Source organism: Persicobacter diffluens, from assembly GCF_036244895.1.
Lineage (GTDB): Bacteria > Bacteroidota > Bacteroidia > Cytophagales > Cyclobacteriaceae > Persicobacter > Persicobacter diffluens.
The window spans coordinates 2,998,914-3,229,599 of the sequence record NZ_BQKE01000001.1; the positions used below are offsets into that span (position 1 = coordinate 2,998,914).

The window sequence follows — 230,686 nt, forward strand, 5'->3', positions numbered from 1 at the left end:
TTAAACCAATAAATATCAATGGCAACAGTAAATAGGGGATATTAAATAAATAAAAGCGGTACCTCTTAATGTCAAATTTTCGCTCGTCGCTCATATAAACTAATATTCAACTTATTCATTAGAAAATAAAAAATCATTTTCTCCAAATTTAATTGACAGGATAAAAGTCCAAAAATTGAATGCGACACCCAAGTCTATCCAATTGCTACTGGGCATCAAAGTCGAAGTCAAAAAAAAACAATAAAAAACCCCTCTCAGCGTAGCTAAGAGGGGTTTTAGAAAATGAGTGTGGAGTCGGCGAGAATCGAACTCGCGTCCAGAGAAGGTAATTGTCGAGCCTTCTACATGCTTAGTTTACACTTAAATTTTCGAACGAGGGCAGGAGGAAAACATCCAACCGTTCGTCTTATCTGCTAGTATTCGGATTAGGATCGCAGCATCTCCCTCTCCTATTTTCTTATAAACGACACCCCAAATCCAACCGTAAGAAACCCCAGTTGGTGGGATGTGGCCCGGGAACTATTAGCTCAACCGCATAAAGCCTGCTATCATACTCTAGGAGTTATGATTAGGCAGCCATGGCAAAGTTAGACTCGCCAATTATGATGTGCGTAAATTTATCACGGAGGTACACGCTCCCCCCGACATGCTTATACTCGCAACGACTCATCCTGTCAAAACCGATCGACCCCTATCGGATCCATCATGGTAAAATGGACTGCAAAGATGGGATAAAACCGCTTAATATGCAAATCCACATTGATTTTTACGAAAAGCTTTGCATTTGGATATGCCAGAGTACGGACCAGTATTGGCTGAAGGATGGAGGCAGCGGCGAAGCCGGTTGTTGGAGCTCCTGTGGCCGGAAGACCAAATAACTATTTTTTTTCAAAACCTTCCGGCCGCAGAGCGACTGCCGAGAGCCTGACCGAGCGTGCGAGGCAGCCCCTAAGCCGAATTATTCACCGCCAATTTATTAACCCAGCACAATTAATTTAATTTCAAGCCTTTAAAACTTATTTTCTTTGAATTACAATAGCCCAAATTTGAGCAAGCTTGCTTTCTCCTCATTCATCTGTTTCGTTGGAAAAAACTCTAAATAGGAAACTATTCCTTCATTTTTTCCGCCTTACAGCTAAACGAGGATTTAAGCATGAATAATCCGGGCTAAATACCTTCATCTAAATCATCCCCCTTGCCTTAAACTCCAAATACTTGTTCAGCGCACTCACTGTCAGGTTTTCGGGGGCCGTGAGAATCGGGTGAATACCATATTGGCGCAATTTTTTCACCATAAGCTGTTTTTCATTGGCCATTTTTTCAACCACCCCTCTTAAATAGGCGCCGGACTCGTCCACCACTTCTTCCTCCAGAAAGGATTCGACCTCTGTATTGGTAAAGAGTACCACCACCAGGAGGTGCCGGGCGGCCATTTTTCGAAAATAAGGCAACTGACGTTCCAGGCTAAGCTCACTTTCAAAGTTGGTAAACAGCAACACCATCGACCGTTGACTCAGCTGCCTTCTCAGGTGGGTATAAACGCCGGAAAAATCAGTCTCTTCAAAGGAAGGCCTGAACTTGTACAACTGCTCTTGCAATGTATTAATAATCATAGGTTGCCTGGAAGGTTTTATCCAGGAACGCTGGGATTGATCATGACAATGAAGCCCCACCAAATCCTTTTTCTTATAGGCGACATTCAACAAGACTAAAGTGGAATTAATCGCATAATCAACCAGATCCATACCATTGAAGGATGCTTTCATATTTCGACCACCATCAATCAGTGCGACTACCTGTTGTGCTTTTTCATCCTGATATTGATTCACCATCAAATCAGCCTTGCGCGCGGTGGCCGCCCAATTTACATTTCGAATATCATCTCCAATGATATACTCACGTATTTGATCAAATTCTTTCTGCTGCCCTATTCTTCTGAATTTTTTAACTCCCCCAAAGGAAAAGGCCGTATTCTGTGCCATTAATTCATACTGACGCAAATGCACGAAAGAAGGATAACAGGCCACTTCCTGTGGACTGGCCAATTTAAAATGCCTTTCCACTAAGCCTAAAAAGCCCTGAGCCACGACTCTTAAGTATCCGAAATGATATGCTCCACGCTCCACCGGCTGCAATAAATATTGAAATTGCTGCTGTTGTTGCTTTGAAAAAGCGACCTGCTGCAGGGGGATTTCCTCTGAAATCTGATCCGGAATTTCATCTAGCCATTGAAGGATGGTAGGAAATCGATAAGTGGAGATTAGGCTCACTTTTACCGGATTGGTATCCCCGTTCGAAAATCTATTGGGAAGCTGTCGCTCCCCCTGAATATTCCCGGTAAAAAATAATAATATAAATTCAAAAACACTTATAACAACCCAGGCCAGTAATAATAATTGACTCAACCAATACAGGGGAGCTATCCAAAATCCAAGCACACTCATACTAGCCACCACAGCCGCCGCCAGATAAAAACGCATGCTAAAGTTGAGCTGATAAAGCTCCTTCCATATACTATTTAAACGCTCCATCATAATGCCTGAAATATCTATCGTGGTGCCTCTACCGCCTTCAAAATCTGGTCAAGGGCCATTTCAACGGTGTACCCTTCCATTTCTTTCTCTGGAGTCAGCATCACCCGATGGCTCATCACGGAGGAAAAGACAAAAATCACATCTTCCGGCGTCACGAAGTCACGGCCATTCATAATGGCGTGCACCTTGGCCGATTTCATAATGGCTAAAGAAGCACGTGGAGAGGCGCCATAATATAACTGGGCTGATTTTCTTGATTCCTGCACCAGCGCGGTAATATAGGCGAATAATTTGTCGGCCACGGTCACCTGCTCTACCAAAGAACGGATTTCCTTTAAATTTTCTTTCGAAAAAAACGACTGCACCTCCACATTAGACGAACTTAACTGCCCCAAATGGTGCCGCTTCAAAACCTCCTGCTCTTCCTCTGATGTAGGATACCCCACCGAAACCTTGAACATAAATCGATCCAGCTGTGCTTCCGGAAGCGGGTAAGTTCCTTCTTGCTCAATCGGGTTTTGGGTGGCTAAAACCATGAAGGGGTAATCCATCGGGTAGGTAGTGCCATCATTGGTAATTTGTCGCTCTTCCATCACCTCGAAAAGCGCGGCCTGCGTCTTTGCCGGGGCACGGTTGATCTCATCAACCAAAGCCATATTCGTGAAAATAGGCCCTTTTTTAAACTGAAAAACCCCTTCTTTCTGATTATAGATGGAAGTACCCAAAACATCTGAAGGCATTAAATCCGGAGTAAACTGAATACGGGAAAAATCGGCATTCACCATGGAAGCCAAAAGCTTGGCGACCAATGTTTTTGCCACACCAGGCACACCTTCCAGCAAAACATGTCCATCTGCCAAAAGGGCGATAATCATTAGGTCCACCACCTTATCCTGCCCCACTAGTTTTTGCCCTATCTGGCTTTTCATCTCCTGAATTTTATCTCTAACATCGGAGATGTATAATCTATTTTGAAAAACTGAAGGTGTATCCATTATTATTTCTTTTTATAAAATTCATTAATTGTCTGATTCAGTGACACAAAGTCCGGAGCGGAAGTATCTCCTCTAGATAAATCTATCTCATACCAAAGCCTTCTGAGAAAAACTTCCGAGTGCCCACTCTTTTCTGCCAATGCATCAAAGTATAAATCATTTCGATCGTGAGAATCCAATAAGTAATGTGTCTTGATGTAATCTTTTAAATAATTTTTTCGATGCTCAAAAATGGCTCTTTCCGCATTCTTGTACTGAAACAATTTCGCTAAGGTGGTCGCATAATCCCTGCTCATATTGGTTTTATAAGCATGTGGCTTCCGGATGCGTTGCCTCCGTTGTGCTCCCAAAAACAGGAAGATCAAACCGGTCGCAATTAAAATATTCCAGGCCACATTCAAGGCTTCCGAAGCCCTCACAAATTGAAGGGGAGACTTGTCCGTGGCGGGCCCTAATAGCTGATATTCGCTCCAGTACCAATGCTCCTGTGGAAAATGATTCGCCAGCTCATTGATTAACTTCCTTTCTCGATCATGAATCAGGTGGTAATTAGAAAACAGACAAGGTAACATATTAATGATGATACGCCCGTCTCCCACCTTTCCTTCCAGCAAAAAGTAGCGCTGATTTTCCTCTACCTGCCCCAGAACTTGCCAATCAATGGAGGACTCCTCCTTAATTTTAATCGCATGAACGAAATCTGCTCCGGAGACCTTCACCTCCTCCTCCAGCAAACAAATATTTAAGGAATCAGTGAGCCCCTGCACTTTATCGGAAAAATCCTTGAACAATATCTCCGGCAGAAACTCACTTTTCAAACCTAGTGTATCCAGAAAGCTATTGTTCATTACCTGAGCGGAAATCAGAAAATGCTTCCCGTCTTTAGCTTCTCTTAATAATTTGGAATACTCGTGTTTCTCCAGCTCAATCTTGGGAGCCAGCATAAAAACGTTTGCTTCTCCTTCTGGCAAATCATATTCATAAATCGACTTTCTAAAGAAAACAGGCCGGGAACCCACATACCATTCCTCCAGCAGGCGATTCCAGATATAGGTGCCATATGGTGATTTTTTATAGTTGAGGTAGTGTTTACTCCAATCATGCTTGGGGGAAGCGAAATAATAATATACCCCCAGCCCTAAAATCAAAAACAGTAAGGCTATTTTAAACGACTTTGGCATATTACTTTTTCAATTTTCTTTCAAATTCTACATATACCTCAAGGGCCGTTTGATAGGTATTCCGATCCGCTTCATAATCGCCATAGCAAACGTATTGGAAAAAATAACCCAAATCATTGAAGCTTTGCTTCAAGTCCAGCTGAGGAATTTGTTTGGCTATCTGAGAGTGAATTTCCCATTGTTGAAAATCAATCACAGCTCGCAAAGACAACATTTTCAAACTCTTAATATATAAATAGCGGGTAGCGGATTTAAAATCCTCCTGCTCCACGGCCTTTCGAAGCAAATACTCCAAATCTTCATCATCAATTTGCAACTGCTGCGGGACAATAGATTTTCGCCGCTTTTTTGTTCCTTCTTTTCGGGATAAAGACAGCCAGTCTCTTTTATAGGCCAGAAATATCAAAATCCCCAGGGCCAGAGCAATCCAAACCCATTTGGAAACCGGGTGCTGAAATGCAACCTTACCAATTGGTCTTAGCAAATCAGCGATATATTCCTTCACGCCCTCCCACCAAATTTCTAATGCCGTAGGCTCCCGAATGACTGGCGCCTGATATCGAAAGGAGGCATCCGCCTTGATTTCCTTTACCGTTTCCGGTTTGAAAGCCTGCTGCCCCACTGCTTCAAAAGGAAAAATAAATAGTAAAAATAATAATCTATACATATAGAAAAGAAAGGGAGCCTCTACTCCCTTAGGCTGTTAAAAGCTTGAAATTTCATCCTCGATTCCCATTGGTTCCTTCATGGCCAAAAGGTGATAATAAGTCAGCACCATCCCGACAATGGTTAACATATTAATTAAATTAGACACCACAGTCATCACGGGATAATACACATATGCCCAAAGGCCAACCTCAATGCCTGAGAAAATGCTCAAACCCATTTGAGCGAGCAAGGGCAAGGAAGCCAAAACACCAACCACCCAAACGATCAGACCAATAATAATAAAAAAGCCAAAGGTATTCCACCAGTTATCCCTCACCAAATAACGGCTTTTTGAAAAAGCAGCCCCAATTCCCAATTCCTCAATGATTTTCGCAGGAAGCACCACAGACCAGGCAACCGCTAAAAATATCCCTGGAATAATTAAAAACATGAAGCCTAAAACTACACCAAAACCCAACAAAATAGAAATTCCAACATAGGCCCAAAATTCATCTTTGGCATAAGCATACACCGTTTCCGAATCACCCAGCGTGCCATTTTTTTGATAAAACATCATCGCCACTATAGTTTGTAAAGCCATGATGATCGATCCCACATTCACCATAATTCCTCCCACACTAGCGATGAGGCTAATCAGATTATCGCCTCCTGAGGCGGTCACTAAAGCACTAAAATTTCCTAGCCCCAGTAAGGCACCTAATACAATTAAGGGTAGGGAAGTCTTGGAGTAAATCTTCAGCAATCCACTAAAATTCTCTTTATAAAAAGAAAAAGTAGCATCTAGTCGCTGATCAATTGAGCGTACTTGTCGTAAATTCATCTTCCTGTTTTTTTAAGGTAAAAAAAATCGATATTGGTCTAATAATATATACTACTAGGATATAAATCGCTGATAGGCTAACGATCACAGCCCTTAGAAAATAAGACCATTCAGTATGTCTGGTCATCACTCCCTCAATGAAGCCGGCCATCATAAAAACTGGGATTAAACTTACGATCACTACCAGGGCGGATTTCCCTCCTTTTTTCAAGGCATCCAGCCTGGATCTATCCCCGGGAAAAAGCCAGGAGGCCCCCAATTGTATCCCTGCCCCTCCGGCAATAACAATCGCCGAAATCTCCAGAGTACCATGTAGCCAAACGGTAAAAAAGTAGTCTTTCCAATCAATATGATCCAATAGAAATCCCTGAAAAGCCCCTAACATCACCCCATTATGGAATAAAATCTTCAGGGTACCCAGGCAAGCGAAAATACCCACGGTAAATGCGTTAAAGCTTACCATAATATTATTGACCGTTATCCCACTCACCATTTCTAGCTCTGAGGAAGACTTATACACCGCCATTGGATCCCCGTTGGCGATATTATCCAGTGTCATGTTCACATAACTATCCCCTAAAATGACCCGAACAAACTCACCATCATGGGCGCTTGAAATAATTCCGATCAGAAAGGACAGGAAAAAAAAGGTAAAAGAGGTAAGATAAGGGATGGGATGCCTGGCGATCTCTGTCGGTAAAATCTCCCACCAATACCGAATGAAATAAGTAAAATCAACATCACGGCTTCTATAGATATGATAATGAAGCTCCCTTAATAATTGATTTAAATAACGCTTGGATTCCCCTTTTGGATAGAAAGTTCTGGAATAGGCTAAATCATCATTGGTTCGGACATACAATTCAGAAAGTTGATCCGGATCAGCTCCTTCCTCCTCTTTTAAAACCCGTTTAAGCTTATTCCAATGCTTCCTATTTTTAAATATAAAAGTGGCCTCTTTCATTAATCTCAACAAATAAATACCGTCCAAATTCTCGATATTTTGCAATAATATCAAGTTTATGATATATTTATTTTTTTAAAGTATTTATCAAAAAACACCAGCCCATGGATCAGTTCGATTTTGCCACCTCTCAGGGAGTAGGAATTTCAAATGAAATTGCAGGAATAGGCTCAAGGATAGGCGCATACATTATTGACTCGGTTGTAATTGGGGTGATTATCCTGGGAATCTCTTTACTTTTCGGTTCTTTGTTTGATTCCGAAAATTTTATTCTCATTGTTTTTTTGCTTTGCCCGCTACTATTTTACTCCCTGCTTATGGAATTTTTTTTTCATGGCCAAAGCTTGGGCAAAATGGCCATGAGCATTCGGGTAATCTCAGAAGACGGACACCGACTTTCTGCCGGACAGTGTTTCAGCCGATGGATCTTCCGGATTTTGGAAATCCATACCGCTTCTGGCGCAGTGGCTATTTTAGCCGCAGGCATCAATAAAAAAAACAAACGGTTTGGGGACATGGTCGCAGGCACTTTGGTGATCAATGATAAAATGCAGGCCGGGGAAATTTTCAAAATGCCGGAATTCAAAACCGACTACCTGCCCTATCATCAGGAAGCGGCATTAATGACGGACCTTCAGGCGAATATTCTACAGCGGGTGGTGAACCTCACCTCCGATTCTCCCCAACGTCACCAGATCCATCTCCGGATGAAGCAGCAGATCAAAAAAGTTTTTAATATTGATCAGGAGACCCTTGCCAAGCCGGACTTTTTGGAGGAATTTCTTCAGGATTATTACTTCTATTGCTGGAAAATTGCTTACGATCAAAATCAGGCCCTTAATTAAGCTAAACTATATTTACTAATAGCCTCATTTGACTGCAAAGCGGGATAAATGAAGAAATCGTTCTCTTTTTCGATTCCACACCAATGAAGCAAAAGAATGAGCAGCAAGCAAGTTTGTATTAAAAGACCCGAAACCCAATCAAAGCACTACCAACCAATTACTTAACACATAAACCTGAAGCTAACGGTCAATAATTCGGGTTAACTACTCGGTCGGTTTTACATCTACTCAATTCTCCTGCAAATTATCATTTTGGTTTTTAGACAAACTTTTGGGGAGTCCTGAGCAAGGATTTCCCTTTGGGGAACCCCTCCAATAATTTTTCATTTCCACAAAAAGGGCATATCTTCGTCCTTAATGGAAAAATTCGTTGTTTCTGCCCGAAAGTATCGTCCAGCCACTTTTGACAGTGTGGTTGGTCAACAGCACATCACCACTACGCTGATCAATGCCATCAATAACAATCACCTGGCGCAAGCCTTTTTGTTTTGTGGTCCGAGAGGTGTGGGAAAAACTACCTGCGCCCGTATTTTGGCAAAGACCATTAACTGTACCAATCGTACGGAAAGTGGAGAAGCCTGCGGACAATGTGAGTCGTGCCAGTCTTTCCAGAACAACGCTTCTTTTAATGTACACGAACTGGATGCCGCCTCGAATAACTCGGTGGATGACATCCGTAATTTGGTGGATCAGGTGCGCTACGCACCACAATCCGGTCAATATAAAGTGTATATTATTGATGAGGTTCACATGCTTTCGAATCAGGCCTTTAATGCCTTTCTGAAAACTTTGGAGGAACCACCATCCTATGCCATTTTTATTTTGGCGACTACGGAGAAGCATAAAATTATTCCCACCATCCTTTCCCGCTGTCAGATTTTTGACTTTAACCGCATCACGGTTGGCGATATGACCTCCCACCTGATCAATATTGCGGCAAAAGAAAATATTGAAGCGGAAGAAGAAGCCCTGCATTTAATTGCCCAAAAGGCAGATGGTGCTTTGCGTGATGCGCTTTCTATCTTTGATCTGGTTTGTACTTTTGCGGCTGGCGAAAAAGTAACCTATAAAAGCACGGTGGATAACCTCCACGTACTGGATTACGATTATTACTTCAAACTGACATCGCTTTGCCTGGAGGGGAATCACACAGAGGTACTTCTTACTTTTGATGAAATTCTGCGCAAAGGTTTCGATGGACATAACTTCATCGTTGGATTTGCGGAGCATGTGCGGAACCTGATGGTTTCGCGTGATACGGCTACCACCAAATTATTGGAAGTCTCAGAATCTGTTCAGGCAAAATTCGCTACTCAGGCGAAGGAAGCACCGCTTTCGTTTTTACTGAGTGCGCTTAATCTGCTAAGTAATTGTGACCAAACCTTCAAAGGAGCCAAAAATCAAAGGCTCCACGTTGAACTCTGCCTGATGAAGCTGGCACATTTGAACAAGGCCATCTCACTCGGAAGAGCTTCCGCGGTGATTGAAAAAAAAAAATCTGAGCTAAAAGCAAAAAGGGGAACTAAACAGCCTGCACCAACGGCGGCCGCTTCAACTCCCACTTATGCGGAACCCACACCAAGCCCTGTACCAGTAGCAAAAGACGCTGAAAGCCCCGTTTACAGCCAACAGCCAACACCACAGAGTCGTCCGAGTGTGAATCGGGCGGTAAGTGCTCCGGTGGGTGCCGTAAAAAAAGCGGGAGGTCTTCCTTCCTTGGCGGATTTGAAGGCCAGAATCGACCAAAAGAAAAATACGCCCAAAGAAGATATTCAGGCGCAGCAAGCAGCAAGCCACCAGCCTAAATTACAGAATCGAGCCTTTACCGCAGAGGATGTGAAGCAGGTTTGGTCCTTCTTTGCAGAAGACTTGCGCAGACAGGATAACCAAACGGCCCTGTCCGTCATGGCACAGCAGTGGGAATTAAATGACACTACCATTACCCTTCGCCTTTCCAGCGTGCTGCAGGTAGATTTGCTGGAAAAATTCCGGGTGGATTTGGTTCAATTCCTAAAGACCAAGCTCGACAATGGAAATCTTCGTCTGGAAACCGTCATTGTAGAAGGAGAAAGCAAGAAGATGATCTACACCCCGAAGGAAAAATACATTCACCTGATGGAAAAGTACCCTGCTTTGGATGAATTAAGAGAGAAATTGAATTTGGATTTTGACATGTAAAGCCATTTTCGGAAAAAATAAAAAAAAGATGCGCAGGCCTGAGGTTTTGCGCATTTTTTATGTCCAGGCCACCCATACCGAAGGATGAAGGCTAGCGTGGATTGAAGCTTTTTTTGCCTCAAAAGAGAAACTTGAACCACCTACCCCAACACACAACAAGAAATTTATTTTCAACAAACTGATCGCATTTCCCACCACCACTGGTCTTAGGGTCCTCGCCAAGACCCTAAATCAAATAAGCGCCCGCTCATAATTCCACACCACATTGTTCGCAAATCACTCACTTACTGGAAGTTATCACCAAAACCAATTAACCACCACTGGTCTTAGCGTCCTCGCTAAGACCCTAAATCAAATAAGCGCCCGCTCATAATTTCACCCCCACACCGTTCGCAAATCACTAACCCACTGGGAGTTATCACCAAAACCAATTAACCGAAATAGACAACCACCACTGGTCTTAGCGTCCTCGCTAAGACCCTAAATCAAATGAGCGTCCGCTCATAATTCCACCCCACATTGTTCGCAAATAACTCACTTACTGGAAGTTATCGCCAAAACCGATTAACCGAAATAGACAACCAAGTACACCTTTCTATCATATCATAATGCTAAACACGCTTTTCCTTTTCATCCAGATAAAAGACGAGAAATAAAATCAAGGACGGTTATTGTGATGGAAGATACCGAAGCAGACTGCATTACACAGACAAATAAAAATCATTTGCGAAAATTAGAGCAATTCGTGGCTGAAAAAACACTTCAACAAAAAGAGCTTGTTTAAAAGCCACAATTCGTAACGAAAATTTGAAGTATTCCAGCAGCCATACCCGATTATTTTGAGAGAATAGGAGCGCTATTGTTGAGATATAACCAAATCACCTCCAATAATTCGAATTTTCAATCGGATAGTGCGGATTTAAACTCACTCTAAACCTCAATTCGCCCATTCCACCCAATAAGGGTATTCCTTTTTTTCGATAAAAAACAAAAAGCAACTACCACCAGCCCGGACTGGTGTAGCGAATTGGCCTCTTGAAAAAAATTAATAATCCAGCATCACGCCCATTTCGGCACATTCGGCCCGAAACTCCTGCAACTGGTCCCCCTGAATCGGGTTTCCCTTCATGAGCAACCACAAATAGGTATCATTTTCTTTGGTCCAATCCTGGGCGGGTTTATTCGCTATTCTGTTAAAGGAGAGATCGCATTTTTTCAATTGAGGGACTTCAAAAAGGGTCAGGGGAAAATATTCAAAGGCATTATGGCTCAACACCAAAGTTTGCAGCTGCCTCATTTTTCCTACTTTGAAGTCTAACTCATAAAGTTGATTATGATCTAGGTCCAGTTCTTTTAACGCGGGCAACTCCTCCAAAGCCTCCAGGCCATTTTGGAATTGATTAAAAGCCAAATTCAATACCACCAGGTTGCTCAGGGAGCCAAAGCCCACCTCGGGCAATGTTTTCAGACCATTCTGCGAAAGGTCCAGTTTTTCCAAAGTCATCATGCGGTTAAGGACATTAGGCCAGGAATCCAACTCATTTTGGCCAAGCCCTAAATAGCGCAATGGAGGAGTTGTTTTCAATCCTTGATTCAAATCCTGAACGTTCAACCGATTATTCCCCAACTCCAAATACCTTAATTCCGGAAGGCGCTCAAATCCTTCGGGTAATTTCCATATTAAGTTGGATCGCAAATCTAACTTATTTAAAGAGGGCATTGACATCCAACGCTCCGGCAACTCAATGGCATTTCGAGCCAAATCCAACTGCTTTAATTTTTTCAGCTTTTTCAACTGATTCGGAAATTGCTGCAGGGCATTATCAGAGAGGATCAGTTTTTCCAGATTTTTTAATTTTGTGATCGACATAGGGGCAGACTCCCAGGCATGAAAACGCATTTCCAAATATTTCACCTGGGGCAAATTTGAAAACCTTGGAGGCGCCAAAGACTCTCCCTGCTCATAAACCGGAATCATGCTGGAGGGCGAAAGTGGCTTCTTCCCTCCATTATATATGACACGTTCCAATTTTGTCAAATCCTTCATCCACTTGGGAAATTGAATAATTCTGGTTTGAGAAATATCCAATGACTCCAGATTAATACAATGAGCCACCCATTCAGGCATGCGGTATATAGTGGAATCATGCAGATTCAAATGGCGAATGGTATCCTTCCGATCGGAACTGACGGCCCTCAATGTTTCGGACCGGAAATAATAATTAGAGGGCACCACTGACTGCCCCCTACTCTCCGAGCAAAGGATCAGCAAAAACACTAGAATGGCAAAGCCTGGTAAAATTTTATGCATTCAATCAACTGGCTTTAAATCTTATAACAAAAACCTAATTTTTTCACAATTAGGGAAATCTTTTAAGGAAAGACAAACCTGCTTCCAACTGTTCGATATAATAGTGGAAACTTAGCCTTTAATTTGATGGTGGTTTTAAATCAATCTATTATTTTTGCGCATGGCTGAACAGATTCTCATTATTGATTCCGGATCACAGGTTACGCAGCTGATTGCGCGTCGCATCCGTGAAATGAATGTTTATTGTGAAATCCACCCTTTTAACAAAGTTCCTGAAATATCAGAAGACGTTATTGGTGTGATTCTTTCCGGCAGTCCTTGTTCTGTAAGACAAGAAGATGCCCCTCAATTAGACACTGCAAAATTCCGCGGTAACCTTCCAGTACTAGGCATCTGCTACGGTGCACAGTATTTAGCACATGCCCACGGTGGAGTAGTCACTCCAAGTAAAATCCGTGAGTACGGACGTGCCCATCTGGAGCAATTTGATGCTCAGAATCCCTTGATGAAAAATATCTCGGAAAAATCTACGGTATGGATGTCTCATGGCGACACCATCACTTCCCTTCCTGAAAATTTTGAAATTATTGCCTCTACTGAGTCTGTAGACGTAGCCGCTTTCCATGTAAAAGGAGAGCAAACTTACGGTGTACAGTTTCACCCGGAAGTAACACACTCTGAAGAAGGGGAGCAATTGTTGAAAAACTTTGTGGTAGACATTTGTGGTGCAAGCCAAAACTGGACGCCGGATGCTTTTGCAGATACCATGATTGCTGAATTAAAAGAGCAGTTAGGAGATGACAAAGTCATCCTTGGTTTATCCGGAGGAGTAGATTCAACCGTAGCTGCGGTACTGATCAATAAAGCGATTGGTTCGAACCTGCACTGTATTTTCGTAAATAACGGTTTGCTTCGTAAAAATGAATTCGAAGAAGTTCTGGCTTCTTACGAAGGAATGGGCTTGAATGTAAAAGGCGTTGATGCCAGCCAGCGTTTTTATGATGCATTGGAAGGATTGACTGATCCAGAAGACAAAAGAAAGGCCATTGGCCGTGTATTCGTTGAGGTATTCGATGATGAGTCTCACAAAGTAGAAAATGCAAAATGGTTGGGTCAGGGTACTATTTACCCGGATGTGATTGAGTCTGTTTCTGTAAACGGTCCTTCAGCAACCATTAAGTCTCACCACAATGTGGGTGGACTACCTGATTATATGAAATTAAAAGTGGTGGAGCCATTGAGAAGTCTTTTCAAGGATGGGGTTCGCCGCGTAGGAAAATCTTTGGATATTGATCCTAAAATTTTGGGTCGTCACCCATTCCCGGGACCTGGTTTAGGAATCCGTATTTTGGGTGAGGTGACTGCCGAGAAAGTTCGCATCCTGCAAGAGGTGGATCATATCTGGATTAACGGATTGAGAAAGCACCACCTGTACGATTACGTATGGCAGGCGGGATCGATGTTGCTTCCGGTACAGTCTGTAGGTGTAATGGGTGATGAGCGTACTTACGAATCCGTTGTTGCCCTACGCGCGGTAACTTCCGTAGACGGTATGACAGCAGACTGGGCTGAATTACCACATGAATTCCTAAAAGAGGTTTCCAATGATATCATCAACCGCGTAAAAGGGGTGAACCGCGTAGTGTATGATATCTCTTCTAAGCCACCAGCAACCATTGAGTGGGAATAATCCCAAATTGATAGCAATAAAAAACCGCAGGATGTTAAATGCTGCGGTTTTTTTATGGCTTTTGCATTGCCTGAAGACACTTTTGAGATCAATTTAACAAGGGCGTTTGGATCAATGCTCAAAAAGGAAGAAATTTACCTGCAAACGAATCTTTTTTTCGTCTTCTTTTTAAGAAAAAACTAACGTTATCTCCTATAACATGAAGAAATTATACTTTTTGGCCCTAACCATCCTTACCTTTTTTAATGGACCGGCTTTGGCACAAAAAAAGAGCAACCAGGAAACACTACAGAGAGGTAAAGATTTTTATAAAATCCGGAAGTATGCCATGGCAATGGAAGTGCTTCGCCCATTGACTGACAGTGAGGATGCAAATATGGAAGCCTACGGGCAGTTTTATTATGGATTATCCGCTTATGAAGCCGGCCAAAAAGAAGTGGCGAGAAATATGTTCCGACAGTTGGTCACCGAACACCCGAACTGGAAGTCCATTGACGAAGGCCGGTTTTGGTTAGGGAAATGCTATTTGGAGGAAGAAAACTACCCTTCTGCTTTTGCTAATTTCGCCAAACTGAAATCCACTACCATCCGGGAACAGGCACAAGCCTATGCGCTGATCCAACTTCAGGAAAAAGATGTATTCACCCTGCAAGGATTACAACAACGTTTTCCAGGGGAAAAAGCAGTAGCCGAAGCCCTGGCGAATCAAATCTACGCCCAGCCCATCAACCAACAGGACCGCCCCCTACTTGCCCAGTTAATTACGGAATACCAATTAAACCCGGAAAATTATGCGGCCTCTAACCTTAGAAAAAGTGAGCGAAAAGACGTTTACCATATCGCGGTAATGCTGCCTTTCCGCTTAGACACCACCCATTACAATAACCGAAAAGATTTTGTCTGGGAGTTGTTTGAAGGCCTGGAAATGGCACAAGGACGTCTGAAAGGCATGGGCATCAATGTGGAACTGCATGCTTATGACACCAAAAAGAAGGCCGAAGTAACTGCCCAGATTTTAGAACAGCCGGAAATAAAATCCATGGACTTGATCATTGGCCCGCTATATCCCGGTCCATCCAAGGAGGTTTCTGATTTTTGTTTCGAACACCAGATCAATATGGTGAATCCGGTCTCTCAAAACGAAAAAGTTATTGGTGACAACCCTTTTAGCTTCCTTTACCAGCCGACACCAAAAACGCAGGCCATTGCCGCCGCCAATTTCATGGTACAACGTACCGACACTTTGAATCGCAACGCCATGATTGTTTATATGGACAATGCGGCAGATTCAACTATGGCTTATCAGTACAAAAAAATTGTAGAAGAAAATGCTACTTATCAGGTCAACCATCTGTTGAAATTAAAAAAAGGCAAGGAGCAGGAAGCTTTAAACTTTTTTACACAAAAGGAAGAAGTACCCATTGCCGACAGTTTATTGGTTAATATCCTGGAGGAAAATCCTGATGCTCCCACAACAGAGGAGCTTTTTGTAATTCGTCCGGATAGCCTGGACCACGTTTTTGTAGCCTCTGAAAATAAAGCTTTGGCAGCCAATATGCTTTCCGCTTTAACCACCAGAAACGATCAGGTATCACTTTTGGGAATGGCTTCCTGGATGCAGGATAAGCAAATCCCATTGGATGCCATGGCGCGATTAAATGCTTACCTTATCGCCCCAGCTTATATTGAAACCAGTAGTGCTCAGTATGACCGTTTTTCTGACCGATACGTCAAACAAGCCAATCGTTTCCCTTCCCGTTTTGTGGACCTGGGCTATGAAACCCTCATCTGCTTCGGACAAATGATGGCCAAATATGGCAACCTACCACAACAGGAAATGGAAGACCAGGTCATCAAAGGAGTGCTTACCGACCAAAATCTTTTTTACCTGTCCAATGACAATCAGGTGGTGCCCATCCTTCACTTCCAGGATGGAGAGCTGATTTTAGCTGACGATGGAGTGGTAAAGGCAATTATTGAAGAATAAAATTTATTGATATGTTGATAAAAGAGAAAAGCCAAAAGCTATTCAGCGAGGCTCAAAATTATATTCCCGGTGGAGTGAACTCTCCTGTACGTGCCTTTAAAGCCGTTGGAGGAAACCCTTTATTTATTGATCATGCCAAGGGGGCTTATATGTATGATGTCGATGGCAACGCTTACATCGACATGATTAACTCCTGGGGCCCGATGATATTCGGCCATGCGGATGAGCAAGTACTCAAAGCTGTTCAGGAAGCCATTCCATCCTCCTTATCTTTCGGAGCTCCCGGAGCCGCTGAGGTAGAAATTGCGGAATTAATTACCGACCTGGTTCCTTCTATTGAAAAAGTAAGAATGGTCAACTCCGGTACGGAAGCCACCATGTCCGCTATTCGCCTGGCCAGAGGCTATACCGGTCGTGAGAAAATGATCAAGTTTGAGGGATGCTATCATGGTCATGGGGACTCCTTTTTAATTGCAGCGGGCTCAGGCGCCATCACCATGGGAGAGCCTAACTCTCCCGGTGTTACAGTGGGCACAGCAAAAGATACCCTTACCGCTCCTTTCAATGACCTGGAAGCTATTCGCACTTTAGTCAACGCCAATAAAGACCAGATTGCAGCGATTATCCTGGAGCCGGTGGCTGGTAATATGGGCTGCGTACTTCCTCAGGAAGGATATTTAGAGGGCTTAAGACAAATCTGTGACGAGGAAGGTATGGTACTGATCGTCGATGAGGTAATGACCGGCTTCCGCCTGGCAGCAGGTGGGGCGCAAGAAGTGTTCAATGTAAAAGCCGACATTACCACCCTTGGAAAAATCATTGGAGGCGGAATGCCTGTTGGTGCTTATGGGGGTAAAAAAGAAATTATGGATTTTGTATCTCCACAGGGACCGGTTTATCAGGCCGGAACACTTTCGGGGAATCCTATTTCAATGGCAGCAGGTTTGGCACAGCTGAAAAGAATTAAAAATGACAAAGATTTGTATCAGCGCCTTACCGAAAAAACACAAAAAATTGCTGATGGAATTGCTGCACACTTAAAAGCCTTAAATCTCAATTACTACACTTCCCAGATTGGCTCTATGTATACTTTGTTTTTCACCGAAAATGAAGTGCACAACTTTGAGGATGCCAAGTCCTGTGATTTAGAGAAATTCGGTAAATTCTTCAATGCCATGCTGGAAGAAGGGGTTTATCTACCTCCAAGTCAGTTTGAAACCTGGTTCATCTCAGATGCGCTCACCGATAAAGAAATATCAAAAATTATTGATGCTGCTGGAAAAGCCCTTAAAGCAATCCACTAAAAACACAAAAGTGATGCCTGAAAAAGCATCACTTTTTTTTCTTTTCAAATAATACCTTACACCAGAAAAAGTCTATTTTTAGAGGATATCTTTCCTCTCTAAAACATTGAATGGAAAGGGAATCAATTTTAATAATTCCTTACTTTCATGACTTTTCCCTACTTTATTTGTATTAATAATGTATATTTGAAATCATTGTAGTTTATTTTACATTAACCCAACCTCTGTGCTTATGGCGCGGTACAACCTTTTACCAATCATCACTCTGATGATTTTTTCTTACATCCCTTCTTGGGGGCAAACTAAAAGTGTCACCTATGAAGAGTTGTATGATGAACCTTACGAAATTAACAAGCTATTCATGAAGCTGCAGCCGGTGATTGCAGAAGTGGGTAGTGCGAATATGTATGTCGGATTCGGACTGGAAGCCGAATACTACCACGAATCGCTGTTAAACATCAAAGCTGATTTCAGAAGAGCCTATGGAGGACCTTTTGATCTGATGCAAAATCTTTCCGCTAGAAATAATATTCAGCAGGTAAATGGGATTTCAACTTCCACCCATTCTTCTATGGCCGGTGAAATTATTGGCACCTACCATATTAAGGACTGGGAGAAGGATACGGAGACCAAAATGATTCTGTACAGAAGCAGTTACCGCCGTGGAAACAAGTGGAAATCCAAAGTTCCGGATCACATCAAAGTCCCATCCAAAGTAAGAAAGATATACGGAGCCCGTTTAGGGCCTTATTTCCAGTCTGGTGGTATTGATGTGGGCACAGCCATGAGGAAGCAAGGCATTGAATCCATTAACGTTTTACGTGAAGGGGTTGATGCACAGCCCTTATCCTCTGACTCCACCATGTACACCAACCAATCCGCTTTTGGTTTTGCTGTGGGAGGCTCTTTAACCTGGATCAAGAACTTTGCGATTAAGCCCACAAGGACATATTCCTCTACAGCCAGTGATATGATCATTTCGGTTTATGCTGATATGCTGATAACCCCCTGGACCAACATTGAAAACCTCAGCTATGATGGAAATGAGTACGATCTCTCTCCGATCAAGCATAATAAATTTGGTTTCCGTCTAGGAGCTGATGGTAAATTCAACCGGGAGTTTGGTTGGGGATATGGCATTGAAATTGGTATGCGCCCTCAGGTCTCCAAACAGATGTTTTATACTGCGGTAAAGCTTAGCATACCGATATTTAGCACCAACCTCAACCACGAAGTAGAAGCTTTTAGTAAATAATACTTTCTACATATATAAAATGAAAGGTGATGATCAATATTGTTTGATAATCACCTTTTTTTATGTCAAAAATTATATAATATTCAAAATAGGCATGAGATTATTTCGGAAATTATCCGCTTTTGGATATTTTTGCACCGCAACCACACTATTAGTTCCTATGAGAATTACCGCAATAATCCCGATTTTCCTATTGATGTGTGCGACCGCATTTGGGCAAATCAAAAATCCACGGGAAAACACCATTATGATTTCAGGCCAAGGCACTTATGCTGCCAGTCCGGACTGGGTGAAAGTCACCGTATCTGTGGAAGGAAAAAATGAAGCCTTTAATTTGGCCTTTGATCAGCTCAACCAAATTAGCCAGAAACTCCAGCAGGCTTTAAAAGATCAAGGCATCAAAAATGATCAAATTTTTACTTCCAATTATCAAATTGAAAAGGATTTTCAATACAATCCAACCACCCGCAAAAATGAGGATATGGGCTTTTTGGCCAAACATCAAATAAATGTTGAAATACCTCTAAACAATGACCAACTAAAAAAGATTATTACAACAGTAAGCAACACTGAAGGCAATGCTCGACTCACTGTTTCTTTCTCCATAAAAGACTTAGAATCAGCCAGAAATAAAGCATTAGTGCTTGCTGTTCAGGATGCTAAAGCGAAGGCACTCACCATTTGCAAGGCGGCAAACCTTTCCCTTGGTGAAATAAAACAAATCGATTATGGTCAAACGTACAACAGGCCTGTTCCTTACGCATCAGTTACCATGGATGCAATGAAAATGGATAGAGGCGCTTACAGCGATCCGGGCTTTAACCCCAAGGACATTAGTGTAACGGAAAATGTAAATATTTTGTACAATCTGGAAAAATAATTTCGGATTTGGCCTACTATTTGCACTTATACAAGTATAGATTAAGCTTTCCCATAATTAAGTATAACCAATATTCCCCATGAAAAGATCTTTAACCCTATTCAGCGTTTTCCAAATCGCCGCTTGGGGGTTGTTTTTTTCACAAAATGAAAATGAGGAATTTGTTTCCTCTGAATTAACACAAGCGGAAACTGCGATTGTCAGTTTGAAAACGAATGATGCTTATGCGGGAGCGGAACCTTTATCTTCTTCTCCTGACGCAGCAGTGATTTCAAAAAGAAATCAAGAATGGAATATATGCTTTTTTTAGCCATTCCTTTCTACAACAAAAGGCTTCAATTATGAAGCCTTTTGTTTTTTCAGCCTATCCCACTTTTTCATTACTACCCTCCTCTTATTGGTGAATTCATTAGAGTGTGTTTAAAAGCCAAAAATTGAAGCGCAAATGTAAATATCGCAGTAGCAATACCCGATTATTTTGAGAGAATAGCAGCGCTAATGTTGAGAAATTATTATACAAAATCACTTCCAACAATTCGAATTTGACCTCGAATGACGTGCTTTCAAACACGTTCTGAAGCAAAATCTAAATCACTCAATCCGCAAACCCACTGATTTACAGCTAATTAATAGGTTGTTTTTTTATACAAACCCTCTTCCGTATTGGATCATCCAATTCACTCAGCATTTTCCACTTTTGAAGAAATCTAAAAATGGGCGATTTTCCTATTTTTACGATTTGCAGCTTAACCCCAATTTTTCATGCTTAAATCCTCGATTTAGTGCAAGACGGGAAAATAAAGGAACAGCGCCTTTGTCTGAGTTTTTTCAACGTAGCAGATGATGGAGGAAAAGGCCAGCTTAGTCAAATTTGAACTATGATAAAATCAATAAAACCAGCTGCAATGCACTGATTTTAATTCATTTTGAGCGAGCGAAAACCTATCAGTGAATATTTTGAGTAAAATCACGTTATTCTACGGAGCTACTGAAGCGGATAGGCCTGCAATTGGATTAACCCGAATTATTCACCGCTAAATTAAGTAGCTCACCTTAACTGTTTTATTATCAACTCAATAGACTCGTTTCCCCTGATTTTTTTATAGCCCAAATTTGGGCAAGCTTGCTTTCTCCTCATTCATCTGCTTCGTTGGAAAAAACTCGAAATAGGAGACTATTCCTTCATTTTTTCAGCCTTACAGCTAAACGAGGATTAAAGCATGAATAATCCGGGTTAAGAATTGAAAAACAGGAATAAGCCTAAGCAAGAGGCGGCCACAAATGAATACCACTTCTGATCCTGTAAACTGATAACAGGCCATGACATTCTCACAAAACCGGTTCCGCTTCCTTCATTCGGAAACTTGCCAGACAGAAAAAAACAATGACTATCCTATTAAACTGATAGACTGCTTCGTATCCGCTACGGATTCTATTTGTTCCTGTAAAGGAAGCTTTATTTGAAAATTTGTGCCTTGGCCCTGAAGGGAATCTACTTGAATGGTTCCATTATGCAAATCAACGACCTGCTTTACAATGGACATCCCCAGGCCGGTAGATTTCTGTCCCAACAAACCCTTTCTTCCTGCCTCAGTAAAACGATCAAATAATACGGGCAATAACTCTTCGGGAATACCTATTCCGGTATCTTGAATAGACAAAACAACTTCCTTTTCATCAAGAGAAAGTGACATTTTCACCTTGCCGCCTCCCGGAGTAAACTTTATTGCATTTGTCAATAAATTATCAATTACACGACCCATTTTTGAAACATCAATGGCACAAAAAACAGGATGAGTGGGTAACTCTATTCTTAAAACCAAACCATGCTTTCGCATTTCCTCCTGATGCAAATAAGCCGATTCGTTAACAAAAGCCCTTAAGTCAACAATTTTCTCTTCCAGTATTACCAGACCTTCTTCAAACTCTGAATGTGTCAATAACTCCCGGATTAACTCCTGCCCTTTGGTAGCATTCTGACTGATCAGGTCCAGGTATTTTTGTGTATTGATACGATCCGTTCTGAATGACATGCCCACCAGCTCACTCAACCCTTCTATACGGTTTAACGGCCCGGATAAATCATGCGCCACCGAGGCCAAAATCTTATCCTTGAGGGCACTTACGCGTTCGTACTGATCTAATATCTGATGTTCATTGGTTACATCACGAACCGCCCCCAGAATACAATTTGGGTAGTCCTTGGAACGCATGGTCTTTAAGGACAACCATTTCTCCCCACGCACCGTGTTAATTTTCACCTTTAGTTCGTTATGCTCTTCGGCATTGGGTTTGGCGCTCAACTTAACTAAGCTCTCTTTCAACCAATTGATATTCTCTTCATCCAACAGATCCTGAAGTTGATCAAATCCAATTTTGGTGGGAACACTTAAATCAAATACATTATACAGTCCTCGTTCCCAGACAAATTCCGCTTTTTTATAATCCAATAGAAAGCCATATACATCGATATTTCCAGCAATCTGAGCCCATAGCTTGTTATCATAAGCCAATATTTGATTTTCCTTATCTCTGGGCACCAAAACCAAATACACTGTTAAATAACAAAAAGCGACCGTGATTAAAATCATATAAGAAATCATCAAGGACTCCTCATTTACCCCCAGCTCTTTAAACAGTAAATAGGCTGCAAAAAGCACCTGAAGAAACCCAAAAGCACTTACTACCAATGACTTCCTTCTGGAAGACAAACTATTCCCCCACACTCCCAATGGAAAAAAAGAAATAGCGACCACCGCCACACTAAAGATGATTAATGACTCTACCTCTACAAAATCAAAAACCAAAGCAAATATTAAGTAGCAAAGGGGAGACATGACCATCGCGAGCACGGCTAAAAGTGCATGCGAAAAAAATCGATCAAAAATAATAGCCATAACGGCACCTGTAGATAAAAACCCAAAGAACAGATTCACCGAGCTTATCCAGCTAAACATCTCAGCTGAAACCGTACTATTCACCAATAAGACCATTAGTGAAAAAGCCATAACCCAAATTGCAGCAAAAGTGGTTCTGGAGGTGCGGTTAAATAAATGACTAAAAAAATCTATCAAATTCATGCCTGCAGGCTAAAATATTCCCTTTTCTAGATATAAAGATAAGAATCCTCCTTACATATTAAAAAAAAAACGCAGCTCCATTATTTATTTTTAGCATTGAAATTATCGGACACTTTTCGTCCACCAACGAACAAAATTGTCCGTATTCGGACACCCTTAAACCGGACACTTACCACTTATACAGGTTTTTAACCGATCCTCACCGAATCTCATTTTGGCACAAGATTTTCCTAATAGTAAGGGAAATAAATCAGATCCTTTATCTTAATCGAAAATGAAAACCTACTTTTACCTTAGCCTCCTATTACTTTTTCCTCTTACCCTTTGGGCTAATAATGAACCGGAACACGCCGCCGTCAAGGGTAGTTTAAAAGGAAAATTAATCGACCCGACCACCAGCGAACCGATCCCCTACGCCACCATATCCCTTCAGCAGGAAGAAAAAAATATCACAGGAGGGATAAGTGATGAAAGTGGAAATTTTGTCATCAAAAATATTTCAAAGGGAAAATACGAAGTCCTTTTCCAGTTTATGGGATATGAAACTCATCAACTAACACTGGATTTTGTAAAAGGAAGCATGAACATAAATTTGGGAGAAGTTGGATTATCACCTTCCAAAAAGCTTTTGGAAGAAGTCACCGTTGAAGGACAAAGAGTAAAAATCGAACAACAGCTCGGAAAGAAGGTGGTGAACATTACGCCTGAATTAGCGGCGGGACACACCAATATTTCAGATGTATTGCAACAGGTTCCGGATATTAATATTGACGGTGAAGGCAATATTTCTTTAAGAGGAGATAGCAACGTTCGTGTACTCATTGACAATAAACCCACTCAGCTGTCCCCTGCCGAAGCTTTAAAATCTCTGCCTCCCAATTTAGTAGAGCGCGTGGATGTCATTACCAATCCATCCGCTAAATACGATCCGGAAGGGATATCAGGAATCATCAATATCATTACAAAAAAGAACCGGATTCAGGGTTTTAATGGAATGGTAAGAGGTGGTGTCGGTACAGGGGATAAATACAATGGCGGTATGAACTTCAATTACCGTGTGGGAAAATTCAACGTTTTTGCCGAAGCCAACTTTTCTAAAGAAAGGTGGAATCATGAAAGGGGATTTGAAAGAACTTTTGAGGAATCCGGCGCACTTTTAAAGCAGGACCAGGAAATTTTCAGAAACCAGGGATTCCAGCAGTATAAAGGAGGACTTGATTATTTCATTGACTCTGTAAATACGCTAAGTGGATACTATCAATACTTCAAATGGGAATCCACTTCCAACCAGCCTTTTACCCAGAGCTTAGAGCAGGCGGGACTGCCCACTATTTTCAGAAATGGAAAAGGCTTTTCGGAGAACATGAATGAAGGACACCAATTTGACTTGAATTACCGTCGGGAAATAAAAGATGGTTATTTGGAAACAGATTTATGGTATATGGATGGACACGGCTTCTTCAATAGTGCCAACACTCAAAAAGATGAAACCGGAGGCGTAGTAAGTCAGAACAATAACAACCTTTTTACCTTTAACATTTTTGTCCCGACACTGGATTTCAGCAAAAATATCAGTGAAAAGGCTAAGATTGAACTTGGGTATAAAGGAGAATACACCGATGCTTTTTCCAATTCCACCAACAACAATGGAGAAGAAAATGTGGACTTTGGCTACGATTATTATGACATGATCTCGGCCGTTTACACTACTTTCTCCACTCAAATTAAAAATATGGAAGTGCAGGCTGGTCTGAGAGCAGAACACGCCCTTCAGCAGGGAACCATTCAGTTAAGTGAGGGCGACACGCCATTTACCAATGAATATTTCAGCTTGTTCCCCACTTTGTCCCTTCAACAAAAACTGGGAGAGAAAGCGAATTTAGGCTTCAGCTATAGCCGAAGAGTACGCCGCCCCAATATTGATGAAATTGCACCTTTCGAAGTTTATGAAAACCCTCAGAACATTCAGCGAGGAAACCCGGACCTGAAGCCTTCCTTCACCAACTCCATGGAACTGTCCTATGGCTACCGCCCGGAGAAATTTACCATTTCGACCAGCGCGTATGTTCGTTTAGGGAATGACATTATCAGAAGCTACTCCTTTTTTGAGGAAGAAAGCCAGGCCAATGTGACTACTTCTCAAAACCTGGGATCCGTAGAAACTTATGGCGTTTCAGTGAGCGGAGATGTGAACATCACCAAATGGTGGAATTTATCCGGTGGAATTGACTTGACCCATATTGATTTCAATGACACCACTTATACCATCCCCAATCGCCCGGACCTGAATCTGAGCGCCAAGCTGAATGCCACCTTTATGCTGCCATGGAATTTGAAAATTATTGCCAATGGTAATTACGATGGCAATAATTACGGCTTACAAAATGTTTCCAATCCTTTTTATGCCATGTCCATGACGGTGAGCAAGGACATTTTAGAAAAGAAGGGGAATATCTCTTTCAGGGCTCAAAACCTGATCTATTCTGGCTGGTCCAATAATGTTTATGGCTTGGGATTCCATGAAGAAAATTATTGGAACAGTGAAAACCCCGTATTCTACCTCAACTTCTCTTACCGATTTGGAAATATGAAGGCAAGAGGAAGAAAACGTAGCATCCACACACAGAAAAGTCTGTAGAATGCCCAGATTCTAAAGCCGAATTACGCTAAGCCGGATTATTCAAGCTCTAATCCTTCTTTAGCTGGCAGCCGAGAAAAATGAAGGGATTTTTCTATTTCGAATTTTTTCCAAGGAAGCAGATGAATGAGGAGAAAGCAAGTTTGCCCAAATTTGGGCTATAAGAAATTTAGCAGGCTCAATCGGAACGAGCTGATAAAAAGCCATTTGAGATGATCTTTAAAACTAGCGGCGAATAATTCTGGTTAACCAAATTTAGGCTGTTCATAAACCAGCTACCCCAACCGCGACACACTGATAATATTTTGTTTACAGCAAGTCACTAAATCTAAGTATGAAGCATTAGGGTAAAAAGGGTCATGAATATTTCTGTCAATCCTTCGGATAAAAGCCACCATTCTTCTGGTGGCTTTTTTTCATCTAAAATTCCTCAGAACCGAACTTACCTGATTCCAATAGGATCTCCCGAATAAATTCACATGCACCATTAAAGGATACAGATTATAGTAATCCATCCTTTGTTCCCAGCCCGCCGGCATGCCCATTTCTTCCTGATATACCTGATAAAACCTTGGAGAGAAACCTCCAAAAAGCCGCGTCATGGCCAGGTCCTGTTCCGCCCAGCCATAATAAACTGCAGGATCAAAGATTACAGGCTGATTATCCAATGCCGGCATTTTATTCCCGGACCATAAGTCTCCATGTAACAAAACCGCCGGTTGATCCGGAATCAGTTGTCTGATTTGTTTAATAAAAGTGTCAAACACCTTGGATTCCGCTGTCGAAATGACGCTCTGATCAACGGCCAGCTTGACTTGAGGCATTAATCGATGCAGAATAAAAAATTCATAGCCATCCCTTACTGAAGTATTCTTTTGAGGAAGCGTACCGATAAAATTATCCTCAAAAGCGCCAAAACAAGGGCTTGATAGCTGATGAAGCCGTGCCATTCCATGTCCCAAGCGCTGCCAGAATTCAGGAGTCTCCTCGCCTCTTTCCACAAACTCCATCAGCAAAAAAGCATGCTCGCCCTCGGTGGTTAGACCATACACTTCCGGTACTTTTAAACTTCCTTTCCGCAATGCTTCAAGCCCTGCCTTTTCACTTTCAAACATCGCCAACCGGCCGGCCTGATTCACCTTCAGAAAAAAATCTCCCGCTCTGGTTTTTAAATGAAAAGCCTGATGAATGTCGCCTCCCGAAACAGGCAAAACCTCAGAAAGCACAACGGCCTTACCCCTGATTCGGGATAAGGCCGCTGTAATATTTTCACTGCTCATCATACCAGCTGATGTGCTTCTTTCAGAGATTGTAAAAGTGCCTTATTAGAGCGCATCAACAAATCAAAGACATGCTGAAAGCCTTCCGGCCCGCCATAATAAGGATCCGGCACATCCTGACCAATGCCTTCCTCGTCAAAATCCCTTAACTTCCCTAATTTATAATCTCCCTTACCATTTTGAAGGGCCTTCACTTTTCGGAAATTAGCATCATCCATGGTCAGCAAATAATCAAACTGCTCAAAATCCAATGTACTGAACTGTCTGCCTCTGTGGTTGATTTCAATGCCATTTTTTCGGGCATTAGCCAAAGTTCGCTCATCCGGTGTTTCCCCGATATGATAAGCAGCCGTTCCGCAGGAATCAATTTCAAATTTATCAGAAAGGCCCTCCTCCTCTACCAACTGCCTCATTATGGCCTCTGCCAGGGGAGATCTGCAAATATTCCCCAGGCAAATGTAAAGAACCTTAATCATTGAATACTAGTATCTATTTTTATCTAATTGCTTAACTGCTACTGCAAAATCTTTAGGATAGGGAGCGGATATTTTCATTTGTTTACCCTTCGGATCTTTAAACTCAATGGCAAAGGCATGCAAAGCAAAGCGCTTTAATAAAGGCTGCTCCTCCGTTCCCTTTTTTAAATTGAATTTTCTTTTCAATTGTGAAAGCAATAATGGAGATCCTCCATAAGTTTCATCGCAGGAAATCGGTGCCTTCAGGGTAGAAAGATGAATTCGAATTTGATGCATTCTACCCGTATGCGGAATCGCCTCCACCAAAGTATGACCTTTATAGGCTTCCAGCGTATTGAAAGTGGTGTGGGAAGGCTTTCCCTTTTCAAAATCAATCTTCACAATCCCTTTGGTTCCGGGATAAATCGGAAGGGTATTTTCTCTTTGGTCAAACTCATGAATACCGTCCACTATCGCATGGTAAATCTTTTTCACCTTTCGTTTTTCAAATTGAACCGAAAGATGACGATAAGCATCCGGTGTTTTGGCAATCATCAATACGCCTGAGGTTTCTTTATCCAGCCGGTGACAATTTTGCGCCGTTTCACAGTACTCCCTGGCCATGGCCAGAATATTAGTATAAGATGCCCGATCTTCCAAAGTAGCCACATGAGGTGGCTTGTTGATGGCAATATAATCCTCATTTTCAAAGATAATGAGATCTTCAAATTTCACTTTCTTCATAACAAAAGTGCCTTATGCACTTATCATTTCAATATTCAATTCCTCTTCTTTAAAAGGCTTGCTATGCAATACAAAACTAAAAGTAGATCCTTTTCCTACCTCAGTCTGAACATGACACTGCGTGCCGTGCGCCTGTAAAATATGACGAACAATCGCCAATCCCAGACCATTTCCCCCTTTGGATTTTGCCCGGCTTTTTTCTACCCGATAAAAACGCTCAAAAATTCTTTTCACATCTTCCTCCGGAATACCGAATCCATTATCGGCCACAGAAACAAAAACCTTTCCATCTTCTTCCAACAGGGTCACTTCCACCAGGCCGTTATCATTGTCCTGATATTTGATGGCATTCACCACCAGGTTGGTCATCACATGGCCAATACGTCTTTTATCGGCATAAACAAAGACGTTCTCCTTGGTAGAGGTGGAGAATTTTAAATCAATATTTCGCTTCTCCGCCTTATTATCCAACTGGTCAAAAATATCTTCCACCTGCTCACGCAGATCATATTTTTCCACCAATAATTTAGCATCACCAGACTCCAGCTGAGAGATGGATAGTAAATTATGCACCATCTTATCGAGCCCATCCAGACTTTTCGCTGCTTTTTTCAAAAATCGCTTTAAGATCACCTCGTCCTCCATCGCTCCGTCCAAAAGCGTATGCACAAATCCCTGAGCGGCAAAAATAGGCGTCTTCAGCTCATGTGAAACGTCCGCTAAAAATTCCCGTCGATAAACCTCCATTCTTTTGAGGTTTTCAATCTCTTTCTGCTTCTCTGAGGCATAATCCAGAATTTTTCTGTTCGCCATTTTAATCGGATTGGTAGAGGTATTATTCTGTTCTTCAAAAAAAGAAAGATTATCCGATTTCAAATTATCCAGCATATCGTACATTTTACTCAGCTCCCGGAAAACCAAAAACTCCAGCGTAAACATGATCAGAATATAAGAACAAGAAAAGGAGATGCCCAATACCACCAACAGGGCCATTTCCGAAACATCTTTTACCAGGGAAAGAAAAAGCGTTGTAACTACGGCGATCACCACGCCCAGCACCGAAGCAACACCACGAGAATTGTAAAACATTGGAATAAAGTTTATCGATCTTATTTCAAGACCCTATGATAAAAAAAAATCTGGCAAAGAAACAAAGCCTTTGCCAGATTTTCTCCCTAAAGATAGGGCTTTAAAATATATCTTCAAATTTATAGCCAACGCCTTTTACCGTTACGATATACTGGTCTCCGATTTTCTCCCGCACCTTTCGGACATGAACGTCCACCGTCCGGGCTAAAACATAAACATCAGCACCCCAAATATTCCGCAACAGCTCTTCTCTGTTAAATACCTTTCCCGGATGGGTGGCCAGGAAATACAACAATTCAAATTCTTTTCTGGGCAAGGTAATTTCTTGCTGATCCACAATCACCGTATAGCTATCCCGATCAATCTGTAGCCCTCCAATACTGACCTTATCCGCATTATTCACCTGCTTACTTTCTCTTCGGAACAAGGCCTGAATTCTGCTTAATAAAGCCCGTGGTTTTATCGGCTTATTAATGAAATCATCCGCTCCTGCTTCAAAAGCAGCTACCTCGGAATACTCCTCCGATCTCGCCGTTAGAAAAATAATGAAAGTACTCTGAAACTCCGACATCTCTCTCAACTGACGACAGGTTTCTACCCCATCCTGATCAGGCATCATAATGTCCAAAAGAATTAAATGCGGATGGAATGACTTCGCTTTTTCTATTCCTTTTTTCCCGTTCTTTGCGGTTTCAACTTCATAACCTTCTTTGGTAAGATTATATTCTAAAATTTCGCGAATGTCGGATTCGTCATCCACTATTAACACCCGGTAGCCAGTTTTTGCCATGAAAAAGAATTGTTTTGGTCGGTTAAAATTAGAGAAAATGATGGACTTAAAAAACTATCACGCCAAGAAACGAGCTACGCATTTCATAAAATGAAAGAATCCTTCGTTATTTTATTATTAAGGTTTTGCGAATACCTTATTACGTCCGGGGTAATATTTCTTAATCGTCACTTCTGCGGACCCTACCACCAGACGGGCTTTCACCTTAATTGGAATCTTGTGCTCATCATCGGATAAATAGGCGGTAATCGGACTATCTTTTTCAAACGTTTCATTATCCGGCATCACCGGCACCAGAATCAATGCCTTCTTTTTCCCCATATCGGTCTTCACCGTAGTCCGTCCATCAAATCGAATGCGCATCCGGTAGTTTTTCTTATCAAAAAAGCCATTAAACTCCATGATGGTACCCTCGGGCACCTGTGAAAAATCTATATTCCTTAAATAATAAAAACCACTGATGATATCGTGAACAGCATTCGGGATAAAGTAATTTTCCTGCCCTTTTAAAACGCCCGTGTGCTTATCGAGCTTTTCCAGCGTAACACTGTCCATTTCATGATGAAATTTCAGCACCTCCTTATGCCGGTGGTTAGCCTCCTGAATATCCATATAAAAACGCTGAGGAGCAAAGGTGGCGGTATCCACAAATGAACCCCACTTATCTTCTATACGGACCACTTTTCGCCAGAAGCCCACCGTCCGGCCCGTCACCTCCATTTTATAGCAAGGCCTGCCGTTTACATAATCCACCTGATTATCTACCCTCATTACGGCCTCGCCGGCATTGATAAACCCATAATGCACGCGGTAAGTGATCCGTTCTCCCAAATCATAAGCCACCACCTCCGATAGCGGCAAGCTACTCCCGTCCTTCACCCGGCTCGTGGAATCCGGATGATTAAAAGGCAAAATCAGCAATATTAAAGTCCAAAAAACAGGCATCATTTCTGAGTCAAATTCAATTACATTGATGAATACTTTAATTTATAGTCCTCCAGCAACAACTTCACATTCCCCTGATACTTTTGCTGCAACTCCCGCTCCAGCTCGTCATAGTATTCCCTATATCGTACGAAAGACATGAAATATGCGTTGTTGGGCTTACGATCCCTGAAAAGACCCCGGTAATGACTTCCTTCACTAAAACTGACGGTATCCAGATTTTGACAAATGGCATCGATCATCTCCTGCTTTTGAATCGATTTTTCTTCCTGAACTAAAGCAGGGTCAAAACTTTTATATAAACCATCCAGCGCTTTGGCTCCTCCGAGCATATAATTTACAAATTTCCGTTCATCTCCCCATTGGTCGATATACGTTTTATACGCTTCACTCTCTTTTCCGTATCGCTTTTTCAGAAAACGGATAGCCCCCTGATGCCCGATGAAAGTGGCCAGGTTTTCATTAAACTGCACACTATCTTTAACAAATAGAGTACCGTGGGTCAACTCATGCAAAATCAATTCTGCCAGTTCACCATCCCCATTATTTAAAAAATTAGACATTACCGGATCTGAAAACCAACCCAAAGTGGACCATGCGGAGACCGTCCGGATGCTGGTATCTTTCCCCAGCTCATCCATTGCCGCACGCTCTTTCCTTGCCTTCTCCAAATCAAAAAATCCTTTATAAGGAAAAGTCCCAACCAAGGGGAATTTCCATTCCACCGGCTTCAGCGCAAAAGGCTCACAGGCACTCACAACCCAAAGGGTGGGTTTTCCGCCCTGATCATACATCTTGGTATAATTCTGATTCTCGAAAATCCCCAACTCCTGAAAACCGAAATCACGGACCTCCTGAATGAGCCGTAACTTACTTTTTAAAGAGTCCGGATATTGCTCATCCTCAAGATAATCCTCGATAGGGGAAGCCTTCAACAGGACTTTCAACTGCCCCTGCGCCTGCATTAAACCATAAGCAATCAGCTCAGCATAAAGCAATGCCAAACCAAATAATACCAACAGGACTCCTAGAAGAATCTTTTTGAACATGTGAAATTTTAATCTTTATCCTACATCAATAATACAAAAAATAGCAATAATCCATCAAAGAAAGGTATTTTTATCCCCATGCATTCCAAAACATCCGCTATCGATCAAGGTTTGAATATAAAATCCAATAATCAGGTGGTATTATCGACATTTTAAAGTCGTAATTTTCACACAAAAATCAGAGAAAGCTTTGGCTTTGAAATTATCTTTCTTAAATTTCCAATCAGAAAGGAATCCAACATTCCGATTATTATAGCTGAATAAAAATAACCCTATATATTATGAGCGACGATAGACTCGAAAAGATGAAGTCACTCCAGGTGACCCTTGACAAACTGGACAAAGCCTATGGTAAAGGCACGGTTATGAAACTAAGCGATGAGCGTGTTTCTGATATCCCTGCTATTTCCACTGGTTCCCTTGGTTTAGATATCGCCCTTGGAATTGGCGGTATTCCTCGTGGTCGAATAGTGGAAATTTACGGACCTGAATCATCCGGTAAAACCACCCTTTCTATGCACTGCATTGCAGAAGCACAAAAAAGTGGCGGAATTGCAGCCTTTATTGATGCCGAGCACGCTTTTGACAAAGTGTATGCGGAGAAATTAGGCATTGACACAGAGAACCTGCTGATCGCTCAGCCTGACAATGGAGAACAAGCATTGGAGATTGCCGAGCACCTGATTCGCTCCGGCGCTATCGATATCATTGTCATTGACTCCGTAGCCGCTTTGGTTCCAAAAGGAGAACTGGAAGGCGATATGGGAGATTCCAAAATGGGACTTCAGGCGCGTTTGATGTCACAAGCTTTGAGAAAGCTGACGGGTGCTATCAACAAAACCGCCTGTACCTGTATTTTCATCAACCAGCTGCGTGAGAAAATCGGGGTCATGTTTGGTAACCCTGAAACCACTACAGGTGGTAACGCTTTGAAATTCTACTCCTCTGTACGTTTGGACATCCGCCGTATTGGTCAGATTAAAGAGTCTGCAGACAATGTAACGGGTAACCGCACAAGAGTGAAGGTCGTGAAAAACAAAGTAGCTCCTCCATTCAAACAGGTAGAATTCGACATCATGTATGGCGAAGGTGTTTCCAAAGCCGGGGAGATTCTGGACATTGGCGTTGCATTGGAAATCGTTCAAAAATCCGGCTCCTGGTTCTCTTATGAGGGCAACAAATTAGGACAGGGACGTGATGCTGTGAAAAACATCATTCGTGATAATCCGGAATTGATGGAAGAGCTGGAAGGAAAAATCAGATCCAAATCAGGATTGGGCGGAGAAGAAGAAGCTACTGAAATACCGGAAGCGGAAGCATAATCCACCGTATAGATCAAAAAAGGCGATACCGAAAAGTATCGCCTTTTTTATTGGCCTGAAATTTAACCCGGATTATTCCCTCGTTTAGCTGTTAGGCGGAAAAAATGAAGGAACAATTCCCTATTTCATTTTGCTCCAAAGAAAGCAGATGATGGAGGAGAATGCAAGCTTGCTCCAATTTGAGCTATTAATAATCAGAAAAAACACCAGTAACATACAGAAGACAAGCCCCTTGATTTGGTGATTTTTGCGGTGAATTTTGCGGTGAAAATTTCGGGCTATTGTCGAATCGCCACCACCGGATCCATTTTAGCCGCTACGCTGGCCGGAATCAATCCGGACACCAGACCGATAATGGAAGAGACCATCAATCCTACCAGAATATTTTTAAAAGAAAGGCTCAACTCCAATGATCCGGTAGGTGCATAGGTTAGCCCATAAACCAATACCAGGCCAGCAGCCCCACCGGCCAAGCTCAACAATACTGCTTCAAACAGAAACTGAAATAAAATATAAAACCTTTTGGCGCCTAGGGCTTTTTGAATCCCGATCAAATTGGTCCGTTCCTTCACAGACACAAACATGATATTGGCGATTCCGAATCCGCCGACCAGAATGGAGAACAAACCAATCACCGCCCCGGCTAAGGTCAGTACCCCGAAAATATTCTCAATCGCTCCTGCAATCACTTCCGGACGGTTTACGGCGAAATTATTCTCGTCTACGGGTTTTTGCCCTCTCAGGCGGCGCATCATGCCGACCACTTCCCCTTCCAGCTTTTCCAAACCTTCATCCTCGGGAAATCCCTTTATTACCATGGAAGCCCCTATCCCATTCTTTTTACCTACATAATATACTTTTCGGAAAAAGTTAAAAGGCACAAAACAAGTCTTATCCTTATCTATGAAGCTTACCAGGTTCTCCCCTTCCGAAGGCAATACCCCAATCACTTTACAAGCATTACCCTTGATCATCACCGTTTGCCCCAACGCATTGCCCAAAGGAAAAAGCTGCTGCCCCAAATCATGCCCAATAATCACCACGCCGCGCCCATTATTAGCTTCCATTTGTGTAAAGAACCTGCCCTGCTCCAGCTTTAAATCCATCATCTGGTCATATTGATGAGAAATCCCCATTAACATCATCCCACTGGCGCTGTTGTTATCCTTTTTGAATGTCACCCCATCTTTCATGGCCTGAATGGCAATACCGGAAGCTCCTTTAAGGTTATCCTCCAAAAAACGGAACTCCTCATAAGTAGGATGAGGACGCTGCAAATATTTCCACCAGGGATATTCCCCACCTACCCCCCAGGGCCATTTTTCCACATAAATGAGATCTCCGCCTAAAAAATCCAAACTCTTTTTTATCCCATTTTCCAGGGAATCCACTAACGTAAAAACCCCAATGATAGCGAAAATACCGACTGTCACCCCTAGCAGGGAGAGGATTGTTCTCAAAAGGTTAGATTTCAAAGCGGTGAGTGCAGAGCGAAAGCTCTCCCAAATCAGAAAAAGTGTCTTCAATGTTTTATGTAGATTAGTAGGAAGTTATTTGCAATAAAAAAAGAAAATTACAAAAAACTACATTTCATAGCATCCTTTTACTAAATTTGCATCTTGCATTTCGTATGCAAAAACCAGAAGCAGTTTCCAAACCATAAATTTTGCTGAATATACATGAAGTTATCAGAATTCAAATTTGAACTTCCTTCCGATCTGATCGCCCTGCATCCTTCTGATAATCGTGATGAGTCCCGTTTGATGGTACTTCACCGCGATACGGGTAAAATCGAACACAAAGTTTTCAAGGACATCATCGAGTATTTCGATGAAGGTGATGTTTTTGTCAACAATGACACTAAGGTTTTCCCTGCACGCCTTTATGGTAATAAGGAAAAAACCGGCGCTCAAATCGAAGTTTTCTTACTTCGTGAATTAAATAAGGATCTTCACCTTTGGGACGTTTTGGTAGATCCTGCGCGTAAAATTCGTGTTGGCAATAAGCTTTACTTTGGTGATGGTGAATTAGTAGCAGAGGTGGTGGATAACACTACTTCCCGCGGACGTACCATCCGATTCCTTTGGGATGGTGAGGACGAGGCTTTCTACAATCTTATCGACTCTTTGGGCGAAACGCCACTTCCGGATCCGATCATTGAGAAGAGAAAAGTAGCACCGGAAGACCGTGAGCGCTACCAGACCATCTATGCGAAAAACGTAGGTGCGGTTGCAGCTCCAACTGCAGGATTGCACTTCACCCCTCAAATCATGAAACGTTTGGAAATCGTTGGAGTCGACATCGCTTCCATTACGCTTCACGTTGGTTTGGGTACTTTCCGCCAGGTAGATGTGGAAGATTTGACCAAGCACAAAATGGATTCAGAGAATTTCCGTGTGGGCCCTGAAACAGTGGAGATGGTCAACAAAGCATTGGATGCGAAGAAACGTGTTTGTTCCGTAGGAACCACTTCTATGCGCGCTTTAGAATCTTCAGTATCGGCAAACGGTCGCTTGAAGCTGAATGAAGGATGGACGGATAAATTCATCTTCCCTCCATACGATTTCAAAATCTGTAACGCACTGATTTCTAACTTCCATATGCCGGAATCTACTCTATTGATGATGTCTGCGGCATTTGGTGGATACGAATTCGTAATGGAAGCATATCAGGAAGCTATCAAAGAAAAATATCGCTTCTTCTCCTATGGAGATGCCATGTTGATTCTTTAATTATAAAATACGGAAAAGAACGGCAGCTTCGGCTAGCCGTTTTTTTTTGCCATCAATTTTCAAGCATGAAAGAATACGTCATCATCGTCGCCGGAGGAAGTGGCAGCCGAATGGGCAGCAGTATTCCGAAACAGTTTTTGGAGCTGGACGGGAAACCGATTTTGATGCACACCATTGAAGCATTTCTTCTATATAATGGGGCAATTGAAATCATCCTGGTATTACCGGAAGGACAAATCAGTCACTGGGAGGAGCTGGTCCACAAACACCAATTCAGTGCAAATTTCACCATCGCCAAAGGGGGGACCTCCAGATATGCCTCGGTGAAAAGCGGCCTATCCAAGATAAAGGAAGAGGGCTTAGTGGCCATTCATGACGGGGTAAGGCCATTTGTGGACACCACTGTCATTCAAAATGCTTTTGAAACCGCCAAAGCAAAAGGAAATGCCATCACTTCGGTGGCCTTGAAAGATTCCATCCGAAAGGTTTTACCCACGGGGGGAAATCAAACCGAAGACCGTACACATTACCGCACCATCCAAACCCCGCAAACCTTTCAAAGCCAATTACTCAAAGGGGCTTATGAAGTGACGGAATTACCCACTTTTACCGATGATGCCAGCGTAATTGAACATGCCGGTCACGCCATCCATTTGGTCGAAGGGTCTTATGAAAATATAAAGATCACCACGCCGGAGGACTTATATATTGCGGAAGCCCTATTAAAAAAGCGCCACCGGTAGAAAGGTTTTTGACAAAAAAAGACTGAAGTGTTTACCTCAGTCTTTTTTTAATCTTGTCTTTCTAATATTCATCCTCATTAAAGAAGAAATCATCCTTCGTTGGATAGTCAGGCCAAATTTCCTCGATACTCTCGTAAGGCTCGCCATCATCTTCCAATTCCTGAAGGTTCTCCGACAATTCCAATGGCGCTCCTGAACGATTACAGAAATCGATCAATTCTTCTTTGGTTGCTGGCCATGGAGCATCTTCTAAATAAGAAGCCAATTCAAGTGTCCAGTACATTATATACCTCCTTTTTAATTAAATCTTGAAATATCTTTGCTATTCGAGTAATACTTAATTACACTAAGAAAATAGTCTCAGGGTTTTTAAGCTTCGGCAAAAATAGCAAAATTTATAAGCTAACAAAGCAAAGGATAAACAAATATTTTTATTAAGCAATGATAGAGTATTCACTTTTCAAGATTGTACATCAACATACTAAAAGCTGCCTCAGTTTAATCCTGATGCTGATTTGCTCAATCCCTGCCTTTGCGCAACTCACATGCAGTGACAAAGATCATACCACAATAGTACAAATTCTGCGGACAGCGGAAACGAAAAACTGGAGAGAACTCCCTGATGGAGAATCGCTTACTAAAATCGGAAAAGCATTCATCCCGACTCCTTATGTTGCGAACACTTTGGAACAGGGAATGAAGGAAGATAGCCTGATCATCAATGTCAGCGGAATGGATTGCACCACTTTTGTGGAGCAAGTTCTGGCTCTGGGAATGACCATCAAAAAAAATGATCCGTCTTTTGAAAAATTCGGTCAATCACTGGAATGTATCCGCTACCGGGGAGGAAACAAGGAGGGCTATTTCTCCAGACTTCACTACTTTACCGACTGGATAGATGATAATGAACATAAAAGCCTGATCGAAAACATTAGCCGGACATTAAGCCCGGAACAGCTTCCAATAGACCTGAATTTTATGAGCACACACCGCTCAGCCTATAAGGCGTTAGCGGATAATGACTCCCTGTGGCACATGACCCAACAACTGGAAAAAGAGATTAACCAAAGAGACCACTATTTCCTTCCTAAAGATCAAATAAGGGAGCAGGCGAGTCAGATAAAAAACGGAGACATTATTGCCCTGGTTACCAACATCAAAGGACTGGATGTTTCCCATGTGGGCTTTGCCTATTGGCAGGGAACCGAATTGCATTTTCTGCATGCGTCCCTAAAAAAGGGGGTCATGATTACGGAGGAAACCCTGAGTGATTATCTCGGAAAAATGAAATCAAACCGTGGGATAATAGTAGCCAGACCAGTCTATTAACCCGAATTATTCACCGCTAGATTTAGTGAGTTGATATAAGCATTTAATAATCAGCGTTTTGCGGTTTATTTTATCGAATTATCAATAACTCAAATTTGGATAGGCTTGCTTTCTCCTCATTCATCTGCTTCGTTAGGAAAAACTCGAAATAGGAAAAATTCCTTCATTTTTCCCGCCTTGCAGCTAAAAGAGGATTGGAGTATGAATAATCCGGATTAAATCCTGCAGAATGGTTATCGAAGCGCGGTTTTTTGGCTGAGGGATAGAGGGATTGTTGAAGCTCTTTTTTGCAGCCTGAAAGCGTAGCGGCTCGCAAAAAAAGCGACTCCCGAAAGCCCGGTACCGAGCCTGGGCGAGGTACAGCCCCTAATCCCTGCCTGTATTTGCCTACCCTTGCTTTTTCCCGAAATCAGCGGGAATTTTAAGGTGCGGCAATAATAACAAAGCCGGAATCCCACAGAAAAACACATATAAGAAAAAGGCGGTATAGCCCAGCTGAGTCTGCAACCAACCACTCACCATTCCCGGGAACATGACGCCCGCAGCCATAAAGGCGGTACAAAAAGCATAGTGACTGGTTTTCAGTGGACCATCCGCCAGGTAAATCATGAACATCATCAGGGCTGTAAAGCCAAAACCATATCCTAATTGCTCCAAAACCACGGCCAGCCCCACCCAAAGGATGTTTTCCGGTTGAAAATAAGCCAGCACCGCATAACCCAAATTGGGAATGTTCAGACTGAGCGTCATCCAGAAAATCCACTTTTTCAGCCCGAATTTAGAAATGGCCCAACCGCCCACAAGTCCACCGACGATCAAAGCCCCGACCCCAAAAGAGCCGTAAATTAACCCCTGAGCTTCATTATCGAGCCCTAAACCACCCACCTCCCGGGCATCCAACATAAAGGGAGCGACTAATTTCAACAACTGTGCCTCTCCCAATCGAAACAACAAAATGAACAACACGCCTATGGCGATATTCTTCTTCACAAAAAAAGAAATCAGGGTAGCCCTGAAGCCGGCAAGAAAATCAAAGCGTTCCGTTCTCTCCTGCTCGACCTTTGGGCAAAAAAAGTGGTGATACACGGCCAATCCGACTAAACAAGCACCCAGAATTAATAGCGCGGAAGTCCATACTTTCTGGAAATCATTTTGATAAGACTTGGCCAAAACCCCGGTCAGGTACACCAAAGGGCCCTGCATCAGAAACATTCCCAAACGATAAAAGACCGATCGCAGCCCCACAAAAAGGGATTGATCTTTTTCCGAAAGCCCCAACATATAGAATCCATCTGCGGCAATATCATGGGTAGCCGAGGTGAAAGCGATCAAAAATAAAAGAGCCATGGAAAGCTGAAAAAACCAGGGTAAAGGCAAAACAAAAGCCACTCCGGCAAACAAAAGCCCCATCAAAAACTGGGTAATGACCACCCACTCCCGCTTGGTTTTGTACAGATCAACAAAAGGACTCCAAAGAGGCTTGATTACCCAGGGAATATTCAAGAGGGAGGTGTAGGCCGCTATTTCTGTATTCTCCAGCCTCATATTTTTATACATGATGACCGATACGCTCATCACAAACATATAAGGAATGGATTCGGTCAAATACAAAGAGGGCACCCATTGCAAGCCCCTGGCGGTGGTCGATTTTCTTCTGTACAAAGCGAAAAAATTAAATGCTATTTAGAAAAATGGGCAGCCACGGCTTTCCGGACACTTCCGTGTGCTAACAATAAAGCCTCTGCCTTTCCATACTCCAGACCGGTAGCTTCCATGATCATTTTGGTACCACGATCCACCAGCTTTTCATTGGTCAGCTGCATGTCCACCATGCGATTCCCTTTTACCCGCCCCATGCGGATCATGCAGGTGGTGGAGATCATATTCAGTAACAACTTCTGAGCAGTACCCGCTTTCATTCGCGTACTACCCGTCACGAATTCCGGCCCTACCACCGCTTCAATTGGAATTTCAACCGCCTGACTCAATTTGGAACCGGCATTACAGGTGATGCCCGCAGTGAGCAGTCCATTCTCTCTTGCCTTGGCAATTCCCCCCAAAACATAGGGCGTTCTGCCGGATGCGGCAATGCCCACCAGCACATCATTTTCGTTTATATCGAAGGCTTTTAAATCTTCCCAGGCCTGCTGCTCATGATCTTCCGCTGCTTCCACGGCTTTCCGGATGGCCCGATCTCCACCGGCGATCAGGCCGATGACCTTTCCTTCCACGCCATAGGTCGGCGGAATTTCTGATGCATCCAGAATCCCCAAACGCCCGCTGGTGCCGGCCCCTATATAGAATAGTCTGCCGCCTTTTTTCATGCGCTCCACCGTGCCTTCCACCAGTTTTTCCACTGCCGGAATCGCCAGGGCAACTGCCGCATGCACCTTGGCATCCTCTTGATTCATATTCTCCAAAATCTCTCTGGCACTCATTTGATCCAGGTGCTCATATAAAGAGGAGGATTCCGTTGTACTCATATAATTATAGTTCTGTTTTTTTCTGATGATATTTTAACAAAGACCGAATGGGCGTTTTTTCAACCAACTCCAGATTCAATCCTTCATTTTTCAAAACTTCTTTCAAAATGTGCTGAAAATGCCAGGCCACTCCGCCCACCATGCGCAATTCGCAAGGGGTCTTGATCACCAGTGGTTTTAAATATTCCTGATAATATATTTCAAATTGCCCTTTGACCAAAGCCATAATTTCCGGCTTATGAATATGCTGCGCCAAAAACGGCACAAACTGCGCACAATAACGGTTAGCGGAAGAAGTTGCATAAAGTGCCTGAATAATTTCCGCATCCGTACTTTGGGCATACTCCCTAAAATCATGCAAAATCTCTAAAGACATTTTCTTACGCAAAATCTTTTGCAGCAATTCCTTTCCCAAAAGCGCTCCACTCCCCTCATCTGATAATAACCAGCCTAAAGAGGTGGCTTTTTCATCAATTCCTTCCCCATTATAATAAGCCGCATGTGCGCCGGTCCCCAAAATTCCCATCAGCCCTTTTTCTCTTCCGTAAAGCGCCCGGGCTGCGGCCAGCAGATCACTCTCCACCACCACCGTCGCCTGGGGAAAACAATACCGCAAGACATTCCTCACTTTTTGAACATTCACTTGTTGCCCGCAACCTGCCCCATAAAAGAAAATTTCCTTTACTGCACCAAAAGGCACCGGCCATTCCACGGAACGGATAATTTCCAGCATCTGCTCCCTAGATAATAATAGGGGGTGAAGCCCCTTGGTCTCAACGATTTCTTCAAAGGGTAAATTGGTAAATGCCCAGGAAGCCTTGGTTCCTCCGCTATCGACGATTAATTGGATATTGCTCATAAAAATTACCTTTCCCGATTTTGAGGCCAACAAAAAATGAACCCTTCAAGATAAGAAAAATCAAAGAGGAGCCCATAAACAAAAAAATCCCACGTCGGAAAAACGTGGGATTTAACTCTATTTTTTCAAGGCCCCTTAGGCCAATGCTCTCAATTCTGTATTCAACTGATCCAGCAATTGCTTTTTCACTTGTACCTTGCGCTCTTTCAGATCGGTTTTGCTGTCTACCAACTTCCCGAAAGCCGAACCAAATTTCTCCGCATTCTCACGGTAAAGATTCAATTCATTCATATCGCGGTTGTACAATTCTCTTAACATGCGAATCAATGACTTCAACTGATCTTCTTCCGACTTTTGTTGAAATCCTTTCACTTTCTGAGAAGTCAAACGATACAGGAATGCACGCTCGGTGACCATATCACAGGCATTAAAGAAACGATCGGCCATTTCTTTAAACTGACCTTTTGGTAAGCGACCGGATTTTTTCCACTCTTCCTGCAAAGCTTTCACTTCTTTCACCGCATCCTGATCAGCACGACCTGCCAAAGCTTCTACTTTTTCCAAAAGGGCCTGCTTTACTTCCGTTACTGCTCCACGCTTTTCTTCTTTGCGTTGCTTACGGACAGGATCCAATTTGGCATAAAGTGCATCAGTCTCCTTCTTAAAGCGCTCCCACAATTCATTGCGAACTTTTACCGGCACTACCGGCAATTGCTTCCACTCCGGAATCAAAGTAGAGAATTCAGCATCTACTTTTTTTAGATCTTCCTCTTCCAACAAGGCATGCGCTTTGGCAATCAAAGCCTCATAGCCTGCGGTTTTCTCCTCCAACTCTTGCTTACGGGATTCAAAAAATGCATTTCTCTTCTCGAAAAATTCATTCATGATCGCTTCCATACGACCCTCGATCTCTTCACGGCTTTCTTCCGCTACGGCACCGGTTTTCAACCAACGCTGCTTCAGATCTTTGAATTTTTCTCCGGCTTCCCGTAAATCTTCGATTTCCCGAATGACTTCCGCCTCTGCCAGAAGAGCAGTTTTAATTTCCAGGTTTTTGGCACGGTTACGGTCAATCAATTCCCGAATCAACACCTCGTACTGATTAAGCGTCTCAAAAAGAGGCTCATAATCACCTAAGGCATCAAATTCTGACAATTGCTTACGCAAGTGCACCAATTTCATTAAAAAAGACCCTTTATTCGTAGCCTCATCGATGGTTTTGGCCAGGTCGTCTACTTTTTGTTTTGCGAGTTCAAAGCGGTCTTCGAAATATTTAATCGAGGCAGCTTCATCTTCTTTCACGTCACCAATTTCGCGCTCAGGAAACTCGAGAAATCCATTGCGAAAAATTTTCCCGTCTTTGATGTACCCGTACTTGTTCGGTTCCAATGTATTGTGGATTAAGTTATCGTATTATAAGTACGTCTTTAAAATTGACTTTCGCAAAACTAATTAAATACCTTAAAAGAAACAGGGTTAAACCCAAAAATTAGCATATTTGCAATATTATATAAATGGAAACTTGATCCTGGCATAATACGCCAAATCAGCACTGTAAGTATCCATATTTAATAGAGAAAAAACCATACTATAGTATAATGAGTGATAATAAGATCATCTTCTCAATGGCGGGGGTTACCAAAACTTATCCCCCACAAAAAACAGTTTTGAAAAATATTTACCTGTCCTTCTTCTACGGTGCCAAAATTGGTGTTTTGGGTCTGAACGGATCGGGTAAGTCCAGCTTGCTTAAGATCATTGCTGGTTTGGACAAAAACATTCAGGGTGAAGTAGTTTCTGATAAAGATTACTCGGTAGGGTATCTGGAGCAGGAACCACAATTGGATCCTGACAAAACGGTTAGAGAAATCATTGAGGAAGGTGTTCAGGAAGTGGTTGATCTTCTGAAAGAATTTGAAGACATCAATTTAAAATTCGCGGAACCGGAAATTCTGGAAGACCCGGACAAGATGAACGATTTGATTGTTCGTCAGGGTGAAGTACAGGAAAGAATTGATGCTTTGGATGGTTGGAATCTGGATAACCGATTGGAGCGCGCAATGGACGCCCTTCGCACCCCTCCGTCTGATCAAAAAGTAGGCGTATTATCAGGTGGTGAGAAGCGCCGCGTGGCTCTTTGCCGCTTGCTATTAAAAGAGCCGGACGTTTTATTATTGGATGAGCCTACCAACCACCTGGATGCGGAATCAGTATTCTGGCTGGAGCAGCACTTACAACAATATAAGGGTACTGTAATTGCCGTAACCCACGACCGTTACTTCCTGGATAATGTTGCGGGCTGGATTTTGGAGCTTGACCGTGGTGAAGGTATTCCATGGGAAGGCAATTACTCTTCCTGGTTGGAGCAAAAAGAGAAGCGTTTGGCGATGGAGAAAAAGCAGGAAAGCAAGCGCCAAAAAACTTTGGAACGCGAGCTGGACTGGATCCGTATGTCGCCAAAAGGCCGTCAAGCGAAGCAAAAGGCGCGTATCAACTCTTACGACAAACTGGTTTCAGAAGAGCATAAGGAGAAGGAACAATCATTGGAATTGTTTATCCCTGCCGGACCACGTTTGGGATCGAAGGTGATTGAAGCTCAGGGCGTATCCAAAAGCTTTGACGATAAATTACTGTATGAGGACTTAAATTTCATGCTTCCTCAGGGGGGTATTGTGGGAATCGTAGGGCCTAACGGTGCCGGTAAAACCACACTATTCAAAATGATCACCGGGCAACTGGCGCCGGATGCCGGTACTTTTGATGTGGGATCTACTGTAAAAATCGGTTATGTTGATCAGGAGCATGACAATCTTGATCCGAACAAAACCGTTTGGGAGGTAATCTCCGGAGGAAATGAATTGATGCTGGTAGGAGAGAAAGAAGTGAACTCCCGTGCCTACGTTTCTAAATTCAACTTCTCCGGTGCAGAGCAACAAAAACTAGTGGGCGAGCTTTCCGGTGGACAGCGTAACCGCGTGCACCTGGCCATGACTTTGAAGGAAGGCGCTAACCTGTTGTTACTCGATGAGCCGACCAACGACCTGGACATTAACACCCTTCGTGCCCTGGAGGAAGCTTTGAATGAATTCGGTGGTTGCGCCGTAATCATTTCCCACGACCGTTGGTTCCTGGACCGTGTTTGTACTCACACCCTGGCTTTTGAAGGAGAATCTCAGGTAAAATGGTTCGAAGGAAGCTTCACCGAATACGAAGAAGATCGCATCAAGCGATTGGGCGGATTAATGCCAACACGTATTAAGTATAAAAAACTGACGAAATAAATAGTGTATTCCAAGAAGGGACCACCCCTTCTCCCAGAAATTCATTTTTCTTGGAAACAGAATGTACTAACCTTAACATTTTCAAGGCGAAACCGTGGTTTCGCCTTTTTTTCCTCACAATGTTGTCCTATCTTTGCGCAACTCTCGCTCGAATGCGAAAAGTTGAAGATATTTTCGAGAATTATTTGATTAACAATCTCGAAAACACTACTTTTGCAGTCCTGTATTCTGAAGAGGAAAAAACAATTAAAAAAAATATATAAGTTAAAGCATGGCAAATCATAAGTCAGCGTTGAAGAGAATCCGTTCCAACAACGCAAAACGTTTGAGAAACAGATATCAACTAAAATCAACTCGTACTTTCATCAAGAAATTGAGAGGTACTAAAGATGCTGCTGAGGCGCAAGATCTTTTCAAAAAAGTATCTTCAATGATTGATAAGCTAGCTAAACGCAACATCATTCACAAAAACAAAGCAGCCAACAACAAATCTAAATTGGCGAAATTTGTGAACGCACTATAAGAAACTTAGAAAACCTCACTACTCAGTGAGGTTTTTTTATGCCTTTTCCAATCTTACATCAGCCATAAAAAGCAGCAAAAAACATTTTTTGTGATGGTAGCTTTTATTCAAAAACTACCTAATGACCTACCCTAGCCAACAAAACCAACCTATTAACCTCTGGGCAGAGGACGATCGCCCTAGAGAAAAGCTTCAAAATATCGGCAAGCAAAACCTCAGCAATGCCGAGCTGCTGGCTATTTTACTTGGCAGTGGCAGTAGAAACAAAACGGCCGTACAATTAGCGGATGAAATCCTAAATGAGTACGAGAACAGCCTCCGGGCACTTTCTCACTCCCAAATCAAGGAGCTCACCAAATTCCGGGGAATGGGAGAAGCCAAGGCCATCACCCTCATTGCAGCCATGGAATTGGGAGAGAGAAGATTGAGGGAAGAAGCGAAAAGCAGAACCAGAATCACCAAATCTATGGTAGCGTACGAGGCCATTCAACCCCACTTTTTAAACCTCAAACATGAGGAGTTCTGGATTCTTTGCCTGAACAATGCCAATGAGATACTGGAAATCTGCAAAATTTCTGAAGGAGGTTTAAGCCACACCCCGGCCGACCCCCGCATCATTTTTCAGAAAGCCATTGAAGTCAGAGCCACAAGAATCATCCTCACCCACAACCATCCCAGCGGCAATTTGTACCCCAGCCATTCCGACATCAATCTAACCAAAAAAATAGCCGAAGGCGGTAGAATTCTGGACATCATGGTGGTAGACCACCTGATCTATACCGACAATGGCTACTACTCCATGGCTGATGAAAACAAAATGCCCTAAGCCGAATTATTCAACGCCAAAATCAGAAAATCAACTTAAGCAACTTATTTTCAACTCAATAAATTTCATGTTTTCTGATTTAAGCCCAATCAATCACTGCTAGATTTAGCTCTTCACCCTAAGCAGCTTATCTCCAACCTACCAACCTAATAAAGGTATGCTTTTTAATAACCCAAATTGGTCCTAGCTTACTTTCTCCTCAACGCTCTGCTTTCTTGGAAAAAACTCGAAATAGAAAGCTATTTCTTCAAATTCTCCGCCTTGCAGCTCAACGAGGATTTAATCATGAATAATCCGGGCTAAAAAAAGCACAAAAAAAATCCGCAATACTGAATCAGCATTGCGGATTTTTTTTATCCCGATTACTATTTTTTTACCAGGAAAGCACTAATGCCGTCCAAACCGCCAGGGGCACTACCGTCCCTAAAACAATTTGAGTATTTCTTGCCCTTCTTTGGGCTGTCATTTGAGCTTTCTTGCTTTGTTGTTGCTGCAACTGCTGCGCTAAAACCGCCTGCTCTTCCGCCTTAATAGTGTCTAATTTTTTCTTATAAGATTTTGCCTCCTGGTTATTGGGATACTCTGTCAAATAATGATCCACATCCTCCGATGCCAAACCATAATCTCCCAAGTGATAATGAGCAATTCCTCTTAAAAAAAACACTTCTTTTTTATAAGGCTGGCGCTCTGCTACATAATCCAAATCCTCAATAGCTCCCTCGAAATCACCCACTTGCAACCTGGTCGCTCCCCGATCAAGATGAATAGCGGAGTAATAAGGCATAATGTCAATCGCCTTGGAAAATGCCGCTATTGCCTCTTTAAATTTTTCTTCTTTGGCAAGTTCACGGCCCTCCTGGTGATATCGCTGATACTCCTCTACCCCTTGCCCAAAACCGACACCAGCGAGCAAAATCAATAGAAAAGTTATAGCAATATGTTTACCTTGTTTCATGAGTGTTGAACTATATTTGACATTTAAACAACAAAAATCTTACCATATATTCTAAAATAATGGCCAAAAAAATAGCTTTGATTGTATTTTCCGTGATTTTCATTGGAATTATTGTTTACTCCTTTCAAACCGACGATAAGCAAAACCAACCGGAAACCTACCTTGCTTCCATCAGTGAGCATCGCTCGAAGCAAAATGATTTTTTTAAAAACAGCGAACAATCCCCACTAACGGAGGAGCAGAAAAAATCATTCCAACATTTAGATTATTTCCCTGCTCAGACCGATTTCTGCCTACAGGCAAAAGTGAATCGCACCTTTTCTAACGAAACAATAGCAGTACAGACTTCCTCCGGAAAAGCGAAGACTTACTTCCCCTATGCCTACTTAGAGTTTGAGATTCAAAAACAACCCTTTAAACTTTTAGCCCTGCAGCCCACCGCTCATCCCGATATGCTTTTGGTTGCTTTCACAGACAACACCACAGGACATGAAACCTATGGCGCCGGACGCTACATCGAAATTCCACTACCGAAAGAGGACCTGATTACTTTGGATTTTAACAAAGCTTTCAACCCTTACTGCGCCTATTCGGATGGCTGGAGCTGTCCAATCCCTCCTTTGGAAAACCATCTCAACATTCCTGTTACTGCCGGAGAAAAGGCTTTCCAGAAAACACTTTAACCTAATCACCGCACAGATTCTCTCAGAATTATCGCCTCTCATTCAACTTTTTAGAAAAATTGGCAGACATCTTTTTCCAATCCAATAAAAAACGCGCATTTGCATTATTTTAAATGAGGGAATCTATTAATTTTGTTTTTTAGAATAGATTGATTTGCATAGCATTTTCTTATGAAGATTTCAGTTAACTGGCTAAAAGAATATATTGATATAAACCTGGCCACAGAGGCTTTAGGGGATGCCCTAACCGCTGGAGGTTTGGAAGTAGAAGGTCTTGAAACCATTGAGTCCATCAAAGGAGGTTTGGAAGGCGTTGTGATTGGGGAAGTTTTGACTTGTGAAAAACACCCCGACGCTGACAAATTAAGCAAGACGACGGTAGACCTGGGGAATGACAACATTGTTCCGATTGTTTGTGGCGCGCCAAATGTAGCAGCCGGACAAAAAGTGGTGGTCGCGACGGTGGGCACCATGCTTTACCCTGATGGTGGCGAAGGTTTCAAAATCAAAAAAGCAAAAATCCGTGGAGAGGTTTCCATGGGAATGATTTGCGCAGAGGACGAATTAGGCCTGGGGACTTCCCATGATGGCATCATAGTATTGGATACCGACAAGCCAAACGGTACGCCGGCTGCCGAATACTTCGAGATCAAAAACGAGGAGGTATTTGAAATTGGCCTGACCCCGAACCGTGCTGATGCGGCTTCTCATGTAGGTACTGCCCGTGATATTGTAGCGCTGACGGGTGAAAAGCTCAGAATGCCTTCCGTAGAGGACTTCAAAGTAGATAACCATGATTTGCCGATAGCGGTAACAGTGGAAGACACGACCGCCTGTCCGAGATACAGTGGCCTGACCATTTCCGGCTTAGAGGTGAAAGAATCACCGGAGTGGTTACAGAACCGCCTGAAATCTATTGGTCTGGCACCTATTAATAATGTAGTAGATGTGACCAACTTCGTTTTACATGAATTGGGACAGCCACTTCACGCTTTCGATGCGGACCAAATCACTGGCAATCAAGTCATCGTGAAGCAATTGCCGGAAGGCACAGCATTCACCACTTTGGATGGCGAGAGTCGTAAACTTTCCGATAAGGATTTAATGATCTGTAATGCAGAAGAAGGAATGTGTATTGCAGGAGTTTTCGGCGGTGAAAAATCGGGAGTTACCGAAGGCACCACCAAAATCTTCCTGGAAAGTGCTTATTTCTCCGCAGACAGCATCCGACGTTCTTCTCAGCGCCATACTTTAAAAACAGATGCTTCTTTCCGTTTTGAAAGAGGAACAGATCCGAACATTACGGTGTATGCATTGAAACGTGCAGCCCTATTGATTCAGGAAGTGGCGGGTGGCCAGATTTCTTCGGAAATTACCGACATCTACCCGACTGCTGTCGAAGATTTCGTAATTCCGGTGACCTACACTTATATCAATAAGTTGATCGGTATCGAAATTCCAAAAGCGCGTATTAATCAGATCCTGACAGATCTTGACATCACCCTTCAGGATATTTCAGAAGAAGGCTTCACGGCCATTGTCCCTCCTTACCGAGTAGATGTTACGCGTCCGGCGGATATTGTGGAAGAAGTATTGCGTATCTATGGACTGGATAACATTCCATTGGAGGAAGCATCGGGCACCGACTATTTGGCTGACTTCCCTGCCAACTACCCTCAGAACAATGAGCGTAAGGTAGCGGAAATTTTGACTGCCAATGGTTACTATGAAATCATGACCAACTCCATCACCAACTCCAATTATAAGGCAGAGGTGAAAGAAGAGGAGCAGGTGAAAATCCTGAACTTCCTTTCGGAAGATTTGGATGTAATGCGCCAGCAAATGGTATTCAACTTCCTGGAGGTAATTTCGCACAACCATAACCGCCGTCAGAGAGATCTGAAGCTTTATGAGTTTGGAAATGTTTACTTCAAAGAAGAAAACGGATACCGCCAAAACAGCCGTCTGGCCATGGCCATCACCGGTAATTTTGAAGCAGAAAACTGGATTAACCCAAGTCGTCCGGTAACTTTCCACGACCTGAGCGCCCAGCTTTCGAAGATTTTCGAAGTGTTCAAAATCAGCAAGCTTAAAACAGAGAAGATCAGCAATGAGATTTTCGCTTATGGCTTACAGATTGGCACCAGAAAGCAACAGCTAGGATATGTAGGACTGGTACAACCGGAATTGGCAAAACAATTCGGCTTAAAAGAAGAAATCTTCTTTGCTGATTTGGATTGGGATGCCATCATGGCATTGGTGAATAATGACATCGTATTTGAAGCGGTATCAAAATTCCCTGAGGTGCGTCGCGACCTTTCTTTGGTTATCGATAAGTCGATCGATTTTGCACAAATCATGGAAGTGGCCCAAAAAAGCAGCAATAATTTGATCACCAACATTAACTGTTTCGACGTTTATGAAGGAGATAAGATTGATGCGGGCAAAAAAGCCTATGCACTATCATTCATCTTGCAGGACAAAAACAAAACCCTGAATGACAAGGTGATCGACAAAACCATGAACAAATTACAGTCGAGTTTCGAGAAACAATTAGGCGCGGTGATCCGCCAATAATTGTAAGAAAAGCATAAAAATAACCATTGCGGTAGGTTTTTTTTAGCCTACCGCTTTGATTTAGCTTATATGTTTCTGTATTTTGAAGATTAGAAATTTAATCTTTGGATTATTACATATAAATAAATTTAGATCTGGAATTTCCGTCCTAGGTGTTGATCGGCAATCAGCCTATGAAAAACAAGCAAATCCATAACGATTTACATGCGTTGGAACGCAAGGTGAGACTCATTCTCGCAGAACATCAACAACTCAAGCAAGAGGTGCAGAATTTGCGTGCCGAAAATCAGCAGCTGCAACAAGCCCTTCAAGCCAAAGACGAGCAGATTTCCGATTTCAAAAACCAGTTAAATATAAGTTCAATTGCAGGTAACCTTAAAGATGGTGTATTGGATACCAGTGGCCTTAAGGTACTGATAGATGAATATATTTCGGAAATTGATAAGTGCGTCACGCATTTAAGCAAATAATTATGGGGGACCTATCGATCAAACTAAAAATTGCCGACCGAGAGTACCCTATGAAGGTCGCCATGGAGGATGAGGACAAAGTCCGACAAGTAGCTGCAATGATCAATGATAAGATCAAGGATTACCGTTCACGGTATCGTTGTGATGATCGTCAGGATCTACTGGCCATGATTCTTTTTGATTCCATGGTGAATCAGGTAGAAAACCATGAACATGAAAACGCTATTGAACAAAAGGTCAGCTTTCTAAATGACTTATTGAACAACAGCCTGTAGAAACTATAACCTGAAGACCCTAAAATATATTTTTTCAGACCAAAGCCGAATGTCCATCACTTAGAGAATCGTTTCCTGCTAAAACGATACGAAAATGGAAATATTCATTTACGTTGCAATCACTGCGGTTGTGGCGCTAGGTATCGGTGTTTTTGTTGGGCGAAGTTTGCTATTAAAAATGTTCCAAGCGCAAGAGCGTGAGGCGCATCAGAATGCAGAACGCATCGTAAAAGACGCCAAGATTGAAGGAGATTCAATCAAGAATACCAAAATTTTGGAGGCGAAGGAAAAGATCCTTTCATTGAAAGCGGATTGTGACAAGGAGATTAACAAGCGCAAGAATCAAATGAATACGGTTGAGAACCGGGCAAAGCAGAAAGAGCAGAACCTGAATAAACAACTGGAAGTCGCCAAGAAGAAAGATGCGGAGTTAAATCGTATCAAGAAGCAGCTGGATGGTGAATTAGCGACCATTGATGAGAAAAGAGCGGTTGTAGAAGCAGAGAGAAACAAGCAGATTGAGCTATTGGAGCAAATTGCGAGTCTTTCTGCCGAAGACGCAAAAGCGGCATTAATGAAACAGATTGAAGATGAAGCCAGAACGGCCGCATCTGCAAGAGCAAAGGATATCGTGGACGAGGCGAAAATGACCGCCAATAAGGAAGCGAAGAAAATCGTCATCCAAACGATTCAGCGTACGGCTACTGAGCATGCGATTGAAAACTGTGTATCGGTTTTCAATATTGAGTCTGATGATATCAAGGGTAAAATTATCGGTCGTGAAGGACGTAACATTCGTACTTTGGAAGCGGCTACTGGTGTGGAAATCATCGTGGATGATACTCCTGAGGCGATTATCATTTCCGGATTTGACCCTGTTCGTCGTGAAGTTGCACGTTTGTCTTTACACCGTTTGGTTGCGGACGGTCGTATTCACCCTGCCCGCATTGAGGAAGTGGTTGCTAAAACGACGAAGAACATTGAAGAAGAAATCGTGGAGATTGGAGAGCGTACCTGTATTGATTTGGGCATCCACGGATTGCATCCGGAATTGATCAAATTGGTGGGACGTATGCGATTCCGTTCTTCTTACGGACAGAACTTGTTGCAGCACTCCCGCGAAGTCGCGAAACTGTGTGCTACTTTGGCCTCTGAGCTGGGATTAAATTCCAAGATGGCCAAGCGCGCAGGTCTATTGCACGATATTGGTAAAGTATGGCCGGAAGAACCGGAATTACCACACGCCATTTTAGGAGCGGAATTGGCTAAGAAATACAAAGAACATCCGGACGTTGTGAATGCTATTGGAGCACACCACGATGAAATGGAGATGACTACTTTGATCGCGCCAATCATTCAGGCTTGTGATGCTGTTTCCGGTTCCAGACCGGGTGCGCGTCGTGAAGTGATGGAATCTTACATCAAGCGCCTGAAGGATATGGAAGCATTAGCGATGAGCTTTGAAGGTGTCAACAAATGTTTTGCTATTCAAGCCGGTCGTGAGTTGCGTGTATTGGTAGATTCCGAGTCGGTTACGGATGAGCAGGCTGGAGGTCTTTCTTTCCAGATTTCTCAGAAAATCGAGAAAGACATGCAGTATCCGGGGCAGATCAAGGTCACGGTAATCAGAGAAATGAGATCTGTCGCATACGCGAAATAAGCAGATTGAAAATAAAATTTTTAGCCTCTTCGGAATTTCCGGAGAGGCTTTTTTTTGCTCTAAAATGTCGCCCCCTCCTTGCAGATTGATGACCACACGTACTTTGGCAAGAGCTAACGGGCCAGGGATGGAGGCAGTGGCGAAGCCAGTTGTGGGAGCTCTTTTTTGCAAGCTAAAGCGAAGCGGCTTCGCAAAAAAAGCGACTGCCGACAGCGCGCCCACGCTTGCCGTGGGGCCCCTAAATAAAAAAGAGGCCGTCTCAAAAGTAAAACCTAGTCTCGGAGAATCGCATATTAGAAAACGCTCCGGTGGGAGGGTACTTGCATTTTTGACAAAAAAAGAGGCTATCTCGAATTATGAGACAGCCTCCTTTCTGTTGGTATGTTTTTACTTATGCTTCCAAAGCCGCCATCGCCTCAATTACAGTCGCGCCAATATCTGCCGGAGATTGTACCACATGAATGCCGCACTCTCCCATGATTCTCATCTTAGCTTCGGCTGTATCATCCGCACCACCGATGATCGCACCGGCATGGCCCATACGCTTTCCTTTCGGTGCTGTCTGGCCTGCAATAAAACCTACCACCGGCTTCGGGTTACCCTGCTCCTTAATCCAGCGGGCTGCTTCTGCTTCATAGTTACCGCCAATCTCACCAATCATCACGATAGCGTCGGTTTCGTCATCATTCATTAACAGCTCCACCGCTTCCTTGGTAGAGGTTCCAATGATCGGGTCACCTCCAATACCGATAGCGGTTGAAATTCCCATTCCGGCTTTTACCACCTGATCCGCTGCCTCATAAGTCAAAGTACCGGATTTAGAAACAATTCCAATACGACCTTTTTTGAAGATGAAGCCCGGCATAATCCCCACTTTCGCTTCTTCAGGCGTAATCACTCCCGGACAGTTAGGACCTACCAGGCGTGCGCCATGCTCTTTCACAAAAGCCTTGGCCTTCTGCATATCCAATACCGGAATACCTTCGGTAATACAAATAATGACACCAATACCTGCTGCTGTGGCCTCCATGATCGCATCTGCGGCGAATGCTGGTGGCACAAATATGATGGAAACATCAGCCCCGGTAGCATCTACTGCTTCCTGAACAGTGTTAAACACCGGACGCTCCAAATGCTGCTGACCACCTTTACCAGGAGTCACACCACCAACGACATTGGTTCCGTATTCTATCATCTGACCCGCATGGAAGGTACCTTCAGAACCAGTGAATCCCTGTACCAACACCTTCGAATCTTTATTTACTAATACACTCATGAATATTTTAGGTTATTGTTTGATTTCTGCTTGCGTATATCAAAGATAAAAAGTCCCGTTGATTTAGAAACAGAAGATCAAAAAAATATGCTTCCCGAAAATAGAAATTAGCTTGGAATTTTACGGGATTGTTTGAATTAGAATTAAATAAAACCGATCAATCATCACAATTTCACCCTCAGCTGATTAATTTATCACAACAACAGGCTAAGCTCCCCAAAAAAATCAGCACAAAAAAAGCGGACTACAAAGTCCGCCTTTTATTGCATCAATATCTTTTTGAAAACTAGAATCTAAATTGCATCTGGGTAATGAACAATCCTTTTGAATCTACCCAATTAAGCCCCTCATCGTAAATCGGGCGGGTAGAGTAAGCCATCGTCAATTTGACATTGTGTCCTGCAATCAACCAATGCGCCCCAAAATCCCACTGCCTGGAGGCCTCATTCAATCCTTCAAAATCTTTATACTGCAAAGCGGCGAAAGGCTGCAAACGTCCGGATTCACCAATAGTAAATGGCATAACATACGCCAGGTTTAAATAACCAACATTACCCGTTCCTAAATAGTACTGGGAAATACCCCCACCTTGCGGAATACTTCCTGCAGGGTCAGAAGCACCCGGATTCATCACACCAATAGTATTTAAATAATTCGGACCATAATCAAAGCGATACCATGCCGCATAAACATTCAATGCAGCACCTTTGGCCATGGGCTCTTCATAGAAAATATCTACGGCTGTTGCCAAACTCCCCTGAGACTTCACATCATCAACGGTCGGATTCTCCACACCTTCTTCTACCCAGCCCATAGCACCGCCATCATAACGGAAACCGGCTCCAAGATTCAGAAATCTTCCTTTTTCCCCTAAGTGAGACATGGTGTTAAATGGAGTAAAACCCGGTTTTTCTTTAGTAAAGAAATGATACTCTAAATAAGCATTATAGCTCAAATCAGAAGTACGCAGGTTATAGGCCACATCCGGATCATTCTTTTCCGCTATTTCCTCCTTTGTCATAATTTTGGAAACATCACTTGGCTGGAATGGCTGGTTGATGGACGCCATATATTTAAAACGACCCGTCATCCCCTGAAAGAAAACCCCCATTTGTCGAACGAAATCATCCGTTACGTTTACCTGCGGGAAGTTGAAAGAAGGGTTATCCAAAGTGTTCGTTCTCCAATAGCTCACCAAGGACAGACGAGACAGTCCCATGAACATATGCTGCCCAGCACCAATAAAGTGATCGCCCTGTCCCAAACGAATTTTACCCCAGAAATCATGTACGAAAATCGGTTGATGTGACACTCCCTCCGTAGGATGAGAGGTAATCCCGATCTGGGTGAAAATAAAGTATTTGTTTTCAATATTCGCATAGGCCAATAGTCTCAGGCGACGCATGGCAAAATCCTCAAAATTTGTTTCCGGTAATTGCGTGTTGCGATCGATAGTTCCCGGATTATATTCCCCCGCTCTGAACCAGGTTTGCGCCCCAATACCATATTTAAAATAAGAGTTAGCTCCTATTGGAATGGTCATCCCCTTGGACAACTGATCTGCCGCACGTTGAATTTGAGATTTTTTTTCCTCTACTGGCGCAGTCTCCTCCCCCTCTGCAAATATAAATAAGGGAGCCATGGCCAAAAGAAGCGATAGAAGTAGTGTTCTTTTCATAAATTTTTCTAAAATTCGATTCACAAAAGTCGCCATCAATTCCGCTTTAGAAGCTAACATGGGTCAGCTTTCGATTTTTTTTAGGGAGAGATAAGTCATAAAAGTTTGAATTTTTACAATTCAGCTCCGGGATTAACAATTTTTTATAGCTTGAATGCATTTTCTACAAAATTAAACAACATTGGTATTATTTAATGGAAGAAATGAAAAGCCTGAAAGAATACACCAAAGGCCAATTAGCCTTACGCAATGGACAGGACAAAGAAGAAATATGGGTGGCTCACGAAGGAATCATTTATGACCTGACGAAGTCCCGAATGTGGAGAAATGGTCAGCACTATGAACACTGGGCCGGGCAGGACCTGACAGAGGAATTAGCCGATGCCCCTCATTCGGAAAAAGTCTTTGAAAAATTTTCCCCGGTAGGAAAATTGAAATAATGGCCAAGGTTTTGGCTGATGCAGATGACTTTTCGTTAATTACCAATAAAATCCAACATCTATTTCCATGCGCAACCGCCTTTTGCTAATTGTATGCTTTTGTTTCTTGACAATCCCCTCCATTGCCCAATTAAAAATTGCCAAACTAAAATATAATGGCGGCGGGGACTGGTACGCCAATAAAACGGCATTACCCAACCTGATACAGTTTTGTAATCAAAATATTGGAACCGATATTGACAGGCAGGAAGAGATCGTAGAAGTGGGGAGTTCTGATATTTTTCTCTATCCATTCCTTTACCTCACCGGGCATGGCAATGTGGTATTCACCGATCAGGAAGCGGAAAACCTGCGTCGATATTTAATTGCCGGTGGTTTTCTTCATATTGATGATAATTACGGACTGGATCAGTTCATTCGGTTAGAAATGAAAAAGGTATTCCCTGAGCTGGATTTTGTGGAGCTGCCTCACGATCATAAAATTTTTCACACCAAATATGATTTCAAGAAGGGTTTGCCTAAAATCCATGAACATGATGGAAAGCCCGCACAGGGTTTTGGCCTTTTATACGAGGGAAAATTAGTGTGTTTTTATACCTATGAAAGTGATTTGGGCAATGGTTGGGAAGATCAACGGATTTATAACGATCCGGAAGAAGTTCGGCAGCAGGCCCTCCGAATGGGGGCAAATATAATTACTTACGCCTTTACAGAAGAATAAGCAAATTTTAATCGCCCATAAACGAAAGTTTGATTTTGCAGTGTGAAGCTTTTTTCATCCTAACAGGATGGCTATGGTTGCCCACAAGCCGAATTATTCATGCCTAAATTTTCGTTTAGCTGAAAGGCGGAAAAAATAAAGGGTTCGTTCCGTATTTCGAGTTTTCCCCAAAGTTGCAGATGAATGAGGAGACAGCAAGCTTATCCAAAATTGGTATAATTAAAATCAGGAATAAAACCTTCAACACCATTAAAATACCCCTCTCCACAGATCTATTAAATCTAGCGGTGAATAATTCGGGCTAATGAAGTTCTCCTCCGATGAAAACTCACCGGAGGATTTTTTTTGACTTTTTTTTACGGTCGAAGCAACTTCTTTTCTATTTGCTGCATCATATCGGCATAAGACAGAAAATTCAACGACCATGACACGTATTTTATTCACGCTTATTTTATCCTTGAGCATATTTTTCGCTCAGGCACAAAGCCAAAATTTCGAAATAGGAAATTTTAAATATTTGGAGGTTGGGGGACCTTTTAAAATATACTTCACCAGTGGTCCGGAATATGCCATAAAAATTGATGCCTCCGATAAAACCATGGAAAAAATTGAGGTGGAATCCGATGGTGATGTCCTTTCCATCTCCATCAACAATAAGGGAAGCTGGAAAAACTGGGGAGAACCTACCATCTACTTACAAGCCCCAACGTTGCATGGTATTGAGCTGGGTGGCGCTTGCCAATTCTACACCAAAAATGTACTGAACAGCACCCATTTAGCTCTGGAAGTTAGTGGAGCCTGTGAATTCAAAGGAGAACTAATTGTCCAAAAGCTGGTTTCAGAAACCTCCGGCGCCAGCAGAATGTATCTGGTAGGAAAATCAGAATCTGCCACTTTTGAAGTATCCGGAGCTTCCAGTATGAATGCGGAAGATTTTATTTGCAAATCTGTGGTCGTTGACCTCTCAGGGGCCTCCAATGCCAAAATCAATGGATCGGAAAAAATCATGGCGGAGGCCTCCGGAGCCTCTACACTACGCTACAAGGGCGATGCTCCAAGTATCATAGTAGAATCATCCGGCTCCAGTACCGTAAAAAAATTGTAAAAATTTAGTCCAGTCCTGCAACCCCTCCCGACTCTTCGGCATCAAACCACTGAAAACGAATCTTTTGAACCATGAAAAAGCCGGTATTTATCCTTTTCGCCCTGGGGATCTTATTCCTCTTTTCCCAATGCCGTTGGTCTTCTCATGTTTCCCTAAAGCCTACCGATTTTCGCATTAGCGGGAAAATGTACATTCCAATCATCGAACAATATGTCATGGTAGAATGGGGACAGGAAGGTCGCCAAATTATGTTGGAGGACGCTTAATCTTATCTTATTATGAAACGCATATACAGCTTATTGCTCCTGATGTCTTTTTCCCTGATTGCTTTTGCAAATGACAGCGTGAAAGAGGAACGAAAAGTATCGGATTTCCAAGCCATTTATATGGAGGGAGCCCTGAAAATCATCATCACGCAGGGGCCAGAAAATAGATTAAGTCTCGAAGGCGCCAATCAGAAGGTATTGGATGCCATGACCACCACAGTAACCGGTGGTAAACTAAAGCTCAAATTCCCTGACCAAAACTTTGGGGTAAGGCTACCCAAGGCAACGGTTTACCTACAAGTGAAAAATCTGGAAAGTATTGAAGTGGTAGGGGCGGTAAAAGTATTTTCCAAAACACCCCTTATCGCAAATCATTTGAATGTGGAACTCACCGGCTCTTGCGAAGCAAATCTGATGGTGGAAGTGAAACACCTGGAATTCCAAAGTACAGGTGTGGGAAGCGCTACTTTTAAAGGGCAGGCCGAAAGCCTTTCCGTTAATATGGAAGGAACTGGAAAACTTAATGCAGAATCCCTGCAATGCCAGACGACTGATGTGGAACTGGAAGGCTTCTGCAAAGCCACCGTCTGTGCGGATAAAAAAATTAGCGGACATGCGGAGGGCTTCAGCAAAATCCGTTTCACAGGCAATCCGGAGGTGAACCAACTCGGCAAGTCTGACTTCTCAAAGATTAAACAAATTAATTAATAGAAATTATGAAAAAACCAGCTATCCTAACACTACTTACGACACTCCTTTGCCTTACTTTTGCCTTTGCTCAGGACAAGCAGACTGTGGAGGTGGGCAACTTTGACGAGATTCATGTAGGCGGAGCCTATGAAGTTTATTTCACTACCGGAGGGGAATGCAAGGTGAGTATGGAAGGTCGTTCTCAGGATTTAGAACGGACCAACATCTATACTAAGGGCAATAAGCTTAAAGTTCAGATGAAGTCGGGTACGAATAACACCAAAACCATTAAGGTGTATATTCAAGCTCCAAAGGTAAGTGCTTTGCACATTAGCGGAGCATCCAAATTCTACACCAAGAACAGCATCAAATCAGAAAATGTGGAAGTACATGTATCCGGAGCTTCCACCGGCAAAATAGAACTGGAAGGCAGCCATGTTAATTTGCATGCTTCCGGTGCGAGTAACTTAATGCTGGTGGGCAAGGCCTCCACCGCCGAGGTACATGCCTCCGGCGCATCCAATATCAAAGCACAAGACTTTATTTGTGAGCATGTCAACACCCATTTAAGTGGAGCAAGTAACTTAAGCATCCATGCTGAAAAGTCCATTGAAGGGAAATGTTCCGGTGCCGGAAATGTTCGCTATGCCGGTAGCCCCAGTCGGGTGATTGTGAACACCAGTGGAGCAGGATCCGTCAAAAAGATTAGATAAACACCTTTTAGAACAACCGTTCTGATTTTAGAGACTGCTCCGGCTTAGGGAGTAGTCTCTTTTTTATTCCAAAACCTTTAATCCTGCCGGGACTTTTGAGGTATTAACCCGGATTATTCAGGCTTAAATCCTCGTTTACCTGTAAGGCGGAAAAAATGAAGGAATAGTTTCCTATTTCGAATTTTTCCCAACGAAACAGATGAATGAGGAGAAAGCAAGCTTGACCAATTTGGGCTATTATAACCCATAGAAAACAAATTATAATGAACTGAAATTAAACTACTTGCACTCAGTCAATAAATTTAGCGGTGAATAATTTGGGTTAAAGGAGTCCACCTCATAGGCTAAGCTGAATGATACATGCTATAAACCGAGTTCAGCTGCCAGGCAGGAAAAATGAGGAAATAGCTTCCATTTCCGAGTTTTTCCCAAGTAAGTAGAGCGATCAGGAGAAAGCTAGCTTGCCCAAATTCGGGCTATTAAAAAAATCAGCGAAACCAGCCACAATACATTGATAATAAGTGAATTGATAGCACCTATTGGATTTGAAGAGGAATAATTCAGGTTAAAAGTACTCCGTTTATCTGAAAGGTAATATCCGGGGATTAGTTGATGCCTGACCATAAAAAAACCTGCAGCATCAAAGTACTACAGGTTTAAAATATCTTATTTGGTCGGTCGGAATTAACGCGCAGTCATTTTCAATTGCTTATCCACTTCTGCAATCTTGGTCTTCAGATCGTGATCTTTTTCCAACATATCATTCACCGACTGTACGGCATGAATCACCGTAGAATGATCCCGACCTCCGAAATGATAACCAATGGACTTCAAAGAGTGATTGGTATATTCTTTAGAGAAATACATGGCAATCTGACGCGCCACCACGATCTCCTTTTTACGGGTTTTAGCCTTCAGATCATCTACCTTCAGGCTGAAATATTCCGCAACAGTCTTCTGAATAAAGTCAATCCCAACTTCTGTTTCAATATCATGTACGATATTCTTCAGGATCTGCTTGGCCAAGGGCACATCAATTTCCTGGCGCACCAATGAGGCATGTGCAATCAAAGAAATCAAGACCCCTTCCAGCTCACGGATATTGGTATCTATCGTATGGGCAAGGTATTCCAATACCTCATCCGGAATATTGATACCATCCGCCTGCATTTTCTTCTGAATAATCGCGATTCGGGTTTCAAAGTCCGGCGTTTGCAAGTCAGCGGTCAATCCCCATTTGAATCGGGACAATAAACGCTCCTGCAACCCTTTCAACTCGCGCGGAGGACAATCAGAGGTCATAATAATCTGCTTGCCTGACTGATGCAAATGGTTGAAGATATGGAAGAACATCTCCTGCGTCTTTTCCTTACCCGACAGAAACTGAACATCATCAATAATCAGCACATCCACCTGCAGGTAGAAGTTCTGGAACTCCCGCATCTGGTTGGCCTTCAATGCCTCAATAAACTGATTGGTAAATTTCTCGGAAGAGACATACAGGACAAACTTTCCATTATAATCATCCTTTCTCAGGATTTCATTCCCTACAGCCTGCACCAGGTGCGTTTTTCCCAAACCTACTCCTCCGTATAACATCAAGGGGTTAAAAGAAGTAATCCCCGGCTTTTGCGCCACCGCAAATCCTGCGGAACGTGCCAGTCGGTTACAATCTCCCTCAATATAATTCTCGAAAGTGTAGTTAGGATTCAGGTTGGAATTCTTGAAAGTCTTATCAATCGCCTGAATATCGAAGGGGCTGGTATAGCCACTATCTTTATCCTCTCCTCTTGTAGTGGAAGGCTTTGAGCTACTCCCTCCGCCATTGGGAAGGTTTACGGTATAGGGCTGGGTGTTTTCATTACCGCGATCCACGATCACCGAATACTCCAACCTACCGCTCTTTCCAATTTCCTTATCAATAGCAGCTCGCAATAAATATACGAAATGCTCCTCCAGGTATTCGTAAAAATACTGGCTTGGAACCTGAATGGTCAACACAGTGCCACTCAAACGCAAGGGTACAATTGGGCTGAACCAAGTATTAAAAGCTTGCTCCGATATATTGCTCTTTACAAAATCAAGGCATCTCTGCCAAACCGTTTGCGCATCCAAATTCATTATCCGAATAAAAATTTACCCGTTCCCGACGAGTGGTTCCAAAAAGGATACCAAAATTGATAAAAATTCATTTAAAAAAAAAGAACATTCCCTCAAGACCCCTTAAACTTCCATGTTTTTTCCACCGAAGCGCTTCTTCTTTTTCTGCAAATCATAGGTCAAATCAATTCGACCCAAATTTACACCCGACCATCCGGAGTGATTCACTAACACTTGCTCTCCTTCCGGATTGGTATAAAAAACGGACTCCTCCATAAAGGTATGTGAGTGCCCGCCCAAAATGATGTCCACTCCTGCAACCTGCTTGGCTAAAGCAGTGTCACAAACGGCACCCTCATAATCATAGCCCAGATGACTCAAACAAACGATTAAATCACAGCCCTGATTATTCCTCAGCTCCTGTACCATTTCACGAGATACCGCTATAGGATCCAGATATTGGGTAGCACCAAAGTTTTCTCCCCAGACCAAACCATCAAGCTCCACCCCTACGGCAAAAACCCCGATCTTCAATCCTTGCTTTTCAAATATTTTGTAGGGGGCAAAGCGATTCGCTAAAATGGTATTACTAAAATCATAATTGGAGATAATCCATGGGAATTCGGCAAACTGCAGCATGTATTCAATACCGGAAAGCCCGTTATCAAACTCATGATTACCAATCGTAGCCAAATCATATTTCATCTTACTCATCAGCTTCATCTCCAACTCTCCTTTGTAGAAGTTGAAATAGGGCGTTCCCTGCACCATATCCCCGGAATCAAATAGCAATACGTTTTGCTCTGTAGCGCGAATTTTATCCACTAAAGAGGCACGAGCAGCATAGCCCCCACGTCCGGCATACTTGGAAGCGGTGGCAGGAAAAGCCTCTATGCGGGAATGAGTATCAGCCGTGTGTAAGATGGTCAATTTCACCTGTGAATTCGCCGATTTCCCCAATGCAGGCAAACCGGTCGCTACCATGGCGGTTCCCATGGCCGTCTTTTTAATAAAATCTCTTCTTTTCATCTCCTGACTTACTCAATGATTACACGACCTTCCACTTCTGCATGAACAGGCTCCCCCTTAACAGTATGAGCTTCAATATAATCAAAGATCATCTGTCTTACCATATAATCGGAGGCCAATACTTTTTTGGTCTCCAAAAAGAATTTCATATTATCTCCTCCACCGGCAAGGTAGTCACTTATAGACACCGTATAGGTTCCGTTTAACTCCAATGGCTTACCACCAATCAATACCTGCTGGATCTGATCTCCCACGACATGCACCTGCGAGTTAGAAACCGATGCCGATTTGGTTTTCACCATATATTCCATCAACTGCATCACCTGCTCGCCGGTCAGTTCCAGAATATTCAATCGGTTTTCAAAAGGCATTAATTCATAAATGTCACGGGTGGTCATCGGTCCCGCCGCAATCGGCTTACGCAAACTGCCATTCGTCACCACACCCATATCCACTGGCTGCCCGTAGACCTTACTTCCTTCTACCTGCATCAGGTCAGCCATGAAGTTCCCCAGGTTGGATTCTACTCGCTGAACGGTCATGTCCACTGCATTTTCACCGATCACGGTGTTCATGCCGGCATCCAGTTTTTCTTTATAAGGCTGAATCATGGCCTCAAACTCCGGATCAGCTCCCTGAGCCGGACTTACCTGCACATCCACCCCGGTGACGGATTGCTTCACCAATACCTTTGGCTGGCAGGCTGCCAGAAAGAAGAAGGCCATCAAAATCAAAAGTGACTGGCCCTTATATGAATTCTTCATGATTTATCTCCATCAATTAATCAACCGACAAATATAGGAATTCCTTCCCCTCTCTAAATTAGATTCTCGATTATAATTTAAAGATAAAATGAAGGACGGATTAAGATGATCTAAGTCTGATTTCTTTATGAGGCATTCCATAATCATTACCCAAATCCTGCGCAAACACTTCCCCTCAGGAAACTTGTTTGAGTTCATTCAATTCTTTTCGGGCATTATCAGGCATTTGAGCGGAAACCTTCAACTTGAGTGTTAGTCAAAAAGGATGACGAAAATCAACCTGTTCATGCCTCCTGATAATTTGATGATTAGAAAAAATGCGCTACTTTTACTCGACCGGTTCCCAATGTTATTTTTTTGAATCGGTATAAGATTAAACTAATGCAACATGGCTGAGATAAGACATAATTGGACTCGCGAAGAAATTGCTGAGATTTTTAATATGCCCATCATGGAACTGATTTACCGTGCCGCTACGGTTCACCGTGAGTTTCATGACCCTAATGAGGTGCAGGTTTGTACGCTACTTTCCATCAAAACTGGTGGGTGTTCTGAAGACTGCTCCTACTGCTCACAATCTGCCCGTTACAATACAGATGTGAACGTACACAAATTAATGCCCAAAGATGAGGTGATTCAGGCAGCACAAAATGCACGCTCTAATGGATCTACCCGTTTCTGCATGGGGTCTGCCTGGAGAAACATCCGTGACAACCGTGACTTCGACCGTGTATTGGAAATGGTTTCGGAAGTAAACGAAATGGGCATGGAAGTGTGTTGTACCCTTGGGATGTTAACGGAAGAGCAAGCTCAAAAATTGAAAGATGCCGGTCTTTACGCCTACAACCATAACCTGGATACTTCTCGCGAGCACTATGACAAAGTGATCACTACCCGTACCTACGATGATCGTTTGGAAACAATCGAGAACGTACAGAAGGCGAAGATCTCCGTATGTTCCGGCGGTATCATTGGATTGGGAGAAACCAATGAGGATCGCATCTCGATGTTGCATACCCTTTCTACCTTGCAAACGCATCCGGAATCAGTTCCTGTAAATGCTTTGGTACCGATTGACGGCACTCCACTTTCAGGCAACAAGCGGGTAAGCACCTGGGAAATGATCCGTATGATTGCTACTGCTCGTATCCTGATGCCTAAATCAATGGTTCGTTTATCTGCTGGTAGAACCGAAATGTCCTTTGAAGATCAGGCCCTTTGCTTCATGGCGGGTGCAAGCTCTATCTTCGCTGGTGACGAGTTGTTAACTACTCCAAACCCTGAAGAGGATCGTGACAAAGAAATGTTCCAGGTGTTGAACCTGAAACCACGCGCTTCCTTTAAAGAAGCCAAACATTTTGACTTAAACATGGCGGAGTAATCCTCTGACCTACAAACGATATCGAAGCAGCTCAAAAAAAGAGCTGCTTTTTTTATGTCCGGCGTGGGGGTAAAGTCTGCTTCGGCAATCTCATTAGCGAGAGGAAATAGGTTCCCTCCCTAAACCTACATTAATGATGATCGCTGTAAGTATTTTTCAATCCACCCTCAAACGCATCCCAATGGCTTTCTACTACCTGATCGCAGACATCCTTTATCTTATTGGCTATAGGCTTTTCGGCTACAGGAGGGCTGTAGTGCAAAAAAATCTCAAAGCTGCCTTCCCCGAGAGGACAGATGAAGCACTTCTTTCGATAGAAAAGAAATTCTACCGCCACCTCTCTGACTACCTGGTGGAAACCACAGCCATGTCTCGCCTGACGGCTCATGAGTTGAAAAAGCGATTTCAATTCAACAATCTGGAGCTTTTGCATGAATACTACAAAAAGCATAAAAACATTATTCTCGCCAGTGGACACCAGAGTAATTGGGAATGGATGGCCCTGCTTCCACTATACGTTGGACAGGAGGCAAAAGCAGTTTATCGAAAACAGTCTTCCCCTTTTGCGGATGAGGTGATCTATGCCAACCGGAGCAAATTCGGCATGGAACTGTTACAGGACAAGGACTTGCTTCCCTATCTCAAGCATCAAGACAACAAACACCCCCAACTACTCTACATGCTCTGTGACCAGCGCCCCTCCGAAAGTAAAAAACCCACCATCCTGGAGTTTATGCATCAACCGGTGGCTGCCTTTCAGGGGCTGAATTTCATCAGCCGAATGTTTGACTATGAAGTCATTTATGTTGACATCCGCAAAACTGCGAGGGGAAAATATGAAGTCACCTTCAAAGCACTGCAGCCTTCTGCTGAAGAAAGCGTGGTGGAATGCTTTTTCAAACAGCTGGAAAGAAGTATTGAAGCACAGCCTCACACCTACCTTTGGTCTCATAACCGCTGGAAAAATCCACCAGCAACACCCCTGGCTCAGAAAAAAAATCAGGCAGCAAAAGGGATTCCTCTGTTTCGTTTGGACCAGCTGGAGATTGCCTAATCCAAATTAATCACCACCAAATTCAGTGAACCACACCAAGAGACTCCCTATCAACACACTTCGGTCGGTTTTACTGATTTTCGATGGCCCGAATTTGGATAGATTTGCTTCTGCTCATTCCTCTGCTCCCCTGGAAAAAACTCGAAACAGGAAACTATTTCGTCATTTTTTCCGCCTTGCAGCTAAACGAGTAAGCGTAAATAATCCAACATGAGATTGCTTAATTCGGAGTAAATAGGTCTATTTCGGCATGAAACAAAAAAAGGGCGCATCTCATGATACGCCCTCCCTGACCTTAACCTAATATTTTCTTCTAAAAGTAAAAACGATAGTACCCTCTTCGGCCATTGGCCGTAACGCCCTCTATTATCACCCGGCCACGAATCTTTGAAAGCATGTCCACCAACTGCTCCGGGTCCTTTATCGGAATACCGTTAATATCAGTAATCACAAAGCCCTCACTAATGCCCAGGCGGCGGAACCAGCCCCTGCCGATTTCAATCACTCGAACTCCATGGTCTATTTCCAACATATCACGCTCAACCGACGGTACCCGCTCAAAAGCGGCACCCAACTCCCGATCGGCATACACCTCTTTTTTCACAATACCAGTCTTGCCATCAATATTCGTGAGTTCCAAATGCGTATTTTGAATCTTGCCTGCCCGCTTATAGGTCAGCCGGATATCATCTCCTGGTGATCGGTAGCTGATCATCTCCTCAAATTCCGCCTGAGAGTCAATGCTCAGCCCATCAATATCCAGAATGATATCCCCCACCTTTAAACCGGCTTTCTTTGCTGCCCCATTGGCCTGCACATCGGCCAAAGCTACTCCATCATAAGCTTTCAGCCCTAATTCTTTCACTATCTTCTCATTCACATCTACCACCGTGCCACCAAAGAAGGCCTTCTGCACCTCGCCGTATTTAATTAAATCATCAACGACCTTCGTCACAATGTCCGATGGAACAGCAAAGCCATAACCGGCATAGGAGCCCGTCTTCGAAAGAATGGCGGAATTAATCCCCACCAAACGGCCCCTGATATCCACCAAGGCCCCGCCGGAATTGCCCGGATTAATGGCCGCATCCGTCTGAATAAAGGATTCCAAAGGAAAACTTCCTTTATTCACATGGATCTGCCGCCCCTTGGCACTCACAATCCCCGCCGTCACCGTAGAGGTCAGATTAAAAGGGTTCCCAACCGCCAGTACATAAGCGCCTACCGGCAAATCACGGGAGGTGGCTATCTCCACATTGGGCATCCCCCGACCCTCCACCTTCAGCACGGCCAGATCTGTAGAGGGGTCCGTCCCGATTACTTTGGCTTCATAAGTACGCTTTTGGTGAATCACCTCTATCTTATCCGAACCTTCTATCACGTGATTATTGGTCACAATAAAGCCATCCGTAGAGTAAATCACCCCGGAACCGGAGCCCACTCCCTGATAGCCGGAGCCTCCACCGCCCCGCATAAAATATTCATACCAGGAGCTCACCGCCCGACCCTGTACATAGGTTTTAATGTATACCACGCTATTGAGGCTTTTTCGAGAAGCTTCTACAAAGCCATTCTTCGGAAGCACATGCCCTTCTTCTGCGTAAGCACTGTTATTCGAAAACACCTCTCGTGCCATGGGTTCCTGATAGGTGTTGCTTACCTGTTGCATGGCTGCCTCCCGGGGCTGATCCCAACACTGGGTGATGACAGAGGCCACAATTCCTGCCCCTAAGGCTACGGTGATTAGTTTAATGCTGTCCTTCATCGATCAGTTTGTATATTTTTTTCCATTCCACGGCCAATTTAGATATTGATAGCCGTGCATAATGCTTCAAAAATAAACGCTCTTTATGAGCCTCCAATATTTTTCACATTTTTTAACCTAATCCCCATACAAAATTGCATCTTCGTATAATGGCTGAAGCAGTATGGCCTTCCTAAAAGCTAACAGGCCTTCTTTAATCAGTGATTTTTACTACTTTTGTGACCTATGGGATTACTATCATTTTTCTCTAAATATGTGGCGGCCTACACCGTCAAAAAACAAAACCAATGGGCCAGTCGCCCAATAGAGAGCCAGCATACTGTATTTATGGACTTGCTGGAAGGGGCAAAAAACACCGTCTTTGGTAAAGATCACGGCTTTGAAGAGATCGTCACTTATGAAGATTTCAAAGCGCGTGTGCCTATTCGTGACTATGAAGACCTGCGCCCTTACATTGATCGTGTAGTGGCGGGTGAAAAAGATATCCTTTGGAAGGGTAAACCGGTCTATTTTGCGAAGACCTCCGGAACCACTTCCGGTGCAAAATATATCCCCCTGACCAAGGAGTCTATCCCAAATCATATCAATGGAGCCCGAAACATGCTATTGAATTATATGCATGAAACCGGCAACTATGACTTTGTCAGCAGAAAGCTGATTTTCCTCTCCGGTTCTCCGACTTTGGAAAAGAAAAATGGCATCTTCACCGGCCGACTTTCCGGCATTGTGAATCACCATGTACCGGAATATCTGCGTCGTAACCAGTTGCCTTCTTATGAAACCAACTGCATAGAGGACTGGGAAACCAAGCTGGACAAAATTGTAGAAGAGACTACTCCGGAAGACATGTCGCTAATCTCTGGTATTCCACCCTGGGTGCAGATGTATTTCGACCGTCTACAGGAAAAACATGGGGGCAAGAAAATTAAGGACATCTTCCCTAACTTCAGCGTTTTTGTTTGGGGAGGGGTAAACTTTGAGCCATATCGTACCAAACTGTATCAGTCTATCGGAAAGAAAGTGGATACTTTGGAAACCTATCCGGCTTCTGAAGGATTCTTCGCTTATCAGGATAGCCAGACAGCAGAAGGACTGTTATTGAATGTGAAGTCAGGTATATTTTTTGAGTTCATTCCTACTGAGGAGTACTTCAATGAAAACCCTACCCGCCTGAGTATAGGAGAAGTAAAACTTGGAGTGAATTATGCCCTGATTGTAAACAATAATGCCGGACTTTGGGGCTACTCCATCGGAGATACCGTAAAATTCGTGAGCAAAAAACCTTATCGGGTAATTGTTACCGGACGTATCAAGCACTTTATTTCCGCCTTTGGTGAGCATGTGATTGGAGAGGAAGTAGAGAAAGCCATGAAGGCCGCTATTGACCAATATCCGGAGACTGAATTGAGAGAGTTCACCGTAGCTCCGAATGTGAGTCAGGATGAGGGACAATCCAGTCACCAATGGTTCATTGATTTTGCTCAAAAGCCCGCTGACATGCCGGCCTTTGCCAAGGTTTTGGATGAAAAATTGCAGCAGCTGAATGTTTATTACCAGGATTTGATTGTGGGAAATATCCTTCGTCCGCTGGAGATCGTTTCACTTAAAGAAGGTGCTTTTCAGGAGTATATGAAAAGCGAAGGTAAATTAGGGGGACAAAATAAGGTGCCGCGCCTGTCCAACGATCGAAAAATTGCGGATGCACTGATGGCCTATGCGCTTGAGGGGTAAAAGATAAAGAAAAACAAAAATCAAAAATAAAGTAGATACCGGCCTTCGGTATACTAAAGAATGAGTTCATTTTTTGAAAAGAAAAGAAATATTGCCATCCTCGGCTCTACGGGTTCCATCGGCACCCAGGCTTTGGAGGTGATTGCAGAGCAGCAGGAGCACTTTGAAGTTTCTCTGCTGACTGCAAGACGCAATGCGGACCTGTTGATTCAACAGGCGATTGCCTTTAAACCCAATACGGTAGTCATTACGGAAGAAAGCCTGTATGATAAGGTGTTTGATGCGCTGGATCCCCATGGCATTAAGGTTTATGCGGGGAACAGCGCTTTGAACAGCGTGGTACAGATGAACGAAATTGACATCGTATTAACCGCCTTAGTTGGCTATAGCGGCGTAATTCCGACCATCAAAGCGATCGAAGCAAAGAAGCATATTGCATTAGCTAATAAGGAAACTTTAGTCGTTGCCGGAGAGATTATCACCAAACTGGCAGAAGAAAACGGCGTAAGCATTTTGCCTGTAGACTCCGAACACTCGGCCATCTTCCAGTGCCTGGTAGGGGAGGAATACAATCCGATTGAAAGAATTATCCTGACCGCTTCCGGTGGGCCCTTTCGGGGAAAAAAAGCGGAGGAACTGGCCAATGTCACTAAAGCCCAGGCTTTAAAACACCCCAACTGGGACATGGGCGCCAAGGTCACCATTGATTCCGCCTCCCTGATGAATAAGGGGCTGGAGGTGATTGAAGCAAAATGGCTGTTTGACCTGCATACAGACCAGATTGATGTAGTGGTGCATCCTCAGTCCATTATTCACTCCATGGTGGAATTTGAAGACAGCTCCATAAAGGCACAGTTGGGCTTGCCAGATATGCGCGTACCAATTCAGTATGCGCTAGGGTTTCCGAAGCGAATGAAGAACAAATTCCCGCGATTTAACTTCATGGACTATCCAAATTTGACATTTGAGCAACCGGATACAAAAACTTTCCGTAACTTACAGTTGGCTTATGCAGCCATTGAAAAGGGGGGGAATATGCCATGCATACTGAATGCCGCGAACGAAATTGCCGTGCAGGCTTTTTTAGAAGATCGCATAGGTTTTCTGAATATGTCTGACCTGATCGAGAAATGCATGCAATCTGGTGAGTTCATTGCCCAGCCAAGCCTGGAAGACCTCATCAATACAGACAAAGTAATTAGAAATCTAGCATCAGAATTAATTTAAGAAATGGAAGGTTTGATTATGGCTGCCCAGATGATCCTGGGACTGTCGATCTTAGTGGGGGTTCACGAGTTGGGCCACTTGGTGGCAGCTAAAGTTTTTGGAATGCGCGTGGAGCAATATTCTATTGGATTCCCGCCTAAACTTTTTTCTAAGAAATGGGGAGAGACCGAGTACTCTCTATCACTGATTCCTCTGGGAGGATATGTGAAAATTTCCGGTATGATTGATGAATCACTGGACAAAGAGCAAATGAACCAGGAGCCTCAGCCTTGGGAATTCCGCTCTAAACCAGCCTGGCAACGTCTGATCGTGATGCTGGGCGGTATTATTGTTAATGTGATCACCGGTATCTTCATTTTCGTGCTATTGACTTTTTCCTATGGAGAGAATTATCTTTCAAAAAGTGAATTGAACAAAAACGGTATCGTGGCTTATGACCTGGCACAGGAGATTGGCTTCCGTACTGGAGACAAAGTTGAAAATATTAACGGACAGGACTTCGAGCGCTTCTCTGATCTGAGAGATCCGGAATTGATGATGACCTCCGGTTCCTATTACACCGTAAAACGTAACGGGAGTGAGCATAAGGTGGTAATTCCTGCCGGCTTCATGGATAAACTGGCAACAGCGAATGAGGATGACAAGCCCCATTTCATTGATTTCCGCCGTCCATTCACCGTAGGTGATGTGATGAACAACTCTGCGGCATCCGAAGCCGGATTGAGCAAGGGAGATGAAATTATCAGCATCAATCAGCAACCCATCGGCTTCTTTGATGAGTTGCAGCAGTCTTTGAACAGTCATGCCGACAAGGCCATTTCTTTAGAAGTAAAGAGAGGAACAGAAATCAAAACCCTGCAGGCCACTGTAGGAGAAGATGGCAAATTAGGCTTCATGCCGGACTTTGATATCAACTTTTCCTCGATCCAGCCTACCTTTGGCGAAGCGATGAGTCTGGGTACGGAGAAAGCCTTCTCTGTCGTTTGGTTAAACATCAAAGCCTTTGGTAAAATCTTCACCGGTGAGCTTTCTGCTAAGAAATCATTGGGTGGGCCGATCGCTATTGCGCAATCCTTCGGTGGCACCTGGGACTGGTTCCGTTTCTGGTCGCTGACCGGAATGTTGTCCATGGTTTTGGCCTTTATGAACTTATTGCCAATTCCTGCATTGGATGGCGGGCACGTCATGTTTTTGCTTTTTGAAATGATTACCGGTCATAAGCCTGGTGACAAGTTCCTGGAGAATGCTCAAAAAGTTGGGATGGTGCTACTGCTCGGCCTGATGGTCTTCATTTTTGCCAATGACATCATCAAGCTATTACCTTCCGGTTGGGTGAATTGGTAAACCTTGCGTTTATTCCATAAAAAATCCCTCTGACTTCCGAGCCAGAGGGATTTTTTTATGACCCAATATCCCAAAACAACTTAATCCGAATTATGTATGCTTAAATCCTCGTTTAGCTGCAAGGCGGAGATTAGCCCACATCATTCGGCTTCACAAATTTCTATCTCGAAAAATTTCGACTTGCTCAACATATGCGCCTTTTTCGGGTTATCCCTGCAAATGGAATCCTGGATCATTCCCCTGACCATATTGCCGGGCATTGGCCTATTCATCGCAGCCAATACCAATGCCTCCGTGGCACTGGAACAATATATTCAGCAATTGCTGAAGGAAAATCCCAGACCACAAACCCTTGTCAAATTAAAAATCCAACAACTAAATTTCCTGAGCAAAGCCAATGTTTCCTTCTATCTCTCTGCCCTCCTTTTTCTCCTCTCCACCCTCAGTGAAGGAGTTCATCAGCATTGGTTAATTCAAGTTCCGAGTCCATTTCTTTTCTTTTTTGCCCTGGCCACCGTCTGCCTTACCGTAGGGATTCTTTTTCAAATCATCTTCGCCTCCCGGGCCGTCAAAATTAAAAAATGTCAATTTGAGGACCGGCTAAATGACATATCCTGAAAATCATTTCAAAAGGTAATCGCAAGCTTCCAAAAGACTATGACAGAAATGATCTCCATCGGTTTCGACTACCTCTGATGCCACTCGTACCGTGCCCATGCCTAATGCCTTTGCGGGTATCAAGTCCCTCTCCTGATCGCCCACCATAAAGGAAATCGTCGGGTCAATATTAAAGCGGGCAATCGCACGCTCAAACATCAGCGTCCCCGGTTTTCTTGCCAAAGATTCCGTCTTGGTGGGGTGATGCGGACAATAATATAGGGCATCAATCAATCTGCCTGTATTGGCTTGTAATTTTTCATGACAGGCCAACACATCCTCCTTAGTGTACAAGCCTTTGGCAATACCTGCCTGGTTGGTGATCACCACCAAATAATAACCTGCAGCTTTCAAACGCTGAAGCGCTTCTCCCACCCCAGCCTCGATCTCAAAATCTTCCAATCGAAAGGTGTAATCCCCTCTTTCCACGTTTAACACGCCGTCCCTATCTAGAAATATGCACTTATTCATATTCAATAATTCCTTTTTCACATCCCAAAACTATTGAATTATGTGCATCAAAAAAGCCTAAGTCATATTTTATTGGGGAATCCATATGCTTTTCTTAGCTTTACATCTTTAATCTCCAATATCAATCCCAAATCGGCAGCATTATTGCTGGCAGGTATTGAGACCCGATCAATGGGTGAAAAAGAACATTTTTATGAGTAAGAATATTGTCATTATCCCTACCTACAATGAAAAGGAAAACATTGAGGCAATCATCCGAAAGGTGTTTTCTTTGGAGGTAGATTTTCATATCCTTATAGTAGATGATGGCTCTCCTGATGGAACAGCGATTATTGTTAAAAAGCTACAGCAGGAGTTTGGTCAGCGACTGCACCTTATTGAGCGTTCTGGCAAATTGGGTCTGGGTACGGCTTATATTACCGGTTTTAAATATTGTCTGGAACAGGGGTATGATTTCGTTTATGAAATGGATGCTGACTTCTCGCATAATCCGGAAGATTTGGTTCGGCTATATAATGCCTGTGCAGTAGAAGGGGCAGATATGTCCATCGGTTCTCGTTATGTTTCTGGTGTCAATGTGGTGAACTGGCCGATGAAGCGGGTATTGATGTCTTACTTTGCCAGTAAGTATGTTCAGTTTATCACGGGCATTCCTTTCAATGACACCACCGCTGGCTTCGTATGCTATAGTCGAAGAGTCCTGCAACATATGGACCTGGAGAAAATAAAATTTGTAGGCTATGCCTTCCAGATAGAAATGAAGTTCACCATTTGGAAGCACGGTTTTAACATTGTGGAGGTACCGATTGTCTTTACTGACCGAACACAGGGAGAATCCAAAATGTCCGGAGGTATTTTCAAAGAAGCAGTGTTTGGGGTGATCAAGATGAAGTTGAGCAGCTTCTTCCGTAAATATGAACCATGTTCATTACCCAAACATGCTGTGGTGGAGGCAGCTTCAGAGATCGAAGAAAAAAAGGAAGAGGCCTCGCTGGTGGAGGCATAATTTCAGAGGAAGATATTTAAAAGCGGGCTATACAGTCCGCTTTTTTATTGGAATTTGATTTGAGAAGTCTCTTTTAAGGCTTGAGTTTCTTAGATTGTGATTACGATTCAATTAAAATCCACAAACCTCATTCTCCCTTTACGTTTCCCCTAAAAGCAGCACCCCAACCCAAACCTCTAAAAACAAAACAGTTAGGATCAAAACAATATTCCCGCGACAACAATTCACAACTTAGCATGATCTGTCCCTTCTGAAAAAGACAATTGAATCATATAAATTCCAAGCGATGCTATAGACTTTTGATAGTTCTTTCTAATATAAATTATGTTTAAGCATAAAGAATTAAACCGTACTTTTTCTCAAAACCTGCAACTAGCATGTTTCTTAACCTTTGCCGCGGGTTTGGTCAACATCATCGGACTATTGGAATTTGGCAGACTGGTCACTCACGTAACCGGCCACTATACCTATTTTGCCGAAGCCATTGGCAGAAAAGAATTAAGTCCCATTATCGAACAATTCGGCTTCATTTTCTTCTTTCTCACCGGAGCCTCCACCGCTTCTTTACTAATATATATTACCGGTAGAAAATACCCCCGGTATTCCCATACCACCTCTATTTTTCTGGAAGTACTTTTACTTTTCATGGTGATCTTCCTGCATAATCAATTGGGCAATATCACCAGTTCTTACATCCTACTATTCGCCATGGGCTTACAGAATGCAATGGTTACCCGTGTTTCCGGCGCAGTGGTGCGCACTACCCACCTGACGGGTATTACTACTGATATTGGAATGGAGTTGGTGAGCTTTTTCTGGAAGAAAGGAGAGGAACGCAAAAAAATTGGAAGACAACTAACGCTGCAAATATCCATCGCTGCCTGTTTTATCTGTGGAGGCGCCATTGCGGTGTTTGATTACGGCTCCTTTGGTGTGGAAGGTTTGTTTATTCCGGTAGTCATTCTACTGGGCACTATGGCCTTCGATGCAGTGCGTCGAGATCCCCATTCGGAACCGACAATACATACCTGAGGGACGCCCCCACTATTCAGACAAAAAAAATCCTGCGACCGAAATACAGTCGCAGGATTTTTTTTTTGCGCCAAGGGCCATAAGGCCGGATAATTTATGCTTCACTCCTCCTTTAGCTGCAAGGCGGGAAAAATGAAGGAATTTTTCCTATTTCGAGTTTTTCCCAGGGAAGCAGATGAAGGGGGAGCAAGCAAACTTGCCTAATTTGGGCAATTAAATTAAATCAACAACCACGATCTTATCACGCTGATCAATAATTCATTTAAGGAGAGCTACTAAATTAAGCGGTGAATAATTCAGGTCAATCGAAACGGATCGCCCTGATCGGATTCACCCGGGTGACCACTATAGTCGGAATCCATAACACCAAAGCCACCACCAATAAGGTCAAAAGATTCGCCGCCAATAACATGGGCCAATCCCAGGAAATCGGTACGTGATTCATATAATAGGATTCCATCTCCAAAGGAATCAAATGAAAATTCCCCTGCAAGAAGCCAAAGCCTAAACCGACCAGATTACCCAAAAACATTCCTTTGGCAATCAGCAAGAGTCCATTGTACATGAATATTTTGCGAACCTGAATATCCGTAGCTCCCAGCGCCTTCAGCATCCCAATCATTTGAGTGCGCTCCATAATAAGAATCAACACCACAGAAACCATATTAAAACAGGCCACAAACAGTATAATAGTCAAGAAGATCACCACATTATTGTCCAGCAACTTCAGCCAGTCAAAGAAATCTGCATGCCGATCCGTAACTTTGGTAACGAATAAATCAAAGCCGGCCAGATCAAAGAGTTCCTCATGCACCTCATCGATGTGATCCATACTTTTCAGGTGCACTTCCAGGCCACCTACCAGGGTGTCAGCCCACTGATTCAGGCGTTGAATCATTCGAATATCTCCCAGCACTACCTTCTCATCAAACTCCTCCAAACCCGACTCATAAATCCCACTCACATACACTTTCCGAAACCGCGGTGGATCCTGAATAAAATACATCCTTGTCGTGTCTCCTACCTGAAGATCCAGTAGATTGGCCAACTTCTGACTCACCATCACCTGCTGATCGTACCTTTTGGTAGCATCAAATTGAGGAAATGAGCCCGCCACCACATTCTCCAAAAATCCGGACTCCTGATAGCTTTCCTCCACTCCCTTTAAAATAATGCCGGCTACCTCATCGTTATCTTTCAGTAGCCCGGGTTTATTGGAATAGGGATAAACCCCCTGAATATCGGCAAAAGTTTCCCATTGTTCCAGTATAGGATTATTGGTAGAGATGGGGTCTTCTTCATAAGAGTTACTCAGGGAGTACCGAATCACCTGATAATGTCCACTAAAACTCACGACTTTACGAATAATATTCTCCCGAAATCCCGTAAGAATAAGAAAGGATATCAAGATGAGTCCCAGCCCCATGGCAATACTCACCACCGCAACCCGGTGGATCACGGAGGAAAACGTCCCTCCTTCTACCTGATTAATTCTTTTGGAAATAAATAAAGATAGGTTCAATTTTATCTTTAATTTTAAATGTCTAAATCATTTCCCCTTTGATGGGAAAATCAAAAATGATTTTCATATTGTCAAAACTATCGAATATCAAGCAAGAATTATATTTAATGAAGGGTAAAGTTTGGATTTTGTGCATTTATGCATTGATTTTTTCATTTTCATGCAAGTCCCAGTCTGCGGAGCAATCTAGGAGTCTTCCGGAAATAAAAATGGGCGCCAGCCAGACCGATGTATACTTTCCTTTTTTAGAGGGAAAGCAAGTGGGTTTGGTAGTGAATCAGACCTCTATCATCAAGGAAAAGCATTTGGTTGATTTTCTGATTAAGAAAAAAATCGAGGTCAGTAAAATCTTCGCTCCGGAGCATGGCTTCCGGGGAGATGCTGATGCCGGAGAAAAAATCGAAGATGGCAAAGATAAAACCACCGGATTGCCGGTGCTCTCCTTGTATGGCAAGAGCAAAAAGCCCAGCCCGGAAATGCTGAACGGCATAGAGGTCATGGTTTTTGACATTCAGGATGTCGGCGTTCGTTTTTACACCTATATTTCTACCCTGCACCTGGTGATGGAAGCCTGTGCGGAACAGAATATTCCTTTGGTGGTGCTGGACCGACCAAATCCCAACGGGGACTATGTGGATGGTCCGGTACTGGAAGAAGGTTTTGAATCTTTTGTCGGCATGCACCCGATTCCGATTGTTCATGGCTTAACTGTAGGAGAATTATCCAAAATGATCAATGGAGAAAAATGGCTCAAAAATGGTGTTCAGTGCGATGTCACGATCGTTCCCATGGAACATTATTCCCATAAAAGATTCTACGACCTGCCGGTAAAGCCATCACCAAATCTGCCCAATTACCAATCCATCCGCCTGTACCCTTCCCTTTGTCTTTTTGAAGGAACGACGATCAGCGCTGGTCGTGGCACCATGATTCCTTTCCAGATATATGGACATCCGGATCCGGAGGCGGGACCTTTCTCCTTCACCCCCAGGAGCATTGATGGCATGGCTAAATACCCAAAATTCGAAAATCAGACCTGTTATGGTTATGACCTCCGAGAAGACGAAAACGCGCGTACTTTCTCATTGGAATACCTTTTGGATGCCTACTTCCACTATAAGGATAAAGAAAACTTTTTCCTGAAAAATAAATTCTTCGACAAGCTGGCAGGCTCTGATCAACTTAGAAAGCAGATCAAGGCCAACCTTTCCGAAGATGAAATTCGACTGTCCTGGCAGGATCGACTGACCGAATACAAGAAAATGCGCAAACAGTATCTGCTATATCCTGATTTTGAATTATAGGATAAATAACAAAGAATGAAGTCTCTAAAAATAATATTCATGGGAACGCCGGAATTTGCGGTGCCTTCCTTACAAACCTTAGTAGAAGCCGGCCAAAAGGTGGTCGCCGTCATTACCGCTCCTGATAAGCCAAAAGGCAGAGGGCAAAAATTGGCCATGTCTCCGGTAAAAGAATATGCCGTGAGTCAGGACATTCCGGTCCTTCAACCCACCAATCTGAAGAATCCGGAATTCATTGAAGAACTTCGCAGTTACGAAGCAGACCTTCAGGTGGTAGTCGCCTTCCGCATGTTACCGGAAGTGGTTTGGAGTATGCCGACAGAAGGCACCTTCAATTTGCACGCCTCTCTTTTACCGCAATACCGTGGAGCAGCGCCCATCAACTGGGCCATTATCAATGGAGAAAAAGAAACCGGTGCTACCACCTTTATGCTCAAGCATGAAATCGATACAGGCAGCATCATGTATCAGATCAAAGAGCCCATCCATCCGGAAGATAATGTCGGGACGGTTTATGAAAGACTCATGCACAATGGCGCTCAGCTGGTCCTGAAAACCGTGGAAAAAATCAGTGAAGGAAATTATGACCTGCAACCACAGGATGAGTCTACGGAACTGAAACATGCCCCGAAAATTTTCAAGGAGACCTGCGAGATTCATTGGGATAAAACAACCGAAGAAATTCACAATTTAGTTAGAGGTCTGTCCCCTTACCCTGCCGCCTGGACGACCCTTCAGGACAAAACAATGAAAGTTTACCAGACCGAAATCGTGGAGGAGGAAGTGCCCACCGGAACATTCAAAACCGATGGTAAAAACTATCTTTACTTTGGTACTGCGGACGGTACGCTGAGCATTCTGGACTTACAGCTTCAGGGCAAAAAGCGCATGAAAATTACCGACTTTTTAAGAGGATATAAATTCAACTGATCCCATGGAAATCAACCTTATCGTTGCCACAGGGAAAAACCGGGCCATCGGGCTTAACGGCCAAATGCCCTGGCACCTGCCGGCAGATTTAAAATATTTCAAAAAAACCACTATGGGCTATCCGGTGATTATGGGTAGAAAAACCTTTGAGTCCATCGGACGCCCACTACCGGGAAGGCTAAACATCGTGGTCAGCAGGAATAAAGCCTATGAAGCCAGCGGTTGTCAAACCGTCACCGACCTGCCTGCCGCATTTGCGTTAGCGGAACAGGAAAATCCAAAAGCTTGCTTTATGATTGGCGGAGGCCAGCTTTATCATGAAATTCTGCCCCATGCGCATCGCGTATATATCACGGAAATTCAGGAAAGTTTTGATGCCGACACTTATTTCCCGGAACTGACCGAAGAGTGGAAAGAAATCAGTCGGGAGCGTCATCAGGCAGATGAAAAAAATCCATATGATTACGACTTCGTCGTTTTTGAAAAATAGAAAAAGAACAAACTAAATGAATGCCCTGTTCCAATGGTAACAGGGCTTTTTTATTGCCCTATGCCAAGAATTCTAATGGAATAAGTTAGGGATGACAATAAATTCTTAACTTGCGGTTTAATTGAATAGCGCAAAACCATAGATGATAGATACCAACGACTTTGATGCGATCAGACCTTATCGGGACCATGAGGTACAGCAAGCCATACAGGAATTGCTGGAGTCAAAGTACCTGAATGAGGCCCTTCATTTTTTCTTTCCGAACCAAAACAAAGAAGAAATCACTTCCTTTGCCGGAAGTATAAAGGACATCCATAATTTTCAGGGAAAAGTAATTGTCCCATTTCTGGACAATATGCTGAAAAGCCAGATCAAAGATTTCACCCAGGATGGACTTCAAGAAACCCGGCCCAACCAGCCCGGACTTTATATTTCCAATCACCGGGATATTATCCTGGATTCCGGTCTGATGAATTATGCCTTTTTCCGCTCCGGCTACCCCACTACCGAGATTGCTATTGGCTCGAATCTTTTGCAAAATCCGGATGTTCGACGTCTGGCCAGGCTGAACAAAAGCTTTGTGGTAAACCGAGATGTTTCTCCTAAGGAAATGTATTTTGTCTCTCAGCGACTATCCAACTACATTCATCACCAGATTGAAGAGGAAAACCAATCCGTTTGGATTGCTCAGCGAGAGGGAAGGGCCAAAGATGGTAATGATTTCACGCAAACGGGCCTATTGAAAATGTTGTTGATGGGGGGTGCTAAAGACCCGAAAGAAGCCATCCGAAACATGAACATTAAGCCTTTTGCGATAAGCTATGAATTTGATCCTTGTGATGCGCTGAAAGCGCAGGAGCACTACAATAAATCCATGAATCCGGACCACCAAAAAGGACCTTTGGATGATATCATTTCCATGCAAACCGGACTGGTAGAATACAAAGGAAATGTACACATTGGGTTCACCGAAGGGTTGAACAAACATTTAGGTGCACTGGATGATATCAGTAATCGAAACGATTATATTTTTGCCGTAGCGAAATTGATCGATACCCTGATTCATTATCATTACAAACTGTGGCCGTCCAACTACATTTGTGCTGATTTGCTCAATGAGAATGATCATTATGCAGATCATTATACTCAGGATAACAAAGACCAATTTATCGCTTATATCGAAAATAAAATATTGAAAATAAACGGCCACGTCGAAGCCTACATGCCGTATATTTTAAGAATGTATACCAACCCGCTGACCAATCACCTGCATGCAAAAAAGGTATTGGAACAAAAGGGCTAAAAAACAAAAACCAACATTATGCATATCTACGCTGAACTGCTCACAATAGGAGATGAAATTCTATATGGTCAAACCCTGGATACCAACTCTCATTGGATGAGTGGTCAGCTGGATGAATTAGGCATTAAGGTTATTCGCAAAACCACCGTAGGGGATGTGAAATCCGAAATGATGCAGGCATTTGAGGAAGCTGAAAGCCGAGCGCATATTACCCTTATCACCGGCGGACTCGGTCCCACCAGCGATGACCTCACCAAACCCCTGTTGGCCGAATATTTTAATTCAGGTATGAGCATGGATGAAGAAGCACTGGCAGAGGTGAGCCACTATTTCGAAAGTCGTGGCCGCCAACTAACAGAGCTTAACCGCCTTCAGGCCATGCTTCCTGAAAAATGTACCAAAATCACCAATAGAAATGGTACCGCTCCCGGGATGTGGTTCGAAAGAAATGGGAAAATTTTTGTAAGCATGCCGGGTGTTCCGCATGAAATGCGCATCATGATGGAAGAATCCGTACTACCTAAAATCAGGGAATATTTTCACCTGCCGGTAATTGCCCATAAGATGATCAAAACTGCGGGCATCGGAGAATCCTTTCTGGCGGATAAGATCAAAGACTGGGAAGACCGGCTGCCCGAAAATATTAAACTGGCTTATTTGCCCTCGCCCGGACAGGTAAAGTTACGGCTTACGGCTGCCGGAACAAATAAAGATGCCCTCAGAGAAGCACTGGAAGCAGAAACAGAAAAACTGTTACCATTAGCTCACCCCTATGTTTTTGGCTACGGAGAGGAAACTTTAGAAACCGTAGTGGGCAAAATATTAAAAGAAAAAGGACTAACACTCTCTACCGCCGAAAGCTGTACCGGAGGAAATATAGCGCATTTAATTACCACTGTCCCCGGCTCATCTGCTTATTTTAATGGAAGCATTGTCGCCTACCAAAACGAAATCAAAGAAAAAATATTAGGCGTGAAAAAATCCACCCTGGAGACCCATGGCGCTGTTTCCGAGGCCACCATCATTGAAATGGCAGAGGGAGTTAGAAAAGTGTTAGGTACCGATATAGGCGTGGCTACTTCAGGCATTGCCGGACCGGATGGTGGCAGCGCTGAAAAACCGGTGGGAACCGTATGGATAGCCCTTTCTGATGGAGAGCGAACCACTACCCGGCATTTCCTGATGGGCAAGAACCGGGAATGGAACATTCAACTTTCTTCCTACGCAGTGCTCAATATGATCCAACGCTTCTTGCGAGGCACCTGGTCCTGAATTTCATAGAACCCACCAAATGATTATATTTACATAGGGCGAATTTCAACCACTGAAAACACACCGAAACTCAAAACTTTCGTTGGTCTTTCAGTGATTTCGCCACAGAAGATTCTTCAACAAAATCTTCAATGGAACAAACGTAATTTGGAATTGGGCACTTTTTGTGTCTTTTATCAATTTTTTGACATGGCAATTGTAGAAATGGTATTGCCCCCAATGGGCGAGAGTGTATTTGAAGCAACCGTCAATTCATGGCTGAAGCAGGTGGGGGAAAACATCCAGCAGGATGAATCACTGGTTGAAGTTGCAACGGACAAGGTAGACACCGATGTCCCGGCTTCTCATACGGGTGTACTTCAAGAAATTCTTATTCAGGAGGGAGAGGTGGCGCAAATTGGTCAGCCTATCGCCTTGATTAATACCGATGGAGATGCGCCAGCAAAAAATGAAAGCACCGCAGCACAGGCGACACCCGTAGCTGAACCTATGGCAGAGGATAACACTTCTGAAGCAGGCGGCGAAATAGAAATGGTACTTCCTCCAATGGGAGAAAGTGTTTTTGAAGCAACGGTAAACAACTGGCTGAAAGCAGAAGGTGACACCATTGAAGCGGATGAATCCATAGTGGAAGTAGCTACTGACAAAGTAGATACGGAGGTTCCGGCAAGTGCTTCCGGCGTGCTTACTAAAATTTTAGTACAGGAAGGAGAGCTTGCGAAAATCGGATCCCCAATTGCGCTGATCAAAACAGCTGATGGCAATATGACAGTGGTAACATCAAGCACCAAGAGTGAAACCATTACGGAGAAGCAGGCTGAAGCCATAAACGGACAGGATGCTCCTGTTCAGGCAACGGCAAGCAGAACCACTTTAGCTGCGAACGGGGAACGTTTTTATTCCCCATTGGTAAGAAGCATCATCGCTAAGGAAAATATTTCTACCCAGGAGTTGACACAGGTAAACGGCACCGGCCTGGAAGGACGTGTGACCAAAAAAGATATCATGGCTTACCTCCAAAACAGAGGACAAGCCAAACCGGTATCACAAGCTGCACCTGTGGCAAAAGCAGTTGCGCCTTCTGCTCCGGCCTCAAATTCCGCTCCTTTGGTAAAAGCGAGCCCAATGGCCAACGATGAAATCGTGGAAATGGATCGTATGCGGAAAATGATTGCGGACCGTATGGTGGACTCCAAGCGTCAGGCTCCCCATGTAACCTCTTTTGTGGAATCTGATGTTACCGAGGTAGTCAACTGGAGAAATGCCAATAAAAATCCTTTCCAGCAACGTTATAAAGAGAAGCTTACCTTCACCCCTATCTTCGTTCAGGCGATTGTGAAAGCTATTCAGGATTATCCGGCCATTAATGCCTCCGTGGATGGTGATCGCATCATCATGCGCAAAGATATTAATATCGGTATTGCAGTAGCACTTCCCTCGGGCAACCTGATAGTTCCGGTCATTAAAAATGCCGATAAACTGAGCCTTGCCGGTTTGGCAGAAAAAGTAAATGATTTGGCCAAGCGCGCCCGTGAAAATAAATTGACGCCTGATGATTTAAGTGGTGGAACTTATACGGTTTCCAATATTGGGTCTTTCGGAAATATTGCAGGAACTCCGATCATCATGCAGCCTCAGGTTGCCATTATGGCCCTTGGATCTATTCAAAAGAAACCTGCGGTAGTAGAGACCCCACAGGGAGATTTTATTGGCATCCGCCAAAAAATGATTCTTTCTCATTCCTATGATCATCGTGTTGTAGATGGGCAATTAGGTGGTTTATTTGTAAAACGAGTGAGTGAATACCTGGAGGCATGGAATAAGGACGTGCATATTTAAGTCATTCGAAGCAAAAATATATTCAAAAGGCGGACTTGTTCCGCCTTTTTTTATTTCCACTAAATGCTACAAAAGCTCAAATTACGCGATAGCCTTCCGCTTTAGCCGGATTATGAATGTCTGACCTGGATTATACAGGCTTAAATCCTCGTTTAGCTGCAAAGTGGAAGAAATGAAGGAATAGATCCCAATTTTGAGTTTTCCCCATGGCAGCAGATGAATGAGGAGAGAACAAGCTCAACAAAATCTGGGCTGTAAAAAAATATGTAAAACACCTACGACCTACCAAAGGGAGGAATTGATTGAATTGAATCGTTATGCTGCACTTTGCCGTGCATTTTTCGAAATAAAAACTGTCCGCCACTGTCCGATACTGTACACAAACGGACACTTTTCCCGGACTTTTTTTTTCAAAAAACCCCTTATTTCGCTTAAATCGCCCTTTTTAATATTTGGCACTGGATTGGTAATTAACATGGCATAACACAACGATTTAACCGCCATGAAAAACCTTATCCTACTTCCACTTTTCCTTATTTGCCTTTCCGTAAATGGAATGAATTTTTCTCAAGATCAAATCACCAATAATAAAGTCTCTGTTGCTATCTCAGAAAACGGAGAAGCATTAGTGGTAGACCTTACCGGCGCACAACTGGATAACCAGCATACGATTGTTGATTTGGAAAAAATGGACATTTTCTCCTATCGGACCAGAGTTGTGAGGTATTTTGGCGGATTAATGAAACAAAAAACCTATGAACTCAAGACGCTTACCATCAGAACAGCTACTGAGGAAATAAATGAAATTTTTGACCGTGCTAACGTAAATCAATTGGTACATTTATTGTTAGGAAATCATTAGATTTAATATTTTTTCCTACATGAAAACAAAAAAATGGATTTCGTTTTCATCAGAAAAAAATCCATGTAATCAGAAATGAGGAAACTCATCTTTCATGGCAATCGTTAAATAGTTTACAATCAAACAGAAATTCAGCAGTTTATCTGAAAAAAATATTATTAAGTGGTCGGTCTCATAAGCCGACAAGATTGGGTGACACTAGAAAGTGTTAAGTTTTGTGCTCGCGGTTTGGTACCCGCGAGTTTTTCTTTTTTTAAGGCCGCGCTATTTGTTTCATAAAGCTGAATCACTCACCTGCCCGATTTTATAAAATTATTAATCTGCCCTCTTCTCCTTTCCGGTCAAAAATAAAATATCCATAATCCGGTTTATGTGCAAGCTGTTTATTCAGTGTTCGCGATCATATAAATTTTAATTAGAGCATCTTGCCTCCTTTTTCCCACCCATAGCTAAATAATGACAGAAGGGGCCATAAACCACCTCAAGGAAAGATTTCTTAAAAAAACATGGGAAAAAGAGGAACAATTACCTTACGTTCAACTGTCCGATTTCTCAACAAAAAGTGTCCAAAAACCGAACACTAACCCACTGACTCACAAACAAAAAGCCCTCCCACTCGCTTAAAAAGCCCTTTTTACTTTTTGGCATCTCATTGGCATTATAAATAACGAACCTCGAACCTTAATACCATGAGAAGCTTTGTAACCACCCTACTCGTTCTTTTAATAACTACCATCCATGCCCCCGCCATGAATTTTTCCCCGGAAGATGTAAAGGGCGATAAAATCACCGTAGCCATTACCGACGATGGAAAAGAAATGGTAATCGATTTAAGCGGAAAGCAATTAAAGGACCAGCACACTGCCATCGATTTAAACAGAATGGATGAATATGCTTATAAAACCCGCGTGGTGCGCTACTTCGGAGGCATGCTAAAGCAAAGCACTTATGAACTGGAAAAATTAACGGTTCGCATTGCCGGTGAAGAAATCGTTGGAGCTTTTGACCGAACCAACCTCAATAAAATTGTCCATTTACTGGTGCAGTTTTAATGGTTCTTCCCCAAAAATGGAACCTTCTCTTGCAAAGCTTCACCAGATCTGTATCAATCAGGAATCATTAAAAGGTCAGCACATTGGAAAATTAAGCTGATTACTACCTGAGTATATTGATTAGTCGCTATTCCAAAGTCCGTAAATCATTTGCGGGCTTTTTTTGGCCAGTATGAAAATCAACGAAAATCCATCCTTACCCGGATTATTCGTGCTTAAATCCTCGTTTAGCTGTAAGGCGGAAAAAATGAAGGAATAGTTTCCTATTTCGAGTTTTTTCCAACAAAGCAGATGAATGAGGAGAAAGCAAGCTTGCCCAAATTTGGGCTATTATTAATCAAAGAAAACAAATTGTAACGATTTGAAATTTAGTCGTTTACAGACAATCAATGAGTTTAGCGGTGAATAATTCGGGCTAAGCAAATCTTTTAAGCCAAATGAACCAGTAAAGGCCTATTTGGTTTACCTTCCACCCAAAATAAGAAACCATGCTTTCATTTTCCCTGCCGTACAGCTAAACGAGAATTTGAGCATACGTCATTCGGGATAAACTGTCCGATTTGTAGTCAGTACTGTCTTAAAAACGGACACTTTTTATTACAGGAAAAATCAAAAACTGCTCTCACCGTGCTAAAACTCCCTTTTCTATTTTTGGCACAGTATTAGGACTCTAATTAGTGAAACTAATACTATGAAAAGAATACTGATCATATTGGGCTTGATTATCGGACTGTTGGTAAGTCTACCAAAAGGGGAGCAATTCTTTCCTTTGGTAAAACTGGAGGTTCGGGAAAAAACTCATCTTTCTGAGGATAATGGGATTACTGGCATGTTGCTCCAATCCAAATATGAAGCGGAAAGCGATTCAGAACAAATAAAAAGCATTTGACTACAATGAATCATTCTTATAATAAAAGATAATTTGATCGGCTTTGGCCGATAAGATTGGGTAACACGATTAAGTGTTTTTGTACCCGTGGCTGGTAACCACGGGTTTTTCTATTTTTAGTCTTTTATTTCCTGATCACGATTTCCTCCAGTGGTCTTCTCACCTTAGCTAATGATGCATATTTGTCTGCTGATGAACGATACCCCACTGGGCACATCACCACCGCCGTAAGCCCCATAGCAGCTGTTTCCAAAACTTCATTTACCGCGGCTTTGTCAAAACCCTCCATCGGACAGGAATCCACCTCTTCCATGGCACAAATGGTCAGTAAATTCCCCAAGGCCAAATAAATCTGGTGATCCAGCCAACCGGTCTTGGCCTCATCGGCCATACCATTGATAAAGCCTTTCACCATGCCGGAATAACCTGACAATTCTTCTTTGGGAATCTGGCGAGTCGAGGAGACTAAATCAATATAATCCTCTGCATAAGGTTCATCTACCTCATTTACCCGGCAAAGCACTAATAAGTGCGAAGCTTCTGCCACCTGTTTTTGTCCATAAGAAAGCCCCACCAATGACGCTCTCACCTCCGGATTTTCCACCACCATCACCTTCCAGGCCTGTAAACCCAAAGAGGAGGCCGACCAGCGTAAACCTTCCAATAAACGATGCAGCTTTTCTTCCGTAATTTTTTGAGTAGGGTCAAATTCCTTGGTCGCATAGCGCCACTGAAGTTTTTCAAGAATATCCATGAATTGCCTTGTTCTAAAGGTTGTTTGTTTGATTAATTATAGTGTCAAGCTTACGCATTATTTAGCAAAAATGTTTCCTCTACAAATCCTTTTATAAAAGGGTTAATCATAATTTTTTCACTTGCAAACATTTGCGAATGAATTCAAAAAATTAAATTCAATGATGCACGAATACAATTATTTTTCTTTCTAACTTAAGGACCAACCAATTATTTAATCAACGCTATTTTTTTCATTTAACCCATCATCTTTTTCCAACAAAAAACCATTACTATTTATAATGAAGGTTCAGTTTAATATCGACTACTACACCCACTGGGGACAACGTGTTTATGTATGCGGTTCCATACCAGAGTTGGGAAACTGGGACCCAGAGAAAGCATTAGCATTGGAAGTCCTGCAGGGAGAACATTGGCGTGGAGAAACTTCCGTTAGCGGAAAAGTTACCCAGTTATCCTACAAATATTTTATCCGCCAAGAAGAGCATACTGAGGTGAAATATGAATGGGGTACCGAACGCAAAGTTTCTTTTACGGCAGCAGAACAAAAACAGGCTTTTTACCTGAAAGACTTTTGGCGCGCAAAAGACAGACCCGAAAATGCCTTCTTCACCTCCGCTTTCCAGAATGCTTTATTGAAACCCGCCAAGGCAAGTAAAACTAAAAAGAAAAAAATCACCCTGAAAAAAGGACAAGACCTTTTCCGCTTTCAGATCTCGGCTGCACGGGTGCCTGAAGGCCATAAAATTTGTTTATTGGGGAGTTCTGAAGCCCTTGGTGGTTGGGCGGAGTCGAAAGCACTGGTACTGGAACCTAAAGGAGAATCACTTTGGCAAGCGGAAGTTGCGCTGAATGGCATTGCGCTTCCGGTTGAGTATAAATATGGGCTTTACGACACCAAAGCAAAAAAAATCACAGCCTGGGAACAACGGGAGTTCAACCGTGTGCTTTTTGCGGAAGTTAGTGAAGAAAACAGCGTTCACATCATCTCCGATGAAGAATTCAGCTATCCGATGGGACCCTGGAGAGGGGCGGGAGTCGCCATTCCCGTGTTTTCTTTACGCACCCGCCAGGGCATGGGAGTTGGAGAATTTCTGGATCTTAAAGTTCTAGCAGACTGGTCGGAAAAAGTAGGGCTGAAGTTAATCCAGATATTACCAATCAATGATACCGTTGCGGAACATACCTGGATGGACTCTTATCCCTATTCCGCCATTTCGGTATTTGCCCTGCATCCCATGTACCTCAACATGGAGGCTTTGGGAAAATTAGCCTCTAAAACCACCCAGGAGATTATTTCTGAAGTACGGGAAAAACTCAATAAACTGGACACAGTAGATTACGATGGGGTAATGCGTATTAAAAGGCGCTACATCAAAATGATCTACGATGAAACCAAAGAGAAATTCTTCGCAGACAAGGATGCGACTGCTTTCATGAAAGAGAATGGCCACTGGTTAAAGCCTTATGCCGCCTTCTCCTATTTGCGTGATCTTTACGGAACACCGGACTTCAAAGAGTGGGGGGCCTATGCGGATTACGATCAGAAAAAAATCGAAGCGCTTTGCAAGCCTGGCTCAGATCAGTTCGATGATATAGCCGTTCATTTTTACAGCCAGTATCATCTGCACAAGCAGTTGCTGGAAGCTGCTGATTATGCCAGATCCAAGGGAATTGTTTTAAAGGGAGATATTCCAATTGGAATTTATCGTTATTCGGTAGATGCCTGGATGGAACCAAGACTATACAATATGGACTGCCAGGCCGGTGCGCCACCGGATGGCTTTGCGGTTAATGGCCAAAACTGGGGATTCCCAACTTATAATTGGGAGGAAATGGCCAAAGATGGCTATGCCTGGTGGAAAAGCCGGATGACCAATATGAGTAAGTATTTTGATGCTTTCCGCATTGACCACATCCTTGGTTTTTTCCGGATCTGGGAGATTCCATGGGATAATGTACAGGGCATTCTGGGTTACTTCAATCCATGTCTGGCAGTAACGGCGGATGAGATACAACACCGGGGAATTCATTTCGACTACGAAAGGTTTGTAAAGCCCTACATTCGGGAACATTACCTATTCGAAAGGTTCGGAGAAAATACCGCCATGGTCAAAGAAACCTATCTGGAGGAATATCATCCGGGATTTTTCAGAATGAAGCCTGAGTTTGATACCCAACGTAAGGTAGAAACTGCTTTAGCGACGGACCCCACCATGAGTATGGGAGAAAAAGCCCAAAGAGAAAAACTGAAAGAAGGCTTATTTGGGTTAATTGCCGAAGTGCTATTCATTGAATTACCCAACGGACAGGGCTACAGCCCTCGCATATCCATGCATTTCACCCGTTCTTTCCAGGATTTGGATGATTATACCAAAGCAAAACTGGATGAACTTTACATCGACTTCTACTACCACCGACAGGAATGGTATTGGAGGGAGCAGGCCATGATCAAATTACCTGCACTGAAAGAAGCCACTAATATGTTAATTTGTGGAGAAGACCTGGGCATGGTGCCGGATTGTGTTCCGCCGGTGATGGATGATTTGGGAATTTTATCACTGGAAATTCAAAGAATGCCCAAAAATCCAAAAGTCAAATTCGGCCATCCGGCAGATGCGCCTTATATGTCGGTGGTGACCCCTTCCTGCCATGATATGTCCACCATTCGGGGTTGGTGGGAAGAAGATTCGCACCAGACTCAGGAGTTTTATAACCAAATTCTGGGACATTGGGGAGGTTCTCCTTTCTATTGTGAACCATGGATTGCCCGGGAGATGGTCAATCAGCACCTATGGTCACCGGCCATGTGGGCCATTTTCCCAATACAGGATCTGGTAGCCATTGATGAAAGACTTCGTCGTGAAGATGCTCAGGCGGAGCAGATCAATGTTCCGGCAAATCCTAATCACTACTGGAGATACCGTTTCCATATGAACCTGGAAGATCTGATAGAAGAGGAAGAATTTAATGAAGAGATCAGACAATTAATTTCCGAAAGTGGCAGAGCCTAAAAAATAAATACCATTTAAAAAATCCCGTAACTATATTAGTCTCCGGGATTTTTTTTGCCCTCACTATAACCTCCAATTTCAGCCTCAAATTCCCCCCCACCTCATTCCTCCTCAAAATTTCCCGGGATTTCTATCAAAAATACAGTAGCAATTTTGAAAGACCTGGAATCATGCATCACTCAGGTTATCACAGATTATAATCCCGGATTATTTATCCATAAATCCTCCTTTAGCTGTCTGGCGGAAAAATTGAAGGAGTTTTTCCTCTTTTGAGTTTTTTGCTTTGAAGCAGATGAATGAGGAGAAAGCAAGCTTGCTCAAATTTGAGTTATTGATAATTCGATAAAACCAATCGCAACAAACTAACCGTGAGTTCATTTCACCGAAACACCAATTATTAAGATGAATAATGCTGCTTATATGCTTCCTTATATAAAATGTCTCCAAGACTAAGTTTACGGGTGCTTCATGGTTTTCTTACTGCCCATTTTAAGAGGAAACTCCAGACTATGGCTTATCAAAACAATCTTCAAATACAGGGTATTTAAACTATTTAGTCATAAAACTTACACAGAAAGCTTACATCCTTTAGGATGAAAACAACAAACACCTGACCTACACCTATTTACCATTTTACAAGAAATCACAACTGTTGATAAATTTACATTGCTATTCAAATTCACAGTCAACCAGTCGTTGATTTTTCGTATATTCTGTATAAGGAATAAAAGACACACCCCAACAAGGACCTACTAAAACTGTTCTGAACGGGGAAACTTCCCATAATTCCGACACACCCAAAATCAACATAAACCTGAATGCAAACAATAGACTCTTATATCATTAAATCATCTGCCCAATTTCAATCTAACCAGGAGCATATGGCATCTCTCCTGAATCAATTGGAAAAGCACCTGGCTGAGGCCCGCTACGAAGGACCTGAAAAGCACATTCAAAAAGCACGCGAAAAAGATAAATTCCTTTCCCGTGAAAGAATTGAATTGCTTTTGGACCGGGACTCCCCCTTTTTAGAGCTTTTACCCCTGGCGGGAATTGGGCGCGATGGATTCGGGCCCTGCGGTACTTTGGTGGCTGGTATCGGATTGGTCAGCGGGAAAATTTGCCTCATCGCTTCCAATATCGGAACAAAGAAAGGTGGTGCCATAGACCATGCCACAGTCCAAAAACACCAACGTATTGCCGAAATTGCCTGGGAGAATCATTTACCAGTAATTAATTTGGTAGAATCTGCCGGGGTGAATTTACCCGAACAGGAAAATATTTTCAATAATGCCGGCACCATGTTTCGGGAGATTACCCGCCGATCCAAGCTGGGAGTCCCCACCATATCCATCGTCTTTGGTAGCAGTACGGCTGGTGGTGCCTACATTCCCGGTATGTCCGACTATGCGATTTTTGTCAAAGACCGCGCGCAGGTATTTTTGGCCGGTCCTCCACTAGTCAAAATGGCCACCAATGAAGATGCTAAAGCGGAAGAGCTCGGAGGAGCGCATATGCATTCGAAAACCTCCGGTGTATCCGACTATCTGGCCGAAGATGAGTTGGACGGTATTCGAAAAGCAAGAGAAATCATGGAGTTTTATCAACCGGAAAGCCCACAGGCGGCAGATCGGGAAGTCAAACCTCCACAACATGATCCGGAAGAAATCCATGGGATTGTTCCACCGGATATCAAACAGCCCTTTGATGCCAGAGAAATCATTGCCCGCGTGGTGGATGACTCTGCCTTTAGTGAATTCAAACCTGACTTTGGGAGTACGCTCGTTACCGGCTATGCCCATATCAATGGCTTTAAGGTGGGCATAATAGCGAATAACGGGGTCTTGTTCAGCGATGCTGCCAATAAAGGGGCCCACTTCATTCAGCTCTGCAATATGCATCGGATTCCATTGATTTTCTTCCAAAATATTACCGGCTTTATGGTAGGGAAGAAATATGAGCAGGAAGGCATCATAAAACATGGTGCCAAGCTAATCAATGCCGTAGCGAATTCCGAAGTACCTGCCATCACCATTATGACAGGCGCCTCCTACGGTGCCGGAAATTATGCCATGATGGGACGCATGTACAAGCCCCGATTTTTATTCACCTGGCCCAATGCGAAAATTTCTGTAATGGGAGGAGAACAGCTGGCCGGTGTGATGGACATCATCCGCCGTGCTGGAGGCAAAACAGTGGATGAGGAACAGCTGGCCGCCGATAAAAAAGCATTGATCGAAGACATTGACTACAAATCCACGCCCTATTATTCCAGCGGGCATTTATGGGATGATGGTGTCATCAGGCCTTCGGATACGCGCACTTACCTGAGCATTTGCCTGGAGGTGATTCATCTCCAACAAATTGACAGCAGTCGGAATTTCGGCGTATTCCGCATGTAATACCAAGCAACAACAAACAACGACCCATATGAAAAATTTTAATGAAGAACAGCAATTATTGAGGGATGCCCTCCGCCAATTCATTGCCAAAGAAATCACCCCCAACGTGCAGGAATGGGAAGATAAGGAGGAATGCCCCAAACACCTTTTCAAACTCATGGGAGAGCAGGGATTTATTGGCGCCAATTTCCCGGAAGAAGTCGGAGGCAGTGGCATGGACTTTTGGGCCTCCGTCATTATCATGGCCGAGCTTTCCTATGCCAACATTGGAGGCTTTACCGGCTCTTATTATGCCCACACTTTCCTTCCGCTACCCTTACTTAATGCTATCGGGACTACAGAGCAACAGGAAAAATACCTGCGGCCGGCACTGATGGGGGATCAAATTGCCTCCTTGGCCATTACCGAACCGGGGGCCGGCTCTGATGTGAAAGGCATCAAAACACATGGAGAAGACAAGGGAGATTACTTCCTTTTAAATGGGGCAAAGACTTTCATCACCAATGCTAATATTGGCGATTTTATGGTAGTGGTCACCCGTACCGGGGAAGGTCATCGGATGACTTTACTATTGGTAGAAAATCAGTGGGAAGGCGTATCCACCAGCCCGATTGACAAAAAACTGGGCTGGCATACCTCCGACACGGCGCAGGTTTTTTTCGACAATGTAAAAGTGCCAAAAGCCAATGTCCTGGGAGAAGCCCATAAAGGTTTTTATTACCTGATGAATAATATTCAGGAGGAGCGCTTACTGATGTCCGTAATGGCCACCTACTCTGCCCAGTACGCCTATGATCAGGCCCTACAATATGTTCGGGAACGCAAAGCCTTTGGCGGAACTTTGGGAGAACTGCAGGTCATTCGCCATAAAATTGCCCATATGGCTACTCAACTGGAAGCCTGTCGCGCCATGACGCGTTCGGCCATTGAATCCTTCATTGAAATCGGCCCGAAAGCCACTGAGCTGATCACCATGTCCAAGGTATTTACCGCGGAAGAATCCATGAAAATCATTAATCAGGCCATACAGGTCCATGGAGGTAATGGTTATGTGGAAACCTATGGCATCGCCCGGGCATGGCGCGACACTCGCTTATTTTCCATTGGAGCCGGCTCCTCAGAAATCATGTATGAAATCATCAGCAAATTTGAAATAGACCGGATCAAACACGAAAAACAATTTGTGGAATCCCGCAAAGGAAACGTCACCGCATAGAAATTTACGATGAGGCAAAAAGCCATTTTTCTCATGGATTTTTGTATTTTATTGTAACAACAATCAAACTATGAACCCGAAACCTATTTATAAGATTCTAATCGCCAACCGCGGGGAGATTGCCAGACGCATCATCCGTACCTGTCATAAGCTGGGTATAAAAACCGTGGCCATTTTTTCTGATGCCGACCGTCGAGAAGCTTTTGTCAAAGAAGCCGATGAGGCCATAGCACTTGGAGGCAATCGTCCGGATGAATCCTATCTGAAGCAGGATTTAATCATTGAAGCCGCAAAAAACGCCGGAGCGGATGCCATCCATCCCGGCTTTGGCTTTCTTTCAGAGAATACCGATTTTGCGCAAAAATGTGCCGCTGCCGGCATCAACTTTATTGGCCCGCATGCGGAAGCTATTCGCCTGATGGGAGATAAAAAAACGGCTAAACAACTCATGGCCAAACATGAGGTTCCCGTAATTCCCGGATATGATGGCGATGACCAGTCCATTAAAACCCTGAGTGCTGAAGCAGAAAAAATTGGCTACCCGGTACTACTCAAAGCCACTGCAGGTGGTGGTGGAAAAGGAATGCGTGTGGTAAATGAGGCCAAAGAATTTCCTTCAGCGCTGGAGGCCGCCAAGCGGGAAGCCAAGGCTGCCTTTGGAAATGATAGTATGTTGCTGGAAAAATACTTCACTTCTTCCCGGCACATCGAATTTCAAATTTTCGGTGATCAGCATGGGAATGCCCTTCATCTTTTCGAACGGGATTGTACCATTCAGCGTCGTCATCAAAAAATAGTGGAAGAGAGTCCTTCCCCTGCACTGGATCCTGTCACTCGGGGGAGAATGGCTCATGCCGCCGTAGCCGCTGCCAAGGCACTGAACTATGATAATGCCGGTACGGTAGAGTTCCTCTTCGCTCCGGATCAGTCTTTTTATTTCCTGGAGGTCAACACCAGATTACAGGTAGAGCACCCGGTGACTGAATTAATCACAGGGCTGGACCTGGTGGAATGGCAAATTCTGGTAGCCCAGGGCCTTGCTTTGCCACTGGAACAGGAAGACATCCAGCAAAAAGGCCATGCCCTGGAAGTCCGTCTTTATGCAGAAGATCCGGCCAAAGATTTCTTCCCGCAAACCGGAAAAATACTGGATTTCCATTGCCCTGACCATCCAAAAATCCGGGTAGATGCAGGTATTGAAACCGGTTCAGAGGTGGGCATTTTCTACGACCCGATGATCGCCAAGGTCATCACCCATGGGAAAGATCGACAGGAAAGTATGCGCTTAATGTCTTACGCTTTGGAAAACACTTCTCTGGTGGGTGTCACCAATAATATTGCCTTCCTGAATGCCATCATGAAGCATGAGGTATTCCAAAAAGGCGATTTTGATACCTCCTTTTTGGTGAAACATCCTATCAAAACCCCCACTGATCCACGATTTTTGGAAGAAGCCCTGTGCGTCACTTTGATTTATGAATGGCAGGAAAGAAGCAAAAAACAACCTTACTTCCGCCATGTGCCCAGCGGCTGGAGAAACAATCTTTCCATGCTCCAGAAAATCTCTTATAAAATTGACCAGGAAGTCTACCCCATGGAATATAAGCGGATAGAAGCGCATACGCTGGAATGTCTGTTAGGGGAAAAAGTATTTACCACAGAGATTATCGACAAGGAAGAGGATAGATGGATTATCCAGATTAATGGCTTAAGAAGAAAGTGGCGCATTTTCACCGAAGGAAATGCTTACTTTTTGCATAGTCCTTCCTTCGGGGCCATCAAAATCAATACGGTACCAAGGTACCCCTCTTCGGAATCCAACAGTGGAAAAGATGACTACACCGCTCCTATGCCCGGCCAGATCGTGAAAGTGATGGTGCAGCAGGGAGACTCGATAAAAGCCGGAGATCCCCTGGTCGTGCTGAGCTCCATGAAAATGGAAAACACTATTTTTGCCCACTCAGAAGGGGTCATTGATGAGGTTTTCGTGGAGGAAAATGGCATGGTGGAATCCGATAAAGTATTATTGACTTTAAAATAAAGGCATGCACGCTTATTCAGAATCGGAATCGAAAAACCCCCAAGATTATAATTTTGGTTTTCTTTTATGGGAGGTGGACGATCACTTCCTGTATATCACCCTGAACCGGCCGGAGAAAAAAAATGCCATGCCGCCACAGATGATGAACGAAATCGCCATGCTATTAAATCATGCGCATTTCAACGGCGACATATGGGGAGTGGTTATTCAATCCCGTGGAGATGTTTTCTCTGCCGGCGCTGACCTAAAAGCCTTTGCCGGCCTTCCTGTGGAGGATAAGGGCTCCACCATTCCGGAGCCCCAAAGCCCGGTAAAATTGGGCGATGCCTTCCAGCAGTTGTATAAACCTTGTATCGCGGTTGTGGAAGGGAATGTGTATGCCGGAGCCTTTTTAATCCTGGCGGGCTGTTCCCATGTGCTTTGTTTGGAAAATGTGGAACTCAGCTTGCCGGAAGCCAAAAGAGGTATCTGGCCCATGCAGGTTATGGCCTCATTAGCACCTATTATCCCTAAGCGCACTTTACTCGACTGGTGCATGCGAGCGGAGGTCATCTCGGCTCAGGAGGCGGAGCGCTGGGGTCTGATCACCTACGTGCTGGCGCCTGAAGACCTGGAATCGGTAAAGGAAAAGCTGATTGACCAGATCAAACAGGTATCCCCCTCGGCTGTAAGAAAAGGATTAGCCGCCTATGGTAAAATGCAAGACATCAATAGTTCCGAACAGCACGAATATTTGCACGACCAGCTCCAAAAGCTATTGGCTACTGAGGATGCCAAAGAAGGCCTTGCTGCTTTTAGAGAAAAAAGAAAGCCCCAGTGGAGGGGGAAATAGAACCCGCCAATCCTACTTTGCCGGATTTTACCGTCTGTGGGTATTGATTGTCCTTCCTGCTTATTAGTTTGCAAAAAATTAACAAGCATGACATTTAAGAAAATCGTTTTAATCATGGCCATGCATTCCGAGGCAGATCCTATTCGGGATGCCCTGGAACTGGAGGAAATGGACAAGCTCCACCCTTCCCTGCCCATGGACAGTTATAAAGGAAAAATCGGCCAGACAGAGCTCCTCTTGCTGGTTAATGGGGTGGATCCGCGCTTTCAGGTGGACAGCATCGGCACGCAGCCCGCCACTTTAGCCACTTTTGCTGCCATTCAGGCATGGCAACCTGACCTCATCCTCAATGCAGGGACTTGCGGAGCCTTTAAAAGTAAAGGAGCGGAAATTGCTAAAGTATACTGGGGCAATAAAGTCATTCACCATGACCGCCGCATCAGCATTCCGGGCTTTAAGGAATACGGCGTGGGAGATTATCCTGTTTTTACAGATCAGGCCCTGGCCCAAAAGCTGGAAATGGAATTTACCACTATTTCCTCCGGAAATTCTTTGGATATGTGTGATACGGATTACCAAATCCTGGATCAGGAGGAGCGGGTAGTCAAGGAAATGGAAGCTGCAGGAATAGCCTATGTAGCCGAACTGATGCAAGTCCCCTATTTGGGAATTAAGTCCGTGACGGATTTGGTAGACGGGGGAATGCTGGCGCAGGATGAATTCCTTCTCCACCTCAAAAACTCCTCCCTGGCCCTGCAGCAGAAAGTGCTGGCCCTACTACAGGAAATTTCTATAAAATAATAGACACAAAAAAAGCCGATCTGAAACAGACCGGCTTTTTTTTGCTCCCGAGGTTGGGCTCGAACCAACGACCCTCTGATTAACAGTCAGATGCTCTAACCAACTGAGCTACTCGGGATTCAGTTTATCAAATAAAATTCACCTATTGGCAAAATTTTGCTCCCGAGGTTGGGCTCGAACCAACGACCCTCTGATTAACAGTCAGATGCTCTAACCAACTGAGCTACTCGGGAATAAACCAAATATTTTTCAATCTACCATTTTTGGCAAATATTGCTCCCGAGGTTGGGCTCGAACCAACGACCCTCTGATTAACAGTCAGATGCTCTAACCAACTGAGCTACTCGGGAATAAACCAATATTTTTTCAATCTACCACTTTTGGCAAATCTTTGCTCCCGAGGTTGGGCTCGAACCAACGACCCTCTGATTAACAGTCAGATGCTCTAACCAACTGAGCTACTCGGGATTAAACCAAATATATTTTTCAATCTACCAATTTGGCAAATATTGCTCCCGAGGTTGGGCTCGAACCAACGACCCTCTGATTAACAGTCAGATGCTCTAACCAACTGAGCTACTCGGGATTAAACCAATATTTTTTCAATCTACCAATTTGGCAAATATTTGCTCCCGAGGTTGGGCTCGAACCAACGACCCTCTGATTAACAGTCAGATGCTCTAACCAACTGAGCTACTCGGGATTAAACCAAATATTTTCTTTAATCTACCACTTTTGGCAAATTTTGCTCCCGAGGTTGGGCTCGAACCAACGACCCTCTGATTAACAGTCAGATGCTCTAACCAACTGAGCTACTCGGGAATTTATATTCCGTGTTCCTGCCGCCTTATCGGCGCCTTGTCTTAACGGAATGCAAAGGTGCATGATCACCTTTAATTATGCAAGCATGGGCAAACAATTTTTTTCTCAAAAAGTCCCCCACTGAGGCAATAGCTTCATTTTCAATTTTATTCGGTCTGATTTTTTTTTCAGCCGCCTGATTTGGGTAAAGGAATTTTTCAAGGACACCGGTCTGACAAAATAATGCACAAGAAGTTTAAAATGGCAGTATACCAATGACAATTCGACATTAAGCTGCGCCAAATATTACATTGCTAAGATTCTACTAAACAATATTTGTAGATTATGGCCACCTTCCTGTTAAAATATGTTAAGGTTTTAACCCTTTTCTGAATAATGGCGTAAGTTTTGACGAAATTTAATCAAAAATAGCATTAGCAATTTAAAAATATTCACCATGAGTAACCGCAAATTATTTTTAGCACTTTTTGCAGCCTCCCTTTTGGGAGGAGTCATCGCAGTGGGCGGATTCCATTTGGTGTCCCCTCAGCAAAACGCGACACCTGCTTCCAATAGTGAAACCGCCAAAGAGCATCACGTTAAGTTGACCAATTTTCTGGCAGAAACGGATATGGAAGTTCCGGCAGGCTTGAATTTTGTTGCTGCCGCAGAAGCCACCACCCCTTGTGTGGTGCACATTAAATCCACCATCACTCAAAATACTTCAGGTTATGGTGGTAGAAGAAGCCCCATGGAAGACTGGCTCAGAGAGTTCGGTTTTGAACCAAGACAACAATCTCCCCGTCAGGGGCAAGCTTCAGGATCGGGGGTAATTATCTCGGATGATGGTTATATCGTCACCAACAATCACGTGATTGACAACGCTTCAGAGGTAAAGGTGGTTCTGAATGATAACCGAAGCTTTGATGCGAAAGTCATTGGCACGGATCCTACTACTGATTTAGCGGTACTCAAAATTGATGAAAGCAATTTACCTTTTGTCAGAATGGGGGATTCTGATAACATTAAAGTAGGAGAATGGGTCCTGGCAGTGGGGAATCCTTTTGAGCTGAACTCTACCGTGACCGCAGGGATCGTTTCCGCCAAAGGTCGAAACATCAATATTTCCAGAAACCAGTATGGGATCGAATCATTCATTCAGACTGATGCAGCGGTAAACCCGGGTAATTCCGGCGGCGCCCTGGTAAATTTAAAAGGGGAATTAATTGGAGTAAATACGGCCATTGCCTCCCCTACCGGCTCTTATGCGGGATATTCTTTTGCAGTACCGGCTTCTATAGTGGAAAAAGTTACGGCGGACCTTAAAGAGTTTGGAATTGTACAACGCGCCCTATTGGGGGTTCAGATTCGTCCTGTGGATGCTGAATTGGCCAAGGAAGAGGGACTGGATGAAGTGCAGGGGGTGTTTGTCGCGGAGGTGAATGAAAATTCCGCAGCCAAGGACGGTGGACTGGAAAAAGGTGATGTAATTTTGAAAATTGATGATTCCAAAACCAATAATGTAGCCGACCTGCAGGAGTCTATCGCTCGTCATCGCCCTGGTGATAAGGTTAAAGTGGTATTCAAGCGAGGTAAATCAGAAAAATCAACGACGGTTACCCTGAAAAATATGATGGGAGAAACCTCCGTGGTGAAATACGCAGGATCCACCGCCATTGAAGGAGCTACTTTTGCTAACCTGAATCCTAAAGAACTGGAAGCGCTGAATGTGGAAGGCGGCGCCAAGATCGTGAGCCTTAAATCCGGTAAATTTAAAAATGCAGGCATTAAAGAAGGCTTTGTGATTACACAGGTAGATAAGCGCCCGATCCGGAATACGGAAGAACTTTCCAGGGTATTATCTTCTAAATCCGGAGGCATCCTGATCACTGGTCAATATGAAGATGGCGACCCGGTATACTATGCCCTAGGCTGGTAAATCTAATCGTTTTAAATTAAACTGTTTAGGCCTGAGCAAACGCTCGGGCCTTTTTCATTTTTGACAGCAAAAGTCGATTTATTTTGAAAGCAAGACGATTTTAAGTCCATTCTATTAGCACATCAGGAAAAATTATGACGTAGAGCACATTTTTGTGTTTTATTTAAACCTTTCCTTCTTAAAATTAATTATTTTTGCTTGCACATGGGGTTTACCTTTCGGTAATCCAAAAAAAACCATTAAAGCTGCACCCTACTGGCAATTGGAAACCGGGGTGCTTTATTTTTTTAGCTCATTTTAAATCACTTATTCGTAGAACAAAAATGACGAAGATTCGACTAACCGAAGCTGATCGCTTTGAGCGTCGCCACAATGGCTCAAGAGAAATCCGGACCAAAAAAATGCTGGACCGTATTGGGGTGGAGAATATCGAGCAGTTGATTGACGAGACCATTCCTGCGGCGATTCGCCTGAAGAATCCACTGGACCTTCCTGCTGCTCAGACTGAGCACGGCTTTTTAAAGTCGTTTAAAGCGATAGCGGAAAAAAATAAGGTATACCGCTCCTATATTGGTTTGGGCTACCACAACAGCATCACGCCGGGTGTTATTCAGCGAAATATACTGGAGAATCCGGGCTGGTACACTGCCTACACGCCCTATCAGGCAGAAATCGCACAAGGAAGATTAGAAGCGTTGATTAATTTCCAAACCATGGTCACTGACCTTACCGGTATGGAATTAGCCAACGCTTCTTTGCTTGATGAGGGTACCGCCGCTGCGGAGGCCATGTCCATGCTTTTTGCCTCTCGTAAGGGCAAACAGAAAAAAACAGCCACGAAGTTCTTCGTGGATCAGCATGTATTGCCGCAAACCCTGTCCATTCTAAAAACCCGATCCAACCCAATCGGCATTGAATTAGTAGTGGATGATGTAGCTAAATATGATGCTAAGGATGAAACATTCTTCGGGATTTTACTCCAATACCCTAATCAGGAAGGCAATATCAATGACTACCCTGCAGTAGCAAAGGCGGCCAAAGAAAACGGTCAGTTTGTAGCGGTAGCAGTAGACCTTTTGGCCATGACCTTATTAACTCCTCCTGGTGAATGGGGAGCCGATGTGGTGGTAGGAACCAGCCAGCGATTCGGTGTCCCACTAGGCTTTGGAGGTCCTCACGCTGCTTTCTTCGCCACCAAGGATGCCTTTAAGCGTCAGATTCCGGGCCGTATCATTGGGGTTTCTCAGGACCGTGATGGCAATAAGGCTTACCGTATGGCTTTGCAGACGCGGGAGCAGCACATTAAGCGGGAGCGTGCGACGTCCAACATTTGTACCGCTCAGGTATTATTGGCGGTCATCGCCGGTATGTATGGCGTCTACCACGGACCGGAAGGCATTAAAACCATTGCCACCAATATCCACGGACATACCCAGTTATTGGAGCAGGCAGTAAAGGCATTCGGTTACCAGCAATTGAATGAAAATTATTTCGATACATTGAAAGTTGCTGCTTCCCCGACAGAAATTTCACAAATTCGTGAAGCTGCGGAAGCAAAAGGCATCAACTTTCGATACACTACTGATTCCGTGGGTGTGGCCCTGAACCAAACCACCGAGATGGAAGACCTGTTGGAGGTGATCGAAATCTTTGCTGCTGCGAAAAACGCTGACGCCAATGCTTTCGATCTTCAGGCAGCCGCAGAAGCTTTGGAAATGCAGTGGCCGGCACACCTGCAACGTAGCAGTGAATACATGACGCATCCGGTGTTCCATGATTACCGCTCGGAGCATGAGATGTTGCGTTATATGAAGCGATTGGAGAATAAGGATATCTCCTTGGTACACTCCATGATTTCCTTGGGATCCTGCACCATGAAACTGAACGCCACTGCGGAGATGGCGCCCATCACCTGGCCGGAATTGGCAACTATCCACCCTTTCGCTCCTGCATCACAGACAGCGGGATATTTCGAGATTTTCCGAAACCTGGAAGCCTGGCTGAATGAAATCACCGGATTCGCCGGCACTTCCCTTCAGCCAAATTCAGGTGCACAAGGGGAATTCGCCGGACTGATGGTCATCAAAGCCTACCATGAGGACCGTGGCGAGGGCCATCGTAACATCTGTATCATCCCGACTTCTGCTCACGGAACCAATCCGGCTTCTGCGGCATTGGCTGGCATGAAGATCGTGTTGGTCGCTTGTGATGAAGCAGGAAACATTGATGTGGCTGACCTTCGCGAGAAAGCAGAAGCGCATAAGGACGATCTTTCTTCTTTGATGATTACCTATCCCTCCACACATGGCGTGTATGAGGAATCCATCATTGAGATTTGTAATATTATTCATGAAAATGGCGGTCAGGTTTATATGGATGGCGCCAACATGAATGCGCAGGTAGGACTCACTTCTCCTGCTAATATTGGCGCGGACGTTTGCCATCTGAACCTGCATAAAACTTTTGCTATTCCGCATGGTGGTGGTGGCCCGGGTATCGGCCCGATCTGCGTGGCAGCACATTTGGTTCCTTTCCTTCCAGGTAACCCATTAGTGGCTGAAGCTGGTGGAGAGAAAGCCATTACGGCGATTTCTTCTGCTCCATGGGGTTCTGCAGGAGTATTGGCAATCTCCTATGCTTACATCGCCATGATGGGCGCTGAGGGGCTAACCAATGCCACTAAACTGGCCATTTTGAATGCGAACTACATTCAGGCCCGTTTGAAAGACCACTATCCGGTGTTGTATGTAGGTGCCAATGGTCGCAATGCACACGAATTGATTGTGGATTGCCGTCAGTTTAAGCCGCTGGGCATTGAGGTGGAAGATATTGCCAAGCGCCTGATGGACTATGGCTTCCACGCTCCGACCGTTTCTTTCCCGGTAGCCGGAACTTTAATGATCGAGCCAACGGAATCAGAATCGCTGGAAGAATTGGATCGTTTCTGCGAAGCTTTGATCGGCATCCGCGCGGAAGTTAAAGAAGTGGAAGACGGCATTGCGGATAAGGAGAATAATGTCCTGAAAAATGCGCCACACACGCAAGCGATGGTGGCTGCTGATCAGTGGGAATTACCCTACAGCCGTGAGAAAGCAGGCTTCCCATTAGATTATGTGAAGGCTGCTAAAATATGGCCTTCTGTTCGTCGTATTGACAATGCCTTCGGAGATCGTAACCTGATGTGTTCTTGTATTCCGGTTAGTGACTATGCGGAGGAAGTAGAAGCTTAGAAAGTATCAGCTAAAGCACGAAATAAGAAGAATTAAGAAATCCCCAATAACTGTTTTTTTTTAATTACAGTATTGGGGATTTTTGATTAAATATCTATCCCAACTTCCAAACCGAAATTATTCCAACTATTTCTATAGTTAGCGGAATTGTTAAAAGCATTGCGCATATAGTAGGCTTTGATGAAATAATTAATTTTGTTGCCCTTGAAGCGATTGTTGAGGGCTACTTTGACCAAACGGTGCTGGCTTGTGCGCTGACTACTCTTCCTTTCCGATACATCATAATCCCAATAAGTACCAAAACCAACAGCGGGAATCATCTGGTAATGCTTATTGTTGATGATTTTATAACCAAGGCTCAAATAAAGATTCACCAGGCCAAAAGGTGTCTCTCCGGCCCCCATCCCATCTCCTAATGAGGATGTTAATGGTTGATTTAAATACAGGTAATTGTCTACAGCAAGGCCAATTTGCCAACCTCTCCAGTCCAGACCATAGGCTAATTGTAATGTTTGCGCAAAAATGGCTCGACTATAATTAGTTGATAGGGAAGGAAGGCCCCACTTAGTTGAGTACTTGTATGCCAATAGGCCCCCGATATTCCTGCTGAAACCTTAAAATTTCGTAGCCAGGCTTTACTAGATTGCGCAAACCCATCGCCTTGCTGATGCGCTTGCTGGGAATCTTGAGCAAGACTGTTTAGGGAAAAAATCAGCAAAAAAACCAAGATAAAATAACGGATCATAGTTGTGTTTTTGTACTATATCCATTAAATATATAATAAATGAAATCGAAATGCTAGTACTTAAGGTCAATGATTCAAGAGGGGTCAGGCCATAAAAAAACCCGAACAAATTGCCCGGGCCTCCTCTGATTGCTATATATTATTTTTTCGCTTACCTCAGATAAAGCGTATGCTTTTGCCATCCCTTGGACTTCACCTTAAAGGTTTTGAGCACCAATTGATCATCTTTTAACTTTTTGATCTGCATGCGCTCAGAGATGGTTGCGTGATCTTCCTGATCTTTGTATTGCAGAATTAAATATTTTCCGTCCATTACCCAATCCCCATGCGCATACGGGTTTTTGGTCCCCTCAAAATAGAATCGGCCATCACGATGGAAATCCAGGGTCTCGCCCATCTGGAAGCGATCATCGTATCTTCCATCTACCCGAACAATTTTCCATTTCTTTTTCGCCAATAGCTCAGTGCGCGGATCTACCTTAAATTTCTGCGCAAAGGATACTAGTGCAAAAAGACACAAAGCTATGCTGAGCAAAATTCCCTTTTTCATATTTATTGGTTTAAATGGTGTCAAAAAACATTTACTTACAAAAGCCTAGCGTTGGTCTCTTTCAGAAACAAAACCTCCCCATTCCAGGCGACTTTCAACCAAACATCCTCTTTTCCCAATACATCCAATCGGTAGCCCGCAGGAATGGTTTCCACCAAATCCCCACCTGCTGAAGGCTGATCCATTAACATACTTTTCGAAAAAGACGTAATGGCTTGCTTGCCTTCCCCGGCAGAAATATTCACCTCCAGGCCCCAAAGCATTAAGAAAAAAGCCAGTAAAGCCGCAAAAGTCCATTTCCCCCCGGGGCTTCGATCTTTGTAAAACAAAAACCCTACCAAAAATCCTCCAATAATGAACAGGATAACTACATTGACCAAATTATAATTTTTCTGGTACAAATTAGAAAAAAAGACCTGATCATTATAATCATAGCCTTGTAGTCCCTCCTTCTTGGCTATTTCGCCCATTTTTTTGAGGACCGATTTATCCAGGGTACGGTTATAATACAAATTCAGGTAGTACATTGTACTGCCCCAATCCTTCACTCCCTCCCGGATGTAAGCCATTTTCAATAGCATTACTTCACTGACCTGCTGTTGATCAATAAGAATTTCTTGATATTGTTCAAAAGCTTCTGAATATCGCTTCTCACTAAACAAACTGTCCCCTAAATTCAATCGCTCGCTAGCTGATTGGGAACCAAAAGATTGCACCGAAAGGCATAAAAAAACGCCAAAAAACAAGATAATTTTCTTCACCAAACTTTGTGATTAAAACATAACCTACTACATTTGCAGTCCAATTACGGAAAGAACGAATCGAAAAACAAACACTGCTTCAAATATGCAGGTTTGCTCCTTAAATCCGAAGTTCACCTCGGATTTTTTATTGACCGTTTTATTCCACGATTCGGTAGCTCAGTTGGTAGAGCATCTCCCTTTTAAGGAGAGGGTCCTGGGTTCGAGCCCCAGCCGAATCACAAAAAATATGATCAGTTAAGAAAAAATGGCACAACTTTTTCTTCCTTAATATAGTCATATTTCAGACCATAAATTGATTCGGTAGCTCAGTTGGTAGAGCATCTCCCTTTTAAGGAGAGGGTCCTGGGTTCGAGCCCCAGCCGAATCACTTCTAAAAATACTCTTCGCATCAGCGAACGATTCGGTAGCTCAGTTGGTAGAGCATCTCCCTTTTAAGGAGAGGGTCCTGGGTTCGAGCCCCAGCCGAATCACTTCTAAAATAATTTCGCATCAGCGAACGATTCGGTAGCTCAGTTGGTAGAGCATCTCCCTTTTAAGGAGAGGGTCCTGGGTTCGAGCCCCAGCCGAATCACTTCTAAAAATACTCTTCGCATCAGCGAACGATTCGGTAGCTCAGTTGGTAGAGCATCTCCCTTTTAAGGAGAGGGTCCTGGGTTCGAGCCCCAGCCGAATCACTTCTAAAAATACTTTCGCATCAGCGAACGATTCGGTAGCTCAGTTGGTAGAGCATCTCCCTTTTAAGGAGAGGGTCCTGGGTTCGAGCCCCAGCCGAATCACTTTCTAAAATAATTTCGCATCAGCGAACGATTCGGTAGCTCAGTTGGTAGAGCATCTCCCTTTTAAGGAGAGGGTCCTGGGTTCGAGCCCCAGCCGAATCACTTCTAAAAATACTTTCGCATCAGCGAACGATTCGGTAGCTCAGTTGGTAGAGCATCTCCCTTTTAAGGAGAGGGTCCTGGGTTCGAGCCCCAGCCGAATCACTTTCTAAAATACTTTCGCATTAGCGAACGATTCGGTAGCTCAGTTGGTAGAGCATCTCCCTTTTAAGGAGAGGGTCCTGGGTTCGAGCCCCAGCCGAATCACTTTTAAAATAATTTCGCAATAGCGGACGATTCGGTAGCTCAGTTGGTAGAGCATCTCCCTTTTAAGGAGAGGGTCCTGGGTTCGAGCCCCAGCCGAATCACTTTTAAAATAATTTCGCAATAGCGAACGATTCGGTAGCTCAGTTGGTAGAGCATCTCCCTTTTAAGGAGAGGGTCCTGGGTTCGAGCCCCAGCCGAATCACAACCTAATAAATCCGCGTTAACACGCCCGATTCGGTAGCTCAGTTGGTAGAGCATCTCCCTTTTAAGGAGAGGGTCCTGGGTTCGAGCCCCAGCCGAATCACCGAAAGCCAGTTCGAAAGAGCTGGCTTTTCTTGTTTTGGATAATCATTAGCAATAACCGACGCACCGCTTTCAGGACAAGGCACAAAGTCTTTGGGCCAGGGATAGAGGCGGAGGCGTCAGCCGTTTGTGGAGCTCTTTTTCGGCAAGTAATCCCTGAATAATAAGCGGTGCTTCCCTCCGAAAAAAGCGACCGCCGAAAGCCCGCCACGCTTGCCGTGGGGCCCCAGCCTCCGAATACAAGGGACTATTTTGTCATTTTTCCCGCTTAGCAGCTGAACATGGATTTTAGCATACCTAAATCGGGATAAAAAAAAACGCCGAACCTTTTCAGATCCGGCGTTTAGCACGTGAGCTTAACTGGCTTGTTCGCTTATCGGTTTCATTTTCAGCACCTCCTCTGCAAACTTAAATGTCGCTTGTTCCACTCCTTTTACATCCTTACTGAAAGTTTGACCGGCAATGACATGATTTCCTGCCTCGGGGAAAGCTTGTTTCACTTTTTGCCCCTCCGGCGTTCCCAATTCTTCATACATTTTTAAAATAGAAGCTACCGAAACAGTCTCATCCTGATGATCTTTATCTTTATAATAGTAGCCCACAAAGGTGGGTTGGGTAATGGCTTCAAAGGTGGATTTGGTCATGGTCGCATCCATTAACGAACGAAGTGCTACCAGAGCCTCCACCCGATATTTATTATCCCAATACTTCCCTTCCTCCTCCGTACCGCCGGTATCACGAAAATCTGAGCCCATCACCAGTTTGGCCATCTCCAGCCCCCAAGGCTTAGTCAGCATTTTGGAGGTTGGGTCTGCGATATCCACATTAGGGGAATAGCAAACCAAAGCATCAATCATCTCCGGATTATTGGCCGCTAAATACAGGCCTAGGGTTCCGCCAGTAGAAGTAGACATCACCAACACCTTTTCGCCTAATTGCTTTCCGATGGAAATGGCGCGCTTAGCGGAATTCACCATTCCTTCCGGAGACATCTCTAAGAGCGGATTTTCGGACTGCAAACCATGCGCATCCAATCGTGCCAAATACATGTTCAGGCCGTAACGTTTGGCGAAGTCCCGATGCGTAGGCATCCCTTCGTAGCGGCTGGCCGAAAAGCCATGTAAATACACCACCGCCCAGGGTGTTTTTTGCTTCAGGCTGTCATTGGCCCAAACGATTTCCGCCTCATTATTGGGGCGAATATTGGGCACCGACTCCTCCGCTTTGCGCACACTGGCTTCTACCTGCCCCGGCGTCATGGCCGGCAAGCTGGTGATCTTAGGATCCAGCTCTGGCTTGGGCGCCTGTGGCCCCATAAAATATGTTCCTATCAACATCACGGCCAACCCTCCAAATACTAGCTTTTGGCTCTTTTTCATGCTTAATGTTGGTTTGCTAAAGTGTTAAACACTTCTTCGTTGAAATCTTCTAAAGAATTTAATAAAACATCGGCAATCTGGAATTTAGGATTCCCTTTCATATTTTCTTCCGGCACTCCCACTGCTAACATTTTGGCTGCTTTGGCGGCCACCAATCCATGGAAGGAATCCTCAAATACCAGGCATTCATCCGGATGGACACCTAATTCCTTAGCTGTACTAATAAATACGGAAGGATGCGGCTTTCCGTACTCCTCCTGCATACCCGAACGTAATATTTGGAGATGCGCTCCTATGCCCATCTTTTTAACGAAAGAGGTAATCAATTGCATAGGAGAAGAAGAAGCCAGGGCCATAGGCAACTTTTTTTCTTTGAAAAAAGCGATGGTCTGATGAACACCGGGCAGGGTTTCACCCTTTTCCCAGGCCAAACGGTCCACTTCCTGCAGGATTTCTTCTTTTATTTCTTCCTGACTTTTACCTTCCCAGGGGTACTTGCGGTACCAATAGGCAATCACTTCATCCGTGCGCAGGCCCATGGTTTGCTGAGCACTCTCCCAGGTCATAGGCACCCCTACTTTATTAAAAATTTCAATCATGGCTTCCCGCCAAAGTGGCTCTGAATCTATCAGCAAGCCATCCATATCGAATATTACTGCTTTTATCACGGTTTTTGAATTATGAAAAAAGGGAGAAAAAATCTCCCTTGCATTAAGATACTTTATTTTTAAAGGCTTCCATTACCTGCTCATAATAGGCCTCATATTTCGGCAGGATATTAGAAATATCAAACTCCTTCGCTCTGGCCAGGGCGTTGGCCTTAAAGGTAGGTAAATTCTCATCTTTCAGGATGGTTAAAGTATTTTTCACCATATCCTCCACATCACCTACATCTGACAAGAATCCGGAATACCCATGTTTATTCAATTCCGGAATTCCTCCGGCATTGGAGGTGATCACCGGCACCTCACAGGCCATTGCTTCCAATGCCGCCAGTCCGAAAGATTCTTTCTCGGAAGGCATGATGAACAGGTCTGCCACGGACAGTACTTCTTCCACCACATCCAGCTTCCCCAGGAAGCGGATATCCGCACAGGCGCCTAACTCCCGACAAAGCGCCTCTGCCTCCGGACGATCCGGCCCATCTCCCACCATCAAAAGCTTGCAGGGGATTTCTGCTCGCACCTTATCAAATACCCGGATGACATCATTCACCCTTTTCACCGCTCTGAAGTTGGAGGTATGCACCAAAAGCTTCTCCCCATGCGGACAGATGGCGGTTTTGAAATGCTCCTTGGGTTGCTTTTTGAAGCGGGCCAAATCTATAAAATTCGGAATCACCTCTATTTCTTTCTTGATATTGAAATGTGAAAAGGTGTCTTTTCTCAGATCATCAGAAACAGAGGTAATACCATCGGAAGCATTGATACTGAAAGTCACTACCGGGGCGTAGGTGGCATCTTTCCCCACCAGGGTGATATCGGTCCCGTGCAGGGTAGTCACTACGGGAATAAAGATCCCTTCCTCGGCCAGTATTTGCTTGGCCATAAAAGCGGCCGAAGCGTGGGGAATGGCGTAATGTACATGCAAAATATCCAGCTGCTCATACTTCACCACATCCACCAGCTTGGAAGCCAGGGCCAACTCATAGGGTGGGTATTTAAATAAAGGATAAGAGCGGATACCGACCTCGTGGTAAAATAGATTCTCATTGAAAAAGTCTAATCTACGAGGCTGGGAGTAGGTTATAAAATGCACTTCGTGTCCTTCAATCGAAAGGGCTTTTCCCAGTTCTGTGGCCACTACCCCACTACCTCCATAGGTCGGATAACATACTATTCCTATTTTCATGGTGTCTGTTCCTTTAAGTATTGGTCTGTTACGGTTCGATCGTTTATCGATTCATAGACCAGATCATGTATGGCTGGTCGAATGTTATATTTCAATAATTTATTATTTCTGGATGTTGGGTATGTTCTGTTGGACAGAAAAATATAAACTAATTCATATTCCGGATCTGCCCAAACTAATGTACCGGTAAATCCGGAGTGACCATAAGAATCACGGCTGGCATACTTACTTGCTGAACTCTTGCGCGCACTCTCCAGGTGGGGCTTATCCCAGCCCAGCCCTCTTCGGTTCTGCCGATATTGTTGCTTCGTAAACTCCTCCACTACCTGAGGAGAAAAATAGCGGATGCCTCCATAATAGCCGCCCTGCAAATTCATCTGCATCACCTTGGCTAAATCGAGTGCATCTCCGAACAGGCCGGCATGTCCCCAGGCACCTCCATGCATGGCCGCATGGGGATCATTCACATCTCCGGCCAAGAGGGTATTTCGAAAATAAGTATCTTTCTCTGAAGGTATTATCCGGGCAACAGGCACCCTGTTTTTGGGGCGAAACCCTAAAGAGGTAGCCCCAAGACTGGCATATATTTGATTTTCAATAAATTCCTCCATGGGCTGATTCAAAATATCACTGCTCAACTCATACATCATGTACATGCCAATATCCGAATACCGGTAATTGAAGGGTTTGTTGAAGCGATTATCCGGTTTTTGGCGCAGCGGGCTTTGCACGGCCCAGGCCCAAAGGGAATCAGGCAAGTGATTAAGGGCATATAGCCCTGATGACACCGGCACCCGGTAGTTGGTTTTTTGTACTTTTGAATAAAACTGGGGATTAGGCTTTTTATCCACCATGGTGGAATCCCAAAAAGGATAATAAGCGAATAAGCCTGCCTGGTGGGCCAAGATATCCCGGAGGATCATATTTTCTTTATTCGTTCCTTTGAGTTCCGGCAGATAGGCGGAGGCTTTTTTATCAATATCCACCAGGCCCTGCCCATAGAGATACATCATCACCTGATTCGTGGCGGCTACTTTTGTTACGGAGGCCAAGTCATACAAATCGGTGGTTCTGACCTTTTTCTTTTTATTATAAGTATGATAGCCATAGGCCTTATCAAAAATAATTCTTCCGTTACGAGCCACCAACACCTGCATGCCCGGAGTCGCTTTCAATGCCATGGCACGCTGAGCGATAGAGTCAATTTTATCCAGTACCTGATGGTTCATGCCTTCCATCTCAGGTGTCCCTGAACGCAACCTTCGCAAATATTGAGTTCCCAGGCCTGTACCGGCAGGAAATAAAACCCCTGCGGAAACGGGTAATTTACCTTTGGCCGGAATGGCCCCGAAAATTAAGGCCGCGGCCGCCTGATAGGCTTCTTCCACCTCATCATAAGCGCAAATCAGATGATGCATGGGTGTTAGGTACTGCAAAGCATATGGATTTCCGAAAGCTACGGTAATCACCTGATGTCCTTTCTGCTGCAGGCGCTCTATCAGCAACTGCTGCTCCCGGTGAATGCCATACCTGCTTTTGGAGGAATTGTTCATCCCATGAATCCCTACCACAATCACTTCATATTTCGACAACTTCTCCTCCACCTTTCGGATTTGTTCCAAACTACTCTTGGGAGCCAGGGCCATACTTTTCACATCGGCATATCGGTTCAGATATTCATCCAGTTTCACTTTGGGAGATTTACTATTCAAGGCCAAATAAGCAAATTGGGTCGTATCCAGGACCTGAATGGGCAAATAATCATCCCGGTTTGTCGCTAATGTGACGGCCTCCTCATACATTTTAAATCTTAAAGCCTTCACCGCAGGGGTGTTTAAGGCCTCCGCCAGACCAACAGTGGACAAAGGCTGAAAATTATTTAATCCATAATCGGCCTTGGCCCTTAAAATTTTCTTTACACTTGTCTCCAGCTGGATGGAATCCAAAACCCCTTCCTTTAGCGCATCCTGAATGGCGGCAATGGCTTTCGGCACATTAGAAGGAAAAAGCAAGACGTCATTGCCAGCCACCAGTGCCTGCACCTCGGCTTGCCCTACCTCAAAATTTTTGGCTACGGCTCCCATATTCAAGGCATCGGTGAAGACCAGCCCATCGAATCGTAAATCCTGACGAAGGATGCCTTTAATCACTTTATCCGATAATGATGCCGGCCTATTGGGACGATCGTCGATCAGCGGCAACTGCAAATGCCCCACCATTACCGACTGTACACCTCCCTGAATCAGGCTGCGGAAGGGTTGAAGCTCCACCTCATTCAGGCGGGTGCGTCCGTAGGGAATAACGGGCAAGGCATAGTGAGAGTCTTTTCCGGTATCTCCATGACCGGGGAAATGCTTGGCATTGGCCATCACTCCATTGCGCTGCATCCCATTGACGTAAGCCTGTGATTTTTGGGTCACATTGGAGCTTTTCTCCCCAAAAGACCGGGTGCCAATGACCGGATTTGCCGGATTCACATTAATGTCCGCCACCGGGGCAAAGTTCACCTGCATCCCTAGTCGCTTAAACTGCTCCGCCACCAAGGCTCCCATTTCCTCCACTAATTGACCATTGGGTAATGCCCCCAAAGTCATTTGCCTTGGAAAAGACGGCACACTGTCCAGTCGCATGGATACGCCCCATTCGGCATCCATCCCTACCCACAGGGGAGTTTGGGCCATTTGCTGATAATGGTTCAGTAAATTCACCTGCCGCACCGGGCCACCCTGAAAAAATATCAAGCCACCCACATGATAGTCACAAATAAGACGTTCTATCATCTTTTTTTCTTCACTCCCTTTATTAGAGTAAGCCGCCACCATGAACAGCTGACCTATGCGCTGCTCGGGCGTCATGGCCTGATAAACACTATCGGCCCAATGTTGGGAAATATTGGGTTGCCCCTGCGCAATAAATTTTAATAAAAAAATGGCACTAAGGAGGAAGACACTAACTTTTTTTCTCATCGAGGGGTTCAGACTTTGACCAAAAATGAATAATCCGCTAATTTTACGTCAGAAGCGAAAATGCGATGATTACGGTTTAAATCAAAATCATTAAATTTGCATTACGCTCATCAAACAAAAAAAAATTATGAGACTTCCATCACTCTTCAAAACTCCGAAACATCAACAATTCCATATTAAGCCTCGCTACTATGATCCGGTTAAGGAATATGTAGAGGAAAGGAGAAGAGTTGTAGCATCTCAAATGAAGGAGGAAGCGGATGGTGACAAAGACCGCTATTCCGCCAATATTCGAGCGGGCTTTGACCGCAGCCGGGGCAAGGCGACCAGCCCTAAAGCCGGAATGGCGCAGGGATTGATGGTAGTGGGCTTAACCGTTACCATGGCGATTTATTGGTTCTACGGAGATTGGGCCTTATATTTTTTCGGAATCTTTATTGCTGCTTATATTTACATGAAAGTAAAAGGCAGTTTATAATTTCCCATTCTATTCCCTACCTCAAAGGTTTAAATTTGCATGTCAGATATTATTAAATTACTTCCCGATGCACTGGCCAATCAGATCGCTGCCGGGGAAGTAGTACAGCGTCCGGCCTCCGTGGTGAAGGAGTTGATGGAAAATGCCATTGACGCCGGTGCTAATGAAATTCAGGTGATCATCAAAAATGCCGGAAAATCGCTTATTCAGGTAATCGATAATGGCAAAGGCATGAGTCCCTCCGATGCCCGCATGAGTTTTGAGCGACATGCCACTTCCAAGATCAGTACTTCTGAGGACTTGTTTTCTATACAAACCATGGGGTTTCGTGGTGAGGCCATAGCCTCCATAGCCGCGGTAGCGCAGGTAGAGCTGAAAACCAAACAGGAGATTGATGAGGTAGGCACGATGATTCTCAATGAAGGATCGGAATTTAAAGAGCAAAATCCTGTGGCAGCCCCTCAGGGAACTTCTTTTGCCGTAAAGAATTTATTTTACAATGTGCCGGCCAGAAGAAAGTTCCTGAAAAGTAATCAGGTAGAGCAAAAGCACATTATTGATGATTTCCAACGATTAGCCCTGGCGCATCCGGAAATTGGCTTTTCCCTGAACCTGAATGATCGAGAGGTATTCAAATTGCCCAAAAGCAAGCTCTCCCAGCGGATCGTCAATATTTTTGGTAAAAACCACCGCCGTCAGTTGGTGCCCCTGGAGGAGGAGGTTCCCAATCTGAAAATCACCGGCTATGTGGGCAAGCCGGAAGGCGCTAAGAAAACCCGGGGAGAACAATTCATCTTTGTCAACAACCGCTTTATAAAAAGCAGCTACCTCAACCATGCCATCACCAATGCCTACGAAGGGCTGCTGAATAAGGACAGCTTTCCTTTTTATGTCATTTTTCTGGAGATGGATCCGGGGCAGATTGACATCAACGTTCACCCCACCAAAACAGAGATAAAGTTTGATGATGAAAAAACGGTCTATGCCATTTTACAGGCTACCGTCCGTCAGGCCATTGGCTCGCATCATCTGGCACCGGCCCTGGACTTTGACAGCAATGTCAACTTTACGCCTTTGCTGAATATAGATGCCAGCCCGGAAGAGTTGGATCAGGAAATGATTTCTACCAAAGGCAAGGATGACACTCCTATCGAAGCTCGCGACCAGGAGGCTGCCTCCTTTATACAATCGCTGGGACAGCAAAGTGAGCCTAAGCCTGCGGTTAAGGAAAATAATATCTTCCGCTCACAGGCCAATAGCAGCAGCTGGGAAAAATCTTTCGAAGCAGAAGGCAAGCGGGATGATTATGCCCCCATGCCGGAGGTGGTTCAAAAAAGCGCGGAACGACCTGCCTCTTATTCTCACCCGGCTTCTAGTACTACCAGCCCGCAAAGCATCACCTTTGAAAGTGCTGCCAACCAAATGCGGAAGCGTGACCGCCTGAGTTCGGAATTTCTGGACACCGAAGAGATCCAACATCCTTTTCAGGTATTAAATCGCTATATCGGAGTATCGTCCAATACCGGTCTGATGCTGATTGATCAGCAGGCGGCCCATGAGCGGGTATTGTACGAAAAATATGCGGCCACCCTGGTGACCAAAACCGGTTCCTCCCAGCAATTTTTGTTTCCACAAAGCATTCCGCTCAATGTGGCGGACTACAATCTGGTGCTGGACCTGGAAGAAGAAATCCGCCATCTGGGATTTGACTTTGACCTGAAAGAGGGCAATGTCATCAGCCTGAATGGCATTCCTGCTGACTGCAATACCCAGGGCTCTGGAGAGCAGGCACTTTTCGAAGGGCTATTGGAACAGTACAAACAAAATCAGCAGGATCTTTCCCTGAACCGTCAGGACAATATTGCCCGGGCCATTGCCAAAAGATCTTCCATCAAAAGTGGTACCCGCCTAACGGAGGAGGAAATGCGTAATCTGCTTGAGCAGCTTTTTGCCTGCGCCAACCCGAATTACGCTCCCAATGGGCAGAAAACTTTTTCCGTACTGGACGGCGATAAAATAGGCGATTTGTTTCAATAATTCGTACAAGAATGCTTAAGCGTCTGGTATCGACATTATTTTATAAATATTATTATTTACATTTGACCTGTGCTTGTTCGCTTTAGTACAGGTCATTTTTCATTCTTTAAATAACCCTATATGTTCGGAAGAATCACTCCCATGGTGAAAAACCTGCTGATCATTAATGCAGCGGTGTACTTTTTGGCAGAATATATCCTTCCCGGCGTCACCAATTATGGCGCCTTAAGATACATCAACAGCACCTATTTCCTTCCTTTCCAGATTGTTACCTATATGTTTTTACATGGAGGTTTCTGGCACCTTTTCTCAAATATGTTTGGCTTGTTTATCTTTGGGCCGCTATTAGAGCAAGTGTGGGGGTCTAAAAGGTTTTTGGTTTACTATATGGCCTGCGGCATTGGAGCGGGAGTGCTGTATGCGGGCTCCGGCGGATTAGAAACCCTATATGTTAAAAACAGCCTGCAACATTACCAAAAAATTGAACACCCCACTACCGCTGATTTTACGGATGTGATCAATGTATTGGAACGCCATGCGGACCAATACCTGAGAATCGGGGCCCTGCGCGACTTCAAATATGAGTATGCAGAACAGGGTGGCGGCAGCCAGTTTGAAGCGCAGAGTAAACAATTGGTTTATCAAATCTCTGAAGCTTATAGCAATGCCCGAGATCAGTTTTTACTCGTTGGTGCTTCCGGTGCTATATTTGGAATTATTCTGGCCTTCGGCCTATTATTCCCGGATATGCAACTGATGTTACTCTTTCCGCCAATCCCGATAAAGGCTAAATACCTGGTGATGTTCTATGGCGCCTACGAGTTTCTCTCGGGGGTATCTCAACGCCCCGGGGACAATGTAGCGCATTTTGCCCACATTGCCGGCATGTTGGTAGGCTACCTCATCCTTCGCCAGTGGAAAAAGCAACATGGCAATTTTTATTAAAGCTTGGCCGGTAGTACAAACCGACCCCTTAATTTTTCGTTAATTCTTTAGTAAGACTGAGCACAAGAATGAACGGTATATTCAACGATTTTAAAAGCACCTGGAACCGGCCGAACAACGGTCTAATCCAATTAATTTTGATTAATGTCACTGTATTTTTCGCAGTGCTATTAACCCAAGTCATTATGACTTTTGCGGGATTTGAAGAGATTTATCTGGAGATGATGTCCTATCTGATGATCCCTGCGGACATCCACCAGTTTTTGTATAAACCCTGGACACTCTTCACTTACTTCTTCCTTCACGAAGCTCCTTTCCACCTGCTTTTCAATATGTTATTCCTGTATTGGTTTGGGAATATCATTATGGAGTTTAAGGGACCTGGAAAAGTGATTACCCTTTATATCCTGGGAGGAGTGGCCGGTGGGCTTTTCTATCTATTACTGTACAACACGCTTCCCTATTTTGCGGGAGATGTTGCTGGTAGCAGAATGCTAGGTGCCTCTGCCGGTGTTTATGCCATTGTAGTAGGGGCAGCAGCACTGGTACCCAATTACCGAGTTAACCTGCTATTCTTTGGTTCTGTGGCCATCAAATACATTGCTGCGGTATATGTAGTATTTTCTCTGGCCAATTCCACTGGTGGTAATGCGGGTGGTAATATTGCCCATTTAGCGGGAGCTGCTATTGGCTTTTTTTACATGAGTAATATCAACCGGCATAATATCGATTTCGGAAACTGGTTTTCCGGTATTGGCAGAAAGTTCAGCAATTTGTTTAAGCGTCCTTCCAAAATAAAGGTCACGCACAAAGCGGAATACAAAACCAATTATCGATACAATGCCAAGGCCAGTGGCAATATTGAAGTGGATCAGGCCGTAATTGATTCCATACTCGATAAAATCTCCGAAAGTGGCTATGAAAGCCTCACCAAGGAAGAAAAAGAAAAACTCTTCAATGCCAGCAAGAAATAAAAAAATCCCCTTCGACATTTTCTCGAAGGGGATTTTTTTTGAGGCATCCTGTCTGTTACAGATTCTGAATGCGCAAAACATTCGGGCTTTCGACGGTCACCCGATATTCCAGTAAGGGATATAATGCCGGACCGGAAATATAACTACCATCCCTCCCAAATCGGGATCCACATTCTGTACAAGGATCCACTAGTTGAGTATAATTCGTATCCCCATCAACGCTGACCTGTACACAGCCATCATCTTCTAAAACCAAAGAACAGTGACGATCAAAGGCTCGGTAAGTCCCACCGCCAAAGTTAATCACCACGATACCTTTTAAACCACCGGACACGTATTTATAGCCATTGGGCTGGTTAAGCGTAGGATCTGTTTGCAAACCCGTCACAGTGACATCCACATGTTTATAAGGTAATCTCGGCCCTTCATAGGAATCCGAACAAGCCATAAGCAGCACCAAAGTGCAAAGAGTTAAAAATTGTCGCATTGCTTCTTTTTGTTGGGTAATTAAAAAAGCAGGTTAATGAGGGAAGAAAAAAGGCATCAAAAATACTCTTGATGCCTTCCAGATATAAGCCAAAAGCTTATTTTATATTTTTAAACTGCTTCAGGAAGCGAACATCGTTTTCCGTAAACAGCCTCAAATCATTGATTTGGTAAAGCAGCATCGTAATACGCTCAATACCCATACCGAAAGCAAAACCGGAATATTTCTCCGGATCAATATTCGAAGCTTTCAATACATTCGGATCTACCATACCAGCACCTCCAATTTCTACCCAACCGGTGTACTTACAGATGTTACATCCTTTACCCTTACAAATATTACAAGAGATGTCCACCTCCACAGAAGGCTCTGTAAATGGGAAGAATGACGGACGGAAACGGATCTTTGTATCCTTACCGAAAAGCTCCTTCACGAAGTGATAAAGCGTCTGCTTCAAATCCTTGAAAGAAACGTTCTCATCAATGTATAAGCCCTCCACCTGATGGAACACACAGTGCGCACGAGCTGAAATCGCCTCATTACGGTACACACGGCCCGGAGATAAAGTACGAATCGGAGGCTTCTCATTTTCCATCACGCGTACCTGCACCGAAGAAGTATGCGTACGCAAAGCAATATCCGGATCACGCTCAATAAAGAAAGTATCCTGCATCTCACGCGCCGGGTGATTCTCCGGGAAGTTCAATGCCGAGAAGTTATGCCAATCATCCTCGATTTCCGGCCCTTCGGAAAGGTTAAAACCAATTCGCTCGAAAATCTCAATAATGCGGGCCTTGGTCGCCAAAATCGGGTGTTGAGCACCCAGCTGATCTGCCGCTGAAGGCAAAGTCAAATCCGGCACACTCTCCAATTTCTGATCCGTCGCCTTATTGTCCAAATCACTGACAAACTCCTTAAACTTGTCCTGTGCAAGGTTTTTCAATTCATTCAGGGTACGGCCCATTTCACGCTTGATTTCTGCATCCGCAGACTTCAAATCATTAAAAAGGTCACCCACCACCGACTTACGGCTGATGAATTTCATTCTATACTGCTCCAATTCCTCAGCAGTACCTACAATATAGCCTTCGATCTCCTTTTTGAGTTCTTCAACTTTCTCTTTCATAGATCATCTATCATTGACGGCCCAAATGGCCGGTACATATTCCAATTTAAGGTCACAAAATTAATCAAACCCCTTGGAAATAAAAATTAAAAGGCTCACAAGCTTAAACCTTGGGGCACCAAAATATTTCACTTTCCAACTCAGCAAGTCCTCATTTCAGATATCCACCAATCATGATCTTGTATTTTTTTGAGGGGCCGTGCTTCGGTGCCCTCCGCACCGGGCTGCCTGGCAGTCGCTCTTTTTTATTGATTGATTTCATTGGCAAAAAGGAGCTTCAACAATGCCGGCATCCCTCGGCCGATGCAGGGGCACTGCCCGCTGCATGGCTGGGGCACTTCCCGCTCCTAGCCACCTCCCCTACCTGCTCATGATTTAGCCCGGATTATTCAGGCTTAAATCCTCGTTTAGCTGTAAGGCGGAAAAAATGAAGGAATAGTTTCCTATTTCGAGTTTTTTCCAACGAAACAGATGAATGAGGAGAAAGCAAGCTTGCCCAAATTTGGGCTATTATAAACCAAATAAAATAAATTATAATAAATTAAAAACAAGCCACTTATGCTTAGTCAGTTAATTTAGCGGTGAATAATTCGGGTTAGCACAAATGATGCAGGCTTTGAATGATCCGCCACTGGTCTTTGCGTCCCGCTAAGACCCAAAATCGAATGAGCGTCCGCTCATAATTCCGCTATATTTTGTTCTCTCCTCCCTTATCTTCTAAAAATCATTCCTAACACTAACTGGTAGAAATATGAAGGCAAAAACATGCTGCTAATATTCATTCATATAACACCCTCTTTTTTCATTTTTTATTGATAAAAAACGAAACAAAAAAATCAAGGCTGTGATCAATTCTGGCGAGCCATGGATACTGCTTCCGGAACCCCTCAAGGCGTTATTTGTACCATATCAAGAATAGAATATTATGTAGTGGAAATAACGCTATGAGGTCTTCTCCTTCGGAAGCAGCACCCATGCCTTTTCGCCAATTGATCAAGGCCGTTAGGTTGTAGTGGAAGGTGCTGTAGTGGTATGTCAAGTGTCTAATAGGAAGCAATCCCACTGATATTAGAATGGAGTCATTCGTGGCATTCGTGGCAAAAAATCTCACAACCACCTCCCATCAGAGCGACACCTTTCCTCCACCGATTTCTACCACTGGTCTTTGCGTCCTCGCTAAGCCCCAAAATCGAATGAGCGTCCGCTCATGAATCCGCTATACTTTGTTCCCTCCTCCCTTATCTTTTGAAAATCAATCCTAAAGCTCATTGTGTGAAATGTGAAGCCAAAAACAGGCTGCTAATATTCATGAATGCAGCACTCCTTTTTTCATTTTTTCTTGATAAAAAACGAAACAAAAAAATCAAGGCTGTGATCAATTCTGGCGAGTCATGGATGCTGCTTCCGGAACCCCTCAAGGCGTTATTTGTACCTTATCAGGAATAGAATATTATGTAGTGGAAATAAGGCCGTGAGGTCTTCTCCTTCGAAAGCAGCACCCATGCCTTTCCGCCAATTGATCAAGGCCAAAAGGTTGTAATGGAAGGTACTGTATTGGGGTAACAAGCACCTAATGGAAAGCAATCCTTCTGATATTAGAATAGAATCATTCGTGAAAATTAGTGGCATTCGCGGCAAAAATCTAACAACCTCTTCCAATCAGAGCGACACTTTGCCACCATTGGTCTTTGCGTCCCGCTAAGACCCAAAATCGAATGAGCGTCCGCTCATAATTCCGCTATATTTTGTTCCCTCCTCCCTTATCTTCTAAAAATCATTCCTAACACTCACTGGTAGAAATATGAGGGCAAAAACATGCTGCTAATATTCATTCATATAACACCCTCTTTTTTCATTTTTTCTTGATAAAAAACGAAACAAAAAAATCAAGGCTGTGATCAATTCTGGCGAGCCATGGATACTGCTTCCGGAACCCCTCAAGGCGTTATTGGTACCATATCAAGAATAGAATATTATGTAGTGGAAATAACGCTATGAGGTCTTCTCCTTCGGAAGCAGCACCCATGCCTTTCCGCCAATTGATCAAGGCCGTTAGGTTGTAGTGGAAGGTGCTGTAGTGGTATGTCAAGTGTCTAATAGGAAGCAATCCCACTGATATTAGAATGGAGTCATTCGTGGCATTCGTGGCAAAAAATCTCACAACCACCTCCCATCAGAGCGACACCTTTCCTCCACCGATTTCTACCACTGGTCTTTGCGTCCTCGCTAAGACCCAAAATCGAATGAGCGTCCGCTCATGAATCCGCTATATTTTATTCCCTACTCCCTTTTCTTTTGAAAATCAATTCTAAAGCTCATTGGGTGAAATATGAAGCCAAAAACAGGCTGCTAATATTCATGAATGCATCACTCCATTTTTCATTTTTTCTTGATAAAAAACGAAACAAAAAAATCAAGGCGGTGATCAATTCTGGCGAGTCATGGATACTGCTTCCGGAACCCCTCAAGGCGTTATTTGTACCATATCAAGAATAGAATATTATGTAGTGGAAATAACGCTATGAGGCCTTCTCCTTCGGAGCCAGCACCCATGCCTTTCCGCCAATTGATCAAGGCCAAAAGGTTGTAATGGAAGGTGCTGTATTGGGGTAACAGGCACCTAATGGAAAGCAATCCCTCTGATATTAGAATAGAATCATTCGTGAAAATTAGTGGCATCCGTGGCAAAAAATCTAACAACCACTTCCAATCAGAGCGACACTTTGCCACCACTGGTCTTTGCGTCCTCGCTAAGACCCAAAATCGAATGAGCGTCCGCTCATGAATCCGCTATATTTTATTCCCTACTCCCTTTTCTTTTGAAAATCAATTCTAAAGCTCATTGGGTGAAATGTGAAGCCAAAAACAGGCTGCTAATATTCATGAATGCATCACTCCATTTTTCATTTTTTCTTGATAAAAAACGAAACAAAAAAATCAAGGCGGTGATCAATTCTGGCGAGTCATGGATACTGCTTCCGGAACCCCTCAAGGCGTTATTTGTACCATATCAAGAATAGAATATTATGTAGTGGAAATAACGCTATGAGGCCTTCTCCTTCGGAAGCAGCACCCATGCCTTTCCGTCAATTGATCAAGGCCGGTAGGTTGTAGTGGAAGGTGCTGTAGTGGTATGTCAAGTGTCTAATAGGAAGCAATCCCACTGATATTAGAATGAAGTCATTCGTGGCATTCGTGGCAAAAAATCTCACAACCACCTCCCATCAGAGCGACACCTTTCCTCCACCGATTTCTACCACTGGTCTTTGCGTCCTCGCTAAGCCCCAAAATCGAATGAGCGTCCGCTCATGAATCCGCTATACTTTGTTCCCTCCTCCCTTATCTTTTGAAAATCAATCCTAAAGCTCCTTGGGTGAAATATGAGGCCAAAAACAGGCTGCTAATATTCATGAATGCAGCACTCCTTTTTTCATTTTTTCTTGATAAAAAACGAAACAAAAAAATCAAGGCTGTTATCAATTCTGGCGAGTCATGGATACTACTTCCGGAACCCCTCAAGGCGTTATTTGTACCATATCAAGAATAGAATATTATGCAGTGGAAATAACGCTATGAGGTCTTCTCCTTCGGAAGCAGCAACCATGCCTTTCCGCCAATTGATCAAGGCCGGTAAGTTGTTGTGGAAAATGCTGTAGTGGTATGTCAAGTGTCTAATAGGAAGCAATCCCACTGATATTAGAATGGAGTCATTCGTGGCATACGTGGCAAAAAATACCCACCATTCTTTTTGCGGACTGCCCCTAAGCAAGCCTATAAAAAAAATACCACTCCAAATCAATTTGACTTAATAAAACCTATCCATGCCTACCAAGGCAGCTTTTCAAACTCCTCCATCATTGCCCGTCTGGTTTTATATTGTTTCACCAAAGCCTCCCTTAGCGCTCTCGCTTCCTCTATTCCCCCTTTTATGGAAGCAAGATTATCCAGATAAGCCGCTAAGGTTTCATAGGCTGGCCGCCCCATTTGCCTGGCCATTTGTTTTATCGCTTTTCGGTAAATGATCTTCAACCCCTCTCCAAATGGAGTTTTCAATGGCGGGGTATATTTCATCACGATTGCCATATCCATTGAAGATTTCACTAATTCAAACAGTTCCCGAAACATTTGCTCTTCAGCAAAAACATTGGCCAAAGGGTAATGAAAGGAATGTTCACCTTTGCATTCCACCTCCCACCTTTTGTCATTCATGATGGAAAACATCAATTCATTGCGAAGCAAAGGCCAGCTTTCTTCCCCAGCCAGCTTCTTCAACTTTCGATAATAAACCAATGATACCGGATCCGCCAAATACATGAACTTTAACAATTGGATGGATTTATTCTTGTCCCCTGTCTGTGAAAACAGATCCAGCAAGGCCAATTGCCATTTTCTCACCCATTCGTCATCCTCCTTTTCCTGTGATAAAGCAATGCCTTCTTTTAACAATACCTCTGCCTCCTCAAAAAAACCAACCTCCATCAACTTCCCTAACCGAATTTGACGAAATTCTTCAAACTGCAAATGATCTACAATCAGCTGATCTGCTTCTGCCGTTCTACCCTCATTTTGAAATACATCGTATTGCTTGTGCAAAAGTTGATAGAGCACTTTTGAATTATGAGATTGGGGATTTTCCTTCAGCTGCCCAATTTTGTAATCTAGATATTGCTTTTCAATCTCATCCTCCCCAAACTCTGCAACTACTTTTTGATACAGCGCATACATTTGATCATCAAAGCAACCATAATTTCCATAGGCAGAATCCTGAAGCTGGTCATAAAGCCAAAGGCCTACTTTTTTCCTTAAATTTTTCGATTTGGTTTTTTCCAGTACTTTGCCAATATCCTCCAGCGCCATTTCTATCCCCATACCACAATTACCCGAAGAATCATCGATTCCCCCCATCGCGGTGATTCCTTCCATAACGATAGCCGCTGAAATACAAAAAACCTCATTCCAATGTCCTGATCCCAAAAAATCATAAGCCAACTTTTCATATTGGTTAAGTTCCTCACTCACCCGAAAGCTCGCCTGATAATCGATATAGCCTTTATTCTTATGCCGATCATAAATTCCCCTTATCTGTTGGCGATAATAGGGAATTTGATCAGAATTGATTTCCTCCCCCGCCCCTTGTAATTTAAGCTTCGCAAAGTTCCGAAAATCGGCTTGGCGTCTTCCAAAATCCAATACCAGCGCCTCCAGCTTCTTCCGGTCGGAATTTTTTATCAGCGCTTCCCAGCCCTTTTCCCGGGAACTCAACCTATAATCCAGGGAGTTTTCTTGGAGTACATTCGCCAGCAGCGCGATATGCTTACAAACATGCTGTTAGTCCGGACAGTCACATCGTAAATTACTGATAAACCCTTCGGGGCTTATTTTGAAACCTACCTGATACTCCTGACTACCCTCTGCAACCTCCCCACAATACCAATCCTCCTCCGTCTTTGTCAGGCTGACCAACTGACCATTTTGCAACATATCGTCGGCTGTCTCCAAAAGCTCTGGAGAAATATCATTAAAAAAATTTTCTAAGGACACATGCATAACCTAATGATCTAAAAAATGAAAAAGCCCGAAATCCTAAGATCCCGGGCTTTTGAAATATTATTCAAGGAGGAATTAAAGTACCATTCCTGCCGCTACAGTCACGTTGGTCGCTTCATCAATCAGGATGAAAGAACCGGTGTGACGGTTAGTCTCATATTTATCCACAAACAATGGCTTCGTCACGCGCAATTTCACCTTGGCGATATCGTTCATCACAATTTGCTTGTCGTCTTCAATTCGGTGAAGCGTGTTAATGTCCATTTTGTACTGCACCTCTTTCACCATGCAACGTGCATCGCTGGAAGTGTGACGAATGGCATATTTTCCACCAGGGGTCATTCCCTTCTCATTCATCCAGCAGATCATCGCCTCCACATCTTGAGTAGACTCCGGCTGGTTGTTCACACGAACGATCATATCACCACGGCTAATGTCGATTTCATCTTCCAAAGTCATGGTCACCGCCATTCCTGCGAAAGCTTCCTCGAACTGCTCACCATTCAACTCTAAGGTCTTCACTTTAGAAGTAAAGCCCGATGGCAATACCGCCACCTCATCGCCTACTTTGAATACACCACCAGCAACTTCACCAGCATAACCGCGGAAGTCATGGAATTCATTGGACTGAGGACGGATCACATACTGAACCGGGAAACGACAATCGATCAAGTTCTCATCAGAAGCGATGTGGATGTTTTCCAATAAATACAATAAGGTTGGACCTTCATACCAAGGCGTTTTCTCCGAACGATTCACCACATTATCACCTTCCAATGCTGAAATTGGCAAGAAGTGGAAATCCTTCACCTTCAATTTAGCTGCAAAAGCTTCGGCTTCCGCCTTAATTTCCTGAAAGCGCTCTTCGGAGTAATCCACCAAGTCCATTTTGTTCACACAGAACACAATGTGAGGAATCCCCAACAAAGAAGCGATAAATGTATGACGGCAAGTTTGCTCGATAACCCCTTTACGGGCATCAATCAAAATGATCGCCAGGTTCGCTGTAGAAGCGCCAGTCACCATATTACGGGTATACTGAATATGACCCGGCGTATCCGCAATGATAAACTTACGCTTTGGCGTAGCGAAATAACGGTAGGCTACATCAATGGTGATTCCTTGCTCACGCTCCGCACGAAGACCATCCGTCAACAATGCCAGGTTCACATTCTCATCACCACGACGGCGAGAAGACTCCTCTACCGCATCCATTTGATCCTGGAAGATGGACTTTGAATCGTATAGCAAACGACCGATCAAAGTAGATTTACCATCATCCACAGAACCTGCAGTGGTAAACCGCAGCAATTCCATATTTAAATAAGCAGAATTATTATGCTTTTCCATTTTTCGTAAAATAAGGGGCTGTTTGCCCGGGGATAAAAGGTTTAAAAATTGATCAGAGGATAAGGCTTAGAAATAACCTTGTTTCTTACGATCCTCCATCGCTGCTTCTGAACGTTTGTCATCCGCACGAGTACCGCGCTCTGTTGTACGTGCTGCCGCTACCTCATTGATGATATCCTCCAAAGTGGAAGCACTGGACTCTACCGCTCCGGTACAGCTCATATCACCAATGGTACGGAAACGTACCACGCGCTTCTCTACCTTCTCGGTATCCCTTTTATTCATAAAGTCGGAATCGGCATAAATCACCCCATCGCGCTCAAATACCTCACGCTCATGAGAGAAATAAATCGATGGGATCTCAATGTTCTCCATCAAAATATACTGCCAGATATCCATTTCCGTCCAGTTGGAAATTGGGAACACGCGGAAGTGCTCTCCCATGTGCTTGCGGCCATTGTACAGGCTCCACAATTCCGGACGCTGGTTTTTAGGATCCCACTGACCGAAATCATCACGGTGAGAGAAGAAACGCTCTTTTGCACGCGCCTTTTCCTCATCACGACGACCTCCACCCAATGCGGCATCAAACTTATTGGACTCAATAGTATCCAACAAAGTCACCGTCTGCAAAGCATTACGAGAAGCGTTAAACCCTTTTTCTTCTACTACTTTTCCTTCATCGATCGACTGCTGAACAGAACCTACGATCAAAGTAGCATTAATATCTTTCACGAATTTATCACGGAACTCAATCGTCTCCGGGAAGTTATGCCCTGTATCCACGTGCACCAATGGAAAAGGAACGCGCCCTGGATAAAAGGCCTTCTTTGCCAAATAGGCCATTACGATTGAATCCTTACCGCCGGAGAACAATAAGGCTGGATTTTCAAATTGCGCCGCTACCTCTCGAAGGCAGTAAATAGCTTCGGCCTCTAGGGCTTTCAGGTGTGTTAAATTATATGAATTCATATCAAATGATTATTTCTTTTTGGATTAGGAAGTCTTGATTTTAGCCTCAACAAAATTCACCAACAAATCTAGACTTTCATTTAACTCATGCTCGGCAGTATTCACCACAATATCGGCATTTTCCGGTGCTTCAAAAGGAGAGCTGATGCCGGTAAAATCCTTAATTTCGCCTGCTCGTGCCTTGGCATAAAGTCCTTTTACATCACGCTGCTCACATACCTCCAACGGACATTCAATAAATACCTCCTCGTACCAATCCTCCCCAATAATATTTTTCGCCATTTGACGAATTTCGGCCGTCGGGCTAATCAATGAACAGATGGTCACCAAACCACTGCTGGCAAAAAGTTTGGAGACTTCCGCCGCCCTGCGGATATTTTCCGTACGGTCTTCCTCTGAAAACCCTAAATTATTGTTAATACCGGTACGCAAATTGTCACCGTCCAATAACATGGTCTTATATCCTTTTTCATGCAATGCATTCTCCAAAGCTCTGGCCAAAGTGCTCTTGCCGGATCCCGACAGCCCCACCATCCAGAAAACCTTGGCCTTTTGACCCAAAAGTTTTTCCTTATCAGCCGGCTGAAGAATGGTATCAAAAATAGGATATATATGATTGTCGCTCATAAAATTAGATGAAGTGCAAATGAATATGCAAAACTACAATATTTATTCGTTAAAGAAAGCCCTAAAACTTCATGCGATTATTACATGACAATTTACTTTCTTTAGCCAAATTTTATAACGTGGACAAATTGACAACGTTTTTAAATAATTCCCAATTATTATATGCAATTTGCCCTAAATAACAATATTTGAGCAGAAAAATGTTAAATATGGACATACTACAACTCTTACCTATCGCCAAGGCTGCCGGAGCGGCTATCCTAAAAATCTATCACGACCCGAATCAGTCCAATGTGGTGGATTATAAAGCAGACGACTCTCCATTGACTTTAGCTGATCAGGCCGCCAACGAAGTGATCGTCGCTGCTTTGAGAAAAAATTTTCCCGAAACGCACATCATCTCCGAAGAAGGAAAAGATATCCCTTATGAAGTACGCTCCAAATGGGAGACCTTCTTTTTGGTCGATCCATTGGATGGTACCAAGGAATTCATCAAACGCAACGGCCAATTCACCGTCAATATTGCCCTAATTGAAAATGGAAAGCCGGTTATGGGCGTGGTATATACCCCGGTAACCGATACCATGTATTACGGGCAAGCCGGAAAAGGCGCTTTCAAACAAGTAGGAGATGCTCCTGCTGAAGCCTTAAAAGTAAACCAAAAAGCAGAAAACCGTATTGCGGTACGTTCTGCTTCTCATGCCTCCCATGAGGAAGAAGAAGTGTTGAACAAATATGGCGTTACAGACGAAATGTCAGTGGGGAGCTCTTTAAAATTCTGTATGGTGGCCGAAGGAAAGGCAGATTTATATTACCGCCATGGCCCGACCATGGAATGGGATACCGCTGCCGGACAGGCTGTTGTTTTAGCCGCTGGTGCCAGAATGTATATCGGCAATACGGAAGAAACGGAATTTACTTATAATAAGGAGAACTTGTTGAACCCGGGATTCCTTGTACTTGGATTCTAACACCCCTTCTTTTCTGCACTAAATTACGTACAAAAAATGTAAGTCATGAATCTTTTTGTTGAAATTGCAACAGAAAAGGTTCATGGCTTTCTTTTGGGGCTTCCCTCCTGACGTCGGTCGGGCTTTCGGCACTCGCTTTTTTTGCGAGCCGCTACGCTTTTAGGCTGCAAAAAAGAGCTCAAACAAACGGCTGCACCTCTGCCTCTATCCCTAAGCCGGACGCTCTTTCGCCATCCCTACAAGACTATAGTATAATAAACTGACCTAACAGGTTTATGTATTTCATTGAATACTAAAGCCATTCGTTTTCATTTTTTCTTGATAAAAAACGAAACAAAAAAATCAAGGCTGTGATCAATTCTGGCGAGCTATCGAACCTGCTGCCGGAATCCATCAAGGCGTTATTTGGAGATTGATGCTTTTTGAAGGAAATGCTGAGGAAATAACGCTGTGATGCCTTCCCCTCGCCAGCAGAACCCATAGCTTTTCGCCAATTGATCAAGGCCGGAATGTTGTTGTGGATAATTTCACTTTATAAAGCCACGCACTTAACCAACTTACAAACTCCTGGTGGAACAAAAACCAAACAATAACCTATATAGCGCTTCCAGATAATTGGCTCTCATTATTTTTTGAAAAACCCTATTCCTTATTCAAAATCCAGCCTCCCGCTTATTGTATATTTCCTTGCCATATTGGTCAATGTGTTCTTTCAGCGCAGGGTTATTAAGCTTTTGATAGTTCACCACATCAAAAAAATAAGGCAAGGGCAATTCTTCCTCCAACTGAAATTTAAAATTCGCCACCACATCAAGATCTACCGCAGACCCGAATATTGCCAAATCCACATCGGACCATTTTCGATGGGTTCCCAGCGCTCTGGATCCAAATAGCAAAATACGCTCAATTTCCGGAAATCCTGTTGCTGCCTTGAAAATACAGGCTAAATCCGTATCTCTTAAACCTGAAGATTTCATTTATTTTCTAAATAAGATTGTAATGCCAACATCAATGGGTAATACTCATTTCTGATCAAATCTTCCGCCTCAACCGCCGAAGCCTGATCATAGGTATGTGCCATTAAGTTTCGCTTTTGCAAAGCATCCAGCCATAAGTGCCCCTCCTCAATCATGCCATATTGTAAGGACTGCTTGATGGTTTCCCGCGGACTTTTGACTTCAAAGCCTTCCTCATTCAGCAAGTCTTTCATCGTTTTCCATGCCAACTCTAAAGTCATTTCAAAAAATTGTATTATCCCGGCTCTGGTCACCTCATCGACATCTTCTTTATCTAAAGCCAATTCCAGATACGACAAAGCCTTTTGATAATTTTCAAATCTTTGTTTCCATCTTAATTCTTCCATAACATCGAACTATTGTAAAATAAAAAAAGCTTCCTTGATCTGTTCCTGAAATTGTCCTGGAATTTCTCCCCAGACAAATAAATCTACCCGAACACTTATATCACTCTCCACCAAAGCTTCCCGCATTTCATAAAAAGCAGGGGAAGCACGAGGTACCAAAACCACGACATCCAAATCAGAGCCAGGTCTCGCTTTCCCGGTCACCCTGCTGCCATAGGCCCAAGCCTGTGCATCAGGAAAATATTGATTCAAGATAGATTGAAGTATTCCCAAATCTTTCGCCGATAGATCCAAATCCCTTACTTCCATTTTTCTCCTGACATCTTCTCGAATAATTGCTTTGCATCGTCAATATAGAATTCAATCAGCTTTAAAGTATCTTCTGCTTTTGCCCCACTATAATCATGGGAAGTGTAAGTCCTGGCATTGGCATACTTCATCCACCGCTCCATATCCCCCTCCAACAAGCCATTTTCGTTCGCCAAGCGCAAAATTGGTTTGGGACTATTGGGTACTTCGGGTTCGCCCAATTCATTAATCATATATTTTTTCAATACCTTGCAGAGACAGTCATAACAAACCTCAAAACGTTGAATCACCGATTCGCGAATCGCCTCTTGGGTAATTACAGACAAAGTATTATCTATTTTCTGGAAATTCACCCACTGCGCATCCAGGCGAGCCAAAGACAGGCGGAATCTATCAAAGTTCAACTCCATATTACAGCTTGGGAAAGAATATTAACCTAATTTTATTTACCAAGTTAAACTAATCATAGAATTTTAAAAAACAGAAAACTGCGCACATAAAAAAACCTCCTGAGGACTACTCAGGAGGTTTTTTATAGGTGATAGGAAATTATTATTTCGCTACCTCCCGGCCAATCGACACATAATAAAATCCTTGCTGACGCATATCATTTACATCATACAAGTTTCTACCATCAAAAATCGCCGGATTATTAAGGCTTGTTCTAATCTTCTCAAAGTTAGGAGTACGGAACAATTGCCATTCCGTCATGATCATCAGAGCATCCGCGCCTTCCAATGCAGTATAAGCATCTTTAGCAAAGGTGATTTTGTCTCCCAATACCCCCTGAACATTCTCCATTGCTTCGGGATCATAGGCCACCACCTTTGCACCTGCTTCCAATAAAGCTTCGATATTGTACAAGGCTGGAGCCTCACGGATATCATCCGTTTCGGGTTTGAATGCCAATCCCCAAAGGGCGATTTTCTTTCCTTTCAAATCTCCATCAAAGTACTGCGAAACTTTAGAGATCAACTTCGTCTTCTGACCGTGGTTCACATCCATCACCGCCTTTAGAATACGGAAATCGTAATCCACTTCACCTGCAGACATTGCCAAAGCGGAAACATCCTTAGGGAAACAAGAGCCACCGTAACCAATACCAGCGAACAAGAAACGCTTACCAATACGGCTGTCTGTACCAATACCCTTACGCACCAAATCCACATCTGCGCCCAAAAGCTCACACATGTTCGCGATTTCATTCATAAAAGTAATCTTGGTGGCCAAGAAAGAGTTCGCTGCGTACTTAGTTAATTCTGCCGAGCGCAAGTCCATATGGATAATTGGATTACCCGAACGCACCAATGGATGGTACAAACGATCCATGATCTTAGCTGCTTTTTCTGAAGTAGAACCGATCACCACGCGATCCGGCTTCATAAAATCGTCTACCGCAACACCTTCGCGTAGAAATTCCGGATTGGAAACTACATCGAAATCCACTTTTGCATTTGCAGCAATAGCGGCCTGCACCTTCTCTCCGGTTCCTACCGGCACCGTGGATTTATCCACGATCACCGCATAGTGATCCAAAATATGTCCCAATTGATCGGCTACCTGCAATACATACTTCAAATCCGCAGCACCATCCGCACCCGGAGGTGTTGGCAATGCCAAAAAGATCACTTCTGCATCCTTTATCCCCTCTTCCAAGGAAGTGGTAAAATGCAGACGACCTTGCTCAATATTTCTATGGAAAAGCAACTCGAGCCCCGGCTCATAAATGGGCACTACCCCATTCTGCATCTTTTCCACTTTGTTTTCATCTATATCTACGCAGGTAACATCCACCCCTGTCTCTGCAAAACAAGTTCCGGATACCAAACCTACATAACCTGTACCGACTACGGCTATTTTCATGGTGGTTTATATTAAATTAAAATAAACTTCTTTAAGCAAAATTATTTAAATCAAAGAAATTATGTTCATGAAATAAATCAAACATCCAATTTACTTTCCCTTACCTTGAATCATCACCATAACCGTAAGGAAAATGACCTTAAAATCCAAAAAGAAAGAAAAATTCTCCAAATACAGTAAATCATATCGTAAGCGCTGTCTCATCTCCTCCACATTTTCTGCATACCCGAAATAAACTTGTCCAAGAGAGGTAATACCAGGCTTCATTTTATGAAGACGTTTATAATGAGGTGCTTCTTCTATGATTTGATTGATAAAAAATTCCCGCTCAGGTCTGGGCCCCACAATAGACATATCTCCACGTAATACATTATAGAACTGAGGGATCTCATCCAAACGAGATTTCCTCATAAATTTCCCCCATTTGGTAATTCTAGGGTCATTATCAGATGATAGCTGTGCACCAAACTTTTCAGCATCTACACGCATACTTCTGAATTTAATGATTTTAAATAACTTACCCTTTTGGCCTACCCTTTCCTGTAGAAAAAACATGGGCCCCTTAGAGGTAGTAACCGTTAAAACGCCTACCACCAAATAAATGGGCGATGCCAATATTAAAACACCTGCGGAAAAACAAATATCAAAGATTCTTTTTGCTATTCTAATAAACGACTCCTCAATCGGTTCATGAGCAATCGATAATACCGGATGATAATCAATATTCCCCAACTTCACGGATTTATAAGTTAACCTCTTAAAATCCGGCACTAAATGTAGATTAATTAAGTTCTTTTCGGCAAAAGAAGATATAGCATAGGTTTGAGCTTGATTCAGCTCCGCAAAAGAACAAAAGATATCATCTACATGGTGCTCTGTAATTAACCCCATCAAATGATTTTGAATAGTATCATAATCTTCCAAACCAGAAAAAGATAAACGTTCTACTATCTTATAACCATAGTGTTTTTTTCTGCCAAAAATTTCCTGGAGCTCCTCTGATACATGATCACGTCCAATAATTAATACCCGCTTAATATTATTTCCCCGTGATCGATAGCGATGTAATACTTCCACAAACAACACATGAAAAAATACAACGGTCAAATACGTACCAAAATAACTGTAGAAAATCAACAGCCTATCTAAATTTGTGTCTACTACACCTGCCAAGGCAAAGACAAAAATCAGGTATAAAATCCCTGTATTTAACAAGGAATTTACAATTTTCTCAAAAGGGACCAGGCGAATAGGATCATAAATATTATTTCCAAAGGCAGCCAAAAGCCAAGCCAAATTCAAGCCCAACACAAATTGCAGGTTTTCCGTAGCGTAATATGCCTCCCAAGAGGCGAATTTCCACTGAAAAACCAACAGCAAACCTAAATTTAAACCAATCAGGTCCACCAATAACTTTACCTCACGTAAAAATCTGCCGTATCGCATTATTTCTTCTTATCCTTAATCAATGAGGTGCCATAACTCCACCTCACCCCAATATTGACCCCAAAGTTATTGGTTATCTCGCCAAAATCATAAGCAATTCCCGTAGTAAATTCCCACTGTTTCAAATTTGGTATTTTAAACACTGTCTCAAAATATGTATACCATTGGGTTAGGCCACCATAAAAGTAATAATCGGGATCAGGGGTAAAGTTGGGAGTAAATCGCCCACCATACAGGTTCCAATTCCCCAAATTCTCAGAATAAGTCACCAGCATTCGATACTGAACAAAGTCACTTAGCCACCCATTCAAACCAACATGATGTGCAATAATCCTATTATTTGCTGAGCCTATTCTTGCAATTTCATTCAATGAAATCTCCTCTCCAGAGTATGTATCCATACGTGTACTCGAGGTCATTAATGGATTGCCCAATAAGCGGCCGGCATAAGCTGGATTGTGTCCAGCATGATTATAATAATCCCCTCTCCCCCCATATCTATGTCCATTGTTAAAGGTATCACGTGTCCAAAGCCAAACTTCTTCATTGCTCATGCCTTGTGTTTCCAAAGGATAGGCTTTTTTAATCAAGGCGGCATCACCATCATTATTCCAAATGAGATGTCCTGAGTTTCCTGTTGTGCTATTAAGTCTATTTCCTTCTTGATCAATCACCACTGGATCTGGCGTCCCCATCCCATTTTGATAGGTGGTTTTAATAAACTCATATTTAAAAGCCGAGACTAATCTTTTTTGATCAGACCGCACCCAAATTCCTGCAAAATGATCCTTATTTCTCGCAAATTTATTAGAAAAAGAGGACTTATCAACAATAGGTTTTTGATCATAAACGGTGATCTCAAAATCTTTATAATCAAACGAAAAACCAAAGTCAAAAATCCCATTCGTACTCCCAGCTGAATTAGTGGATTCAGAGGCCACACCACTACCAGCATCCGGCTTGGACCAAAAAACACTCCAAAAATCGTTTTTCTTTTTAATTCCATTTTTATCTACCCCATTGTACATGACCACATGGTTCAAGCCGGCATAGGGCCGAACAGGTAGATTTCCTATTTGCAGATAGGCGAATTTCTCATGCACTGAGGAGGCCCGCCAGTTGCCGTAAGACCACTCTTGCTTCATCCACCCCTGTTGCATTGCTCCCTTAATCTGCAAATAGCCCTTAGTAAATGGAACATCCCAATAATCAAACAAGCCAAATCCTACTTTTTCAAATGGACGAGCATTAGAGCTCAAAATATAAGATCCGGTAGTTAATCCTTCTCCATACTCGGCCAAGGCCTGTTCCATTCTACCAAGTCTAAACTCCCATCCTTTATACTTCGCTTTTAAATAGTACTGATGAAAATAGCTTTCCTCCAGTCGCTGTTTGGCTAGCATATCAAGTCCAAGTTCAATATTAAAGTCAGAATTGAGGCTGTAATTGTAAGTATTTTTAAAACGAAGATAGCCATCATTCTCCCAGGCATTTAGCTTACCATATTGGTTCGCAGACAACCAATGAGGGAGATAGCCCTTGGTTCCCAATGCCGCAACCGTTGAGACTTCTGAAACAAGAGAATCTTTTGCTTCTTGTGCTAAAGATTGTTGCCCAATACCCAATAGAAAAAATAAAAAAAGAACCTTAACGGTTGGCCAATTTTTCATCTATAAATTTTTTAAGCTCTTGAATGAACCTATCCTCACTGAATTTTTCCGCATGCAAACGAATATCCTTTGCCACGAATTGACTTTGGTTCTTCTCGAACGTAAGCACACACTCTCGTATACTTGTCGCATGCTGTTCAGCAAAAAATAAGCCAGTCTCCCCCTCTTTCACCGTCTCCAAGGAACCTCCTTTGCCATAGGCTAAAACAGGTGTTCCACTCGCTTGAGCTTCCACGGGGACTATCCCAAAATCTTCATCCGCCGCAAAAACAAAGGCTTTCGCTCGCTTCATATGATCTTTCAGTACCTCGAACGACTGAAAACCTAGCAAATCTACATTCTCCCCAGCTTTCGCTTTTATTTTATCAAAATCAGGTCCATCCCCAATAACGACTAATCGCTTATCCGGCATTTGAGAAAATGCTTCTACGATCAAATCAATTTTTTTATAAGGAACCATACGGGAGCAGGTAAAATAAAAGTCTCCTTTTGACTCCTGCAACTCAAAGTCCTCTACCGCAACATTCGGATAAATAGTCGTTGCCTCTCGCCCATAAACCCTTTTAATTCGACGACCAATATAATTTGAGTTACTGATAAAATGATCAACACGAGGAGCGGTTAAGGCATCCCAATTTCTCAAACGGTGAAGTAGATATTTAGCTAGCCATCCTTTCAGTCCCTTATCTAAACCAGACTCCCTTAAATACTGATAATGCAAGTCCCACGCATAACGAACAGGCGAATGACAATAAGTAATATGTAATTGTTCACTATTGGTTAGCACTCCTTTTGCCACACAAAAAGAAGAAGAAAGTACTAAATCATATGCAGATAAATCAAACTGTTCTATCGCTAATGGAAAAAAGGGCAAGTAAGAACGCCATTTGCTTGTGGCTTTTGGAAACCGCTGAATAAAGGACGTCGTGACGCGCTCTTTATTAACACCAATCTGCTCTAATAGATCATCTTTAGCGACCAGGGTGAATATATCCGCATGAGGATATATTTTTAATATGGCTTGTAAAACTTTTTCGGCCCCGCCAAGCGTAACCAGCCAATCGTGGATTATTGCTACTTTCAAATTACTTACTTTCTCGCTCAATAATTGCTATCATTTTTTGGGCCGTTATCTCCCAATTATATTTATCAAACAGCTGCTCCTTTCCATTCAGACATGCTGTACGTAAAGCTTCTTCCGATATTCCTTTCAGTATTGCTTCAGCAAAAACCGTTGGATTTGCTGCATCAGCATAAAGGACATGATCACCATAAACTTCTCGCAGTACCGGTATATCAGATACCACAGCAGGCACACCTGACGCCAAGGCCTCCATCGGAGGCAGACCAAATCCCTCATACAAAGAAGGAAAGACAAAAAGATGAGCAGATTTGTAAATGCGGTACAGATCTTCATCGGCAACATAACCTGTAAAATGAATATTGGACATCAGCCCCAGCTTTTCAATAACCGGTAAGATATCATCACCAGTCAAAAAGCCATCCTTTTTTCCTACAATCACCAATGGATAAGTGGCTTTTATAGCCTCAGGAAGTAAAGCGTAAGCCTCCAATAAACCCTTCAAATTTTTATGCGGTTTAACATTCCCGACAAACAGTAAATATTTATCCGGAATACTCAACCTTTCAAAATCACTAGATTCTAAAGGAGTAGCCGATTGAAAGGCACTAACATTTACACCATTATAAACAGTGGTGATTTTTCCCTTTGCCTGAGGAAAATGATAAATAAGCCTTTCTTTCGAAAATTCAGAAACGGTAAATATGTGCGTCGCTTTTTTTACTGCATTCCAATACAATAGCTTTGCATACCAGTATTTAACCTTTGAAAAAAGGTCCGGATTATCTAAATGAAAGACATCGTGTATTGTAACAAAAATATTTCGATTTAGTGGTAGAAAGAACGGGACATTAAAATGAGGAAAAAAAATCATATCTGCTTTGTTCAATAACCTTGGAAGCAAAATATGTTGAACTAAATCGTAAACAGCCTCCCTCTCATATTGTACCACATCTAAATTAAAATGATTCAATTTTTCATGACGCCCAATAAGCTTCATCTTAGTGTTATAATTTTTAAAAAAAGGAAGTACATTAGAAACGTAAACCCCAATACCCGAGGCTCTTACCATCCTAGCGTCAAATATAATTTTTTCGATAAAACCCATAAACAAAAGCTATTCCACAAGCATTAGAAAAAAGGTACAAGGAAATGAGTGTATACGAATTAAAAGCAAACACCAATGTGATCAGTAGCATATACATCCTATAACGCCATAATCGCAACTGAAAAGCTTCTAAAAACATACAGAATATCATAAAAAGGAAGAAGGCTTCCCCTACAAAACCAAAAGCTATAAGATTCGCATCAAATTGATTCTCAATAAATATTCTATCGGAACGAGTAGTGCTTAATAAAAATCGTCCTGTTCCAACTCCAAAAGTTGCTTCTATTTCATTCTTAACAAAACGACGCTTAGCCAATTCATACTGTTCTTTCCGAATATCTACTGTATTGTTTACCGTAGACGCTCCTTCACCAGTTAATATCTGTATTTTAGAAATCGCTACATTCTGTATTTTCTCAAAAAGCAATGGAGAAGTTTGTTTTAGAACCATTATCCCTCCCCAAAAGCAACAAAGAAAAAACAACAAAACTAAGACCATTGATTTCCGCTTGTTTTCCAGAAAAAAATGTTTATCTAAAATAAAAAGAATAAATACTCCCAATAAAATAAATAACAAAGCAACTGAACCTGTGCCAGTAACTTGCATCCCAATTCCCAACAAAAAAGTGAAAAACACAAAGATAAACTTCATCTTTGAATCATTTTTGACGTTAGAGAATAAATAAAGAATCAACCCATAACAAAGAGTAATACAATCCATTGTTGGGTAACCATGACTTATTCTACCATACCAAGGACGAAACCTATCAAAAATATGAAAATCAACAGTAAAAAAAATAATATTTACATATACGAACAAGACCATTAATCTAACCGTTATACGTATCAATTTCTCATACGGAAAGTTAGTTAGATGTTCATAATTTAAGAACAATAAAAGAAAAATAGGGAACTGAAAATATTTCAAAAAAATAGTAAGCCCAAAGAAGGAATTAAAAATTGCTCCAACCACTGACACAGAGGAGAATAACGCTAAATAACCAAAAAACAACCAAATCCCTATATTAAAAGCCCTTGACGATACCCTAAACCTATTATTTATTAAACAAATACCCAATAAGGCAACCCACGCAATATCCCTAAGTGGAGATAAAATAGCACCAAAAACCAATCGACTTCTTACCCCATCAAAAACCATAAAAAAAACTGTTATCACATACAGAAAATGTATTAACTGTCCTTTTTGCATTTTCAAATGCATCAACTTCATTTCTATCAAAACAACGTCAAATAAGAATCGATCAGGTTATCAGAACTAAATAACCTTTTATCAATATCAGCTTGGGTATCTTCTAACATAGCTAACACTTCCTCTAAATTCATGAAATCGGATTTATTATAGCCCATTACATTTGAGGGAAACATGGATACAAACTCCGTTAACCCACCAACTTCATGAACCAAAACCGGACAATTCCAACCTAATGCCTCTGTAACAACCCTTCCAAAAGGCTCATTCCACTTAGAAGGAACCACTAATAAATCTAAACCGGTGTAAAATTCATCAGAGTTAACTACTCCCAAATAACGAACTCGACTATCAACATATTTTGATTTCAAATAGGACATATATCGGTCTTCTCCCTTTCCTGCGATAATTAAACGAAGACTATCATCATCCAACTTTACAAAAGCACTCAGTAAATCTTCTATTCCCTTTGGTTCCTCTATCCTTCCAATGAAACCTATGTATTTTAGCCCCTCTTCCTTTTCAAAGCAAGGGCTTACTTTTCCCGAGGGAATTTTAACACTATTACCAATAACTTCACGAATTTCACAGGTTTTAAAATACCCTTGCCTCAAGTGGTCATCGAGGATAAACTGACTAATTCCGACGACAACATCAACATACTCATTTGACAATTGCTTTTTCGGGTATGAAAACATCTTACATTTTAAGCATAGTTCCTCACAAATCTGTCCGTTATGATACCTAGTAGCCTTTGGGCAAGTCAAATAATAATCTCTGAGCGTATGTACCACTTTTACGCCATTGCTCTTGGCCAACTCCCACACTATCGGAGAAAAACCAGCTAAATTATTGGTATGAACCACATCAGGATCTACCTTCTTTATTACACGATCTATTTTTGCTTTTGCTATATAATTTTTAGCATCAATAAAATGCCAGAAAGGTTTCTTCCAACTTGCTTGAGTACTACTATCATAGGCCCAATATAAATTGGGCACTTTCATATAAATCACGCAAACACCATTTATAGTGTCTACATAATCTCGATCAGAAGTACAGCATACAACTACATCATGTCCCGCATCAACAAGGCCTTCTGCTAATAATTGAACGGAACGCTCTGCTCCTCCAAGAAAATTTGGTGTATATAGTGTATTGAAAAGTAGTAATTTCACTTAAATAAGTTTCAGATAAATTTCATTGAGTGCGTCTATTTGATGATCAATAGTATAGAACGAAATAGCTCGATCAAAAGCATTTTGACTGTACCTTAAACGAAGAGAATAATCTTCCATCTTATTAATGGCCAAATGTAATTTTTCCTCGGACTTCTGCTCAACCAAAACGCCGCAATTTCCGAAATCTAATAATTCTGGAAGCCCACCAACCTTCGAAGCTATAATAGGGAGTCCTAATGACATTGCCTCTAGAGTGGAAATTGAAAAACTTTCTTCGGCCCCATCACTTGCGATGATTGAAGGTTGAATATAAATATCAGCCTTTCTCAATTCATTATAGACATCTTGATGCTTTAAAGCACCTTTAAACACTACTCTCTCTCCGATATTTAACTCACTCACTTGCTGCTTTAGTTGCTCTTCCAACTCTCCCGCTCCTACAATTGTTAGTCGAATCTTAGCATCACTCATTGCAACTGCTTTTATCAAATATTCAAAGCCCTTACATTCAATTAAGCGCCCAACTGTGATCAAATTATAACAATTGGGATTATGATGGATGGCCACCCTATCATATCCGTGACTTTTATATGAATTACTTAGCACAAAAATCTTATTTTTAGGTATCCCTAAAGAAATCATTTTGTCTTTTAGAAATTCAGAAGGTGCAGTAAAATTGACATGATCATTCTTTCCCAATTCTAAAAATTCTCTTAAAATTTGCTTCGAACCATCAGGAAGAGTATTTACATCTGATCCATGACAAGATACTAGTACAGGGATTTTTCCTTTCGAATTATTAACAACTCTATTTACCAATATCCCCATACTACTGAAATGTGCGTGAATCACTTGCGGCTTAAATTCATTAATTTCTCTACGAATACTCCCTATATAAGGCACACTTGCCACACGAAGAACTTTCATTAATTTATATAAAATTCTAAAAAGCAAAAAATTCATCTTATGAACCACAACCTTATTATAAGGACGTTCGTGTGCTAATAGTCGGTTAAAAGTATAAATTCTATTAGCATGCTCTTTATCCAATTCACATATAACATCATATATAAAAGTTTCAGATCTAACAGAAAATTGTTCAACTACATGAAATACCCTCAAAACATTAATTTTCACAATACCCTACATAAAAACAAATCACTCACCCTAATTTCAGTGTAAAATTCCGAACCACTCGCATTTGATACAACAAAATTATAATATAATACCCAAAGCTTATTATTGAAAACAACGCTATTAATTTTGTAATAGGCATTATCATACCTCCAAAATAAAGAATACAAATTTTAACAATCAAAAAAATGATATTGGACAATAAAGCTGGCCCTTGCTTTTGGTAAACATTAAATATTGAAGAAATCGACGATGTCATTAACTGCACTGCAACATAAACACTTAGCCATTGAACAAAAAAACCTGTTAGGCTCCATTGTTCGCCTAAAATAATAGGCAGCAATGATTTGCTTGTAAACATCACTGGCACAAATATAAATAAGCCCACTACCCCTGTTCTAATCACTATTTTTCTCGTCAATTCATATGCTTGTTGATTACTCACACACACGGATAACTCCTTAAAATATACTTGGCCGATTGCAGTAGCTATAAAAGTAATCGGTATCCCAACCAGCCTAAGAGCTTGATAGTATTGCCCCACCTGATTCTCATCATAAAATAATGGCAAAATAAAAAGTGGAATTTGGATAGACAAAGCATGTATTATAGCTGAAGGAGAATCTAGTAACGGGAATTTTTTAAACTTCACAAAAATATCCTTCGAAAACACCCACTTAAATCCAACAACATTTCTCTTATTCCTAACACATAAAACAACACCCTCCAATATGGTACCTAAAGTAAAAGCATAAACAAGTCCATTCTCGCTATCCAATATTGAAAAAACAAAACTAAAAACTAATATGGATGATGCCCTCAAAATTTTAGATAATGAAATATCCTTATACCCCTTATGTCTATTCAAATAGAAAGAGTTATTTAAAACTAATCCCTGAGCTATTAAATACAAAAATGCAATTATATACACAAAGAATTGTTGTGACTTATACAAAAGTACAGCGTCATAAATTAATTTAGCAAAAAGACATAGCATTGACATCAGAATCAAAATAATCGAATTATTTTGATAAAGCCTTAACGCATCGTCCTCCTCTTTTGGTAACAACAAAGCATATTCACTTCTTAAAACCAAAATAACACTCAGCACAGACACTTGTGCCACGAATTCACCCAAATTAGAATATGCCTCAGGGGAATACAAACGAGTTAATACCGGTGTAAACAATATAGGCAAAATTTGCGCTATTGTAGTCCCAGACATTAAGGTAAATATATTCCTTAAAAACTCGGACTGAAACCACTTCTCACTTATTTTCTTAATCAATTCTTTATTTGCCTAAAAACTAAGCACTTAATTATACCTGTTTGATCAAATTTTCTATTCACAAATAACCTTGCTATTCTATATAGATCTCCTAACCCTCATTGTATTGCGCCACAAAGCTTTCTTTCAAATGATAAAAGAAGATCATTCCCAACCCTACAAATCCCCCTATAAACCCACTAATAATCAAAATCAACATCCTTTTAGGAGCAGATTTCTCAATCGGCACACTAATGGGTTCCAACACTGTAAAGTTCGGCATCTGATCCTTTAAGGCGATTTTCGCTTGTTCCAATTGTCCGGAAAGCTCTTGGTAAATTTTACTCGCCAAATTGTATTTATCTGAAATAGCTTTCTCTTCAGTTCTAGCTATAGCAGTCGCTACAAATTGATTTTTATCCTGAAATTCTGCCAACTCTTTTTGCACAGCTAAAAACTCCGTTTCTTTTTCGTTAAAGCTTTCTTGAATAAAATTCAAATTTTGACGAGCTTTCTCTGTCTTATAGTCGGTAATATATTTCTGCAGGTAATCCAAAGCCACTTGTCCCATCTGTGCTGAAGCTAATGCTTCAGGCATCTCCACTTCTAACGAAATTACGCCAGTTTTAGTATCTACTTCTACGAGTACCAGTTCTGACAATATTTCCCGAATATCACCCTGTTCCTTAGTAATCACCTCAGGCCCCCCCTCCCTTACCATAGGAGCAATTACCTCTCCTGTGATTGCTTTTTTTATAGTCCCCGGCAGTCCAATCGTATATTTCTTAATCTTCGCTCCTAGCTGCTCCTTTTTCCACTCGGCATAATATTCATATACTGTAATGGGCCGCCCCACCTCAGCCAAGGTAATTTCCGTCTCCATCAACTGCTTTTGAAATGGCCAGGACTTCACTACTTCCGGATACAATTCCGGAGGAATAGTAGACTGGTCTCCCATCATCCCTCCAATATTGATTCCAGCCATGCCGGCCAAACCTGCCAAGCCACCTAAATTCCCCATTTGGGCTTCGCCAGCTTCGGGGATCAAAGTGGCTTTGGCGGTGTATTTTACGGGGCTAAAGATGGCCACCAATAAGCCGATCACCGTACAAATCGCGACAGACTTATAGATGATGTGGCGATTCTCAATGATATGTTTGGCAACTGCGACTAAATCAATTTCATCCTCTTCATAATAATTAGGAGTAGGATGCTGTTTTTGAATTTCCATCTGTTCTTTCATTCCTAATTACTTGATATTGTTCACAATGGAGGTTACAGTTAATGCCAAAGCCGCTGCGGAGGAGGCCAAGGCCATCCACGATGCCATAGTCATTGGTGCTCTAGGTGGTCTTTGCGGAACAATCACCTCTGACCCAGGTGTCACTTTAGGATAGCTTTTAAAGATGAATGAACGCGTCACGCCGGTAGTACCGTTAGGGTAGCGGACGTATGTTTTCTTACGCTTAGCATTCAGTCCAAAACCTCCACCCTGACTGATATAGTATCGTGCTCTTTTCCCGGGCTCAAAGGTTGTGGACACCGGATTCAATACTTCGCCGGAAATACGAACCGTTTGTGTTTTCTGAGGAATCGTAATCTCATCTCCTGCTTCCAGGTAAATATCCATCTTACCTCCAGGGTTTTTCATAATCTCTTCTAATTGGATACCGACCACTTCAAATTCCAGATTGGTTAATTCGATGGATTGATCTCTTCTTAACATTTCCTCCTGCATGGCCAACTGCTTTTCAGACTTGATGATCCGACGGGTAAGCATTGCGCCCTCCAAATAGGCATTGGCATTAAATCCACCAGCACGCTTCATGACGTCCGAAATACGTTCTTTTTCAGAACTCAAAGAATAATTCCCGGGATAGATCACTTCACCTGTAACAGTTACCGTTCTTTGCACTTTTGATCCGGGCGCTTTTCTTACAAATACCTTATCAAAGGGCTTCAGCTCAAACTCCCCATCTGCCTCTGAAATCGTCAGGTTTTTACTGATATCCATCACAAAAATTTCAGCGATTTTATCGGAGGCTTTCTCCGCATCCTCTCCTCTTAGGCGACGGGCCACTTCCACCCGTGCGCCTGAGGCTTCAATTTTAAAACCACCAGCAACAACAATTAAATCTTTCAATTTCATGCCCTCGCCGAAAGTATATTCTCCCGGCTTCATCACAGGTCCTCCAATATCAATGGTTAACTCTTCTCTCATCTCCAAAAGAGAAGAAATCACTACATAGTCTTCACGTTGCAGAACGATATCTTCTTTTCCTAAAACCACATCTACCACAGAGAAAGAAATCACTTCATCAGAAAGATCTTCTCCTTTTCTATAAATATATCCACGCTCAAGGAAAGCATCTTCTTTCAGGCCTTCGGCCTTTTTAATTAAGGTAGATAGCTGTAGTCCATCCTCTACTTCATAAGTGCCCGGGCGAAAAACGGCTCCTGTAATTTGAACACGGTTAGCATAACGTTCCAATACTGGCTTCACCAAAATAGAGTCTCCATTTTGAATAACAGTAGTAGCCAACTGATCAAGGGTGACATCCCTGACCGTTTGCTCTCTTCCGTTCTTTCTAAAAATTTCTAATCGATGCGTATAGGCATTTTCCGTGAATCCACCGGCGTAATCTACCATGTCCATCACCGATTCCCCATGCTTCCCTTCAAATATTCCGGTACGCTTAAATTCACCAGCCATTACCACTCGGTTTTGATAAGGGGGCACCTTAATCACATCATCGTTTTCCAGCTGGATATTGGCATTCCCTTTACCTTTCACCAAATAATCATACACATCAATTTCCTGAGCAATTTCCCCACCACGAATCACCTGTACCTTACGGAAGGAACCGATATCATTGGGGCCTCCGGATAAATACAAGGCATTAAATAAGGAGGCCGTGGAAGGTAGTGTGTACGTACCTGGCAAAATCACCTCGCCAATCACATTTACATTGATCCCCTGCAACATCCCCATACTCACCTGTCCAAAGGTATTTGGCTGGCTGCCTTTCATCCCACTGTAAATAGCTGAGAGTCGGTTTAGAATTTTACTTTGCGCATCTTTCAAATGCATTCCCGACACCCGGATAGGGCCTATATTCGGAATATTAATAGAACCGGTCTTATCGACCAGTAACTTATAGTTCTGTTGTGAAGCACCCCAAATATCTATCCGGACTTCATCCCCAACGCCTAAGCGGTAATCACTGGAAGGATTCAAGGCTATGGAAGGTTCGAATGTAAGGTTCTTCGCATTAAACAACTTGGATCCAAAAACACTCATTGGGATGGACTCCTGTGGGATCTCCTCCTTTTCGGAATATTCGGTATTTACTTCAGGCAATTGAGAATTCATATAATCACTCTGTAAACCAGAAGCCGAACTGGCGCCCATCGTGCTTACTTCTGCCAGTCTGGATTTAAGTTTATTCACTTCCAATTGAGGAATGCCTTTTGCCTGGGCAAACATTTCTATCTCCGCCATTCCCAAACCACGCTTGGTCATTTCCTGCTGGATTTGCATGATTTGCGCATCGGACAAATCATCTACTGATTTACCGGTGAAGTCAATGTTATCCAATCCTTCCAATGACTGGGCATGGATTTGAAACATGAAGAAAAAAAGGCCTACCAATGAAAACAGCAACCTCATTGAAGGCATGTAATTTTTTATTCGCACGGGAAACAAAAATATTTGGTTAACGTAATTATTGCTTTAGATACAGCTTCGCCCCTTCAGTCCCACAGGGAACTTAGCGGAGATCTTTCCATTGCACTTTCCACAAAAGACACTTTTGGGAAAATATTTCCGCAAAGGTATTGCTTAATGTACAGGAAACAAAGAATGTTCAAAGATTAAGCCGTTCCGGGAAACCATCATTAGAAAATCATTAAACAGCACTTATTAAGCCGGATTACCATAATTACTCCAGTTATTACCTGCTCTAGTGCAATAAAAAGGCATGGTTTTAAAAAATTCCTCCCTATCCTATTGAGGCTTACCACTTCCCAAAAAAAGGATTCGCTCGGCATTGAACTCATCAAAATGTAATGTTTTTGCTTGATGATGAGTTTTTCAAACGTATTTTTGAGTCCAAATCAATGATCAAATGTCAGGACTCAATCAAATACTTACCCTCATCGAAAGAGAGGTAAAAATGGAATGGCGTCAAAAATATGCCATTAATGGATTGCTTTTATATGTGGGGGCCACTGTTTTTATTTGCTATTTAAGTTTTCACTTACAATCCGGAGCCATCAACATCCCCACCTGGAATGCACTTTTTTGGATCATCCTGCTCTTCGCAGGCATTAATGCTGTAGCGAAGAGCTTTTTACAGGAAAGCGAGGGGCGTAATCTTTATTGGTATCAGCTCACTTCACCAGAATACATCATAATAGCGAAAGGGATTTACAATACATTCTTATTATTGCTATTAGGCATCGTGTGCCTCGGCTTTTATAGTATGGTTATTGGAAATCCTATTGAGCATTATGGTGTCTTCCTGACTACCCTCTTTCTAGGACTTTGTGGCTTTAGCTTCACTCTGACCATGGTCTCAGGCATTGCCGCAAAGGCCAATAATTCTGGGACCCTCATGGCTATTTTATCATTCCCTGTAATAATCCCTGTACTATTAATGGCGCTGAAATTATCCAAAGGGGCATTATTAGGGGTAGGTTGGGAAGCCAGTGCACCCCATTTGCTTACGCTACTGGCCATTAATGTGATTGTAGGCGCGATGTCTGTTATACTTTTCCCCTATCTGTGGAGAAGTTAAGCCGAATGAGGCACGGCTGGATTTAGTAATTGATCAGGCGCTCCTAATGGTCCGTGTTTTTTTGATGATTTTCAATGGTTTTTTTGCTCAATTTTGGGTGAGCTTGTCTTCTCCTCATTGATCTGCTTCCTTGAAAAAAAAGAAATAGGCAAAAATCCTTTCATTTTTCACGCCTTTCAGCTAAACGAGAATATAGAAATGAAAAATCCGGCCTCATGGTTTATTGACCTTTGAGAACAATCATCAAAAGAAATCTTCGCTAAATTCAAATCCAAAGTAACTATCAATATTTCCGATAGTATTATTGAGGGAACTGTTAAGCCGAAGCGTGCTTTTTAGGTTTATTCCGCCTATTTTTAAGGACTTTTTAAATGAACTCAACAAACATGAAACGCAATTGGTGGAAAATTTTGGGAGTCTTATTAGTGGCTTACTCCATAGTGGGCGGCTTCTTATTTAATGCTCCCCGACTAGATATTTTAAATGAAACCATCCGGAATCTGCATTTCCACGTGCCAATGTGGTTTGGCATGATTGTAATGCTCATGATCTCGGTGATTTATTCCATACGATACCTCGCCAAAGGAGAGGATTACCTGGATGCCTATGCAGATCAATTCGCGCAGGTGGGCGTGTTTATGGGGGTTTTGGGGATTCTGACTGGAATGATCTGGGCGAACTTCACCTGGGGAGAACCCTGGAGCAATGACCCCAAGCAGAATGGGGCTGCCATTGGCCTGCTGATATATTTCGCCTATTTTGTATTAAGAGGCTCACTGGAAGACCCTCAGCAAAAAGGGCGAATCAGCGGGATTTACAATATTTTTGCTTTTTCCCTATTGATTCCATTACTCTTTATATTGCCCAGATTAACAGATTCCCTGCATCCCGGCAATGGCGGAAACCCAGGCTTTAATGCTTATGACCTGGACAGCCAGCTGAGAATTGTTTTTTACCCTGCGGTTATCGGTTGGATACTGGTGGGGGCATGGATGGGTAACCTCAAAGCGAGAATGGCGATCATCCAACAACATTATTTAAACCGTGCAATTGAGGCTTCTGCCTTTTCTTCCAAAAACTAATCCCATGAAAAAGATATTATTAACATTGTTCGCAGCTGGTTCTTTTAGTCTGGCGGTGGCGCAGGAAAAAACAGCCATTACTGATCAGGATTACGCCAACCAAAAAGTAGAGATGGCCGACAACTTCCGAGGAGAAGGCAAGATTTATGTGGTGGTCGCAGTAGCATTAACCGTTTTGGGTGGCTTTGCAGGATATGCCTGGAAGACGGATCAAAAGTTGAAGAAATTGGAAACAGAGATCGGGCAGCAAGCCTGATCTGGTATTAAAAATCACCTCAGCCGAAGCAAATTCGAAGTAAGAGCAGCGATTTTTGAAGATTATTCGACTATAGCCATGCTATTCTCTTAAAATGATCGGATATCGCGTTTCACCATCTAATTTTCGTTTCGAATACTGGATCTTTAATACCCTCTCCGTACATTATTTTAGATATCAGCAAATTAGGCTACCTTTGCACAATAACCCATTAGAAATCAAATAATAATGAAAAAGGCACATATTTTTGGAATCGTGATTATTGCTATTGCCATTATGGTGATCGTCAGCACTATTGGTGATTCCAGTACTTATACCACATTTACTGTTGCGCAAAATATGGCGCAGGACGGAAACAAAGAAGCCATCCATGTGGTGGGGCAATTAACGAAAGACCCTCAGGGGAAAGTGGTGGGCATACAGTCCGGCAGAGATATGGTTTCTTTCTCCTTTACCATGATCGATAATGATGGCAAGACGGAAACCGTTTTTTACAATGAACCCATGCCACAGGATTTTGCCCGTTCAGAGCAGGTGGTGGTCATTGGTTCCTATAAAAATCAGGAGCAATTCATTGCCGACAAAATTTTACTCAAATGCCCTTCAAAGTATAAAGAGGAGCAAACCATATAGCAGCTGTCATTTTTTGGTTTTACAAACCGTTTTCCTACTACAGAAGTATTTTAATCAATGATCAATACATTTATTGGAAACCTCGGGCACTTTCTGACGGTTTTTGCATTCATCACTTCACTGGTGGCCACCTTTGCTTATTTCAAAGCGACCAATGCCAATGAACTCAAAAAGAACGAATGGCTTAAAAATGGCCGCTGGGCATTTAGCCTCCACACCTTATCCATTGTAGGGGTTTTTGCGACGCTGTTTGCCATCGTAAGTGGCAATTATTTTGAATACCACTATGCCTGGAGCCATTCTTCCATTCATTTGCCCTGGTATTATATGCTTTCCGCCATGTGGGAAGGTCAGGAAGGTAGTTTTCTGATCTGGATGGTGTGGAATGCGCTCCTGGGAATGGTGTTGATCTTCACCAATAAGTCCTGGGAAGGCCCACTGATGGCCGTTTTTGCACTCGTGCAGGCATTTTTGGCTTCCATGATATTGGGTACCGTCATCGGCAATATGCAAATTGGCATGTCGCCTTTCGCCTTGATGCGCGATGCCATGGATGCGCCGATTTTCCAATCCGACCCGAACTTCATTCCTGAGGATGGTTCCGGTTTGAATCCATTGTTGCAGAGCTACTGGATGGTGATTCACCCTCCGATTTTATTCCTTGGATTCGCCACTACCCTGATTCCATTTGCCTACGCCGTAGCGGCACTTTGGACCAAAAGATACCGCGATTGGGTACGTCCTGCTTTACCATGGACCTTGTTCTCCGCTGCCATTTTAGGTTTAGGTATTTTGTTGGGCGCCTATTGGGCCTATGAAACCCTGAACTTTGGTGGCTATTGGAACTGGGATCCGGTGGAAAATGCCTCCTATGTGCCCTGGTTGGTATTAGTGGCGGCCATCCACACCATGATCGTCTTCAAGAAAAACCATACGGCATTAAAAAGCTCATTGGGACTTTGTATTGCGGGCTTCGTATTGATTGTATACTCCACCTTCCTTACCCGAAGCGGAATTTTAGGAAATGCCTCTGTGCACAGTTTCACGGACCTGGGCTTAAGCGGACAGCTTTTAATTTACCTTGGCGCTTTTACCCTGGGAGGTTTTGGTATTTTCCTTTATCGCTGGAAAGATTTACCCGTAGAGCAGGATGAGCCTTCGGTTTACAGCAGAGAGTTCTGGATATTCATAGGGGCGACGACGCTGTGTCTGATGGGCTTTCAGGTGATTATCCCTACGTCCATTCCGGTGTGGAATGCCATTGTAGAAGCATTTGGTGGGATTTCTAATGTAGCCTTACCCACTGATCAGGTTGCTTTCTACTCCAAATTTCAATTATGGTTTGCCGTAGCCATCGCATTGCTTTCAGGAACAGGCCAGTTCTTCTACTGGAAGAAAATGGATTCTAAAAAACTGTGGGATGCGCTTACGGTGCCATTCCTGATTACCTTAGTTTCCTCCGGCGCCATCATTTTGCTTTATCCGGTTGCGCAATTATCCTATATCGCCTTGCTCACCGCTGCCGTTTATTGCCTATCAGCAAATGGCACCATCCTTTTCAATCTGATTCGAAAAAGTCCCAAGCTTTCGGGAGGTGCCGTAACGCACATTGGCATGGCTTTAATGCTGATTGGGATTTTGTTTTCCGCAGGTTATTCCAATGTAGTTTCCCTGAATCAAAGCGGCATGCCGATTTTCAAGGATGCGGCCGATGAAAAATTTGATCAGGAGAACATTGTACTTTGGATCAATCGAAATCGCCCCATGGAAAATTACCAGCTGAACTATAAGGGCAGAAGACTAGAAGTGATGGGCATGCCAAATTATGTGGATCATAACCTATTAGCCTCCACCGGCAATGAACGTAAAAAAGTTGCCAAGAAGGATTTAAGTTATGACGGCAAAACCTATTTCAATCAAGGGGACACCGTAGAAGTACATCCGGAAAACATCTATTTTGAGGTAGATTATACGGATCAGAAAGGAGAAAAATTCACCCTTTATCCACGAGCACAGGTAAATCCTAATATGGGTATGGTGATCTCTCCGGATATCAAGCGTGGCTTTAACCGAGATTTATATACTCACGTAACCGCTTTCATCACACCAGACCAGGAAGCAGAATGGAGTGCCGCAAAATCCTTTGAAGCCAAAATGGGTGAACAGTTTATTGTTAATGATTTTGTCTGCAGATTTGACTCTCTGGTCACTTTACCTTCCGTAGGAGGCATGAGCCTTGGGCCCAACGATGTTGCGGTACAAGCCAAAATTCAGATTTTCGATAGCGAACGTTCCTACTTTGCAGAGCCTATTTTCCTGATTAAAGGCAATCAGGTGGGTAAAATCCCGGAAGTAATTGAAGACCTCGGCATTAAGCTCAGTCTTGCTAATATCAGGCCTGAAGAAGGTATTTTTGTCTTTGAGGCGCAGACTACCCAAAAGGATTATATCGTCTTAAAAGCGCTTGAAAAACCTTTCATTAATGTATTATGGATCGGTACTCTTTTGGTGATGATTGGCTTTGGAATTGCCACCAACAGAAGGTACCGGGAATTTAAAAACCTGCGGGATCGTAATACCACCAATAACACTAAAATGGTTACCGCAAAAACAGAAGTTTAAGGACGTTTTGCCAAACATTCATAACCTTTTATTGTTGAATTATTAGATTGTATTACGATCTGCCCCAAGGTGGTATTTGATCCGTCAATGCCTCCTATTACTTGAATTACCGACACAATGTCGGCAGGTTTCTCTACGAATGAGTAAAACCTAATCAGAGGACAGTAGCTAAAAGTTACTGTCCTTTTTTATGTTTGAACAAACGAAATGATGGTAACTACTCAGCCCTCAATTATAATGAGTAAGCCATCATTAACGACATTCTAAGCTTGTCAAACACCTCAAATCCCTGTTTGGCAAAGGTATCAATCGCAGATCGGATAACAGCATAGCAATCTGCCCCGGATATGGAACGGAATCCACCGGATACTTTTAGCTTGGTTTTAATGTTTCGGATAGCTCTTTCTGAACCATTATTATCAAAATCCCTTCCTCTTCCTGCCTTGTAGCAAAATAAAAAATTAAGCCTGCACCATTCAGATTCCCAATATTTTACGAGACAAAAGACTGAAAAATTCGGAAAAAACCTTAAATTAAGGTGTACAAAAACTTTACTCATCGATTTGAAAAATTTAGTTAAAGCAGTCGAATAAATGTTCTGAAAGATGATTTTTTATACACAGGATATTTTTTTGACTCATGGTTTAATTTTAACCCCTGTGCATATGAATGTTATCACGCATGAATCCCTACATCAGAAATTTAAGCAGTGGCTTTCCAATATAGATTTTTGGCAATCGGAAATTAATTTTTTCAAAAAACAACAGGAGCGAAATATCTACCACCTGCCTGCAGAAGAGCAAAAAAAGATCGTCAATCAATTGGCACATCATGAACGCTTATTGAATAAGCTCCGTCAAATTATTTCTGCTCACTCCTTGTTCTACGCTGACTTCGCCGAAAAAGCGCCAGAGCTACCGGAGCAAGCCTTGTGCGAAGAAGAATTCCAGCAGAGTGAGATCCATTTGAAAAAGTTTAAATCCAGCTTTGGAAAGCTCAAGAAAGCTTTAAAATCACGTTTGAGTAAAAATGCCGAAACGGTCTAATCTTTATTTTCAATCAGAGTATGATAATGCAATAGTTTCCTACTTTCCAAAATTAAGGTAATCAGTAACTATAGTTGGTGGTGGAAGTGTGTTTAAAAACCAGCATTCTTAATGAAATTTTGAATAATGGCAGAAGTGATACAGGTAAATTCCAACAGGATAACATCACAATTGTTAGTCATCAGCTAAAATCGCTTCCAATCATTAGAATTTGCAGTCGGGTGTTGTGGTCATAAACATTGCTCTAAAGCTAATTGGCATTGCCACCCTTGACTTGGCCCTGAAATTTTGGACTGGACTCCAAAGTGTTACCATACTCCTAAACATCAAACTCAATGGCTGCAAAAAACATTCTGCTGCTTACCGGTGATTATGCCGAAGATTACGAAACCATGGTTCCTTTTCAAATGCTGGAAATGGTGGGACATACCGTCCATGCGGTTTGCCCAGACAAAAAATCAGGTGACACCATCCAAACCGCTGTTCATGATTTCCTGGGAGATCAAACCTATGTGGAACTCAAGGGACATCGCTTTCAGCTGAACTTTGATTTTAATGAGGTAGCTCCTGAAAATTATGACGCCATCGTAATTGCCGGTGGACGGGCGCCGGAATACCTCAGATTAAATGAACGCGTGCTGGAAATTGTCCAACATTTTCATAAAAATGACAAGGTAATCGCAGCGGTATGCCATGGCATACAGATTCTGACCGCCGCTGAGGTGGTAAAAGGGAAAAAACTAACAGCCTATCCGGCAGTTGCACCTGAAGTAAAGCTGGCAGGAGGAGAATATGTAGATGTTCCTGCAACCGATGTGGTGGTAGATGGAAACTTAATCACCTCCCCAGCATGGCCAGGACATGCCAAATGGATCGCAGCCTTTCTGAAAGCGATCGGAACAGAGATCAAATTATAGACAAAAAAAGCCATCCTCAGTATGAAGATGGCTTTTTCCATTTATGCTTATCACTATAATAAATCCTGAATCAGTTTTTCGATGGTCAGGCCTTCGGCTTCTGCCTTAAAGTTCCGGAAAACACGGTGCCTCAGGATCGGCTCCGCTACTGCTTGTACATCCTCAATGTCCGGAGAATATTTCCCATGCAATAGGGCATGACATTTTGCGGCAATTACCAGCCATTGAGAAGCTCTTGGGCCTGCCCCCCATTCTAAATATTTCCGAGCGAAGTCCGGCGCCATAGGGCTGCTCGGTCGTGTTTTATTCACCAACTTCACCGCATATTCTACCACATTATCAGCAATTGGCACCCGGCGAACTAAATCCTGATAAGCTAATATTTTTTCCTTACCCATGATTTGATTCACCTGAGGGGTTTCTCCTGCGGTAGTGGCTTTTACAATACTCACTTCCTGTTCGTAGGTAGGATAATCTAAATAAATATTGAACATGAATCGGTCTAACTGCGCCTCAGGCAAAGGGTAAGTTCCCTCCTGTTCAATAGGGTTTTGCGTGGCCAAAACGAAAAAAGGCTGATCCAGCTTAAAATGCTTACCAGCGATTGTCACCGAATATTCCTGCATGGATTCCAATAGTGCTGCCTGGGTTTTGGGTGGGGTACGGTTAATCTCATCGGCCAGCACAATATTGGAAAAAATAGGGCCTTTGATAAACTTGAAATTTCTTTCTTTATCCAGCGTTTCAGCCCCCAGGATATCAGAAGGCATTAAATCCGGGGTAAACTGAATTCGGTTGAAGGAGAGGTCCAAAACTTCGGAAATGGTTTTGATTAAAAGCGTTTTGGCCAATCCGGGAACCCCGACCAACAAACTATGGCTTTTACAAAATAAAGAGGTCAAAACCTGTTCCACCACTTTATCCTGACCAAGGACCACCTTGCCAATTTCTGCTTTTAATTTACCAAAATCTTCGGCCAGTTGATCTGCCGCAGTTACGTCCGAATCAAATATACTCATAGGGTTAGAAGGGCTTAAATTAGATAGCTTTCCTTATACTTTTTTTTACAAACGTAGAAGAAAAGTATAGCGTCCGTCCAATTTGGAAAAATCTCTCCGAATCGTCCAATTTTTTTGCATAAAAAAAGGCAAAAGGTTGGTCCTCTTGCCTCTCTTTAGACTCATTTATGAATTAATCATCCAAAATACCGCAATCTCTGTACTCTTCATCTACGGAGATGAAAACATCATCTTTAGCAGTAGAAAACCATTTGCTGACTTTCTCTCCTTGCTTTTGATTCAGAGCGGCTTGTTGAATTTTCAGATAATCATCCACCAGGTTGGCAACGTGTGGAGATACTTTTTTCTTATAATAAAGAATTCTCACGGCATTGGTTCCATCTTGCTGACGGAATTCGACCGGTTTACTGATATTGCCCACTTTCATGGTATCAATCGTAAAGAAAATGGTAGGATCCAAAGTCTCTACGGAAACCACATTACCTCCGGTAGCATCGGTAAAATACCCACCGGCATTAGCCGTCATTTGATCATCGGAATGGTCCTTGGCCGTTCTTTCAAATTCAATGGAATCGGCTAAAATCAAAGTTCTAAGGCTGTCCAGATAATCTCTGGCAATGTCCAGGTCTGAACTTCCAATTTTTGGTTTTATCAAAATATGACGTGAGTTAAATTCATTACCACGACGATCCAACAACTGAATCAGGTGATAACCAAAATCTGACTTCACCGGATCAGAAATCTCGTTTACTTTCATGGTCATGGCAGACTCCTCAAACTCCGGCACCAATTGTCCACGGGACATCCAGCCCAAATTACCACCAAATGCGCCTGAACCCGGATCCTGAGAATACTGCTTGGCAAATTCCTCAAAATCCCCACCGGCCAATACCTTCTGCTTGATATCCAAAAGTGTCTGACGGGCAATTTCATCTTCCTGCTCACTTGGTTCCGGCTCCTTCACAATTTGCCCCAATTGCACCTCTGTGGAATAGTATGGCAAGCTGTCCTTTGGAATTTTTTTGAAGAATTTCTTTACTTCATTCGGGGTTACACTCACACCGGAAGTAATTTCCTGATGCATGGTTTGTTTGGTAATATCCTCCTTTACGCGATCGAAAAGTTCTTCTTTGAATTCCTCCACCGACTTATCGTAATATTCCTGAATTTTATCTTCGCCTCCCACTTGCTGAATAAAATAAGCCATGCGTCGATCCAGCTCACCATTGACCATATCTTCGGATACCTCCACGGAATCAATTTCCGCTTTGGCCACCATCAGTTTATCTACAATCAGGGACTCCAACATTTTGCATTTGTCCATGTCGGCATCCATTTTCCCCTGAGAAAGAAACTCCAGATAAGCACGCTCCAATTCAGACTTCAGCACTATATAATTATCCACCTTGGCCACAATCTTATCTGCCACCACTGGTTTTGGCCCACCTTGCGCCAACGCTTCTAAGCTCGTGACCACCAAAAGCAGTACAAATAAATTAGCGATTAGGCTGGGCAATGATCTCAATTTCATGATTTCTCTCCGCTCTGTTATAAATATCTTTTTCTAAATTCTTCAGCATCTCCACCTTCCTTTTATTCAGGACAATATCCGTGACCTGATCTTTAATAAAATCCAAAGGTGGAGTGGACCCGATCAGTTTATACTCCTTAATTTTTAAGAAGTAAATCATCTCGTTTTCGGTCCGTTCTGCAAAGTTATTCTTTTTAAGGAAATTGCCCTTACTTTCTAATGATCCAAAAGGGGTATTTTTCACCATCCCGTCATAGGGCATCCAAATGGTCTCATCAATATGATAATTTTGAGCATATTGAAAGCAATAGGCCTTCATTTTATCCAAATCATTTTCCTTCGAAGACCGGAACCATTTCCTGAAATCTTTTAACCGAGGTGAATTTGCCGGAAGCTGAACAAAAAATCCCTTCACAATATTCTGCTTCAGCTCAAAATTTTTCTTATTCGTCTCATAATAAGTGAGAATCTCTTCATCCTTCACTGAGGCTTCCATATTCCGGCTGATGTAGCGCTTTTTAAATTCATAAACCAATAATGAATTCAAATAGGCATCTACCCGCTGGTTGATTTCTGCCAAATCGATCCCTTCCTCTTTTGCCTTGGAAATTAATAACTGCTGCTTCACCCAACTATGCACCAAACGCTGATAATGAGCCGCGCTGTCTTTTCCATAGTCCTTATCTCCGGTAAATTCCGAGAGATCACTCAAATAGAGCGCCTGCTCTCCTACACGAGCCAATAGCGGGTCCGCCTCTGTACCTAACTCCCCCTCTTTAGGGCTGAAATACTGACAGGACGATCCCCCCACTATCATGAATAGCAATAAAAACTTAAAGGACTTCTTGATATACTTTTTGTAATTCACCTTTATTTACTTTTGCAGGATACTCTTTTTTCAAGGATTTCAACCATGCTTTTTCCAAAGCTTCCTGATAATCATTCAACACTTTTAATCGACAGCTATCCAATGGCTGAACCATGGCCGGTATCACTTCCGTTACTTTGACCCACCAATTCCAACCATCACTTTCTAGTTCATATTCTCCCACACCCATTTTTTTTACAGAAGAAAGGGCCGCAAAATCTGTTTTTGAATAAGCACCTTCTTTAACCTGTAAATTTAGCTCAGCGCCCTCGTTAAATGATTTTTCGAGCTCCTTGCCTGTTTTCCCTCGCTCAAAGTCCGCTTTGGCCAAAGCAAGCTTTGCAGTATCACGCGCCCCGAGCGCAACTAATTGATATTCTTCTTCAGTTTTATACTTTTCTTTATGCGCAGCATAATAGCCCTGTAATCCTAAGGAATCTTTGGAGGCCTTCCCCCAGACTTTATCCTCCATCACTTCAAACAGCACCATTCCATCATGATACTCCTGTGCCAAAAACTTATACTCCGGAAATTCTTCTCCCAATTGTGCTTTTTCAATCACTTTTAGCGTATCCGACAACCAGTTTTTGTAAACCCCTTCTTTATTCGAAGCCTTTTGAAGCTTAGCGGATAAAATGCTGGAATACACTGCTTGCTCATTAATAGTAACAAATGCCCGGTTAAAATCTTTCAGTTGGTTCAGGGAATCCAATGCCGCTGTGGGTTCTACATTATACTTTGCAGTAAGTTTTTTAATCAACAGCTCCTTTCTTTCCCCGTCCGCTAACACCCGACGCATTTTACGTTCAATCTCCGGCTTCACTTCCTCAAAAGGGGCCACGCCCTTTCGGTCGATCAATTTAATCAGATGCCACCCATAAGCAGTTCGGACCGGATCAGAAATCTCTCCCTCTTCTTCCAATTCAAAAGCAGCCTGTTCAAATTCAGGAACCATGCGTCCTCGACCAAACCAGGGAAGTTCTCCATCGGAACCTTTTGAGCCCGGATCTTCCGAAAACTCCTTCACCAATGGCGCCCAATCTTCTCCATTGTCCAGCATTTTCTTTAAGCTGTTGATTTTCTGAAATGCCGCTTCGGCACCAATGCTGTCACCTCTTTCAACGCGTAACATCAAATGTGCCGCTTTTACCTTACCCTGTGCCGCACGTTTATCGCGTACATAAATTAGGTGATAACCAAACTGACTTTTCACCGGATCACTCACCTCCCCTACCGGCGTATTGAAGGCCGCCAATTCAAAAGGGTAAACCATTTGAAATGCCGAAAAGTAACCCAAGTCGCCCGCATTTACTTTTGCAGAGGGGTCCTCGGAATTGTTTCTGGCTAAATACTCAAAGGACTTCCCTTCATCAAATTCCTTTTTAATTGCCAACAAGCGGTTATACACTTTTAAAGTATCAGCAGGGCTGGCCTTTGAAGGATCAATTCGCAACAGGATATGAGACGCTCTGACCTCCTGTTGCATTCTCTGGTAAGCATCCGTCAGCAAGGTATCTTCCAGCCTGCTGGCCATCAAATAGGGCTTGGCCAATTGGTCTAAATACTGTTGGTATTCTTTCTGAAAGGCTTTGGTGGTGTCAATCCCCTCCGCCTGGCCAGCCAGTACTTTTCTTTGAAAATCGATATAGGAGTCCAGATACTCATTTACTTGTTGCTTATCCGGATCCTGCTCCGTTATTCTATTACTTTTTTCAAAAGCATAAACGAATGCCGGGGTGCTCACCCGCTTCTCTCCCACTACCAGCATGTCCCCTTGTTCCGGGCTGGTTTTGCCTCCCTGAAAGGTTTGGCATGCAGATAAAATGACGGCGGTGAATAATGTTAATCTTAGGCTTTTCATAATCAAAAAATAAACCTTTGAAGGTAAAAAAAGCCTATCCGGCATGCAAATCTAAAGGACTGCAAAGCCAATATTTAACAATTTTTATATAAAAAAAGGGGCTCATGGCCCCTTTTCAGACTGATTTAAACAATCTGTAAATATTTCTACTGGGGAGGGATTCATATTCCACTCCATCCATAATTTCCTTGACCAGCTTTAACCCCAATCCTCCTTTTCTTCCGGTATTGATAATCTGTTTTACCGAGGGGGCATCATAGCCGGCAATATCAAAGCCTTCAGCATTAAAATCCTCAATTTCAAATACCACCGCATCTCCTTTTTTAGAAATTGATAACACGATGAAATCATTTTCCTGACAGCCGTGTGAATGTATCATTACATTAGCACACACCTCATCAACGGCCAGCATCAAAAAATGCGCTGTTTCCTCGGGTATCTGAAGTGAGTTAAGTGTTTGCAGCACAAACCTACGGACCTCTTCGAGCCTGCTTGTACTACAACTTACTTTATGCCGAAATTCCATCCAAAAATGCTTTTGCCTGATCCTGATTATCCACAATAGTTACTAACTGATCCAGCCCTAAAATAGAGAAAGTCCCTTTCACCTTCGGGTCCGGACCAAAAAGCACGAAACCAATGTTTTTGGTTTTAATTTCCTGCAGGTAGGACATAAATACACCCAAACCGGCAGAGCTTATATAGGTTAACCTCGTTAAATCCACCATAATCTTCTCTCGCCCTTCGGAAAATGCTTCTTCAATTGCAGTGTCCAAGTGGATGAAAGAACTGGCATCAACTTCCCCAATGACTTCAATAATATATTTTTCGTCTTCGAGTGACTTACGGATTTCTACCATAATCAGATATACGGAAAAAAGTACTGTTAGTTATTTTTATTTAAACTTGACTACCATGGTGGTGAAATCATCATTTGGTGGATGATCATCGCAAAATGCGTATAAACCTTCAATCACCACTTCCTGAATTTTCATCACATCAAATTGGGCATAAGATTGCACCAACATCTTCAGGCGGTCATAGCCAAATTCCTGTTTGGCCATATTGTGAGCCTCGACAATCCCATCGGTATAGAGAAACATAACATCTCCTTCTTCATAACTGAAGGTGGAGTTAGAAATATAATTTTTAAAAAGATTTTTATCGCGAATAATGCCCAAACCTATCCCTTGATCCTCCAAAAATTCGATTTTCTTATCCTTAGTCTGATAAAGTAAAGTGGGGCAGTGTCCCGCTCTTGAATATTCTACTTTCCTTCTTTTGGTATCAATTAAAAAGTAGGAAGCTGTGATGAAAGTGGATTTGTCCAGACATCTACTCAATGCATCATTGGCCAAATCGAAGAAATCTACCGGGGTCACTCCAATGTTGACCAATGAATGAAAAATCCCCTTCATCTGTGCCATATAAAAGGCCGCAGAAGTTCCTTTTCCGGAGACATCTGCCACAATCAAAGCGAAGCGATGCTCATCCACCTGATGAAAATCGTAATAATCTCCCCCCACCTGATCGGCCGCCTTTGAGAAAGAGGCCAAATCGAAATATTCCTTACCCAGCTCATATTGGGGCAACAAACTACGCTGAACCCTTCTGGCAATTTTGATTTCTTCCCGATAACGTTCATTATCCAGGGCATCAGACATCAGACGGAAATTCTCCAAAGAAACTGTCGCCTGATTAATAAAGGTCACCACAATATCCTCCATCTCCTTATTGAAACCATCGGTTACGTCTTTCAAAAGGAATAGGCTGGCCACCACCCGGTCTTTGATGATAATCGGACAGACCATTAAGGAGCGGTAATCATAATGATTGAGCTTAATGGTATTTTTGATAGGAATCAGTGATTTGGACACATGCCGGTTCAAAATCAACTCCACTTTCTGTCCATCAATGAAGTTATTCTTGAGCTCTTCAATTTCTTCCTCTGAAATGCCATGCTTTAACAGATAGGGCTCCGGATCATCTTCAATTTTTATTTCCAGCCAGGCCGCATTAGCCGCTACCGTGGAAGCAGAGGATTCTAACAGAATTTCGTACACCTGCTCCGGAGTAGAACCTGAAATCCTTTCTGCCAGGCGACTAAAATTAATGGCTTCTTTTAATTTTTGCTCAAAAACAGAAGAAGTCGGAAGATTGAATAATGTTACTAAAAGGGAAAAGACTAAATAGAGAGAAACGAAAAATGCCGCCGCCAAAACGGGCGGAAATTCCGCTAAGTCCAGACTTAATGTACTGGAAACATGATTAAAATAATTGGCTCGGATGAAGTAAAAAAGATAAGCCAGCGTTAATAAAATTAACAAAATACTTTTCCACTTTTGACCGGAATCCAGATAGGCCACCCATTTCATATTCACCGACAAAAGAATTGCCAACACCATTAAATAGGCTGCAAAAATCAACTGGAAGCCCGACATCCGGAAGGGAGAAAAAATACTGATAATCATCCCCACGAATAAACTGTATTCGAATAATCGCCATATGAAAAGCAGTGTTCTCGATTTCTGATAAAGCACCAGCCTTTTTGATACAGAAAAAGCGGATATTAAAAACAAAACGGAAAGCCCAATCATCACATGATTGATGAACGTTTTGAAAATAGCATTGCCGTTTAATTTAAGTCCGAGCTCCGTTTCCAGAAAAAAGAACAGGACCAAAGCGATAATCGTGGCGGCAAGCCCCGTGACAAACATTCTCCAAAGTAGTTCCTGAATTTGTATTCGTTCCCTGGAAGAAGTTTGATATCGAAAAAATACGTAGGAAAAAAAACAAAAGAGCACAAAAAACACTTCCGGAAGCTGGTGATCCAACCCTCTGGAATATTGAAGCTCATTGCCATGTCCGATAAGCACATCAGATACTGACATCGCCAGCCATGCCAGCGTTGCTACAAAAAAACTAAATCTTACTATATATTTATCCGAAGGCATAAAAATAGAATACGCTCTAAAGATCACATGAAGTGAAGATACCAATAATAATTCATTATGTCCTATATATAAAAAAAAAGCTACCTGATTTCAGGCAGCTTTTATTATAATCTGAGTTTCTTTTTATTATCTAGAATAGTTAGGCGCCTCTCTAGTAATCGTAACATCGTGAGGATGAGACTCATGCACACCGGCAGAAGTAATCTTTACAAATTTCGCCTTTTTCAAATCCTCTACACTTGCTGCACCGCAGTATCCCATACCGGCTTTTAATCCACCGACCATCTGATACAATACCTCTGCAACACGACCTTTATAAGGCACACGACCTGAAATACCCTCTGGCACCAATTTCTTGATATCATCCTCCGCATCCTGGAAGTAACGGTCTTTAGAGCCGTGCTCCATGGCCTCCAATGAGCCCATACCGCGGTAAGACTTAAATTTACGTCCTTCGTAAATAATCATTTCACCCGGAGCCTCTTCTGTTCCTGCTAACAGAGAACCGATCATTACGGTATCTGCTCCACCAACGATGGCTTTCACCAAATCACCGGAAAAACGAATACCACCATCTGCAATTACCGGAACCCCTGAACCTTTGGCTGCTTTCGCACACTCATAAACAGCAGACAACTGAGGCACACCCACACCAGCAATCACACGAGTAGTACAAATAGAACCAGGGCCAACACCTACCTTTAGTGCATCTGCTCCCGCTTCAATCAAAGCAGTAGCGGCTTCACCAGTGGCAATATTACCCACGATAACATCCAAATCGGAATAAACTTCTTTTACTTTCTTCAAAGCTTCAATCACCCCTTTGGAATGCCCGTGCGCGGTATCAATGGAAATCAAATCTACTCCGGCACCCACCAAAGCTTCTACGCGCTCCATTAAATCACCAGTCACACCAACCGCTGCACCTACACGCAAACGACCGAACTCATCTTTACAAGCATTTGGACGGTCCTTATTTTTCAAAATATCCTTGTAGGTGATCAACCCCTTCAACACATTGGTATCATCTACGATGGGTAATTTTTCAATTTTACGTTGTTGTAAAATTTCTTCCGCTTCCGTTAGTGTAACCCCTGCTGAAGCTGTCACTAAGTTTTCCTTAGTCATCACCTCTACTACAGGAGATTTCATATTTTTATGAAAACGTAAATCACGGTTGGTTACAATTCCCACCAAATGGTTTTGCGAATCTACCACAGGAATACCGCCAACTTTGAACTCACGCATCAAACGGATGGCGTCACCTGCTGTAGAGTCAATATTCAAAGTGATTGGATCCAGGATCATACCCGACTGAGAACGCTTCACACGACGCACTTGCTTCGCCTGTTCTTTAATCGGCATGTTTTTGTGGATAATAGCGATTCCACCTTCCAAAGCCATTGCAATGGCCAAATCCGCTTCCGAAACGGTATCCATGGCTGCAGAAACCAATGGAATGTTCAATTTAATGTTTCGGGTGATTAAGGAAGTGGTGTTTGTGTCACGAGGCAAAACTTCTGAGTAGGCTGGACGTAACAAAACGTCATCATAAGTTAATGCTTCGTAAGTAAATTTTTCTTGATCGAGAGACATGGCAAATAACTTTAGGTAGTTTATTTGCGGGACAAAAGTAATGGTATTTTTCAACAGATGGAATCACTTTGTATATTTTTTTTAACAAGCCCTTAGCCGCATTACTTTATTACTATTAATACTCAAATGAATACCTCATAAAAATCTAGATTGCGATGCTTACTGGAATAATGTAGCTTTGCGCTAAAACTCGAATATATGTTTACTTACGAAACACAAATCAGGGTTCGCTATGCCGACACGGACCAAATGGGCTATATGTATTACGGGAATTATGCGACCTACTACGAGGTATGCCGCACAGAGGCTCTTAGAAGCTTGGGGCTGAATTACCGCGAAATGGAAAAACAAGGCGTCATGCTTCCGGTCCTGGAGCTTCACAACAAATTTATCCGACCTGCCCACTATGATGATCTGCTTACGGTCAAAACCATGATAAAAACTTTACCGGATGGCATGCGGATTACTTTCTTTTACGAAGTCATTAATGAAGCCGGCACCTTAATCAATCATGGCAAAACCACCCTGGTCTTTGTAGATATGAAAACCGGCAAACCTACCATTGCGCCGAAGGAAATTGTAGAGGTCCTTCAACCCTTTTTTACGGAAGAAAATATCTCGGAAGATTCCTGATTGAATTCCAACGGTTTACATGCCCAACCGGAAAAAAGTTTGATTTTTTACCCATGAGGGCTTGCAGCTAAAGATTTTTTACCTACCTTTGCAATCCGTTAAGCAATCACAGAGGGTTGTCAGAGTGGTCGAATGAGGCAGTCTTGAAAACTGTTGTACCGCGAGGTACCGGGGGTTCGAATCCCTCACCCTCTGCCAGGACAAAAGGTCCGCGGCATTAAAGAAATACAGAGAGTTGTCAGAGTGGTCGAATGAGGCAGTCTTGAAAACTGTTGTACCGCGAGGTACCGGGGGTTCGAATCCCTCACTCTCTGCTTATTTTCTTTTAAAAATTTATTGTGATCCGGATAGTTGATTATCCAGAGAGTTGTCAGAGTGGTCGAATGAGGCGGTCTTGAAAACCGTTGTACCGCGAGGTACCGGGGGTTCGAATCCCTCACTCTCTGCCAGTCTTCCGGATCCAAAACTTTAGAGAGTTGTCAGAGTGGTCGAATGAGGCGGTCTTGAAAACCGTTGTACTGCGAGGTACCGGGGGTTCGAATCCCTCACTCTCTGCAAAGCCCTGGTAGATTTATCAGGGCTTTTTTTATGCCTGCAACTTACTTAAGGAAATTTTTCAAAACACCCCTCAAATTAAATTATTAAGCAATCCAGCTATCTTTTTCTAAGAAGTCAACCCTATTTCCATTCACGAAAGAAGCTGTTTGATTGAAAAAGCGCACAAATCTAACATGTGTAATTTTCACTCTTGGCAATGTCATTAACCTTAAGGAAGGCAAGACGTTATGATTGAAAAAAACACCGTAAGAATGATTCAACCCCACTCCACCATTACCGCCCCCATTCAACCGAATCATTTCAATATACACCTTAAGCTAGATCGGTTCTGCGAGGAGGATCTTTCCCTCAAAAAAGAACTTACCCACTTATACAGAAAATCCTTTATTGATTTTCAAATGAGTTTCGGGAACTTCCTGGCGAACAAAGATTATGAGGCCTTTCGATTTTTAAACCATAAACTCTATTCCTCTTTTGAATTGCTAGAGTTACATGAACTTAAGAAGACCATGTCTGAAGCGATGGAGTGGTTTAAAGATGGAAATTTCGACCCTGCTGTTCAAAAAGAATTGTGTCAAAGAGTGGAAAAAATGTGCCGGCAAATCATTTATGAACTAGACCAAATTTCTCAATAAAAAAAGGACTACCGATTAGTAGTCCTTTTTTTTGTACACATCCATTCCTTTATAACATGGTAGAAGCCAGGTTCGCCAACTCTGAACGCTCCCCTTTCTCCAAAGAAATCTGCGCGAACAGTTCATGGCTTTTGATCTTCGACATTAAAGTAGACAAACCATTGGACTGGGTATCCAGATAAGGAGTGTCAATCTGATGAATATCTCCGGTGAAGATAATTTTCGTATTCTCGCCTGCCCTTGTAATAATTGTTTTTATTTCATGTGGGGTGAGGTTTTGCGCCTCATCCACTATAAAAATGATATTGGATAAGCTCCTCCCCCGAATATAAGCTAATGGTGTCACCAATAACTTTTCATCTTCTACCATCTTGCTAAGCTGCACATATTCCTTATCATGTTCATTGAACTGATGTTTAATAAACTTCAGGTTATCCCATAGTGGCTCCATATAAGGGTTCAGCTTGGATTTGATATCGCCTGGCAAATAACCCACATCTTTATTACTTAGCGGCACAATAGGCCTCGCCAAATAAATTTGTTTAAAATCTCTTCTTTGCGCTAATGCACCTGCTAAAGCTAAAAGGGTTTTTCCGGAGCCCGGCACTCCACCAATGGTCACCAATTTAATATCCGGATTTAAAATGGCATGCAGCGCGAAGGCCTGCTCCGCATTTCTGGGCTTCACCCCGTAGGCCGTGTATTTCTCTACCCGCTCCAGGCGCTGCATGGCTGCGGAATAAAAAGCCATTACGGATTGCTCACTATTCTTTAGAATATAGTAACCATTCAACGACATGCGCTCCTGAATCGCCTCCGGAACGTCGGAAAAGCCAATATCATATAGGCGCTCAATACACTCCTTATCTACGCCATCAATAGTTTTAGTGGACTTATCAAGGTCAGCCACATCAGTCACCTTACCGGTGCGATAATCCTCCGCTTTTAAGGAAAGTGCTTTCGCTTTAAGACGAAGATTGACATCTTTGGTCACCATCACTACCGTCTTTTCTTTCTCCTCACTTTTGATGGTTAATGCAGCATTCAGAATCTTATGATCCATTTTATGGGACTCAAATACCACTTCTGCATCGATCTCGCCCTTTCCGTTTAAGATCACTTTCAAGCGCCCTCTTTTCTCTCCGGGAAGCGGAATCCAGTCCCGGATGGTATGGCCTTCTGACAAATCATCCAACATGCGGATAAACTGCCGTGCTTCGTAATTTATGGAGTCATTTCCCTTTTTAAAATTATCCAGCTCTTCCAGAACAGTAATCGGAATCGCGACATCATGTTCCCCAAAATTGAGAAAGGAGCGGTGATCAAATAGGATAACGGAGGTATCAAGAACGAAAATCTTTGATTCAGCTGCTGGGCTATTATCCATACGGTTAGTGTTGAAAAGGTGAAAAGATGCATGGCCAGCAGCTATCTGCCTTTTGAGAACGGGAACCATTTTTATTCCCTGATTTCGCCGAAGCCTGACAAGGAATCGATCTTCTATGCCAGGAAGTGTACTACAAAGTATCTAATCCTTCTTTAATAATTTACGGAATAGAACTAAAAAAACACGGATTAATGCATAAAAAAAGGCCGACGTTAACTCGCCGACCTTTTAATTGATTTGTTTACAGTGATTTGTAAACGATATTTTTTTAGGCAGTCACAGACTTACCTGCTTTTTTTGCTTTACGCTTTTCCTCACCGTAGGTGAAGTCCAACACGATTGGAGTCGCTACGAAGATAGAAGAATAGGTACCCACCAATACCCCTACCAACATCGCAAAAGAGAAGGAACGCAATACTTCACCACCGAACAAGAACAACACCAATACTACGATCAAAGTAGTAGCAGAAGTCATCAATGTACGAGACATGGTATTGTTAATCGCCTTATTAAATACAGCTTCCATATCCTTACCCTGGTTCAGCGCCATATCCTCACGGATACGGTCAAATACTACCACCGTATCGTTAATAGAATAACCGATAATGGTCAAAATCGCCGCTACGAATACCTGATCGATTTCGTAATTCACGCCAAACAATGCCACGATAGCAAAAGCAGCAAATACGAAACAAGTATCGTGTACCAATGCTGCAATTGCACCGGCAGAGAATCCCATTTTACGGAAACGAATCAAGATGTAAAGGAACAATACAATCAAGGCAAAGAAACCTGCCTCCAAAGAAGATGCTTTGATATCATCTGCAATCGTCGCACCTACTTTTGAAGAAGAAACCACTGCAAAATCAGCTTCAGTAACATTATTTGCATCACTGATATTTTTCAATCCGGTGGACTGCTCTAAACCTGAAATAATAGCCTGACGAACCTGAACATCTGCCTCATCAGAATCATCTTCCACCAAATAAGAAGTGGTTACTTTTAATACATCAGACGCACCATAAGTTTTTACTTCAATACCTGCTTTTTGGAAAGCTTCCACTTTACTCAAACCAGTCTTCACATCAGAAGCCACCATTGACTTACCGAAATCCACCACATAGGAACGTCCCCCTTTAAAGTCTACGCCAAGGTTCAATCCACCTTCCGCTACGATCAATACCGCACCCAAAAGAATGAAAGAAATGGAACCGATATAAACTTTCTTACGGATACCCATGAAATCGAAGTTCACGTTCTGCATGAAGCCTTTCGATAGGCCAGTCTCGAAAGAAAGTTTGGACTGCTCCCCTTTCTTGGTCAACCAAGATACGATTACACGCGTAATGAATACCGCTGAGAAGAAAGAAGAAGCGATACCAATCATCAAAGTAATAGCGAAACCTTTCACTGGCCCCTGACCCAATACGTAAAGAATTACACCAATCAAGAAGGTGGTCACGTTGGCATCAAAGATCGAGCTGAAAGCTTTTTCATATCCACGATTAATCGCATTCAAAATAGAAGAACCCAAACGCATCTCCTCACGAATACGCTCAAAGATCAGTACGTTTGCATCAATGGACATACCGATCGTCAATACGATACCCGCAATACCTGGAAGTGTTAGCGCCGCAGAAAGGTTAGCCAAAATACCCAAGATGAAGAAGATGTTGAACAACAATGCTGCGTTCGCAATCAAACCACCTTTAGCATAGAATGCCACCATAAACAACACGACCAAACCAAGACCCAACAATACTGAATAGATCCCTTGGTTCTGCGCTTCTTTACCCAAAGTAGGTCCTACTACTGCTTCTTCCACAATACGAGTAGGCGCTGGTAAAGAACCTGCTTTCAAAATGTTCGCTAAATCTTTCGCTTCTTCAATGGAGAAGTTACCGGAAATAGAAGAAGAACCGTTAGGAATCTCACCGTTTACCACCGGTGCAGAGTAAGCATAACCATCCAATACGATAGCCACCTGACGACCAATATTCTCAGAAGTTAATTTCTTCCATTTTTTCGCACCCACAGAGTTCATTTGCATTGAAACTGCCGCACGACCTGTCTGATCGAAATCCTGACGAGCATCTGTAATTACTTCACCCGTCAAAGGAGCCTGACCACGACGTGTTTTCAATGCATTCAAAGTTAACATCTGAACACCTTCGTTATCCGTAGCTTTTACATCCCAGGCAAATTTCAGATCTCTTGGCAACAAAGATTTGATATCAGCACGCTCGATAATACGGTTGATTTTTACAGTATCCTTAACATTGTATACCAAACCGTAAGGGCTCATATTCAATGCAAGCAAAGGAGAAACATTGGCATTCATTACCGCCTCAAGGCTATCTGCAGCTGCTTGTGCTTCAGAAGCAGAATCCGCAGGAACTGCAGCATCATCACCTGTTAAAGAAGCTAAATCATCTTCATCAGAAGACTGGACAACTGCATCTGCATCCGTTTTCAATTCACCGGCTGCTAATGGGTTTACCTTTTGCTCTGCAACCAATTTCTGGTTGATCGCCATCAAAGACTGCTGATATTCCTGAATGTTATAAACTTCGAAGAACTCCAATTTCGCAACTCCTTGTAAAAGTTTACGAACACGCTCTGGATTATCCACCCCTGGAAGCTCCACCTGAATACGGCCAGTTCCCTGCAAACGCTGAATATTTGGCTGTGAAGTACCGAAACGGTCTACACGAGTTCTCAAAATGTTGAAAGAACGATCAATTGCTCCTTCTACTTCTGTGTTCAACACTTTAAGAATAGCATCATCTGAAGTATCTAATGAGATACGACCCTTGTTCGCTGCATTAGCAAATACTTCGCTCATCTTACGATCTGTCTGAGACTTCCATGCTGAAGCAAACAAACCTACAAAATCACCACCAGTCTGACGGAAAGCGGCATTTGCTGCGTTCAAAGCAGCTGTAAAGTCTTCATCTTTAGAGTTACCCGCAATTCCACGAACGATCTCTACCGGAGAAACCTCCAATGTTACCGCCATACCGCCCTGAAGGTCAAGACCAAGACCAAGCTCGGTTTCTTTCACTTCTTTGAAAGTAAATGGCTTCCCTAAAAAGTTGTATACCGGCTCATTCCAAAGAGAATCCAGGTATTTTTGTTTTTTGTTAAAGTCAATTCTAGGCTGACCATCCTCACCCAAAACCGTGGCATAGGCGGTAGCATCCTTTTGAATGTTTGACGAAACTAACGTGAACGAAAGGTAGTACAGGCACAAAGCTGTAACAATCAACGTTAGCGTCACAATGAAACCCTTGTTTCGCATTGTTGTAGAAATTATAAAATAAAAAAGTATTTAATTAATTGAATATAAGCATGTAACACACCAAAACCACTGGCTAACGTTACACATTATGCTGAAGGAAATTAGGGGGCATTTGGGGCCAATTGGCACTCCAATAACCTCAGTAAGAAAGAGGCATTATAAATTGATAGGCGATGAAAAATAGCCGAACGCACCAACTGCATGTCTGTCTGAGGTGCAATAATCGCATCAATGGCAAAAAAATGAAGGGAGAAACTGCTAATGGCCTGAAAGGGCTTCAGTACTAAATCAGCAGCCGGAACGGGCTGTCCTTCGGACTCTTCCGACTCACCGACTACCACTTCCTGCGCTTCTGCTAAATCCGAAGACATATACGACTGCACGACAGGCCCTGCTACCACCAATAATGTGGAAAGCAAAAGCACCATTAAATGCGCCATCGATATGTTCGTCTTCTGATTCATTGACTGCAAAACTAAATAAAAAAGGGGCAAGCACAAAACTCCCCCCTTTTTTAATTGTTGGTAATCAATCTATAAAATCAACAACACTACGCTAAACAAAATTTTTTATCGTTAAAATGCCAGAGATTACACTGAAACGCAGCACTTTATTGAGCCCAAACCCTTGGGCACATTCCAATTTTCCCTTCATCACTTTATTAGCTGTTCACTTCAATAAAACGATTGACATCCCCTTTTTTTCCCATGATAACGATTTTATCTGAACCTTTAATTACGGAATCCGCTTTGGGAACCCCCGTAATATGCTCTTCTTGTTTTGTCTTTCCCGTTACCGGATCCAAAGTCTCAAAACAAGATTTAATGGTGATCAAATTAAGGTTGTACCGCTCCCGCAAGCCCATATCCTTCAGCATCATATTGGCCACTCGTTTAGGCGTATCAATCTCCACGATTTCATACTCATCCGGCAAGGGAAAAAACTTTTTGATGGAGGGATGTATCAATCTATGCGCAAGCAGCTTGCCTTCATTGGCTTCTGGATTCAATATTTCATGCACTCCCATTTTCTCCAGAATCAACTGCTGATGTTTATTGGTTGCACGAGATATGATATGCTTTACGCCTATCTCCTGTAAAATTACGGTGGTTAAAACTACATTTTCGAAGTTCTCCCCTATGGTGACTACAGCCGTATCTACCTCTTCAATATTTTGAGATAGCAAAGCATTCTGATCAGTAGAATCCATATTGACCACATAGGCGATCTTATCTTTCGCTGCCTCGACTACCGTCAGGTTGTGATCAATGCCAATCACTTCTGCTCCATATTCGGATAGTTGTACCGCCAGGGCCATTCCCATCTGCCCTAACCCAATCACCGCAATTTTACTATTTCTCATGCTTGTACATGTTTTTTCAGATGAGAGATTAGAATCTCTAAACCCACATCAAAGGTTGTATTGTTTGGAATAATTAAATGTGCAGAGCTTTTAAATGGTGCGATATACTTATCATAAGTCGGTTGAACATGCTTTTCATATCGATACAACACTTCCTCCAGCCCCTCATTCCTTTCCTCGCTATCTCTGATGATTCTCCGCTTCAATTTAATATGCTCCTGAGCATCGATAAACACCCGAATATCTATCAGGTCAGATAAATTCTGATCATAAAAAACGAACAAACCTTCCACAATAATGATCGGTGCTGATTCAAAATTCAGCAAGCGGGGAGTAATGTTCGGATTATTGAAAGTATACTCTTTCAGTTGAACCGTACGACCGCCCTTTAACTTTTCTATATCTTTAGCATAGGCCTGAAGATTGACCGACTCTGGTAAATCAAAATTTTGAACCCCTTCATCATCTACCGGCTGCTCCTCCTTAGGCAAATAATAATTATCCTGGGAAATCAAGCAGACTTCTTCAGCACTGAAAGCACTCATCAAATTATTCAGAAAAGTGGTCTTTCCTGAAGCACTCCCTCCCGTAATTCCAATCACCAACGGTTTTTTCATTGCACCTTGGTTTTTAAAAACTGTACCACCACCTCTAGTCCCATATCAAAGGTATCATTATTCGGCACCACTAAATCTGATGTGGATTTAAAGGGCGCAATATATTGCTTATAAGTTGGCATCACGTGCTGCTCATAACGATACAACACCTCTTCCAGATCATATCCACGCTCGGCATTATCTCTGATAATTCTTCGCTTTAACTTCACATGCTCCTCTGCATCAATGAAAACCTTCAAATCCAGATGCTCGGAAATCAGGGGTTCATAAAAGACAAATAACCCCTCAACCACTATAATAGGTGCAGGGTGAAAAGTCAAAATATTGGGTTCACCTCCCTCATTATTAAAGGTGTATTCCTTTCTGCGGATCGTTTTACCACTTTTCAAAGCAAGAATATCTGCTGCAAAAGCAGGGGTATCAATGGACTTGGGCAAATCAAAATTGATTACCCCATTCTCATCCACCGGCTGCACCTCCCGATCTCGATAATAATTATCCTGAGAAAGTAAACACACTTCTTCCGGAGTAAATTTATCCAAAAGAGATTTTAAAAATGTGGTTTTGCCGGAGGCGCTACCTCCTGTAATCCCCACCACAAAGGGTTTTATTGTATTTTTATCCATAAGGACTTCATCCGAAAATTACGCCACAGGCTCTCCTGCAAAAATAAGACCTTATTGTGTGCATAATAAATCAATCAACGAAAATTAATAATGTTCTTTGATGTACTCAATCAATTTCTGAACTGCGCGCCCTCGATGGCTAATTTTATTTTTCTGATGCTTGTCCATTTCAGCGAAAGTCACCTGATGATTTTCAGGTTTAAATATGGGATCATAGCCAAAGCCCTGTTCTCCACTTAGTTCCTGAATGATTTCACCTTTGGCGATTCCCTCAAACTGCTGCTGACCGTCCTCATTCAAAAGCGTAATCACCGTTCTGAATTGAGCGGAACGATCCTCTTTTCCATTAAGCTCAACCAACAATTTCTCCATATTATCGTGACTATCCCGCTGAGGCCCTGCATAACGCGCTGAATAAACGCCTGGCTCACCACCCAGTGCATGCACTTCTAAACCGGTATCATCTGCAAAGCAAGCCACCTGAAAATGATCGAATACATATTGAGCCTTCTGCAAAGAATTACCTTCCAGAGTATCTTGCGTTTCCGGTAATTCTACCTCGCAACCAATGTCTTTTAAGCTAATTATCTTTATATGCTCCGGCATCATTGCCTGGATTTCGGCAATTTTATTGGGGTTATTCGTTGCAAAACAAATTTCTTTCATTTTCTATATATAAAAGCGCTATAAATCAAACCACAAAACCCTGAATCCCAATATGTAACAAAAGCACATTGACTCAAAATTTCTTAATTTTTATAACTGCAAGTTACGGATTTGCTATTAAAAATGCGGATAAGTTAGATTTTTGTCGGCACCTGCGCATTTATTCACGTAGTTTATAGTATATTCGGCAAATTTTTTTTGATTTTGAATGGAAAATTCCAGCATTGCAATACTTGACCTCGGCACCAACACTTTCCACCTGTTGGTAGTAGACCCCGCCAAAGACACCTTTGAGGTGATCTATCGGGAGAAAATTGCCGTAGGTTTAGGCAGGGGTGGAATTAATGAGGGATATATTACCGCAGAAGCTCAAAAACGGGCGCTCAATGCCATGATCCGTTTCCGCCGAATTATAAAAAAACTCAAGGTGGAGCACATTCATGCTACCGGAACCTCTGCCTTACGATGCGCCAAAAACAGCCTGGAATTCATTGAATTGGTAAAGGAAAAAACCGGAATTGAAATTCAAATTATTGATGGAGATCAAGAGGCAGAATATATTTATCACGGCGTAAAAACTGCCGTAAAAATGAAATTTTTCCCTTCCCTAATTATTGATATTGGAGGCGGGTCTGTGGAATTTATTATAGCAGATAAAGAGGGCATCCACTGGAAACAAAGCTTTGAAATTGGAGGACAAAGACTGTTGGATCGCTTTCATCAGATTGATCCGATTCCGGAAGAAAAAATCGAAGAACTTAATGATTATTTAGATCATACTCTGATTGATTTAAAATTAGCCTGCGAAAAGTTCAAACCCGTAGAAATAATCGGTTGCTCGGGCACCTTTGATTCCCTGGTGGAAATTTATCATGAGACTGATGAGTATGAGCACGCCATTACGGGCTTCCGAACCGAAAGAACGCTTCCTTTAATGTCTTACCTGGCCATTCACAAACTTCTGGTGGGTCGAAATCGGGATGAGCGACTATTGGTACCGGGCATGGTTCCTTTGAGAGCGGATATGATTGTGGTTTCCTCGCTTTTAGTCAAATACATTTTACAAGAATACCATATTAAAAATATACGAGTGAGTTCTTACGCCCTTAAAGAAGGGCTATTGACCCAAATATTGGAGCGCTTCAACAAAGCCATATCCTAATCCTGATTTAATTTTGTCTACAGCCCGCATTTATCAGCATCATTATTAGCGAAAAAGGCTTAAATTGAGCGCTGAAAAATGCAAAATATGATCTTTTCTGTAGATAAACTTCAAAAATTCACCCAAGAGGTTTTCCTTAAGATGGGCTGTTCGCCAGAGCATGCCCAGCAAGCCACTCAAGTACTTTTGAGTGCGGACCTCAGAGGCATAGATTCTCACGGTGTGGCCAGACTGATTGGCTATGTTCGTTTGTGGGAGGCCGAGCGAGTAAATGCGCAACCTGACATCAAAATTGTGCATGAAACCCCGAGTACCGCTACCATCGACGGGGATCGAGGCTTAGGTTTGGTGATCGCTCCTTACGCCATGAAAATCGCGATTGAAAAAGCGAAAGTTGCGGGTACCGGTTGGGTAGCCATCAAAAATTCCAACCATTATGGAATTGCGGGCTATCATTCCATGATGGCTTTAGAGCACGATATGATGGGAATCTCCATGACCAACGCCTCTGCGCTTGTAGCACCAACTTTTTCACAAGAACGCATGCTCGGCACCAACCCTATTGCCGTGGCCTGCCCCACCAATGAAGAGCCGCCCTTTGTAGCCGATTTCAGTACGACAACCGCTGCCAATGGAAAGCTGGAAATCTTACAGCGAAAGGAAGAGGAAGCGCCTATCGGCTGGGTACAAACCAAAGAAGGTCACCCAACGGAAGATGCCGGAATCTTGAAAAAAGGAGGGGCACTTTTACCACTTGGAAGTGACCGCGTGCATTCCAGCCACAAAGGCTATTGCCTGGGTTCCATCGTGGATATTTTCTCCGCAGTATTGTCGGGAGCCAATTATGGTCCTTGGGTTCCCCCATTTCCAAGCTACGTTCCCCTGCCTGAAAACCCGGTCGGAGAAGGCGTAGGACATTTTGTAGGTGCTATGCGGGTAGATGCTTTCCGTCCGGCGGAGGATTATAAAAATCATATGGACAACTGGATCAGGAGATTCCGAAATTCCACTCCTGTTGAAGGGCAGAAAAAAGTTTTGATCCCCGGAGATCCGGAAAGGGAGTCAGAGAAATTAAGAAGGAAAGAAGGTATTCCGCTTTTGGAACCTGTGGTGAAAGACTTACAGAGTTTGGCAGATAAATTCAACTTAGAATTTTAAATAAAACAGGCGACCCTTTTTGAGTCGCCTGTTTTTTTAGATGGCAAAGCCAACACGAATTACGTATGGGTCGCTATAAGGGCTTTTGAATTCGTCATAAGTGAAATTATACAAGACGGAAACCGAAACCCCTCCTCTTTTCCCAAAAGGCTGAAAGTAACCTGCTCCTAAAAAAACGCCAGGAACCCATTCTCTTTTGGTTTCCCGAACATTATAAACCTCCAAATTCAGGCCCTCGACCTCCCCTCGTAAAAAGAAGTTTTTATAAATATTATACCGGCCAAACCAACGGAAGCCATAGGTACTGCTGGTTAATTTAGGATCAAAACGCTTATCCTCATAATATTGATAAACTACCCCTAGCCCTGTGGAAAATTTGGGGGTTACCATTACTCCTACAGTTGGTGAAACTTCTATATAAGTAAAAGTACCAAAGGACAGGCCAAAATTACCGCCAAAAAACAAACGGTCCTTCAATGGGGGTTTCTCTTCTTTCACGTAATCTATTTGCGCATTGGCAAAAGAAAAGCATGTCAACAATAGCAAAAGGCTCAACAGGGCTTTTTTCATAGGAGTATTATTGGAGGTTTTCGGTTTTATTGATCAGCATGTTCGATGACATAAACATCTTCATGCCTTTTTTTCATCAAATATTTTTCTCTTGCAAATTTCTCCAAAAGGGCCTTATTGGTCATCAACTCCTCTCTTTCTTCTTGCACCACCTCAATCTCCTTTTGGTAAAAGGATTTTTCCTCTTCCAGTTCCACCATTTTTTGGTGCAGTTTATACTGATTAACCCAATCGTTGGAATCAAAAAACACCATCCAAATAATGAATAGGGCTACTAAATAGAAATAAACGGAGCGAAAAATAGCCGGGATTCGCTCAATGTCTTCTTGCATGAATAAATTTTGAAAGTTCTCTTACTGCAAAATAAAAAAAAGCCCCAACTTTCGTCAGGGCTTTAATAATATTTACAAAAATAACTTCTTAGAAGTTGAATTCTTGCTTGAAAGCTTTCATGCCTAAGTAAACTGCAGTTTTACCTAATTCTTCCTCGATTCTCAACAATTGGTTGTATTTCGCCATACGGTCAGAACGAGAAGCAGAACCAGTTTTGATTTGACCACAGTTCAATGCTACTGCCAAGTCAGCAATAGTGTTATCTTCAGTTTCGCCTGAACGGTGAGACATTACTGAAGTATAACCTGCACGGTGAGCCATTTCAACAGCTGCGATAGTCTCAGTCAAAGAACCAATTTGGTTAACTTTAATCAAGATAGAGTTAGCGATACCTTCGTTGATACCACGCTCCAATTTCTCTACGTTAGTTACGAATAAATCGTCACCTACCAACTGGCACTTATCTCCTACCAAGTCAGTCAACGCTTTGAAACCAGCCCAGTCGTTCTCATCCATACCATCTTCGATAGAAGTGATAGGGTATTTAGCAACTAGTTCAGCCAAGTATTCCGCTTGCTCTTGAGAAGTTTTAACACCACCTTTCATGTCGTTAAATTTCTCGTAGTTGTACTTACCGTCTACGAAGAACTCAGAAGCAGCACAATCCAAAGCGATAGTGATGTCTTTACCCCAAACGTAACCAGCATTTTCAACAGCCAATTTAACTGAATCCAATGCATCCTCAGTAGATTCGAAAGCTGGAGCGAAACCACCTTCGTCACCTACAGCAGTAGAAAGACCACGATCGTGGATCACAGATTTCAACGCGTGGAATACTTCACAACCCATACGGATAGCAGTAGTAAAATCAGGCGCAGAAACTGGCTGGATCATGAATTCCTGGAATGCGATAGGTGCATCAGAGTGAGAACCACCGTTGATGATGTTCATCATTGGTACAGGCATTGTTTTCGCAGAAACACCACCTACATATTTGTAAAGAGGCAAACCTGCTTCCTCAGCAGCAGCTTTAGCTACAGCCAAAGATACACCCAAGATAGCGTTAGCTCCCAACTTTGCTTTGTTTGGAGTGCCATCAAGGTCGATCATCAATTGGTCAATCGCCGCTTGCTCAGACACGTCCATTCCTACTAATTCCTTAGCAATGATGTCGTTTACGTTTGAAACAGCCTTAAGAACACCTTTACCCAAGTAAACGCTCTTATCGCCATCACGCAACTCAACTGCCTCGTACTCACCAGTAGAAGCGCCAGATGGAACGGCAGCTCTACCTAAACAACCATTTGCGGTAATTACATCAACCTCAACAGTTGGGTTACCACGAGAATCAAGAATTTGACGTGCTTTGATTTCCTCAATAAAGCTCATTGTAATTGTATTTAGTTATCCATTAATGATAAAAAGTCCTCGAAAAGGTAATGCGAGTCATGTGGTCCTGGAGAAGACTCCGGGTGATACTGTACAGAAAAAGCTTTCTTATCCTTTACACGGATACCTTCTACTGTATTATCATTTAAGTTGATGTGGGTCACTTCCACATTACCTGATTTTTCCACTTCTTCTGCAGAAACTGCAAAACCGTGATTTTGGGATGTTACTTCGCAACGTCCCGTTAGCAAGTTCTTCACCGGATGGTTCAATCCACGGTGACCACTATGCATTTTATAAGTTGAGATGCCAGTAGCGCGAGCCAAGATCTGGTGTCCCATACAAATTCCAAATAATGGCTGATCATCAGCAATAATTTGTTTAACCGTATCTACAGCGTAATCCATTGCTGCAGGGTCACCAGGGCCATTAGAAATAAAGTAACCGTCCGCACCCCATGCTTTCAATTCTTCATAAGGGGTCGTGGATGGGAAAAGCTTACATTCCATACCTCTAGACTCCATATGTCTAAGAATGCTTTCCTTAATTCCCAAATCTAAAACAGCGACGCGTTTCTTAGTCTCTACATTTTCCGCTTTACGGATTACCGGCTCCTTAACACAAACCTGAGAAGATAGCTCCAGTCCTTTCATAGAAGGAACTTCTTTCAACTGTGCACGAAGTACCTCATAATCGTGAATCTCTGAGGAGATAATGGCGTTCATCGCACCTTTGGAACGAATATGTCGAACCAATTTACGAGTGTCAATATCGGCTATACCTACGATACCGTGAAGCTCCAAATAGTCCTGTAGACTGGACTCGGCCTCTTTACGGCTGTAAATATCGCTAAAAGTATTGATCACTACACCAAAAATCGAAGGATTTAATCCCTCAGATTCATTTTCATGAACCCCATAATTACCAATATGGGAGTTAGTCGTAACGATGATTTGTCCGAAGTACGAAGGATCTGTGTAAACCTCCTGATAACCAGTCATTCCAGTATTAAAACAGATTTCCCCGCCTTTGGTACCAATTTTTCCAATAGCGCGACCGTGGAACACAGTTCCATCTTCCAACATTAAAACAGCTTCAGACTTATACGTGTACTTCATGGGTGTTTGATATTACAATATAAAATTAAAGAATTCAGGAAACATAAATTGTGATCTGCATCAAGTTGACAGAAAAAATCAACTTGACATAAAAAAAGGGATTAGCAAAACTAATCCCTTTAATATTTTAACTAACGAATCATTCAGCTGAATCTTCGTTAGAAGCCTCAGCAGCCGCATCAGTAGTAGCTTTAGCGCCACCACCACGACGGCTACGACGCGTCTTTTTCTTTTCAGTAGCTTCGCCACCGATCAACAATTCATTGTAGTCTACCAACTCAATGAACGCCATCTCAGCGTTATCACCCAAACGAGTACCCGTCTTAATAATACGAGTATATCCACCTGGACGACCAGCGATTTTTGTCGCTACCTCATCAAACAAAATCTTAACTGCCTCTTTGTCCTGAAGGAAAGAGAATACCACACGACGAGAGTGAGTAGTATCTTGTTTCGCTTTCGTTAACAAGGGCTCAACAACTTTACGCAATGCTTTAGCCTTTGCTACAGTTGTTTGAATACGCTTATGCAAAATCAAGGAAGTAGCCATGTTCGATAACATAGCGTTACGGTGAGCCGTCTTTCTTCCAAGATGGTTAAATTTCTTACCGTGTCTCATTTTTTAATTAATCCTCATCAAGTTTGTACTTGGAAATATCCATCCCGAAGGTCAAACCTTTATCGGCAACCAATGCTTCCAATTCAGAAAGCGATTTTTTACCGAAGTTACGGAACTTCATCATATCGGAGATCTCTAAAGTCACCAAATCACCTAGTGTCTTCACGTCCGCTGCTTTCAAACAGTTGTAAGCACGAACAGAAAGGTCTAGGTCATTCAAAGGAGTCTTCAACATTTTTCTCATGTGAAGCATTTCCTCATCGATTGGCTCTTGTTCACCACCTCCGCTTTGCTCCAAGATCATTGAATCTTTGGTAAATAGGGCAAAATGACGAATCAAAATGTTCGCCGCTCCTTGCAGGGCGTCTTCCGGGTGAATAGATCCATCCGTTTCGATGTCCAACGTCAATTGCTCATAATCGGTACGCTGTTCAACACGCGTATTCTCGATATGGTATTTAACATTTTTAATCGGAGTAAAGATGGCATCAACCGGAATAAATCCGAATACCTGCTCTGCTGGTTTATTTTCCTCTGCTGGCAAATAACCACGTCCTTTTTCTAAAGTGAATTCGATTTCGAATTCTTTAGATTCGTCCAGGTTACAAATTACCAAATCAGGGTTCAAAATCTCAAATGAAGAAGTGAACTTGGAAATATCACCGGCGGTAAAGGTTCTTTGTCCCTTTATGCTCACATTTAACTTATTCTCAACTATGTCCGAGATCTTCTTAAAACGAATTTGCTTGATGTTAAGAATAATCTCCGCTACATCTTCGACCACACCTTCGATGGTTGAGAATTCGTGCAAAACACCCGCTATTTTGATACCGGTTACGGCATATCCTTCTAATGAGGACAACAAAATACGACGCAATGCATTTCCAATGGTAACTCCATACCCTTTTTCAAGCGGTTTGAATGTAAATAGTCCGTGGAAATCATCCGCCTTCTCCATGACCACTTTCTCGGGCATTTGAAACGCTAAAATCGACATAGTTTTTCCGTTGGTTACAGAATAAGTTAAGAAATAAGTTAATAAGAATAAATGATTATTTAGAGTAGAGCTCGACGATCAACTGCTCGTTGATGTTCTCTGGAATATCTTCACGTGCTGGTACATTTGTCATTTTACCTGCCATTTGTGAGTTATCCCACTCCATCCAACCATAACGATTAGCGCGAACTGCTAATGAGTTAGTGATAGCCTCCAAAGACTTGGATTTTTCACGAACTGCGATAACAGATCCAGCTTTAACAGTGAATGATGGAATGTTTACCACCACACCGTCAACAGTGATATGCTTGTGCAAAACCAACTGACGCGCTGCACGACGAGTAGGAGCAATACCTAAACGGAAAACAACGTTATCCAAACGAGACTCCAACAATTGAAGAAGAACCTCACCTGTAATACCTGATTTGCGAGAAGCTTTATCAAACAAGTTACGGAACTGACGTTCCAAAACTCCATATGTATATTTAGCTTTTTGCTTTTCGATCAACTGAATTGCATATTCAGATTGCTTGCGACGACGACCACGACCGTGCTGTCCAGGACCGTAAGGTTTCTTAGAAACAGCTTTTGAAGGTCCGAAAATAGGGTCATTAAAACGTCTGGCGATTTTCGCCTTAGGGCCTCTATATCTTGCCATATTTTTTCAACAAATAATTAGGATACCTAATAATTATACTCTTCTGCGTTTTGGAGGACGACAACCGTTGTGAGGAAGTGGAGTCACATCCTTGATTGCAGTCACTTCAATACCAACAGATTGGATAGTACGGATCGCAGACTCACGACCTGAACCAGGACCTTTTACAAATACTTCTACTTTACGAAGACCCAAGTCATATGCTACCTGGCCACAGTTTTGAGCTGCTACCTGTGCTGCATATGGAGTGTTTTTCTTAGATCCACGGAAGCCCATTTTACCCGCAGATGCCCATGAGATCACTTGACCCTGAGCATTTGTTAGAGAGATAATAATGTTGTTGAAAGAGGCTCTAATGTGCGCCTGACCTACTGCCTCTACGTGAACAACTCTCTTCTTGGCTTTATCTTTTCTCTTTTGTGCCATAACCTAAATTAGTTTACTTTACTGCCTTTTTCTTGTTAGCAACAGTTTTACGCTTACCTTTTCGAGTTCTCGAGTTGTTCTTAGTGCGCTGACCACGTAGTGGTAGGCCTTTTCTGTGTCTCAAACCACGGTAACAACCGATGTCCATCAAACGCTTGATGTTCATCTGAACTTCAGATTTCAAAACACCTTCGGTTTTGAACTCTTCAGCGATAATGTTACGAACAGCTTGAGCTTCCTCGTCTGTCCAATCTTTTACCCGCTTATCCTCAGAGATCTCAGCTTTTGCCAAGATTTGGGCAGCGGATGAATTACCTATACCGAAGATATAGGTCAATGCAACTACACCCCGCTTATTTGACGGGATATCAACGCCTGAAATACGTGCCATAAATTAACCTTGTCTTTGCTTGAACTTAGGGTTCTTTTTGTTAATAATGTAAATTTTTCCTTTGCGACGCACTACTTTACAGTCTGCGCTACGCTTTTTAATAGAAGCTGTAACTTTCATTGTTCTATTTATTGTTTGTAACGATATACAATTCGTCCTTTGGTCAAATCGTATGGTGACATTTCCAGCTTCACGCGGTCTCCAGGAAGAATCTTAATGTAGTTCATTCTCATCTTACCGGAAATGTGAGCGATCACCTGGTGTCCGTTTTGCAACTCCACACGAAACATTGCGTTGGACAAAGCCTCTACAATGGTACCGTCTTGCTCAATGGATGACTGTTTGGCCATATTATATTTTGATATGTTCTTCTATGTATTTGTGCGTAGTAAGAATCTCGGTGCGGTCAGCCAAAATTGCTACGGTATGTTCAAAGTGAGCGGAAGGTTTGTAATCAGTAGTACGGATGGTCCAGCCATCAGCTTCCTGTACAATATCCTTAGTACCCAAATTGACCATAGGCTCAATAGCAATAACCATACCAGCCTTCAATTTCTTACCTTTTCCTCGGCGTCCGTAATTCGGAACTTCTGGATCTTCGTGAAGATTTCTTCCCAAACCATGTCCCACCAATTCACGAACTACACCATAACCAAACTGCTCAACATGCTGCTGAACAGCGAAACCTATATCTCCGGTAAATTTACCTGCCGTGGCAGCTTCAATTCCCAGATATAAAGATTCTTTGGTGCGACGAAGCAAATCCATTGTGGCTGCACTCACCTCTCCTACCGGATAAGTATAAGCACAGTCGGAGTGAAACCCCTTGTAGAACACACCACAATCTACGGACACAATATCGCCCTCCTGAAGTTCATACTTGGAGGGCATACCATGAACAACTTGTTCGTTTACAGAAATACAAAGGGTAGATGGAAAACCATTATACCCTTTGAACGATGGCGAACCACCATTATCTTTAATAAAATCAAATGCCAGACGATCAAGCTCTAAAGTAGAAATCCCCGGTTTGATATGCTGTGCAACCAAACCGTGGGCTCTACCGAGAATATCGGCACTTTCTTTTATAAGATTAATCTCTTCTTCAGTCTTAAGATAAATCATTAGGCTACTGCCACTTTATTTGATCTTCCTTTAATCTTACCTGACTTCATAAGACCTTCGTAGTGGCGCATCAACAAGTAAGACTCTACCTGCTGAAGAGTATCCAATACTACCCCTACCATGATCAACAAAGAAGTACCACCAAAGAATTGAGAGAAGTTCCCGTCAACACCGGCGATTCTTGCGAAGGCAGGCATAATAGCGACCAAACCTAGGAAAATTGAACCAGGCAATGTGATTTTAGTCAACACGCTGTCAATATATTCTGCCGTTTGTGGTCCAGGCTTAACACCAGGGATAAATCCACCATTACGCTTAAGATCGTCAGAAATCTGATTTGGATTAATCGTAATTGCTGTATAGAAGAAGGTGAAAAGGATAATCAATACTGCGAACAACGCATTGTATTGCCATGAAGTAATATCTGCAAATGTAGTCGCGATAGACGCGGCCCAATCATATTTGTCAGCAAAAGCACTAGCACCTAAAGAGGGCAAGAACATTAAGGACTGAGCAAAGATAATTGGCATTACACCTGCAGCATTCACTTTCAATGGTAGATACTGACGCTGACCGCCATAAGTACGACCACCTACAACCTGCTTAGCATATTGAATCGGAATTTTTCGAGTAGCCTGAGTAAGCATAACCACTGCCATAATGATGAAAAACAAAGCCACCAATTCAGCAACGAAGAACAACAATTGCGCTCCGCCTCTAGTCATAAACTCTGCTACCAAGGCACCAGGCAAACGAGAGATGATACCGATCATGATCAACATAGAGATACCGTTACCAATACCTTTATCTGTAATCTTCTCTCCCAACCACATACAAAACATCGTTCCTGCAACCAAGATCAATAAAGCAGAAGCTTTAAAGAACCAAGGATCAATTAAGATCGCATTTTCAGGAATGGTAGCGGTCACATAACCAATACCTTGTGCTAATGTGATGATGATGGTTAATACCCGGGTAATCTGATTAATTTTATTTCTACCAGATTCACCTTCTTTTTGCATTTTCTGGAAATAAGGCACAGCTACCGTTAACAACTGCAGCACAATGGAAGCAGAAATATAAGGCATGATACCTAATCCAAAAATCGAAGCATTGGAGAATGCTCCACCCAAAAAGGTGTTTAGGAGTCCAAAGATACCACCTTCGTGGCTAGTAAGTTGCGCAGGATCAACTCCTGGCAATACTACAAAGGAACCTAATCGAAAAATGATCAATAAACCCAAGGTGTTGAGGATTCTAGTCCTCAACTCCTCTATGGAAAAAATATTTTGAATAGTAGAAATAAACTTTTTCATGATATATTATCAGATAACAGTTGCCGTCCCACCTGCTTTCTCAATCAACTCAACTGCTGATGCTGAGAATTTATTAGCAGTAACATCTACTTTGGCAGTCAAAGCACCATTTGCAAGTACTTTTACCAAATCCGATTTCCCTACGATACCATTCTCACGCATCAATTCTACGTTGATAGCAGTAACACCAAGCTTGTCAGCCAATGCCTGGATAGCATCAAGATTAACCGGTTTGTAAATTACTCTATTTGGATTGGTAAATCCAAATTTAGGAACTCTTCTTTGCAAAGGCATTTGTCCACCCTCAAAACCAATTTTCTGAGAGTAACCTGATCTAGACTTCGCACCTTTGTGACCACGTGTAGAAGTACCACCACGAGTGGACCCCTGACCACGACCGATACGCTTACCTGCTTTAACAGAACGCTCGGCTGGTTTTAATGTATGTAATTTCATAATTATACCTCAGCTACAGTAATCAAATGTTTTACTTTAGCGATCATACCCGCAATTTGAGGAGTATTCTCATGTTCAACGGTTCTATTGATTTTACCAAGACCCAAAGCCTTGATAGTGTCAACCTGACGTTTCGGACGGTTGATTGTAGAACGAACCTGTGTGATACGTACTTTAGCCATCTTATTAACCGTTAAATACTTTAGAAACACTAATTCCACGTTGCTCAGCAACTTGTTGTGGAGTTCTCATTTTAGCCAACGCATCGAAAGTAGCTTTCACTGCGTTGTGAGGGTTGGATGATCCTTTGGATTTACCCAATACGTTGTGAACACCTGCTGCCTCAAGTACAGCACGCATTGCACCACCGGCGATAACTCCTGTACCTTCAGATGCTGGCTTCATTAATACGTAACCACCACCGAATTTACCAGTAGCCTCGTGAGGAATAGTACCTTTGAATAAAGGAACTTTTACCAAGTTTTTCTTAGCATCCTCGATACCTTTGGTGATCGCATCAGTAACCTCATTTGCTTTACCAAGGCCATGACCTACAACACCGTTTCCATCTCCCACTACCACAATAGCGGAAAAACTAAAACGACGTCCACCTTTCACTACCTTCGCTACACGGTTGATAGCTACAACTTTTTCTTTAAGGTCAAGCTCGCTTGCCTTAACGCTTTTTACAGTTTTATTGGACATTTGCTTAGAATTTTAATCCGCCATTTCTGGCACCTTCAGCTAACGCTTTAACTTTACCATGGTACTGGTAACCACTACGATCGAATACTACCTCAGCAATAGAGTTAGCAGTCGCTTTTTCTGCAAGCTTCGCACCTACTTTCTCAGCAAGTTCGATATTACAGTTTTTACGGGCACCAAACTCTGCAGAAGAAGCTGCAACTAGGGTTACGCCGTTAATATCGTCAATCAATTGCGCTGTGATGGCTGTGTTACTTTTGTACACTGAAAGACGCGGACGTTGAGCTGTTCCTGAGATCTTTCTGCGGATTCCGCGACGGATTCTCAGTCTTCTCGCGATTTTTTCGTTCTTAATTGCCATAACTATTATTTTTTAGCTGCCGTTTTACCCGCTTTTCTTCTGATGTACTGACCTTCTTCACGGATACCTTTACCTTTGTAAGGCTCAACCGGACGAAGCGACTTGATTTTAGCGGTAACTTGACCCAACAATTGTTTATCAGCAGATTCCAAAGTTACGATAGGGTTTTTACCCTTCGCAGTTTCTGCTTTTACTTCTACTTCAGCAGGAACGCCAAAGAAAATGCTGTGTGAGTATCCCAAGTTCAACTCTAGAGTTTTTCCTTGTGAGGTAGCTTTGTAACCTACACCAACAAGTTCCAAGGTTTTCTTAAAACCTTCAGCAACTCCAACAACCATGTTATTAACAAGTGAACGGTAAAGACCGTGCAACGCTTTGTGTCTTTTTTGGTCGGTAGGGCGTGACAAAGTCACAATATTATCGTTGATCTCTACAGTAATGTCACGATCGATCTCTTGCGAAAGAGTTCCTTTTGGACCCTTTACTGTAACAACGTTTTCAGCATTTACTTCTACGCTTACACCCGCAGGAATAGTAATCGGCTTCTTTCCTATTCTCGACATTGTAATATTAAATTAGTAAACGTAACATAAAACCTCGCCACCAACATTCAGTTCGCGAGCTTCTTTGTTACTAATAATTCCTTTGTTAGTGGACAAAATGGCAATACCTAAGCCATTCAATACGCGAGGCATATCTCCATTCTTCGTATATTTACGTAGACCCGGTTTCGAAATGCGCTCCAACTTCTCGATGGCTGGCTTTTTCGTCACAGGGTGATACTTCAAGGCGATTTTAATAGTGCCCTGAGGTCCGTCCTCTACGAATTTATACGACTGAATGTAGCCTTTGTCAAATAGCACCTTCGTCATGTTTTTCTTGACGTTAGATGCAGGGATTTCCACGATTCTGTGCGTCGCTTTCTGCGCGTTACGAATACGCGTTAAGAAATCTGCTATTGGATCAGTCATGATAAATATTAATTGAAATTATATGCAATGCCCTGCCAAAAGTAGCAGGGCGTGCAAAGGTAATAATTATATCTTATTTCTCAAAGGGTTATCTTACCACGATGCTTTGGTCACTCCAGGAATCAAACCTGCAGAAGCCATTTCACGGAAAGTAACACGGTTGATGCCGAACTTACGCATATAACCTTTTGGACGACCAGTCAATTTACAACGGTTGTGCAAACGTACTGGAGAGGCGTTGCGAGGCAACTTATCCAAACCGATATAATCGCCAGCTTCTTTCAAAGCTTTGCGTTTTTCAGCGTATTTCGCTACCATTTTCTCGCGCTTGCGCCCACGAGCTTTTACTGCTTCTCTAGCCATTTTATCTTATTATTTTTTGTTAGCAAAAGGCATACCGAAAGCTTTCAATAACTCGTAGCTTTCTTCGTCAGTGTTAGCTGAAGTAACAAAAGTGATATCCATACCAGAGATTTTGTTTACCTTCTCGATAGAAATCTCTGGGAAGATGATCTGCTCTTTTACACCCAAAGTGTAGTTACCACGGCCATCAAACCCTTTGGCAGAAACCCCACGGAAGTCACGAACTGCAGGTAACGCGATGGTTAACAAACGGTCCAAGAATTCGTACATTTGGTCTCCACGCAAAGTAACGCGTGCACCGATCGGCATTTCTTCTCTCAACTTAAAGTTGGAGATAGAATTTTTTGCCTTAGTAGGAACAGCTTTCTGACCAGCAATAGTCGTCAACTCTTCCACACCTTGATCGATCAATTTCTTATCGGAAACAGCTTCTCCGATACCCTTATTGATACAGATTTTCTCTACTGCAGGAATTTGCATTACTGATTTGTAACCAAATTTCTCCTTTAGTGCAGCAGCAATCTCGTTCTGATATTTTTCTTTAAGTCTTGGAGTAGCCATTACTTAATTTCCTCCCCTGATTTTTTGGCGTAACGCACGATTTTACCATCAACTACTTTACGTCCAACGCGGCTAGCTTCACCTGAAGTAGGATCTACAAACGCTACGTTAGAGATATTAATAGGAGCCTCGACTTTCTCGATACCGCCATTAGGGTTAGTTGCAGAAGGCTTCACGTGTTTAGTTACAACGTTGATACCTTCAACAATTACGCGGTTAGTTGCGGTGATAATCTCCTGTACGATTCCAGTTTTACCCTTATCGTTACCGGCGATCACCTTTACTGTATCTCCTTTACGGATTTTGATTTTTACTTTAGACATGATCTTTTCCTTTAATTAATTAAAGTACTTCCGGTGCTAAGGAAACAATCTTCATAAATTGCTTCTCACGCAACTCACGAGCAACAGGGCCGAAGATACGAGTACCTCTTGGCTCATCATTAGCACCCAACAATACTGCAGCGTTATCTTCGAAACGGATATAAGAACCATCTTTACGACGGATTTCTTTTTTCGTACGAACCACTACAGCTTTGGATACTGTACCTTTTTTCAAGTTGCTGGATGAAAGGGCAGACTTCACAGTAACAACAATTTTGTCACCGATAGAAGCGTAACGTTTACCAGTTCCACCCAAAACACGGATACAAAGAACTTCTTTAGCTCCTGAGTTATCCGCTACGTTTAGACGACTTTCTTGTTGGATCATAATTACTTCGCTCTTTCAATGATTTCTACCAATCTCCAGCGCTTGTTGCGAGACAACGGACGTGTCTCTGCAATGCGTACGGTATCACCAATACCACAATCATTGTTCTCATCGTGAGCCATGAATTTAGTGGATTTAGTTACGAATTTACCGTATATAGGGTGCTTTACACGACGGGTTACCTGAACAGTGATGGACTTATCCATTTTGTTGCTGGTGATAACGCCGATACGTTCTTTTCTTAAGTTTCTTTCCATGATCTTACTTAGCTTCAAGTTGACGTAATGCGGTTTCCAACCTTGCGATCATTCGACGACTGCTACGGATCTTCATCGGATTCTCAATCGGAGAGATCGCGTGAGCAAACTGCAATTTTTGCAAAGCTTCCTTTTCAGCAGTGATCTTTTGGATCAACTCTTCCTTGCTTAGTTGTGCGATTTCAGAATTTTTCATAACTCTTATGCTTCAACGTAATCTCTACGTACAACGAATTTAGTTCTTACAGGCAATTTCTGTGCCGCTAAACGCATTGACTCTTGCGCTAGTGCTAAAGGTACACCTGTTGATTCAAATAAAATGGTACCTGGCTTGATACAAGCCACCCAGTATTCCGGAGCACCTTTACCCTTACCCATACGAACCTCTGCAGGCTTCTTAGTAATAGGTTTGTCAGGGAAGATACGGATCCAAACTTTACCTTCACGTTTCATTGCACGAGTAACCGCAATACGAGCTGCCTCAATCTGACGGCTGGTAATCCAACCTGCCTCAAGAGACTTGATACCGAAGCTACCAAAGGCAATCTCATGGCCTCTTCCAGCAAGACCTCTAACGCGGCCTTTCTGAACTTTTCTATGTTTTACTCTTCTCGGTTGTAACATTTCTAAGCTGTTTTACTTTCTTATGCGATTACTTTCTTCTGCGACGGCCGCCTTGTTGGTTGTTGTTACCACCATCTTTGCGACGACGTCCACGACGATCGTTATCACCAGCTGGAGTCAAGTCACGCTTACCGTAAACTTCACCTTTGAAGATCCAAACTTTGATACCGATTTTACCGTAGATCGTATCTGACTCACAGATTGCGTAGTCGATGTCTGCACGCAATGTGTGCAAAGGAATACGTCCTTCTTTGTACATTTCGGTACGTGCCATCTCAGCACCACCTAAACGACCGCTCAATTTAACTTTGATACCTTGAGCACCTACACGCATTGCAGAAGCAATCGCTTGCTTCATAGCACGACGGTATGAAATACGAGCACGTAGTTGTTGCGCGATAGAATCACCGATCAATTTCGCTTCCAATTCAGGACGCTTGATCTCGAAGATGTTGATTTGAACATCTTTAGATGTCAATTTCTTCAACTCTTCTTTAATTCTATCCACTTCTGCACCACCTTTACCAATTACAACACCCGGACGGGCAGTGTGGATGGTCAAAGTAATACGCTTCAACGTACGCTCGATCACGATACGGCTGATTCCACCTTTAGGAATACGCGCCAATACATATTTTCTGATTTTTTGATCTTCGATCAATTTGTCAGAAAAATCGCGAGAGTTCGCGTACCAGTTAGAGTCCCAGCCTCTTACGATACCTAAACGCAGGCCAATTGGATTAACTTTCTGTCCCATAATTGATTAGTTTTCTTCAGTTTTGGTTGACAATGAATCCACAACAAGCGTCACGTGATTCGAACGCTTACGAATACGGTGAGCTCGGCCTTGCGGTGCTGGACGCAAACGCTTTAACATACGGGCGCTATCTACGAAGATTTCGCTAACTACTAGGTTTGCAGTTTCCAAGGACTCACCCTCGTTTGCATTTTCCCAGTTAGCAATCGCAGAAAGCAACAGCTTTTCCAGACGATTCGAAGAATGTCTTGGATCGAATTTCAAAATATTTAATGCTGTGTCCACGCGCTGACCGCGGATCATATCTGCTACCAAGCGCATTTTACGCGGCGAGGTCGGACAGTTTCTTAGTCTTGCAACAGCTTTCATAATTATCTCTTGCCCTTGTCTTTTTTATTAATATGACCCTTATAGGTACGAGTAGGAGCAAATTCTCCAAACTTGTGACCTACCATGTTTTCAGTTACATAAACTGGAATAAATTTATTTCCATTATGAACTGCGAATGTGTGACCTACGAATTCAGGAGAAATCATAGAACGACGAGACCAAGTTTTGATCACGGTCTTCTTGCCACCCTCGTTCATGGCATCTACCTTATTAGAAAGGCGGAAGTCAATATAAGGTCCTTTTTTAAGTGATCTTGCCATTATTTCTTACGCTTTGAAATGATCAATTTATCAGAGTACTTGTTGGCTTTACGGCTCTTACCACCTTTAGCGTATACACCGTTACGAGAACGTGGGTGACCACCAGAAGAACGGCCTTCACCACCACCCATTGGGTGATCAACCGGGTTCATAGCAACACCACGAACACGTGGACGACGACCTAACCAACGGTTACGACCCGCTTTACCCAAACGAACGTTCATGTGGTCTCCGTTAGAAACCTCACCGATCGTAGCGTAACAAGTAGCCAATACTAAACGCATTTCACCAGAAGGAAGCTTGATGGTAACATATTTACCCTCTTTCGCTACCAACTGTGCATAAGCACCAGCTGAACGTACCAACAAACCACCTTTACCAGGAGTAAGCTCAATGTTGTGGATAATAGTACCCAATGGAATGTTGGCCATTAGTACGTGGTTACCCACTTCAGGAGCTGCATCAGCACCAGAAACAATCTGAGTACCTACCTGCAATCCTTCAGGTGCAAGAATATAGGCTTTCTCACCATCTGCATAAAAAAGCAATGCAAGATAAGCTGTACGATTTGGATCATATTCGATCGCTTTTACGGTAGCTGGAACGCCAAATTTCTGACGTTTGAAGTCTACAGAACGCAATTTACGCTTGTGACCACCACCTAAATAACGCATCGTCATACGACCACTGTTGTTCCGACCACCAGACTTACGTGAACCTACAGTAAGAGATTTTTCTGGAGTGGATTTAGTGATTTCCTCGAATGAAGGCGCTACTCTGAATCTTTGTCCTGGAGTTGTAGGACGCAATTTCTTTACTGCCATTGTCTAACTTCTTTAGATTCCGCTGTAAAAATCAATAACTTCACCTTCTGCAACTTGCACAAACGCCTTTTTATAGCTGTTGCTACGACCAGTAATGATCGAAGACTTAGCATAACGTGTGCGTTTTTTGCCCAAGTAGCGTGCTGTACGTACAGCTACAACGTTTACGCCGTACATACGCTCAACCTCTTTTCTAATTTCCAATTTGTTGGCGTTAAGGTCTACGATGAAACCATAAACACCACTCTCATTTTGGAAAGAGGCTTTTTCGGTAACCAAAGGTTTCTTAAGTACACTCATGATTAAGCGAATAATTTTTCAATTTTCTCAATAGAACTTTCGAAAAGCACTAGGCTATCTGCGTTCAACACATCATAAGTGTTAATTGAAGCTGCATCAGCAACTTTAGCTTTGCGAATGTTACGCGCAGCCAAGTTTACGTTTGCGTTCAAATCACCAGTGACAGCCAATACTTTCTTACCTGACAAAGACAATCCGTTCAAAATGTTCACGAACTCCTTAGTCTTAGGCGCATCCATCGCTACATCTTCGATAACGATGATGTCCTGACCTTTGGCCTTGTAAGAAAGCGCAGACATACGAGCCAAAGCTTTTACTTTTTTGTTCAGCTTAAAGCCGTAGTTACGTGGTTTTGGACCGAAAACTCTACCACCACCAACGAAAACAGGAGACTTCAAAGATCCTGCACGTGCAGTACCTGTACCCTTCTGTTTCTTGATTTTTTTAGTAGAACCTGCGATCTCAGCACGTTCTTTAGACTTGTGCGTACCTTGTCTTTGGTTAGCCAAGTACTGTTTCACGTCCAAGTAGATTGCGTGATCGTTGGGCTCAACAGCGAAGATCGAGTCTTGCAACTCAACTTTTTTGCCGCTTTCGCTACCGTCAACTTTTAATACCGAAATCTCCATTGAATTACTTTTCTAGAATTACAAATGAATTTTTAGCGCCTGGGATAGAACCGCTCACTACGATTAGGTTCTTGTCGCCATACACTTTCATAACACGCAAGTTCTGAATCTTTACGCGATCGCCACCCATGCGTCCAGCCATACGAAGACCTTTGAATACACGAGATGGGAACGAAGCCGCACCGATAGAACCTGGCGCACGAAGACGGTTATGCTGACCGTGGGTAGCTTGTCCAACCCCACCAAAACCGTGACGTTTCACAACACCTTGGAAACCTTTACCTTTGGAGGTTCCTACAGCGTCTAGGAAATCACCTTCTGCAAATACTTCCTCTACTCGAATCTCGTTGCCCAATGCAGCTTCACCTTCGAAGTTGCGGAACTCAACAAGCTTTCTCTTTGGAGTAGTGTTTGCCTTAGCGAAATGCCCTTGCATCGCTTTTGAAGTGTTCTTAGCTTTCTTATCGCCGAAGCCAAGCTGAACAGCATCATAGCCGTCTGTCTCGACGGTCTTTACTTGTGTTACTACACAAGGACCAACCTCTACTAATGTGCATGCGACATTCTGTCCATCGGCACTGTAGATGCTAGTCATTCCGATTTTTTTACCGATAATACCAGACATACTAACGTTTTAGTATAAAATAAATTAAAATTAACGAACGAACACTCGCTCGCCATTCTAAAGGACTGCAAAGTTAGGAAATTAATATCAGAAACAAAACATTTTCCGATTTATCACACTGCATCTAACTTAAAAAAAGCCACTTACAACAATATTAATCTTCCAGACCTTTTCAATCCCCTTGCCATTTAGTCAAAAAGCATGCTGAAAACACGGTTTAAAGATAAATTTTAAGGATTTTTTCAGAAGACCACCAAATTGCATTTTTCAAATAAAGCGCAACCTTTTTCTCAAGCCTCTTTGCGCAAATGGCACAAAAAAAGGCCTGAAACCGAAGTTCCAGACCTTTTCAATACTTATCGCTCAGGCGATGGGATCATTAAACTTTGATCTCAACATCAACACCTGAAGGCAATTCCAATTTCATCAAAGCATCTACAGTCTTTGCAGAGTTTGAGTAGATATCTACCAAACGCTTGTAAGTGCAGATTTGGAACTGCTCACGAGATTTCTTGTTTACGTGAGGGGAACGCAATACAGTGAAACGTTCTTTCTCAGTTGGCAATGGAATTGGGCCGCTTACCACAGCTCCAGTCGCCTTTACCGCCTTTACGATCTTCTCAGAAGACTTGTCTACCAAGTTGTGATCGTAAGACTTCAATTTTATTCTAATTTTTTGATTCATATCTATCTAACGCTCTTATTCTCCTTTCGCTTCTGCGATAATGTCTTTAGCTAGGTTGTTTGGAACCGGATCATAGTGAGAGAAGGTCAATGATGCAGACGCACGACCAGAAGAAATGGTACGTAGGTCAGTCACATAACCGAACAACTCAGACAAAGGTACATCAGCCTTGATAACGGAAGCGTTACCTTTAGTATCCATACCTTTCATGATACCACGACGACGGTTCAAGTCACCTGTTACAGGACCAGTGTAATCATCTGGAGTAACAACTTCTACCGCCATGATTGGCTCCAAAATTTGAGGCTTAGCCAATTTGGCTGCCTCACGGAATCCCATACGTGCTGCCAATTCGAAAGACAAAGAGTCAGAATCGACATCGTGGAAGGAACCGTGGAATAAACGAACTTTGATCGCCTCTACAGGGAAACCAGCCAAAGGACCATTCACCATAGAAGACTCAAATCCTTTTTGTACAGCAGGGATGAATTCACGAGGAATAGCACCACCTACAATTTCGTTTACAAATTCCAAGCCAACTTTATCATCTTCGCGAGGCATCAATTCGAATACGATGTCCGCGAACTTACCACGACCACCAGACTGCTTTTTGTAAACCTCACGGTGTTCAACAGCAGTAGTGATTTGCTCACGGTAAGCTACTTGAGGAGCACCCTCAGAAACCTCTACCTTGAATTCACGCTTCAAACGATCCAAGATAATCTCCAAGTGCAACTCACCCATACCACGCAATACAGTCTGACCAGTTTCCTCATCAGTTTGTACACGCAAGGTTGGATCCTCTTCGATCAATTTACCCAAAGCCATACCTAGTTTATCAACATCAGCTTGCTTCTTAGGCTCGATAGCGATACCGATTACAGGCTCAGGGAAAGTCATTTCCTCCAAGATGATCGGGTTCTTCTCGTCTACCAAAGAGTCACCAGTTTTGATATCTTTGAAACCAACACCTGCACAGATGTCACCAGCTTCTACGATATCAATTGGGTTTTGCTTGTTAGAGTGCATCTGCATCAAACGAGAGATACGTTCTTTCTTACCTGTACGCGTATTCAATACATAAGAACCTGCGTTCAATGACCCAGAATACACACGGAAGAAACACAAACGACCTACGAATGGGTCAGTAGCAATTTTAAATGCCAATGCTGCAAATGGATCCTCTACTGTTGGCTTACGCACAACTTCTTCGTCAGTATCAGGATTAACACCTTCGATAGCAGGAAGATCTAATGGAGATGGCAAGAATGAACATACAGCATCCAATACTGCTTGTACACCTTTATTCTTAAATGCTGAACCACACATTACAGGCTGCATTGACATGTCAATTACAGCTGCACGGATAGCGGCCATCATTTCTTCTTCTGTAATAGAATCAGCGTCTTCGAAGAATTTCTCCAACAACTCCTCATCATACTCGGCTACAGCCTCTACCAACTTCTGTCTCCACTCAGCAACTTCATCAACCATATCCTCAGGAACTTCTTGCTCCACATAGGTCATACCCATGTCTTCTTCGTTCCAGATGATTGCTTTGTTTTTGATCAAGTCAACTACTCCAGTGAAAGTATCTTCAGCTCCGATAGGCAACTGCAATGGAACAGGGTTACCACCTAATTTGTCGATGATTTCCTGAACAGTTCCCAAGAAGTTAGCACCAGCACGGTCCATTTTGTTCACAAAACAGATACGTGGCACACGGTACTTATCAGCCTGACGCCATACAGTCTCAGACTGAGGCTCAACACCTGAAGAAGCACAGAACAATGCAACAGCACCATCCAATACACGCAATGAACGCTCTACCTCTACAGTAAAGTCAACGTGACCTGGAGTATCAATGATGTTAACAGTGTAAGGCTTAGTCAAACCTTTTACGTGTGTACCCTTATCAGTTGGGTAGTGCCACTGCGTTTGAGTTGCAGCAGAAGTAATGGTGATACCACGCTCTTGCTCTTGCTCCATCCAGTCCATGGTAGCAGCTCCATCGTGTACTTCACCAATTTTGTGAGACAATCCAGTATAATAAAGGATACGCTCAGTGGTAGTGGTCTTACCGGCATCGACGTGAGCCATGATACCGATGTTACGCAGGAAAGTTAAATCCTTAGCCATTTGTATTAGAATCTAAAGTGAGAGAATGCTTTGTTAGCTTCCGCCATGCGGTGTGTATCATCCTTCTTCTTCACCGCTGCGCCTTCGCCTTTGGAAGCAGCAATGATCTCCCCAGCCAAACGTTCTTTCATGGTTTTCTCACCACGAGAACGTGAATAACGAATCAACCATTTGATTCCCAAATATGATTTACGGCTAGGTCGAACTTCCATAGGCACTTGGAATGTAGCACCACCCACACGACGAGATTTAACCTCGACAGCTGGCATTACATTATTCAAAGCCTTTTTCCAAACCTCAAGACCGTTCTCACCTACGCGCTCCTCAACTAAGTCGATGGCGTCATAGAAAATATTATAGGCAATACTCTTCTTCCCGTCTAACATTAAATAGTTAACGAATTTCGTTACCAAAGTATCTTGGAACTTTGGATCAGGAAGAATATACCGCTTTTTTGGTTTAGCCTTTCTCATTGCTTTTTACTACAATAATGTACTTTAATTTTTTAATTATTTTTTGTCCTTAGGACGTTTAGCACCGTACTTAGAACGTCCCTGAAGACGACCGCTAACACCGGCTGTATCTAAAGCACCGCGAACTACGTGGTAACGCACACCAGGAAGATCCTTTACACGACCACCACGGATCAACACGATCGAGTGCTCTTGCAAGTTGTGACCTTCACCACCAATGTAGGCGTTCACCTCTTTACCGTTAGTCAAACGCACACGAGCTACTTTACGCATCGCTGAGTTTGGTTTCTTTGGAGTAGTCGTGTAAACACGAGTACATACTCCACGACGTTGTGGACATGAGTCCAAGGCAGGAGATTTTGATTTATCAATCAAGCTTTTTCTGCCCTTGCGTACTAATTGCTGAATAGTAGGCATTTAATGAAATCGTTTAAAGTATGAAATTACTATTTTAAAATAGGTTTGCAAAGGTATTGATAATCACAGACTAATCAAACCCTTTAAACCTTATTTGTCTGAAAGCTTGAAAAAATAATTTGGAAGCATACTTTTCAAGCGATCAAATATTGCTTTTTAGGCAAATTCTAACACAAAAACCTGCAGCTTAAGCTTCACCTACCGGTCCGCCAAAATTATAAGGCCCACCATCTTGCTGACCATTTCGACCGATTGGACCGTGCATGGATTCGTACTTGGCTACATTGTCCTGCAATGCTTGCAATAACCGTACCGCATGTTCGGGGGTCAATACCACACGAGATTTTACTTTCGCCTTTGGAACCCCGGGCATGATACGGATAAAATCCAAAACAAATTCACTGTTGGAGTGGGCGATCATGGCCAAATTGGCATATACACCTTCCGCCATATCCTCCGGCAGTTCGATATCGATTTTCCCGGCATTTTTTGGGTTTTGATCTTGCTCTTGCATAAAAGTTAAATTTGATGTGGGTATAAAAAAGAATAGACTACCCCCATTTGGAGATAGTCTATAACTCTTAAATCAATATATTTTGAGTGTTGTACATCACAATGGATTAAACACGCTCGCTTTCTGCTCTACGCTCACGAATTTCACGCAATTCCTGCTCCTCATCTTCATGAGTTACAATCAACTTACGGAAATCACGAACACCTGTACCTGCTGGAATCAGGTGACCTACGATCACGTTTTCTTTCAATCCAAGTAACTCATCTCGCTTACCGCGGATAGATGCTTCAGACAACACCTTAGTAGTCTCCTGGAAGGAAGCCGCTGAGATGAAGGAATCAGTACCCAAAGAAGACTGTGTGATACCCTGAAGGGTTGGCTTAGAAACGGCTGCTTGCGCATCACGTACCTGTACCAATTTCAAATCACGACGACGTAAGTTAGAGTTCTCATCACGTAGACGACGCGCAGTGATGATCTGACCTGGCTCCAAGTTAGTAGAATCACCGGCATCAGTAACGACCTTCATATCCAAAATCTTGTCGTTCTCTTCACGGAAAGTGAATTTATCAACAATTTGGTTAGTCAGGAAGATCGTATCACCTGAATCTACAACAGTAACTTTCTGCATCATCTGGCGAACAATCACCTCAATGTGCTTATCGTTAATCTTCACACCCTGTAGACGGTATACTGCCTGGATCTCATTCACCAGGTACTCCTGAACAGAAGTTGGTCCTTCTACATTCAAGATATCATTTGGTGTCTTGGCTCCATCAGACAATGGCATACCCGCTTTAACGAAGTCATTCTCCTGAACCAAGATGTGCTTAGCAAGTGATACTAAGTAACGCTTCTTCACGCCATCTTTAGATTCAATGAATACCTCACGGTTACCACGCTTGATACCACCATAAGTTACCACACCATCAATCTCAGAAATTACAGCTGGGTTGGATGGGTTACGTGCCTCGAAAAGCTCTGTAACTCGAGGAAGACCCCCGGTAATATCGGCAGACTTACCAGCAGCACGAGGAATCTTAGCGATGATCGTACCTGGCTTAATCTGATCACCGTTATCCACGTTGATGTAAGCACCTACAGGCAAGTTGTAAGATTTGATAATACCTTCACTACCTTCAATCGTAATCGCAGGGTTCTTGGTCTTATCCTTAGAATCCATTACGACTTTCGATTGGTGACCTGTGGTATCATCCATCTCCACCTTGAAAGTATATCCTTGCTCTAAAGCATCAAAGCCGATTTTACCACCGAACTCAGAAAGAATAACCGCGTTAAACGGATCCCACTGACAGATTTTATCGCCTTTTTCTACTTTAGCGCCATCCTTCAATTTCAAATAAGAACCGTAAGGTACGTTATTCGTCATCAAAGTTTTACCCGTTTTCTCATCTACGATACGAACCTCACCAGTACGGCCCATTACTACATCTGCTGGCTCATCATCCAAATCAGCATCTACAGGAATAGAACGGATCTCATCGTATTTCACAATACCAGGGAATTTCGCAATTACAGAAGCATCAGCTGCAATAGCAGATGCAGTACCCCCTACGTGGAACGTACGAAGGGTCAACTGTGTACCCGGCTCACCAATAGATTGTGCTGCCACAACCCCTACTGAATCCCCGACTTGCGCCATTCTCAAAGTAGACAGGTTACGTCCGTAACACTTCGAACAAACTCCCTTACGGGTTTCACAAGTTAATACAGAACGAACTTCTACCATTTCTACAGCGGATTCTTCAATACGCTGTACCAGTACTTCACTGATCTCCTGACCAGCCTCAACGATGATATCTCCAGTTAAAGGATCCTCAACATCATGAACAGAAACACGACCCAGGATACGCTCACCTAATGGCTCCACGATCTCCTCATTATCTTTAAGTGCTTCCATCTCGATACCTCTCAAAGTACCACAGTCTGCTTCGTTAATCACCACATCCTGCGCTACGTCTACCAAACGACGCGTCAAATAACCCGCATCGGCAGTTTTCAATGCGGTATCGGCCAAACCTTTACGCGCACCGTGAGTAGAGATAAAGTACTCCAATACATCCAAACCTTCTTTAAAGTTCGAAAGAATCGGGTTTTCGATAATTGCTCCAACAGATGAAGCTACGTTTTTCTGAGGCTTAGCCATCAGACCACGCATACCACCCAACTGACGAATCTGCTCACGAGAACCACGGGCTCCGGAATCCATCATCATGTAAATCGCGTTGAAACCATTTTGATCTTCTGCTAATTGCTTCATCAATACGGTAGTCAACTGGCTGTTGATACGCGTCCAAATATCAATGATCTGGTTGTAACGCTCCGTATCCGTGATAAGACCCATCTGGTAGTTCATCATCACTTCGTCACGCTCTTCCTGTGCCTGAGACACCAATGGTGCTTTTTGGTCAGGGATCATGATATCATTAAGACCCATGGACAAACCACCTGCGTATGCAGTCTGGAATCCTAGGTGTTTAATATCATCCAAGAATTTAGCAGTTTTCGCCATACCTGTGATTTTATACACATAGGCGATGATTTGCTGCAATTTCTTCTTGGTCAGCAATTCGTTAACAAAACCTACTTCCGTTGGAACGAATTGGTTCACTAAAACTCGACCTGCAACAGTATCGATCACTTTAGTTTCCAACTCACCGGTTTCGTCATTACGAACCTGAGTTCTTACTTTAATATTGGCATTTTTATCACAAGCGCCTTCGTTAATCGCAATGATTACCTCTTCTGCACCATAGAAAACCATGCCTTCTCCTTTAATCGGATAAGCTTCCGTATTCGGACGGCCTTTAGACATATAGTAAAGACCCAATACCATATCCTGAGAAGGTACCGCAATTGGAGCTCCGTTGGCAGGGTTCAGAATATTGTGCGAAGACAACATCAATACCTGTGCTTCCAACACGGCTTCGTGACCTAGAGGAACGTGAACCGCCATCTGGTCACCATCAAAATCGGCGTTAAATGCAGTACACACTAATGGGTGCAACTGGATCGCTTTACCTTCAATCAACTTTGGCTGGAATGCCTGGATACCCAAACGGTGAAGCGTAGGAGCACGGTTCAACAATACCGGGTGTCCTTTCAGTACATTCTCCAAAATATCCCAAACAACAGGATCCTTGCGGTCAACAATTTTCTTCGCTGATTTCACGGTTTTTACAATACCACGCTCAATCAACTTACGAATTACGAATGGCTTAAATAGCTCGGCTGCCATATTCTTAGGCAAACCACATTCGTGCATTCTTAATTCAGGACCTACAACAATTACCGAACGACCAGAGTAATCAACACGCTTACCCAATAGGTTTTGACGGAATCGACCCTGCTTACCTTTCAACATATCAGAAAGGGATTTCAACGCACGGTTACCATCAGAACGAACCGCGTTTACTTTACGAGAGTTGTCGAATAAAGAATCGACAGCCTCTTGCAACATACGCTTCTCGTTTCTCAAGATCACCTCAGGTGCTTTGATATCGATCAGACGCTTCAAACGGTTGTTACGGATAATTACACGACGGTAAAGATCGTTCAAATCAGAGGTTGCGAAACGACCACCATCCAATGGCACCAATGGACGCAATTCCGGTGGAATAACCGGTACCATACGGATCACCATCCACTCTGGGCGGTTATCAATACGTGTACGGGAATCACGGAATGCTTCTACCACCTTCAAACGCTTCAAAGCTTCTGCCTTACGCTGCTGAGAGGTATCGGTCGCAGCCTGGTGACGCAATGAATAAGATAATGAATCCAGATCAGTACGTGCCAACAACATTTCCATTGCTTCCGCACCCATCTTCGCAATAAACTTGCTTGGATCATCATCATCAAGCATTTGGTTCTCACGAGGCAATTTGTCCATGATTTCCAAATACTCATCTTCAGTCAAGAAATCCATTTTCTGGATCTCATCTTCCTCCTTGATACCTGGCTGAATTACTACATAACGCTCGTAGTAAATAATCTGATCCAACTTCTTGGTAGGAAGACCTAACAAATAACCAATCTTATTAGGCAAAGAACGGAAGTACCAAATGTGTGCTACCGGAACCACCAATTCGATGTGTCCCATACGCTCACGACGTACTTTTTTCTCCGTTACTTCAACACCACAACGGTCACAAACGATACCCTTGTAGCGAATTCTTTTATATTTTCCACAATGACACTCCCAGTCCTTTACAGGACCGAAGATTCTTTCACAGAAAAGACCACCCATCTCCGGCTTGTAAGTACGGTAGTTGATGGTTTCTGGCTGAGTTACCTCTCCATATGAACTCTCCAGAATAGATTCTGGAGAGGCCAATGAGATGGTTACTCTTGAGAAGTCATTATTGATTTTTTTATTCTTTCTGAAACTCATATTTCTTAAGGAGAATATTTTAAATCGAGTAGATGGATTAGTCTAAAGTAACTTCAAGTGCAAGACCACGAAGCTCGTGTACCAATACGTTAAAGGACTCAGGAATATTTGGTTTACCCATATTGTCTCCTTTAACGATAGACTCATAAGCTTTCGCACGACCGATAACATCATCGGACTTAATAGTCAAAATCTCCTGAAGGATATGCGCCGCACCGAATGCCTCCAATGCCCAAACCTCCATCTCTCCAAAACGCTGACCACCAAACTGAGCTTTACCACCCAATGGTTGCTGCGTAATCAAAGAGTAAGGTCCGATAGAACGCGCGTGCATCTTATCATCCACCAAGTGACCCAATTTCAGCATATATGCAATACCAACAGTAACCGGCTGGTCAAAACGCTCACCTGTACGTCCGTCGAACAAGAATGAACGTCCGTAATCTGGCAATCCAGCTGCTCTCAATTCTCCTTGAACTTCGTCCATTGTACCACCGTCAAAGATAGGAGTAGCATATTTTTTACCTAGTTTACGTCCGGCCCATCCCAATACGGTCTCGAAAATCTGACCGATGTTCATACGGGAAGGTACACCCAATGGGTTCAAACAGATATCCAATGGAGTTCCGTCTTCCAAGAATGGCATGTCCGCGATAGGTACGATCTTCGCAACCACACCTTTGTTACCGTGACGACCCGCCATTTTATCACCCACTTTAAGCTTACGCTTCTTGGCTACATATACTTTCGCCAACTGAACAATACCTGCTGGCAATTCATCTCCCACTTCCAAAGTAAATCGGTCGCGTTTGAAGAAACCAGTAATTTTGTTACGCTTGTTGATGTAGTTTTTCACCAAGATCACGATCAACTCGTTGATGCGCTCATCATCTGTCCAGTTGTCCAGATTCAAGTCCGCAACCAAGTTTGCTTCAGCTGATACTGCATAAGAGCTCTCATCGCGATAGATGTTTTCTTCCGGGAACAAGTTATTGGTGATGTTGGCCGCAGAGAAAGTAACGCCTGCGCTCATGATCTCATCGCCAAACTTATGCTTGATACCCTGACAAGTTTTACCTTCAAGCAAACGAACCATTTTCTCAATCATGGTTGTTTTTACCTTATTCAAATCACTTGAATAACGCTGCTTCAAAGCTTCAACATCTTTCTTCGCTTTCGCTCTTAGATCCTTATCCTTCTTAGGACGAGAGAATAATTTAGTGTCAATTACTACACCATTTAATGATGGAGAAGCTTTCAATGATGCATCCTTCACATCACCGGCTTTATCACCGAAGATAGCTCTCAACAATTTCTCTTCAGGAGTAGGATCAGTCTCTCCTTTAGGGGTAATCTTACCTACCAAAATATCCCCTTCTTTGATTTCAGCACCCACTCGGATAACGCCATGCTCATCCAGGTTTTTCACTGAATCCTCAGAAACGTTAGGAATCTCAGTAGTTAATTCTTCCTCACCACGACGAGTATCACGAACTTCAAGCTCATACTCATCAATGTGAATAGAGGTGTAAACATCATCCTGAACGATACGCTCAGAGATAACAATCGCATCCTCAAAGTTGTATCCCTGCCATGGCATATACCCTACCAATAGGTTACGGCCTAAAGCCAACTCCCCTTTTTCAGTAGCATAGCCATCTACCAATACCTGACCTTTAAAAACGCGATCGTCTTTCAATACGATTGGGCGAAGGTTAACACAGGTATCCTGGTTAGTACGACGGAATTTCACCAATTCGTAAGTTACCAATTCATTATCGAAGCCGGACAATTTTTCATCATCGGTCAAATCGTAACGGATGGTAATCTTCTCCGAATCTACATAAGCAACGCTACCGTCACCTTCGGCTCTCAACAATACGCGAGAATCCTCAGCAACACGTTTCTCCAATCCAGTACCTACGATTGGAGCCTCAGGGCGTAATAATGGCACTGCCTGACGCTGCATGTTCGATCCCATCAATGCACGGTTGGCATCATCATGCTCCAAGAAAGGAATCATTGATGCTGCAACGGATACAATCTGGTTAGGCGCAACGTCCATATAGGCGATATTTTCAGGACCTTCCAATGGGAAGTCACCCTGATAACGCACCTTAATCTGACGCTCTTCGAAGTTACCTTCCGCATCATGTGGAGCATTGGCCTGTGCAATGTTTTTATAATCTTCCTCTTCGGCAGTCAAATAAGTAACTTCATCAGAAATTACCCCTTCATTGATCTTACGGTATGGGGTTTCGATGAATCCCATATCGTTCACTTTTGCGTGAACACAAAGAGAAGAAATCAATCCAATGTTTGGACCTTCCGGTGTCTCAATAGTACAAAGACGACCGTAGTGCGTATAGTGAACATCTCGAACCTCGAAACCAGCACGCTCACGAGAAAGACCACCAGGTCCCAATGCTGACATACGACGCTTGTGCGTAATCTCTGCCAATGGGTTGGTTTGGTCCATGAACTGTGACAACTGGTTTGTTCCGAAAAAAGAGTTGATCACAGAAGACAAAGTACGCGCGTTGATCAAATCAACCGGCTTGAAGTCTTCATTATCACGAACGTTCATACGCTCTTTAATAGTACGTGCCATACGCGCCAAACCTACGCCAAACTGGCTATAAAGCTGCTCACCTACGGTACGTACACGACGGTTGGACAAGTGGTCAATATCATCCACTACCGCCTTAGAGTTAATCAGGTGAATCAAATACTTCACGATCAACTCAATATCTTTAATCGTCAAAACGCGCATATCCAAAGACTCTTCAATCTTCAGCTTGCGGTTGATACGATAACGTCCTACCTCTCCCAAGTCATAACGCTTGTCGGAGAAGAACAAATTATGAATAATCTCACGAGCAGTTGCTTCATCCGGTGCATCGGAATTACGCAATTGACGATAGATTTGCTCTACCGCTTCTTTCTCGGAGTTAGATGGGTCTTTTTGTAGCGTATTGTGGATAATCTGGAATTCCGCAATATTCACGTCATCACGGTGCAATACGATTGCATCCTGACCTGAATCTACGATTTCCTCGATATCCTCTTCGCCAATCACGTGATCACGCTCAAAGATTACTTCGTTACGATCGATAGAGATAACCTCACCGGTATCTTCATCCACGAAGTCCTCTGTCCAGGAACGTAAAACACGAGCGGCCAACTTACGTCCTACTACTTTTTTCAAAGCAGCATCAGTCGCTTCCACCTCTTCGGAAAGACCAAAGAGATCCAAAATCTCCTTATCCGATCCGTAGCCAATAGCTCGTAACAATGTTGTTACGGGAAATTTCTTTTTACGGTCGATGTAAGCAAACATCACGTTGTTCACGTCTGTAGCAAACTCGATCCATGATCCTTTGAAAGGAATAATCCGTGCCGAATATAACGTAGTACCGTTGGTGTGCTTGGATTGTGCAAAGAACACACCAGGAGAACGGTGAAGTTGGGATACGATTACACGCTCAGCGCCGTTGATCACGAAGGATCCCTTCTCTGTCATGTAAGGGATGTTCCCCAAGAATACTTCTTGCTCAAGGGTTTCGAAATCTTCATTGTCCTCATCGTTGCAGGAAAGGCGCAACTTTGCTTTTAGTGGTACAGAGTAAGTTAAGCCTCTGTCTATGCTTTCATCCACCGTATATTTCGGAGGATCAATCATGTAGTCCACAAACTCCAGGACGAAGTTCTCACGGCTGTCGCTAATCGGGAAGTTTTCTTGAAAAACCTTAAAAAGGCCTTCATTCTCGCGTTTTTCGGCAGGCGTATCGATTTGGAAAAAGTCCCTGAACGACTTAAGTTGAACATCCAGAAAGTCAGGATAGTCAATTACGTGTTTAATCGACGCGAAACTTTTTCTTTCAGTTTGAATAGCCAAGGCAGTAAGATTTAAATGATAAACTGGAAAAGGAGAGAATCCGGGAAAATAAACCGTTTATAACAATTTAGTGAAAATGTGCATAAACGGCAAAAGACCGGACTATGTTAAGCCCGGTCAAAATCAAATTTCGAATTGCCCGCTTAAGCTAGACATTTCAAAATTCGGAGTATATTATTTCAACTCTACTTCAGCACCTACAGCTTCCAATTCTTTCTTAAGTGCTTCAGCTTCGTCTTTAGCGATTCCTTCTTTGATAGTAGAAGGTGCACCATCAACTACTTCTTTAGCTTCTTTCAAGCCAAGACCAGCCAATTCTTTAACCGCTTTAACAACTTTCAATTTAGCTGAACCAGCTGCTTTCAATACTACATCGAACTCAGTTTTTTCAGCAGCAGCTTCACCTTCACCACCACCAGCAACCATTACAGGTGCAGCAGCAGCAGCAGGCTCGATACCATACTCCTCTTTTAGGATTGTAGCTAATTCGTTAACGTCTTTAACGGATAGGTTTACTAGCTGTTCTGCGAATTCTTTAAGATCTGCCATCTTTTTGTAAAATTAAAATTGTTTTCTTTTAAAATCTAATATTAACGCTCAGAAAGGGTTTTGATAATACCTGCCAAGTTGTCTCCACCTGAAGAAAGTGCAGAGATAACGTTTTTCGCAGGAGACTGAAGCAATCCAATAACCTCGCCAATAAGTTCGGCTTTAGATTTAAGCTTGCTCAGCGTATCTACTTTATCATCACCAACGAACAGATCGAAATCGATGGAAGCACCTTTAAGGATCGGTTTCTCATTCGTTTTTCTAAATTCTTTAATCACTTTTGCTGGGATGGAAGCAGTTTCCTCCGTCGCGAACATGATTCCCGACTGTCCAGCAAATACCTTGCCACCTTCGAAATCAGATACATCAGCACCTAAATTCTCCAATGCTTTTTGAATCAAAGTATTTTTGTACAATTTGTACTCAACACCTTTGTTGAAACACGCGCGACGTAAATCGTTTACATCGGCTACGCTTAGCCCAGCTGCATCTGTAATGTAGAAGACATTGTTTTCTTTCAACTTAGCAGTCAGGTCATTAATGATCTGAAGTTTTTCTTCTCTATTCATAATTACAATCCAGCTATGCTACTTTTATCAACTTTAATACCTGGGCTCATAGTAGAAGAGATGCTGATAGACTTAAAGTAAGTCCCTTTCGCTGAAGCAGGCTTCAATTTAGAAAGTGTGTTCAACAACTCTGTCGCGTTCTCTTGAATTTGCTCAGGAGTGAAATTGGATTTACCAATAGAAGTGTGAATAATACCAGTTTTATCAACTTTGAAGTCGATTTTACCAGCTTTCACTTCTTTTACTGCTTTAGCAACATCCATCGTTACAGTACCTGCTTTTGGGTTAGGCATCAAACCACGAGGACCTAACACACGACCCAAACGACCGATCTTCGCCATTACTGTTGGCATCGTGATGATTACATCGATATCAGTCCAACCACCTTCGATCTTCTTGATAAACTCATCCATACCTACGTAATCCGCTCCGGCAGCTTTTGCTTCCTCTTCTTTCTCAGGAGTAACCAAGGCCAAAACGCGAACGTTTTTACCAGTACCATGAGGAAGAGCAACAACACCACGTACCATTTGGTCTGCTTTACGAGGATCTACACCCAAACGCACGTCGATATCTACAGAAGCATCGAACTTAGTGAATGTAATCTCCTTTACTAGAGCTGAAGCTTCAGACAAAGAATAATCCTTTTCTCTGTCGAATTTAGCTAAGGCATCTTTTCTTTTCTTAGTTAATCTCGCCATTGTTCCTGTTTTTTACGCTTCCCAAGGAGCGGTTCCTTCTACTTTAAGACCCATACTACGAGCAGTACCTGCAACCATGCGCATTGCCGCTTCAACAGTAAATGCATTCAAATCAGGCATTTTAGTTTCAGCGATTTCTTTTACTTGATCCCAAGATACAGAACCAACTTTCACACGGTTAGGCTCGGAAGAACCTTTCTTCAACTTGGCAGCGTTCATCAATAGAACAGCAGCTGGAGGAGTTTTTACAACAAACTCAAATGACTTGTCAGCGTAGTAAGTCACCAATACAGGCAATACTTGACCTGCTTTGTCCTGCGTACGAGCATTGAACTGCTTACAGAACTCCATAATATTGATACCCTTACTACCAAGCGCAGGTCCAACCGGTGGCGATGGATTCGCAGCACCTCCCTTAATTTGCAGTTTTAAATAACCGGCAATTTCTTTAGCCATTTTTTAAACTAGTCTTGTTTTTCAACTTGTATATAATTCAGCTCAACAGGTGTGTTACGACCGAAGATCTTCACCATCACCTTAAGCTTCTTTCTCTCTTCGTATACCTCTTCCACAGCACCGGTAAAACCACTGAAAGGCCCGTCCATAACAGTCACAGACTCTCCCACAGTAAATACCATATCCGTAGTGGCTTCTTCCATTTCTGGCTCTTCTTCCTGACCAACACCCAGAATCCGATTAATCTCGGCCTCTCTTAGGGGCACTGGCTTGGCATTTGCGCCAGAGGTATCTCCTAAAAACCCAATTACACCTGGGGTACTGTTTACGATATGCAGCGCTTCACCATGAGAAAGATCTGCAGACACGATCACATAACCCGGAAAATGGTTACGCTCACGAACGCGCTTCTTGCCGTTACGCATTTCATAAACTTTCTCACTTGGGATAAGAACTTCCGCTACATAATCCTCAAGATTATGGCGCTGAACCTCTGTTTCCAGATATGATTTTGCTTTTTTCTCTTGTCCGCTCACTACGCGAACAACATACCATTTCAACTCGCTACTCATCAGTTACCTTTAAGCGTAAATTAGAACTGTCCGTAGAAAAATTTCATCAGGCTGTCAAATGACAGGTCCATTAATCCAATCATGGCGGTGAACACCAAGCACCCTACAATCACAAGGATAGTAGAATTCTGCAACTCACCGTACGGAGGCCAAGTCACTTTGTCGCGCATTTCTACGTACGACTCGCTGATAAACGTTTTCAATTTCAACATAACCTGAAAAATTAAAAAATTTTAGCACGGGTGGAAGGACTCGAACCCTCAGCCAATGGTTTTGGAGACCACTACTCTACCAATTGAGCTACACCCGTAAAAAGCGTCCCACAAAATAGCGGGACGCAAATTTAAAGATTTATTATCAGTAGTGCAAACGCTGTACCAAAGAAGATACAACAAACACTAATTGATAGCTTTATCTTAGTCCAAGATCTCAGTTACCTGACCTGAACCTACAGTACGACCACCTTCACGGATCGCGAAACGCAAGTTCTTCTCAAGAGCGATCTTGTTGATCAATTCTACCTCGATAGTTACGTTATCACCAGGCATTACCATCTCAACTCCTTCAGCCAACTTGATGTTACCAGTAACATCTGTTGTACGGAAGTAGAACTGAGGACGGTAGTTGTTAAAGAATGGAGTGTGACGACCACCTTCTTCTTTAGACAATACGTAAATCTCAGCTTTGAAATGAGCGTGTGGAGTTACGGAACCAGGCTTAACGATTACCATACCACGCTTGATGTCAGCTTTATCAACACCACGAAGCAACAAACCAACGTTGTCACCAGCCAAACCTTGATCCAAGATCTTACGGAACATCTCCACACCAGTTACGGTAGAAGTCATGTCCTCAGCACCCATACCCAAGATTTCAACAGGATCACCAGAGTTGATAGTACCACGCTCGATACGACCAGTTGCAACAGTACCACGACCAGTGATAGAGAATACATCCTCTACCGGCATCAAGAAGTCACGGTCAGTCAAACGCTCAGGCTCTGGAATGTAAGAATCAACAGCATCCATCAATTCTTCTACAGTCTTAACCCACTCAGGCTCGCCATTCAACGCACCCAAAGCAGAACCCTGGATTACAGGAATATCATCACCTGGGAAATCGTACTCAGACAACAACTCACGAACCTCCATGTCAACCAACTCAAGAAGCTCTTCGTCGTCTACCATGTCGCATTTGTTCAAGAATACAACCAATGCAGGTACACCTACCTGACGAGACAACAAGATGTGCTCACGAGTTTGTGGCATTGGACCGTCAGTAGCAGCAACTACGATGATCGCACCGTCCATCTGAGCAGCACCAGTTACCATGTTCTTCACGTAATCGGCGTGACCAGGACAGTCAACGTGTGCATAGTGACGGTTCTCAGTTTGGTACTCGATGTGAGAAGTGTTAATGGTGATACCACGCTCAGCTTCTTCAGGAGCGTTATCGATAGAACCAAAATCTCTCTGCTCAGCAAGTCCTTTACCAGCCAATACGCTAGAAATTGCCGCTGTCAAAGTGGTTTTACCGTGGTCAACGTGACCGATAGTACCGATGTTAACGTGCGGCTTCGAACGGTCAAAGGTTTCTTTAGCCATGTTTCTAAATCCTCAGTTTTGTTATTAATAGTAAAGAGTAATTCTCGTTTAAGCGCTTCATTCATTTAATCAGCGAGCAACAGGGCAAAACCCTAAACTGAAAGCTGTCGGTAATTTATGAGATAAACCACTGAAAATCAGCCTCAGCCCCGCAAATAAGCGAATAACGCCCCAACAAACGGATTGCAAAGGTATACGCTTTTTTTCATTTATCAAATAATTCCGATAAATTTTAAAAAGCTTAAACCTTTGATTTTAAGCCTACTGAAAGGCCCCATTTGTTTTGGGTGCAAATATATGCTTATTCTTCATTCCAACCATCATAAAGGCGTAATAATTTTTGGTTGTTCTCGGAGGCAGCCACTTCTTGCATCAACTCCTGCAAACCATTAAATTCCAAAAAGTTCATGGACTGGAAAGCAACCATTCTGGTAAACTCATCATCAGCATTTATCGCCAGGTTCTTCAACCTTTCAGCCCCTTCTCTTTGGGCTGATTCCGGGGCATTCATTAGCAGCTCCCCATAGTATTGCAACAGGTACCATAACTCCTGAGATTGGGCGGCATCGATTTTTTCTTCAAACCAGGGTAATTTTTCTACTTTCCCGTTCTCGGCATAATAACTTGCCACGGCCACAATCAGATTCAGGTCGGCGGCATCCGCGTATTCCTCCACCGTCTCATCCGCATCTTCCGGGCGGGAACGCACATAGCCCATTAAAGCGGTACCTCTCACCTGATAAGAAGGATAAGTCAGATTTCTTTTAAACAACATGCGGTAATCCGCAGGGGCTTCTTCTCCTAACACCCACATCGCAGAACTCCTCACCTCATTATTCGAATCAAATTCGGCTAGCTTGGCCACCTTTTTCAAATATTGTGCTTTATCCGGAGTGCCTTCAATTGGGATATGATTCAGGGCCCAGTCCCTAATGTAGCTAACAGAATCCTCCAGCGCCTCATGATACACTTTGAGTTCTGAATCCAGGGTATCGGGCACAAATTCATCTATATTCATTAAAGCACTCAAGCGCGCCACCGGATTTTCCGCATGGCGATACTGGTATTCCCAGGTAGTTTGTGGCTTTTCATGCTCTACCACCCCCACTAATAACTGTTCGGGATCTAGTAATACCAATTCAGGGGCAGCAGATAAGCTAAACTCAAAATCCTGCCTTTCGTCCTCCAACCAGATCTGATGGGATTGCTTTTGTCCATTGGTCCAAATATCCACCCTGAGAGGAAGCTGATATAAAGGAGTGGTATTGAAATTTTGTTTTTGCTCTATGGTAAGGGTTAATTTCCCCGGCAGGTAATTTTCCGTCACACCTAAGTCAGGATGCCCGGAAGCCAAAAACCATTGGTTAAAAAACCAATTCAAATCCTGACCGGTGATTTTTTCAAAAGCCAATCTCAAATTCGCCAATTCCACTGTCTGGAAAGCATTGTCTTTCAAATACAAGTTTAGCGAAGCCCAAAATGCCTCCTCCCCAATATAATTTTTCAACATCCGAAGAATCAACCCACCCTTGGAATAAGAGTGCGCATCGAACATATCTTCTTTGTCTGCATAGCGATAACGAATCAAGTCCACCTGTTTGCTACTGACTTCATTTAAATAAGTCTGCAATTCACTGTAATTATGGTAGGCCGCCTCTGCCGCTCCGTATTTGTAGCCAAGCCATTCTGCTTCACAAAAGTTTGCGAAGGCTTCATTCAGGGTTAAGTTTGACCAGGATTCACATGTCACCAAATCCCCGAACCAGTGATGGAATAATTCATGCGCAATGATAAAATCCCAATTATAGTCATTTAAGGCAATGGTATCCATATTCAGCGCATCCATATATAAGGAGGCGGTGGTATTCTCCATCGCTCCTGATACATATTCACGCACCACTACCTGATCATATTTTGGCCAGGGAAAAGGATAGTCCAGCTTATCCGAGAAAAAAGTCATCATCTCCGGCGTATTTCCAAAAATGTGCTTCGCATAGGGCGCATATTCTTTTTCCATCAAATAGCGTAAAGAAATATCCCCCCACTGATCCTCGGCCACTTCAAATTCACCAATAGCCACCATAAATAAGTAAGGTGAGTGAGGAAGGTCCATTTTCCAATAATCTGTCCGCGTACCGTTTTCGTTTTCCCTTGTGTACACTAACAACCCATTAGACAAAGTGGTATAGCGATTATCCACCGTCAGGAACATCTCCTGAGTAGATTTTTGATTGGGACTATCAATGGTCGGAAACCATTTACTGTTCGCCTGGGTTTCTCCCTGAGACCATATTTGCTTCGGCACCCCAGGCTGAGAACCGTCGGCATTGATAAAATACAACCCCTTATCATCGGTAATCGCATCGCTTCCTTCTGAGGGCACTTCATAAGGACGAGCAATATAATTCACCCGCACTTTCAACATTTCCTCTTTGGCATATTCTCGCCCCAAATCAATGGTTAATTGAAGGCTGTCATTTTCAAAACTCACATCCTGCCACTCCTCCCCCTTCAACAGCTTCACCCAATTGACTTCAAAGCCCACCGCATCCAAAACCAATTCCTTTTGTGGATAAAAATGAGCTTTCAAATCCAAAGCGGCCTCGCCGATCACCGCCTTTTGCTCCCAATCAAAAGATAAATCCAATCGGGTGTGCAACAAATCATGCAACATCTCCCGACTACCATGATATACAGGCTGCCGTTTACCCTCCACTTCTTCCTCCGTGGGAATCGTCATGATCGGGCGCATCGGCGGATCTGCCTGTGGCGGACTTTCTACCGGAATTTGAGATGAAGGCTTACAAGCCATGAAAAAAATCCCGATCAACATGCAGTATCGGGTGAACGAATGCGGAAAATTTATTTGCATGGGCAAATAGTAATATTTTTATGTACAAGGACTGCAATTTACAGGCTCTTTACTAAAAATCTTATCATCAGCCCTTTTTTATGAGAAAGGTCGTTTAGGATTCTCGGGGAGGTCTCGTATATTTGTCTGATTTATTTGACAAGTGCCAGACCTATGAAATATAAAAGAATTCTCTTAAAGCTGAGTGGTGAAGCTTTAGCGGGTGCCGACAAGCACGGCATCTCTCCTGATCAATTGGTTCAATATACACAAGAAATCAAAAACGCATTGGATCAGGGTGTGGAAATTGCAATCGTAATTGGCGGTGGTAACATTTTCCGTGGTATACAGGCCGAAAAATCAGGCGTTGACCGTGTTCAGGGTGATTATATGGGCATGTTAGCAACACTGATTAATGCAATGGCCCTACAAAGTGCGTTGGAAAATCAGGGTATTCAAACCCGATTAATGTCTGGCCTGCAGATCAACCAGGTTTGTGAACCGTTCATTCGCCGAAAAGCAGTGCGTCATTTGGAAAAAGGCCGTGTGGTTATTTTCGGAGCTGGTATTGGTAACCCCTATTTCACCACAGATTCTACCGCCTCTTTAAGAGCCGTGGAGATTGAAGCAGATGTTGTGTTGAAAGGCACTCGTGTTGATGGTGTTTATACTGCTGACCCGGAGAAGGATCCTTCTGCAGAAAAATTCACTAATATTTCTTTTGGTGAAGTATACAAGCGTGGCTTGAACGTGATGGATATGACTGCCTTCACCCTTTGTAAAGAAAATAATCTTCCAATTATCGTTTTTGATATGAACAAAGAAGGTAACTTGACCAAGTTGGTTAAAGGGGAAGACATCGGAACATTAATTTCAGAATAAAAAAATAACATACTCATGGAAGAGATCGAATTTTATTTGGAGGAAGCCAAGGAGGGAATGGAAAAAGCTGTAGCCGCGGTATCGCATGAAATGATGCGTATCCGTGCCGGAAAAGCCAGTGCCTCTATGCTTGATGGTATCACAGTGGAATACTACGGTGCCGTTACTCCATTGAGCCAGGTATCTTCAGTTACTACACCTGACGCTCGTACGATTTCCATTAAACCATTTGAGAAGTCCTTGATCAATGAGATCGAGCGTTCCATCATTAACTCAGATTTGGGTCTGGCTCCTATGAATAATGGTGAGATGATCATTTTGACCATCCCACCAGTAACAGAGGAACGTCGTAAGGAATTGGTTAAGCAGGCGAAATCGGAGGCTGAAAACGGTAAAATCCGTGTTCGTCGCGTACGTCAGGAAACCAATGATGCTTTGAAAAAACTGAAGGGAGACGGCGCTTCTGAGGACATGATCAAAGATGCGGAAGATTCCGTTCAAAAATTAACGAATACCTACTACGGTAAGATTGAAGAAGTTTTCGCTAAGAAAGAAAACGATATCATGACCGTTTAAGTAAGGGAATTATTCCAAAAAAAAGCCGGGCCTTTGAGGTTCGGCTTTTTTTTGCAACCCAAATCCCTAAGCTGAAGGATGTACCACCAGATTCAACCACCCTACACTATCTTTCCGATCATTACTTGTATTCCCTCTGATTTTTTATTTGTCCAAGTTTGGGCAAGCTTGCGTTCTCCACATTCAACCTGCTTCCTTGTAAAAAACTTGAAACGAGAAAAATCCCTTCATTTTCCCGCCATGCAGCTAAACGAGAATTAATTAGGAATATTTCGGTTTAAGGCACAAAAAAACCAGCACCGAAAAAGTGCTGGTCTTAATAATGTATTTTTGAACTGACTGCTTTTTACAGGTGAATCACCTCATCATAAGCTGCTGCAGTTGCTTCCATCACCGCCTCAGACATTGTTGGGTGAGGGTGAACTGCTTTCAGAATCTCGTGACCTGTAGCCTCCAATTTACGAGCCGCTACTACCTCAGCAATCATCTCCGTTACGTTAGCACCAATCATGTGCGCCCCTAACCACTCGCCGTATTTCGCATCGTAAATCACTTTTACAAAACCTTCACTAGCGCCTGCTGCTTTGGCCTTTCCGGAAGCAGAGAATGGGAATTTACCCACTTTCACTTCATAACCCGCATCAATCGCTGCCTGCTCGGTATAACCAACAGAAGCTACCTCAGGAGTACAGTAAGTACAGCCCGGGATATTCTTATAGTCCATTGGCTCCGGAGATTCACCAGCGATTTTCTCCACACAGATAATTCCTTCTGCAGATGCAACGTGTGCCAAAGCAGGACCATGAACGATATCACCGATAGCATAAACGCCAGGAATATTGGTTTTATAGTAATCATCCACGATCACCTTACCTCTGTCATGCATTACACCTACATCTTCCAGTCCAAGGTTCTCCAGGTTAGTAGTTACTCCCACCGCTGAAAGGACGATATCTGCCTCAATCTTCTCTTCACCTTTTTTGGTTTTCACTGTAACCACACATCCTTCACCCGAAGTATCTACATGTGTTACCTCTGAAGAAGTCTTGATCTTAATCCCTTTCTTCTTGTATTCACGCTCCAATTGCTTGGAAACGTCCGCATCCTCTACAGGAACGATACGGTCCATGAATTCTACCACCGTAACCTCTGTACCGATAGAGTGATAGAAATAAGCAAACTCAACACCAATTGCACCGGAACCTACTACGACCATTTTCTTTGGCTGGGTTTCCAAAGACATCGCTTTACGGTATCCGATAATTTTTTTATTGTCAATTGGCAAAGAAGGTAATTCACGTGAACGACCACCAGTTGCCAAAATAATATGCTCTGCGGAATAATCAGTTACGGTACCATCTTCAGCGGTAACCTCTACTTTTTTACCCGGCTTAATTTTTCCGGATCCCATGATCACATCAATCTTGTTCTTCTTCATCAAGAATTGAACTCCTTTACTCATGCTCTCGGCAACGCCTCGAGAACGGTTGATCATACCGTCAAAGTCAGCAGAAGCTTCACCTACAGTGATTCCATAATCAGAAGCGTGCTGAATATACTCATATACCTGAGCAGATTTCAAAAGTGCTTTCGTTGGGATACAGCCCCAGTTCAAGCAAATTCCACCCAAATTTTCACGCTCAACGATTCCAACTTTTAATCCCAATTGGGATGCACGGATAGCGGCAACATAACCTCCGGGGCCACTACCGATGATAATTACATCATGTTTTGCTGACATTATAATATGGTATTATTTCTAATGGATTTGATTGCTGCGAATTTATGGCTTAATAAGAAGTACGCCAACAAAAAAAACGATTAATGTCAGTATTTATCGAATTCTTTTACAATTCAGTATCAATTAATTGCAAATTAAACAAAAACAGAATCGCTGGTCATAATGCTAACTTTATGAAAATGAAATAAGAAGCAAATTGAAAATAAATCGACCCCTACCAATAATTCTACATTTTGGATTGAAGGAAAAAAATTAACCTTATATTTGGAGCGCTTTTTACACTGAGTATTCATCAGAACACTTAAGTCACTAATATTCAAATCATAAATAGAAACCATGAAACTTTTAGAAGGTAAAACTGCCTTAATTACAGGTGCCTCCAAAGGAATCGGTCGTGCCATTGCAGAAACATTTGCGGCACATGGTGCCAATATTGCATTTACATTTCTTTCCAGCATTGAAAAAGGTCAGGCGTTAGAGGAAGAATTGAAAGCCAAAGGGGTTCAGGCCAAAGGTTTTCGTTCAGATGCTTCCGACTTTGCAGCTGCAGAGCAATTAATCAATGATGTTATTGCAGAATTTGGCAGCCTGGATGTATTGGTTAACAATGCGGGAATTACCAAGGACGGTTTGTTGATGCGAATGAATGAGGAACAATTTGACCAGGTCATTCAGGTGAACCTTAAATCAGTTTTCAATACGGTGAAAGCTGCTACGCGCCAATTAATGAAGCAACGTAGTGGTTCCATCATCAATATGTCCTCTGTGGTTGGCGTGAAAGGAAATGCCGGCCAGGCCAACTATGCTGCTTCTAAGGCCGGTATCATTGGCTTCACAAAATCGGTGGCTTTGGAACTTGGATCCAGAGGAATTCGTGCGAATGTAGTAGCGCCGGGCTTCATTGAAACAGAGATGACGGCTGTTTTGGACGAAAAACAAGTACAAAGCTGGAGAGATGCTATTCCATTAAAGCGCGGTGGCGACCCTGTGGATGTGGCAAATACCTGCGTATTTTTAGCATCTGATATGTCAGCCTATACTACCGGTCAGGTATTCCAGGTAGACGGTGGAATGCTCACCTGATAAAACCGCAACACATTTTATAGCCGATTTCTTTAATAAGGAATCGGCTTTTTTGTGTTTAGGGAAATAAGCCGCCATGGATCATTCCAAATCACTATTTTTTTTGCATTTTTAACAGAAAGTTTTTCCACTTTATCGTAAAAAAGGATATTAGCTTTATTAGCCCATTTTCAACCCTCTTTCCTCAAATATGGAGTCTATTCAGATTCAGTTACCCGTTTCGGCCTGGTGGATTATTCCCGCATTAATATTAGGTTTCACCTATGCATTTTTACAATACCAGCAACCGCAACGTTTCTCTAAACCCATTCGAAATGCCCTTGCACTCCTGCGCTTTATCGTCGTAACCGTATTGGCCTTCCTTTTGATGAATCCTCTGATTAAAACAGTGGCCAATAAAACGGAGGCCCCTACCATGGTGTTTTTGATGGATAACTCTGCTTCTATCCTGGATTACTCCGATTCTACCAGTCTTTTTAACGGACTGCTAAAATTAGAGCAATGGAAAGAAGAATTGGATGAGCTTGGATTTCGCGTAGATGTGCAGGATTTAGAAGGAAACCATTTAAGGCAAATGGACCAACTTTCCTTTAATGCCACATCAACCAATCTTTCCGGTGCCATTCAAAGCATCAAAACCAGTTATGAAGGAAGGAACCTGGCAGGAATAGTACTATTAAGCGATGGTTTGTACAATCAGGGCATTAATCCCACTTTCCAGTCCATCAATGAACCAGTTTATGTCATTGGTGCCGGGGACACTATTCCCAAACGGGATCTTAACCTCAAAAAATTAAGATTTAATAAGGTAGTTTATCAGGGAAATCAATTCCCGATCGAGGCACAGGTAGAAGCTTTTGGTCTTGCCGGAAAGCAAGCCGAAATTCAAATAAAGCATCAGGGAAAATTATTAGAAAAAAAGACCATTCAAATTGAAAAGGACCGGGACCTCATAGAGGTAGATTTTAAATTGGATGCAGAGGAAAAAGGCATGCAAAGGTATGAGCTCACGCTTGTGGCTTTGGAGGAAGAATTCACCTCCAAAAACAACAGTAAACAAGCCTATATTGAAGTTATTGAAGGGAAACAAAAAATTGTATGCCTCGCACTGGCTCCGCATCCGGATTTAAAATTTTTAAGATCCATTATCGAAGAAAATAAGAATTACGAATTCAGCCTTTTGTATACTACCGAGGCGCAAGCACTGCCCAAAGATCCTTTCGACCTCATGATTTTCCATCAGATTCCTAATAAAAAGGGACTGGGCAAAAAAATGATCGCAGAATGCGAAAGACGTGGTATTCCCACCTTATTCATGGTAGGCCGAAACAGCCAGCTAAATGAGTTGAATAAAATCAATGAAACCATCAGCCTGATCGGACATAGAGGAGAACAGGATCAGGTATTTGCCAAATTCAATAGCAGTTTTGATGGCTTCAATCTGCTTCCTGAATATCAAAGTCAGCTCTCACAGCTTCCGCCTTTGGACGTTCCCTATGGAGACACTCAATTGAAAGGAGCGGGCCAGGCCTTGCTATTTCAACAAGTAGGAAGTGTGAGTACCGACAAACCCCTGCTGGCCATCAACACTTCCAAAGAAACCCGATCGGCTACTCTTTTGGGAAGTGGATTCTTCCGCTGGAGATTAAAAGAATATGCCCAAACGGGAGAAACCATCACCTCCACTACTTTCTTTAAAAAGGTATTACAGTTACTGACCAAAAAAACCGACAAAAGACAATTTAAGGTTTACCCCAAAAAAAATGAATATTGGGAAAATGAACAGGTCATCTTCCAGGCTCAGGTTTATAATGAACTTTTTGAGCCCATTTACGACCTCCCCATCAAGTTGAGTCTAGAAAATGAGGAAGGAGAGCAGCACGATTATGATTTTGTTCCTGGGCAAAATAACTCTCGCTTCAGAGTTAAAAACCTGACAGAAGGTCTATACGCTTATGTCGCAACCTCCACTATTAATGGTAAAGTATTCAAAAACCAGGGAGAGCTACTCATAAAGAAACAGGAACTGGAAGCTCTACAGATTACGGCTGACTTTAACCTTTTAAAAAATTTAGCCGGAAATCAGGGTGGGTTTCAATCAATCGATCAACTTGATCCGCAATTATGGTCACCAAATGAAGCTAAAGGTGTAATATATTCAGAAGAATCGTTCAGGCCAATCATTGATCTGCGCTGGATCTTGATGCTCTTTACCCTTCTTTTGGGAATGGAGTGGTTCTTCCGGAAAATAAATGGTAGTTATTAAGCTTCATGCTGCATATTCAAGCAAAATTATGCCTGCTTAAATCCGCCTTTAGCTGCGAGGCGGGAGAAATGAAAAAGAAAAGAAATAGTTCTCTATTTTCGAGTTTCTTTCAACAAAGCAGAGGAATGAGGATATAAGCAAGCTTGCCCAAATTTGAGCTATAAAAAATCAGCAAACACCATCTTATCGGATTGAAAAGACACTTAATCTATCGGCGCAGCAATCGGTTAAGTCGCATATAATGCCCCTTAGATCCGACATCCTCCCAAAAAACAGACGTACACCCTATTCGCAGCTTTTTATTTTCAAAAAATATTATCCAAAACAAAGGCCGAGACTAATGCCCCGGCCTTTGGTAATTTTATGGATATTGATAATTTACTCCTCTTCAGATGATTTCACCGCTTTCTTAATCTCCAGTGTCAAGCCTTTTGCTTTTGCCTTATGATCGGCCATGATCACATCACCCTCAGAAAGGCTACCTTTAAGGATTTCTTCTGCCACCGCATCTTCCAGGTATTTCTGAATGGCGCGATTCAGTGGTCTTGCTCCATATTGTGGATCATAACCTTTTTCAGATAAGAAATCTTTTGCTTTCTCGGTAAGCTCAATCTTAAATCCAAGATCTTCAATACGCTTGAATAACTTATGAAGTGAGATGTCAATGATCTTGTGAATATCTTCACGTTTAAGATTATTGAAGACAATCACATCATCCAATCTATTTAAGAACTCGGGACTGAAAGTCTTTTTCAGGGCATTTTGAATAGTAGACTTCATATGATCATCTACGCCCTCTCTCTTAGCCTGGGTTGCAAAACCCACTCCAGTACCGAAATCTTTCAATTCACGGATACCGATATTAGAGGTCATAATGATAATCGTATTTCTGAAATCTACCCGACGGCCCAAACCATCGGTAAGGATACCATCATCCAATACTTGTAAAAGCAGATTGAAGATATCCGGGTGAGCTTTTTCGATTTCATCCAAAAGCACCACCGAATAAGGCTTACGTCTGACTTTCTCCGTCAATTGACCACCTTCTTCATAACCGACATAACCCGGAGGCGCTCCGACTAATCTACTAACGGAGAATTTCTCCATATACTCCGACATATCCATTCGAATTAAAGAATCTTCTTTATCGAACAAATAGGTAGAAAGCACTTTTGCCAATTCTGTTTTACCAACACCGGTAGGTCCCAGGAAAACAAACGAACCAATCGGTTTCTTAGGATCTTTCAATCCTACACGTGTCCGCTGAATGGCTTTCGTCAATTTCTTGATCGCCTCATCCTGACCAATCACCTTCCCTTTCAACTCATCACCCATACCCACCAATTTCAGGCTTTCATTCTGCGCAACACGTTTAGTTGGTACACCCGTCATCATGGCAATCACCTCGGCTACATTATCTTCATTTACCGTGTAGCGCTTGGTCTTGGTCTCTTCTTCCCATGAAGATTTAGCTTTATCCAACTGTTCGATCAGCTTCTTCTCGCGATCTCTCAATTGCGCCGCCTCTTCATACTTCTGAGATTTTACCACACGATTTTTCTCAGATTTGATATTCTCTATCGCTTCTTCAAGCTTGATAATATCATCCGGTACATGAATATTGTTAATATGAACACGGGCACCGGCCTCATCCAGTACATCAATGGCCTTATCCGGAAGGAATCGGTCACTGATATAACGATCCGATAACTTCACACATGCCTGAATCGCTTCCTCTGTATAATTTACATGGTGGTGCTCTTCATATTTGGACTTAATATTATTCAGGATCTCGATGGTTTCTTCCGGCGTTGCTGCATCCACCATTACCTGCTGGAATCGACGAGCCAAAGCGCCATCCTTTTCAATATATTGGCGATACTCATCTAAAGTCGTCGCTCCGATACATTGTATTTCTCCCCTGGCCAATGCCGGTTTGAACATATTGGACGCATCCAGTGAGCCCGATGCTCCTCCCGCTCCCACGATCGTGTGTAACTCATCAATGAACAGAATAACATCCGGAGATTTTTCCAATTCATTCATGACCGCCTTCATTCGCTCCTCAAACTGGCCACGGTATTTTGTACCAGCCACCAAGGAAGCCAAATCAAGCGTTAATACACGCTTGTCAAATAAAACACGAGACACCTTTCTTTGGATGATTCTCAATGCCAAACCTTCAGCGATGGCTGTTTTACCAACACCAGGTTCTCCAATAAGAATAGGGTTATTCTTCTTACGGCGAGAAAGAATTTGGGCGACGCGCTCAATCTCCTTGTCACGACCAACGATAGGATCCAATTTTCCATCTTCCGCCATCTTGGTCAAATCTCGTCCGAAATTATCCAGTACAGGTGTGCGGGATTTTTCGTTTCCTTTAGAGTACTCCTTGCTACTTCCACCGCCAACACCACCACTGGAAGTACCTGCGGAACCGAAAATTTGAGGCGTTTCTGGCGATTTATTCTCGTCAGTTTCCCCAGAATTTCTGTTTTCCATATGATACTCTAGTAATTCTTTGACGACGTCATAATTAACGTCAAATTTTTCCAAAATCTGGGTCGCAATATTATCCTCATCTCTTAGGATGGATAGCAATAAATGCTCTGTTCCAATCAATTGTGACTTGAATATTTTGGCTTCCAGATAGGTTATCTTTAATACTTTTTCAGACTGACGAGTAAGAGGAATGTTCGTCAGGTTTTTTACGTTACTCAGGGCAGTACCTTTAGTAGATTGCTCCACCGCTTGGCGAAGTTCTTCTAAAGTAACCCCTAATTTTTTGAGTAAATGTACCGCTACTCCTTCACCCTCGCGAATAATACCCAGCAACAGGTGCTCCGTCCCGATGTAATCGTGACCGAGTCGAAGCGCCTCCTCCCGGCTAAGGGAAATAACCTCTTTTACTCTATTTGAAAATTTTGCTTCCATACCTTAGGGCTTTGGCGGCTTAGCTTAAGCGATTGTCAATTAAACTTCTTCTAGATTATATTCTATTTAAAACGGAATAAAAACCCATTAGTTGCTCTCACTTTACCGATTGTTGAATCACATATTTTGCATTGGGCCCTTCACAAAAAAGAAGATCCAATACACTGAGGTTTGCTACAAATTCATTACCAAACAGTTGGGGATAGGCCAAAGGCTCCAAAATGTCATTTTCTGTATAGGACTTTTTAGGGTTTAGCCTGCCACGCATGTCAATAATTTTTTCAGAATCGGAAACTTTGACATAATCAGTGGTGAATTCCAGCTTTTTGGATATCCCCATTAACTTTAATATAAGTTTTAAAAGTTGATAATTGAACTGTAACAGGCTGCTTTCTTCAGAAAAAAAGACATCCTCCAAGTAATCAATATAATGTTCATAGAAAGGGGCTTTACCATAGGCTGTTTTTATGGACCTCCAGTGAATCATTCTCCAATTTTGACTATCATCAACCTGGATTTTTTCCATGGGCTGCTTCTTATTACCCGCTACGATGGGAATGGTCAGATCTCTGGCTCCCTGAGAAGTAAGCAACCGGCAGCGATTCCGATAGGTTTGCTTCACAAAGTTTTCCTTGACCTCCAACAGCACCTTGTCCGCCTGAAGAATGCAGGCCAAATATTCCACTGAAGGAAAATAATGCAATTCGATTAATAAATCCTTATTCTGAAAAGCTTGATTCATTGAACAATTAAAATTATAAAATACTGATATCTCCCAATCCTTCCCGTACCACTTCAATGCTTCCGGAACTAGTATCCAAAATGGTAGAGGCGACATTATTACCATAACCGCCATCAATAATGATGTCTACTAAGTTCCCAAACTTCTCATAAATCAGTTCCGGATCGGTGGTATATTCAATCACCTCATCCTCATCGCGAATGGAGGTGGTTACAATTGGATTCCCCAATTCCCGGACAATATCCCTTGGAATATTATTATCAGGAATACGAATACCGACCATTTTCTTTTTAGCGGAAATAATTTTAGGGACCTGGGTGGAAGCCGGAAACAAAAAAGTATAAGGACCCGGAAGGGCCTTTTTCAGGACTTTAAATACCGGAGTAGGGATGGAACGGGTGTATTGGGCAATATCACTGATATCATAACATATGAAAGACAATTGCGCTTTATTCGTTTTGACGCCTTTAATCCGGCAGACCCTATCCACCGCTTTAGCATTCATGATGTCGCAACCAATACCATAGACCGTATCGGTAGGATAAATGATCACGGCGCCATCACGCAAAGCCTCGGCGATTTGAATAATCTTTCGCGGTTCAGGGTTTTCAGGATATAATCGTATAAGTTCTGCAGCCATATTGAAGCATTAGGTTTGAAATTTTCCTTATTATTGCAAAAGTATGGAAACGAGAAAAATCATTGCAATTGCACTTTTAATCGGATCAGTCCTGAGTGCAACTTTTTTATTTTACGGTTACCAACTTTTGAAGTCGCCCAACATTTTGGTGGGAAAGAGTGAACCGGCCTATATTTATATTTCAAATGGAGACAGCTTCAAAGATCTTCAAAACCAATTGTACGACCGTGACATTGTCAATGACGCGGTGGCTTTTAGTTTTGTCGCTAAGCTCATGAAACTCCCTGCCAGCCTAAAACCGGGTAAATATAAACTGGAACCCAATATGAATAACCGGCAGGCCATTGCGATTTTTCGCTCAGGCAATCAGACGGCAGTCAATATTACATTTAACAATTTAAGATTCCTAAAGGATCTTCCGGCGAAAATCACGGATAAATTGGAAATGGACAGCAGTCAGCTGGCTCAGGCCTTGTCCGACACTGTTTTAATGCAAAAATTTGGCTTTGACCAGGCCAATTATAAATCCATGTTTATTCCCAATACCTATTCCGTTTATTGGGATTTAAACCCTGAAGAACTGATAGAAAGGATGAACTATGAGTACCGCCAATTCTGGACGGACCAACGCAAAGCCAAAGCTGATAGCCTGGGCTTAAGCCTGCAGGAAGTCTCCACTTTGGCCTCTATTGTTTACGCCGAATCCAAGAAATCGGATGAATACCCCAGGATTGCCGGCGTTTATTACAACCGTCTACAAAAAAGAATGCACCTGGACGCCGATCCCACTTTAGTCTACGCGCATGGGGATTTCGGCATTAAAAGGGTATTGAATAAGCATAAAGAAATTGACAGCCCTTACAACACCTATCGCAACTATGGCTTACCGCCGGGGCCTATTAATATGCCTTCCATTACTGCTATTGACGGCGTATTGAACCTGGAACAACACAAATACCTGTACTTTTGTGCCAGTGAAGATTTCTCCGGTTACCATAAATTTGCCACCAACCTGACGGATCATTTGAACAATGCCCGAAGATTCCAAAACGCCCTTAACCGGGCCCGGATTTATAAATAAGACAAAAAAAATCCCTGCCGAAAAAGCAGGGATTTTTTTTATATCTCCAGATCCGATTAAGCGATCTCTACCAATTCGATTTCGAATACCAAATCCTTACCTGCCAACTCGTGGTTACCGTCGATAGTTACCTCAGTTTCTGTTAACTCAATTACCGTAACAGGGAAAGGCTGACCGTTTGGCGCTTGCGCATAAAGCTTTTGTCCAACAGCAACTTCCATATCTTCTGGTAATGCAGTACGAGGCATTTTCTGGATCATCTCCGGACGAGCTTCACCATAAGCCTCAGCAGCTGGAATAGTAACGGTTTTCTTATCCCCAATGGCCATACCGTGAACGGCTGCATCAAAACCAGGGATCATCTGACCAGCACCCAATTCAAAAGCCAACGGCTCACGTCCTGCTGAGGAGTCAAATTGCGTACCGCCCTGCTCTTCAGTTAAACGACCGGTATAATGTACTTTTACTTGGTTACCTTTTTCAGCTACACTCATAATTCTATATTTATATATTTAATAGTCTGTTTCAAATTTATTACGCCTCATTATTTGCAATAAGCGTTCCAATAAAATTCACGCCAGATTGGCAGGAATCGCTAATCATTGCAAACCAGAGGGTATTTATGGAGACGAATTAATCGACCTGCTCCATTAAGGAACGGAAGGCCAATGCCTTTTCTCCGAATTTATCCGCGGTTTTTTGCTGCAGAGCCGGAGCCGCTTTCGTAATGTATTGGTTCAATATTCCTTTGGATTCGGCAAAATACTGCACCACATAAGTAAGGCCCTCTCCTTCCTTCAAATGAGATATAAGACGGAACATTTTATTTTCCTTAAAATATCCGGTGGCCATTACTTCAGGAATATGTTCCTCTTTCATCCACTTGACCCATTGATCCTCAATATTCTCCTCAATGGTGACGGTTACATTATAAACAATCATTATCTTAAGACTTTAAGATTCTCTATTTCACTATACGAAGAACGTCAAATTATTCCTGAAAACCATGTCGAGTCACCATATCATTCTGGACAATCAAGAACCCGCCCTTTTAGTGCTGGACTTCCATGCATGTTCTTCCGAGCAATTAGGACAAATACTGGAATGGTCGCCCACCGTCATTATTCCGGAGCATTTATTTCCAGAAGCTCAAATGAAGGGGATAAAAATTGATATTTTGTTAGGTAAAGAACATCAGGAAGAATCGACCATGCAAATGGAATTTTGGGCTTTGGAAAAGGAAAAGCCGTTATTAGACACACTTCTCCCAAAACTCATCGAAAAGGCCTATAATGGACTCTGGATTGTCGGGGCCTTTCAATATTGCACGTTTTTTGATACAATAATTAAACAATCCTTCCAAATTTACCGGGTTTCAGATGGATTTGTGTGGAAATTGAGCCAGGGAAAGGTTAAAAAATGGTTCAATGCCGGACAGGAAATCAAAAGTCCTCAGGCGACAATATATTTTGAAAATGAGATCCCCCCTATTGCTACCACCCATTTCACGCTCCCAAAGGCCGGAGTGCTAGTCCTTGATTCGGAGCAACCCTTTTGGTGGGCAGAAAAATTATAATCATTCAGCAGGATCTTAAAAAACACTCTACTCCGGGCAATAAACCAATATTGACACATAAATTAAGGCTAAAGGAAAAAATCTTTAAAAACCCTGATTTCTTGCCTGGGGTAGAAAAGCACCGCAACGACATCAAAACGAATGGGACCTTTCCAGCGCTTCACCTGTAAATAATGCGCTGCTACCGCCTGTATTTGCCGGAACTGCTTTCTCCCCAAAGCCTGTTCCGGATAACCATAGGCGGCATTATAGCGGGTTTTCACTTCCACAAAAACCATAAAAGTGCCATCCTGACAGATTAAATCGACTTCTCCTCTTCTGTAACGAAAATTGGCATCCAGAATCTTATAGCCCAGTTTTTGCAGATGCTCTTTGGCTATGGCTTCGCCCAATTGACCAAATTGTTTATTTTTGCTATTGAAATTTGTTGCCATGCGCTTCAAACCTAAAATGATACCATGAACCCGAATATTAATAAAGAAGTAGAATTCCGCCAGCTTGGTTTGGTGGACTATCAGGAGGCCTGGGATTATCAGGAAAGAATCTTCAAAGAAATTGTCGATTTAAAGATTGAGAATCGAAAAATGGAAGAACCCGCTCAGAAAATCACGCCTAACTATCTTTTGTTTTGCCAGCATCCCCATGTTTACACCTTGGGAAAAAGTGGCAAGCCGGAGAACCTGCTGCTCGATGAGCAAGGCTTAGAAGAAAAAGAAGCAACCTATTATAAAATTAACAGGGGCGGAGATATTACTTACCATGGGCCAGGGCAGATCGTCGCTTATCCGATTCTGGATCTGGAGAATTTCTTTACAGACATCCATAAATATATGCGTCTGATGGAAGAAGCGGTTATCAGAACCTGTGCCGATTATGGTTTAAATGCTGGAAGAGTAGAAGGCCTTACCGGGGTTTGGTTGGACTATGAAGACATGAAAAACCCGCGAAAAATCTGTGCCCTGGGGGTAAAGTCCAGCCGATGGGTGACCATGCATGGTTTAGCCTTTAATATCAATACACAGATGGAGTATTTCAAAAATATTATTCCTTGTGGCATTGATGATAAGGCCGTGACTTCTCTGGAAATGGAATTGGGCCGGGAGGTTAATTTTGCGGAAGCCGAAGCACGCCTAAAGCAACATCTGGCTGAAGTATTTGAAATGGAATTAAAATAATCGAAATGAAGAAAGATATCAATGTACCTGCGGTAGAGGGTGTCAGTATGGCAGTGGCTAAAAGCTTGATTGAAGGAGAGGAAGTATTCCATGCTTACCTGATCAACCATAATGCTTATGATCTGGACACGGTAATCATCAATTCGCAGGGTTTCGGGAAAGACCATTCCGGCAAAAGTCAGAAAACTTCTCAGTTAAGACATATCATTCAAAATTTGAAAGCAGGCACTGCGGCTAAAATAGAGATGATCAGTCCGGAAGTGTTTCACCTGAATAACCAATACTGGATCAGCTTTTTTTATGAAGGGCAAATGCTGGATAAGAAATTCATCTTTGAGGCCAACAGTGTAAAAGAAAGAAATTTCCGCCCCATCAAGCAATTGGGACTGGATGGCATAGAGATCAAATAAAACAGGGGCTTACGCCCCTTCTTTTTTGCCCTAAGTTTTCCGCTTGGCAGCATCATAAATAGTCCGCCCCCGCTTATCCCATTCCTTCTCCATAAAAGGAATGAATTTCTTATCATAGGGATTTTTAGGGTAAACAATTACTCGTTTTCTTCGATTTCCCACTGAATAATATTCCGTCCACTTTCCTATTTTTCGGCCCTCGGAATAATCTCCCCTCACGGCAAGGTTCCCATTTTCAAAGAAGCGATAGTACGTCCCTTCCACTTTACCATAGCTTACCGGAATCACCTCTTTCACCTTTGTTCTGGCACTATCATAGTAGGCCACTTTGGACTCTTTCAGCCAGCCATGAAAGTATTTCTTTTTATCCTGCAGAATATCTTTACTGTCCAGCTTCACCCAGCGTCCCTGCTTCACCCCATAGTAGAAAATACCCTGCTCCAGTACTTGATCTCCCTTCACTAATTTATAGGGACCATGAAGCAAACGCCCATACTCCCAGTTGATTTTACGGGAATTTTTCACCTTTCCCGTACGAAAGTCAATCCAGAATAAATCCGGAATATACTGACTCACCTTTTCCGGCATCGGTTCTTTAATATAATGGAATTGCTCGATCACGGCGTCATTACCAAAGCCTTTGCGGGTAAAGCCCTTTTTGGTTTTAATCCCATAGAAGACATTTTTCTTCTTCTTTTTCTTCACCTTGGTTTCCTCAACCTCCGGCACTTCCTCCCTGTTCAGCGTCAGGGTGACCGGCTGATAATTGGCCAGATTAAAATCCTCAGACTGCGCCAAAGACTGCTCCGGCTTCAGGCTCAGAAGCGTCAACATCACAAATAAAGAGGTCGCAAAGGGTTTAAGCATCATGAAGGTGTGGTGGTGATAATATGCTGCCAGTTTTTCTTAAAAAGATCCAATCTAATTCATTCTTCGAAATTATTAAAATTTAGGGCAAAAGAAAAGCCGACGAATCGCCGGCCTTTCACTATTGCAATGTTTTTAATATTTAGTCTTCCAAAACAATGTTCACAGAGCGCTTGATGAAATTACTCAAATCAGCACCAGTCAACATATTCTGAGAAAGCTTGGCCAAATCAATCGCTTGTTTCGCCAATTTGGACTGCTCTTCTTCATTTTCAGATTTCAAAATTTTCTGAATGATGCCGTGGTTAGCATTTACGGAAAGGTTGAACATATCCGGCATACCGCCCATCATCATCATGCCACCGCCACCATTGGCCTGCATATCTTTCATTCTACGCATGAATTCCGGACGGGTGATGATTACCGGCATGTCATCCGTAGCCATGGAATCCACTGTTACGGTGTAGTTCTTATCGGCGATTACTTTTTCGTAAAGCTCCTTCACCTTGGTCGATTCGTCTTCGGTAAGAACGCTTTCCTTCTTCTCGTCCTTATCGATCAACTTATCCACTACATCAGCATCCACACGCTTAAAGGTCACCTTCTCGAATTTCTGCTCCACACCATTCACAAAGTGGTTATCGATAAGTGTATCCATTTTCACTACATCGTAACCTTTTTGCTTGGCTGCGTCAACGAATCCGTATTGGGCATCCAGATCAGTGGCATACAATACCACCAAATTACCGTCTTTATCGGTTTGGTTCGCACCAAATGCTTCTTTATACTCGTCAACTGTATAGAATTTACCCTCCGTTGATTCTACCAAAGCAAATTTCTTCGCCTTGTCATAGAATTTTTCGTCTGAGATCATTCCGTATTTCACAAACAAACCAATAGAATCCCACTTCTTCTCGTAGTTTTCACGGTCGTTTCTGAATTGCTCATTTAATTTATCTGCTACCTTCTTGGTAATGTAATTACTGATTTTCTTCACATTACTATCCGACTGCAGGAATGAACGGGAAACGTTCAATGGGATATCCGGAGAATCGATGATTCCGTGCAACAGTTGCAAAAATTCAGGAACAATATCCTTCACTTCATCAGTAATGAATACCTGACGTGAGTACAAGTGAATTTTGTTCTTGTTCACATCAAAGTCATTCTTCACTTTAGGGAAATACAATACCCCGGTCAAATTGAATGGATAATCCACATTCAGGTGAATCCAGAACAAAGGATCCTCCGACATCGGATACATCTTCTTATAGAAATCCAGATAATCCTGATCGGTCAGATCTGATGGAGATTTTACCCAAATCGGTGCATCCGCATTGATGATATGGTCTGTCTCGATCTTTTTATCCTCGCCTTTATCATCCTTTACATTATTGCCTTCCTCATCTTTCACAAACTCGGTATCCTTACCAAATTTAATGGCGATAGGCAGGAACTTGCAATATTTATCCAGGATCTGGCGAATGCGGAACTCCTCCAAAAATTCTTCTGAATCATCCGCAATATGAAGGACTACCTCCGTACCACGATCTTCCTTCTCCACTTCCGAGATTTCATAAGAAGTAGAACCGTCGCATGTCCACTTGGTTCCTGCGCCTCCGGTATGGGATTTGGTAATGATGTCCACTTCCTTAGCTACCATAAAGGCAGAGTAGAAGCCTAACCCGAACATCCCAATCAGCTGACCTTCTTCAC

General features: G+C 42.8%; 209 protein-coding genes, 24 tRNA genes and 1 other RNA gene (2 of these 234 only partly in view). 92 read left to right on the forward strand and 142 right to left on the reverse strand.

What is annotated here, in order from left to right:
- From AAA970_RS12075 to AAA970_RS12110, 8 genes are all read right to left on the reverse strand, one after another.
- Nucleotides 1-94, reverse strand: the 5' portion of a protein-coding gene (locus tag AAA970_RS12075; protein ID WP_338237324.1) for a hypothetical protein. Its footprint begins 791 nt before the window's first position; only the first 94 of its 885 coding nucleotides appear in the window; it begins with the start codon at nucleotides 92-94; the stop codon falls past the left edge of the window.
- 192 nt (nucleotides 95-286) lie between these two features.
- Nucleotides 287-692: a transfer-messenger RNA gene (ssrA, locus tag AAA970_RS12080) on the reverse strand.
- 489 nt (nucleotides 693-1,181) lie between these two features.
- A complete protein-coding gene (locus AAA970_RS12085; protein WP_338237325.1) occupies nucleotides 1,182-2,534 on the reverse strand; it encodes a DUF58 domain-containing protein in 1,353 nt (450 codons plus the stop codon).
- A gap of 14 nt (nucleotides 2,535-2,548) precedes the next feature.
- Nucleotides 2,549-3,529 (reverse strand): AAA family ATPase, encoded by a 981-nt coding sequence (locus AAA970_RS12090; protein WP_338237326.1) that lies wholly within the window; start codon nucleotides 3,527-3,529, stop codon nucleotides 2,549-2,551.
- Nucleotides 3,530-3,531: 2 nt separating this feature from the next.
- Complete coding sequence (locus tag AAA970_RS12095) at nucleotides 3,532-4,710, reverse strand: DUF4350 domain-containing protein (protein ID WP_338237327.1); 1,179 nt, start codon at nucleotides 4,708-4,710, stop codon at nucleotides 3,532-3,534.
- 1 nt (nucleotide 4,711) lies between these two features.
- Entirely contained in the window at nucleotides 4,712-5,377 is a 666-nt protein-coding gene (locus AAA970_RS12100; protein ID WP_338237328.1) for a hypothetical protein, read from the reverse strand.
- Nucleotides 5,378-5,413: 36 nt separating this feature from the next.
- Nucleotides 5,414-6,199 carry a hypothetical protein gene (locus AAA970_RS12105; protein ID WP_053405869.1) on the reverse strand — a complete coding sequence of 262 codons (786 nt, stop codon included), beginning with the start codon at nucleotides 6,197-6,199 and terminating at the stop codon, nucleotides 5,414-5,416.
- A complete protein-coding gene (locus AAA970_RS12110; protein ID WP_338237329.1) occupies nucleotides 6,171-7,208 on the reverse strand; it encodes a stage II sporulation protein M in 1,038 nt (345 codons plus the stop codon). The genes AAA970_RS12105 and AAA970_RS12110 overlap by 29 nt, the downstream gene beginning before the upstream one ends.
- A 59-nt stretch (nucleotides 7,209-7,267) precedes the next feature.
- On the opposite strand from AAA970_RS12110, the gene AAA970_RS12115 reads away from it, so the two are divergent.
- Nucleotides 7,268-8,008, forward strand: a complete 741-nt coding sequence (locus AAA970_RS12115) for an RDD family protein (protein WP_338237330.1) — start codon at nucleotides 7,268-7,270, stop codon at nucleotides 8,006-8,008.
- A 357-nt stretch (nucleotides 8,009-8,365) separates the two neighbouring features.
- Nucleotides 8,366-10,186, forward strand: coding sequence for a DNA polymerase III subunit gamma/tau (locus AAA970_RS12120; RefSeq protein WP_338237331.1), 1,821 nt, complete (start codon nucleotides 8,366-8,368; stop codon nucleotides 10,184-10,186).
- A 1,045-nt stretch (nucleotides 10,187-11,231) separates the two neighbouring features.
- Here the strand turns inward: AAA970_RS12120 and AAA970_RS12125 are convergent.
- Complete coding sequence (locus AAA970_RS12125; protein ID WP_338237332.1) at nucleotides 11,232-12,497, reverse strand: leucine-rich repeat domain-containing protein; 1,266 nt, start codon at nucleotides 12,495-12,497, stop codon at nucleotides 11,232-11,234.
- Nucleotides 12,498-12,657: 160 nt separating this feature from the next.
- Between AAA970_RS12125 and guaA the strand changes: the two genes are divergently transcribed.
- The 6 genes from guaA to AAA970_RS12155 all read left to right on the forward strand — a co-directional run bounded on the left by guaA (nucleotide 12,658) and on the right by AAA970_RS12155 (nucleotide 19,923).
- Nucleotides 12,658-14,187 (forward strand): glutamine-hydrolyzing GMP synthase, encoded by a 1,530-nt coding sequence (gene guaA / locus AAA970_RS12130; RefSeq protein ID WP_053405875.1) that lies wholly within the window; start codon nucleotides 12,658-12,660, stop codon nucleotides 14,185-14,187.
- A gap of 199 nt (nucleotides 14,188-14,386) precedes the next feature.
- Nucleotides 14,387-16,174: an ABC transporter substrate-binding protein gene (locus tag AAA970_RS12135; protein WP_338237333.1), complete on the forward strand. Its 1,788-nt coding sequence runs from the start codon at nucleotides 14,387-14,389 to the stop codon at nucleotides 16,172-16,174.
- An 11-nt stretch (nucleotides 16,175-16,185) separates the two neighbouring features.
- Nucleotides 16,186-17,478, forward strand: coding sequence for a glutamate-1-semialdehyde 2,1-aminomutase (gene hemL, locus AAA970_RS12140; RefSeq protein ID WP_338237334.1), 1,293 nt, complete (start codon nucleotides 16,186-16,188; stop codon nucleotides 17,476-17,478).
- A 268-nt stretch (nucleotides 17,479-17,746) separates the two neighbouring features.
- The gene (locus tag AAA970_RS12145) at nucleotides 17,747-18,733 is read left to right on the forward strand and encodes a hypothetical protein (protein WP_060687173.1); all 987 of its coding nucleotides are present in this window, start codon (nucleotides 17,747-17,749) and stop codon (nucleotides 18,731-18,733) included.
- Nucleotides 18,734-18,980: 247 nt separating this feature from the next.
- A complete protein-coding gene (locus AAA970_RS12150) occupies nucleotides 18,981-19,613 on the forward strand; it encodes an SIMPL domain-containing protein (RefSeq protein WP_338237721.1) in 633 nt (210 codons plus the stop codon).
- 79 nt (nucleotides 19,614-19,692) lie between these two features.
- Nucleotides 19,693-19,923: a hypothetical protein gene (locus tag AAA970_RS12155; RefSeq protein WP_053405880.1), complete on the forward strand. Its 231-nt coding sequence runs from the start codon at nucleotides 19,693-19,695 to the stop codon at nucleotides 19,921-19,923.
- 1,078 nt (nucleotides 19,924-21,001) lie between these two features.
- Here the strand turns inward: AAA970_RS12155 and AAA970_RS12160 are convergent.
- Complete coding sequence (locus tag AAA970_RS12160; RefSeq protein ID WP_338237335.1) at nucleotides 21,002-22,693, reverse strand: sensor histidine kinase; 1,692 nt, start codon at nucleotides 22,691-22,693, stop codon at nucleotides 21,002-21,004.
- Nucleotides 22,694-22,967: 274 nt separating this feature from the next.
- Here AAA970_RS12160 and AAA970_RS12165 point away from each other — a divergent pair, with 274 nt between their 5' ends.
- Nucleotides 22,968-25,331: a TonB-dependent receptor gene (locus AAA970_RS12165; RefSeq protein WP_338237337.1), complete on the forward strand. Its 2,364-nt coding sequence runs from the start codon at nucleotides 22,968-22,970 to the stop codon at nucleotides 25,329-25,331.
- A 416-nt stretch (nucleotides 25,332-25,747) separates the two neighbouring features.
- On the opposite strand, the gene AAA970_RS12170 is transcribed toward AAA970_RS12165, so the two are convergent.
- From AAA970_RS12170 to AAA970_RS12200, 7 genes are all read right to left on the reverse strand, one after another.
- Nucleotides 25,748-26,614 (reverse strand): fructosamine kinase family protein, encoded by an 867-nt coding sequence (locus AAA970_RS12170; RefSeq protein WP_338237338.1) that lies wholly within the window; start codon nucleotides 26,612-26,614, stop codon nucleotides 25,748-25,750.
- Nucleotides 26,611-27,087: a low molecular weight protein-tyrosine-phosphatase gene (locus tag AAA970_RS12175; RefSeq protein WP_053405884.1), complete on the reverse strand. Its 477-nt coding sequence runs from the start codon at nucleotides 27,085-27,087 to the stop codon at nucleotides 26,611-26,613. Before AAA970_RS12175 ends, AAA970_RS12170 begins: the two co-directional genes overlap by 4 nt.
- 6 nt (nucleotides 27,088-27,093) lie before the next feature.
- Nucleotides 27,094-27,810, reverse strand: a complete 717-nt coding sequence (locus AAA970_RS12180; protein ID WP_338237340.1) for an RluA family pseudouridine synthase — start codon at nucleotides 27,808-27,810, stop codon at nucleotides 27,094-27,096.
- Nucleotides 27,811-27,822: 12 nt separating this feature from the next.
- Nucleotides 27,823-28,899: a sensor histidine kinase gene (locus AAA970_RS12185; protein WP_338237341.1), complete on the reverse strand. Its 1,077-nt coding sequence runs from the start codon at nucleotides 28,897-28,899 to the stop codon at nucleotides 27,823-27,825.
- 100 nt (nucleotides 28,900-28,999) lie between these two features.
- On the reverse strand, nucleotides 29,000-29,689 hold the full coding sequence (locus AAA970_RS12190) for a response regulator transcription factor (protein ID WP_053405887.1): 690 nt from the start codon (nucleotides 29,687-29,689) through the stop codon (nucleotides 29,000-29,002).
- 117 nt (nucleotides 29,690-29,806) lie between these two features.
- A complete protein-coding gene (locus AAA970_RS12195; protein ID WP_338237342.1) occupies nucleotides 29,807-30,637 on the reverse strand; it encodes a DUF3108 domain-containing protein in 831 nt (276 codons plus the stop codon).
- A gap of 17 nt (nucleotides 30,638-30,654) precedes the next feature.
- The gene (locus tag AAA970_RS12200; RefSeq protein WP_338237343.1) at nucleotides 30,655-31,683 is read right to left on the reverse strand and encodes an aminopeptidase; all 1,029 of its coding nucleotides are present in this window, start codon (nucleotides 31,681-31,683) and stop codon (nucleotides 30,655-30,657) included.
- A 281-nt stretch (nucleotides 31,684-31,964) separates the two neighbouring features.
- Between AAA970_RS12200 and recA the strand changes: the two genes are divergently transcribed.
- Nucleotides 31,965-33,005 (forward strand): recombinase RecA, encoded by a 1,041-nt coding sequence (gene recA / locus AAA970_RS12205; protein ID WP_053405890.1) that lies wholly within the window; start codon nucleotides 31,965-31,967, stop codon nucleotides 33,003-33,005.
- 278 nt (nucleotides 33,006-33,283) lie between these two features.
- Here recA and AAA970_RS12210 read toward each other — a convergent pair whose 3' ends face one another.
- Nucleotides 33,284-34,465, reverse strand: coding sequence for an ABC transporter permease (locus AAA970_RS12210; RefSeq protein ID WP_338237344.1), 1,182 nt, complete (start codon nucleotides 34,463-34,465; stop codon nucleotides 33,284-33,286).
- Nucleotides 34,466-34,684: 219 nt separating this feature from the next.
- On the opposite strand from AAA970_RS12210, the gene queA reads away from it, so the two are divergent.
- Complete coding sequence (queA, locus tag AAA970_RS12215; RefSeq protein ID WP_053405893.1) at nucleotides 34,685-35,737, forward strand: tRNA preQ1(34) S-adenosylmethionine ribosyltransferase-isomerase QueA; 1,053 nt, start codon at nucleotides 34,685-34,687, stop codon at nucleotides 35,735-35,737.
- A 65-nt stretch (nucleotides 35,738-35,802) separates the two neighbouring features.
- Nucleotides 35,803-36,480: a 2-C-methyl-D-erythritol 4-phosphate cytidylyltransferase gene (locus AAA970_RS12220; RefSeq protein WP_338237345.1), complete on the forward strand. Its 678-nt coding sequence runs from the start codon at nucleotides 35,803-35,805 to the stop codon at nucleotides 36,478-36,480.
- A 61-nt stretch (nucleotides 36,481-36,541) separates the two neighbouring features.
- Here the strand turns inward: AAA970_RS12220 and AAA970_RS12225 are convergent, their stop codons facing one another.
- A complete protein-coding gene (locus AAA970_RS12225; protein WP_053405895.1) occupies nucleotides 36,542-36,763 on the reverse strand; it encodes a DUF2795 domain-containing protein in 222 nt (73 codons plus the stop codon).
- 158 nt (nucleotides 36,764-36,921) lie between these two features.
- Here AAA970_RS12225 and AAA970_RS12230 point away from each other — a divergent pair, with 158 nt between their 5' ends.
- The gene (locus tag AAA970_RS12230) at nucleotides 36,922-37,809 is read left to right on the forward strand and encodes an N-acetylmuramoyl-L-alanine amidase-like domain-containing protein (RefSeq protein WP_338237346.1); all 888 of its coding nucleotides are present in this window, start codon (nucleotides 36,922-36,924) and stop codon (nucleotides 37,807-37,809) included.
- A 387-nt stretch (nucleotides 37,810-38,196) separates the two neighbouring features.
- Here the strand turns inward: AAA970_RS12230 and AAA970_RS12235 are convergent, their stop codons facing one another.
- The 4 genes from AAA970_RS12235 to AAA970_RS12250 form a co-directional block, all read right to left on the reverse strand.
- Complete coding sequence (locus AAA970_RS12235) at nucleotides 38,197-39,471, reverse strand: MFS transporter (RefSeq protein ID WP_338237347.1); 1,275 nt, start codon at nucleotides 39,469-39,471, stop codon at nucleotides 38,197-38,199.
- A 17-nt stretch (nucleotides 39,472-39,488) separates the two neighbouring features.
- On the reverse strand, nucleotides 39,489-40,292 hold the full coding sequence (murQ, locus tag AAA970_RS12240) for an N-acetylmuramic acid 6-phosphate etherase (protein ID WP_053405898.1): 804 nt from the start codon (nucleotides 40,290-40,292) through the stop codon (nucleotides 39,489-39,491).
- Nucleotides 40,293-40,296: 4 nt separating this feature from the next.
- Complete coding sequence (locus AAA970_RS12245) at nucleotides 40,297-41,151, reverse strand: hypothetical protein (protein WP_338237348.1); 855 nt, start codon at nucleotides 41,149-41,151, stop codon at nucleotides 40,297-40,299.
- Between the two features lie 135 nt (nucleotides 41,152-41,286).
- Complete coding sequence (locus AAA970_RS12250; RefSeq protein ID WP_338237349.1) at nucleotides 41,287-42,540, reverse strand: DUF349 domain-containing protein; 1,254 nt, start codon at nucleotides 42,538-42,540, stop codon at nucleotides 41,287-41,289.
- A 209-nt stretch (nucleotides 42,541-42,749) separates the two neighbouring features.
- Here AAA970_RS12250 and ettA point away from each other — a divergent pair, with 209 nt between their 5' ends.
- The 3 genes from ettA to radC all read left to right on the forward strand — a co-directional run bounded on the left by ettA (nucleotide 42,750) and on the right by radC (nucleotide 45,781).
- Complete coding sequence (gene ettA, locus AAA970_RS12255) at nucleotides 42,750-44,432, forward strand: energy-dependent translational throttle protein EttA (RefSeq protein WP_060687209.1); 1,683 nt, start codon at nucleotides 42,750-42,752, stop codon at nucleotides 44,430-44,432.
- Between the two features lie 271 nt (nucleotides 44,433-44,703).
- Nucleotides 44,704-44,955, forward strand: a complete 252-nt coding sequence (gene rpsT, locus AAA970_RS12260; protein ID WP_053405901.1) for a 30S ribosomal protein S20 — start codon at nucleotides 44,704-44,706, stop codon at nucleotides 44,953-44,955.
- A gap of 121 nt (nucleotides 44,956-45,076) precedes the next feature.
- Nucleotides 45,077-45,781, forward strand: coding sequence for a RadC family protein (gene radC, locus AAA970_RS12265; RefSeq protein WP_338237351.1), 705 nt, complete (start codon nucleotides 45,077-45,079; stop codon nucleotides 45,779-45,781).
- Nucleotides 45,782-46,154: 373 nt separating this feature from the next.
- On the opposite strand, the gene AAA970_RS12270 is transcribed toward radC, so the two are convergent.
- Nucleotides 46,155-46,736, reverse strand: a complete 582-nt coding sequence (locus AAA970_RS12270; RefSeq protein WP_338237352.1) for a tetratricopeptide repeat protein — start codon at nucleotides 46,734-46,736, stop codon at nucleotides 46,155-46,157.
- Nucleotides 46,737-46,795: 59 nt separating this feature from the next.
- On the opposite strand from AAA970_RS12270, the gene AAA970_RS12275 reads away from it, so the two are divergent.
- The 5 genes from AAA970_RS12275 (at nucleotide 46,796) to rny (ending at nucleotide 52,401) form a co-directional block, all read left to right on the forward strand.
- On the forward strand, nucleotides 46,796-47,419 hold the full coding sequence (locus AAA970_RS12275) for a DUF1684 domain-containing protein (RefSeq protein ID WP_338237353.1): 624 nt from the start codon (nucleotides 46,796-46,798) through the stop codon (nucleotides 47,417-47,419).
- Nucleotides 47,420-47,590: 171 nt separating this feature from the next.
- Nucleotides 47,591-49,996 (forward strand): phenylalanine--tRNA ligase subunit beta, encoded by a 2,406-nt coding sequence (gene pheT, locus AAA970_RS12280; RefSeq protein ID WP_338237354.1) that lies wholly within the window; start codon nucleotides 47,591-47,593, stop codon nucleotides 49,994-49,996.
- Between the two features lie 173 nt (nucleotides 49,997-50,169).
- The gene (locus AAA970_RS12285; RefSeq protein WP_338237355.1) at nucleotides 50,170-50,466 is read left to right on the forward strand and encodes a hypothetical protein; all 297 of its coding nucleotides are present in this window, start codon (nucleotides 50,170-50,172) and stop codon (nucleotides 50,464-50,466) included.
- 2 nt (nucleotides 50,467-50,468) lie between these two features.
- The gene (locus AAA970_RS12290) at nucleotides 50,469-50,741 is read left to right on the forward strand and encodes a cell division protein ZapA (protein ID WP_053403889.1); all 273 of its coding nucleotides are present in this window, start codon (nucleotides 50,469-50,471) and stop codon (nucleotides 50,739-50,741) included.
- Between the two features lie 94 nt (nucleotides 50,742-50,835).
- A complete protein-coding gene (gene rny / locus AAA970_RS12295) occupies nucleotides 50,836-52,401 on the forward strand; it encodes a ribonuclease Y (protein WP_053403888.1) in 1,566 nt (521 codons plus the stop codon).
- 391 nt (nucleotides 52,402-52,792) lie between these two features.
- On the opposite strand, the gene sucD is transcribed toward rny, so the two are convergent.
- Nucleotides 52,793-53,677: a succinate--CoA ligase subunit alpha gene (gene sucD / locus AAA970_RS12300; protein ID WP_338237356.1), complete on the reverse strand. Its 885-nt coding sequence runs from the start codon at nucleotides 53,675-53,677 to the stop codon at nucleotides 52,793-52,795.
- 286 nt (nucleotides 53,678-53,963) lie between these two features.
- Nucleotides 53,964-55,415 (reverse strand): hypothetical protein, encoded by a 1,452-nt coding sequence (locus tag AAA970_RS12305; RefSeq protein WP_338237357.1) that lies wholly within the window; start codon nucleotides 55,413-55,415, stop codon nucleotides 53,964-53,966.
- 152 nt (nucleotides 55,416-55,567) lie between these two features.
- Between AAA970_RS12305 and AAA970_RS12310 the strand changes: the two genes are divergently transcribed.
- From AAA970_RS12310 to AAA970_RS12335, 6 genes are all read left to right on the forward strand, one after another.
- Nucleotides 55,568-55,795, forward strand: a complete 228-nt coding sequence (locus AAA970_RS12310; protein WP_084792852.1) for a cytochrome b5 domain-containing protein — start codon at nucleotides 55,568-55,570, stop codon at nucleotides 55,793-55,795.
- A 67-nt stretch (nucleotides 55,796-55,862) separates the two neighbouring features.
- Nucleotides 55,863-56,516 (forward strand): DUF4159 domain-containing protein, encoded by a 654-nt coding sequence (locus AAA970_RS12315; RefSeq protein WP_053403884.1) that lies wholly within the window; start codon nucleotides 55,863-55,865, stop codon nucleotides 56,514-56,516.
- A 424-nt stretch (nucleotides 56,517-56,940) separates the two neighbouring features.
- A complete protein-coding gene (locus tag AAA970_RS12320; RefSeq protein WP_338237358.1) occupies nucleotides 56,941-57,621 on the forward strand; it encodes a head GIN domain-containing protein in 681 nt (226 codons plus the stop codon).
- Nucleotides 57,622-57,692: 71 nt separating this feature from the next.
- Nucleotides 57,693-57,887: a hypothetical protein gene (locus AAA970_RS12325; protein WP_053403881.1), complete on the forward strand. Its 195-nt coding sequence runs from the start codon at nucleotides 57,693-57,695 to the stop codon at nucleotides 57,885-57,887.
- A gap of 12 nt (nucleotides 57,888-57,899) precedes the next feature.
- Entirely contained in the window at nucleotides 57,900-58,595 is a 696-nt protein-coding gene (locus AAA970_RS12330; protein WP_338237359.1) for a head GIN domain-containing protein, read from the forward strand.
- 8 nt (nucleotides 58,596-58,603) lie between these two features.
- Entirely contained in the window at nucleotides 58,604-59,290 is a 687-nt protein-coding gene (locus tag AAA970_RS12335) for a head GIN domain-containing protein (RefSeq protein ID WP_338237360.1), read from the forward strand.
- Nucleotides 59,291-59,974: 684 nt separating this feature from the next.
- Here AAA970_RS12335 and dnaA read toward each other — a convergent pair.
- The 3 genes from dnaA to AAA970_RS12350 all read right to left on the reverse strand — a co-directional run bounded on the left by dnaA (nucleotide 59,975) and on the right by AAA970_RS12350 (nucleotide 63,183).
- Nucleotides 59,975-61,411: a chromosomal replication initiator protein DnaA gene (gene dnaA / locus AAA970_RS12340; RefSeq protein WP_053403878.1), complete on the reverse strand. Its 1,437-nt coding sequence runs from the start codon at nucleotides 61,409-61,411 to the stop codon at nucleotides 59,975-59,977.
- 102 nt (nucleotides 61,412-61,513) lie between these two features.
- Entirely contained in the window at nucleotides 61,514-62,419 is a 906-nt protein-coding gene (locus AAA970_RS12345; protein WP_338237361.1) for a metallophosphoesterase, read from the reverse strand.
- A gap of 8 nt (nucleotides 62,420-62,427) precedes the next feature.
- The gene (locus AAA970_RS12350) at nucleotides 62,428-63,183 is read right to left on the reverse strand and encodes a 5'-nucleotidase C-terminal domain-containing protein (protein WP_053403876.1); all 756 of its coding nucleotides are present in this window, start codon (nucleotides 63,181-63,183) and stop codon (nucleotides 62,428-62,430) included.
- 388 nt (nucleotides 63,184-63,571) lie between these two features.
- Between AAA970_RS12350 and bioB the strand changes: the two genes are divergently transcribed.
- Both bioB and AAA970_RS12360 read left to right on the forward strand, forming a co-directional pair.
- Entirely contained in the window at nucleotides 63,572-64,564 is a 993-nt protein-coding gene (gene bioB, locus AAA970_RS12355; RefSeq protein WP_053403875.1) for a biotin synthase BioB, read from the forward strand.
- A gap of 133 nt (nucleotides 64,565-64,697) precedes the next feature.
- On the forward strand, nucleotides 64,698-65,618 hold the full coding sequence (locus tag AAA970_RS12360) for a lysophospholipid acyltransferase family protein (RefSeq protein WP_338237364.1): 921 nt from the start codon (nucleotides 64,698-64,700) through the stop codon (nucleotides 65,616-65,618).
- Between the two features lie 313 nt (nucleotides 65,619-65,931).
- On the opposite strand, the gene AAA970_RS12365 is transcribed toward AAA970_RS12360, so the two are convergent.
- Nucleotides 65,932-67,383: a trypsin-like peptidase domain-containing protein gene (locus AAA970_RS12365; RefSeq protein WP_338237365.1), complete on the reverse strand. Its 1,452-nt coding sequence runs from the start codon at nucleotides 67,381-67,383 to the stop codon at nucleotides 65,932-65,934.
- A 225-nt stretch (nucleotides 67,384-67,608) separates the two neighbouring features.
- Here AAA970_RS12365 and AAA970_RS12370 point away from each other — a divergent pair, with 225 nt between their 5' ends.
- The 4 genes from AAA970_RS12370 (at nucleotide 67,609) to AAA970_RS12385 (ending at nucleotide 72,303) form a co-directional block, all read left to right on the forward strand.
- Nucleotides 67,609-69,114 carry a GH3 auxin-responsive promoter family protein gene (locus AAA970_RS12370; protein WP_338237366.1) on the forward strand — a complete coding sequence of 502 codons (1,506 nt, stop codon included), beginning with the start codon at nucleotides 67,609-67,611 and terminating at the stop codon, nucleotides 69,112-69,114.
- A gap of 60 nt (nucleotides 69,115-69,174) precedes the next feature.
- A complete protein-coding gene (locus AAA970_RS12375; RefSeq protein WP_338237367.1) occupies nucleotides 69,175-70,341 on the forward strand; it encodes a 1-deoxy-D-xylulose-5-phosphate reductoisomerase in 1,167 nt (388 codons plus the stop codon).
- Between the two features lie 3 nt (nucleotides 70,342-70,344).
- Nucleotides 70,345-71,685: an RIP metalloprotease RseP gene (rseP, locus tag AAA970_RS12380; protein ID WP_053403871.1), complete on the forward strand. Its 1,341-nt coding sequence runs from the start codon at nucleotides 70,345-70,347 to the stop codon at nucleotides 71,683-71,685.
- Between the two features lie 219 nt (nucleotides 71,686-71,904).
- Complete coding sequence (locus AAA970_RS12385; RefSeq protein WP_338237368.1) at nucleotides 71,905-72,303, forward strand: hypothetical protein; 399 nt, start codon at nucleotides 71,905-71,907, stop codon at nucleotides 72,301-72,303.
- A 3-nt stretch (nucleotides 72,304-72,306) separates the two neighbouring features.
- Here the strand turns inward: AAA970_RS12385 and AAA970_RS12390 are convergent, their stop codons facing one another.
- Nucleotides 72,307-72,834, reverse strand: a complete 528-nt coding sequence (locus AAA970_RS12390) for a D-glycero-alpha-D-manno-heptose-1,7-bisphosphate 7-phosphatase (RefSeq protein WP_338237369.1) — start codon at nucleotides 72,832-72,834, stop codon at nucleotides 72,307-72,309.
- Nucleotides 72,835-73,006: 172 nt separating this feature from the next.
- Between AAA970_RS12390 and AAA970_RS12395 the strand changes: the two genes are divergently transcribed.
- Nucleotides 73,007-73,819 carry a polyprenol monophosphomannose synthase gene (locus tag AAA970_RS12395; protein WP_082304945.1) on the forward strand — a complete coding sequence of 271 codons (813 nt, stop codon included), beginning with the start codon at nucleotides 73,007-73,009 and terminating at the stop codon, nucleotides 73,817-73,819.
- A gap of 324 nt (nucleotides 73,820-74,143) precedes the next feature.
- Nucleotides 74,144-74,851 carry a YoaK family protein gene (locus AAA970_RS12400; protein WP_338237370.1) on the forward strand — a complete coding sequence of 236 codons (708 nt, stop codon included), beginning with the start codon at nucleotides 74,144-74,146 and terminating at the stop codon, nucleotides 74,849-74,851.
- Nucleotides 74,852-75,152: 301 nt separating this feature from the next.
- Here AAA970_RS12400 and AAA970_RS12405 read toward each other — a convergent pair whose 3' ends face one another.
- The gene (locus AAA970_RS12405) at nucleotides 75,153-76,373 is read right to left on the reverse strand and encodes an ABC transporter permease (RefSeq protein ID WP_338237371.1); all 1,221 of its coding nucleotides are present in this window, start codon (nucleotides 76,371-76,373) and stop codon (nucleotides 75,153-75,155) included.
- Nucleotides 76,374-76,480: 107 nt separating this feature from the next.
- On the opposite strand from AAA970_RS12405, the gene AAA970_RS12410 reads away from it, so the two are divergent.
- The 9 genes from AAA970_RS12410 (at nucleotide 76,481) to AAA970_RS12450 (ending at nucleotide 86,314) form a co-directional block, all read left to right on the forward strand.
- Complete coding sequence (locus tag AAA970_RS12410) at nucleotides 76,481-77,677, forward strand: exo-beta-N-acetylmuramidase NamZ family protein (RefSeq protein ID WP_338237372.1); 1,197 nt, start codon at nucleotides 76,481-76,483, stop codon at nucleotides 77,675-77,677.
- Between the two features lie 15 nt (nucleotides 77,678-77,692).
- Nucleotides 77,693-78,607, forward strand: coding sequence for a methionyl-tRNA formyltransferase (gene fmt / locus AAA970_RS12415; RefSeq protein WP_338237373.1), 915 nt, complete (start codon nucleotides 77,693-77,695; stop codon nucleotides 78,605-78,607).
- Nucleotides 78,608-78,611: 4 nt separating this feature from the next.
- Complete coding sequence (locus tag AAA970_RS12420; RefSeq protein WP_338237374.1) at nucleotides 78,612-79,097, forward strand: dihydrofolate reductase; 486 nt, start codon at nucleotides 78,612-78,614, stop codon at nucleotides 79,095-79,097.
- 142 nt (nucleotides 79,098-79,239) lie between these two features.
- On the forward strand, nucleotides 79,240-80,400 hold the full coding sequence (locus AAA970_RS12425) for a 1-acyl-sn-glycerol-3-phosphate acyltransferase (RefSeq protein ID WP_338237375.1): 1,161 nt from the start codon (nucleotides 79,240-79,242) through the stop codon (nucleotides 80,398-80,400).
- An 18-nt stretch (nucleotides 80,401-80,418) separates the two neighbouring features.
- The gene (locus tag AAA970_RS12430; RefSeq protein WP_338237376.1) at nucleotides 80,419-81,672 is read left to right on the forward strand and encodes a competence/damage-inducible protein A; all 1,254 of its coding nucleotides are present in this window, start codon (nucleotides 80,419-80,421) and stop codon (nucleotides 81,670-81,672) included.
- A gap of 189 nt (nucleotides 81,673-81,861) precedes the next feature.
- Nucleotides 81,862-83,511 (forward strand): 2-oxoglutarate dehydrogenase, E2 component, dihydrolipoamide succinyltransferase, encoded by a 1,650-nt coding sequence (sucB, locus tag AAA970_RS12435; RefSeq protein ID WP_338237377.1) that lies wholly within the window; start codon nucleotides 81,862-81,864, stop codon nucleotides 83,509-83,511.
- A gap of 502 nt (nucleotides 83,512-84,013) precedes the next feature.
- Nucleotides 84,014-84,373: a hypothetical protein gene (locus tag AAA970_RS12440; RefSeq protein ID WP_338237378.1), complete on the forward strand. Its 360-nt coding sequence runs from the start codon at nucleotides 84,014-84,016 to the stop codon at nucleotides 84,371-84,373.
- Between the two features lie 689 nt (nucleotides 84,374-85,062).
- Nucleotides 85,063-85,425, forward strand: a complete 363-nt coding sequence (locus tag AAA970_RS12445) for a hypothetical protein (RefSeq protein WP_338237379.1) — start codon at nucleotides 85,063-85,065, stop codon at nucleotides 85,423-85,425.
- 691 nt (nucleotides 85,426-86,116) lie between these two features.
- The gene (locus AAA970_RS12450; RefSeq protein ID WP_338237380.1) at nucleotides 86,117-86,314 is read left to right on the forward strand and encodes a hypothetical protein; all 198 of its coding nucleotides are present in this window, start codon (nucleotides 86,117-86,119) and stop codon (nucleotides 86,312-86,314) included.
- A gap of 124 nt (nucleotides 86,315-86,438) precedes the next feature.
- On the opposite strand, the gene AAA970_RS12455 is transcribed toward AAA970_RS12450, so the two are convergent.
- Nucleotides 86,439-87,068, reverse strand: coding sequence for an NAD(P)H-dependent oxidoreductase (locus tag AAA970_RS12455; RefSeq protein ID WP_053403858.1), 630 nt, complete (start codon nucleotides 87,066-87,068; stop codon nucleotides 86,439-86,441).
- A 280-nt stretch (nucleotides 87,069-87,348) separates the two neighbouring features.
- Here AAA970_RS12455 and AAA970_RS12460 point away from each other — a divergent pair, with 280 nt between their 5' ends.
- From AAA970_RS12460 to AAA970_RS12485, 6 genes are all read left to right on the forward strand, one after another.
- Nucleotides 87,349-90,081 carry a 4-alpha-glucanotransferase gene (locus AAA970_RS12460; RefSeq protein ID WP_338237381.1) on the forward strand — a complete coding sequence of 911 codons (2,733 nt, stop codon included), beginning with the start codon at nucleotides 87,349-87,351 and terminating at the stop codon, nucleotides 90,079-90,081.
- Nucleotides 90,082-90,899: 818 nt separating this feature from the next.
- A complete protein-coding gene (locus AAA970_RS12465; protein ID WP_338237382.1) occupies nucleotides 90,900-92,483 on the forward strand; it encodes an acyl-CoA carboxylase subunit beta in 1,584 nt (527 codons plus the stop codon).
- A 28-nt stretch (nucleotides 92,484-92,511) separates the two neighbouring features.
- Nucleotides 92,512-93,699, forward strand: a complete 1,188-nt coding sequence (locus AAA970_RS12470) for an acyl-CoA dehydrogenase family protein (RefSeq protein WP_338237383.1) — start codon at nucleotides 92,512-92,514, stop codon at nucleotides 93,697-93,699.
- Between the two features lie 70 nt (nucleotides 93,700-93,769).
- Complete coding sequence (locus AAA970_RS12475; RefSeq protein ID WP_338237384.1) at nucleotides 93,770-95,740, forward strand: acetyl-CoA carboxylase biotin carboxylase subunit; 1,971 nt, start codon at nucleotides 93,770-93,772, stop codon at nucleotides 95,738-95,740.
- A 4-nt stretch (nucleotides 95,741-95,744) separates the two neighbouring features.
- Nucleotides 95,745-96,572 (forward strand): enoyl-CoA hydratase/isomerase family protein, encoded by an 828-nt coding sequence (locus tag AAA970_RS12480; RefSeq protein WP_338237385.1) that lies wholly within the window; start codon nucleotides 95,745-95,747, stop codon nucleotides 96,570-96,572.
- A gap of 87 nt (nucleotides 96,573-96,659) precedes the next feature.
- Nucleotides 96,660-97,373 (forward strand): phosphorylase family protein, encoded by a 714-nt coding sequence (locus AAA970_RS12485; RefSeq protein WP_338237386.1) that lies wholly within the window; start codon nucleotides 96,660-96,662, stop codon nucleotides 97,371-97,373.
- Nucleotides 97,374-97,417: 44 nt separating this feature from the next.
- Here the strand turns inward: AAA970_RS12485 and AAA970_RS12490 are convergent.
- From AAA970_RS12490 to AAA970_RS12520, 7 genes are all read right to left on the reverse strand, one after another.
- A tRNA-Asn gene (locus AAA970_RS12490) sits at nucleotides 97,418-97,491 on the reverse strand.
- Between the two features lie 41 nt (nucleotides 97,492-97,532).
- Nucleotides 97,533-97,606 (reverse strand) — tRNA-Asn (locus AAA970_RS12495).
- 43 nt (nucleotides 97,607-97,649) lie between these two features.
- Nucleotides 97,650-97,723, reverse strand: a tRNA-Asn gene (locus tag AAA970_RS12500).
- A gap of 44 nt (nucleotides 97,724-97,767) precedes the next feature.
- Nucleotides 97,768-97,841, reverse strand: a tRNA-Asn gene (locus AAA970_RS12505).
- Nucleotides 97,842-97,885: 44 nt separating this feature from the next.
- Nucleotides 97,886-97,959: transfer RNA gene (locus tag AAA970_RS12510), tRNA-Asn, on the reverse strand.
- 43 nt (nucleotides 97,960-98,002) lie between these two features.
- Nucleotides 98,003-98,076 (reverse strand) — tRNA-Asn (locus tag AAA970_RS12515).
- Nucleotides 98,077-98,121: 45 nt separating this feature from the next.
- A tRNA-Asn gene (locus AAA970_RS12520) sits at nucleotides 98,122-98,195 on the reverse strand.
- 436 nt (nucleotides 98,196-98,631) lie between these two features.
- Between AAA970_RS12520 and AAA970_RS12525 the strand changes: the two genes are divergently transcribed.
- Both AAA970_RS12525 and gcvP read left to right on the forward strand, forming a co-directional pair.
- Nucleotides 98,632-100,113 (forward strand): Do family serine endopeptidase, encoded by a 1,482-nt coding sequence (locus AAA970_RS12525; protein ID WP_338237387.1) that lies wholly within the window; start codon nucleotides 98,632-98,634, stop codon nucleotides 100,111-100,113.
- 323 nt (nucleotides 100,114-100,436) lie between these two features.
- Nucleotides 100,437-103,343, forward strand: a complete 2,907-nt coding sequence (gene gcvP / locus AAA970_RS12530) for an aminomethyl-transferring glycine dehydrogenase (RefSeq protein ID WP_338237388.1) — start codon at nucleotides 100,437-100,439, stop codon at nucleotides 103,341-103,343.
- Nucleotides 103,344-103,429: 86 nt separating this feature from the next.
- Here gcvP and AAA970_RS12535 read toward each other — a convergent pair whose 3' ends face one another.
- The 3 genes from AAA970_RS12535 to AAA970_RS12545 all read right to left on the reverse strand — a co-directional run bounded on the left by AAA970_RS12535 (nucleotide 103,430) and on the right by AAA970_RS12545 (nucleotide 105,399).
- Nucleotides 103,430-103,930: a hypothetical protein gene (locus tag AAA970_RS12535; protein WP_338237389.1), complete on the reverse strand. Its 501-nt coding sequence runs from the start codon at nucleotides 103,928-103,930 to the stop codon at nucleotides 103,430-103,432.
- Between the two features lie 309 nt (nucleotides 103,931-104,239).
- Nucleotides 104,240-104,638, reverse strand: coding sequence for a hypothetical protein (locus tag AAA970_RS12540; protein WP_338237390.1), 399 nt, complete (start codon nucleotides 104,636-104,638; stop codon nucleotides 104,240-104,242).
- A 35-nt stretch (nucleotides 104,639-104,673) separates the two neighbouring features.
- Nucleotides 104,674-105,399: a hypothetical protein gene (locus AAA970_RS12545; protein WP_338237391.1), complete on the reverse strand. Its 726-nt coding sequence runs from the start codon at nucleotides 105,397-105,399 to the stop codon at nucleotides 104,674-104,676.
- Between the two features lie 148 nt (nucleotides 105,400-105,547).
- Here AAA970_RS12545 and AAA970_RS12550 point away from each other — a divergent pair.
- From AAA970_RS12550 to AAA970_RS12605, 12 genes are all read left to right on the forward strand, one after another.
- Nucleotides 105,548-105,620, forward strand: a tRNA-Lys gene (locus AAA970_RS12550).
- 76 nt (nucleotides 105,621-105,696) lie between these two features.
- Nucleotides 105,697-105,769 (forward strand) — tRNA-Lys (locus tag AAA970_RS12555).
- A 30-nt stretch (nucleotides 105,770-105,799) separates the two neighbouring features.
- Nucleotides 105,800-105,872, forward strand: a tRNA-Lys gene (locus tag AAA970_RS12560).
- A gap of 28 nt (nucleotides 105,873-105,900) precedes the next feature.
- Nucleotides 105,901-105,973: transfer RNA gene (locus tag AAA970_RS12565), tRNA-Lys, on the forward strand.
- A 30-nt stretch (nucleotides 105,974-106,003) separates the two neighbouring features.
- Nucleotides 106,004-106,076 (forward strand) — tRNA-Lys (locus AAA970_RS12570).
- A 29-nt stretch (nucleotides 106,077-106,105) separates the two neighbouring features.
- Nucleotides 106,106-106,178 (forward strand) — tRNA-Lys (locus AAA970_RS12575).
- Between the two features lie 29 nt (nucleotides 106,179-106,207).
- Nucleotides 106,208-106,280 (forward strand) — tRNA-Lys (locus tag AAA970_RS12580).
- Between the two features lie 29 nt (nucleotides 106,281-106,309).
- Nucleotides 106,310-106,382 (forward strand) — tRNA-Lys (locus AAA970_RS12585).
- Between the two features lie 29 nt (nucleotides 106,383-106,411).
- Nucleotides 106,412-106,484: transfer RNA gene (locus AAA970_RS12590), tRNA-Lys, on the forward strand.
- A gap of 28 nt (nucleotides 106,485-106,512) precedes the next feature.
- Nucleotides 106,513-106,585: transfer RNA gene (locus AAA970_RS12595), tRNA-Lys, on the forward strand.
- 28 nt (nucleotides 106,586-106,613) lie between these two features.
- A tRNA-Lys gene (locus AAA970_RS12600) sits at nucleotides 106,614-106,686 on the forward strand.
- A gap of 29 nt (nucleotides 106,687-106,715) precedes the next feature.
- Nucleotides 106,716-106,788 (forward strand) — tRNA-Lys (locus tag AAA970_RS12605).
- A gap of 355 nt (nucleotides 106,789-107,143) precedes the next feature.
- Here AAA970_RS12605 and AAA970_RS12610 read toward each other — a convergent pair.
- Genes AAA970_RS12610 through AAA970_RS12625 form a run of 4 tightly spaced genes read right to left on the reverse strand, consistent with a single transcriptional unit; the run spans nucleotide 107,144 to nucleotide 112,983 of the window.
- The gene (locus AAA970_RS12610; RefSeq protein WP_338237393.1) at nucleotides 107,144-108,166 is read right to left on the reverse strand and encodes an alpha/beta hydrolase; all 1,023 of its coding nucleotides are present in this window, start codon (nucleotides 108,164-108,166) and stop codon (nucleotides 107,144-107,146) included.
- Nucleotides 108,167-108,168: 2 nt separating this feature from the next.
- The gene (gene hxpB / locus AAA970_RS12615; RefSeq protein ID WP_063790752.1) at nucleotides 108,169-108,834 is read right to left on the reverse strand and encodes a hexitol phosphatase HxpB; all 666 of its coding nucleotides are present in this window, start codon (nucleotides 108,832-108,834) and stop codon (nucleotides 108,169-108,171) included.
- A 43-nt stretch (nucleotides 108,835-108,877) separates the two neighbouring features.
- Nucleotides 108,878-110,017, reverse strand: a complete 1,140-nt coding sequence (bshA, locus tag AAA970_RS12620; RefSeq protein WP_338237395.1) for an N-acetyl-alpha-D-glucosaminyl L-malate synthase BshA — start codon at nucleotides 110,015-110,017, stop codon at nucleotides 108,878-108,880.
- Nucleotides 110,014-112,983, reverse strand: coding sequence for a serine hydrolase domain-containing protein (locus tag AAA970_RS12625; RefSeq protein ID WP_338237396.1), 2,970 nt, complete (start codon nucleotides 112,981-112,983; stop codon nucleotides 110,014-110,016). The genes bshA and AAA970_RS12625 overlap by 4 nt, the downstream gene beginning before the upstream one ends.
- A 127-nt stretch (nucleotides 112,984-113,110) precedes the next feature.
- On the opposite strand from AAA970_RS12625, the gene AAA970_RS12630 reads away from it, so the two are divergent.
- From AAA970_RS12630 to AAA970_RS12645, 4 genes are all read left to right on the forward strand, one after another.
- Nucleotides 113,111-113,461 (forward strand): hypothetical protein, encoded by a 351-nt coding sequence (locus tag AAA970_RS12630; RefSeq protein WP_338237397.1) that lies wholly within the window; start codon nucleotides 113,111-113,113, stop codon nucleotides 113,459-113,461.
- A 39-nt stretch (nucleotides 113,462-113,500) separates the two neighbouring features.
- Nucleotides 113,501-115,498 (forward strand): DNA mismatch repair endonuclease MutL, encoded by a 1,998-nt coding sequence (mutL, locus tag AAA970_RS12635; protein ID WP_338237398.1) that lies wholly within the window; start codon nucleotides 113,501-113,503, stop codon nucleotides 115,496-115,498.
- 120 nt (nucleotides 115,499-115,618) lie between these two features.
- Nucleotides 115,619-116,443: a rhomboid family intramembrane serine protease gene (locus tag AAA970_RS12640; protein ID WP_053406827.1), complete on the forward strand. Its 825-nt coding sequence runs from the start codon at nucleotides 115,619-115,621 to the stop codon at nucleotides 116,441-116,443.
- A gap of 185 nt (nucleotides 116,444-116,628) precedes the next feature.
- Nucleotides 116,629-117,417 carry a rhomboid family intramembrane serine protease gene (locus AAA970_RS12645; RefSeq protein WP_338237399.1) on the forward strand — a complete coding sequence of 263 codons (789 nt, stop codon included), beginning with the start codon at nucleotides 116,629-116,631 and terminating at the stop codon, nucleotides 117,415-117,417.
- Between the two features lie 55 nt (nucleotides 117,418-117,472).
- Here AAA970_RS12645 and AAA970_RS12650 read toward each other — a convergent pair whose 3' ends face one another.
- The 7 genes from AAA970_RS12650 to cysC form a co-directional block, all read right to left on the reverse strand.
- On the reverse strand, nucleotides 117,473-117,904 hold the full coding sequence (locus tag AAA970_RS12650; protein ID WP_157601189.1) for a Rieske (2Fe-2S) protein: 432 nt from the start codon (nucleotides 117,902-117,904) through the stop codon (nucleotides 117,473-117,475).
- A gap of 97 nt (nucleotides 117,905-118,001) precedes the next feature.
- On the reverse strand, nucleotides 118,002-119,030 hold the full coding sequence (locus AAA970_RS12655; protein ID WP_053406824.1) for a phenylalanine--tRNA ligase subunit alpha: 1,029 nt from the start codon (nucleotides 119,028-119,030) through the stop codon (nucleotides 118,002-118,004).
- Nucleotides 119,031-122,855: 3,825 nt separating this feature from the next.
- Complete coding sequence (locus AAA970_RS12660) at nucleotides 122,856-124,292, reverse strand: hypothetical protein (protein ID WP_338237400.1); 1,437 nt, start codon at nucleotides 124,290-124,292, stop codon at nucleotides 122,856-122,858.
- A 66-nt stretch (nucleotides 124,293-124,358) separates the two neighbouring features.
- On the reverse strand, nucleotides 124,359-124,577 hold the full coding sequence (locus AAA970_RS12665; protein ID WP_338237402.1) for a hypothetical protein: 219 nt from the start codon (nucleotides 124,575-124,577) through the stop codon (nucleotides 124,359-124,361).
- Between the two features lie 75 nt (nucleotides 124,578-124,652).
- Nucleotides 124,653-125,927 carry a sulfate adenylyltransferase subunit CysN gene (cysN, locus tag AAA970_RS12670; protein ID WP_338237403.1) on the reverse strand — a complete coding sequence of 425 codons (1,275 nt, stop codon included), beginning with the start codon at nucleotides 125,925-125,927 and terminating at the stop codon, nucleotides 124,653-124,655.
- Between the two features lie 66 nt (nucleotides 125,928-125,993).
- Nucleotides 125,994-126,899 carry a sulfate adenylyltransferase subunit CysD gene (gene cysD, locus AAA970_RS12675; RefSeq protein ID WP_053406819.1) on the reverse strand — a complete coding sequence of 302 codons (906 nt, stop codon included), beginning with the start codon at nucleotides 126,897-126,899 and terminating at the stop codon, nucleotides 125,994-125,996.
- A 24-nt stretch (nucleotides 126,900-126,923) separates the two neighbouring features.
- Nucleotides 126,924-127,526 carry an adenylyl-sulfate kinase gene (gene cysC, locus AAA970_RS12680; protein WP_338237404.1) on the reverse strand — a complete coding sequence of 201 codons (603 nt, stop codon included), beginning with the start codon at nucleotides 127,524-127,526 and terminating at the stop codon, nucleotides 126,924-126,926.
- A gap of 209 nt (nucleotides 127,527-127,735) precedes the next feature.
- Here cysC and cysQ point away from each other — a divergent pair, with 209 nt between their 5' ends.
- Nucleotides 127,736-128,497 (forward strand): 3'(2'),5'-bisphosphate nucleotidase CysQ, encoded by a 762-nt coding sequence (gene cysQ / locus AAA970_RS12685; protein WP_338237405.1) that lies wholly within the window; start codon nucleotides 127,736-127,738, stop codon nucleotides 128,495-128,497.
- Between the two features lie 653 nt (nucleotides 128,498-129,150).
- Here the strand turns inward: cysQ and AAA970_RS12690 are convergent.
- The 15 genes from AAA970_RS12690 to AAA970_RS12760 all read right to left on the reverse strand — a co-directional run bounded on the left by AAA970_RS12690 (nucleotide 129,151) and on the right by AAA970_RS12760 (nucleotide 145,799).
- Nucleotides 129,151-129,474: a nucleotidyltransferase domain-containing protein gene (locus AAA970_RS12690; RefSeq protein ID WP_053406816.1), complete on the reverse strand. Its 324-nt coding sequence runs from the start codon at nucleotides 129,472-129,474 to the stop codon at nucleotides 129,151-129,153.
- Complete coding sequence (locus tag AAA970_RS12695) at nucleotides 129,471-129,860, reverse strand: nucleotidyltransferase substrate binding protein (RefSeq protein WP_053406815.1); 390 nt, start codon at nucleotides 129,858-129,860, stop codon at nucleotides 129,471-129,473. Before AAA970_RS12695 ends, AAA970_RS12690 begins: the two co-directional genes overlap by 4 nt.
- 9 nt (nucleotides 129,861-129,869) lie before the next feature.
- Entirely contained in the window at nucleotides 129,870-130,169 is a 300-nt protein-coding gene (locus AAA970_RS12700) for a nucleotidyltransferase family protein (protein WP_338237408.1), read from the reverse strand.
- A complete protein-coding gene (locus AAA970_RS12705; protein ID WP_338237409.1) occupies nucleotides 130,160-130,579 on the reverse strand; it encodes an HI0074 family nucleotidyltransferase substrate-binding subunit in 420 nt (139 codons plus the stop codon). The genes AAA970_RS12700 and AAA970_RS12705 overlap by 10 nt, the downstream gene beginning before the upstream one ends.
- Before the next feature lie 142 nt (nucleotides 130,580-130,721).
- Nucleotides 130,722-132,032 carry a UDP-glucose dehydrogenase family protein gene (locus AAA970_RS12710; RefSeq protein WP_338237410.1) on the reverse strand — a complete coding sequence of 437 codons (1,311 nt, stop codon included), beginning with the start codon at nucleotides 132,030-132,032 and terminating at the stop codon, nucleotides 130,722-130,724.
- A gap of 90 nt (nucleotides 132,033-132,122) precedes the next feature.
- Nucleotides 132,123-133,478: a sugar transferase gene (locus tag AAA970_RS12715; RefSeq protein ID WP_338237411.1), complete on the reverse strand. Its 1,356-nt coding sequence runs from the start codon at nucleotides 133,476-133,478 to the stop codon at nucleotides 132,123-132,125.
- Nucleotides 133,478-135,148: a hypothetical protein gene (locus AAA970_RS12720; protein ID WP_338237412.1), complete on the reverse strand. Its 1,671-nt coding sequence runs from the start codon at nucleotides 135,146-135,148 to the stop codon at nucleotides 133,478-133,480. The genes AAA970_RS12715 and AAA970_RS12720 overlap by 1 nt, the downstream gene beginning before the upstream one ends.
- The gene (locus tag AAA970_RS12725; protein ID WP_338237413.1) at nucleotides 135,126-136,253 is read right to left on the reverse strand and encodes a glycosyltransferase family 4 protein; all 1,128 of its coding nucleotides are present in this window, start codon (nucleotides 136,251-136,253) and stop codon (nucleotides 135,126-135,128) included. The genes AAA970_RS12720 and AAA970_RS12725 overlap by 23 nt, the downstream gene beginning before the upstream one ends.
- Entirely contained in the window at nucleotides 136,234-137,337 is a 1,104-nt protein-coding gene (locus AAA970_RS12730) for a glycosyltransferase family 4 protein (RefSeq protein ID WP_338237414.1), read from the reverse strand. The genes AAA970_RS12725 and AAA970_RS12730 overlap by 20 nt, the downstream gene beginning before the upstream one ends.
- Nucleotides 137,309-138,547: a hypothetical protein gene (locus tag AAA970_RS12735; RefSeq protein ID WP_338237415.1), complete on the reverse strand. Its 1,239-nt coding sequence runs from the start codon at nucleotides 138,545-138,547 to the stop codon at nucleotides 137,309-137,311. The genes AAA970_RS12730 and AAA970_RS12735 overlap by 29 nt, the downstream gene beginning before the upstream one ends.
- Before the next feature lie 26 nt (nucleotides 138,548-138,573).
- Nucleotides 138,574-139,725 carry a glycosyltransferase family 4 protein gene (locus AAA970_RS12740; protein WP_338237416.1) on the reverse strand — a complete coding sequence of 384 codons (1,152 nt, stop codon included), beginning with the start codon at nucleotides 139,723-139,725 and terminating at the stop codon, nucleotides 138,574-138,576.
- On the reverse strand, nucleotides 139,726-140,865 hold the full coding sequence (locus AAA970_RS12745; RefSeq protein WP_338237418.1) for a glycosyltransferase family 4 protein: 1,140 nt from the start codon (nucleotides 140,863-140,865) through the stop codon (nucleotides 139,726-139,728). It lies immediately after the preceding gene.
- Nucleotides 140,866-140,890: 25 nt separating this feature from the next.
- Nucleotides 140,891-142,150 (reverse strand): lipopolysaccharide biosynthesis protein, encoded by a 1,260-nt coding sequence (locus AAA970_RS12750; protein WP_338237419.1) that lies wholly within the window; start codon nucleotides 142,148-142,150, stop codon nucleotides 140,891-140,893.
- Nucleotides 142,151-142,241: 91 nt separating this feature from the next.
- Nucleotides 142,242-143,372: a GNVR domain-containing protein gene (locus AAA970_RS12755; protein WP_338237420.1), complete on the reverse strand. Its 1,131-nt coding sequence runs from the start codon at nucleotides 143,370-143,372 to the stop codon at nucleotides 142,242-142,244.
- A gap of 6 nt (nucleotides 143,373-143,378) precedes the next feature.
- Nucleotides 143,379-145,799: an SLBB domain-containing protein gene (locus AAA970_RS12760; protein WP_338237421.1), complete on the reverse strand. Its 2,421-nt coding sequence runs from the start codon at nucleotides 145,797-145,799 to the stop codon at nucleotides 143,379-143,381.
- Nucleotides 145,800-146,256: 457 nt separating this feature from the next.
- Between AAA970_RS12760 and AAA970_RS12765 the strand changes: the two genes are divergently transcribed.
- The 7 genes from AAA970_RS12765 (at nucleotide 146,257) to AAA970_RS12795 (ending at nucleotide 153,484) form a co-directional block, all read left to right on the forward strand.
- Complete coding sequence (locus AAA970_RS12765) at nucleotides 146,257-146,928, forward strand: heme exporter protein CcmB (RefSeq protein ID WP_172674394.1); 672 nt, start codon at nucleotides 146,257-146,259, stop codon at nucleotides 146,926-146,928.
- 386 nt (nucleotides 146,929-147,314) lie between these two features.
- On the forward strand, nucleotides 147,315-148,010 hold the full coding sequence (gene ccsA / locus AAA970_RS12770) for a cytochrome c biogenesis protein CcsA (protein ID WP_338237422.1): 696 nt from the start codon (nucleotides 147,315-147,317) through the stop codon (nucleotides 148,008-148,010).
- A 4-nt stretch (nucleotides 148,011-148,014) separates the two neighbouring features.
- Nucleotides 148,015-148,266 carry a CcmD family protein gene (locus AAA970_RS12775; RefSeq protein WP_338237423.1) on the forward strand — a complete coding sequence of 84 codons (252 nt, stop codon included), beginning with the start codon at nucleotides 148,015-148,017 and terminating at the stop codon, nucleotides 148,264-148,266.
- Nucleotides 148,267-148,494: 228 nt separating this feature from the next.
- On the forward strand, nucleotides 148,495-148,899 hold the full coding sequence (locus tag AAA970_RS12780) for a cytochrome c maturation protein CcmE domain-containing protein (protein ID WP_053406794.1): 405 nt from the start codon (nucleotides 148,495-148,497) through the stop codon (nucleotides 148,897-148,899).
- A gap of 57 nt (nucleotides 148,900-148,956) precedes the next feature.
- Nucleotides 148,957-151,521: a heme lyase CcmF/NrfE family subunit gene (locus AAA970_RS12785; protein ID WP_338237424.1), complete on the forward strand. Its 2,565-nt coding sequence runs from the start codon at nucleotides 148,957-148,959 to the stop codon at nucleotides 151,519-151,521.
- 665 nt (nucleotides 151,522-152,186) lie between these two features.
- Nucleotides 152,187-152,567, forward strand: a complete 381-nt coding sequence (locus tag AAA970_RS12790; protein WP_338237425.1) for a hypothetical protein — start codon at nucleotides 152,187-152,189, stop codon at nucleotides 152,565-152,567.
- Between the two features lie 335 nt (nucleotides 152,568-152,902).
- A complete protein-coding gene (locus AAA970_RS12795) occupies nucleotides 152,903-153,484 on the forward strand; it encodes a DJ-1/PfpI family protein (protein ID WP_338237426.1) in 582 nt (193 codons plus the stop codon).
- A 53-nt stretch (nucleotides 153,485-153,537) separates the two neighbouring features.
- On the opposite strand, the gene AAA970_RS12800 is transcribed toward AAA970_RS12795, so the two are convergent.
- The 8 genes from AAA970_RS12800 to guaB form a co-directional block, all read right to left on the reverse strand.
- Complete coding sequence (locus tag AAA970_RS12800) at nucleotides 153,538-154,503, reverse strand: AAA family ATPase (RefSeq protein ID WP_053406790.1); 966 nt, start codon at nucleotides 154,501-154,503, stop codon at nucleotides 153,538-153,540.
- A gap of 172 nt (nucleotides 154,504-154,675) precedes the next feature.
- The gene (locus AAA970_RS12805) at nucleotides 154,676-156,034 is read right to left on the reverse strand and encodes a peptidylprolyl isomerase (RefSeq protein ID WP_338237427.1); all 1,359 of its coding nucleotides are present in this window, start codon (nucleotides 156,032-156,034) and stop codon (nucleotides 154,676-154,678) included.
- Nucleotides 156,000-156,902: a hypothetical protein gene (locus tag AAA970_RS12810; RefSeq protein ID WP_338237428.1), complete on the reverse strand. Its 903-nt coding sequence runs from the start codon at nucleotides 156,900-156,902 to the stop codon at nucleotides 156,000-156,002. The genes AAA970_RS12805 and AAA970_RS12810 overlap by 35 nt, the downstream gene beginning before the upstream one ends.
- Entirely contained in the window at nucleotides 156,868-158,763 is a 1,896-nt protein-coding gene (locus AAA970_RS12815) for a peptidylprolyl isomerase (protein ID WP_338237429.1), read from the reverse strand. Before AAA970_RS12815 ends, AAA970_RS12810 begins: the two co-directional genes overlap by 35 nt.
- A 115-nt stretch (nucleotides 158,764-158,878) precedes the next feature.
- On the reverse strand, nucleotides 158,879-159,289 hold the full coding sequence (locus tag AAA970_RS12820; protein WP_072159142.1) for an ATP-binding protein: 411 nt from the start codon (nucleotides 159,287-159,289) through the stop codon (nucleotides 158,879-158,881).
- Entirely contained in the window at nucleotides 159,273-159,623 is a 351-nt protein-coding gene (locus AAA970_RS12825; RefSeq protein WP_338237430.1) for an STAS domain-containing protein, read from the reverse strand. The genes AAA970_RS12820 and AAA970_RS12825 overlap by 17 nt, the downstream gene beginning before the upstream one ends.
- Before the next feature lie 36 nt (nucleotides 159,624-159,659).
- Entirely contained in the window at nucleotides 159,660-161,762 is a 2,103-nt protein-coding gene (locus AAA970_RS12830; RefSeq protein WP_172674391.1) for a SpoIIE family protein phosphatase, read from the reverse strand.
- 81 nt (nucleotides 161,763-161,843) lie between these two features.
- Nucleotides 161,844-163,313: an IMP dehydrogenase gene (gene guaB / locus AAA970_RS12835; protein WP_338237431.1), complete on the reverse strand. Its 1,470-nt coding sequence runs from the start codon at nucleotides 163,311-163,313 to the stop codon at nucleotides 161,844-161,846.
- 198 nt (nucleotides 163,314-163,511) lie between these two features.
- Between guaB and AAA970_RS12840 the strand changes: the two genes are divergently transcribed.
- From AAA970_RS12840 to AAA970_RS12865, 6 genes are all read left to right on the forward strand, one after another.
- Nucleotides 163,512-163,946: an acyl-CoA thioesterase gene (locus AAA970_RS12840; RefSeq protein ID WP_053406782.1), complete on the forward strand. Its 435-nt coding sequence runs from the start codon at nucleotides 163,512-163,514 to the stop codon at nucleotides 163,944-163,946.
- Between the two features lie 110 nt (nucleotides 163,947-164,056).
- Nucleotides 164,057-164,144: transfer RNA gene (locus tag AAA970_RS12845), tRNA-Ser, on the forward strand.
- A gap of 31 nt (nucleotides 164,145-164,175) precedes the next feature.
- Nucleotides 164,176-164,260 (forward strand) — tRNA-Ser (locus AAA970_RS12850).
- 47 nt (nucleotides 164,261-164,307) lie between these two features.
- Nucleotides 164,308-164,395: transfer RNA gene (locus tag AAA970_RS12855), tRNA-Ser, on the forward strand.
- 21 nt (nucleotides 164,396-164,416) lie between these two features.
- Nucleotides 164,417-164,501 (forward strand) — tRNA-Ser (locus tag AAA970_RS12860).
- Between the two features lie 254 nt (nucleotides 164,502-164,755).
- Nucleotides 164,756-165,139 carry a hypothetical protein gene (locus tag AAA970_RS12865; protein ID WP_338237432.1) on the forward strand — a complete coding sequence of 128 codons (384 nt, stop codon included), beginning with the start codon at nucleotides 164,756-164,758 and terminating at the stop codon, nucleotides 165,137-165,139.
- A 49-nt stretch (nucleotides 165,140-165,188) separates the two neighbouring features.
- Here AAA970_RS12865 and AAA970_RS12870 read toward each other — a convergent pair whose 3' ends face one another.
- From AAA970_RS12870 to AAA970_RS12900, 7 genes are all read right to left on the reverse strand, one after another.
- Nucleotides 165,189-166,526 carry a PhoH family protein gene (locus tag AAA970_RS12870; RefSeq protein WP_053406780.1) on the reverse strand — a complete coding sequence of 446 codons (1,338 nt, stop codon included), beginning with the start codon at nucleotides 166,524-166,526 and terminating at the stop codon, nucleotides 165,189-165,191.
- A gap of 268 nt (nucleotides 166,527-166,794) precedes the next feature.
- Nucleotides 166,795-169,827 carry a protein translocase subunit SecDF gene (secDF, locus tag AAA970_RS12875; RefSeq protein WP_338237433.1) on the reverse strand — a complete coding sequence of 1,011 codons (3,033 nt, stop codon included), beginning with the start codon at nucleotides 169,825-169,827 and terminating at the stop codon, nucleotides 166,795-166,797.
- A 101-nt stretch (nucleotides 169,828-169,928) separates the two neighbouring features.
- Entirely contained in the window at nucleotides 169,929-170,291 is a 363-nt protein-coding gene (locus tag AAA970_RS12880) for a hypothetical protein (RefSeq protein ID WP_338237434.1), read from the reverse strand.
- A gap of 197 nt (nucleotides 170,292-170,488) precedes the next feature.
- Nucleotides 170,489-171,190: an NAD-binding protein gene (locus AAA970_RS12885; protein ID WP_060684733.1), complete on the reverse strand. Its 702-nt coding sequence runs from the start codon at nucleotides 171,188-171,190 to the stop codon at nucleotides 170,489-170,491.
- Nucleotides 171,187-171,807 (reverse strand): uridine kinase, encoded by a 621-nt coding sequence (gene udk, locus AAA970_RS12890; RefSeq protein WP_338237435.1) that lies wholly within the window; start codon nucleotides 171,805-171,807, stop codon nucleotides 171,187-171,189. The genes AAA970_RS12885 and udk overlap by 4 nt, the downstream gene beginning before the upstream one ends.
- Complete coding sequence (locus AAA970_RS12895; RefSeq protein WP_060684735.1) at nucleotides 171,804-172,433, reverse strand: uridine kinase; 630 nt, start codon at nucleotides 172,431-172,433, stop codon at nucleotides 171,804-171,806. Before AAA970_RS12895 ends, udk begins: the two co-directional genes overlap by 4 nt.
- A gap of 84 nt (nucleotides 172,434-172,517) precedes the next feature.
- A complete protein-coding gene (locus tag AAA970_RS12900) occupies nucleotides 172,518-173,099 on the reverse strand; it encodes a non-canonical purine NTP diphosphatase (protein ID WP_053406774.1) in 582 nt (193 codons plus the stop codon).
- A 208-nt stretch (nucleotides 173,100-173,307) separates the two neighbouring features.
- On the opposite strand from AAA970_RS12900, the gene AAA970_RS12905 reads away from it, so the two are divergent.
- Both AAA970_RS12905 and AAA970_RS12910 read left to right on the forward strand, forming a co-directional pair.
- Nucleotides 173,308-174,261, forward strand: coding sequence for a Ppx/GppA phosphatase family protein (locus tag AAA970_RS12905; protein ID WP_053406773.1), 954 nt, complete (start codon nucleotides 173,308-173,310; stop codon nucleotides 174,259-174,261).
- 87 nt (nucleotides 174,262-174,348) lie between these two features.
- Nucleotides 174,349-175,419 (forward strand): Ldh family oxidoreductase, encoded by a 1,071-nt coding sequence (locus AAA970_RS12910; protein ID WP_338237437.1) that lies wholly within the window; start codon nucleotides 174,349-174,351, stop codon nucleotides 175,417-175,419.
- A gap of 36 nt (nucleotides 175,420-175,455) precedes the next feature.
- Here the strand turns inward: AAA970_RS12910 and AAA970_RS12915 are convergent, their stop codons facing one another.
- The 49 genes from AAA970_RS12915 to AAA970_RS13155 form a co-directional block, all read right to left on the reverse strand.
- Nucleotides 175,456-175,989, reverse strand: coding sequence for a hypothetical protein (locus tag AAA970_RS12915; protein ID WP_338237439.1), 534 nt, complete (start codon nucleotides 175,987-175,989; stop codon nucleotides 175,456-175,458).
- A 26-nt stretch (nucleotides 175,990-176,015) separates the two neighbouring features.
- Nucleotides 176,016-176,321, reverse strand: a complete 306-nt coding sequence (locus AAA970_RS12920) for an FtsB family cell division protein (protein WP_060687241.1) — start codon at nucleotides 176,319-176,321, stop codon at nucleotides 176,016-176,018.
- Nucleotides 176,322-176,409: 88 nt separating this feature from the next.
- Entirely contained in the window at nucleotides 176,410-177,711 is a 1,302-nt protein-coding gene (eno, locus tag AAA970_RS12925) for a phosphopyruvate hydratase (protein ID WP_053406770.1), read from the reverse strand.
- Between the two features lie 11 nt (nucleotides 177,712-177,722).
- Nucleotides 177,723-178,829: a glutamine-hydrolyzing carbamoyl-phosphate synthase small subunit gene (gene carA, locus AAA970_RS12930; protein ID WP_053406769.1), complete on the reverse strand. Its 1,107-nt coding sequence runs from the start codon at nucleotides 178,827-178,829 to the stop codon at nucleotides 177,723-177,725.
- A 139-nt stretch (nucleotides 178,830-178,968) separates the two neighbouring features.
- Nucleotides 178,969-179,448 (reverse strand): 50S ribosomal protein L17, encoded by a 480-nt coding sequence (gene rplQ / locus AAA970_RS12935; protein ID WP_053406768.1) that lies wholly within the window; start codon nucleotides 179,446-179,448, stop codon nucleotides 178,969-178,971.
- Between the two features lie 7 nt (nucleotides 179,449-179,455).
- On the reverse strand, nucleotides 179,456-180,445 hold the full coding sequence (locus AAA970_RS12940) for a DNA-directed RNA polymerase subunit alpha (protein WP_053406767.1): 990 nt from the start codon (nucleotides 180,443-180,445) through the stop codon (nucleotides 179,456-179,458).
- 55 nt (nucleotides 180,446-180,500) lie between these two features.
- Nucleotides 180,501-181,103, reverse strand: a complete 603-nt coding sequence (rpsD, locus tag AAA970_RS12945) for a 30S ribosomal protein S4 (RefSeq protein ID WP_053406766.1) — start codon at nucleotides 181,101-181,103, stop codon at nucleotides 180,501-180,503.
- A gap of 33 nt (nucleotides 181,104-181,136) precedes the next feature.
- Entirely contained in the window at nucleotides 181,137-181,529 is a 393-nt protein-coding gene (rpsK, locus tag AAA970_RS12950; protein WP_053406765.1) for a 30S ribosomal protein S11, read from the reverse strand.
- 13 nt (nucleotides 181,530-181,542) lie between these two features.
- Nucleotides 181,543-181,920 carry a 30S ribosomal protein S13 gene (rpsM, locus tag AAA970_RS12955; protein WP_053406764.1) on the reverse strand — a complete coding sequence of 126 codons (378 nt, stop codon included), beginning with the start codon at nucleotides 181,918-181,920 and terminating at the stop codon, nucleotides 181,543-181,545.
- 3 nt (nucleotides 181,921-181,923) lie between these two features.
- The gene (gene ykgO / locus AAA970_RS12960; protein ID WP_071932151.1) at nucleotides 181,924-182,040 is read right to left on the reverse strand and encodes a type B 50S ribosomal protein L36; all 117 of its coding nucleotides are present in this window, start codon (nucleotides 182,038-182,040) and stop codon (nucleotides 181,924-181,926) included.
- 8 nt (nucleotides 182,041-182,048) lie between these two features.
- Nucleotides 182,049-182,270 carry a translation initiation factor IF-1 gene (gene infA / locus AAA970_RS12965; RefSeq protein ID WP_053406763.1) on the reverse strand — a complete coding sequence of 74 codons (222 nt, stop codon included), beginning with the start codon at nucleotides 182,268-182,270 and terminating at the stop codon, nucleotides 182,049-182,051.
- Between the two features lies 1 nt (nucleotide 182,271).
- Nucleotides 182,272-183,045 (reverse strand): type I methionyl aminopeptidase, encoded by a 774-nt coding sequence (gene map, locus AAA970_RS12970; protein WP_053406762.1) that lies wholly within the window; start codon nucleotides 183,043-183,045, stop codon nucleotides 182,272-182,274.
- Complete coding sequence (gene secY, locus AAA970_RS12975) at nucleotides 183,045-184,361, reverse strand: preprotein translocase subunit SecY (protein WP_060684741.1); 1,317 nt, start codon at nucleotides 184,359-184,361, stop codon at nucleotides 183,045-183,047. Before secY ends, map begins: the two co-directional genes overlap by 1 nt.
- 9 nt (nucleotides 184,362-184,370) lie before the next feature.
- Nucleotides 184,371-184,817 (reverse strand): 50S ribosomal protein L15, encoded by a 447-nt coding sequence (gene rplO / locus AAA970_RS12980; RefSeq protein WP_053406760.1) that lies wholly within the window; start codon nucleotides 184,815-184,817, stop codon nucleotides 184,371-184,373.
- Between the two features lie 2 nt (nucleotides 184,818-184,819).
- Nucleotides 184,820-184,999, reverse strand: coding sequence for a 50S ribosomal protein L30 (rpmD, locus tag AAA970_RS12985; RefSeq protein ID WP_053406759.1), 180 nt, complete (start codon nucleotides 184,997-184,999; stop codon nucleotides 184,820-184,822).
- A 4-nt stretch (nucleotides 185,000-185,003) separates the two neighbouring features.
- Entirely contained in the window at nucleotides 185,004-185,522 is a 519-nt protein-coding gene (gene rpsE, locus AAA970_RS12990; protein ID WP_053406758.1) for a 30S ribosomal protein S5, read from the reverse strand.
- Nucleotides 185,523-185,526: 4 nt separating this feature from the next.
- The gene (gene rplR / locus AAA970_RS12995) at nucleotides 185,527-185,883 is read right to left on the reverse strand and encodes a 50S ribosomal protein L18 (protein WP_338237443.1); all 357 of its coding nucleotides are present in this window, start codon (nucleotides 185,881-185,883) and stop codon (nucleotides 185,527-185,529) included.
- A gap of 5 nt (nucleotides 185,884-185,888) precedes the next feature.
- Nucleotides 185,889-186,446 carry a 50S ribosomal protein L6 gene (rplF, locus tag AAA970_RS13000; protein WP_053406756.1) on the reverse strand — a complete coding sequence of 186 codons (558 nt, stop codon included), beginning with the start codon at nucleotides 186,444-186,446 and terminating at the stop codon, nucleotides 185,889-185,891.
- A gap of 12 nt (nucleotides 186,447-186,458) precedes the next feature.
- Nucleotides 186,459-186,854, reverse strand: a complete 396-nt coding sequence (gene rpsH, locus AAA970_RS13005; protein ID WP_053406755.1) for a 30S ribosomal protein S8 — start codon at nucleotides 186,852-186,854, stop codon at nucleotides 186,459-186,461.
- A gap of 93 nt (nucleotides 186,855-186,947) precedes the next feature.
- A complete protein-coding gene (gene rpsN / locus AAA970_RS13010; RefSeq protein WP_053406754.1) occupies nucleotides 186,948-187,217 on the reverse strand; it encodes a 30S ribosomal protein S14 in 270 nt (89 codons plus the stop codon).
- A 9-nt stretch (nucleotides 187,218-187,226) separates the two neighbouring features.
- Nucleotides 187,227-187,778 (reverse strand): 50S ribosomal protein L5, encoded by a 552-nt coding sequence (gene rplE, locus AAA970_RS13015; protein WP_053406753.1) that lies wholly within the window; start codon nucleotides 187,776-187,778, stop codon nucleotides 187,227-187,229.
- A complete protein-coding gene (gene rplX, locus AAA970_RS13020) occupies nucleotides 187,778-188,101 on the reverse strand; it encodes a 50S ribosomal protein L24 (protein WP_053406752.1) in 324 nt (107 codons plus the stop codon). The genes rplE and rplX overlap by 1 nt, the downstream gene beginning before the upstream one ends.
- A gap of 19 nt (nucleotides 188,102-188,120) precedes the next feature.
- Nucleotides 188,121-188,489: a 50S ribosomal protein L14 gene (rplN, locus tag AAA970_RS13025; RefSeq protein WP_053406751.1), complete on the reverse strand. Its 369-nt coding sequence runs from the start codon at nucleotides 188,487-188,489 to the stop codon at nucleotides 188,121-188,123.
- A 2-nt stretch (nucleotides 188,490-188,491) separates the two neighbouring features.
- On the reverse strand, nucleotides 188,492-188,746 hold the full coding sequence (rpsQ, locus tag AAA970_RS13030; protein WP_053406750.1) for a 30S ribosomal protein S17: 255 nt from the start codon (nucleotides 188,744-188,746) through the stop codon (nucleotides 188,492-188,494).
- A 4-nt stretch (nucleotides 188,747-188,750) separates the two neighbouring features.
- Nucleotides 188,751-188,942: a 50S ribosomal protein L29 gene (rpmC, locus tag AAA970_RS13035; protein ID WP_053406749.1), complete on the reverse strand. Its 192-nt coding sequence runs from the start codon at nucleotides 188,940-188,942 to the stop codon at nucleotides 188,751-188,753.
- A gap of 5 nt (nucleotides 188,943-188,947) precedes the next feature.
- The gene (gene rplP, locus AAA970_RS13040; RefSeq protein WP_053406748.1) at nucleotides 188,948-189,370 is read right to left on the reverse strand and encodes a 50S ribosomal protein L16; all 423 of its coding nucleotides are present in this window, start codon (nucleotides 189,368-189,370) and stop codon (nucleotides 188,948-188,950) included.
- A gap of 28 nt (nucleotides 189,371-189,398) precedes the next feature.
- On the reverse strand, nucleotides 189,399-190,127 hold the full coding sequence (gene rpsC / locus AAA970_RS13045; RefSeq protein WP_053406747.1) for a 30S ribosomal protein S3: 729 nt from the start codon (nucleotides 190,125-190,127) through the stop codon (nucleotides 189,399-189,401).
- A 6-nt stretch (nucleotides 190,128-190,133) separates the two neighbouring features.
- Nucleotides 190,134-190,496 (reverse strand): 50S ribosomal protein L22, encoded by a 363-nt coding sequence (gene rplV / locus AAA970_RS13050; protein WP_053406746.1) that lies wholly within the window; start codon nucleotides 190,494-190,496, stop codon nucleotides 190,134-190,136.
- A gap of 2 nt (nucleotides 190,497-190,498) precedes the next feature.
- The gene (gene rpsS / locus AAA970_RS13055; RefSeq protein ID WP_053406745.1) at nucleotides 190,499-190,777 is read right to left on the reverse strand and encodes a 30S ribosomal protein S19; all 279 of its coding nucleotides are present in this window, start codon (nucleotides 190,775-190,777) and stop codon (nucleotides 190,499-190,501) included.
- Nucleotides 190,777-191,601, reverse strand: coding sequence for a 50S ribosomal protein L2 (gene rplB / locus AAA970_RS13060; RefSeq protein WP_053406744.1), 825 nt, complete (start codon nucleotides 191,599-191,601; stop codon nucleotides 190,777-190,779). The genes rpsS and rplB overlap by 1 nt, the downstream gene beginning before the upstream one ends.
- Nucleotides 191,602-191,613: 12 nt before the next feature.
- Nucleotides 191,614-191,901 (reverse strand): 50S ribosomal protein L23, encoded by a 288-nt coding sequence (gene rplW, locus AAA970_RS13065; RefSeq protein ID WP_053406743.1) that lies wholly within the window; start codon nucleotides 191,899-191,901, stop codon nucleotides 191,614-191,616.
- 2 nt (nucleotides 191,902-191,903) lie between these two features.
- Complete coding sequence (rplD, locus tag AAA970_RS13070; protein ID WP_338237447.1) at nucleotides 191,904-192,530, reverse strand: 50S ribosomal protein L4; 627 nt, start codon at nucleotides 192,528-192,530, stop codon at nucleotides 191,904-191,906.
- A gap of 4 nt (nucleotides 192,531-192,534) precedes the next feature.
- Entirely contained in the window at nucleotides 192,535-193,155 is a 621-nt protein-coding gene (gene rplC / locus AAA970_RS13075; RefSeq protein ID WP_053406741.1) for a 50S ribosomal protein L3, read from the reverse strand.
- Between the two features lie 379 nt (nucleotides 193,156-193,534).
- Nucleotides 193,535-193,840, reverse strand: a complete 306-nt coding sequence (gene rpsJ / locus AAA970_RS13080; protein WP_053406740.1) for a 30S ribosomal protein S10 — start codon at nucleotides 193,838-193,840, stop codon at nucleotides 193,535-193,537.
- A 15-nt stretch (nucleotides 193,841-193,855) separates the two neighbouring features.
- Nucleotides 193,856-195,979, reverse strand: coding sequence for an elongation factor G (gene fusA / locus AAA970_RS13085; RefSeq protein WP_338237448.1), 2,124 nt, complete (start codon nucleotides 195,977-195,979; stop codon nucleotides 193,856-193,858).
- A gap of 5 nt (nucleotides 195,980-195,984) precedes the next feature.
- The gene (gene rpsG / locus AAA970_RS13090; RefSeq protein ID WP_053406738.1) at nucleotides 195,985-196,452 is read right to left on the reverse strand and encodes a 30S ribosomal protein S7; all 468 of its coding nucleotides are present in this window, start codon (nucleotides 196,450-196,452) and stop codon (nucleotides 195,985-195,987) included.
- Nucleotides 196,453-196,488: 36 nt separating this feature from the next.
- Nucleotides 196,489-196,869: a 30S ribosomal protein S12 gene (gene rpsL / locus AAA970_RS13095; protein WP_053406737.1), complete on the reverse strand. Its 381-nt coding sequence runs from the start codon at nucleotides 196,867-196,869 to the stop codon at nucleotides 196,489-196,491.
- Nucleotides 196,870-197,056: 187 nt separating this feature from the next.
- Nucleotides 197,057-197,383: a DUF3467 domain-containing protein gene (locus AAA970_RS13100; protein ID WP_053406736.1), complete on the reverse strand. Its 327-nt coding sequence runs from the start codon at nucleotides 197,381-197,383 to the stop codon at nucleotides 197,057-197,059.
- A gap of 106 nt (nucleotides 197,384-197,489) precedes the next feature.
- Nucleotides 197,490-201,797 (reverse strand): DNA-directed RNA polymerase subunit beta', encoded by a 4,308-nt coding sequence (rpoC, locus tag AAA970_RS13105; protein WP_053406735.1) that lies wholly within the window; start codon nucleotides 201,795-201,797, stop codon nucleotides 197,490-197,492.
- Between the two features lie 37 nt (nucleotides 201,798-201,834).
- On the reverse strand, nucleotides 201,835-205,695 hold the full coding sequence (gene rpoB, locus AAA970_RS13110) for a DNA-directed RNA polymerase subunit beta (protein WP_060684747.1): 3,861 nt from the start codon (nucleotides 205,693-205,695) through the stop codon (nucleotides 201,835-201,837).
- A gap of 174 nt (nucleotides 205,696-205,869) precedes the next feature.
- Nucleotides 205,870-206,244 carry a 50S ribosomal protein L7/L12 gene (gene rplL / locus AAA970_RS13115; protein WP_053406733.1) on the reverse strand — a complete coding sequence of 125 codons (375 nt, stop codon included), beginning with the start codon at nucleotides 206,242-206,244 and terminating at the stop codon, nucleotides 205,870-205,872.
- A gap of 41 nt (nucleotides 206,245-206,285) precedes the next feature.
- Nucleotides 206,286-206,813 (reverse strand): 50S ribosomal protein L10, encoded by a 528-nt coding sequence (gene rplJ / locus AAA970_RS13120; RefSeq protein WP_053406732.1) that lies wholly within the window; start codon nucleotides 206,811-206,813, stop codon nucleotides 206,286-206,288.
- Between the two features lie 2 nt (nucleotides 206,814-206,815).
- A complete protein-coding gene (gene rplA, locus AAA970_RS13125; protein WP_053406731.1) occupies nucleotides 206,816-207,514 on the reverse strand; it encodes a 50S ribosomal protein L1 in 699 nt (232 codons plus the stop codon).
- 12 nt (nucleotides 207,515-207,526) lie between these two features.
- Nucleotides 207,527-207,970 (reverse strand): 50S ribosomal protein L11, encoded by a 444-nt coding sequence (rplK, locus tag AAA970_RS13130; protein WP_053406730.1) that lies wholly within the window; start codon nucleotides 207,968-207,970, stop codon nucleotides 207,527-207,529.
- An 8-nt stretch (nucleotides 207,971-207,978) separates the two neighbouring features.
- Entirely contained in the window at nucleotides 207,979-208,542 is a 564-nt protein-coding gene (gene nusG / locus AAA970_RS13135) for a transcription termination/antitermination protein NusG (protein ID WP_053406729.1), read from the reverse strand.
- Nucleotides 208,543-208,562: 20 nt separating this feature from the next.
- A complete protein-coding gene (secE, locus tag AAA970_RS13140; RefSeq protein ID WP_338237449.1) occupies nucleotides 208,563-208,754 on the reverse strand; it encodes a preprotein translocase subunit SecE in 192 nt (63 codons plus the stop codon).
- 25 nt (nucleotides 208,755-208,779) lie between these two features.
- Nucleotides 208,780-208,852 (reverse strand) — tRNA-Trp (locus AAA970_RS13145).
- 106 nt (nucleotides 208,853-208,958) lie between these two features.
- A complete protein-coding gene (gene tuf / locus AAA970_RS13150; RefSeq protein ID WP_053406728.1) occupies nucleotides 208,959-210,146 on the reverse strand; it encodes an elongation factor Tu in 1,188 nt (395 codons plus the stop codon).
- Nucleotides 210,147-210,447: 301 nt separating this feature from the next.
- Nucleotides 210,448-213,018 (reverse strand): M1 family metallopeptidase, encoded by a 2,571-nt coding sequence (locus tag AAA970_RS13155; RefSeq protein ID WP_338237450.1) that lies wholly within the window; start codon nucleotides 213,016-213,018, stop codon nucleotides 210,448-210,450.
- 153 nt (nucleotides 213,019-213,171) lie between these two features.
- Between AAA970_RS13155 and pyrH the strand changes: the two genes are divergently transcribed.
- Together pyrH and frr are read left to right on the forward strand one after the other, a co-directional pair.
- Nucleotides 213,172-213,879, forward strand: coding sequence for a UMP kinase (gene pyrH / locus AAA970_RS13160; protein WP_053406725.1), 708 nt, complete (start codon nucleotides 213,172-213,174; stop codon nucleotides 213,877-213,879).
- Nucleotides 213,880-213,894: 15 nt separating this feature from the next.
- Nucleotides 213,895-214,455 carry a ribosome recycling factor gene (frr, locus tag AAA970_RS13165; protein ID WP_053406724.1) on the forward strand — a complete coding sequence of 187 codons (561 nt, stop codon included), beginning with the start codon at nucleotides 213,895-213,897 and terminating at the stop codon, nucleotides 214,453-214,455.
- A 346-nt stretch (nucleotides 214,456-214,801) separates the two neighbouring features.
- On the opposite strand, the gene lpdA is transcribed toward frr, so the two are convergent.
- Nucleotides 214,802-216,196: a dihydrolipoyl dehydrogenase gene (lpdA, locus tag AAA970_RS13170; RefSeq protein WP_338237452.1), complete on the reverse strand. Its 1,395-nt coding sequence runs from the start codon at nucleotides 216,194-216,196 to the stop codon at nucleotides 214,802-214,804.
- 336 nt (nucleotides 216,197-216,532) lie between these two features.
- On the opposite strand from lpdA, the gene fabG reads away from it, so the two are divergent.
- Nucleotides 216,533-217,279, forward strand: coding sequence for a 3-oxoacyl-[acyl-carrier-protein] reductase (gene fabG / locus AAA970_RS13175; protein ID WP_053406720.1), 747 nt, complete (start codon nucleotides 216,533-216,535; stop codon nucleotides 217,277-217,279).
- Between the two features lie 190 nt (nucleotides 217,280-217,469).
- Nucleotides 217,470-219,545: a hypothetical protein gene (locus AAA970_RS13180; RefSeq protein WP_338237455.1), complete on the forward strand. Its 2,076-nt coding sequence runs from the start codon at nucleotides 217,470-217,472 to the stop codon at nucleotides 219,543-219,545.
- A gap of 378 nt (nucleotides 219,546-219,923) precedes the next feature.
- On the opposite strand, the gene AAA970_RS13185 is transcribed toward AAA970_RS13180, so the two are convergent.
- The 3 genes from AAA970_RS13185 to AAA970_RS13195 all read right to left on the reverse strand — a co-directional run bounded on the left by AAA970_RS13185 (nucleotide 219,924) and on the right by AAA970_RS13195 (nucleotide 223,861).
- On the reverse strand, nucleotides 219,924-222,479 hold the full coding sequence (locus tag AAA970_RS13185) for an ATP-dependent Clp protease ATP-binding subunit (RefSeq protein WP_053406718.1): 2,556 nt from the start codon (nucleotides 222,477-222,479) through the stop codon (nucleotides 219,924-219,926).
- Nucleotides 222,480-222,576: 97 nt separating this feature from the next.
- The gene (locus AAA970_RS13190; protein WP_053406717.1) at nucleotides 222,577-223,221 is read right to left on the reverse strand and encodes a WbqC family protein; all 645 of its coding nucleotides are present in this window, start codon (nucleotides 223,219-223,221) and stop codon (nucleotides 222,577-222,579) included.
- Between the two features lie 13 nt (nucleotides 223,222-223,234).
- Nucleotides 223,235-223,861: an L-threonylcarbamoyladenylate synthase gene (locus tag AAA970_RS13195; protein ID WP_053406716.1), complete on the reverse strand. Its 627-nt coding sequence runs from the start codon at nucleotides 223,859-223,861 to the stop codon at nucleotides 223,235-223,237.
- A 43-nt stretch (nucleotides 223,862-223,904) separates the two neighbouring features.
- Here AAA970_RS13195 and mltG point away from each other — a divergent pair, with 43 nt between their 5' ends.
- Nucleotides 223,905-224,942 (forward strand): endolytic transglycosylase MltG, encoded by a 1,038-nt coding sequence (mltG, locus tag AAA970_RS13200; protein ID WP_338237458.1) that lies wholly within the window; start codon nucleotides 223,905-223,907, stop codon nucleotides 224,940-224,942.
- 56 nt (nucleotides 224,943-224,998) lie between these two features.
- Here the strand turns inward: mltG and AAA970_RS13205 are convergent, their stop codons facing one another.
- Nucleotides 224,999-225,436, reverse strand: a complete 438-nt coding sequence (locus AAA970_RS13205; RefSeq protein WP_053406714.1) for an FKBP-type peptidyl-prolyl cis-trans isomerase — start codon at nucleotides 225,434-225,436, stop codon at nucleotides 224,999-225,001.
- A 139-nt stretch (nucleotides 225,437-225,575) separates the two neighbouring features.
- A complete protein-coding gene (locus AAA970_RS13210) occupies nucleotides 225,576-225,884 on the reverse strand; it encodes a DUF4286 family protein (RefSeq protein ID WP_338237459.1) in 309 nt (102 codons plus the stop codon).
- Between the two features lie 64 nt (nucleotides 225,885-225,948).
- Here AAA970_RS13210 and AAA970_RS13215 point away from each other — a divergent pair, with 64 nt between their 5' ends.
- On the forward strand, nucleotides 225,949-226,518 hold the full coding sequence (locus tag AAA970_RS13215) for a hypothetical protein (protein ID WP_338237460.1): 570 nt from the start codon (nucleotides 225,949-225,951) through the stop codon (nucleotides 226,516-226,518).
- A 68-nt stretch (nucleotides 226,519-226,586) separates the two neighbouring features.
- On the opposite strand, the gene AAA970_RS13220 is transcribed toward AAA970_RS13215, so the two are convergent.
- On the reverse strand, nucleotides 226,587-226,952 hold the full coding sequence (locus tag AAA970_RS13220) for a YraN family protein (RefSeq protein WP_338237462.1): 366 nt from the start codon (nucleotides 226,950-226,952) through the stop codon (nucleotides 226,587-226,589).
- Nucleotides 226,953-226,976: 24 nt separating this feature from the next.
- Between AAA970_RS13220 and lipB the strand changes: the two genes are divergently transcribed.
- Both lipB and AAA970_RS13230 read left to right on the forward strand, forming a co-directional pair.
- Nucleotides 226,977-227,693, forward strand: coding sequence for a lipoyl(octanoyl) transferase LipB (gene lipB / locus AAA970_RS13225; RefSeq protein WP_338237463.1), 717 nt, complete (start codon nucleotides 226,977-226,979; stop codon nucleotides 227,691-227,693).
- Nucleotides 227,694-227,698: 5 nt separating this feature from the next.
- A complete protein-coding gene (locus tag AAA970_RS13230; RefSeq protein WP_338237464.1) occupies nucleotides 227,699-228,103 on the forward strand; it encodes a hypothetical protein in 405 nt (134 codons plus the stop codon).
- 30 nt (nucleotides 228,104-228,133) lie between these two features.
- Here AAA970_RS13230 and AAA970_RS13235 read toward each other — a convergent pair whose 3' ends face one another.
- Nucleotides 228,134-228,973: a toxin-antitoxin system YwqK family antitoxin gene (locus tag AAA970_RS13235; protein ID WP_338237465.1), complete on the reverse strand. Its 840-nt coding sequence runs from the start codon at nucleotides 228,971-228,973 to the stop codon at nucleotides 228,134-228,136.
- Between the two features lie 139 nt (nucleotides 228,974-229,112).
- Nucleotides 229,113-230,686 carry the 3' portion of a molecular chaperone HtpG gene (gene htpG / locus AAA970_RS13240; RefSeq protein ID WP_060684759.1) on the reverse strand. It continues 328 nt past the right edge of the window, so the window shows 1,574 of its 1,902 coding nt (coding positions 329-1,902); the start codon falls outside the window, past its right edge; it ends in the stop codon at nucleotides 229,113-229,115.

What these genes read in the sequence shown, in the direction of transcription:
- AAA970_RS12085 (WP_338237325.1), bottom strand. Translation starts at nt 2,534, where the DNA reads ATGATGGAGCGTTTAAATAGTATATGGAAGGAGCTTTATCAGCTCAAC.
- AAA970_RS12090 (WP_338237326.1), bottom strand. Translation starts at nt 3,529, where the DNA reads ATGGATACACCTTCAGTTTTTCAAAATAGATTATACATCTCCGATGTT.
- AAA970_RS12095 (WP_338237327.1), bottom strand. Translation starts at nt 4,710, where the DNA reads ATGCCAAAGTCGTTTAAAATAGCCTTACTGTTTTTGATTTTAGGGCTG.
- AAA970_RS12100 (WP_338237328.1), bottom strand. Translation starts at nt 5,377, where the DNA reads ATGTATAGATTATTATTTTTACTATTTATTTTTCCTTTTGAAGCAGTG.
- AAA970_RS12105 (WP_053405869.1), bottom strand. Translation starts at nt 6,199, where the DNA reads ATGAATTTACGACAAGTACGCTCAATTGATCAGCGACTAGATGCTACT.
- AAA970_RS12115 (WP_338237330.1), top strand. Translation starts at nt 7,268, where the DNA reads ATGGATCAGTTCGATTTTGCCACCTCTCAGGGAGTAGGAATTTCAAAT.
- AAA970_RS12120 (WP_338237331.1), top strand. Translation starts at nt 8,366, where the DNA reads ATGGAAAAATTCGTTGTTTCTGCCCGAAAGTATCGTCCAGCCACTTTT.
- AAA970_RS12125 (WP_338237332.1), bottom strand. Translation starts at nt 12,497, where the DNA reads ATGCATAAAATTTTACCAGGCTTTGCCATTCTAGTGTTTTTGCTGATC.
- guaA (WP_053405875.1), top strand. Translation starts at nt 12,658, where the DNA reads ATGGCTGAACAGATTCTCATTATTGATTCCGGATCACAGGTTACGCAG.
- AAA970_RS12135 (WP_338237333.1), top strand. Translation starts at nt 14,387, where the DNA reads ATGAAGAAATTATACTTTTTGGCCCTAACCATCCTTACCTTTTTTAAT.
- hemL (WP_338237334.1), top strand. Translation starts at nt 16,186, where the DNA reads ATGTTGATAAAAGAGAAAAGCCAAAAGCTATTCAGCGAGGCTCAAAAT.
- AAA970_RS12145 (WP_060687173.1), top strand. Translation starts at nt 17,747, where the DNA reads ATGATTTTTTCTTACATCCCTTCTTGGGGGCAAACTAAAAGTGTCACC.
- AAA970_RS12150 (WP_338237721.1), top strand. Translation starts at nt 18,981, where the DNA reads ATGATTTCAGGCCAAGGCACTTATGCTGCCAGTCCGGACTGGGTGAAA.
- AAA970_RS12155 (WP_053405880.1), top strand. Translation starts at nt 19,693, where the DNA reads ATGAAAAGATCTTTAACCCTATTCAGCGTTTTCCAAATCGCCGCTTGG.
- AAA970_RS12160 (WP_338237335.1), bottom strand. Translation starts at nt 22,693, where the DNA reads ATGAATTTGATAGATTTTTTTAGTCATTTATTTAACCGCACCTCCAGA.
- AAA970_RS12165 (WP_338237337.1), top strand. Translation starts at nt 22,968, where the DNA reads ATGAAAACCTACTTTTACCTTAGCCTCCTATTACTTTTTCCTCTTACC.
- AAA970_RS12170 (WP_338237338.1), bottom strand. Translation starts at nt 26,614, where the DNA reads ATGATGAGCAGTGAAAATATTACAGCGGCCTTATCCCGAATCAGGGGT.
- AAA970_RS12175 (WP_053405884.1), bottom strand. Translation starts at nt 27,087, where the DNA reads ATGATTAAGGTTCTTTACATTTGCCTGGGGAATATTTGCAGATCTCCC.
- AAA970_RS12180 (WP_338237340.1), bottom strand. Translation starts at nt 27,810, where the DNA reads ATGAAGAAAGTGAAATTTGAAGATCTCATTATCTTTGAAAATGAGGAT.
- AAA970_RS12185 (WP_338237341.1), bottom strand. Translation starts at nt 28,899, where the DNA reads ATGTTTTACAATTCTCGTGGTGTTGCTTCGGTGCTGGGCGTGGTGATC.
- AAA970_RS12190 (WP_053405887.1), bottom strand. Translation starts at nt 29,689, where the DNA reads ATGGCAAAAACTGGCTACCGGGTGTTAATAGTGGATGACGAATCCGAC.
- AAA970_RS12195 (WP_338237342.1), bottom strand. Translation starts at nt 30,637, where the DNA reads ATGATGCCTGTTTTTTGGACTTTAATATTGCTGATTTTGCCTTTTAAT.
- AAA970_RS12200 (WP_338237343.1), bottom strand. Translation starts at nt 31,683, where the DNA reads ATGTTCAAAAAGATTCTTCTAGGAGTCCTGTTGGTATTATTTGGTTTG.
- recA (WP_053405890.1), top strand. Translation starts at nt 31,965, where the DNA reads ATGAGCGACGATAGACTCGAAAAGATGAAGTCACTCCAGGTGACCCTT.
- queA (WP_053405893.1), top strand. Translation starts at nt 34,685, where the DNA reads ATGAAGTTATCAGAATTCAAATTTGAACTTCCTTCCGATCTGATCGCC.
- AAA970_RS12220 (WP_338237345.1), top strand. Translation starts at nt 35,803, where the DNA reads ATGAAAGAATACGTCATCATCGTCGCCGGAGGAAGTGGCAGCCGAATG.
- AAA970_RS12225 (WP_053405895.1), bottom strand. Translation starts at nt 36,763, where the DNA reads ATGTACTGGACACTTGAATTGGCTTCTTATTTAGAAGATGCTCCATGG.
- AAA970_RS12230 (WP_338237346.1), top strand. Translation starts at nt 36,922, where the DNA reads ATGATAGAGTATTCACTTTTCAAGATTGTACATCAACATACTAAAAGC.
- murQ (WP_053405898.1), bottom strand. Translation starts at nt 40,292, where the DNA reads ATGAGTACAACGGAATCCTCCTCTTTATATGAGCACCTGGATCAAATG.
- AAA970_RS12245 (WP_338237348.1), bottom strand. Translation starts at nt 41,151, where the DNA reads ATGAGCAATATCCAATTAATCGTCGATAGCGGAGGAACCAAGGCTTCC.
- ettA (WP_060687209.1), top strand. Translation starts at nt 42,750, where the DNA reads ATGAGTGATAATAAGATCATCTTCTCAATGGCGGGGGTTACCAAAACT.
- rpsT (WP_053405901.1), top strand. Translation starts at nt 44,704, where the DNA reads ATGGCAAATCATAAGTCAGCGTTGAAGAGAATCCGTTCCAACAACGCA.
- radC (WP_338237351.1), top strand. Translation starts at nt 45,077, where the DNA reads ATGACCTACCCTAGCCAACAAAACCAACCTATTAACCTCTGGGCAGAG.
- AAA970_RS12270 (WP_338237352.1), bottom strand. Translation starts at nt 46,736, where the DNA reads ATGAAACAAGGTAAACATATTGCTATAACTTTTCTATTGATTTTGCTC.
- AAA970_RS12275 (WP_338237353.1), top strand. Translation starts at nt 46,796, where the DNA reads ATGGCCAAAAAAATAGCTTTGATTGTATTTTCCGTGATTTTCATTGGA.
- pheT (WP_338237354.1), top strand. Translation starts at nt 47,591, where the DNA reads ATGAAGATTTCAGTTAACTGGCTAAAAGAATATATTGATATAAACCTG.
- AAA970_RS12285 (WP_338237355.1), top strand. Translation starts at nt 50,170, where the DNA reads ATGAAAAACAAGCAAATCCATAACGATTTACATGCGTTGGAACGCAAG.
- AAA970_RS12290 (WP_053403889.1), top strand. Translation starts at nt 50,469, where the DNA reads ATGGGGGACCTATCGATCAAACTAAAAATTGCCGACCGAGAGTACCCT.
- rny (WP_053403888.1), top strand. Translation starts at nt 50,836, where the DNA reads ATGGAAATATTCATTTACGTTGCAATCACTGCGGTTGTGGCGCTAGGT.
- sucD (WP_338237356.1), bottom strand. Translation starts at nt 53,677, where the DNA reads ATGAGTGTATTAGTAAATAAAGATTCGAAGGTGTTGGTACAGGGATTC.
- AAA970_RS12305 (WP_338237357.1), bottom strand. Translation starts at nt 55,415, where the DNA reads ATGTTAGCTTCTAAAGCGGAATTGATGGCGACTTTTGTGAATCGAATT.
- AAA970_RS12315 (WP_053403884.1), top strand. Translation starts at nt 55,863, where the DNA reads ATGCGCAACCGCCTTTTGCTAATTGTATGCTTTTGTTTCTTGACAATC.
- AAA970_RS12320 (WP_338237358.1), top strand. Translation starts at nt 56,941, where the DNA reads ATGACACGTATTTTATTCACGCTTATTTTATCCTTGAGCATATTTTTC.
- AAA970_RS12325 (WP_053403881.1), top strand. Translation starts at nt 57,693, where the DNA reads ATGAAAAAGCCGGTATTTATCCTTTTCGCCCTGGGGATCTTATTCCTC.
- AAA970_RS12330 (WP_338237359.1), top strand. Translation starts at nt 57,900, where the DNA reads ATGAAACGCATATACAGCTTATTGCTCCTGATGTCTTTTTCCCTGATT.
- AAA970_RS12335 (WP_338237360.1), top strand. Translation starts at nt 58,604, where the DNA reads ATGAAAAAACCAGCTATCCTAACACTACTTACGACACTCCTTTGCCTT.
- dnaA (WP_053403878.1), bottom strand. Translation starts at nt 61,411, where the DNA reads ATGAATTTGGATGCGCAAACGGTTTGGCAGAGATGCCTTGATTTTGTA.
- AAA970_RS12345 (WP_338237361.1), bottom strand. Translation starts at nt 62,419, where the DNA reads ATGAAAAGAAGAGATTTTATTAAAAAGACGGCCATGGGAACCGCCATG.
- AAA970_RS12350 (WP_053403876.1), bottom strand. Translation starts at nt 63,183, where the DNA reads ATGAAGAATTCATATAAGGGCCAGTCACTTTTGATTTTGATGGCCTTC.
- bioB (WP_053403875.1), top strand. Translation starts at nt 63,572, where the DNA reads ATGGCTGAGATAAGACATAATTGGACTCGCGAAGAAATTGCTGAGATT.
- AAA970_RS12360 (WP_338237364.1), top strand. Translation starts at nt 64,698, where the DNA reads ATGATGATCGCTGTAAGTATTTTTCAATCCACCCTCAAACGCATCCCA.
- AAA970_RS12365 (WP_338237365.1), bottom strand. Translation starts at nt 67,383, where the DNA reads ATGAAGGACAGCATTAAACTAATCACCGTAGCCTTAGGGGCAGGAATT.
- AAA970_RS12370 (WP_338237366.1), top strand. Translation starts at nt 67,609, where the DNA reads ATGGGATTACTATCATTTTTCTCTAAATATGTGGCGGCCTACACCGTC.
- AAA970_RS12375 (WP_338237367.1), top strand. Translation starts at nt 69,175, where the DNA reads ATGAGTTCATTTTTTGAAAAGAAAAGAAATATTGCCATCCTCGGCTCT.
- rseP (WP_053403871.1), top strand. Translation starts at nt 70,345, where the DNA reads ATGGAAGGTTTGATTATGGCTGCCCAGATGATCCTGGGACTGTCGATC.
- AAA970_RS12385 (WP_338237368.1), top strand. Translation starts at nt 71,905, where the DNA reads ATGGAATCCTGGATCATTCCCCTGACCATATTGCCGGGCATTGGCCTA.
- AAA970_RS12395 (WP_082304945.1), top strand. Translation starts at nt 73,007, where the DNA reads ATGAGTAAGAATATTGTCATTATCCCTACCTACAATGAAAAGGAAAAC.
- AAA970_RS12400 (WP_338237370.1), top strand. Translation starts at nt 74,144, where the DNA reads ATGTTTAAGCATAAAGAATTAAACCGTACTTTTTCTCAAAACCTGCAA.
- AAA970_RS12410 (WP_338237372.1), top strand. Translation starts at nt 76,481, where the DNA reads ATGAAGGGTAAAGTTTGGATTTTGTGCATTTATGCATTGATTTTTTCA.
- fmt (WP_338237373.1), top strand. Translation starts at nt 77,693, where the DNA reads ATGAAGTCTCTAAAAATAATATTCATGGGAACGCCGGAATTTGCGGTG.
- AAA970_RS12420 (WP_338237374.1), top strand. Translation starts at nt 78,612, where the DNA reads ATGGAAATCAACCTTATCGTTGCCACAGGGAAAAACCGGGCCATCGGG.
- AAA970_RS12425 (WP_338237375.1), top strand. Translation starts at nt 79,240, where the DNA reads ATGATAGATACCAACGACTTTGATGCGATCAGACCTTATCGGGACCAT.
- AAA970_RS12430 (WP_338237376.1), top strand. Translation starts at nt 80,419, where the DNA reads ATGCATATCTACGCTGAACTGCTCACAATAGGAGATGAAATTCTATAT.
- sucB (WP_338237377.1), top strand. Translation starts at nt 81,862, where the DNA reads ATGGCAATTGTAGAAATGGTATTGCCCCCAATGGGCGAGAGTGTATTT.
- AAA970_RS12440 (WP_338237378.1), top strand. Translation starts at nt 84,014, where the DNA reads ATGAAAAACCTTATCCTACTTCCACTTTTCCTTATTTGCCTTTCCGTA.
- AAA970_RS12445 (WP_338237379.1), top strand. Translation starts at nt 85,063, where the DNA reads ATGAGAAGCTTTGTAACCACCCTACTCGTTCTTTTAATAACTACCATC.
- AAA970_RS12450 (WP_338237380.1), top strand. Translation starts at nt 86,117, where the DNA reads ATGAAAAGAATACTGATCATATTGGGCTTGATTATCGGACTGTTGGTA.
- AAA970_RS12455 (WP_053403858.1), bottom strand. Translation starts at nt 87,068, where the DNA reads ATGGATATTCTTGAAAAACTTCAGTGGCGCTATGCGACCAAGGAATTT.
- AAA970_RS12460 (WP_338237381.1), top strand. Translation starts at nt 87,349, where the DNA reads ATGAAGGTTCAGTTTAATATCGACTACTACACCCACTGGGGACAACGT.
- AAA970_RS12465 (WP_338237382.1), top strand. Translation starts at nt 90,900, where the DNA reads ATGCAAACAATAGACTCTTATATCATTAAATCATCTGCCCAATTTCAA.
- AAA970_RS12470 (WP_338237383.1), top strand. Translation starts at nt 92,512, where the DNA reads ATGAAAAATTTTAATGAAGAACAGCAATTATTGAGGGATGCCCTCCGC.
- AAA970_RS12475 (WP_338237384.1), top strand. Translation starts at nt 93,770, where the DNA reads ATGAACCCGAAACCTATTTATAAGATTCTAATCGCCAACCGCGGGGAG.
- AAA970_RS12480 (WP_338237385.1), top strand. Translation starts at nt 95,745, where the DNA reads ATGCACGCTTATTCAGAATCGGAATCGAAAAACCCCCAAGATTATAAT.
- AAA970_RS12485 (WP_338237386.1), top strand. Translation starts at nt 96,660, where the DNA reads ATGACATTTAAGAAAATCGTTTTAATCATGGCCATGCATTCCGAGGCA.
- AAA970_RS12525 (WP_338237387.1), top strand. Translation starts at nt 98,632, where the DNA reads ATGAGTAACCGCAAATTATTTTTAGCACTTTTTGCAGCCTCCCTTTTG.
- gcvP (WP_338237388.1), top strand. Translation starts at nt 100,437, where the DNA reads ATGACGAAGATTCGACTAACCGAAGCTGATCGCTTTGAGCGTCGCCAC.
- AAA970_RS12540 (WP_338237390.1), bottom strand. Translation starts at nt 104,638, where the DNA reads ATGAAAAAGGGAATTTTGCTCAGCATAGCTTTGTGTCTTTTTGCACTA.
- AAA970_RS12610 (WP_338237393.1), bottom strand. Translation starts at nt 108,166, where the DNA reads ATGAAAAAGAGCCAAAAGCTAGTATTTGGAGGGTTGGCCGTGATGTTG.
- bshA (WP_338237395.1), bottom strand. Translation starts at nt 110,017, where the DNA reads ATGAAAATAGGAATAGTATGTTATCCGACCTATGGAGGTAGTGGGGTA.
- AAA970_RS12625 (WP_338237396.1), bottom strand. Translation starts at nt 112,983, where the DNA reads ATGAGAAAAAAAGTTAGTGTCTTCCTCCTTAGTGCCATTTTTTTATTA.
- AAA970_RS12630 (WP_338237397.1), top strand. Translation starts at nt 113,111, where the DNA reads ATGAGACTTCCATCACTCTTCAAAACTCCGAAACATCAACAATTCCAT.
- mutL (WP_338237398.1), top strand. Translation starts at nt 113,501, where the DNA reads ATGTCAGATATTATTAAATTACTTCCCGATGCACTGGCCAATCAGATC.
- AAA970_RS12640 (WP_053406827.1), top strand. Translation starts at nt 115,619, where the DNA reads ATGTTCGGAAGAATCACTCCCATGGTGAAAAACCTGCTGATCATTAAT.
- AAA970_RS12645 (WP_338237399.1), top strand. Translation starts at nt 116,629, where the DNA reads ATGACTTTTGCGGGATTTGAAGAGATTTATCTGGAGATGATGTCCTAT.
- AAA970_RS12650 (WP_157601189.1), bottom strand. Translation starts at nt 117,904, where the DNA reads ATGCGACAATTTTTAACTCTTTGCACTTTGGTGCTGCTTATGGCTTGT.
- AAA970_RS12655 (WP_053406824.1), bottom strand. Translation starts at nt 119,030, where the DNA reads ATGAAAGAGAAAGTTGAAGAACTCAAAAAGGAGATCGAAGGCTATATT.
- AAA970_RS12665 (WP_338237402.1), bottom strand. Translation starts at nt 124,577, where the DNA reads ATGCATGTGTCCTTAGAAAATTTTTTTAATGATATTTCTCCAGAGCTT.
- cysN (WP_338237403.1), bottom strand. Translation starts at nt 125,927, where the DNA reads ATGGAAAAGCATAATAATTCTGCTTATTTAAATATGGAATTGCTGCGG.
- cysD (WP_053406819.1), bottom strand. Translation starts at nt 126,899, where the DNA reads ATGAATTCATATAATTTAACACACCTGAAAGCCCTAGAGGCCGAAGCT.
- cysC (WP_338237404.1), bottom strand. Translation starts at nt 127,526, where the DNA reads ATGAGCGACAATCATATATATCCTATTTTTGATACCATTCTTCAGCCG.
- cysQ (WP_338237405.1), top strand. Translation starts at nt 127,736, where the DNA reads ATGGACATACTACAACTCTTACCTATCGCCAAGGCTGCCGGAGCGGCT.
- AAA970_RS12690 (WP_053406816.1), bottom strand. Translation starts at nt 129,474, where the DNA reads ATGAAATCTTCAGGTTTAAGAGATACGGATTTAGCCTGTATTTTCAAG.
- AAA970_RS12695 (WP_053406815.1), bottom strand. Translation starts at nt 129,860, where the DNA reads ATGGAAGAATTAAGATGGAAACAAAGATTTGAAAATTATCAAAAGGCT.
- AAA970_RS12700 (WP_338237408.1), bottom strand. Translation starts at nt 130,169, where the DNA reads ATGGAAGTAAGGGATTTGGATCTATCGGCGAAAGATTTGGGAATACTT.
- AAA970_RS12705 (WP_338237409.1), bottom strand. Translation starts at nt 130,579, where the DNA reads ATGGAGTTGAACTTTGATAGATTCCGCCTGTCTTTGGCTCGCCTGGAT.
- AAA970_RS12710 (WP_338237410.1), bottom strand. Translation starts at nt 132,032, where the DNA reads ATGAAAATAGCCGTAGTCGGTACAGGTTATGTAGGTTTGGTATCCGGA.
- AAA970_RS12715 (WP_338237411.1), bottom strand. Translation starts at nt 133,478, where the DNA reads ATGCGATACGGCAGATTTTTACGTGAGGTAAAGTTATTGGTGGACCTG.
- AAA970_RS12720 (WP_338237412.1), bottom strand. Translation starts at nt 135,148, where the DNA reads ATGAAAAATTGGCCAACCGTTAAGGTTCTTTTTTTATTTTTTCTATTG.
- AAA970_RS12730 (WP_338237414.1), bottom strand. Translation starts at nt 137,337, where the DNA reads ATGGGTTTTATCGAAAAAATTATATTTGACGCTAGGATGGTAAGAGCC.
- AAA970_RS12735 (WP_338237415.1), bottom strand. Translation starts at nt 138,547, where the DNA reads ATGCAAAAAGGACAGTTAATACATTTTCTGTATGTGATAACAGTTTTT.
- AAA970_RS12755 (WP_338237420.1), bottom strand. Translation starts at nt 143,372, where the DNA reads ATGAAAGAACAGATGGAAATTCAAAAACAGCATCCTACTCCTAATTAT.
- AAA970_RS12760 (WP_338237421.1), bottom strand. Translation starts at nt 145,799, where the DNA reads ATGAGGTTGCTGTTTTCATTGGTAGGCCTTTTTTTCTTCATGTTTCAA.
- AAA970_RS12765 (WP_172674394.1), top strand. Translation starts at nt 146,257, where the DNA reads ATGTCAGGACTCAATCAAATACTTACCCTCATCGAAAGAGAGGTAAAA.
- ccsA (WP_338237422.1), top strand. Translation starts at nt 147,315, where the DNA reads ATGAAACGCAATTGGTGGAAAATTTTGGGAGTCTTATTAGTGGCTTAC.
- AAA970_RS12775 (WP_338237423.1), top strand. Translation starts at nt 148,015, where the DNA reads ATGAAAAAGATATTATTAACATTGTTCGCAGCTGGTTCTTTTAGTCTG.
- AAA970_RS12780 (WP_053406794.1), top strand. Translation starts at nt 148,495, where the DNA reads ATGAAAAAGGCACATATTTTTGGAATCGTGATTATTGCTATTGCCATT.
- AAA970_RS12785 (WP_338237424.1), top strand. Translation starts at nt 148,957, where the DNA reads ATGATCAATACATTTATTGGAAACCTCGGGCACTTTCTGACGGTTTTT.
- AAA970_RS12790 (WP_338237425.1), top strand. Translation starts at nt 152,187, where the DNA reads ATGAATGTTATCACGCATGAATCCCTACATCAGAAATTTAAGCAGTGG.
- AAA970_RS12795 (WP_338237426.1), top strand. Translation starts at nt 152,903, where the DNA reads ATGGCTGCAAAAAACATTCTGCTGCTTACCGGTGATTATGCCGAAGAT.
- AAA970_RS12800 (WP_053406790.1), bottom strand. Translation starts at nt 154,503, where the DNA reads ATGAGTATATTTGATTCGGACGTAACTGCGGCAGATCAACTGGCCGAA.
- AAA970_RS12805 (WP_338237427.1), bottom strand. Translation starts at nt 156,034, where the DNA reads ATGAAATTGAGATCATTGCCCAGCCTAATCGCTAATTTATTTGTACTG.
- AAA970_RS12815 (WP_338237429.1), bottom strand. Translation starts at nt 158,763, where the DNA reads ATGAAAAGCCTAAGATTAACATTATTCACCGCCGTCATTTTATCTGCA.
- AAA970_RS12820 (WP_072159142.1), bottom strand. Translation starts at nt 159,289, where the DNA reads ATGGAATTTCGGCATAAAGTAAGTTGTAGTACAAGCAGGCTCGAAGAG.
- AAA970_RS12825 (WP_338237430.1), bottom strand. Translation starts at nt 159,623, where the DNA reads ATGGTAGAAATCCGTAAGTCACTCGAAGACGAAAAATATATTATTGAA.
- guaB (WP_338237431.1), bottom strand. Translation starts at nt 163,313, where the DNA reads ATGTCTCTCGATCAAGAAAAATTTACTTACGAAGCATTAACTTATGAT.
- AAA970_RS12840 (WP_053406782.1), top strand. Translation starts at nt 163,512, where the DNA reads ATGTTTACTTACGAAACACAAATCAGGGTTCGCTATGCCGACACGGAC.
- AAA970_RS12865 (WP_338237432.1), top strand. Translation starts at nt 164,756, where the DNA reads ATGATTCAACCCCACTCCACCATTACCGCCCCCATTCAACCGAATCAT.
- AAA970_RS12870 (WP_053406780.1), bottom strand. Translation starts at nt 166,526, where the DNA reads ATGGATAATAGCCCAGCAGCTGAATCAAAGATTTTCGTTCTTGATACC.
- secDF (WP_338237433.1), bottom strand. Translation starts at nt 169,827, where the DNA reads ATGCGAAACAAGGGTTTCATTGTGACGCTAACGTTGATTGTTACAGCT.
- AAA970_RS12880 (WP_338237434.1), bottom strand. Translation starts at nt 170,291, where the DNA reads ATGAATCAGAAGACGAACATATCGATGGCGCATTTAATGGTGCTTTTG.
- AAA970_RS12885 (WP_060684733.1), bottom strand. Translation starts at nt 171,190, where the DNA reads ATGAGAAATAGTAAAATTGCGGTGATTGGGTTAGGGCAGATGGGAATG.
- udk (WP_338237435.1), bottom strand. Translation starts at nt 171,807, where the DNA reads ATGAAAAAACCGTTGGTGATTGGAATTACGGGAGGGAGTGCTTCAGGA.
- AAA970_RS12895 (WP_060684735.1), bottom strand. Translation starts at nt 172,433, where the DNA reads ATGGATAAAAATACAATAAAACCCTTTGTGGTGGGGATTACAGGAGGT.
- AAA970_RS12900 (WP_053406774.1), bottom strand. Translation starts at nt 173,099, where the DNA reads ATGAAAGAAATTTGTTTTGCAACGAATAACCCCAATAAAATTGCCGAA.
- AAA970_RS12905 (WP_053406773.1), top strand. Translation starts at nt 173,308, where the DNA reads ATGGAAAATTCCAGCATTGCAATACTTGACCTCGGCACCAACACTTTC.
- AAA970_RS12910 (WP_338237437.1), top strand. Translation starts at nt 174,349, where the DNA reads ATGATCTTTTCTGTAGATAAACTTCAAAAATTCACCCAAGAGGTTTTC.
- AAA970_RS12915 (WP_338237439.1), bottom strand. Translation starts at nt 175,989, where the DNA reads ATGAAAAAAGCCCTGTTGAGCCTTTTGCTATTGTTGACATGCTTTTCT.
- AAA970_RS12920 (WP_060687241.1), bottom strand. Translation starts at nt 176,321, where the DNA reads ATGCAAGAAGACATTGAGCGAATCCCGGCTATTTTTCGCTCCGTTTAT.
- eno (WP_053406770.1), bottom strand. Translation starts at nt 177,711, where the DNA reads ATGAGCTTTATTGAGGAAATCAAAGCACGTCAAATTCTTGATTCTCGT.
- carA (WP_053406769.1), bottom strand. Translation starts at nt 178,829, where the DNA reads ATGAAGTACACGTATAAGTCTGAAGCTGTTTTAATGTTGGAAGATGGA.
- rplQ (WP_053406768.1), bottom strand. Translation starts at nt 179,448, where the DNA reads ATGAGACACGGTAAGAAATTTAACCATCTTGGAAGAAAGACGGCTCAC.
- AAA970_RS12940 (WP_053406767.1), bottom strand. Translation starts at nt 180,445, where the DNA reads ATGTCGATTTTAGCGTTTCAAATGCCCGAGAAAGTGGTCATGGAGAAG.
- rpsD (WP_053406766.1), bottom strand. Translation starts at nt 181,103, where the DNA reads ATGGCAAGATATAGAGGCCCTAAGGCGAAAATCGCCAGACGTTTTAAT.
- rpsK (WP_053406765.1), bottom strand. Translation starts at nt 181,529, where the DNA reads ATGGCACAAAAGAGAAAAGATAAAGCCAAGAAGAGAGTTGTTCACGTA.
- rpsM (WP_053406764.1), bottom strand. Translation starts at nt 181,920, where the DNA reads ATGGCACGTATTTCAGGCGTTGATATCCCGTCAAATAAGCGGGGTGTA.
- ykgO (WP_071932151.1), bottom strand. Translation starts at nt 182,040, where the DNA reads ATGAAAGTTACAGCTTCTATTAAAAAGCGTAGCGCAGACTGTAAAGTA.
- infA (WP_053406763.1), bottom strand. Translation starts at nt 182,270, where the DNA reads ATGGCCAAACAGTCATCCATTGAGCAAGACGGTACCATTGTAGAGGCT.
- map (WP_053406762.1), bottom strand. Translation starts at nt 183,045, where the DNA reads ATGATTTATCTTAAGACTGAAGAAGAGATTAATCTTATAAAAGAAAGT.
- secY (WP_060684741.1), bottom strand. Translation starts at nt 184,361, where the DNA reads ATGAAAAAGTTTATTTCTACTATTCAAAATATTTTTTCCATAGAGGAG.
- rplO (WP_053406760.1), bottom strand. Translation starts at nt 184,817, where the DNA reads ATGAAATTACATACATTAAAACCAGCCGAGCGTTCTGTTAAAGCAGGT.
- rpmD (WP_053406759.1), bottom strand. Translation starts at nt 184,999, where the DNA reads ATGGCTAAAGTACGTATCACACAGGTTCGTTCTACAATCAACCGTCCG.
- rpsE (WP_053406758.1), bottom strand. Translation starts at nt 185,522, where the DNA reads ATGTCCAATAAAACTGTAAAAAGCGTTAAGGCAAGCGAGCTTGACCTT.
- rplR (WP_338237443.1), bottom strand. Translation starts at nt 185,883, where the DNA reads ATGGCAATTAAGAACGAAAAAATCGCGAGAAGACTGAGAATCCGTCGC.
- rplF (WP_053406756.1), bottom strand. Translation starts at nt 186,446, where the DNA reads ATGTCGAGAATAGGAAAGAAGCCGATTACTATTCCTGCGGGTGTAAGC.
- rpsH (WP_053406755.1), bottom strand. Translation starts at nt 186,854, where the DNA reads ATGACTGATCCAATAGCAGATTTCTTAACGCGTATTCGTAACGCGCAG.
- rpsN (WP_053406754.1), bottom strand. Translation starts at nt 187,217, where the DNA reads ATGGCTAGAGAAGCAGTAAAAGCTCGTGGGCGCAAGCGCGAGAAAATG.
- rplE (WP_053406753.1), bottom strand. Translation starts at nt 187,778, where the DNA reads ATGGCTACTCCAAGACTTAAAGAAAAATATCAGAACGAGATTGCTGCT.
- rplX (WP_053406752.1), bottom strand. Translation starts at nt 188,101, where the DNA reads ATGTCTAAAGTAAAAATCAAAATCCGTAAAGGAGATACAGTAAAGGTG.
- rplN (WP_053406751.1), bottom strand. Translation starts at nt 188,489, where the DNA reads ATGATCCAACAAGAAAGTCGTCTAAACGTAGCGGATAACTCAGGAGCT.
- rpsQ (WP_053406750.1), bottom strand. Translation starts at nt 188,746, where the DNA reads ATGGAAAGAAACTTAAGAAAAGAACGTATCGGCGTTATCACCAGCAAC.
- rpmC (WP_053406749.1), bottom strand. Translation starts at nt 188,942, where the DNA reads ATGAAAAATTCTGAAATCGCACAACTAAGCAAGGAAGAGTTGATCCAA.
- rplP (WP_053406748.1), bottom strand. Translation starts at nt 189,370, where the DNA reads ATGTTACAACCGAGAAGAGTAAAACATAGAAAAGTTCAGAAAGGCCGC.
- rpsC (WP_053406747.1), bottom strand. Translation starts at nt 190,127, where the DNA reads ATGGGACAGAAAGTTAATCCAATTGGCCTGCGTTTAGGTATCGTAAGA.
- rplV (WP_053406746.1), bottom strand. Translation starts at nt 190,496, where the DNA reads ATGAAAGCTGTTGCAAGACTAAGAAACTGTCCGACCTCGCCGCGTAAA.
- rpsS (WP_053406745.1), bottom strand. Translation starts at nt 190,777, where the DNA reads ATGGCAAGATCACTTAAAAAAGGACCTTATATTGACTTCCGCCTTTCT.
- rplB (WP_053406744.1), bottom strand. Translation starts at nt 191,601, where the DNA reads ATGGCAGTAAAGAAATTGCGTCCTACAACTCCAGGACAAAGATTCAGA.
- rplW (WP_053406743.1), bottom strand. Translation starts at nt 191,901, where the DNA reads ATGAGTGTACTTAAGAAACCTTTGGTTACCGAAAAAGCCTCTTTCCAA.
- rplD (WP_338237447.1), bottom strand. Translation starts at nt 192,530, where the DNA reads ATGGAGATTTCGGTATTAAAAGTTGACGGTAGCGAAAGCGGCAAAAAA.
- rplC (WP_053406741.1), bottom strand. Translation starts at nt 193,155, where the DNA reads ATGTCTGGTATTATCGGTAAAAAAATCGGAATGACTAGCATCTACAGT.
- rpsJ (WP_053406740.1), bottom strand. Translation starts at nt 193,840, where the DNA reads ATGAATCAAAAAATTAGAATAAAATTGAAGTCTTACGATCACAACTTG.
- fusA (WP_338237448.1), bottom strand. Translation starts at nt 195,979, where the DNA reads ATGGCTAAGGATTTAACTTTCCTGCGTAACATCGGTATCATGGCTCAC.
- rpsG (WP_053406738.1), bottom strand. Translation starts at nt 196,452, where the DNA reads ATGAGAAAGGCTAAACCAAAAAAGCGGTATATTCTTCCTGATCCAAAG.
- rpsL (WP_053406737.1), bottom strand. Translation starts at nt 196,869, where the DNA reads ATGCCTACTATTCAGCAATTAGTACGCAAGGGCAGAAAAAGCTTGATT.
- AAA970_RS13100 (WP_053406736.1), bottom strand. Translation starts at nt 197,383, where the DNA reads ATGCAAGAGCAAGATCAAAACCCAAAAAATGCCGGGAAAATCGATATC.
- rpoC (WP_053406735.1), bottom strand. Translation starts at nt 201,797, where the DNA reads ATGAGTTTCAGAAAGAATAAAAAAATCAATAATGACTTCTCAAGAGTA.
- rplL (WP_053406733.1), bottom strand. Translation starts at nt 206,244, where the DNA reads ATGGCAGATCTTAAAGAATTCGCAGAACAGCTAGTAAACCTATCCGTT.
- rplJ (WP_053406732.1), bottom strand. Translation starts at nt 206,813, where the DNA reads ATGAATAGAGAAGAAAAACTTCAGATCATTAATGACCTGACTGCTAAG.
- rplA (WP_053406731.1), bottom strand. Translation starts at nt 207,514, where the DNA reads ATGGCGAGATTAACTAAGAAAAGAAAAGATGCCTTAGCTAAATTCGAC.
- rplK (WP_053406730.1), bottom strand. Translation starts at nt 207,970, where the DNA reads ATGGCTAAAGAAATTGCCGGTTATTTAAAACTGCAAATTAAGGGAGGT.
- nusG (WP_053406729.1), bottom strand. Translation starts at nt 208,542, where the DNA reads ATGAGTAGCGAGTTGAAATGGTATGTTGTTCGCGTAGTGAGCGGACAA.
- secE (WP_338237449.1), bottom strand. Translation starts at nt 208,754, where the DNA reads ATGTTGAAATTGAAAACGTTTATCAGCGAGTCGTACGTAGAAATGCGC.
- tuf (WP_053406728.1), bottom strand. Translation starts at nt 210,146, where the DNA reads ATGGCTAAAGAAACCTTTGACCGTTCGAAGCCGCACGTTAACATCGGT.
- AAA970_RS13155 (WP_338237450.1), bottom strand. Translation starts at nt 213,018, where the DNA reads ATGCAAATAAATTTTCCGCATTCGTTCACCCGATACTGCATGTTGATC.
- pyrH (WP_053406725.1), top strand. Translation starts at nt 213,172, where the DNA reads ATGAAATATAAAAGAATTCTCTTAAAGCTGAGTGGTGAAGCTTTAGCG.
- frr (WP_053406724.1), top strand. Translation starts at nt 213,895, where the DNA reads ATGGAAGAGATCGAATTTTATTTGGAGGAAGCCAAGGAGGGAATGGAA.
- lpdA (WP_338237452.1), bottom strand. Translation starts at nt 216,196, where the DNA reads ATGTCAGCAAAACATGATGTAATTATCATCGGTAGTGGCCCCGGAGGT.
- fabG (WP_053406720.1), top strand. Translation starts at nt 216,533, where the DNA reads ATGAAACTTTTAGAAGGTAAAACTGCCTTAATTACAGGTGCCTCCAAA.
- AAA970_RS13180 (WP_338237455.1), top strand. Translation starts at nt 217,470, where the DNA reads ATGGAGTCTATTCAGATTCAGTTACCCGTTTCGGCCTGGTGGATTATT.
- AAA970_RS13185 (WP_053406718.1), bottom strand. Translation starts at nt 222,479, where the DNA reads ATGGAAGCAAAATTTTCAAATAGAGTAAAAGAGGTTATTTCCCTTAGC.
- AAA970_RS13190 (WP_053406717.1), bottom strand. Translation starts at nt 223,221, where the DNA reads ATGAATCAAGCTTTTCAGAATAAGGATTTATTAATCGAATTGCATTAT.
- AAA970_RS13195 (WP_053406716.1), bottom strand. Translation starts at nt 223,861, where the DNA reads ATGGCTGCAGAACTTATACGATTATATCCTGAAAACCCTGAACCGCGA.
- mltG (WP_338237458.1), top strand. Translation starts at nt 223,905, where the DNA reads ATGGAAACGAGAAAAATCATTGCAATTGCACTTTTAATCGGATCAGTC.
- AAA970_RS13205 (WP_053406714.1), bottom strand. Translation starts at nt 225,436, where the DNA reads ATGAGTGTAGCTGAAAAAGGTAACCAAGTAAAAGTACATTATACCGGT.
- AAA970_RS13210 (WP_338237459.1), bottom strand. Translation starts at nt 225,884, where the DNA reads ATGATTGTTTATAATGTAACCGTCACCATTGAGGAGAATATTGAGGAT.
- AAA970_RS13215 (WP_338237460.1), top strand. Translation starts at nt 225,949, where the DNA reads ATGTCGAGTCACCATATCATTCTGGACAATCAAGAACCCGCCCTTTTA.
- AAA970_RS13220 (WP_338237462.1), bottom strand. Translation starts at nt 226,952, where the DNA reads ATGGCAACAAATTTCAATAGCAAAAATAAACAATTTGGTCAATTGGGC.
- lipB (WP_338237463.1), top strand. Translation starts at nt 226,977, where the DNA reads ATGAACCCGAATATTAATAAAGAAGTAGAATTCCGCCAGCTTGGTTTG.
- AAA970_RS13230 (WP_338237464.1), top strand. Translation starts at nt 227,699, where the DNA reads ATGAAGAAAGATATCAATGTACCTGCGGTAGAGGGTGTCAGTATGGCA.
- AAA970_RS13235 (WP_338237465.1), bottom strand. Translation starts at nt 228,973, where the DNA reads ATGATGCTTAAACCCTTTGCGACCTCTTTATTTGTGATGTTGACGCTT.